Source organism: Thiohalobacter thiocyanaticus (assembly GCF_003932505.1).
Taxonomy (GTDB): Bacteria; Pseudomonadota; Gammaproteobacteria; order Thiohalobacterales; family Thiohalobacteraceae; genus Thiohalobacter; species Thiohalobacter thiocyanaticus.
In genome coordinates this window covers 1,598,444-1,825,093 of sequence record NZ_QZMU01000001.1, presented here as the reverse complement: position 1 = coordinate 1,825,093, position 226,650 = coordinate 1,598,444, and the positions used below count along the sequence as shown (strand labels likewise).

The window sequence follows — 226,650 nt, the reverse complement described above, 5'->3', positions numbered from 1 at the left end:
GAAGCGCTTCCCGACCGTCACCGAGCTGGAAACCTATGTGCAGGGCGAAAACATCAATGCCGTCGGCACCGGCGTCGAAGTGGATATCGGCGGCACCGTCTCCACGGTACCGACCTTCACCGATACCAACTGCTCCACGGCGACCAGCGCTGTCGGTGACACCGTCCGCTGTGTCGGGAACATCTGATACGGCCTGACGGCCCACTGGCTGTAAGTACGCGCAAAAGGGTGGGCCATCGTGCCCACCCTTTTGCGTCCCGGGCACCGGAAGGAAACGGCGTCATGCGACAACAGGGATTCACACTGATCGAACTGATCGTGGTCATGCTGGTCATGGCCGTGCTGGCGGCCTATGTCGGCACCCGCTGGTCGTTCGGTGACGCCACGGTCAGCGCCCAGGCCGAACAGCTGGCGCGCGATCTGCGCCATACCCAGATGCTGGCCATGCAGCAGGGCCGGACGCTGCGGCTGGAAGCCACCGGCGGCGGCTACCGGGTCACCGACGGTGCCAGTGTCATCTCCGACCCCGCCACCCAGCAGAATTTCATCCAGACGCTCGACAACGGTGTCAGCCTCGGCGGCGGTCCAATCGAGTTCGATTCCATGGGTCGGCCGGTGAGCGGCGGCAGCCTGGCCGGTGCGGCGGTGAGCTTCAGCCTCAGCGGCAGCAGCGACACGGCCGCCGTGAGCGTGGCACCGGTCACCGGTTTCGTGAGCGGGCCTTGAAAATGGCCACGGAAAACACGGAAAGCACGGACAAGTGAATAGCCACGGAGAACAATTGCGCTATCCGTCATCCCGGTACCGGCCTGCGCCGGCACCGGCCCCGGCCGGTCTTCACGAGCCGCCCTGGCTTCCGGATACCGGCCTGCGTCGACATGACAAATCCCGCAGTTACCATCGCGACACTGATTCGTCCGTGCTTTCCGTGTTTTCCGTGGCCATTCATAAAAAACAAACCGGCTTCAGCCTGATCGAGCTGGTGATGGTGATTGTCATCCTGGCCCTGGCCTCGCTGGCCATCGGCAGCCAGTTCATGCAGAGCGCGCGCAGCTGGATGCTGGACGAGCACATCCAGACCGCGAGCCAATTGGCACAGGAACGCGCGGAACAGCTGCTGTCCGACCGCCGCCTGAACGACTATGCGGCCGTGCCAGCCGGCACCACCACCGAAACGCTCACCGGCAATTTCAACGGCTACACCCGCAACACCCAGGTCTCGGTCTATGCCGGGCCGGCCTGCCCGGTACTCGACTGCCGCGAGGTCGTCATCACGGTAACCGATGCCGACGGCCAGGTAAGAGCCGAAACCAGCCTGATGGTGGCTGACTACTGATGCGCCCTTCGATCACACACCCACGCCGCAGCCACGGCTTCAGCCTGATCGAGATGGTGGTCACCATCATGATTCTGTCCATCCTCGGTGGTGTGACGGCCTATACCATCAGCCACGGCGCCCAGGCCTATCTTGGCAGCCGTGACATCGTCACCACACTCAGCAAGCTGCGTCTGGCCAGCGAGCGCCTGGCGCGCGAAATCCGCAGCGTACGCCGCGACCCGGCCGCGCCGGCGCAGTATGATTTCAACGGCTTCCCCACCGCCAGCAACCTGTCCTTCGACCGGCTGGAGGCCGACGGCGTTACCGTGACCACCGTCAGCATCGACGGCAGCGGCAATCCGATCACACTGGAATACGACACCCCGGGCGGCGCGCACACCCTGACCGATCAGGTCGCCAGCTTTGCCCTCGCCTACTATCAGGCCGACGGCGTTACCGCCGCGACCTCCACTTCCGACATCGCCTTCGTCGAATTCGAACTGGTGCTGCAGGATGCGAATGGCAACAGTTATCCGCAGCGCACCCGCGTGGCCCTGAGGCAGCAGGAATGAACCGCGTCGCCCTGTCACGCCCGATCGTGTTTACGCCGCCGGCCCGCCAGCGCGGTGCCGCCCTGGTGGTCGCGGCCGTGTTCCTGGTGGTGGTCATGGTGGTGCTGGGCGATGTCACCCTGCGCCTGTCTTCGACCGATGTCACCGACTCCGCTCTGCAGGCCGATGCGGTTGATGCCCTGTTCCTGGCCGAGACCGGACTGGAGCACGCTGCCGCACGGCTGGCCGACGGCATTGCCTGCCTGGATCTGGTCACGGGCTCGCCGGTGGATTTCGGCCGCGGGGATTTTCAGACCACCCAGGCTGCCGAGGTCGGCAGCGACTGCCGGGTCCGGGTCACGGGCCGGGTGCTGTTCGGCGGCACCAGCCTGCGCGCGCAGCGCACGGTTGAGGGCCTGCTCAGCCCCCAGGCCGGCGGTGGCACCTGGGCGGTGGGCGCCGGTGGCACCCTGCTCAGCTACAACGGCAGCGCCTGGGCCCTGGAGGTCTCCGGCACCGGCAATAACCTCAATGACATCACCTGTGCGGATAACGAATGCTTTGCCGTTGGCGACGGCGGCACCATTCTGCACTGGGACGGCAGCGCCTGGAGTGATGTCTCGCCCGGCGGAGGTAACTTTGAGGGCGTGGCCTGTGAGCCCGACGAACCGGATTCCTGTTTCGCGGTAGGCAGCGGCGGCATTTATTACTGGAATGGCAGCGACTGGAACTCAGCTGCTGGAGGCGATTACAACGATGTGTATTGTGATACCGGTCGCTGCTACTTTGCAGGTGACAACGGTGCCATCGCAGCCTGGCCTTCCACTTTAGAATGGAACAGCAATAACCGAAATCTCAATGGCATTGCCTGTCTGCCCAATAACGACAATCACTGTTTCGCAGTAGGCGCCAATGGCACAATCCGCGAACGCGGTGTCTTTTTCGGCATTGGTTTCTGGGGTGGGAATAATTCAGACACCAACCGGCAGCTTTATGACATTGCCTGCCCCACAGACAATTTCTGTGTCGCCAGCGGCCATAACGGGACTTTGCTGCACGGAAACGGCACTGGCAGCTGGCTGGATGTCGGCTCACCCACCAACCGTCATCTGCACGGGATTGCCTGCGAAGCCGACGCCGACGACAACTGCTTCGCCGTCGGCCGCAATGGCGAGATTGTGCAGTACGATGGCAATTGGTCCACCATGGCATCGCCAACCGGCACACATCTGAATGGTGTTCATGTTTCAGCAACGGGCGGCGGCGGCAGCGCGGTGCTGCTCTCGCGCTGGTGGGAAATCATCAACTAGGGACGACAACCATGGCCTTATTCTCCTTTCACAACCGCGGCGGCAACGGCGAACAGGCCGGGCTGCTGCTGCGTGAATCGGGCGCGAGCCTGGCCCGGGTCAACGGCACCGAGGCCGCGCCGCGGCTGCTGGACCTGGCCCATCTGCCGGGCGCCGGCGACACCGACAACCTGGGACAGCTGCTCCAGCAGCACAGACCCGGCCGCGCAGCGGTGCACTGTGTGCTGCCGCTGGGCAGTTATCAGCTGCTGCTGGTGGACATGCCGAAGGTGCCGCCCAACGAGATCAAGGCGGCCGTGCGCTGGCAGATCAAGGATCTGATCGACTTCCATATCGACGATGCCGTGGTGGACGTGTTCGACGCCCCGCCCAGCGGCGCGGGCGGCGTGCAGGAGCAGATCTATGTGGTGGTTACCCGCAGCAGCCAGATCCAGCACATCGCCGAGGCGATGCAGCAGGCCGGCCTGTCACTGGCGGTGATCGACATCCCTGAGCTTGCGTTGCGCAATCTCGCCGCGCGCCTGCCGGAACAGGAACAGGGCGTGGCGCTGATGTACCTGGAGGCCGGGCGCGGCCTGATCGCCCTGTGCCGGGCCAATACCCTGTATCTGGCCCGCACCATCGAGCTGGGCCACGCTGCACTCGCCGACCCGGATCCCGACCGTCGCGCCATGGCGGTGTCCAGCCTGGCGCTGGAGATTCAGCGCTCCATGGACTATTACGACCGCTACTTCCAGCAGGCGCCGATCAATCACCTCTACATCGCCCCGACTGCCGAGGCGCTGCCCGGGCTGGCCAGTGAACTGCATGCACAGGTCGGGCTCGAGGGACGCCTGATTGAACCCGAACTCATCTTCCCCGGCGCCGAGGCCGATGCCGAAACCTGGGCCCACGGCCTGCTGGCGGTCAGCGCGGCGCTGCGGGAGGAGGGGAAGGCGTTGTGACTGGAGAAGAGCGCCACGGAATACACGGAAATGAATGTAGGTTGGGCTAGGTGCGTAGCACCGTAACCCAACATGTCGCAGATCATTACTCAGTGCGTACGTCGGGATAAGCGCAGCGTTCCCGGCAAACCTGCCACTGCCGGAACCGGGCCGTGCGGTCTTTGTTACTGCCTACCGCTTCACGCATTATCCGTGTTCATTCGTGTTCATCCGTGTCCATGAACCCCCATGGTCAATGCCCCACCGTCCGGCCCTTCATCTCCTCCAGCTCCAGCTCCTTGATCTTGCGCGTGAGGGTGTTGCGGCCCCAGCCGAGCAGGCGGGCTGCGTCCTGGCGCCGGCCATGGGTCTGGCGCAGGGCGGCATCAATCATGATGCGCTCGAAGGCCGGGGTGGCGCGGTCGAGCAGGCCGGTCTCACCGCGACCGAGTTCCCGCTCGGCCCACTGCTGCAGGGCCCGCTCCCAGTCGGCGCCCTGGTCCACCGGTCCGGCCTCCTCGGCCAGCAGCTCCGGCGGCAGATCGTCCATGTGCACCTCCTGACTGGAGGCCATCACCGTGAGCCAGCGGCACAGGTTCTCGATCTGGCGCACATTACCCGGCCATTCCTGACGCTGCAGGAACTCGACCACCTCGGGCCGCACCCGCTTGGGCTCGACATTGAGTTCACGCGCGGCCTGATCCAGAAAGAACCGCAACAGCAGCGGGATGTCCTCGCGCCGTTCCCGCACCGGCGGGATGTGGATACGGATGACGTTGAGGCGGTGGAACAGGTCCTCGCGGAACCGGCCCTCGCGCACCAGCTGCTCCAGGTTCTGGTGGGTGGCGGCGATGATGCGCACGTCGACCTGGATCGGGGTGTGACCGCCGACCCGGTAGAACTCACCGTCGGCCAGCACCCGCAACAGGCGGGTCTGCAGTTCGGCCGGCATGTCGCCGATCTCGTCCAGGAACAGGGTGCCGCCGTCGGCCTGCTCGAACCGCCCGGTGCGGCGGTTCTGGGCGCCGGTGAAGGCGCCGCGCTCATGGCCGAACAACTCGGATTCCAGCAGGTCACGCGGGATCGCGGCCATGTTGAGTGCGATGAAAGGCGCATTGCTGCGCGGACTGTGCCGGTGCAGGGCGTGCGCCACCAGCTCTTTGCCGGTGCCGGACTCGCCGTTGATCAGCACCGTGATGTTGGAACGCGACAGCCGGCCGATGGCGCGGAACACCTCCTGCATGGCCGGCGCCTCGCCGATGATCTCGGGGGTATCGGTGCTCTCGGCTCGACTGCTGCCCTGTAGCGCCTGCTTGCGCCGGTGGTCCACCGCGCGCCGCACCAGTGCCACGGCCTCGTCCACGTCGAAGGGCTTTGGCAGGTATTCGAAGGCGCCGCCCTCGTAAGCCGAGACCGCACTGTCCAGGTCTGAATGCGCGGTCATGATGATGACCGGCAGATCCGGATAGCGGTCCCGGATCTGGTTGAGCAGGGCCAGACCGTCGATCCCGGGCATGCGGATATCGCTGACCAGGGCGTCGGGATGTCCCTGTTCCAGTGCATCGAGCACGCCGGCGGCGCTGGCAAAGCTGGACACGTCCATGCCGGCCTGCTTGAGCGCCTTCTCCAGCACCCAGCGGATGGAGCGATCGTCATCGATCACCCATATGCTTTCCTGTTGCGTCATTCCAGAGGCTCCAGCGGTAACAGTACAGTAAACATGGTCCTGCCGGGCGTGCTCTCACACTCGATCAGGCCGCCGTGCAGGTTGATCAGGGATTGCGAAATCGACAGGCCCAGGCCGGTGCCTTCCGCCTGCCCGGTGACCATGGGATAGAAGATGGTTTCCATCAGCTCGGGCGGGATGCCGGGGCCGTTGTCCTCCACGTCCAGGCGCAGCACCAGACGATGACGCCGCTGGCCGATGGTGAACTGGCGCAACGTCCGGGTCCGCAACCGGATGGTGCCATGGCCCTCCATGGCGCGGGCGGCGTTGCGCATGATGTTGAGGATGGCCTGGATCAGCATCTCGGGGTCGACATCGAAGTCCGGGATGCTGGGGTCGTAGTCACGCTCGACCTCGATCTCACGGTGGCTTTCGGCGATCACCAGGCTGCGCACATGCTCCAGTATCTGGTGGATATTGCTCAGCCGCTTCTGCGGCAGGTTGTGCGGGCCCAGCATGCGGTTGACCAGGGCCCGCAGGCGGTCGGCCTCGCCGATGATGATGCGGGTATACTCCTTCAGTTCCTCGGATTCCAGCTCGCGCTCCAGCAGCTGGGCCGCACCGCGCAGGCCGCCCAGGGGGTTCTTGATCTCGTGGGCCAGACCGCGCACCAGCTGGCGCATGGCCTGGCTCTGCTCCAGCAGGTTCTCCTCGCGGCTGATGCGCAGATGGCGGTCGACCTGGATCAGCTCGATCAGCACCTGGGCCGGCGGACCCCCGTCCTGGCGCGGCGACAGGGTGCAGTCCACAGTCACCTCGCTGCCCTGGTGCAGCGTCAGTACCAGCTCGCGTTCGGTGTAGGTGCGGTTCTCGTCCAGCGCCTCCCGCACCCGGTCGAGCAGTGCCCCGGAGGCAGGCATCAGCTCGGGCAGACTGTGGCCAGTGGCATGGCCGGCACTCTGAGCCAGCAGCATCTCCGCCGCCGGGTTCATGTATTCCACCCGCAACTCGGGATCCACGACCAGGATGGCCGTGGTGATGTTGTCCAGGATCGTCTTCTCGCGCGACATGGGCGTTAACTGCGCATTCATGCTTCAGAGCCTGTGCAAGAATCCGGCCATGGCCGGGGCCGGCTCCCGGGTCTGCCCGATTTCGGGGCAATCCTGAAACACATATCTAAAAACAGTGCGTTGCAGAGGCGATAACGGGTAGCCAGGGGTTGCACCGAAACTGGCCAGGGGAGCTGTGCCCTGCAAACGGGCCTTGTATGCACCATTATAGTGCATTAAGGGCGCGGGTGCGCCCAGTCACCGGAATGATTCAGGGATTGGCCCTGCGGGCGGGTAGATTGATGGATTGCTGATGCAGATGAAAGCTGACCGGGTCGCTCTGGATCAGGGCCCTGCCGGATTCGTCGACTACCTCGGCCCGGACGCTGTGCGTGCCCCGGTCCACCCCGGTGAACTGCCACTGCAGTTTCTGGGTGGTGCCCTGGACCTCGCCGTCGAGACTGATCCGGATACTGTGGCCCGCAGCGGTATCCAGCGCCGGCTCCAGGCTCAGGCGCAGGGTGAAGTTGCCCTGATTGTCCCAGAAGGCACTGTCCGGCTCGGGTGAGGTGATGGCCAGGCGCTGGTAGCCGGCCGGGTCGGCCTCCTCCTGCTGTCCGGAGCGTGACTCGATCTTCGGCAGGTTCTTCGGCGCCTCGTAGACATTGGGCTGACGCAGCTCGACCGCCTCGGCGCCGGACCGGGGGCTGTCGCTGTAGTGTACCGTGCCGTTCTCGTCCACCCAGCGGTAGACGGTCCCGGCCTGGGCGGCCGAGCCCAGTAGCGCAAAAATCAGGATCCAGTGTCTCATGGCTTCAACATAATGCACCGGGCGGGCCGCGGCAATAGCCGCCAGCAAAAACGCCCCCTTGCGGGGGCGTCTGCACAGCCGGGAGCGAAAACCGCTCAGACGCTGTAGTACATATCGAACTCGACCGGATGGGTGGTCATGCGCAGGCGCGTGACCTCATCCATCTTCAGTTTGATGTAGGCATCGATCACGTCATCGGTGAACACGCCGCCGGCCTTGAGGAACTTGCGATCCTGGTCCAGCGCCTCCAGTGCCTGATCGAAGGCGTGGCAGACCTGCGGGATCTGCTTTTCCTCTTCCGGGGGCAGGTCGTACAGATCCTTGTCCATGGCATCGCCCGGATGGATCTTGTTCTGAATGCCGTCCAGCCCGGCCATCATCATGGCAGTGAAGGCCAGGTAGGGATTGGCGGTGGCATCCGGAAACCGCACCTCGATGCGCCGGCCCTTGGGATTGGCGACGAAGGGTATGCGGATGGAAGCCGAACGGTTGCGGGCCGAATAGGCCAGCATCACCGGTGCCTCGAAGCCCGGCACCAGCCGCTTATAGGAGTTGGTCGAGGCATTGGTGAAGGCGTTCAGGGCCCGCGCATGCTTGATGATGCCGCCGATGTAGTACAACGCCTGGTCGGACAGGCCGCCGTATTTCTTGCCGGAGAAGACGTTCTTGCCGGCCTTGGCCAGTGACATGTGCACGTGCATGCCGCTGCCGTTGTCGCCGACCAGCGGTTTGGGCATGAAGGTGGCGGTCTTGCCGTAGGCGTGGGCGACATTGTGCACACAGTACTTCAGGATCTGCACTTCGTCGGCCTTCTTCACCAGGGTATTGGCACCGACGCCGATTTCGCACTGGCCGGCGGTCGCGACCTCGTGGTGATGCACCTCGACTTCAAGGCCCATCTCCTCCATGGCCTGGCACATGGCGCCGCGCAGATCATGCAGGGAGTCGACCGGCGGCACCGGGAAGTAGCCGCCCTTCACGCTGGGACGGTGACCCATGTTGCCGTCCTCGAACACCTGCTCGGTGTTCCAGCTGCCTTCCTCGGAATCCACCTTGTAGAAGGCGCCGCCGATATTCGCGCCCCAGCGCACGTCGTCGAGGACGAAGAACTCGGGCTCGGGACCGAACAGGGCGCTGTCGGCGATGCCGGTGGATTTCAGGTATTCCTCGCCACGCCGGGCAATGGAGCGCGGATCACGCTCGTAGCCCTGCATGGTGGTCGGCTCCAGGATATCGCAACGGATATTGACCTGGGGCTCGTCGCTGAAGGGGTCCAGCAGCGCGGTGGTGGAATCCGGCATCAGAATCATGTCCGACTCGTTGATGCCCTTCCAGCCGGAGATGCTGGAGCCGTCGAACATCTTGCCTTCCTTGAAGAAACCGGCGTCGACTTCCCCGGCGGGGATGGTCACGTGCTGTTCCTTGCCACGGGTGTCGGTAAACCGCATGTCCACCCAGCGGACGTCATTGTCCTTGATCAGTTTCTGAACCTTCGCTGCTGTCATAACGCTTGTCTCCACAGGTACGAGTTTATTTGCGGCGTCCGCCGCTCCGCCCGGTTCCCGGTGCGGGGCCACGGTCGCCTGGAATCAGGTGTTCACTTTGGTGCATGAAGCATGCCACGCATTAATATTGTTTAATTACAAATTGTTAGATCGACTGCTTTGCCCAGCCCCAGCTGAATTGCACCATTCAGATGCATGGGCGCGCCTGTTCGCACCAGTATAGTGCAGATCAGGCGAACAGCACCCTTACCCGGCCCACATCGGTCAGTGTCCCGGCCCGCTGTTTGAGCTGTTCGGCCAGGGCACGGGCGGCCTCGCGGCCCTGATCCAGCTCCAGCGGCAGTATGACATCGATATGCACCTCACCGTTGAGGTAGTGCAGGCTGATCTCCTGGATCTGCTCCATTTCGGGGATACCGGCCCAGTTTCTGTGCAGCTGCCCCAGCAGTTCGTTGCGCAGCGGCAGGTGGTCGCAGGGCGAGGCCTGGGAATCGTCCTCCGGATCCACGTGCACCGTCACATCCGAAACCACGTCGATATCCTTGAGCAGCGTCTGGCGCACCCGTTCGCCGATCTGGTGCCCTTCCGAGACGCTCAGCCGCGGGTCGACCTGTACATGCACATCGACCAGGGCGTCACTGCCGCTGCGCCGGGTACGCAGCATGTGCAGCTCACGCACCCCACCGACATCCTTGATGGTGTCGCGGATCTGCCCGACCTCGTCCTCCTCCAGAGCCGTATCGATCAGCTCGCGCAGGCTGCTCCAGCTGAGATCCCAGCCGATTTTGGCCACCATCAGGCCGACCAGCACCGCGGCAATGGCATCCAGATAGGGCAGGCCGGCCATGGTGCCGCCGATGCCGACCATCACCACGATGGAGGAGATGGCATCCGAGCGGCTGTGCCAGGCATTGGCGCGCAGCATGTTGGACTTGATCCGCCGCGCCAGCCGCATGGTGTAATGATAGATGGCTTCCTTGGACAGCACCGAGATCAGGGCGACGATCATGGCGGCCATGCCCGGCTGAAGCAGCATATCGGGCTCGAACAGCCGGCTGCCGGCATCCCAGACGATGCCTCCGGCCACCAGGATCAGGGCCGCGCCCAGACCCACCGTCATCAGGGTCTCGATGCGGCCATGGCCGTAGGGATGGGAGGCATCGGCCTCGCGGTGCGCGTGCTTGGCGGCGAAGATGACCAGGAAGTCGGTCAGCAGATCCGACAGCGAATGGATGCCGTCGGCGACCAGCGCCTGCGAGTGCGCGATCAGCCCGAAGGCGATCTTGGCCACGCCCAGGGCAAGATCCACCACCGAGCCGACCAGCGTGACCTTGCGGATCTCGCGGTAGCGCTCGTTGTTGCCCGCAGTGGCGGGGACATGGCTGTGGCTATGGGCGTGCATGGAAATTTGCTCTCTTGATATTGCGTCCGAGGCAGACAGACCTTATGTGCAGCGATGATAACGCAAGGGACACAGACTCACTCGGTCGCACCGACCTTCACGCTGATGCGGATCTCGCGGCCGTCCTGATCGATATTAATCACTTCATGGCCGTTGATCCGGCACCAGGTGGGGATGTCGTTGATCGCGCCCGGATCGGTGCAGCTGACATGCAGCACATCGCCCGGGGCGAGATCGGCGATCGCGTCCTGGGTACGGATCACCGGCAGAGGGCAGAGGATGTTGCGGGCATCCAGGGTATGCTCGCTCACAGGTACCAGTCCTGGCGGATCTCGTCAGGCGGCAGTGGCTTGACACGGCGGGTGCTGGTTGCACCGCCGCGGTTTATCTCCACCTCGATTTCGGGCGCGTCGCGACCCTGACTGAAACGACCCAGCAGACGTGCGGCCAGCTCCAGGTCATCCTCCCCGGCCTCACCGTCGAGCAGCACCAGCGGCCCCTTGTGGCTGGTGCTGCGTAGATGGGTGAACTGCTTGCGATAACCTTCCAGGAAGTTGTTCTCGCCCTCGTCGCGGCCGATGATCAGCTTGAAGTTGGGGCGCGGGCGCACATGGCGGCCGACCTTGAGCAGCATGATGTCGTCGAGTTCATAGCGGCGCTCGCCGCGCGCCTGCCACAGGTCTGCCAGCTTGGTCGAATACTGTTTGTCGGTGAGAAAGCAGCAGCCGCCCGCCGGCTGGGCATAGTCCTCGAAGCCGAACTGTCTGGCCAGGGCCATCTGCGGCTTGCGCGAGCGGCCACTGAAATCATACAGCCGATCGCGATCCACCCAGCCCTCGCGCTCGGGCAGGGTCTCGGGCAGGTTCTTCGCGCACAGCGGACGCAGCAGCAGATCCTCGGCACCGGATTCATGCGCCACCACCGGCATGGTGTCGGCACGTTGCGACTTGGGGCGCTGGCCGACCACTTCACCGGTAATGATGAAGTCGAAGCCGTGCTGCTCGATCCATTCGCGTGCCTTGCCCACCATGAACACCTTGCAGTCCAGGCAGGGATTGAGGTTGGCGCCGTAGCCGTGCTTCGGGTTGATCACGACATCCTTGTATTCCTCGATGATGTCGACGATGTGCAGCTTGATCCCGAGTTGCTCGGCCACCCACAGGGCATTGTTGCGCTTGGGTTTGGCCTGGTCCTGGTTGCGGATGGCGTGGGTATGGCCCTCCACGCAGAAGCCGGTAAAGAAATTGATCCCCTCGACATGGATGCCCTGCTCCATGATGACACGGGCGGCGAGTAGTGAATCCAGCCCTCCGGAGATGAGTGCGACGGCCTTACGCTGTGACATGGGGTTTGATCAGTGATCGGTGGTTTGCCGGACCGGATATTCTACCCGCAGCGGGGTACCGGTGGCCACCTTGTGATCATTGCCACGAAATTCACGAAACCCATGAACAACACATAAAATTTTTGGTGGATTTCGTGGGTTTCGTGGCTATCTCTCAATGGGGGTTTTCCGTGTCCTCGTCCAGCGGGATCGGAATGGCGCCGGTCTGGCGCCGGTACTGGTCGAAGGCCCGCCGGCTGCCGGTTTCCTGCCACAGCCCGGCATTGTGCAGGGGGTCGAGCGCGGCCTCGGCGTCGAGCTCGCGCATGGTCTGCAGCACGTCGCGCAGGTGTACGAAGGCCTCGGCCAGCCGGGCATAGACCTCGGCGGTGGCATGCCGCACCCGCTCGGCCAGGGTACCGTAGGCGCTGCGGCCCAGATCGATGAAATAGGCATTGTTCACCAGGCGGCGCCGCGCCTGTTCGGGATAGAAGCCGGAGTACAGCAGGCACTGATCGCCCACGTCGCGCAGCTGTTCCTCCTGCAGCCGACCGCGGGTTGTCATGCCGTGGAGAAAATCCAGCGCCAGGACCCGGGCGGCGAGCTCCGGCCGCGAGGTGAAGCGCATCAGCAGGAACACCAGATAGCTTTGCAGTTCTTCATCGAGGCGGGTCGCGCAGGCCTGTTCGGCCTCGCTGACCAGTGCCTGCCACTGTGCCGTGGACGTGGGTTGCAGGACCAGCTTCATGGAGCACCTCCTGGTCAATATATCGACCCCCTGTGCGGGGACCTTGATACAACTATTGACTAGCAGATTCCGGGCCAGGTTCGGTCTTACCGGCCAACCCGCCCGTGCCTGACTCTCAATATACCCAATTCCCGATCCCGGCATAAACTCTCCGGCGGCGCGGATCCATGCCGGATTTTCCCTTTCAACCCCGGCCCCCGGCGGGCTATACTTGCCGGCCGTTTCTCTCCAATAATTTCAAGATGTTTGCGATGGCCATCTCCAGCCCGTCCCAATCCGTATTCGATGTCGGCACCTTCCAGGGCCTGATCCTTGCCCTGCAGAGCTACTGGGCGGAGCAGGGCTGCGTCATCCTGCAGCCGCTGGACATGGAAGTCGGCGCCGGCACCTTCCACCCGGCCACCTTCCTGCGCTCCATCGGCCCCGAGCCCTGGCACGCGGCCTATGTGCAGCCTTCGCGCCGGCCCACCGATGGGCGCTACGGCGACAACCCCAACCGGCTGCAGCACTATTATCAGTTCCAGGTGGTACTCAAGCCCTCGCCGCTGGAGATCCAGGAGCTGTACCTGGGCTCGCTCAGGCACCTGGGGCTGGATCCCCTGGTGCATGACATCCGCTTTGTCGAGGACAACTGGGAGTCGCCCACCCTCGGCGCCTGGGGCCTGGGCTGGGAGGTCTGGCTCAATGGCATGGAGGTCACCCAGTTCACCTACTTCCAGCAGGTCGGCGGCCTGGACTGCAAGCCGGTCACCGGCGAGATCACCTACGGCCTGGAGCGCATCGCCATGTATCTGCAGGGCGTGGAAAGCGTGTTCGACCTGGTCTGGACCCGCACCCCGGCCGGTACCGTGACCTACCGCGATGTCTTCCACCAGAACGAGGTCGAGCAGTCGACCTACAACTTCGAGCACGCCGACACCGAGGTCCTGTTCGGCTGGTTCGACAGCTGCGAGCGCGAGAGTCAGAAGCTGATCGAGGCCGGGCTGCCGCTGCCGGCCTATGAACAGGCACTGAAGGCCTCGCATACCTTCAATCTGCTGGACGCCCGCAGCGCGATATCGGTCACCGAGCGCCAGCGCTACATTCTGCGGGTACGGGCACTCGCCCGCGCCGTGGCCGAGGCCTACTACGCCAGCCGCGAGGCACTGGGCTTTCCCATGTGCAATCCGGAGGGCGCGGCATGAGCGAGACCCGCGACCTGCTGATCGAGATCGGCTCCGAGGAGCTGCCGCCCAAGGCGCTGCGCCGGCTGCGCGATGCCTTCCGCCAGGGCATCGAGACCGGCCTGGAGAAAGCCGAGCTGGCCTTTACCTCCACCCGGGCTTACGCCGCGCCCCGGCGCCTGGCCGTTCTGGTCCAGGGCCTGCAGACCGGCCAGGCCGACCGCGAACAGCTCAAGCGCGGCCCGGCCGTGACCGCGGCCTTCGACGACGAGGGCTGTCCCACCAGGGCGGCCGAGGGCTTTGCCCGCTCCTGCGGGGTCACGGTGGATGCGCTCGAGACCCTGGAAACCGACAAGGGTGCCTGGCTGGCCTACAAACAGTTCGAGCCGGGCAGACCTGCCGCCGAGCTGATTCCCGATATCGTCACTCAGGCCCTGAACCAGCTGCCCATCCCCAAGCGCATGCGCTGGGGCGATCGCGATGACGAATTCGTCCGTCCGGTGCACTGGGTGGTGCTGCTGTTCGGCGACGCGGTGATCGATGCAACGATCCTGGGCACGCCCACCGGCCGGGAGACCCGCGGCCATCGCTTCCATCATCCGGATCTGCTCTACCTGGCCGAGCCGGCCGCCTATGTCCCGCTGCTGGAGACCGAGGGCCATGTGCTGGCCGATATGGACGCCCGCCGCGAAGCCATCCGCGGCCAGGTCATCGAGGCCGCGCGCCGGCTCGGCGGTGAGGCCCTGATCGACGACGACCTGCTGGACGAGGTCACTGCCCTGGTGGAATGGCCGGTGGCGATCAGTGGCGGTTTTGATCCGCCGTTCCTGGAGGTCCCGGCCGAGGCCCTGGTCTCCTCCATGCAGGATCACCAGAAGTATTTTCCCGTGGTGGACGGCAACGGCACCCTTCTCCCGCATTTCATCACCATCGCCAACCTGGAGAGCCGCGACCCGGACCAGGTGCGCGCCGGCAACGAACGCGTGATCCGTCCGCGTCTGACCGATGCCGCCTTCTTCTGGGAGCAGGACCGCAGGCAGCCGCTGGAGACACGCCAGAAGCGTCTGGCCAGCATGGTGTTCCAGAAAAAACTCGGCACCCTGCTGGACAAGTCGCAGCGTGTCGCCCGTCTGGCCAGCACTGTCGCCGGCGCCATCGAGGCCGACCCCGATCAGGCCGAGCGTGCCGCCTTGTTGTCCAAGTGTGACCTGCTCACCCAGATGGTGTTCGAGTTCCCCGAACTGCAGGGGGTCATGGGCCGCTATTATGCACTGCACGACGGCGAACCCGAGGCCGTCGCCCGGGCCCTGGACGAGCAGTACATGCCGCGCTTTGCCGGCGACCGCCTGCCGGCGACCGCCACCGGTCAGGTGCTGGCCATCGCCGATCGCCTCGACACCCTGGTCGGGATCTTCGCCATCGGTCAGGCACCCACCGGCGACAAGGATCCGTTCGCCCTGCGCCGGGCCGCGCTCGGCATCGTGCGTATCCTGATCGAGTGCGAGCTGGACCTGGATCTTCAATTGCTGTTAGATGAGGCCGCCGCCGGCTTCACGCCGGACATCAAGGCCGGCAAGGTGACGGGGGAGGTGTTCGATTTCATGCTCGACCGCCTGCGGGCCTATTACAGCGAGACCGGCCTGGATATCCATATCTTCGAGGCGGTGCGGGCCCAGACCCCGACCCGCCCGCTGGATTTCCACCGCCGCATCGAGGCGGTGCGCGAGTTCGGCCGGCTGGCCGAGGCCGAGAGCCTGGCCGCGGCCAACAAGCGCATCGGCAACATCCTGCGCAAGGCCGAATCCGCCGTGCCCGATCAGGTCAATACCGATCTGCTGACCGAGCCCGCCGAGCAGGCACTGCATACGGCCATCGAACAGCTGCGCCCGAAGGTGGAGCCGCTGTTCGAACGCGGCCAGTATACCGAGGCCCTGTGCATGCTGGCCGCCCTGCGCGAGCCGGTGGACAGCTTCTTCGACCAGGTGATGGTCATGGCCGAGGACACCGCACTGCGCGACAACCGCCTGGCCCTGCTGCAGGGGCTGCAGGCGCTGTTCCTGCGCACGGCGGATCTGTCCCTGCTGCAGTAGACTAGACTGCGGTGAAGACCTCAACGCAAAGGCGCGGAGGCGCAAACAAACCAGAATATTTCGCTGCTTGTACAGGCACGGTGATTACGGAGCAGGAAATGATTTTTTCTATTACTTTGAATCATGTATTCCCTTTGCGATCCGTGCGTCTTTGCGCCCCTGCGTTGAAGGGTTTAGAAGCTTGACGACCAACGGAGGCTGATATGAGCAACCCGGATTCCTACGCAGACATGCTGGCCGCGGTGCAGGCCTTTCATGACAAGCACGACTTCAAGAACACCGGCGGCGAGGACATGACCTACCGCATCGCCCTGATGGCCGAGGAACTGGGCGAGATCGCCGCCTGCGTGACCAAGGGCAAGGACAAGGCCAAATTGGCCGAGGAATGCGCTGACCTGTTCATTCTTGTCATCGGCACGGCCATCGCCGAGGACTTCGACCTCGGGCAGGCCTTCTGGGACAAGATGGACAGAATCATGCAGCGCGATGCGCGGATGGTAAACGGCCGGGTTCGGGTCTCCGAATTCCGTGACACCTGAGTCCACACGTATGCAGCCGGTCATCATCGATCTCGCCGCCATCCGTGAAAGCGACACCACCGCGCCCGAGCACTGGAATCCCATGCCCGGCAGTCTGGAGGCCATCGCACGGCTCAACCGGGCCGACCGGCGGGTTCTGGTCACAGGGACACCCGTCATGGACGGCGACGCCGCCCCCGACCTGGGTCGGCTGACCCGGCTGCACAACCGGCTGAACCAGGCCGCGAACAACGCCGGTGGACAAATCGATGCGGTCTTGTTCTGCCCCCACGGCCCGGATACGAATTGCCCCTGCCGTCCGCCCCGGCCGGGTCTGCTGCTCGACATCGCACTGCGCCAGCAGCTGCGCCTGGAGGACGTGCCCTACATAACCCTGGACCATGGGCCGGCGCTGGAAGCCGGACGCAGCGCCGGTGTGCGCTGCCTGGTACTGGGCGCCGGCAACACCGACGCCGGGGAGCCCGGTTTCAGCAGCCTTGATGCCGCTGTTCAATACTTGTTAGACGAAACCGACAACGCCGACTGAGATGCCGTCACGCTCGCCCTCGCCCCTGCTCTACCTGCGCTCACTGATCTTCTGGCTGGTAATGTTCACCTCCACACTGGTGCTGGCCCCGCTTACCCTGCTGACCTTTCCCTTTCCCTTCCGGGTCCGCTATACCACCGCCACTCAATGGGCGCGGCTGAATCTGTGGTGGCTGCGGATCAGCTGCGGCCTGCACTACCGCGTGGAAGGTCGTGAGCATATCCCCGAGCGGGCATCGATCGTCTTTTCCAAGCATCAGTCCACCTGGGAGACGCTCGCCCTGCAGCGGGTGTTCCCGCCCCAGGTCTGGGTGCTCAAGCGCGAGTTGCTGCGCATCCCGCTGTTCGGCTGGGCATTGGCACTGATCGAACCCATCGCCATCGACCGCGGCGCCGGACGCAGGGCCGTGGAGCAACTGGTCGAACAGGGCACCCGGCGCCTGGCCGACGGCCGCTGGGTGATCGTGTTCCCGGAAGGCACGCGCACCGCACCGGGAGAGAAGGGGAGATACCGCATCGGCGGCGCGGTACTGGCCGAGCGCAGCGGCGCCCAGGTGGTGCCGGTGGCGCACAACGCCGGCGAGTTCTGGCCGCGGCACAGTTTCATCAAGTACCCGGGTGAGATCCGCCTGGTGGTGGGTCCGCCCATTGCGACGGATGGGAAAACGGCGGCCGAGATCCTGGCCGAGGCCGAGGGCTGGATCGAGACCACAGTGGAGCGTATCAGCACCCTCAAACCTGATTCAGGCAGAGAGCATCAGCAGAAACAAGGTTGAATTACTTTAAATTACGGCAAAATTCCGTGAAAAGCACCGATCATCTCAGATCGGGTTGCGCTGTTTGGGGCCAACCCGACCGGCCTGACGTGGATAATCAGATGTCCAGATTGTTCGCCGCCAGGGCATTGGACTCGATGAAGTCGCGCCGCGGTTCCACCTGGTCGCCCATCAGGGTGGTGAAGATCTGGTCCGCGGCCACGGCATCCTCGATCTGCACCTGCAGCATGCGCCGGGTATCCGGATTCATGGTGGTCTCCCAGAGCTGATCCGGATTCATCTCGCCCAGGCCCTTGTAGCGCTGGATCTGCTGACCGCGCTTGGCCTGTTCCATCATCCAGGTCACCGCCTCCTTGAAGCTCGCCACCGGCTGCTGGCGCTCGCCGCGGCGGATATAGGCGGTGTCGGTAAGCAGACCGTCGAGCTGCTGGCCCAGTGCGCGCATGCGCTCGTATTCGGCCGTGGCGAAGAAGTCCGAGGCCAGCCGCTGCTCGCTGGCGACGATGCCGTGAGTGAGCTTGACCATGGTGGCGACGAAGGCGCCCTGCTCGACCGTGTCGTCCAGGGTGATCTCGAACCGCTGGCCGGCCGGCATGACGGCGTTGGTGCGGGCCTGCAGCTCGTTGAACCAGTCGCGCATGGCCGGAATGTCGTGCAGCTTCACCTCATCGACCGACGGCATGTAGATGATCCGCTCCAGCAGCAGGCTGTCGTAATGGCGGGACAGGCGCTTGATGGCGTTCATCACCGTCAGGTAAGTGGAGGCCAGCACCTCCAGCGCCTCGCCGGTGATCGGCGGCGCCTCGGTGCTCACATGCAGCTGGGTGCCGTCCAGGGCCGACTGCAGCAGGTACTGATTGAGCGCTGGATCATCCTTAACATATTGTTCCTGCTTGCCTTTTTTAATCTTGTACAGGGGCGGCTGGGCAATGTAGACATGCCCGCGTTCAATCAGCTCCGGCATCTGGCGGTAGAAGAAGGTCAGCAGCAGGGTGCGGATGTGGGAGCCGTCGACATCGGCGTCGGTCATGATGATGATGCTGTGATAGCGCAGCTTGTCCGGATTGAATTCCTCCCGGCCGATGCCGCAGCCGAGCGCCGTGATCAGGGTGCCGACCTCGGCCGAGGACAGCATCTTGTCGAAGCGCGCCTTCTCCACGTTCAGGATCTTGCCCTTGAGCGGCAGGATGGCCTGGTTGCGACGGTCGCGGCCCTGCTTGGCCGAACCGCCGGCAGAATCGCCCTCCACCAGGTAGAGCTCTGACAGGGCCGGATCGCGCTCCTGACAGTCGGCCAGCTTGCCGGGCAGGCCGGCGATATCCAGCGCGCCCTTGCGTCGCGTCATGTCGCGGGCCTTGCGCGCGGCCTCGCGGGCCCGCGCCGCTTCGACGATCTTGGCGGTAATGGCCTTGGCCTCAGTGGGATTCTCCAGCAGATAATTGTTCAGCTGCTCCGACATGGCGGACTCGACCACGCCCTTGACCTCGCTGGAGACCAGTTTGTCCTTGGTCTGGGAGGAGAATTTCGGGTCCGGCACCTTCACCGACAGCACCGCGGTGAGGCCCTCGCGGGCATCGTCACCGGTCGGCGTGACCTTGGCCTTTTTGGTGATGGCCTCGGCCTCCAGATAGTGGTTCAGGGTACGCGTGAGGGCGGCCCGGAAGCCGGCCAGATGGGTGCCACCGTCGCGCTGCGGAATATTGTTGGTGAAGCAGAAGATATTCTCCTGGTAGGAGTCATTCCACTGGAAGGCCGCCTCGACCCAGATGCCGTCGCGCTCGGTGTTGAAATAGCAGACGGTCGGATGCAGCGGCGTCTTGTTGCGGTTCAGATGCTCGACGAAGGCCCGGATACCGCCCTGGTACTCGAACACGTCGGATTTATCGGTACGTTCGTCGCGCAGACTGATGCGAACGCCGGAATTGAGAAAAGACAGTTCCCTCAGGCGCTTGGCGAGAATGTCGTAGTGATATTCGGTGTCGGTGAAGATCTCGCGGCTGGGCTTGAAGCGGATCTCGGTCCCGGTCTTGTCCGTGTTGCCGATCTCGGCCAGGGGGGCAACCGGCTCGCCCAGGCGGAATTCCTGATGCCAGACCTTGCCATCGCGGTGAATGGTCAGCTTGAGGTATTCGGACAGGGCATTGACCACGGACACGCCCACACCATGCAGACCGCCCGAGACCTTGTAGGAGTTATCGTCGAATTTCCCGCCGGCGTGCAGCACTGTCATGATGACTTCCGCGGCGGAACGGCCCTCTTCCGGGTGCAGATCGACCGGAATGCCGCGACCGTCGTCGGAGATGGTCACGGAGTCGTCGCCATGGATGATCACCTGAACTTCACGGGCATGGCCCGCCAGGGCCTCGTCGATGGAGTTATCCACCACTTCGAACACCATATGATGCAGGCCGGTGCCATCGTCGGTGTCGCCGATGTACATGCCCGGCCGCTTGCGCACCGCATCCAGCCCGCGCAGCACCTTGATGTTCGAGGAATCGTAGGTGGTTTTGTCCGTCATGGCCCTGTCCTTCAATCGCGATGGCCCAGTATACCATTTACAGGCAGGCTAAGCCTCATGCGGCTCGCGCATGTTCCACGTGGAACATCAACCGGTTTGCGCTATCCGCCCCTGTTCCACGTGAAACCTTTTCCCACTATCTCCGGCTACCACGGGGATGGCATTCGCGTCCGTAGTGGTGACATAGACCTGGGATTGCAGCGCCAGCAGGCGCTCCAGCACCCGCTCCCGATGGCCGTGATCCAGCTCGGCCGGCAGGTCGTCGATCAGAAACAGGCAGGGCCGCCGGCTCTTTTCCATCAGCAATTCGGCCTGCGCCAGCAACAGGGCGGTGACCAGCTGCTTCTGCTGGCCACGCGAAACGCGTTCGATGGCAGGAACACCGTCGATCAGCGGCTGCAGATCGGCCCGGTGGGGACCGACCTGGGTAAAACCGCGCTTCAGATCGGTCGCATAACGCTCGGCCAGAGCGGTCTCCAGACCGGTATCCTCCGGCCAGCCCGGCTGGTAGTGGAATTCCAGCCCCGGCAGATCCACCAGCGCCGCCAGATTACCCTGAACATAGGGCAGCAGCATGGCGATGTACTCGCTCCGCAGGCTGTGCAGAGTTTCAGCGGCCTGAACCAGTGCCGGGGACCAGGCGGCCACGTCACGGGGGTTGCGACTGGTGCGCAGGGCGGCATTACGCTGTTTGAGCGCCTTGGCGTAGCGCTGCCAGGTGGCATGATAGCCATGTTCCACGTGGAACACGCCCCAGTCCAGGTAACGGCGGCGATAGCGAGGACCGCCTTCAAGAATCAAATGGCTGTCAGAATGCAGCAGCTGGATGGGCAGTGTCCGGACCAGATCGGCCAGTTGGCGCACCGGCCGTCCGGCCAGACGCAAGGTCTGGCCCTGCGGCCCGCGCTCGATGCCCAGTGTCTGTTCGGCGTTGTCCGCCCCGGTGATACGTCCCACCAGGCGGAACCAGGTCTGGCCATCCTGAATCAGGTGTTTGGGTCTGGCCGTACGGAAGGATCGCACCCGGCCAAGGTAGTAGATGGCTTCAAGCAGGCTGGTCTTGCCGGAACCATTGGCCCCGACGATCAGATTGAATCGCGGCGACAGCTCCAGCTCGGCGGCAGTGATGTTGCGGAAATGCTCAAGACTTAACCGGCTCAGAGGCATGGCAGCGGGGGCCTGGGATTCAAGGCGACAGGGATGCCCGCCATGGCCACGGACTCACAATGTGTCTTGCTGAAGAAAACGCCTGGCTTATTTTGCGTGTATTCCGTGGCCATTCACAGCCGCATCGGCATGACCACATAGCGGTTGGGTCCGCCGTCGGGGGCATCGATCAGGCAGCTGCTGTTGGCATCGCTGAGCAGGATCCGGACCTCCTCACCGGGCAGGGCCGACAGGGCATCCAGCAGATAGGTGACGTTGAAGCCGATCTCCAGCGGGTCGGAACTGTAGTTGATCTCCAGCTCCTCCTCGGCCTCCTCCTGCTCCGGGTTGTGGGCCTGGATGCGCAGGCTGTTGCTGTCCAGGCTGAGACGGATGCCGCGGTATTTCTCGTTGGACAGGATGGAGGTACGGCTGAGCGCCTGGCGCAGGCCGGTGGTGTCGGCCGTGATGACCTTGTCCCCGCCCTTGGGCATGACCCGCTCATAGTCCGGGAAGCGGCCGTCGATCAACTTGGAGGTGACCTGCAGCTCCGGGGTGTTGATGCGGATGTGATTGGTGCCGAGCTGGACGGTGACCTCGGCATCCGAACTTTCCAGCGAGCGCAACAGTTCCTGCACCCCCTTGCGGGGGACGATGATCTGGGTCTTCTCCTCCACGCCGGTTTCGGCCGCGACCTCGGACATGGCCAGGCGGTGACCGTCGGTCGCCACGGCGCGCAGCGCGTCGGTATCCACTTCCAGCATCAGGCCGTTGAGGTAATAACGCACGTCCTGCTGCGCCATGGCGAAATGGGTGCGCTCGATGATCTCCTTCAACGCCTTTTCCGGCAGGCTGAAGGACAGCGCGGTTTTCATCTCCTCGATGACGGGGAAATCCCCGGCTGGCAGGGTCGACAGGGTGAAACGGCTGCGCCCGGATTTCACCAGCGCTCGGTCCTGCTCGATGCTGATCTCCAGCGTGCTGCCTTCGGGCAGTGCCCGACAGATGTCGAACAGCTTGCGCGCCGGCAGGGTGGCCTCTCCCCCATCCTCCAGGTTCTGCTCGATGGTGGCGACCAGCTCCACTTCCAGGTCAGTGGCCGTCAGGGTCAGTCCCTTGTCGCTGGACTGGATCAGGACATTGCCCAGAACCGGCAGGGTCTGACGGCGCTCGACCACGCCGATGATCTGCTGCAGTGGCTTGAGGAGATTCTCACGCTGGATACTGAATTTCATCTGTTCCTATCCCAACTAAATATTATTGAATAAATATTTACCCTGTTGTTACTCTTAGTCCGGCGCCTTTCTGTGGATAACAATAAAATATCCTTAAATTTCAATATTTTATTAGTATACTCAACTAGGCGTACAAGTCCCCGGCAGCCTGTGCGCGGATTGTGGATAAGTCTGTGGGTACCGGTCGCCGCCAAAGGACGCACACCTTATCCACATCATCTGGTCAGGGTCCTCAACAGGTTGTAGTAATCCTCTTTGATCCGGATGTCGGTCTCGCGCAGCTCAGCCACCTTGCGGCAGGCATGCAGCACAGTGGTGTGGTCGCGGCCGCCGAAGGAGTCGCCGATCTCGGGCAGCGAATGGCTGGTCAGCTCCTTGGCCAGGGCCATGGCGACCTGCCGTGGCCGGGCGATGGAGCGGCTGCGCCGCGCCGAGAGCAGGTCCGCCACCCGGATCTTATAGTATTCGGCTACGGTTTTCTGAATATTTTCAATCGATACCAGCTTGTCCTGCAAGGCCAGCAGATCGCGCAGGGCTTCCTTGACGAAGTCCAGGGTCACGGCCCGCCCGGTGAAGCGGGAGCTGGCCGCCACCCGGCGCAGGGCGCCTTCCAGTTCGCGGATGTTGGACTTGATCCGCTTGGCGATGAAAAACGCCACCTCGTCGGGCATCTCCACCTGTGCCTGGGCGGCCTTGGCCATCAGGATCGCCACCCGGGTCTCCAGTTCCGGCGGCTCGATGGCCACGGTCAGACCCCAGCCGAAGCGGGATTTCAACCGCTCCTCCAGCCCGTCGACCTCCTTGGGATACCGGTCGCAGGTCAGGATGATCTGCTGCTGGCTTTCCAGCAGGGCGTTGAAGGTGTGGAAGAACTCCTCCTGGGAGCGTTCCTTGCCGGCGAAGAACTGGATGTCATCGATCAGCAGCGCATCCACCGAGCGGTAATAGCGCTTGAATTCGTTGATGGCATTGTGCTGCAGCGCCTTGACCATGTCCGCCACGAAGCGCTCGGAGTGCAGGTATACCACCCGGGCGTTGGGCTTGCCCTGCAGGATCAGGTTGCCCACTGCATGCATCAGGTGCGTCTTGCCCAGCCCCACCCCGCCGTAGATGAACAGCGGATTGTAGGCCCCGCCGGGGTTCTCCCCGATCTGCATCGAAGCGGCCTTGGCCAGCTGGTTGGACTTGCCCTCGACGAAGGTCTCGAAGGTGAAGGTGCTGTTCAGGGTATGGTTGGTCGCCGGCAGGGGGGACTGTTCACGGCTGCTCGAACGGGTAAAGCGGGCCGGCTCGCGCGGCTTGTCCACCGGTGCCTGCTGGCGGGTGCCCACTTCCAGGCGCACCTGGGTCGGCTGTTCCGGGGTCAGGCCGGTCAGGGTGTCCTGGATCAGACCCAGGTAATGCTCCCGGACCCAGTCCAGCACGAAGCGGTTGGGCGCGAGCAGGCGCAGGTTGCCCTCGGGATGCGGCTCTGCATGCAGGGGACGGATCCAGGTGTTGAAAGGCTGTTCCGGAATCTCCTCCTCGAGGCGATCCAGGCATTGTTTCCACAAATGGGCGTCCAACGAGGGCTCCTTCGGAGGCGGTGTTCCGAGTTCAGGTCTGCATGGGACCCGGTCGTTCGTCACGGGAAAAGGGCATGAGTCTAACCCTGATTTCCCGTGTTATCCACACCCGCCTGTCGCCTGATTGAAGTTGACACTGCACTGGCCGCGCCGGTAGTATTGCGCGCTCTCTGCAGGGGCCCCATAAGGCCCGGATCCGTTAAGCCTTTACTCGAGTCAACGCCATGAAGCGAACCTTTCAACCCAGTAATCTGAAGCGTAAGCGCACCCACGGGTTCCGCGCCCGCATGAGTACCAAGAACGGCCGTCGGGTGCTCAAGGCACGCCGCGCCAAGGGTCGTGCCCGGCTGAGCGCCTGAGCAGGCCCGCGAGTGCATTGGCGCGGACCCCGCAAGGCTTTCCGCGCACGGCGCGGCTGACCCGGCCCAGTGAGTTCCGGCGGGTCTTCGCCCACCCCCGCCGTTCCAGCGATCGCTATCTTACCGTGCTGGCTGCCCCGAACGACCTGGACCATCCCCGCCTGGGGCTGGCCATCTCGCGCAAGGTTTCGCTCCGGGCGGTGCAGCGCAACCGGATCAAGCGACTGATCCGCGAGTGCTTCCGTCATCTGCAGGCGGAGCTGGGCAACCTGGACTTCGTGGTCATCGGCCGCCACGGCCTGGCCCAGCTGCCGCCGGCACAGCTCAAACAGATCCTGGAACGGCATTGGAAACGACTCAGCAGACAATCTGGCAACGCCTCCTGATCGGCCTGATTCAGGGCTATCGCTACTGCCTGAGTCCTCTGCTCGGCCAGCACTGCCGTTTTCACCCCAGCTGCTCCTGCTACGCCCAGACCGCCCTGGCCCGCCACGGCGTGCTGCGTGGCGGCTGGCTCAGCCTGCGGCGGCTGGGCCGCTGCCACCCCTGGCACCCGGGCGGGATCGATCCGGTGCCCGAGTCATCCCATCCGGTAGAAAACAAGCATGGATAACCAGCGTCTGATCCTGTTCATTGCCCTGAGCTTCGTGGTACTCCTGCTGTGGGAGGCCTGGCAGCGCGACTACGGCAGCGAGCCGGCACCGGTGCAGGTCGAATCCCGTGCCGGGGGCGAACAGGCCCCTGCCGCCGACATCCCGGATGCCCTGCCCGAGACCACCGCGGCCGCGGCGACGGACGCCGAACCGACCCCCGATCCCGAGAGCAAACGCATTCGGGTGCGTACCGACGTGCTGGAGATCGAGATCGATACCCGCGGCGGTGATCTCGTCGGCGCTGCCCTGCTCGACTATCCGATCGACGCCGACAAGCCGGACGTGCCGGTGCGCCTGCTGCACGAGCGGCCCAATGACATCTTCGTGGTCCAGTCCGGCCTGCGCACGCCCGACGGCACCGAACCGACCCACCATGTCACCTTCAACAGCGACCGCGACGAGTGGCGCCTGCAGCCCGGCCAGGATGAACTCACGGTCGAGCTGACCTGGACCAGCCCCGAGGGGATCGAGGTCATAAAGCGTTACCGCTTCACCCGCGGCGACTACCTGATCCAGCTCGAGCAGCAGGTGCGCAACACCACCGGCAAGCCGTGGCGCGGACGCCAGTACCGCCAGCTGCAGCGCAGCGAGGTCAGCGGCCAGGGCCAGGCCTTCATCTATACCTACACCGGCGGCGTGATCTACAGTCCTGAGGAGAAGTACGAGAAGTACGACTTCGGTGACATGCGCGACGCGCCCCTGGCGCGTGACATCAGCGGTGGCTGGGCCGCCATGATCCAGCATTACTTCCTCGCTGCCTGGCTGCCGGCGCCGGACGAACCCAACCACTATTACAGCAAGGCACTGTCCGATAACCGCTATGTGCTGGGTCTGGCCGCAACGGCGGTGAGTGTGCCGCCCGGCGGCGAGCACACCTTTGCCAGCCGGCTGTTCGTCGGTCCCAAGCTGCAGGACCGGCTCAAGGAGATCGCCCCGGGCCTGGAACTGACCGCCGACTACGGCATGCTGACCATCCTGGCCAAGCCCATCTTCTGGCTGCTGGAGAAGATCCACGACCTGGTCGGTAACTGGGGCTGGTCCATCATCATCCTGACCCTGCTGATCAAGCTGCTGTTCTACAAGCCCTCGGAAATGAGCTACAAGTCCATGGCGCAGATGCGCAAGCTCGCACCGCGGCTGAAGACGCTCAAGGAGCGCTACGGCGACGACAAGCAGAAGCTCAACCAGGCCATGATGGAGCTGTACAAGACCGAGAAGATCAATCCGCTGGGCGGCTGTTTGCCCATCCTGATCCAGATCCCGGTCTTCATCGCCCTGTACTGGGTGCTGCTGGAGAGCGTGGAGCTGCGCCAGGCCGACTTCGCCCTGTGGCTGAATGATCTGTCGTCGAAGGATCCCTACTACATTCTGCCGCTGATCATGGGCGCGACCATGTTCATCCAGCAGAAGCTCAACCCGGCGCCGCTGGACCCGATCCAGGCCAAGGTGATGATGATCCTGCCGGTGGTGTTCACCGTCTTCTTCGCCTTCTTCCCCTCCGGGCTGGTGCTGTACTGGGTGACCAACAATGTGCTCTCCATCGCCCAGCAGTGGGTCATCACCCGCCGCATCGAGCAGGGCGGGAAATGAAGGACAAAGAGCGCCACGGAATACACGGAAGGCACGGAAAATAATATTATTGCAAAGCCCAGTTTGGTAACCCGATCCGGGATGTGGAAGCAATATGTGTTTTTGACCGGGCGCGACAGTACCAGGGTTTTATTTATAAACATTCCGTGCCTTCCGTATATTCCGTGGCGCTCTTAAAAAGGCTGAGACCACGCAATCATGACCGACACCATCGCCGCCATCGCCACCCCCGCCGGGCGCGGCGGGGTCGGCATCGTGCGGCTGTCCGGTCCGGATGTGCCGCAGATCGCCACTGACTGGTTAGGCCATGTGCCCGAAGCCCGCCGGGCCGAACTGCACACCTTCACTGCCGCGGACGGCAGCTCCATCGACCAGGGCATCGCGCTTTATTTCCCCGCGCCGAACTCCTTCACCGGCGAGCATGTGCTGGAACTGCAGGGTCACGGCGGCCCGGTGGTAATGGACCTGCTGCTCAGCCGCGCGCTCGAGCTGGGCGCGCGTATCGCCCGGCCCGGCGAATTCTCCGAGCGCGCCTTTCTCAACGACAAGCTGGATCTGGCCCAGGCCGAGGCCATCGCCGACCTGATCGATTCCGCCACCAGCCAGGCCGCCCGCGCCGCCGTGCGTTCGCTGGAAGGCGAATTCTCCGGACGGATTCATGAACTGGTGGAAGGCCTGATCCGGCTGCGCATGTATGTCGAGGCCGCCATCGACTTCCCGGAGGAGGAAATCGATTTTCTGGCCGATGCCCAGGTAACCGACCAGCTGCAACGCCTGACCGGACAGTTTGACGCCCTGCAGGCCAGCGCCCGCCAGGGCCGGCTGCTGCGCGAAGGCATGCGCCTGGTCATCGCCGGCCGGCCCAACGCCGGCAAGTCCAGCCTGCTCAATGCCCTGGCCGGGCGCGAGTCGGCCATCGTGACACCGATTGCCGGCACCACCCGCGATGTGCTGCGCGAGCATATCCAGATCGACGGCATGCCGCTGCATGTGATCGACACCGCCGGCCTGCGCGAAAGCGAGGATCAGGTGGAACAGGAAGGAGTGCGACGCGCCTGGCGCGAAATCGAACAGGCCGACCGCCTGCTGCTGGTGATTGATTCCCGCGAGGGCTTCACCGACGAGGACCGGGCCATCCTCGGCCGCCTGCCCGAAACCCTGCAGCACACTCTGGTCTACAACAAGATCGATCTTACTGGAGAACCACCCGCACTGGATGCGGAGAAGAACGTAGTCCACCTGTCCGCTACCGCCGGCGCCGGCCTGGAGGAGTTACGTGTACACCTCAAGACCTGCATGGGTTACGCCGAGGCCGAAACCGGCGGCTTCATCGCCCGCCGCCGCCATCTGGACGCCATCGAACGCGCCCGCCGGCACCTGCAAACCGGCCGCGAGCAACTGGAAACCCAACGCGCGGGCGAGCTGCTGGCCGAGGAGCTGCGCCTGGCCCAGGCAGCACTCGGTGAGATCACGGGCGAGTTCACCAGCGACGATCTGCTGGGGCGGATCTTCAGCAGCTTCTGTATCGGTAAATAACATCAATTCCCAGAGTATCCCGCAGCATCCGCTATAATTATTTATCCTACTGTTGTCAAAAGAAATAACGTCCGTCTAAGTCCAATAACATTCCACTGAATCCAGCGTTTATTGTTCCCAGGCCTGTTCCCATGTATGGTTTTGTCATGCAGTTTAATGGGAACAAATTGGCGTATTTGGGAACATATTGTTCCCATGGATTCGTACTTTCCTTGGGAACAATATCCGATCTCAATCAGATATTTATAGGTAATTCAATCATATAAATAACCCAACCAGGGAACACACCGAGGGCGGTGAAATGGCTTTGACTGATACAAAACTGCGTAATCTCAAACCAAAAGAAAAGCCGCACTCCTTTTCTGATGGTGGTGGTTTGTTCATCGAGGTCATGCCGAGTGGTAAGCGGGTATGGCGACTTCGCTATCGCTTGAAAGGCCGTCAGGAGAAGGTGACGCTAGGCGAATACCCCTATTTCAGCCTGGGTGACGCACGAAAGTGGCGTGAAGAGTGCCGCGCCCTGGTGGCCAAGGGTGAAAGCCCGATGCGTGCTAATCGCGAGGCGAAAGCCGCTGAGAAGGAACCAGATACGGTCGAAGCCTTCTCCCAGATCTGGTTGCGAGAAGTAGTGGAAAAAACCACAGCCGAGCCCAGGAATGTGAAGCGGGTGGTCAATAAGGACATTATCCCGGCCCTTGGCAACAAGCGGCTCTCGGAAGTCTCTGTGACCGACATCCTTAGGATTACAGACAAAATCAAAGCTCGAGGAGCAGACCAGTCTGCCCTCCTCACCCGGAACGTGCTGAAGCGATTGTTTGCTTATGCCATTGCCCGACAGAAGGCAACGTTCAATCCGGCTGCGGCTGTCGAGGCGCGTTTCATCGCTCAGGCTAAAAGCCGGGATGTGTCACTGAGTTCGGAAGAGGTGGGCAAACTTCTGAGGGCGATTTACACATCCAATATGCGACGCACCCATAAGCTGGGTCTCCACCTGCTGATTCTATGCATGGTCCGGAAATCGGAATTGATTGAGGCAAAGTGGGAGGAGATAGATTTCGAGAAGGCAGAGTGGTGCATCCCGGCTCATCGAATGAAAAAAGAAAAGCCTCATATCGTGTACTTGTCCCGCCAGGCACTTGCGATGTTCGAGGAACTCAAGGCGTTGGCGAGCACTTCTCCCTATGTCATGCCGAGTCGGGGGAATCTCCAGCGGCCAATATCCAAATCAACCTTGAACACAGCTATCCGCGCCCTGGATCTGGATATACGTGACTTTGTCATTCATGACTTCCGACGGACAGCCTCTACCCACCTGCATGAAGCCGGGTTCAATACTGACTGGATCGAAAAGGCGCTGGCACATGAACAGAAAGGGGTCCGGGGAATATATAACCGGGCTGAATATTCCGGGCAGCGCCGAGAAATGATGCAGTGGTGGGCGGACTTCGTCGACGCCCAAATCGAGGAAGGCCGAAAAGTCATAATCGGTCAGTTCGGTAAGGAATTTCAGGCTTCTTAACACTTGGGAGATTATTGACTTGCCAACGCCATGGTTTCCAACAGGAGTTACTGACTATGAAGCGGTAAAGCTTTCCAGTGAGGATAAGGAAAGGCTGAATCTGGAATTCAGCGCCAAGGGACTGGAGCTGAAGGACGCTGATGAATTTCATTCATTACTCGAACATGCATTAATGAGCTACAAGGCAATGAGCAGTCTTCGAGATGAAAGCAAACCCAGTGAGGTTAGGAAGAACTTCAAAAAATCACTCGATGCAGCCCTGATCTTGAATGATCGTCTGAACGAAATGGATGCGAATTCGAGATTAATCCTGGACCGTAACATGGCCGGTGGAATCACGACCCTTCATGAATACCTGAACAGGATCATATCGGCCCTGTCAGAAGGCGGTCATGCCGCAAACGAGTATCCCAAAGGCCGACTAACCGATTATGCCCGGCTGGAATTAGCAAGGATTGTAATTAAGGCATTGAAATCACAAGGTATAGAACCAACTACCACAAAGGAAGGACTGTTCAGCAATGTGCTGGCCATTGTCCTCGAAACAGCCACAGGCAAGCCTGTGAACGCGGTCCATGCCCTGGCCGCAGAGGCAATACGTACATATCACTCGGATTAATAATCCAAAGCCCAATTATTCACCCCTTCAGACGGGCCATTTATTTGGGTTACGGGACAATGCACATGCCATCAAACTGCTTCGCGATAGTTCATCAACAGCCGAAGAGGTGTGAACATGGCGAATGCAGTTCTGAGACTTCCAGTAGTCAAGGCCCGGACCGGCCTGTCCCGTAGCACGATCTACCTCCGGGTCAATGAGGGTACCTTCCCAAAGCCAATCAGCCTGGGAGCCAGGGCGGTAGGTTGGCTGGAGAGCGAGATCGAGGATTGGCTGACCCAGCAGGTCAAGCAAAGTCGGAAAACCGACTGAGAACGCCTGCATGGCTTACAACCGCCGAAAGCACAAGGGGAGGGGCGGAAGTCCGCCATTCACCAGGCTGCCACACTACCTGCTCGGAAGTGAGCAGTTCACGCGGCTATCACCCAAGGCTGTCACTACTGGTGGATCTGTCTTATCAGTATCGTGGCTCGAACAACGGTGACCTTTGTGCAGCTTGGGCAATAATGCAGAAGCGAGGCTGGCTCTCCAGAGTTACCCTGGGCAAGGCTATCAGAGAGTTGAAAGATACCGGTTTCATTGTGGTTTCAAGGCAGGGCGGAAAAAACAAGGCGTCGCTGTATGCCCTTACATGGGAAGGCATAGATGAATGCGATGGAAAATTGGACATCGCTCCGAGGAAGACGCCTCCCAACGACTGGAAAAATCCTTGACACGGAATGCGTGTCAAACTGGCACGCATTCCGTGTAAATGGCCAATATGCAGCTGGTCAGTTGACACGCATGGCGTGCCAGTCTGGCCGGTATTGAGCAAATCCTTGACACGAATACCGTGTACCTTTCTAGATATCTACCATGTGGGTATTGCCGGCTGGGTGGTCACAGGGGAGCAGCATGAGCGATGACATCCATATCGAGCTCACGGCCTACCATGAGGCTGCGCATGCTATCGTGGCTCTCTACCATGGCTATGCGGTTACAGAGGTGGCGGTATCGCTCGAGGCGCCAGGAGATGGACTGATGAAGTACCAACCCAGATTGAAACGTGAGCTCCCTGATCCAAGCCCCGGGAGTATCCGGGTGGCCTGGCTGGAAACATTGAAGAAGTACGAGGGTGAGATCCGCATACTGCTTGCTGGTCCCCTGTCTGAAGCGAAACTGCTGAATACCCCACTTCGCTCGCTGGGAGCAAGATCGGATCTGCTGACCGCCCAGAGACTCTACCTGCGGTTGCAGGACATTCAGACAGAGATGTCCCGATATACCTCCATCCCAAAGCCACTCCCGGCCCGGTACCTGGACAAGCTTCGGAGAGAAACGCGGTCTCTTCTAGGGCGTCCTCAAATATGGGAGATGGTGTGTGCACTAGCGAGGGAGCTGAAAGATATGGACTACCTCGAGGCAGGTGAAATAGCGGCAGTTCTTCAAAAGATCCCGGACCGGCACGGGCAGTTAGGGTTGGATGAATTATTCAAGTAAAACCCAACAGTAAAATCCCATATTATTTATTTATAAACAGTAGCTTGTGTGTGATGCCTGCATAGTGAATCTTGATATTAATCAAGATTGATCAGCCATCTTTCTGGGTAAGGAAATACCCTTTCAGATATGTCAGACTGTCACAGTGTTGTTTCAATTAGAGAAATTGGGTATGTGACAAATCGTTACGGATTCATTGATACCAGCCAGTCTGTTGCGTCATAATTTTTCCCTAACCTTCTGGCTTAAAAGAATAAAATCCTCGACTGGTAACTTCCCATGACTGAGAACTTCTCCTCCACCGCCGCCTTCATCTGGTCCGTCGCCGACCTGCTCCGGGGCGATTTCAAGCAGTCCCAGTACGGCCGCATCATCCTGCCGTTCACTCTGCTGCGCCGCCTGGAGTGCGTCCTGGCGCCGACCAAGGCCAAGGTGCTCAAGGAGTACGACAAGCGCAAGGACTCGAACCTGGCGCTGGACGGCTTTCTGAAGAAGGCCGCCGGGCTTCCCTTCTACAACACCTCGCCCATGGACCTGTCCGCCCTGGGCGAGACCCAGATCCTGGACAACCTGGACACCTACATCCGCAGCTTCAGCCCGGAGGCCGCGGGATATTTTCGAGCATTTCGGCTTCTTCGGCTTCCCTGGAGAAGCTGGACGAAGCCAACCTGCTCTACCTGGTGGTGCAGAAGTTCGCCAGCATGGACCTCAGCCCCAAGTCCCTCAACAACTACCACATGGGCCTGGTGTTCGAGGAGCTGATCCGCCGCTTCGCGGAGTCCTCCAACGAGACTGCCGGTGAGCACTTCACGCCCCGGGACATCGTCCACCTGACCACGGCCCTGCTGTTCACCAGCCAGCAGGAGAAGATCGCCCCGGGCAAAATCGTCACCGTCTACGACCCCACTGCCGGAACCGGCGGCTTCCTTTCCGAGGGGGAGGAGTACATCCACTCCATCTCCGAGCAGGCCCGCGTCACCGTCTTCGGCCAGGAGCTCAACCCCGAGTCCTACGCCATCTGCAAGGGCGACATGCTCGTCAAGGGCCATGAGATCCAGAACATCAAGCTGGGCAATACCCTATCCGACGACCAGCTCACCGGGCAGCCGTTTGACTTCATGCTCTCCAATCCGCCCTTCGGCGTGGACTGGAAGAAGGTCCAGAAGCAGGTCCAGGACGAGCACAAGAACAAGGGCTTCGCCGGGCGCTTCGGTCCGGGCCTGCCCCGGGTCTCTGACGGCTCCCTGCTGTTCCTGATGCACCTGATGAGCAAGATGCGTGATTCCAAGGAAGGCGGCTCCCGCATCGGCATCATCCTCAACGGCTCGCCGCTGTTCACCGGCGGGGCCGGTTCCGGCGAGTCCGAGATCCGGCGCTACATCCTGGAGCACGACCTGCTGGAGGCCATCGTCGCCCTGCCCACGGACATGTTCTACAACACCGGCATCGCCACCTACGTGTGGATCCTGTCCAACAATAAGATCCCCGAGCGCCTGGGCAAGGTCCAGCTCATCAACGCCACGGATATGGGCGAGAAGATGCGAAAATCGCTGGGTTCCAAGCGCAAGTACCTCACCGAGGACAGCATCGACGCCATCGTCAGGCAATACGGCGACTTCAAGGCCAGCGAGACCTGCAAGATCTTCAAGACGACCGATTTCGGCTACCGCCGTATCACCGTCGAGCGCCCGCTCCAGCTCGCCTTCTACCCCAAGGACGAGATCCGGCTGGCCGCCTTACAGGCCGACAAGGGGTGGGCCAAGCTGGACGAGTCCCTGCAACAGGGCATTCTGGATGCGCTGCCCCGGTTCGAGGAGGAGAAGGTTCGATCGCGTACCACCTTCAAGAAGTGGCTCAAGGTCCACATGGGCGGAGAGAAGCTGCCCGCCCCCGCCTTCAAGCTGTTGCAGAAGCACCTGGGCGAGCACGATAAGGACGCCGAGATCTGCAAAGCCAAAGGCCAGCCCGAGCCCGATCCGGATCTGCGAGATTATGAGAATGTGCCGCTGAGCGAGGATATTCAGGAATACTTCCAGCGCGAAGTGCTTCCGCATGTGCCCAATGCCTGGATTGATGAGGCCAAGAAAGACGAGCGGGATGGGCAGGTCGGCATTGTCGGCTACGAGATCCCATTCAATCGCCATTTCTACAAGTATGTCCCGCCGCGCCCGCTGGAGGAGATCGATACGGACCTGGATAAGGTGAGTCAGGAGATCGTGAAACTGCTTTCAGAGGTGCACGCCTGATGGGTAAGCATCGACCGTATCTAGAACTGGTTGACTCGAATGTCCCATGGCTTGGAAAGGTGCCGTCGCATTGGAGAGTTCATCAGTTGAAGCGCGCAGTTGAAGGCTGCGTAAATGGGGTATGGGGCTCCGAGCCGGACGGCATAAATGATATTGCAGTAATCCGCGTCGCTGACTTCGATCGTATCGGAGCCCGCGTGAATGTAGATGATTATACTATGCGGTCTATTACCCTTAATGAACGGCGGGGGCGCCTTCTTAAGTCAGGTGATCTTCTTATCGAAAAATCCGGGGGCGGCGATAAGCAGCTGGTTGGTGCTGTTGTTATACATGAAAAACCATTGCCAGCGGTTACATCTAATTTCGTTGCCAGAATGTCGCCAGCGCCTGGCTATAACCCAATTTTTCTTAAATATGTTTTCCATTATCTGTACTCGGGACGCGTGAATTACCCATCCATAAAGCAAGCAACAGGTATACAGAATCTAGATTCAAACCAGTACCTGTCTGAGTATTTTTCTTTTCCGCCAACCGAAGAGCAGAATGGTATTGCTTCATTTCTCGATCACGAAACCACCAAAATCGACCGACTCATCGCCAAACAGGAGCGGCTGATCGAGCTGCTCAAGGAAAAGCGCCAGGCGGTGATCTCTCATGCCGTCACCAAGGGCCTCAATCCCGATGCGCCGATGAAGAATTCCGGTGTGGAATGGCTGGGTGAAGTGCCTGCGCATTGGAGCGTCTCGCGTATAAAGCATGCAAAAAGCATGAGAAAGAACGCCTTTGTCGATGGGCCGTTTGGTAGTAACTTAAAGGGAGAACACTTTATTGATGATGGTGATGTTTACGTCATTGAGAGTAATTTTGCAACGCAAGGCATACTGCGTGAAGGTGCACTAAAAACGATTTCATTTGATCACTTTTTGACTATTAACAGAAGTGAAACAAAGGGTGGAGACATAATTATTGCGAAGATTGGAGCGCAATTTGGAAAAGCGTCTATTCTTCCGAGTTTGAGTAAGCAGGCCGTTGTTTCAGGTAACTCATTAAAGCTAACTGTGGCAAAAGGCATAATAAATAATGAATATCTCTGTTTTGTCCTTGGGTATCTCAAAGAACGCGGTGCTATGGATCTTATCGTTAATGCAACTGCGCAGCCTGCATTATCTCTCGGGGATATGAATAATCTGGAAATTCCTCTCCCTTCACTTGATGAGCAAAAAGAAATACTCGCTGACATCCACAAAAAGCTGAATAAGATTGATGAAACGATAGCGGCTGCCACGCGGGCGATAGAATTGATGACGGAGCACCGCGTCGCACTTATCTCCGCTACCGTCACCGGCAAGATCGATGTTCGTGGCTGGTGCAAGCCAGATATGGAACTAGAAAAATCAAACAAAACTGCCACCGCCTAGGGGAGAGAAGTGGACAAGGCCAAAGAACATGTCTTTCAGCAAGCCATCGTCGATGACCTGACCGCCGATGGCTGGCTGGAAGGCAGCCCCGAGGACTATGACCGCGAGTTGGCCATCTACCCCGAAGATCTCCTGGCCTGGCTCCACGACACCCAGCCCGAGGCCGTCGCCAAGCTCACCAAATTCTACCACGACAAGACCGATCAGATGCTCCTCAAGCGGGCCGCCGAGCAGATGGATAAGCACGGCTCGCTGCATGTGCTGCGCCACGGGTTCAAGGACCGGGGGGCGAAGATCCGCCTCTGCCAGTTCAGACCCGACCACGGCCTCAACCCCGAGACCCTGACCCGCTACGGCGCTAACCTCCTGCGGGTGGTGCAGGAGGTCTCCTACTCGCCCCATGCCCGAGAGGGCTATAACCCCCGCCTGGACCTGGTGCTGTTCGTCAACGGCATCCCGGCTGCCACGCTGGAGCTGAAATCCGAGTTCAAGCAGTCGGTGGAAAATGCCAAGCGCCAGTATCGCCGGGATCGGCCATCCCGGGCGCCCAAGTCCAACAAGGTCGAGCCGCTGCTGGCCTTCAAGCGCCGCGCCCTGGTCCATTTCGCCGTGGGGCTGGAAGAGGTCTGGATGACGACCAAGCTGGAGGGCCAGGACACTTTCTTCCTGCCCTTCAACCGGGGGTATGAGGGCGGGGCGGGCAATCCCCCCAATCCCGACGGCTACGCCACCGACTACCTGTGGAAGCAGGTCTTCCAGCGCGATGCCTGGCTGGACATCCTCGGCCGGTTCGTCCACCTCCAGCGCGAAGAGAAGGAGGACTGGCAGGGCAAACGCTACACCAAGGAGACCCTGATCTTCCCCCGTTTCCACCAGTGGGATGCGGTCAACAAGCTGGTCGCCACTGCCCGCCAGGAGGGGCCGGGCCATAAGTACCTGATCCAGCATAGTGCCGGTTCCGGTAAGTCCAACTCCATCGCCTGGACCACCCACCGGCTGGCCTCCCTGCACGACGATCAGGACCAACGGGTGTTCGACTCGGTCATCGTCATCACCGACCGCACAGTGCTGGATGACCAGCTCCAGGAGACCATTTATCAGTTCGAGCACGCCGAGGGCGTGGTCCGCCGGATCAGCCGCGAGGAAGGCGAGGGCAGTAAATCCGCCCAGCTGGCCGAGGCCCTGGCCGAACAGAGCCGGATCATCATCGTCACGATCCAGACCTTCCCCTTCGTACTGGAGGCCATCCAGCAGCAGACCGCCCTGAAGGAGCGCCGCTTCGCCGTGATCGCCGACGAGGCCCATTCCTCCCAGACCGGCGCTACCGCCCGCAAGGTCCGCGAGGTGCTGATGGCCGAGCAGCTGGAGGAGGATGCCGAGATCACCGGCGAGGACGTGCTGGATGCGACCCTGGCCGCCCGCAGCCAGGTCACTAATATCAGCTACCTGGCTTTCACCGCCACTCCCAAGGCCAAGACCCTGGAACTGTTCGGCCGCTCACCCGACCCCACGCGGCCGGTGGGCGACGATAACCTGCCCGAAGCCTTCCACGTCTACACCATGCAGCAGGCCATCGAGGAAGGCTTCATCCTGGATGTGCTCCGGTGCTATACCACCTACCAGATGGCCTTCAAGCTGGAACAGGCCCAGGGCAGTCCCGACGAGGAGGTGGACAAGGGCAAGGCCGCCAACCGGATCTACCGTTGGGTCAAGCTGCACCCCTGGAACATCGAGCAGAAGGTGGCCGTGATCGTGGAGCACTTCCGCAAGCACGTCGGACACCTGCTGAACGGCCAGGCCAAGGCCATGGTCGTCACCGACTCCCGCAAAGCCGCTGTGCGCTACAAGCTGGCCCTGGACAAGTATGTGACTGAACAGGGTTATACGGACGTCCACGCGCTGGTCGCCTTCTCCGGCGACGTAGATGACCCGGACAGCGGACCCGAGCCTTTCAATGAGCGCAACATGAATCCCAGCGCCAAGGGCCAGGACCTGCGGGATGCCTTCGATACCGACGCCTACCAGGTGATGATCGTTGCCAACAAGTTCCAAACCGGTTTCGACCAGCCCAAGCTGTGCGCCATGTATGTGGACAAGAAGCTGAGTGGCGTGGACTGTGTCCAGACTCTCTCCCGCCTGAACCGGACTTACCCTGGCAAGGAAGAGCCCTTCGTGCTGGATTTTGTCAACAAGCCCGACGATATCCTGGAAGCCTTTCGGCCTTACTATCGGACCGCTGAGCTGGGAAGCGCCTCCGATCCCAACCTGGTCTACGACCTCCAGCACAAACTGGACGAAGAACACATCTACCAGTGGCAGGAGGTGAGAGCCTTCGCCGATGCCTTCTTCGACCCTAAACAGACCCAGGACAAGCTCAGCTACCACACCCGCCCAGCTGTGGACCGGTTCAAGGATCGCTACAAGACTGCCATCCAAGCCATAAAGACCGCGCAGAAGGCAGAGCGCGATGCAGAAAAATCAGGTGATGCCGTCCAGTGGACCAATGCCAGGAAAGATCTGAAGGCAGCAGGAGAGGAAAAGGACGCCCTGGATCTCTTCAAAAAGAATCTGGGGACTTTCGTTCGCTTCTATGAATTCATGTCGCAAATCGTAGATTACGAAGATCGGGAGCTGGAGCAACTCTCAGTTTACGCCCGCCATCTGCGGCCCCTGCTTCGTGAAGAACGCCTGGATGAAGACATCGATATTTCCAGCCTGCAGCTTAGCCATTACCGTCTGAAGAAGATCGCCGAGCAAGAGCTCAAGATCCAGGAGCACGAGGAAGGTGATTATAAGCTGAAGGGTGCTGATGGATTGGGTTCAGGAGCGGCGCATGATCCAGAAAAAGAACGCTTGTCCAGAATAATTGAGCGGCTAAATGAATTGTTTGCCGGGGAAAATCTGTCCGATACAGATCGGATTCATTACATGAACACGATCAAGAACAGGGTGATGGAGAATACCTCCGTCGTCCAGCAGTTGGAAAATAATACCGCTGATCAGGTCATGCTTGGTGACTATCCTAATGCAGTACAGGATGCTGTCATGGAGAGTCTTCAGACTCATAGTGATATGGCCAGTCAAATTCTTCAAGACAATGATATTTCGACAAAGTTTGCGCGCTTACTGCTTGAGTTGATCCTGAGCAAGCATACCGAGAGGCATGATATTAATAAATTTCGTTTATAGCTACGATTAGCCACATATATCATTGTTTGGCTAATTTTTAGCAAATTGAAACCGGATATGGGTGACAGCTCATGTTTCACAGAGAAAGCGAAGTTTTTCTTTTAAAAATTATAGTTTAGAGCTAGACTCTAAATAATATGTCTAAAAAAAATAACCATAGATCAACGGATATCATTGATTGGTATCCAGTCGAAATTGCTGCCCGATTATCAGGGCTGAGCATGGATATGGTGAATTACTTATGTAGGTATGGTGTTGTTAAGCCGTCAGGGAATACAAAACGCGGGCGCGGTCATCGACGAAAATTTACATTTTCTGACATACTTCTCCTTCGTGTGATTTCCCAGCTATTATCAAATGGTATTTCAGTCCAAAGACTACGAAGAAGCCTAGCTGAGTTACAGAAACAAGGTAAATCGACTAATCACATCCTCAAAAAAAAGTATTTAGTGACAGATGGTAAGTCTATATATCTAGAGGATGAAGGCGTACTTGAATTATTAACGACCGGGCAAGCTTGCATTCGCATTCATATTGGAATTGGGATCTGTTAGAGACGAACTTAACCGGAAACTTACGAAACGCATATCGTAATTAGATCAACCCATAGGCAGTATTTGTGTTATCAGATTTTAACTCATGGCCTAAAATGTAAGCGGAGGCGCATATGAGTACACCAGGTAACGAATTTCGTGAAGCGGAATATTTAGGAATTGGTTTTCTAGCTATATCTAGTAGTGAGTTAATCGAAAAATTACTTGAAGGGCATCAAATTGATGATGACGATAAATATGTTTTGAGAAGAGCTGAGACATTTTTAAATGATGTATCGAGTGGTGCCAGGCTAGTAACATCAGGCGGCTTGAATGCAAATGTTAGTGCTGCTGATAGTGTCAGGAAGCTTGCATATTCCGTTGAGCCACTAAAGTTAATGCAAGATGGAATCCAATCGGCAGAGGTTGGGGATGTTTTTCAAAATATGGCTTTATCCATTGAAGCTGCATTAACCAATCACATTGATGAAATCACAGAAAACAATCTGTGTGCGGCAAAAGAGTTTTTTCATCAGCTCCATGTTTTCATAATGAGTCTAATCGAAACCCATCAAAATAGAACTGGCATAGATGCTGATTTAGGAATGCCAATGTTTGCATAAATTTATGACTACTAATTATTGGAAAAGTTATACGCATCAACTTAGAGAAGGGTTGCTACAACGCGTAGATGAACTTTCAGTTTCAGATTATCCGGAGGCTACGCCAAATCAAGTTATTCATTTTCTGCAAGACTTTTTGAAACAGCTTGCTGATGTAATTGATAAAGCTGAGTCTGAAGAACGTTTGAAAATGATCAATTCTTTAGTTCGGGGGCTAGGCGTATTTCTCGAATGGTTGGATAATGCTCATACGGAACAAACACCAAGAGGGCTTGTGCAGCTCCTGAAGGATCTTATAAACAGGATGGATCCAGATTCACGCGTCATGGCGCGGCCACAAGCTCAATATAACTACTCAATATTGCCACTTGGGAGTCTATTAAAAAAGCTTGTAGACGACTATATTCCGCACTCAAAACAATCGCTATTTAATGAACATCTTTCCTCGCCAATAAAGCTTATTTCTTTTCCAAGAATCCAACGGGACGACATACTCGGGCATGCAATCTTTGGGCATGAGCTGGGACATCCTGTCGCAGATTTGTATCTTGAGTCGGAGAATACAGATGAAGAACATTTAAAAGCACATAGTAATATACAAAAACAAGTAGCTAGGCTGGTCGATGAAAAACTATCAAATAGTGCAAGCGATGATCAGAAGCTTGAATGGTCGACAAAAATATTTGATCACGTTCTCCAAGTTAGAAAACGCGCACTAGAAGAACTCATATCGGATTCCGTAGGAATATTGATATTTGGACCAAGTGCATTTTTTGCATGTTATGAGTTGCTATGGGGTGGGAATTGGGACGCAAAACCTTCGCCTAATGAGTGGTATCCACCATCTAGGATGCGGATCCGCATCATGTTGGAGTTGATGGATAGACTGTCTTTTATCGATGCTTTCGACAAAATGGCAACCGACGGAACATTAGCGCCGTATGTAGAATCAGTTAAAGCATTTATAGAAGAGGCTCGGAAGGTAGCTAGTGTTACGAATGATCAGACTGGAATTAATAATGATCCACAATTAAAAATCGCTTATGATTGGATGAATAGCAGTCTTGACAAAGCAATTCATTTCGCAAGACAGAATACTGAAAAAGTTGCATTTGATTCTGATATCGTATTTCCACAACTACAAGAATTGCTACAAAGATTAGAGTTGGGCGTTCCACCGAATGAGGTAGGAGATCCTGCAAACCTACAAACAGTGGATTATCGTTCATCATTATTGGCAGCGTGGATGTTCAAATTGCGAAGCGTGTATCCATCAACGGGCGATACAGTGTCTAGCCAAGAAATAGAAAAACTACATCAAAAAACATTAACCGCAATAGAATATGTGATTCTCCAGGAAGAATATTCGCAATATTTTGCTAGTCAATCATAGTAATGAGAAAAGCATATGAGTGTTATTGGCCACGATAATCTTATTAGTCTTTTAGATAGAGAGGCAATGGAAGAACGGTTAATTATCACTCCCCTGCTTAACAGAGATCTTCAAGTTAACGAAGCATCGGTAGACATCCGCCTTGGGAACGACTTTATAGTTACACGTCGAGGAAACCTGGCAAAATTAGATCCAGCATCTCAAGATGTGCGCGAGCACCGATATCAAACTAAACACTTTGTCAATTTCAAAGAGTGCTTTTATTTGCATCCGCAAGAACTCGTGCTCGCAGGCACGTTAGAGCATTTTCGTTTACCAGTTGATGTGGCAGCTACGGTTACTTCAAGGTCGAAATGGGGCCGTGCAGGACTCGTGATAGCCACTGCTACAGCTGTTCATCCTGGGTTTTGTGGAACAATCACTTTGGAGTTACTAAACCTTGGAGAAGTCCCTCTAGTCTTATACCCAGGAACAAGCGTTGCGCAAATTGTGTTCTTTCAGTGTGAAGGAGGCGCGCCGTATGACGGTGACATGGCCCACAAAACAGGGGCACATTTTGCTGGCTTAACGACAGATCGAAAGATGACAGATAGGGAATTTTGGTTGAGCAAATGATTCGTAGAGTTATAGGCAGAGGGATATTCGGGCGCCACAATGGGGGACACGTATAGTAAATGTTCCCAAATTTGTTCCCAGACTGGAAGCAGTTAAATTATTTTTGAATTATATTACATATGGTTGTGATAGTATTTTAGCTATTGTATCGGCAAGTGATTCTTATTTGTCACCGGCCCCGAATGGCACTTACTTAAGCCAATTAACACCCGTCATTGCGAGGAACGAAGTGACGTGGCAATCTCCAACCGACCGATTCTGCAGTATGAGATTGCCACGCTGCGCTCGCAATGACAGCTAAAGTAAGTGCCATTCGTCACCGACCCCCTTTTGATACGAGACTCGGGATATGCAACTTCATCGCGGCATAGTCCTGATACTGCTGCTGGCGGCCATTGCCATCGGGCTCTGGCTCGCGTTGCCGGATACGGAAAAACCCGACGCATCCTCCCCGCCTTCCGCTGCAGCGGTGCACGATTATCCACTCGGCTCGGCCATCGACTGGCAGTCCTGGGGCGCGCAGGCCGGTGCCCGGGCGCAGGACCATGGCAAGGGTCTGTTCGTCTACTTTCACGGCCAGTGGTGCAGCTGGTGCCGGCAGTACCAGCAGGAGACGCTGGAGCATCCGGACACGGTGGCCGCCATCGAGGCGCAGTATGTGCCGGTGCTGGTGAACCTGGACCAGCGTCGGGATCTCTTCACCCGGCTGGGCGGCCGGGGTGTGCCCTATACCGTGTTGATGGACGCGGACGGCGAGCCGCTGGCGCGCTTCACCGGACATGTGAGCGCCGCCGACCTGCAGCAGCTGCTGAAGGAAACGGCGCAACGGCTCATCACCGCCCGCGGCCGTGCCGGCGGGACTGGAAAGCCTGCTGGACGGGGATCCGGAGCGGTTCCTGGCGTTTCTGGAAGAAACTTATGATCCCGAGACGCAACGCCTGAGCGGCGCCTCGATCATCGGTAGCCTGAGCAAGCGCCCGCAGCCATTGACCTACCGGCTGCTGCTGCACGAGCCCGGGTGGCGAAAGCGCATCCCCGGCATGCTGGATGTATTACGCGAGGATCTGCACGATCCGGTCGATGGCGGCTTCTTCTTCTTCCATGATCCCGACCAGCCTGATCCGGCCACCCGGGTCGAGACCTCCAAGGTGCTGGGCCTGAATGCCAGGCTCATCTGGCTGTATGCCGATGCCTATCAGGAATTGGGGCGCCAACAGGATGCACGGGTGGTGCGCCGGGCGCTCGATTACCTGGAGACCTGGCTCTGGGATGAATCACGCGGGACCTTCTGGGGCAGTCAGGCTTCCGACCGCGAGTATTATGCCGCGCCGCCGCAGGTGCGTGCCGACCTCGTGCCGCCACCAGTGGAGCGGGTCCAGTATGCCGACGTCAGCGGCCAGGCCATCGTTGCACTGATCCGTGCCGCCCGGACCCTGGATGAACCCCGCTATCTGCGCTGGGCCGGCGCTGCCCTCGCCGGTATCGACGACAGGCTGCGCCACCCGGACGGCGGCTATTATCACTACCGTCCCGACGGCGGCGAGCCGCGGCTGGCCGGCTATCTTCCCGCCCAGCTCTGGCCTGCTGCTGCCTGGTGGATGTATCACGCGGCCACCGGCGATGCGCGGGCGAAACGGCGGGGCACGCAGCTGCTGGAACAGATCGCGGATTATTACGATGAAGCCCTCGGCGGTTTCACCGAACGCCTGAAGCCTGAAGCGGATGCCTGGACCGATTCCCGCACCCATGCCGCGCTGGCATGGCTGCTCAGCGGCCCGGCGCGAGCCGCTATCGTACCCGAGGCGGTACTGCCTTCCGCTCGTCGGCAACAGTGGATGAACGCCGCACTGGAGCAACTGCAACTGATCAGCGGCGGCGATCCAGATGACATGGCGCTGGGGGTGCTGGCTCAACGGGGAAGGGACGAACAGCAAAAGCAATAATTCAGCTTGAACGGATAGCCGGCGCAGGCAGCACAGCGGTCTGAAAGGCATGAAATCATCTTGCCAGCTGCCAGGATTTTTAACACTTTCTGAGTTTTTGCGGCGCGCGTACAGCGTATCTCATTTATTTTTCAGGAAATAAAGAGAGCGGCAGACAAGTTGCATGATAAAGATGCAACTAAAACCCGAACAGGGAGGGGATGGCATGGCAACGCTAAAGCAGGCACTTCTCGGTGGCCTTGTATTCGGTGGATTTGCAGTCCAGGCGGGCGCGGTGCCTGTCAATCTGAACTACACAGCGCCACTCGACCAGCCCATCACGCTGGACGCCGGGACCTACGCGATCACGCCATCGGGCGCTGGCGGTGATTTTCTATATGATGCCTACATTGTGTGGAGCAGCACGTCCGGGTGTGACCAGACAGGCGCGAACTGCACGAACGGCTGGCGTTGGGGTGTCAATCTTCGGGATGCATCTGGCGGAGGTGGTGACGCGGTGTTCAGCTATTTCAGCGGACTGTGGTCCACCGCAGCCGGCGCGTTGGCGGAGGCACAGTCGGCGGGCCCCCACGAATTCAGCCTGAATACCAACCAGACCCTGTATTTCTACTTTTCGGATTCAAACTTCAGTGACAACACCGGCGGTGTGTCATTCGACCTGTCGAGGGTCGATGATCAACCGCCGCCGATCACACCGGTGCCGGAGCCCTACACGCTGGCGCTGTTCGGCGCTGGCCTTGCCGGCCTGGCCCTGGGCCGCCGTCGCAGGTAAGGCAGAACCGGGGCACGTCCCCGATCTCCCCGCGCCGCTTCTGGTGGATGTGTAGGCGGCGGCCAGCGGGAAGCGTGGGGCCGGCATGCAGAAATGAATCTGACCGCTCCCTGCTGGGACGGTCAGCAACCGGTATTAATGCTCGTGGCCTTCCGGGCCGTGCACGTGGCCGTGGGAAAGCTCTTCCTCGCTGGCATCGCGCACGTCGGCGATCTCGACGTCGAAGGTCAGGGTCATGCCGGCCAGCGGATGGTTGCCGTCGACAGTGACGGTGTTCTCGTCGGCGCTGACCACGGTGACGACCATCGGGCCGTTGGAGGAATCGGCCTGGAAGCGCATCCCGGGCTGGATGTCCTCGACCCCCTGGACGGCGTCGCGGGCGGAACTTCATGGACCAAGGCTGGTCGGTCATGCCGTCGCATTCGTCCGGCTCGACTTAGGTGACGGTCCTTCTTCTCGCCCACCATCCTTGCAATCCAGGGCGCTTTCCAGAACGGGGATCGATGTTGCTCGCACAGCTGCAGGTAGGCCAGCGGTTGTCTGGATGACGGAGGAACCTGACCCTCGGGGTCCCTTCAGCGTTTTGTAGTGGTGGAGACGACCTTGTTGTGCAACTTGCACTCTTCACGTTCTTTACCCTGCGGGGCAGTTCGTTTCAATCCTACAACCATGTTAGCCCCTCCGGTCGGCTTTCGATAGGTGCGCCGGTTTCCGGCGTCTCAGCGGACGGTCTCGCCACCGCACGCCGCACGCTTCAAGTGCATCACGCGGCGGATGGCGGGGGTTTTTTCGCGCCGTGACTGGTTAGCCGCTGGCTTCACGCGCCCGGGCGGCGGACCAGAGGGGCGTGGCTGAGGACGTATCCGGGTGAGCAGTGCTGCTGGGTCTTCGCCGGGCCGGGACGGATTTGCCGTGGCGCCGGGGCAGCCGACGGCCAGAAGGCGCGCTTACAGCCGCACGGCCGGGGTCGCGTCGGTCTCGGCGGGTGCAGTATCCACCCAGGTCAGCAGCGCAAGCACGGCACAGCAGCAGGGGCCCGGGCAGGCCCAGTCCGCCGCCTAGCTCACATAGGGCAGGCCCAGAGCGGAGAGAATTCCGTTGCCGTTCCGGCCCGTAGTCCAGCACCCACTGGTTCAGCGGTGATTGACGGCCATCCCAGTTTGCTGACCGCGCATCGCACGTACGGCCGAGGCCAGCGTTGTCGCCGCCGCGAAACAAGCGCACCGCGCCGGGACTCGCGGCTGGCGCCGATCTCGATCCGGCTTTCGATCTGCTCCGGGGCCGGGAGGCGGCGTGTGGGATCGACCGTATCCCGCCCCTGCCCGGCAGCCACGACCTCGGACCAGGAGGGTCGTCGGGAACGGCACCGCACGGACCAGGTCGTCCCGGCCGGGTTGTACCTCCCCGCCCAGGTAGTCGCGGTCACAACCCCGTGCGGCAGTCCCGTGCGGCGGCGCCATCAGCAGGGTGAATGGCGGCTGCAAGTGCTCACAGAACACCAAGCGGGTCTTCGAACAGGAACTCCGCGGTGGGATTGGCACCGAGCGCGGCGGGGTCAGGGTTGTGTCGATATTGTGTAGATGAAGGCTACCGGTTGAAATGCCCGCCGGGCCAGGTCGATGTGTCTTTTTTGACTCGGCGGTTTATGCACCAGCCGCGGGCCCGCCGCCAGTACCGCGGGGTCGAGGTCGGCGGGATGGATAGCCGCGGGTCACATCACGCCGGCCGGGCGCGGTTCCGGGTACCCGGATCTGCGGATAGGAAACCACCACCTCGTAACGACGGCGCTGACGCAGTTTCTCCTCGGCGATCAGCTGCAGGTCGGGGCGCAGCCAGGCGTCTTCCGGCACGCTGCCCGGCCGGTCCAGGGCCAGCAGATAGACCTGGTTGTGCGGTTCCAGGGTAAGGGTCTGCGCCACGGGTTCGCCCCGGGGTTCCAGCCGCCGCCCGGCCTGTTCGTTGCTGTGCAGGCGCTGCCCGGGGCCGGCCGGGCGCATCTCCCAGCGCCGCCCGTCGGTGAGCGCCAGCACCGGCCCGCGCCAGTAACGCTGGTCGGGCGGCGGCGGCGGGCCGTCGAACTGCACCCGGAAGGCCACTGCCTCGGAGCCGGCGAGCTGACTGATCCGACCCGGTTCCATGGAATCACTCAATCCGGTCACACCGCTGTGGGCATCCCCCGGCAGGCTCCACAGCGGGCCCCGGAATGCGCGGAAACAGGACGAACAGCACCAGCAGCAGCGGTACCGCCCCCAGCAGCAGCCGCCCGGCCAGGCGGGCGTGGGCGCGGCCCGGCGCCGGCTGGCAGGGGTCGCTCAGCGCGACCCAGACCGCGGTCAGGGCCCAGACCGCCAGCACCAGCCAGGCCCCCAGCCACAACGACTGGCTGAACAGGAAGGCCACCCCGAGCATGAAGTAGCCGAGAAAGATCACCAGCTGGGCGTCCCGCGGTCGGCGCAGTTCGACGAATTTCATGATGGACAGGAACACCAGCAGGGCACTGCCGGGCTCGCGCCCGAAGAAGGCACCGTACTCGGCCAGGATCAGGCCTACGCCGGCAGCGGTAAGCAGTAGCCGCAGCCAGGTCGCCGGCGGCGGGCGGCCCTGCCAGGCGAGTGCCAGCCGCCAGCCCAGCAGGACCAGCCACAGGCCGGTCAGCACGGCCGGTTGGCGCAGCAGCTGGGGCAGGCCGGCCAGGACGATGCCCCCGGCCAGGGTGAGCAGCAGCCCCCGGGGCGGCTGCCAATGGGTCGCCGACACGCCCATCAGCCGGGCACCTCGAACAGGGCCAGCGCTTTCAGGCAGCGCTCGCGCTGGGCCGCCCCGCGGCCGAGCGGGATCGCCTCGCCGGGCAGGCGCAAACCATAGCCCTGCTGGTCGCGGTCAAGCTCCAGCACCCAGCGGGTGAGCCGACGCAGCCGGACCTCGGTGTCGGGTTCCGCCAGGCTGGCGAAGTCCAGCCAGTATTCCTCGCTGCGGTCACCACCGAACTCCTTCACCTGCAGGCCCTGTTCCCGGGCATAGGCCTTCCAGTCGACCAGTCGCAGGGAATCGCCCGGGTGGTAGGTGCGAAAACCGCGGAAGTCGTCCTGGCCCCGGCCCTGGGTGCCGTCCTCGCTGGGTCGCCGCCTGCCCTGTGGCGGTGGCCGGGCGGTCTCGGCCGGGACCGGCCAGACCCAGGTACGGGCACGGATGTTCACATGGGTCCAGCAGTGGAACAGGCCGAGCGGGTAACGGGTGAACAGTCGTACCCGGCCGGGGCCGACCCAGCCGCGGCGGCGGGTCGGCACGGCCAGCTCGACCCGCGCGGGTGCCGCCGCCGGGACATCGAATCCGACCGGCTCGCCCCCGTTGGCATCCAGGACGAGGCCGGTACGCCTTTCATCGGCCCGCGCGGTGAGGGTGAAGCGTGCCGGCCGGCCGCACTGGACCGGCGCGGCCGCGGCCAGCTGCAGCCGGAGCCCGGCCAGGTTGCGCCAGGTCTGGAGCATGGCCATCACCCCGACCCCGGCCAGCAGGAAGGTCAGGGCGAAGACCAGATTGTTGTTGTAATTGATGGCGCCGAGCAGCAGCAGCAGGAGCAGCAGGGCGAAACCCAGACCGGTGGCGGTGGGCAGGATGAAGATGTTGCGGGGGGGCAGTTCCACCGTGTCGCCGGGGTCGAGCGTGGGCGGCTGGCGGCGCAGCAGGCGTTCGGCAAAGGGCAGGGCGGGCTGGCGCGGGGTCGGGGGCACGGGATGCGGTGATCAGCGTGATATGAGGTTGACTGTAAATATAGTCTTTAGCATATAAATATTAATTTTATTACTATCAGTAAGATGGGATATATATAAAAGTTGAATATAATATTATATTCATCATCAATTTAAGCCTTTCAGGGGATATCTACCGCCAGCAGGGGCTGCAACAGCCCCTCGACAGCGCCGCTGTCGGCATCGCGCGGCTGCAACCGGTGGCCGACCACGGCGGCCAGTACGGCCTGGATATCGTCGGGCAGCACATGGTCACGGCCGTCGATCAGGGCCCAGGCACGGGCGGCCTGGAGCAGGGCCAGGCCGGCGCGCGGCGACAGGCCGCTGCGGTAGTGGCCGCTGTCGCGGGTGGCGGCGAGCAGGGCCTGGATGTAGTCCAGCAGGGCCGGGCTGGCATGGATGCGGTCGACCGCCGCCTGCAACTCGCCCAGCTGCGCCAGGCTGAGCAGCGGCGCCTGAGCGCGGATCAGCTCGCGGCGCGAGACCCCGGCCAGCAATTCGCGCTCGGCGGCCGCGTCCGGGTAGCCCAGGTGCAGCCGCATCAGGAACCGGTCGAGCTGAGACTCGGGCAGCGGGAAGGTGCCGATCTGGTAGGTCGGGTTCTGGGTGGCGATGACGAAGAAGGGCTCGGGCAGGGCCCGGGTCGCGCCCTCCAGGGTGACCTGCCCCTCCTCCATTGCCTCCAGCAGCGCGCTCTGGGTCTTGGGGGTGGCGCGGTTGATTTCGTCGGCCAGCACCAGCTGGGCAAACACCGGCCCGGGATGGAACCGGAAGCTGCCACTCTCCCGATCGAAAATGGAAATGCCCAGGATGTCCGCCGGCAGCAGGTCGCTGGTGAACTGGATGCGCTGGTAGTCCAGCCCCAGCACCGCGGCCAGCGCATGGGCCAGTGTGGTCTTGCCCACACCGGGCAGGTCCTCGACCAGCAGGTGGCCGCGTGCCAGCAGACAGGCCAGGGCCAGACGCAGCGATGGCGCCTTGCCCAGGATGATGCCGTTGAGGGCCGTGAAGACCGGCTCGACCAGGGAGTGCATACAGCCATGATCCCCGACCGGGTCGGGCCGGTCAATCGACCGGTGCCGGGCGCGGTCGCTCAGCCGCAGGCCGCACAGATGGCTTCCACATGCCGGTGGTCGGTACCGCAGCAGCCGCCGAGCACGCTGAGCGCGGGCAGGCGCAGGCGCAGACTGCGGTACTGGTCACCCAGCTCCAGCGGATCGCCGGCATCCAGCTCGGTGCACTCGTCCAGTTCGGCATGACTGCGCCTGGAGGCATTGGCGCGCAGGCCGCGCAGCCGCTGCTGCCAGCCCTCGCCATCCTGCAGCGCATGCGCGAAGTGATCGGGGTGGGCGCAGTTGAGCATGAAGTAGGCGGCATAACTCTCGGTGGCCGCATCGGTGCGCTGGATGGCCTCGTTCAGAGGTTCGCCCGAGGGCAGCCGGCCGTCGGTTTCCACCGTGAAGGAGACGGCCACTGGCATGCCGCAGTCGCGTGCGGCCCGGATGATGCCGATCGCTTCATCTGTATAATTAAGCGTTAGCACGGAGACCATGTCGGCCTCGGTGGCGGCGAAGGTGCCGATCTGCGCACGGTGATAATCACGCGCCTCTGCGGCGCTCATGCGGATGTCGGCGCGATAGCCGTCATGGCGCGGCCCCAGGTTGCCGCTGATCACCAGCGGCGTGGCGGGCGTCTCGTAATCCCGGCGCAGCTGAGCCAGCAGGGCCACGGCCCGTCGGTTGGCCGCCGCCAGGGCGGCGGTGTCATAACCGAGACGGGCCGCCCAGTCGGGGTTGGCGCGCCAGGTCGGGGTCTCCAGCACGAAACCGAGGCCGCGCTGGCGGGCGATATCCAGATAGCGGATATAATAGTCTTGCAGGATGGCGGTACCGGCCGCGTCCTCCAGCAGGGTGAAGGCGGCGAAGCAGGGCAGATCCCTCCCCTGGTGGAAGACCAGGGTGGTCTCCAGGCCGCCGTCGGTGAGGAACAGGCGGTCGTCGAGTTGGGGCAGATGGTGGCGGTATTGGCTCATGGTCGTCGCTCCTGTGTCAGTTCCTTTTGATCAGCCCCGGAGGGTGTAAATCCGTACCGGGTAGCACTAACATAGGACTGTCCCGCCCGGATCACTAAAGCCGGTCGGGCAGGAAACCGGACAAAACGGCCATGGGTGATACCCCCATCAGTGTTGGCATACTGGTGTTCCCGGAAACCACCGCCTCGGTGGTCTACGGCATGCTCGACCTGTTCCGCTCCGCTGGTCGCGACTGGGGTATGGTCACCGAAGGCCGGCCCGGCCCCGAGCTGATCCGGCCCTGGCTGGCGGCGCGCGGCACGCAGGCGCTGGAGATCTGCAACGGCGCCCGGATCTTCCCCGATCACAGCCTCGCCGACAGCCCGCCGGCGGACATCATTTGTGTGCCCGAGGTGAACCTGCCCCCGGATGCGCCCCTGGCCGGGCGTTATGCGCCGGAGATCGCCTGGCTGCGCGCGCGCCATGACACGGGGACGCTGCTGGCCGCGGCCTGTTCGGGGGCCATGCTGCTGGCCGAGGCCGGACTGCTGGATGATTGTGAGGCGACCACCCACTGGGCCTGGTGCGAGACGCTGGCCGAGCGTTTCCCGCGGGTACGGGTGCAGCCGCGCCGCGCCCTGGTGGCCAGCGGCGCGGGTCAGCGCCTGATCATGGCCGGCGGCGGCACCTCCTGGATGGATCTGGCGCTGTACCTGATCGCGCGCAGCGTCGGAGTGGAAGTGGCCATGCAGGTCGCCCGGGTCAATCTCATCGACTGGCATCACATCGGCCAGCAGCCCTTCGCCCGGCTGGCCTGCACTCGCCAGGTCGAGGACGCCGTCATCGCCCGCTGCCAGGTCTGGGTGGCCGAGCATTATGCCGAGCCCAACCCGGTCAGCGCCCTGGTCAGGTTGTCGGGCCTTCCCGAGCGGACCTTCAAGCGCCGTTTCCGCCAGGCCACCGGCATGGCGCCGCTGGAATACGTCCATGCCCTGCGTCTGGAGGAGGCCAAGCAGATGCTGGAGACCGGGGATGCTCCCATCGAGGCCATCGCCAACGAGGTCGGCTATGAGGATGCGGGCTATTTCAGCCGCCTGTTCCGACGTCAGGTGGGACTGACCCCGGGCCAGTACCGGCGCCGGTTCGGGGTGCTGCGCCAGGCGCTGGCGGGCGCCGGGTCGGTCCGGGTCGCCGGTAGGTGACACTGGCGAAAACCGTCGGGGCTGCATAGAATGTTCGGCTCTGTCCCCCATTTTCTCTGTTGCCAGCCATGCAGGTTCAGGATCAATTCGATGTCATCGTCGTCGGCGGTGGCCATGCAGGTACCGAGGCCGCCCTGGCCGCGGCGCGCATGGGCGCGCGCACCCTGCTGCTGACCCATAACATCGAGACCCTGGGCCAGATGAGCTGCAACCCGGCCATCGGCGGTATCGGCAAGGGGCACCTGGTCAAGGAGATCGATGCCCTGGGCGGGCTGATGGCCCGCGCCGCCGATCGCGCGGGTATCCAGTTCCGCACCCTCAATGCCAGCAAGGGCCCGGCGGTGCGCGCCACCCGCGCCCAGGCCGACCGCACCCTGTACAAGCAGGCGGTGCGCCCGGTGCTGGAAAACACCCCGAACCTGAGCCTGTTCCAGCAGTCGGTGGAAGACCTGATGGTGGCAGGCGGACGCGTCACCGGCGTGGTGACCGGCATGGGGCTGAAATTCGCCGCCCCCTGCGTGGTTCTGACCGTCGGCACCTTCCTGGGCGGGCGCATCCATATCGGCGAGCAGAATCATGCCGGCGGCCGTGCCGGAGACCCGCCCGCCAATGCGCTGGCCGCGCGGCTGCGTGAGCTGCCGCTGCGGGTCGAGCGTCTCAAGACCGGCACACCGCCGCGCCTGGACGGTCGCAGCCTGGATTTTTCGGCGATGCAGGCCCAGCCCGGTGATGCCCCGGTACCGGTGTTCTCCTACCTCGGCCGGCCCGAAGAGCACCCGCGCCAGGTGGAATGCTTCATTACCCGTACCACGGAACAGACCCACGCCATCATCCGCGGCGGGCTGGATCGCTCGCCCATGTACAGCGGTGTGATCGAGGGCGTGGGCCCGCGCTACTGCCCCTCCATCGAGGACAAGGTGGTGCGCTTCGCCGACAAGGACTCGCACCAGATCTTCATCGAGCCGGAGGGCCTGGACACCCACGAGGTCTACCCCAACGGCATCTCCACCAGCCTGCCCTTCGACGTGCAGCAGGCGCTGGTGCGTTCCATTCCCGGCTGCGAACGGGCCCACATCACCCGCCCCGGCTATGCGATCGAATACGATTACTTCGATCCGCGCGATCTGCGTTACAGCCTGGAGACGAAGGTCATCGAGGGGCTGTACTTCGCCGGCCAGATCAACGGCACCACCGGTTACGAGGAGGCCGCCGCCCAGGGCCTGCTGGCCGGCCTGAACGCCGCCCTGCGGGTGCAGGACCGTGCGCCCTGGTGGCCGCAGCGCGATCAGGCCTATCTGGGGGTGCTGATCGACGATCTCATCACCCGCGGTACCAGCGAGCCCTACCGCATGTTCACCAGCCGGGCCGAATACCGCCTGCTGCTGCGTGAGGACAATGCCGACCTGCGTCTGACCCCGGCCGGGCGCGAGCTGGGGCTGGTCGATGACACCCGCTGGCGCGCCTTCACCACCAAGCGCGAGGCCATCGAGGCAGAGACCCGGCGGCTGCAGGGCGCCTGGGTGCGCCCCGGCAGCGCGGCCGCCCGCCAGCTCGAGACCGGGCACGCCACCCCCATCGGCCGCGAATACCGCGCCCATGACCTGCTGCGGCGGCCGGATCTTACCTATAATATGATCACCGCTCTGGACGGGCTCGGCCCGGCGCATCCGGACGCGCAGGTGGCCGAGCAGGTCGAGATCCAGGCCCGCTACGCCGGCTACATCGAACGCCAGCAGGCCGAGATCGAACGCCAGCGCCGGTATGAAACCCAGCCCCTGCCCGAGCAGATGGACTATGATGCCGTTACCGGCCTGTCCGCCGAGGTGCGCGAGAAGCTGCGCCGGCACCGGCCCCAGACCCTGGGCCAGGCCGCGCGTATTCCCGGCGTGACCCCGGCCGCCATCTCACTGCTGCTGGTGCATCTGAAAAAGGGCGGCCAGCCGGCGCGCCGCAGCGCCTAGAGGACCAATTCACGTGGCAGCCTTCGCTCGACGTATCAAACACAACAAGTCGCACGGCAACCGGCCGCAGCCGCCGGTGGACCAGCAGCTGGCCGAGGGCATCCTGGCCCTGGGCCTGTCGCTGGATGATGCCATCCAGCAGGATCTGCGCGATTTCGTTGACCTGTTGACCAAGTGGAACCGGGTCTACAACCTGACCTCGGTGCGCAAGCCGCAGGACATGGTCACCCGCCACATCCTCGACAGTCTGGCCGCCCTGCCCTACGTGCAGGGCCCGCGGGTTCTGGACATCGGCACCGGCGCCGGCCTGCCCGGCCTGGTGCTGGCCCTGGCGCGGCCGGAGTGGGATGTGGTCACGCTGGATTCGAGCAACAAGAAGCTGCGCTTCGTGCGCCAGGTGGTGGCCGAGCTGGAACTGGGCAACGTGCAGGTCGAGCATGTGCGGATCGAGGACTATCCGAAGACGGAAAAATTCGATACCGTGATCAGCCGGGCCTTCTCCTCGGTTCAGGACATGTACGAGCAGGGGGCCCCGCACTGCAAACCCGGCGGCGTGCTGCTGGCCATGAAGGGAGTCTATCCGGTCACCGAGATCGAGTCCCTGCCTGACCCGGACATCGTCAAGGCGGTGCACCGGTTGAACGTGCCGGGGCTGGACGCCGAGCGGCATATCGTTGAAATCATCGCAAACATCAGTTAAACGACATTATTATTAATCCGTCATTGCGATGCCCAGACCCGGAGGGTGGGGTACCCATAATGAAGCCCGACAGGGATTCTATGGGCAAGCGCGGCAACCTCGTAACACCAGCTCAGCCGTATAGAGATTGCCGCGGCGCTGCGCGCCTCGCAATGACGATGGCAGTTGCACGAATAATTCCAGAGCCTGTTGCATGACTCGAACCCTGGCCATCACCAACCAGAAAGGCGGCGTGGGCAAGACCACCACCTGCGTGAACCTGGCCGCCGCGCTGGCGCTGACCCGGCGGCGGGTACTGCTGATCGACCTGGATCCGCAGGGCAACGCCACCATGGGCAGCGGCGTGGACAAGCACGAGGTCGAATACAGCAGCTGCGACGTATTGCTCAATGAGGTCGATGCCGCCCAGGCGGTGATGGCCTCCGAGGCGGCCGGCTTCGATGTCATGCCCGGCAACAGCGATCTGACCGCCGCCGAGGTGGAGCTGCTCAACGCCGAGGACCGCCAGTCGCGGCTGCGCGATGCGCTGCGCCCGCTGCGCGAACGCTATGATTTCATTCTCATCGACTGTCCGCCGTCGCTGAACATGCTCACCATCAACGCGCTGGTGGCGGCGGATGCGGTCTTCATCCCCATCCAGTGCGAATACTATGCCCTGGAGGGACTCTCGGCCCTGATGGACACCATTGAGCAGGTGCGCGGTGCGGTGAACCCGGAGCTGGAAATCGAGGGGCTGCTGCGTACCATGTTCGATGCCCGCAACAACCTGGCCAACCAGGTGGCCGAACAGCTGATCGAGCACTTCGGCGACAAGGTCTACCGCACCATCGTGCCGCGCAACGTGCGTCTGGCCGAGGCGCCCAGCCACGGCATGCCGGTGCTGCGCTACGACAAGGCCTCGCGCGGGGCGCTGGCCTACCTGGCGCTGGCGGGGGAAATGGTGCGCCGCGATCAGGACCGCCGCACCGGCATGGCTGCCGAAACGTCCGCGGCCTCGACGCACTGAACACAGGAACCACGACAGGCATGGCAACGAAAAAACGGGGACTGGGACGGGGACTGGATGCGCTGCTCGGCAGCAGCAAGGCCGCCGGGACGCCGGCAGCGGCCGCGGGCGAGGCGGCCGTGGCGGCGCAGGCGCCCGACCGCGAGGGCCTGCGCGAGCTGCCGGTGGACCTGATCCAGCGCGGCAAGTACCAGCCGCGCCAGGACATGCATACCGAATCCCTGCAGGACCTGGCCGATTCCATCAGCGCCCAGGGCGTGGTCCAGCCTATCGTGGTACGCCCGATCGGGGGCGAGGGCAACCAGACCCGCTACGAGATCATCGCCGGCGAACGGCGCTGGCGCGCGGCCCAGCTGGCCGGGTTGCAGGAGATCCCGGCGGTGGTGCGCGACGTGCCCGACCGCGCCGCCATCGCCATGGCGCTGATCGAGAACATCCAGCGCGAGAACCTCAATCCGATGGAGGAGGCGCGCGCCCTGCAGCGCCTGCTGCAGGAATTCGAAATGACCCACCAGCAGGCGGCCGAGGCCGTGGGGCGCTCGCGCACCTCGGTGACCAACCTGCTGCGCCTGCTCGAACTCAACGAGGATGTCCGCCAGCTGGTCGAGGCCGGCAAGCTGGAGATGGGCCACGCCCGTGCCCTGCTCGGTGCCGGCGGCGCGACCCAGAGCGAGCTGGCGCGCACCGTCATCAGCCGCGGCCTGTCGGTGCGCGAGACCGAGCGCCTGGTCAAGCGCCACCAGGGCGATCCGGGTTCCGGACGCAAGCCGCCGGCCCCGGCCGCCGACCCCGATACCCGCCGCCTGGAACAGGACCTGGCCGAGCGCCTGGGCGCCGACGTGAAGCTGCAGGCCGGCAAGGGCGGCAAGGGCAGGCTGGTGATCAGCTTCAACAGCCTGGACGAGCTCGACGGCATCCTCGATCACATCAAATGACGACCAAAACCAAGCGCGATGGATGCATAACGTATTTTTATCCGCCCATTGACCCCATGGCCCGGAATATCTATACTGCGCGCCCGTTCGGTCGAGGCGGCCGGACAACCTCCATTACGAAGGTCCGATAGTTTACGCCTGCCGTGTACAGCCGGTCGGCCGGGTAGCATGGGCAACATGACCTGGTGCTTGGCGGCATGCGTAAGATATTGATTCTTCAGCTAGTTATTTTATCCCTGGCGGCCGGAACCCTGGTTATGGTGCGGCCGCCGGAGGTCGCGATCGCCTGGCTGTTCGGGGCCGGCATCGCGCTGTCGAACACGGCACTGCTGGCCTGGCGCTCGCATCGGCTGGCTCGACGCCCCGCGACGGATGTCAATCGGGATCTGCGGGCGTTTTTTTTCTCCGCCATCGAGCGCCTCGTCATCGTCATCATGCTGTTCGTGGCAGGTCTGGGCGCACTCGAGCTGCCGCCGCTGCCGCTGCTGGGTGCCTTCATCGCCGGCCAGCTGGTGCTCATGATTTCAAGCTTCAAGACAGGACTGACAACGCATGGCGAGTGACACCCTGACATCCGGTGAATACATCAAGCACCACCTGACCAACCTCACCTTCGGTCAGCATCCCGACGGCAGCTGGGGCTTCGCCCATACCGGCGAAGAGGCCGCCCAGATGGGCTTCTGGGCCATCCACGTCGATTCCATGTTCTGGTCCGTGCTGCTCGGCTTCATCCTGTTCTATATCTTTCGCAAGGCCGCGAAGAATGCCCATGCCGGCGTGCCCGGCGGGCTGCAGAATTTCTGCGAGTGGATCGTCGATTTCATCAACGATACCGTGCGCGGCTCCTTCAGCGGTCGCAACCCGCTGATCGCACCCCTGGCCTTCACCATCTTCGGCTGGATCTTCCTGATGAATTTCATGGACCTGATCGCCGTGGACCTGCTGCCCTGGCTGGCGCAGCTGTTCGGCCAGCACGTGCTGGGCGTGGATCCGCATCATGTCTACTTCAAGGTCGTGCCCACCACGGACCCCAACATCACCTTCGGCCTGGCGCTCGGCGTGTTCATCCTGATGCTCTACTACTCCATCAAGATGAAGGGCGTCGGCGGCTTCTTCGGTGAGCTGGCCTTCCAGCCCTTCCCCAAGTGGATGTTCCCCATCAACCTGATCCTGGAAGGCGTGGCCCTGATCGCCAAGCCCGTCTCCCTGGCACTGCGACTGTTCGGCAACATGTACGCCGGCGAAACCATCTTCATCCTGATCGCGCTCATGTACAGCGCCGGGATCGTGATGGCTGGCTTCGGCGGGCTGCTGCAGCTCGGCTGGGCCATCTTCCACATACTGATCATCACCCTGCAGGCCTTCATCTTCATGACCCTGACGGTGGTGTATCTGGACATGGCTCACCAGGAACATCATTAATATCGCTTTCGTTTTTCGACTTTAATCTGCATCTAAACTTCAGGAGATAATCATGGAATCTGCATTGCTCTACATCGCTGGCGCACTGATGATGGGCCTGGGCGCCCTGGGCGCGGCGGTTGGTATCGGCATCCTCGGCGGGCGTTTCCTGGAAGGTGCAGCACGTCAGCCCGAGCTGATCCCCATGCTGCGTACCCAGTTCTTCATCGTCATGGGCCTGGTCGACGCCGTGCCGATGATCGCCGTCGGTCTGGCGCTGTACGTGCTGTTCGCCGTCGCGGGTGGTTGATCACGGGTTCCGGCAATACCGTTCGAAACCGTGATGAACGCCCGTAACCACGAGGTGACGAAATGAATTTCAATGCAACCCTCATCGGCCAGATGATCGCATTCGTCGTCTTCGTGTGGTTCTGCATGAAGTATGTGTGGCCACCGATGATGAAGGCGCTGGACGAGCGCAAGAAGACCATCGCCGATGGTCTGGCCGCCGCCGAGCGGGGACAGCGCGAGCATGAGCTGGCAGAGGAACGCGCCAGGGAATCCCTGGTTGAAGCCAAGCAGCAGGCCCAGGAGATCATCTCCCGCGCCGAGAAGCGTGCCGCCGAGATCGTCGAGGAGGCCAAGGCCGATGCCCGTACCGAGGGCGAGCGCATGATCGCCGCGGCCCGCAACGAGCTCGACCAGGAGCTGAACCGGGTCAAGGAGGAGCTGCGTGGCCAGGTGGTCAGCATCGCCGTCGCCGGCGCCGAAAAGGTGCTCGAACGCGAGGTCAACGAGCAGACGCATAACGAGCTGCTGACCAAGCTCGCAGCCCAGATCTAGGTACAACGCCATGGCCGAACTCACCACTATCGCGCGACCCTACGCCCAGGCGGTGTTCCGGCTGGCGCGGGAGCAGCAGACCCTGGATGCCTGGTCCGACATGCTCGGCCTGATGGCCGTCGTCGCCTCGGACCCGGATATGCAGCGCCTGCTCGACAACCCGCGTCTGACCGAGCAGCAGCTCGCCGATGTCTTTCTGGAGATCTGCGGCGACCGGATCAATGACGAAGGCAGAAACCTGATCAAGGTCCTGGCCGAGAACCGCCGCCTGACCGCCCTGCCGGAGATGTTCCGCCTGTTCCAGGAACACAAGAGCGCGGCCGAGGGCGCGATCAAGGCCGAGCTGATCACCGCCTTCCCCGCCACCGAGGCGCACAAGGCCACCGTGCTGGAGGCGCTCAAGCAGCGCTTCGGGCGCGAGGTGGAACTGGAATGCCGGACCGACGAGAGTCTGGTCGGCGGTGCGATCATTCGCGCGGGCGATACCGTTATCGATGGTTCGGTCCGGGGCAAGCTGAGCCGCCTGGCCAGCGCCCTGAGCCACTGAGAGGAATACACCAATGCAACTGAATCCGACTGAAATCAGCGAGCTGATCAAGAGCCGCATCGAAAAATTCGAGGGCGCGGCCGAGGCCCGCACCGAGGGTACCGTGGTCTCCCTGACCGACGGCATCGCCCGCGTCCACGGCCTGGCCGATGTCATGGCCGGCGAGATGCTGGAGTTCCCCGGTGACGTCTACGGCATGGCGCTGAACCTGGAGCGCGACTCCGTCGGCGCGGTTATCCTGGGGGATTACAAGAACATCACCGAGGGCGACACCGTCAAGTGCACCGGGCGCATCCTGGAAGTGCCGGTCGGCGAAGGCATGCTCGGCCGCGTGGTCGATGCCCTGGGCAGCCCGGTCGACGGCAAGGGCCCGGTGGAGAGCAGCATCACCTCCCCGATCGAGAAGATCGCCCCCGGCGTCATCTGGCGCAAGTCGGTGGACCAGCCGGTGCAGACCGGCCTGAAGGCCATCGACGCCATGGTCCCGGTCGGCCGCGGCCAGCGCGAGCTGATCATCGGCGACCGCCAGACCGGCAAGACCGCGGTGGCCGTCGACGCCATCATCAATCAGAAGGGCACCGGCGTTAAGTGCATCTACGTTGCCGTGGGCCAGAAGAACTCCTCGGTCGCCGCCGTAGTGCGCAAGCTCGAAGAGCACGGCGCCATGGAGCACACCATCGTGGTGGCGGCCTCGGCCTCCGAGTCGGCCGCCATGCAGTACATCGCCCCCTACGCCGGCTGCGCCATGGGCGAGTACTTCCGCGACCGCGGCGAGGACGCCCTGATCGTGTATGACGACCTGACCAAGCAGGCCTGGGCCTATCGCCAGGTCTCGCTGCTGCTCAAGCGTCCGCCGGGCCGCGAGGCCTATCCGGGTGACGTCTTCTACCTGCATTCGCGCCTGCTGGAGCGCGCCGCGCGGGTCAATGCGGACTATGTCGAGCGCGAGTCCAACGGCGAGGTCAAGGGCAGAACCGGCTCGCTGACCGCCCTGCCGATCATCGAGACCCAGGCCGGCGACGTGTCCGCCTTCGTGCCGACCAACGTCATCTCCATCACCGACGGCCAGATCTTCCTGGAGTCCGACCTGTTCAACGCCGGTATCCGCCCCGCCATCAACGCGGGCCTGTCGGTATCGCGTGTCGGCGGCGCGGCCCAGACCAAGATCATCAAGAAGCTCGGCGGCGGTGTGCGTCTGGCGCTGGCCCAGTACCGCGAGCTGGCGGCCTTTGCCCAGTTCGCCTCCGACCTGGACGAGGCCACCCGCAAGCAGCTCGAGCGCGGTCAGCGCGTCACCGAGCTGATGAAGCAGAAGCAGTACTCACCGCTGTCCATCGCCGAGATGGCCGTGTCGCTGTATGCCGCCAACGAGGGCTACCTCGACGACCTGGACAACAACAAGGTCGTCGACTTCGAGGCCGCGCTGCACGCGCACATGAAGTCGCACTTCACCGATCTGATGAACCAGATCAACGAATCGGCCGACTACAACGACGAGATCGCGGCCGGGCTGAAGAAGTGCGTCGAGGACTTCAAGGCCAACGGCGCTTGGTAATGTACAGGGAATAGGTGTCAGGGATTGGGGGTCAGGGTATTGACCTTTTCCCCATTCCCTAAACCCCAACCCCCAACTCCCGGGATTTAGATATGGCTGGCGCGAAAGAGATACGCACCCAGATCAAGAGCATCCAGAACACGCGCAAGATCACCAAGGCGATGGAAATGGTGGCGGCGAGCAAGATGCGCAAGGCGCAGGAGCGCATGATCGCCACGCGCCCCTATGCCGAGAAGATCCGCAGCGTGGTCGCGCACGTCGGACACGCGCATCCCGAGTACAAGCACCCGTACCTGATCGAGCGCGAGGTCAAGCGGGTGGGGCTGATCATCGTCTCCACCGACCGCGGCCTGTGCGGCGGCCTGAACATCAACCTGTTCAAGAAGGTCATCGCCCGGATGAAGGAATGGGACCAGGCCGGCTACGAGATCGACCTGACGGTGCTGGGCAACAAGGCGCTGCAGTTCTTCAAGCGCATCGGCGGCAACATCACCGCCCAGGCCACCCATCTGGGTGACGCGCCCGCGATGGGCGACATGATCGGCAGCGTGAAGGTCATGCTGGATGCCTATGACGAAGGCCGGATCGACCGCCTGTACATAGCCTCCAACGAATTCGTCAACACCATGACCCAGACCCCGACCATCGAGCAGCTGCTGCCGGTCGCGCCGAGCGAGGAAAAGGAACTTGTCCATCACTGGGACTACATCTACGAGCCGGACTCCAAGCCGGTGATGGACGGCCTGTTGATGCGTTACATCGAATCGCTGGTCTATCAGGGCGCGGTGGAGAACGTGGCCTGCGAGATGGCCGCGCGCATGGTCGCCATGAAGGCGGCCTCCGACAACGCCGGCACCCTGATCGACGAGCTGCAGCTGGTCTACAACAAGGCCCGCCAGGCCGCCATCACGCAGGAGCTGTCGGAGATCGTCAGCGGCGCGGCAGCGGTTTAAGACCCACGGATTCCAAGAGCGGATCGCGCCATGCAGCTGGACATGTTTTCAGCCGAATCGAGCGATTCGAAAGACAAAGATTCAGACTTACGAGAGGACATCAACATGAGTTCGGGCAACATCGTTGAAATCATCGGCGCCGTTGTCGACGTGGAATTCCCCCGCGATTCGGTGCCCAAGGTATACGACGCGCTCAAGGTGAAGGACCTCGACATCACTTTGGAAGTGCAGCAGCAGCTCGGTGACGGCGTGGTCCGCACCATCGGCATGGGCAGTACCGACGGGCTGAAGCGTGGACTGAGCGTGGACAACACCGGTGCGCCCATCTCTGTACCCGTCGGGACGGCAACGCTGGGCCGCGTCATGGACGTGCTCGGCAACCCGGTCGACGAGGCCGGCCCGGTCGATACCCAGGAGAGGATGCCGATCCACAGGGCTGCCCCGGCCTATGCCGATCAGGCGGCCAGCGTCGAGATCCTCGAGACGGGTGTGAAGGTCATCGATCTGATCATGCCCATCGCCAAGGGCGGCAAGGTCGGCCTGTTCGGCGGCGCCGGCGTGGGCAAGACCGTGACCCTGATGGAGCTGATCCGCAACATCGCCATGGAGCACTCCGGCTACTCGGTGTTCGCCGGCGTCGGTGAGCGTACCCGCGAGGGCAACGACTTCTATCACGAAATGAAGGAAGCCAACGTCCTCGACAAGGTGGCCCTGGTCTACGGCCAGATGAACGAGCCCCCCGGCAACCGCCTGCGCGTGGCGCTGACCGGCCTGACCATGGCCGAGTTCTTCCGCGACGAAGGCCGTGACGTGCTGATGTTCATCGACAACATCTACCGTTACACCCTGGCCGGCACCGAAGTCTCGGCACTGCTGGGCCGCATGCCCTCCGCGGTGGGCTACCAGCCGACCCTGGCCGAGGAAATGGGCGTGCTGCAGGAGCGCATCACCTCCACCCGCACCGGCTCCATCACCTCCTTCCAGGCCGTGTATGTGCCCGCGGACGATCTGACCGACCCCTCGCCCGCCACCACCTTTGCGCATCTGGACGCAACCCTGGTGCTGTCGCGTCAGGTCGCGGAGCTGGGCATCTACCCGGCGGTGGATCCGCTGGACTCCACCTCGCGCCTGCTGGATCCGCTGGTCATCGGCCAGGATCACTACGACACCGCCCGTGCCGTGCAGGGTACCCTGCAGCGCTACAAGGAGCTGCGCGACATCATCGCCATCCTGGGCATGGACGAGCTGTCCGAGGAGGACAAGCTGGTCGTGGCCCGGGCGCGCAAGATCCAGCGCTTCCTGTCGCAGCCCTTCTTCGTGGCCGAGACCTTCACCGGCGCGCCCGGCAAGTACGTGGGCCTGAAGGACACCATCAACGGCTTCAAGGCCATCGTCAACGGCGAGTACGACCACCTGCCCGAGCAGGCCTTCTACATGGTCGGCACCATCGACGAGGCGGTCGAGAAGGCCAAGTCGTTGTGAGGAGATACATGAGGCAAGGTGCAGGATACAAGCGGAAACCGATATATGGCGTCATTCCCGCGCAGGCGGGAATCCATATACCGCCGCGGCTGCTGGATCCCCGCTTCCGCGGGGATGACGGTGTTTTTTGACTTGTAGTCAATATTTCAGGCTACTGTTAAATCGGATCTATAATTATGGCTATGACCTTTCATGTGGATATCGTGAGCGCCGAGGCGGAGATCTTCTCCGGCACCGCCACGATGGTCTTTGCCCCGGCGGAGATGGGCGAGGTCGGCATCGCGCCCCGCCACACCCCGCTGCTGACCCGGCTCAAGCCCGGCGAGGTGCGGGTCCAGGACGACCACGGCGAGGAGCACACCTTCTTCGTTAACGGCGGCATGCTGGAGGTGCAGCCGCACGTGGTGACCGTGCTGTCCGACTCGGCCATGCGGGCGAAGGACCTGGACGAGGCCGCCGCCCTGCAGGCCAAGCAGGAGGCCGAGAAGACCCTGGCCGACAACAAGGCCGATATTGACTACGCCAAGGCCCAGGCCGAGCTGGCCGAGGCGGTCGCGCAGCTGCGCACCATCCAGAAGCTGAAGAAATCCAGGTAGTTCATCGACCGTCATTGCGAGGAGCGAGGCGACGAAGCAATCGCCAACCGGCTGTTGCCTTGTTACGGGATTGCCGCGCTTCTCCCATAGAATCCCTTCGGGCTTCATTATGGGTACCCCATCCTTCGGCTCTGGGCATCGCAATGACGGGAAAGCAGAACAGGGGGCAGCCACCGGCTGCCCCCTGTTCGTTTGCGCCCCCCGGATACGATAGAATGGGAAGCTGAACCCGCAATCAGGAACGGCCGAATGTCCGAGAAATGCATCGCCCCCAACACGCTCGTCGCCATTACCTACAGCATCAAGGACGAGGAGGGCAATCTGCTGGAGCACAGCGACATGCCCATCAGCTATATCCACGGCGGACGCTCCGACCTGTTCGAGAAGATCGAGGCCGCCCTGGAAGGCAAACGCGTGGGCGAAACCGTGGAGGTCAGTCTGACCCCCGAGGAGAGCTTCGGCGAGTATGATCCGAGCCTGACCTTCACCGACGACCTCGACAATGTCCCGGAGCAGTACCGCAATCTCGGCGCCGAGGTGGAGATGCGCAGCGACCAGGGCGAGAGCCGGATGTTTTATGTCACGAAGATCGAGAACGGCCGCCTGACCGTGGACGGCAACCATCCCTTCGCCGGCAAGAACCTGGTGTTCAGCGTCAAGGTCGAGCACATCCGTGACGCAACCGCCGAGGATATCGTGGCGGCTGGCGAGGGCGGCCAGTCGACGGTGCACTAAAGCGGGTGCGGACCGCGACCGCTATGACAAAAAGTATCGGATAAGCGTAACTTACACGATTTCCCCTCTCCCCCTTGGGGGAGAGGGTCAGGGTGAGGGGGCAAGGTGACCACCATTACCCCCTCACCCCAACCCCTCTCCCTGAGGGACAGGGGGCACAAGTTGAATGGCATTGGAGCCTGAGATCATTTCCATGGAGCTGCACGTCATCATCCTCGCCGCCGGCCAGGGCACGCGCATGCGTTCGGCCCTGCCCAAGGTGCTGCACCCGATCGCCGGGCGGCCCATGCTCGGCCATGTCATCGAGACCGCGGGTGCCCTGGGCGCGGCCGGCATCCATGTGGTCTATGGCCACGGTGGCGAACAGGTGCGTGCGGCCTTCGCCGGGCGGAATGATATCCAGTGGGCGGAACAGGCCGAACAGCTTGGCACCGGCCATGCCGTCGCCCAGGCCCTGCCGAACGTCCCCGACGATGCCCGGATACTCATTCTGTATGGTGACGTGCCTCTGATCGGTCAGGATACCCTGGCCGCTCTGGCCGACGCCGCGGGCGACGACAGCCTGGGCCTGCTCACCGCCACCCTACCCGACCCCACCGGCTACGGCCGCATCGTGCGCGACAATCATCACTGCGTGACCGGCATCGTCGAGCAGAAGGACGCCAGCGAAGCCGAATTGCAGATCTGCGAGATCAACACCGGTTTCATGGCCGCTCCGGCGCGGCCGCTCAAGGACTGGATCGGCCGGCTGGGCAACGACAACGCCCAGGGCGAGTATTACCTGACCGACGTCACCGGGATGGCCGCCCGAGAAGGTGTGGCCATCAACGTGGTCCAGCCGCAGTATCCGGAAGAGATCCTGGGCGTGAACAATCGCCTGCAGCTGGCCGAGCTGGAACGCGCCTGGCAGCGCCGGCATGCCGAGGCGCTGCTGCTCGGCGGCGTCACTCTGCTCGATCCCGGGCGCTTCGACCTGCGCGGCCGGCTGCAGCACGGCCTGGATGTCAGCATTGATGTGAACGTGGTCATCGAAGGCGAGGTGCGGCTGGAGGATAATGTCCGCATCGGCCCCAACTGTGTATTGAGGAATGTGACCATCGGCGCCGGCACCGAGGTGCTGGCCAATTGCGTGATCGAGGACGCCGTCATCGGCGCCGGCGCGCGCATCGGGCCCTTCGCCCGCATCCGCCCCGAGACGCGGCTGGCCGACGGCGTGCACGTCGGCAACTTCGTCGAGGTGAAGAAGGCCGAGATCGGCGCGGGCTCCAAGGTCAATCACCTGAGCTACATCGGCGACACCCGCATGGGTGCCGGGGTCAACATCGGCGCCGGCACCATTACCTGCAACTACGATGGCGCCAACAAGCACCTGACCGTGATCGAGGACGAGGTCTTCATCGGCTCCGATACCCAGCTGGTCGCCCCGGTGACCGTGGGCAAAGGCGCGACCATCGGCGCCGGCACCACGCTCACACGCGACGCGCCCGCCGGCGAACTCACCCTGAGCCGGAGCAAACAACAGACCCGCGAGGGCTGGAAGCGGCCTGTTAAGAAAAAGGACTAAAAAGCTTTAACGCAGAGAGGCGAAGAACGCAAAGAATATAATTGCGAAAGTTAAGTATACCGTCATCCCGGCGCAGGCCGGGATCCAGATACCGCAGCGGTTACTGGATTCCGGTCTGCACTGGAATGGCAGTGTTCTCATAAGTGCAACTGGAGCTGCAGGCATTACAAATAATTCTCGATTTCTTCGCGAACCTTGCGCCTTAGCGCCTCTGCGTTGAATCTTTTGATCTTGAGGATAATCAAATGTGCGGAATCGTCGGAGCCGTAGCCCAGCGCGATGTCGCGCCCGTCCTGCTCGAAGGCCTCAAACGGCTGGAGTACCGCGGCTATGACTCGGCCGGCATGCTGGTGGTCACGCCCGAGCACAAGTTCAGCCGCAAGCGCGCCATGGGCAAGGTGGCCGTCCTGGGCGATGCCCTGAGCAGTGAGCCGCTGCCCGGTCACACCGGTATCGCCCACACCCGCTGGGCCACCCATGGCCGGCCCAGCGAGGGCAACGCACACCCGCATGTGTGCAACGAGACCATCGCCGTGGTGCACAACGGCATCATCGAGAACCACGACGCCCTGCGCACACAGCAAAAGGAACTGGGCTACCGCTTCACCTCCGAGACCGACACCGAGGTCATCGCCCACCAGCTGCATCATCACTACGCGCAGTCGCACGATCTGCTAGCCGCCGTGCAGGCCTCCGTCGGCGATCTGGATGGTGCCTATGCCCTGGGCGTGGTCACCAACAGCGACCCCGAACGCATCATCGCCGCCCGTCGCGGCAGCCCGCTGGTGATCGGCCTGGGCCTGGGCGAGAACTTCATCGCCTCCGACGTGGCGGCTCTGGTGCCGGTGACCCAGCAGTTCATCTTCCTGGAAGACGGCGACATCGCCGAGATCACGCGCGATTCGATCACCATCTATGACCGCGAAGGCGTGGCGGTCTCCCGCCCCGTGCGCCAGTCGGAGCTGACTGCAGACGCCGTCGAGCGCGGCCAGTATCGCCACTACATGCTGAAGGAAATCCACGAGCAGCCGCGCGCCGTGGCTGACTGCCTGGAGGGCCGCATCAGCGGTGATAAATTACTGGAAGCCGCCTTCGGTGTTGATGCCACCGAAATCCTCGACCAGGTCCAGGGCGTGCACATCATCGCCTGCGGCACCAGCTATCACGCCGGCATGGTCGGGCGCTACTGGCTGGAATCCATCGCCGGCATTCCCTGCAGCGTGGAGGTGGCCAGCGAGTTCCGCTACCGCAAGCCGGTGGTGCGCAACAACTCGCTCATCGTCACCCTGTCGCAGTCGGGCGAGACCGCCGACACCCTGGCCGGCCTGCAGGAGGCCAAGCGCCTGGGCTTCGGCCATTCCCTGGCCATCTGCAACGTGCCGGAAAGCTCGCTGGTGCGCGAATCCGACCTTACCCTGATGACCCGCGCCGGGCCCGAGATCGGCGTGGCCTCCACCAAGGCCTTCACCACCCAGCTGGTCTCGCTGTTGCTGCTGGTCATCGCCCTGGGCCGGCGCAACGGCGTCGATCCCTATGTCGAGGCCAAGATCATCAGCCAGCTAGAGCACCTGCCCGGCAAGATCGATCATGTGCTGCAGCTCGACGACCGTATCCGGGAGATCGCGGAAGGGTTTGCCGACAAGCACCACGCCCTGTTCCTCGGCCGCGGCGCTCAGTACCCAGTGGCGATGGAAGGCGCCCTAAAATTAAAAGAGATCTCCTACATCCACGCCGAGGCCTACCCCGCCGGCGAACTCAAGCACGGCCCACTGGCCCTGGTCGACGCCGAGATGCCCGTCATCGCCGTTGCCCCCAACAACGAACTGCTGGAAAAGCTCAAGTCCAACCTGCAGGAAGTCAGCGCCCGGGGTGGCCAGTTGATCGTCTTCGCCGACGAACACGCCGGCGTGGTCGAGAGCGAGAACATGACCGTGCTCCCCGTCGCCCCCACCGACGACTGCATCGCCCCCATCATCTTCACCATCCCGCTGCAGCTGCTGGCCTATCACGTGGCGGTGCTGAAGGGGACGGATGTGGATCAGCCGAGGAATCTAGCGAAATCTGTTACGGTTGAGTAGTTAGTTAAGCTTGCTCGCCATGTCACATCGCGAAAATCAGTTGAGTGAAGAGGGAATAAAGCTATGCGCATTTCACTTAAGCCGATATATTCGCTCAGCCTAGATCAATACCGATGGGGCGGTAGCAATTGAAAATAATCGTGATTTGTAGTCGAAACTATTTTGAAAGGTTTCAGGCAGGTGCCAATGTCTGAAAGCTGGTCAGAGTCTGAGGTCGAGGCGGCTGTTGAAGACTACTTCAATATGCTGCGTCTTGAACTGGCTGGATGCAATTACAATAAGACAGAGCACCGTCGGACCCTGATGGGGCATCTGAATAACCGCTCAGAGGGTTCCATAGAACTCAAACACCAGAACATAAGCGCGGTGTTGATCGAAATGGGTATACCCTATATCGATGGCTACAAGCCCCGATCAAACTATCAGCGTGTGCTGCTGCCGGCTGCCGTTGCGGATTATCTGAAAAACAATCCTGACCTTCAGGATCTGTTCAAGCGGGACGTCGAGACAATGCCTGAAATACCGTCTGTCGATGATTTCCTGGCAATAATGGAAACGCCTCCCGTCCAGGACGATAAAAGTCCTTCTGGTGTCGCCGACACACCGGAAATCTACAATCCTGTTGGTGTTAATTATCTCGAGAGAGAAGCGCAGAACCAGGCGCTCGGTGGTGCTGGAGAGCATTTCGTCATCAACTTCGAGCGAGCGCGACTGATTCATGCCGGAAGAGAATCTCTCGCCGATCGTATCGAGCAGGTATCGGCCACAGTCGGTCCATCCGCTGGTTTCGACATCCGATCATTCGAAGCGAATGGCTCAGATCGATTTATTGAGGCGAAGACGACTAAATACGGTAAAAATACACCGTTCTTTGTTACACCGAACGAGTTAAGATTCTCCCGCGACAACGCGTCGCAATACTTCCTGTATCGAATCTTCAGGTTCCGCGCAGGACCCCGCATATTCGCACTGCATGGCCATTTGCAGGATCGGTGCATGCTGGTGCCCTCGCAGTATATGGCCAGGCCGGCATGAAGTCCGCCATCTGCTGATGTTGCTGTCGTTTTTTGTAACCTCACACCCGCAATTTCCGCTTCTCGTATACATGCGTAATCGCCTCCCCGTCCCACACATAGGTCAAATGCGGTCCCTGTCTGGCCGGTGACAGCAGGCGGGGCCGGAACACCGCGATGCATTCTCCGCCTTCGTGGCGGACGCTGTGATACACCAGCCCGTTGCCTTTTGAGTTACGCAGGGCATTGGCCAGTCGCTGCGAAGCCTTATAGCTGTCAGGGTCATACCATTCGGGGCGCATATCCCGGTACGGGCGGATGTCGGTCAGTTCCGCGTCGATATCCGAATAGTAGACACGCTGATCCAGTTCGATCGGTGGTTCGTTGGTGTAGCGCAGAAAACGCTCACGATGGTGGAGCGTTTCCCGGATGGCGGTTTCCATGGTCCGGCTGGCGTAGTAGACACCATAGGTGCCGTCGCTGAAACGACTGCCGTCCGGATTCAGGTGGGTGAAGGCGGCCATGATGGGTGTGGCACCGGGGCCGCTGATGCGGTCCTCGGGCGGGACCAGCGAAATATCGCCGGCCTCCTGGCGCAGGCGCGGGTTGGTGAGACCTTCTATATCGAACACAGTTTCCAGATCAGCCGGGTCGGCAACAGAATCAAACAGACCGACCGGGGGAAAGCGGCTGGCGACGACGCGGACGCTGGGTGTCCAGGTGATCCGTGCATGCGGTAAACGGGCAGGCTCCATCGGCTCCGGGAGGCTTCAAACGCCGCGCTGTGCGTCCAGGTACTGCCGGACCACATACAGGTCGGCCACATTGCCGGAGAGCATGCGCTCCAGGGCGGAGCGGCCGCCGAACAGGGGGGCGTCGTTCGGGCGGTGAATCCATTGATCGGCGGATTCCGCTTTCGGCAACAGGATCTGCAGGTCCTTGTAGATACCGAAGATGTACGACAGCCGTTCCAGCTTTTCCCGGCTCAGGCGTGCGCTTTCCGGCTCGCGCTTCCATTTGAAGAAGGTGCTGCGGGTGCGTTCATCGAAGCCGAGCAGCGTCATGGCCTGCTCGGTGTTCAGATCCCAGTCCCGGACAATATTGAAATAGGTGCGCAGTGCTGCGCCGGCGGTTCGGGCAGGATCACGGGCGAGTTCCTGTTCAGCGGCGGTAGGCATGGTCACCTCCTGTTGATAGCCGCTCTGGCCAATGAATCGGCGGATATTATTTAATACTTAAAATTATATTTAGTATTATTTCGGACTAAAAGCAAGCCTTGGCGGCTTCTATCGCATACATATTTGTGGAGGGCGTCGCCTTCTACAGCAAGGAGCACGGGGCGGCCTGGCAGTATCCGCGGGCGCTGTTTGAGGTCGATGGCAGGTTGCCGACGCCGGCGGTGTAATCCGGACAATGTCGCCAGTTTGGTGGGGGCTGGCGGAAACGGATCCGAGACCTGGATCAGGCCCGGGATTCCAGCGAAGCCCGGCAGGGATCAGGAATCATCGGTGTCCTTCACCCGCGCCTCGAAGGCACGCTGGTCGGCGGCGCGCAGCCGGCGGCAGACGTCGCGGGCCATGTTCATGTACAGCACCAGATACTGGTCGGGGTACCTTTTATACAGCTGATGCAGGTGCTGGTTGGTCAGCTCGATGGCCGCGCTGCCGGTCAGGGCCAGCACGGAGGTGTTGCGCGGGCCCAGGTCGATCAGGGCGACCTGGCCGAAACTCTCGCCCCGCTCCAGGGTGTGGATACGGTGGTCGCGGCCTTCCCAGGCCTTGTACATTGCCGCCTTGCCGGACTCGAGCACGAACATGGAGCGTGCCGGGTCACCTTCGCGATAGAAGTACTCTCCCTTCCTGCGCTGTACCACATGGGTGAGGCTCAGCAGGAACTCCAGGGTGTCCTCGCTGAGGCCGCCGAATGCGGCCATGGCCTGCAGCAGCCGGATGCGCTCGGCGGTGGGTTGAGTCTGTGTAATGGCGCGTCGCATGTGGGTTCCTGTCAGGAATCTTACCCTGCCTTCAGGTTGGACAGCGTCCGAGCGGGGGAGTGCCGCCTGTCAGATATGTCTGTCAGTCATGTCGCATGACAAGTATAACCGATTGAATTCTATTCTGAATGGACAGACACGAAAAAAAATGGTATTGTGCAAAAGTTTTTCGCCCAAATATATTGTCTGGTGTAATGACCGCTGATCCGAACGCCGCCCCGGGCTCAGAGCCCGAAGCGGGACAAGACAGGGAAATCCGCAGCATCATCCAGCAGTTGCGTATCGTCTACCGCGCCATGCAGGAGCATTCGCGGTGGGTGGAGCGTCAGTGCGGGGTTTCCGCGGCCCAGCTCTGGGCCCTGTGGGAGATGCACAAGCGGCCCGGGATGCGCGTCTCGCAGCTGTCGCGGAGTCTGTCGCTGCACCAGTCAACGACCAGCAACATGCTGGACAAGCTGGAAAAAAAGGGACTGGTCGAGCGCCGCCGCGGCGGTCCCGACCAGCGTGTGGTCAAGGTCTACCTGACCCAGGCGGGTGCGGCAATCGTCAAGCAGGCGCCGCAGCCGGCCCAGGGCACCATCAGTGATGCCCTGCTGCGCCTGCCGGACGAGCGGCTGGCACAACTCGACCAGGGCCTGCAGGCCATGGTTGCGGCAATGGTGATCAAGGACAGCGAGGCGGCGCTGAGGCATATGTCGGAGTCCGACGCGCCCGATAATCAGGAGAAACGCTTTGAGTAAGGACCGGATGTTTTACTGTCTCCCGCAGCAGGCCTACATGCGCACGGACAACTGTGAGAAGCTGCGCAGGCGGCCCACCGGCAAGGTGCCCGCCGGCGCCCAGCCCAAGCTGCGGGCCTGCGAGGGCTGCACCATGTATCCGCTGGTGGACAAGGACAAGGTCCCGACCGTGACCCTGACCGAGTACCTCGGCGGTCAGAAGCCCGCGATCGCCAACCTGCAGTCGGCGACCAACAGGAAGCTGATCCAGGCCCATCTCAAAGAGGCGGGCTAGTGTACTGAAGCCGGCGGCAGGAACCGGGCCCGGTGGCCCGTATTCCGGCCTGTGCGCTTCAGCAATCCTGTAACGAAATTCTCCAGGTCCGCCTCCGGGGCGGCCCGTCTGAAACAACCAGGGTCGGCCGGTGGCCATGCCGCCGGACAGCACCTCATCACTCCAATCATCCCTCAGGTATCGGATGGGGTAACGGCCTTGAGATATAAGGAGAGACTCCTATGTCCCAGGTCACGAACCTGAAACGCGCGGCAATGCCGCCCGAAGCATTGACCGACACCACCCGGTTCCAGGTCTACACCGAGCGTCAGTTCGATCGCATCGAGGCCCTGCGGCACCTGCCCGAAGAGCAGCGTTTCGCCATGCGCGTGGTGGCCAATGTGCTGCCCTTCCGGGTCAATCAGTACGTCATCGACGAACTGATCGACTGGGAGCGGGTGCCCGAGGATCCGGTGTTCCAGCTCACCTTTCCCCAGCCCGGGATGCTGCATGAAGCCGATTTCAACCGCATGGCCGGCGCCCTGCGCCGGGGTGCGGAGCGTGCCGAAATCAAGGCCATCGCCCGTGAGATCCAGGCCGGCCTGAACCCGCACCCGGCCGGACAGCAGCAGATGAACGTCCCGCAGCTCAATGGCGAGCCCCTGCCCGGTGTGCAGCACAAGTACCGCGAGACGGTGCTGTTCTTCCCCAGCCAGGGCCAGGTCTGTCACAGCTACTGCACCTTCTGTTTCCGCTGGGCCCAGTTCGTGGGTGACAAGGCGCTGCGTTTTGCCGCCAACGAGGCGTCCAACCTGCACCGGTACCTGGCACAGCACACGGCCATCAGTGACCTGCTGGTCACCGGCGGCGATCCGATGGTGATGAAGACCGACCACCTCAAGGCCTACCTGGAGCCGCTGCTGCGCCCGGAGCTCGAGCATGTGCAGACGGTGCGCATCGGCACCAAGTCGCTGACCTTCTGGCCGCAGCGCTTCGTCACCGACAGCGACGCCGATGAGCTGCTGCGGCTGCTGGAGAAGCTGGTCGCCGGGGGCAAACACGTGGCGCTGATGGCGCATTTCAATCACTGGCGCGAGATGGCGACGCCCATCGCGCGCGAGGCCATGCGCCGCATCCGCGCCACCGGCGCCCAGATCCGTACCCAGGCGCCATTGCTGCGCCACATCAACGACGACCCCGAGGTGTGGGCGCGGCTGTGGCGCACCCAGGTGCACCTGGGGCTGATCCCCTATTACATGTTCGTCGAGCGCGACACCGGCGCGCGCCAGTACTTCGAGGTTCCGCTGGTACGCGCCTGGGAGATCTATCGCGAGGCCATGCAGCAGGTCTCAGGCCTCGGCCGCACCGCGCGGGGGCCGAGCATGAGCGCCGGTCCGGGCAAGGTGGAGATCCAGGGCGTGACCGAGATCCAGGGCGAGAAGGTGTTCGTGCTGCGTTTCATCCAGGGCCGCAATCCGGACTGGGTGCAGCAGCCCTTCTTCGCCCGCTACGATCCCGGGGCCACCTGGCTGGACCAGCTCGAGCCGGCCTTCGGTGCGGAGAGGTTCTTCTTCGAGGACGAGTACCGGGCCATGCAGCAGCAGCGGGTGAAGGTGCGCCGCATCGCCTGAGGCTGCGGCGTTGCCGCAGAGGCGATTTGTCGGCATCCTGTTACCATCGTTTTTGTCATTGCGAGCGTAGCGTGGCAATCTCATACTGCAGCAGTAAACCGTCGGAGATTGCCGCGGCACCGTGTGCCTCGCAATGACGGCTAATTTGAAGCTCAGTGACAGCCGTCAGCCATGGACACGATACCTGACCCCCAGCCCGCCCCCACCCAGGATCGCCCGGTCATTTTCGGCGAGGTGCTGTTCGACTGCTTCGCCGGCGGTCCGGAGGTGCTCGGCGGCGCCCCCTTCAATGTTGCCTGGCACCTGCAGGGCTTCGGTCAGCAGCCGTTGCTGATCAGCCGTGTCGGCGAGGATGCGCACGGCGAGGAACTGCTCGGGCAGATGCGTGCCTGGGGCATGGATACGAGCGGCGTGCAGCGCGATCCTGATCATCCCACCGGCCGGGTCGAGATCGTCCAGGACGGCAGCAGCCACAGCTTCGATATCCTGCCCGATCAGGCCTACGACCACATCGACGCCGAAACCGCCTGCGAGCGGTTGCTCGACATCAATGTCGCCCTGCTCTATGTCGGCAGCCTGGCCCGGCGCCAGCCGGTCTCGCGCCAGGCCATGGAGGCGTTGCAGACGCAGGGCCATCCCGCCTTTGTCGATATCAACCTGCGTGCCCCCTGGTGGGACGAGCCCGGGGTGCGGGCGCTGCTGCGCCAGGCGCGCTGGTTCAAGCTCAACGACGAGGAACTGCGGCAGCTGGAACCGGTGGCGGCCGCCGCCGGCGAGGCCGGGGCCGCGCGCAGTCTGCTCGAACACAACGGCCTGGAACTGCTGATCCTGACCCGCGGCGCGGACGGGGCGCTGCTGCTCAACCGGGACCGGCAGCTCGAGGGCCGGCCGCCGCCGGTCGGGCGACTGGTGGACACGGTCGGCGCCGGCGATGCCTTCAGCGCGGTGACCATCCTCGGCCTGCTCAGGGGCTGGACGCTGGAGCAGATCCTGGAGCGTGCCCTGACCTTCGCCGCGCGCATCAGCGAACAACGCGGTGCCACCGCGGCAGATCCAGCGTTGTACCAACACTACCGTGAGAGCTGGGGACTCTGATGGAGAAAAAGGCGACTGGGAGTGCCACGGAAAAGGGTCGCTACATCATCCTGATCAGTATCCACGGCCTGATCCGGGGCAGGAACCTGGAGCTGGGCCGGGATTCGGACACCGGCGGCCAGACCCTGTATGTGGTGGAACTGGCCCGGGCCCTGGCCCGCCATCCCGACGTCTGGCGCGTGGACCTGCTCACCCGCCAGGTCATCGATCCCAAGGTCTCCGACGATTATGCCGAACCGGTCGAATCGCTGGGTGACAAGGCCTGCATCATCCGCCTGCCCTGCGGCCCGCGCCGCTATCTGCGCAAGGAAGTGCTCTGGCCCTACCTGGACGGCTTCACCGATGCGGCCCTGCAGCATGTACGCAGGATCGGCCGGCTGCCGGATTTCGTGCACAGTCACTATGCCGATGCCGGCTTCGTCGCCTCGCGCCTGACCGCACTGCTCGGCGTGCCCATGGTGCACACCGGCCATTCGCTCGGCTGGCCCAAACGCGAACGCCTGCTGGAACAGGGCGTGCGCGAGGAGCAGATCGAGCAGCACTACAACCTGTCACAGCGCATCGAGGCCGAGGAGATGGCGCTGGAGAACGCCCAGCTGGTGGTGGCCAGCACCCGCCAGGAAGTCGAGCAGCAGTACGCGCGCTATGACAACTATCAGCCCAAGCGCATGGAGGTCATTCCGCCGGGCACCGACCTGACCCGCTTCCGGCCGCCGAGGAAACGCGAACGCTGGCCGCCGATCTGGGACGATCTGCAGCGTTTTCTCAGGCAGCCGAAGCGGCCCATGATCCTGGCCCTGTCCCGGCCGGACGAGCGCAAGAACATCCTCACCCTGGTGCAGGCCTATGCCGAGCATCCCACCCTGCGCGAGCTGGCCAATCTGGTGATCGTCGCCGGCAACCGCGACGACATCAGCCAGATGGAACGCGGCCCGAAGGCGGTGCTCACCAACCTGCTCATGGCCATCGACCGCTATGACCTGTACGGGCATATCGCCTACCCCAAGCACCATGATTCGGACGACGTGCCGGACCTGTACCGGATCGCCGCCCGGCTCAAGGGGGTATTCGTCAACCCGGCCCTGACCGAACCCTTCGGTCTGACACTGATCGAGGCGGCGGCCAGCGGGCTGCCCATCCTGGCCACGCATGACGGCGGTCCGCGCGACATCATCCGCCACTGCCGGAACGGTTATCTGATCAATCCGCTCAAGCCCAAGCTGATGGCGCGGCGGCTGGAGCAGATGCTGATCGACCCCGAGCAGTGGGAGCAATGGTCACAGAACGGGCTGAAGGGTTCGCACAAGCACTATTCCTGGGACAGCCATGTGGAGAAATACCTCAAGGCGGTCAGGCGCACCTCCAAGGGCAAGTATCGTCCGCAGCATGCCTGGGGACCGAGCAGCCGCATGCCCACCATCGACCGGTTGATCGTGTGCGCGCTGGACAATGTCCTGATCGGCGACGAGGATGCCCAGCGCGAGCTGGTGGAGCGGCTGAAGAAATCCGGCGAGCATATCGGCTTCGGCGTGGCCACCGGCCGTACCCTGGACAGCGCCATGAAACTGATCGAGGCCTCGGCCCTGCCCATGCCGGACGTGCTCATCACCTCGGTGGGCTCCGAGATCCACTACGGTCACCGCATGGTGCTGGACCAGGCCTGGTTCCGGCATATCGATTTCCGTTGGGAACCCGACGCGCTCAAGGCGGCGATGAAGGCATTCAAGGGTCTGAAGCTGCAGCCGAAGGCGGAGCAGCATCCCTACAAGATCAGCTATTACATCGACAGCAGCAAGGGGCCGAAGCGGCGCGAGGTGGTGCGCCATCTGCGCAAGCTCGACCTGCATGCCAACGTGATCTATTCACGCAACATGTTCGTCGACCTGCTGCCCATCCGTGCCTCCAAGGGCACCGCTCTGCGCCATGTCAGCGTGCGCTGGAACATCCCGCCGGAGCGGATCCTGATCGCCGGCAGCTGCGGCAACGACGCTGACGTGCTCCAAGCGGCAACACCCTGGGCGTGGTGGTCGGCAACCACAGCAATGAGATCGAACGCCTGCGCAGTTGGCCGCGGGTCTACTTCGCCGAGGCTTCCCATGGCTGGGGGATCCTCGAGGGCATCAACTACTATGACTTTCTTGGCGTGATCCACATCCCGGACGAGGAATACGAGGAGGCCTGATGCAAGCGCTCGAGGAGCACCTGCGGCATCACCAGGACAAGCTGTTCATGCTGCTGCGCCACTACGCCTCACTGGAGCGGGCCTTTCTGCTGCAGTCGGATCTGTGGGACGAGTACCAGGTCTTCTGCGAGCGTGACGAGAACAGCGGCAACTGTGACCATGCCATCGCCGAGCTGATCTCGGTCTCGCAGGAGGCGGTGATCGAGTCGCCCTGGGTGTATCTCTCGGTGCGTCCCAGCATCGCGCGCTGGAATTATCTGCGTTTTCACCTGGAGGCCGGCGGCCACGAACAGATCAGCGGCCAGGAATTCCTCGCCTTCAAGGAGCGCCAGGTGCGCGACGGCGCGGCCCTGTCGGACTTCGTGCTGGAGGTCGACCTCGGCCCCTTCAACCGGGAGTTTCCCAAGCTCAAGGAGTCGCGGTCCATCGGCCGCGGCGTGGAATTCCTCAACCGTCGCCTGTCCAGTCAGCTGTTCCAGGAGCTGGGCCGCGGCGACAAGCGGCTGCTGGAATTCCTGCGCATGCACCAGTGTCACGGCGTGCAGTTGATGGTCAACGACCGCATCACCGATGTGGAGGAGCTGCAGCAGGCGCTGCGCCGGGCCGAGGATTATCTGGCCGGACAGCCACCCGAGGCCGGCTGGGATCAGGTCGGCCATCAGCTGCAGGCGCTGGGGCTGGAGGTCGGCTGGGGCCGGACCGTCACCCGCATGCGTTATACCCTGCACCTGCTCTCCGACATCCTGGAGGCGCCCGAGCCGCAGAACCTGGAGCGCTTCCTGGGCCTGATCCCCATGATCTTCAGCCTGGTGATTCTCTCCCCGCACGGCTTCTTTGGTCAGGCCAACGTGCTGGGCAAGCCGGACACCGGCGGCCAGGTGGTCTATATCCTGGATCAGGTCCGCGCGCTGGAGAAGGAAATGCGCCAGCGCCTGCAGGAGCAGGGCCTGGACATCGAGCCGCAGATCCTGGTGGTCAGCCGGCTGATCCCCGAGGCCCAGGGCACGACCTGCGACGAGCGCAAGGAACACATCATCGGCACCCAGAATGCCTGGATCCTGCGCGTACCCTTCCGCAATCCGCAGGGCGAGATCATCCCGCACTGGATCTCGCGCTTCGAGGTCTGGCCCTACCTGGAGGCCTTCGCCCAGGACGCCGAGCGCGAGGTGCTGGCCGAGCTGGGTTCGCGGCCGGATCTCATCGTCGGCAACTATTCCGACGGCAACCTGGTCGCCACCCTGCTCTCCCAGCGCCTGCACGTGACTCAGTGCAACATCGCCCATGCCCTGGAGAAGGCCAAGTACCTGTACTCGGATCTGTACTGGCACGACAACGAATCCGAATATCACTTCGCCGCTCAGTTCACCGCCGATCTGATCGCCATGAACGCAGCCGATTTCATCATCACCTCCACCTTCCAGGAGATCGCCGGCGATACCAAGAGCGTGGGCCAGTACGAGAGCTACGGCACCTTCACCATGCCGGATCTGTACCGGGTGGTGAACGGCATCAATGTGTTCGATCCCAAGTTCAATATCGTCTCGCCCGGCGCCGACGCCGACACCTATTTTCCCTATCATCAGAGTGAGCGGCGTAAGCATGATCTGCAGGCGTCGCTGGATGAGCTGATCGAGGGCGGCCCGGGCGAGAGCGCGCGCGGCGAATTCAGTGATCCGGACAAGCCGCTGATCTTCAGCATGGCACGGCTGGACCACATCAAAAACATCACCGGCCTGGTGCAGTGGTACGCCGAATGCGAACCGCTGCGCGAACATGCCAACCTGCTGGTGGTGGCCGGGCATGTGGATGCGGCCAACTCCAATGACCGCGAGGAACAGGCGCAGATCGCGCGCATGCACCAGCTGATGGACGAGTACGGTCTGGATGGCCAGGTGCGCTGGCTGGGGTCGCACCTGAACAAACCCATGGCCGGAGAGCTGTACCGGGTGATCGCCGATCGGCGCGGGGTTTTCGTCCAGCCGGCTCTGTTCGAGGCCTTCGGCCTGACGGTGATCGAGGCCATGAGTTCGGGGCTCCCGACCTTCGCCACCCGCTACGGCGGGCCGCTGGAGATCATCATCGACGGCGAATCGGGTTTTCACATCGATCCCAACCACGGCGATGCCGCGGCCGGGCGGCTGCTGGAGTTCTTCCGCCGCTGCGGGAAGGAACGGGATTACTGGGAGCGCATCTCCGAGGGCGGGATCCAGCGCGTGGAGGCCTGCTACACCTGGCGCCTGTACGCCGAGCGCATGATGACCCTGTCACGCATCTACGGTTTCTGGAAGTTCGTCACCAACCTGGAGCGCGACGAGACCCGCCGCTATCTGGAGATGTTCTACGGTCTGCAGTTCCGTCCGCTGGCGCAGCAGGTACTGCCGGGGTGAAGGTTTTTGCTAACCTCTGAAAACACATGAACCGCAAAGGCGCAAAAGGCACGCTGGGAAATGCAACTGCAATACTGCGCAAATTCCGTCATTCCCGCGAAAGCGGGAATCCAGGACGGCGGAGACATGGATGCCCGTTTCCGCGGGTATGACGGATGGGTCAGATTTTCCTTGTTTTTTTGCCTTCGCGCGCCTTCGACGCCTTTGCGGTTTAAAGCGTTTGAGTGCCCTACCCCAATTGCGCCAGAATCTGCTCCGGCTCCCGGGTCTGCTGCAGGATGCCGCGTACCCGGTTGAAGGCCTCGGCGGCGGTTTCGGGATAGGAGGCATAGGTGGTCAGGCGTTCATATTTCCACCCGGCGGCCTTCAGCACCCGGCCCTTGAACTTCGTGCCCTCCACACCATTGCCGCCGATGGCGATCAGGGCGGTCTCGATCTCCTGGTGCGGCAGGCGCTCCAGGGTGATCCGGGTGAAATCCTCCGGGTTCACCTCAGTAAACTGCATTTGTTTCCCCTTTATCTGTTCTGTCCGGGCGGACGTGCCATTCTGTGTCGTCACGAGCCGTGTCAATCTTGAGTCAGGCGCATGTCCGGGAGAAATGCCCATTGTCATTCAGGGATTTACAGTAAGGGCTGCGGGCTTGTTACACTGCCGTCAGGATAATCGACAGGGGATGACATGAAACTCACCATCATCAGTGGCAGCCACCGCGACGAGGCCCAGAGTCTGAAGGTGGCAAAATATGTCGAACGCACACTGCAGGAGAAACAGCTCTGCGATGAAACCCACCTGATCAGCCTGTCGGGCAATCCCCTGCCCCTGTGGGATCAGGGCATCTGGGACAAGGACCCGGCCTGGGAGGAACGCCTCAATCCGATACGGGAGGAACTGCGCGCCAGCGACGGCTTCGTGGTGGTCTCGCCCGAGTGGCACGGCCAGGTGCCGGCGGGGCTGAAGAATTTCTTTCTGATGTGCAGCCGCTTCGAGGTCGGGCACAAGCCGGCCCTGATCGTTACCGTTTCCTCGGCCGACGGCGGCGCCTATCCGGTGGCCGAGCTGCGCATGAGCAGCTACAAGAACAACCGCATCTGCTACATCCCCGAGCAGGTGATCGTGCGCAACGTGGAAAGCGTGCTCAATGACGACCCCGCGGCCAACAACCCGGATGCCGACACCTATTTCCGGGAGCGCTTCGAGTGGGCCCTGGGTATCCTGCGCGAGTACGCCCAGGCCCTGCGGCAGGTACGCGCCAGCGGCGCGACCGATACCGATACCTTCAAGAACGGGATGTGACGCGGATGCAGTGGCTGCAGCGATTGCCCTGGACGGTGCTGATCGTGGGTACGCTCACCCTCGGGCTGGCGCCCTTCGTGCCCGAGCCGCATCTGCTGGAGAAGCTGCGGATGCTGTTCCAGGGGGAACTGATACGGCCCATCGATATCTTCGATCTGTTGCTGCACGGCGCCTTTCCGGTGCTGCTGCTGGGCAGGGTGATAGTGGCTTTGAAGCGCCCGTAATTCATAATTCCTATTCGTCATTCCGGCGCAGGCCGGAATCCATCGACCGCTGCGGCTTCTGGATCCCGGCCTGCGCCGGGATGACGGGGAAGTGTATCCGGGGGCTGTCGCTACCTACGCCTCAGTGTTGTCCGCATCCTCGTAGTCGCTGCCCAGCTCGATGCCCAGTTCCTCGGCCACCGCCTGCCAGTAGGGTTCGGCCTCGCAGCTGCAGCAGTCGCACCAGGCAGCGATGCCGTCGTGCATGCTGAGGCTGCGGCGCTTTCCCTTATGATCTGTGGTTTGGTCGTTCATGCCCTGAGTGTAGGCTCACTGCCGTCAGGTGCAAGCAACGCAGCCTGTGGGTTGAGTGAACGAGGCTCAACCTATGTTCCCGCGTCGAGCTGCTCTGAGAGTTCCAGCCAGCGCGACTCCACCGTCTCCAGCTCCCGGTCGACCCCGGCCTTGTCCTGCAGCACCTGTTGCAGCTCGTCGCGGGCGCCGTCCTCATAGAGCGCGGTGTCGGCCAGACGTGCCTCCAGGGCCTGCCGGCGTTCGGTGAGCCGGTCCAGGTCGCGCTCCAGTGTCTTCAACTCCTTGCGCAATGGCGCCTCGCGGCGGCGCTGCTCGGCCTGGTCGCGGCGCTGCTGTTTGCGATCCACGGGCTGGCCGTTGTCCGTGTCCGCAGGTCTGTCCCCGACGGTTCCCGTCTCGCGCTGCAGCAGCCAGCGCCGGTAGTCATCCAGATCGCCGTCGAAGTGTGATACCCGGCCGGCATCGACCAGCCAGAGGTCATCGACGATGCTGCGCAGCAGGTGGCGGTCGTGCGAGACCACTACCAGTGCGCCGCTGTATTCCTGCAGTGCCAGTTCCAGCGCCAGACGCATCTCCAGGTCCAGGTGGTTGGTGGGCTCGTCCAATAACAGCAGATTGGGCCGCTGATAGACGATCAGCGCCAGGGCCAGGCGTGCCTTCTCGCCACCGGAGAAGGGAGCGACCTCGGCCAGGGCCTGGTCGCCGTGAAAGCCGAAGCCACCGAGAAAGTCGCGCAATTCCTGTTCGCGCGCCTTTGGGTCGAGCGCCTGCAGATGCTGCAGCGGCGAGCGCTCCGGACGCAGCTGTTCGAGCTGATGCTGGGCGAAGTAGCCCACGGCCAGCTCCTTCGCCGGCAGGGTCTCGCCGGCCAGCACCGGCAGTTCGCCCACCAGGCACTTGATCAGGGTGGACTTGCCGGCGCCGTTGGCCCCGAGCAGACCGATGCGCGCGTCCGGGGTGAGCGAAAGCTTCACCTGTTCGAGCAGCGCCACGCCGTCATAGCCGATGGCGCAGTCCTTGAGCTGCAGCAGCGGGTTGGGCAGCCTGCGCGGCGCGGGAAAGCGGAAGTGGAAGGGCGAATCGACATGGGCCGGTGCGATGCGTTCCATGCGCTCCAGGGTCTTGAGCCGGCTCTGGGCCTGGCGCGCCTTGGATGCCTTGGCGCGGAAGCGGGCGACGAAGCGCTGGATATGGGCGATCTCGCGTTGCTGGCGCTCGTGGGCGCTCTGTTGCTGCGCCAGCTGCTCGGCGTGCTGGCGTTCGAAGGCGCTGTAGTTGCCGCTGTAGAGGGTGATGCCGCCGTGCTCGAAATGGGCGATGGCGTCGATGATGGAATCGAGGAAATCACGGTCGTGCGAGACCAGCAGCAGGGTGCCGCGGTAGGCCCGCAGCCAGTCCTCCAGCCACATGACCGCATCCAGGTCCAGGTGATTGGTGGGCTCGTCCAGCAGCAGCAGGTCGGAGGGACTCATCAGGGCGCGGGCCAGGTTCAGGCGCATGCGCCAGCCACCGGAGAATTCGGCGACCGGCCGGTCGTGGCTGGCGGCGGCAAAGCCCAGGCCGTGCAGCAGGCGGGCGGCGCGATGCCGGGCACGGTAGCCGTCGATGGCCTCGTACTCGGCATGCAGGGCGGACAGGCGCGCATCGGCGTGATCGCGCTCGGCAGCGGCGATGGCCCGGGTCAGTTCCCACCAGCGGGCATCGCCCTGCAGGACGTGATCGATGGCGCTGGCGGCGGTGTCGGGCATCTCCTGGGCCACGCTGGCGATGACCCAGTCGGGCGGCAGCGAGAGGTCGCCGCCGTCGGGCTGCAGTCCGCCCTGGATCAGGCTGAACAGACTGGTCTTGCCGCAGCCATTGGCGCCGGTGATACCGACCTTCTGGCCCGGATGGATGCGCAGCGAGACACCTTGCAGCAAGGGCTTGTCGCCGCGCTGCAGATCGAGATTCCTGAGTTCAAGCATGGGGGCGGGATTCTACCCCAATGCAACAGTACCGGCACTGTAGGATGGGTTACGGCGCAAGCACCTCCCACCCATCCTGCCTTGCAGCCAGGCGCGGGTGTCGCAATGCCGGGGCGGCTTGCATAGACTGTCAGCATCAGGATCACGAAATCCGAAGGAAGTCCCCTCCATGCCTATCCGCACATTCGAAAACCATACCCCCGTCATCGACGGTTCGGCCTACATCGATCCGACCGCGCTGGTCATCGGCCAGGTCGAGATTGGGGCGGAAAGCTCGCTGTGGCCGAACGTGGTCGCCCGTGGTGATATTCATCACATTAAAATTGGTGCAAGCACCAATATTCAGGATGGCTCTGTTCTTCATGTCACCCATGACAGTGAATTCGCGCCTGGCGGACATCCACTGGAGATCGGTCACGCCGTCACGGTTGGTCACATGGTCGTCCTGCACGGCTGCACGATAGAAGATAGCTGTTTGATTGGTATGGGATCTCTGATCCTGGACGGGGCCCGTATCGAGGCCGGGGCCATGCTCGGTGCGGGCAGTCTGGTCCCGCCCGGCAAGGTACTGGAAGGGGGCTGGCTGTGGGTGGGCCGACCGGCGAAGCAGGTCCGCCAGCTGACCGAGCAGGAGACCCTGTTCCTGGAGTACTCGGCCCGCCACTATGCCCGGCTCAAGGACCGGCACCTGTCGGGTTCCGGCTGACTGGCGGGTGGGTGCGGAAAGCCCTACAATTGATCCGGAAGCGGACAACCATACCCGCAATTTCCACAGCACCATGCCCGCGGGCGGCAGCCGGGCCCTGCCGCGATACCGGACAGGAATCTTTCTCTACCAGGGATGTCAGAACAGTACCAACGGCCCTGGATTCAGGAGAAGGCCATGATGCTATTCATTGGTAATCTGCCCCCGTCGGCCACCCAGCTCCGGCTTGCCGAAGCGTTGCGGCTGGGGCGTGAAGACAGCCAGCGGCTGCGTATCGTCCGCAAGCCGGGCCGTGACGGCGGCGTGCAGCGCTATGCCGTGCTCCATGCCCGCACACCGGCGCTGGCGAATCGGCTCATCGCCCGCAACGGCAAATTCTATCTCGATGGCCGCCGACTGGTATTGCGTGAGTTCTGCAAGCGCATCGCCAACAACGAACGCCGTGCCCCCAACTGGCGCGGCCGGGCCTGGCCGCATGCCGAGCGGCGTGAGAACGAGCGCCGGCGCGGCACCGGCGAGCAGCTGGCCGCCTGAGCCTTTCCCGGTTCATGCATGGCCCGTTTCCGGAGGCTTCCTGTCGGCCTGAAGCGCCGGGAACGCTGTGGGCTTCCCGGGCCTGCATTTTCGAAAGTGTGAGCAGGCCCTAGAGCCCGCTGCGCAGCGCGGCGATCACCGGCGGCGTATCCGGCCGCACCCCCCGCCACAGGTAGAAGGATTCCGCTGCCTGTTCCACCAGCATCCCGAGGCCGTCAACGGCCAGCGCGGCGCCGTGGTTACGCGCCCAGTTGACGAAGGCCGTCGGCTGGTTCCCGTACATCATGTCGTAGCAGCAGCTGTGTTCGCCGATGAGCGAGGACGGAATGGCCGGCACCTCGCTGTCCAGGCCGGCGGCAGTGGCATTGATGATGAGATCGAAGCGGTCGGCGTCCAGCTCGTTCAGACCGCTGCCCTCGACATTACCCGCGTCCTCGAACAACCTTGCCAGTTCCCGCGCCTTTTCCGCCGTACGGTTGGCCACCCGCAGCCGCGCCGGGTGCGTCTCCAGTAACGGGCCTATCACCCCGCGCGCAGCCCCGCCCGCACCCAGCAGCAGGACATGCCGGTCGGTGAGCACCTGTTTCAGGTTCTGGGTCAGGTCGCGCACCAGGCCGATGCCGTCGGTATTGTCGCCGATCAGCCGGCCGTCGTTGCCCCACAGCAGGGTGTTGACCGCGCCGGCGCGTTCGGCACGCGGATTGAGCACCTCGGCCAGCCGCCAGGCGTCCTGCTTGAAGGGCACGGTAATGTTCAGACCCTGCCCGCCGGCCTCGCGGAACAGGGCAATGGCGGTGGCCAGGTGGCCGGGCTCGACCAGCATCGCCTCGTAGACCAGGTGCTGGTGGGTCTGGCGCGCGAACAGGGTGTGGATATGGGGTGATCTGCTGTGCGCGATGGGGTTGCCCATCACGGCGTAGCGGTCGGGCGGGGCCGCGTCGGCTGCTTCACTCATGGCCGGCGGCTCACTTGCGCCCGTCTTCGCGCAGCCACTGCGCCACCCGGCAGGCGAAATAGGTCAGGATACCGTCGGCGCCGGCGCGCTTCATGCCCAGCAGGGATTCCAGGATCACTGCCCTGCCGTCCAGCCAGCCGTTGCCGGCGGCCGCCTCCAGCATGGCGTACTCGCCACTGACCTGATAGACGTAGGTCGGTACACTGAATTCGCGCTTCACGCGCTGGACGATGTCCAGGTAGGGCATGCCGGGCTTGACCATGACCATGTCCGCGCCTTCCTCCAGATCCAGCGCGACCTCATGCAGGGCCTCGTCGCCGTTGGCCGGATCCATCTGGTAGGTATATTTGTTGCCGGCACCCAGGTTGGCCGCCGAGCCGACCGCGTCGCGGAAGGGACCGTAGAAACTGGAGGCGTACTTGGCCGAATAGGCCAGGATACGGGTATGGATGTGGCCCGCGGCCTCAAGCGCCGCGCGGATGCGGCCGATGCGCCCGTCCATCATGTCCGAGGGGGCGACCACGTCGGCGCCGGCCTCGGCATGCGACAGGGCCTGTTTGACCAGCACCTCCACCGTCTGGTCGTTCATGACATAGCCGCCGGCATCGATCAGCCCGTCCTGGCCGTGGGTGGTGAAGGGGTCCAGGGCCACGTCCGTGATCACACCCAGCTCCGGCAGCGCGGCCTTGAGCGCACGTACCGCCCGCTGGGCCAGGCCGTCGGGATTGTACGCCTCGGCCGCGTCCTCGGACTTGCGCCCGGCCGGGGTGACCGGGAACAGGGCGATGGCGGGGATACCGAGCCGGTGGGCGGTCCCGGCCTCGACCAGCAGCTGGTCGAGGCTCAGTCGCTCCACACCCGGCATGGAGGGCACGGCCTCGCGCCGGTTCTCGCCCTCGATGACGAACACGGGCCAGATCAGATCGTCCACGCCCAGGCGATGCTCGCGCATCAGCCGGCGGGAGAAGTCATCGCGGCGCATGCGGCGCATGCGGGTGCGGCCAAAGCCGCCGCGGGCGGTGTGAAACTCGGACATCGTGACTCCCTGGCAGATCACAGTCGGCAGAGGCCAAGTGTACCTGCTCGCTCCCGGGCATGCATCGCTGCTAGGCTGGGCTCATGCAGATGCATGACCTCGAAGCGCTGTTGGAAACCTGCCCGCCGGCCGCGTCACTGCGGCTGGCCGACTGGTATGCGCTGCCGCTGCCGGAGCCGGCGGCGCGGGCATTGCTGGCACAGGCCAGGCAGCGCCGCCAGTCCGCGCTCAAGCGCGGGGAGGCGGTACTGGTGCAGCGACTCATCGAGCTGATCGCGGGCTGGTGGTGCGGGCAGGATCTGGACATGCATCACGCCTCCCTGTCCGCCGAGTGCCGGGAGCGCCATGAGCAGGCCCTGCTGGAGCTGGTGACGGGCCAGCTGCTGATCAGCCGCCGGCTGGCCGCCGCGCGCCCGCATCTCCAGCAGGGCTTCGCACTGGCCGCCCCCCTGCTGCCGGCACAGGACTATTTTACGGTGATGAAACGCCACGGCCTGCTCGAGTATCTGCCCCTGGGGCCCAGCGCCAGCGCGCCTCTTACCCTGGACGAACTGCTGACCGAGGCCGCGGTCATTCGGCGGCTGCAAGGCGGCCGGCCGGGCGGTGGCCGGGCCGATCCCGCGGATACGCTGGGCTGACACCGCCGCCGCCCTTTCCTGCTCAAGCCCCCCGGCAGGTGAGCCGATAGTCGCTATAATCGAGCCAACAACAATAACGCGAAGGAGACCTGCCATGTCATGGACGTCCTGCCGATCCCGTGCCCGCCGCTTCTGCAGCCTGTTGCTGGGCGGCCTGTTGTGGGCGGGTGCCGCACTGGCCTCGACCCCGCCCGAGGAGGTGGTGCGTCAGGCCTCGGAACAGGTGCTGGCCCGGCTGGAGGCCGAGCCGGCGGTGCAGGCGCAGACCGAGCGCCTGCATGCACTGGTCGATGAGGTGCTGGTTGCCCACATGGACCTGGAACGGATGTCGCGCTGGGTGCTGGGCAAGTACGCGCGGCGCGTGGATGACGACCAGCTGGCCCGCTTCACCGAGGGTTTCCGTGCCCTGCTGGTGCGGACCTATGCCACGGCGCTGACCGAATACAACGGTCAGTCCATGCGCTTCCTGCCCCTGCGCCAGGACGACGAGGACCGGGTGACGGTACGTACCCTGATCGAGCAACCGGCCGGCCCGTCCATCCCGATCCATTTCAGCCTGCACAACCGGGACGGGGCCTGGAAGGCCTACGACATCACCATCGACGGCGTGAGCATGCTGACCAATTATCGCACCAGCTTTGCCGCCGAGATCCGCCGCGGCGGCATCGAGCAGCTGATCGAGTCGCTGCAGGCGCAGCAGACCAGGGAGCAGGGTTTCTAGTAGCGTAAGCCGAACTGCTTCCCGTCTGGAGATTGCCGCGGCGCTGCATCCCAGGGCCACTTTGTCGCTGCGCTCGGGCGCGTGCCTCGCAATGACGGTGAAGCGAAAGGTCGGAATCTGCCCGGCCAGGCGGCATGAATCCGTCGCGATGGTGTCAAATCTTCCTCTCCGGGGCCGGGTCCGGCCCACCGCAAGTTCGATGCGATATTTATAACTATTGGATTTTTATAGGCTAACAGGAATCAGGCCTGACCTGGCACGGGGAATGCAAACTGTTCTGTGCAGGCAGCTGACGCAGGATTAAAGTTCGCACCGCAACGGTCGTTAAGCTGCCTGAGGGACACAGTCAACTGTGGCATGGGTCCGGTCAGGGTCTGAACCCTAACAAACCGAACCCGATGGGCGGACGCCGGCGTGGTGAGCAGGTCCGCGCGACGGAAAGCCTGAAGCGTCGCACCGCCCGAATGTGAGCACGCCGGTTCCGATTCCACGGGCCCATGCCACAGTTGACCACGGCAACAGTAACCGATCGACTCCTCCGACGCTGAAAAGCGTTTTTATTACCCGCAACTTTTCTGCGGGGTTTTTTTTGTGAGTACGGCCGGTCAATCCATCTCGATCATTTCGAAATCGGACTTGCCCACGCCACAGTCGGGGCAGACCCAGTCATCGGGAATGTCCTCCCAACGCGTGCCCGGGGCGATGCCCTCGTCGGGCAGACCCTCGGCCTCGTCATAGATGAATCCGCATACAATGCACTGCCATTTCTTCATTGCCTTACCTTGATACTCTCGGATGATAAGAAAAATTGAACCGTATTCTTGAGGGCGGCGCCCCGGGATACAACCCCACGGGCAGCGGGGTCGGGGCCCTGTCTCAGTCGGAATCCGCCGCCAGCCAGTCGCGCGGGCGCAGGAAATCGCGATACAGTCGAGCCTCCTCGCTGCCGGGTTCCGGCTGCCAGTCATAGCGCCAGCTCACCCGCGGCGGCAATGACATCAGGATGGATTCGGTGCGCCCGCCCGATTGCAGCCCGAACAGGGTGCCGCGGTCGTAGATCAGGTTGAACTCCACGTAGCGCCCGCGCCGGTAGAGCTGGAACTCGCGCTCGCGCTCACCCCACCCGGTTCCCATACGCCGTTCCACGATCGGCCGGTAGGCCGGCAGGAAGTGATCGCCGACCGAGCGCATGAAGCCGAAGCAGTAATCGAAACCGCCGTCATTGAGATCATCGAAGAACAGCCCGCCCACGCCGCGCGGCTCGTCGCGGTGCCTGAGGTAGAAGTAGTCGTCGCACCACTGCTTGTAGCGGGGATAGAGACCCTCGCCGAAGGGCGCGCAGGCCGCCGCCGCGGTACGATGCCAGTGGACGGCATCCTCCTCGTAACCGTAGTAGGGGGTCAGGTCGAAGCCGCCGCCGAACCACCAGACCGGGTCCTCGCCCGGCTTCTCGGCGATGAAGAAGCGTACATTGGCGTGCGAGGTCGGCACATGGGGGTTACGGGGATGGATGACCAGCGAGACACCGGTGGCACTGAAGCTGCGCCCGGCCAGCTCCGGCCGGTGGGCGGTGGCCGAACCCGGCAGTTCGCTGCCGTGGACATGGGAGTAGTTCACACCGGCCTTCTCGAACACCGCGCCGTCTTCCAGCACCCGGCTGCGGCCGCCACCGCCGGCCTCGCGGCTCCAGCTGTCCTCGCGGAAGGGCCGGCCGTCGAGTTCGGTCAGTGCCTCGCAGATGCGGGCCTGCAGATCGGTGAGGTAGGCCTGGACGGCGTTCAGGTCGGGCTGCATGGGGTATTCCGGTCTCGGGGAGAGCCGGCATGATACTAGTGCCGGTCGGGACTATCCAGAGCGTGGCTGCGCAGGCGTAGGTCGGGTTAGCCCAAAGGGCGTAACCCGACCTACTTGCTCACTATGGGGGCTGCCGGGTTTACGGATGATGAGTCAGGCCGCCGGGGCCTGGCTTTCCACCGCCACCCGGTTGCGGCCGGAATGCTTGGCCTGGTACAGCGCGGTGTCGGCCCGCTCCACGAAGGCATGGACCGGCTCGCCGCTCTGATAGCGGGCCAGGCCCAGCGACAGGGTTACGCTGCCGATCGCCTCCTGGGTGTCCTTGCGCCGCAGCCGCTGCTGCTGGACGGTGGCGCGCAGGTGCTCGGCCACGGCCAGCGCTCCGTGCAGGGGCGTGTTGGGCAGCAGGATGGCGAACTCCTCGCCGCCGAAGCGGGCCACGATGTCCTGGCCCTTGACGTTTTCCTTCAGTATGCCCGCCACCAGGCGCAGCAGCCGGTCGCCGGTGATGTGGCCATGGGTGTCATTGAAGGCCTTGAAGTGGTCGATGTCGGCCATGACCAGACACAGGCTCTCGCCGGACTCCTGTGCCCGGCGGGTGTATTCGAGCAGCTTCTCATCCAGGGTCATGCGGTTGTGCAGACCGGTCAGGGCGTCGGTGGAGGCAGCCATGCGGGCCTGCTCGAGCTGTTCACGCATCTCATCGAGTTCGCTGCGGGTCTGGTCCAGCTGATCCTGCAGGGCACGGTTGGTTTCCTGCATGGTGTGGGTTTCGCGGATGAACTCGTTGAGCAGGCCGCGAAACTCCTCGGCGCTCATGTCCTGCGCCAGGCTGTCCTCGTAACGCCCCAGCAGCTCGCCATAGTGGACGGCCTGGTCGCCCGACAGGCTGACCTGTTCCAGGATCTGGGCCAGGCGCGAGCGCACCTCATTGCGCAGCGATTCGGCCAGCCGCATCTCGGCCTGGCGGAAATGCTCCTCGAACAGGGCGGCGCTGAAATCGGCCGACAGCGGCTGGCGGGGGTCGTGGATCGCCTGTTCGATGCTTTCCTGCAGGGCCGGGTTGCGGCCGGCGACGTATTCGTACCAGACCGTGTAATGCTGCGGCGTGGCCGGGATGGCGTGTTTGGCCATCAGGGGCAGGGCTTGGCGGATGTACTCAGCGGCCTGCTCGAAGCTCTCGTTGTATTGCATCTGTGCGGCGTCTCCCTGCGGTGGTTCGGGATTTCCTTGTTATTGGGCCTGACAAACGACAGTGTGCCGTCGCGGCGATATCCGAAAGCAGATTTCGTGCCATTGTGTCCGATTATGTCCGACTCAGCCGGGCCGCAGGACCGCCCCGGTGCGGGCATCACGTATGCGGGTGGGGCCGGCCGCGCCGAGACAGGGTCCGTGCAGGATGGTATCCACCCCGGCCGGGAAATACTGGCGCACCCGCAGCGGGGTGCGGGCGGGGTGGCGCCCGGCCGGGTTGGCGCTGGTCGAGACCAGCGGCCCGCCGAAGGCCTCACACAGGGCGCGGGCCAGCGGGTGGGCGGTGACCCGTACCGCCAGGCTGGTATGGGCACCGCGCAGCCACACCGGCACTGCCTCGGACACCGGCCAGACCCAGGTATGCGGGCCCGGCCAGCTCGCCAGCACAGTTTTGCGCCGCGCGGCCGGCAGCGGTGCCAGCCAGGGCTCGAGCTGGGCGAACCCGGCCGCGATCAGGATCAGGCCCTTGTGCATCGGGCGCTGTTTGAGCGCCAGCAGGCGCCGTACGGCGGCGGCATCGAGCGGGTCGCAGCCCAGACCGTAGACGGCCTCGGTGGGATAGGCGATCAACCCGCCGGCGTCGAGGGCACGGACGGCGCGGCGCAGCTGCCAGGGGCGGATGACGGGATAGCCGGACATGGGTGGGTTTGTATCATAAAAGTGGGGCACAAAAGAAAACGGGCGCCGGATGGCGCCCGTCGGGTTGGGTTGGAGAGAGGAGCCTCAGAAGCTCTTGGAGGCGGTGAACACGGCCCGGCCGTCACAGAAATCCGTGCCGCCGAAGCAGTCGGAGTTGCTCAGGTCGGTGTCGATCCAGGCCAGCTCCAGGTCCAGGCCGAACGCCGCCGTGGTCACGCCGAGCTTCCAGTCGTAGTAGTCCGGCGTGCCGAAGGTGTTCTCCTCGTCGATGGACTGGTAGCCCACGCTGGCGTTGATGCCGAAACCGCCGGACAGCGGCATGGAGGCAGAGGCATTGACGTAGTAGGCGTCGCCGGACTTGGCGTAGTAGTCGGGCGAGAAGTTCACCGACAGGCCCACCTCGGCCGCGCCGAGGTTGGTGCTGATGCCGCCGTAGTACTCGATGAAGTCCAGATCATCGGTGCCGGGGTACCAGTAGTACAGCAGGCCGACATCGTAGCCGAGGCCGCCCATCTCGCCGGAATAGCCGCCGTAGATGTCCATCTCCATATCAGCAATCTCGCCGTCGCCGTCGGCATCGGCCAGCTCGACATTGGAGCCCCAGGTACCGATGTACAGCCCGCTCTCATGGCCGAAGTCGAAACCGCCCGAGATGGCCGGCTCGATCGCATCCTCGCCGGTCTGCGAAATGCCGCGGAACATGTAGTTGGTGGACATGGCCACATTGGCGCTGGCCTCGGCGTAGGCGGAGCCCACGGCGGTCAGCATCATGGCGCCTGCGACAGTCTGAGTGAGGTATTTCATCGTTTGTATCTCCTGTAGTGAAGTCGATCTTGCTTGAGGTTGCGGTTTGGATTCAGGGTGGCGGACGCCTGCCGGCGTCCGCCGTATCCGTCCATGGACAAGGGGAACACGTTGCATGGCCGCTCAGATGCCCGAGCCCTTGGAGCCGGTGAACTCGGGGTAGGCCTCCAGGCCGCATTCGACCAGGTCCACGCCCTCGTACTCTTCCTCCTCACTGACGCGGATGCCCATCACGGCCTTGATCACACCCCAGACGATGAGGCTGGCGATGAAGGTCCAGGCCAGGATGGTGACCAGTCCGAGCAGCTGGCCGCCGAGGGTGGCGTCACTGTTGGACAGCACCACCGCGAGCAGCCCCCACATGCCGACCACGCCGTGGACGGAGATGGCACCGACCGGATCGTCGATCTTCAGCTTGTCCAGGGTGATGATGGAGAACACCACCAGGATGCCGCCGATCACGCCGACGATGGTGGCCAGCAGCGGGGTCGGGGCCAGCGGCTCGGCCGTGATCGCCACCAGTCCGGCCAATGCGCCGTTGAGCGCCATGGTCAGATCGGTCTTGCCGAACAGCAGGCGGGCGGTGAGCATGGCGGCGACCACGCCGCCGGCGGCGGCCATGTTGGTGTTGACGAACACCAGGGCCACGGCATTGGCCTCGCCGACATCGGAGATCTTCAGCTCGGAGCCGCCATTGAAGCCGAACCAGCCCAGCCACAGGATGAAGGTGCCCAGTGTTGCCAGCGGCATGTTCGCGCCCGGGATCGGGTGGATCTGGCCGTCGCTGCCGTACTTGCCCTTGCGCGCACCCAGCAGCATGACACCGGCCAGCGCGGCGGCCGCGCCGCACATGTGCACCACGCCGGAACCGGCGAAGTCCTGGAAGCCGGCCGCGTCGAGGAAACCTCCGCCCCACTTCCAGTAGCCCTGCATCGGGTAGATGAAGCCGGTCATGACGACGGCGAAGATCAGGAAGGCCCACAGCTTCATGCGCTCGGCAACCGCGCCCGAGACGATGGACATGGCGGTGGCCACGAACACCACCTGGAAGAAGAAGTCGGACATGCCGGAGTAATAGGTCTCTCCGCCGCTTGTCAGTACCTCTTCAACGGTATTGTCGCCACCCAGCAGGAAGCTGATGCCCGGCCATACCGAGTTCACCGCCTCGCCGGGATACATTATGTTGTAGCCGACCAGCATGTACATGATGCTGGCGATGGCGAACAGGGCGATATTCTTGGTCAGAATTTCGGCCGTGTTCTTGGCCCGTACCATGCCGGCCTCCAGCATGGCGAAACCGGCGGCCATCCACATTACCAATGCGCCGGATACCAGAAAATAAAAGGTATCGAGCGCATAACTGAGTTGAATCACATCTTCCACGGTTCAATCCTCCGCTACGAGTTGTCCGAAATCGTTGATGATCAGAGTGCGTCCGGACCGGTCTCGCCGGTACGAATGCGGATGGCCTGCTCAAGCTCGTAGACGAAGATCTTGCCGTCGCCGATCTTGCCGGTATTGGCCGCCTTGCTGACGGCCTCCACCACGCGTTCGAGCAGATCGTCGTTGACCGCGACTTCGAGTTTGACCTTCGGCAGAAAGTCCACGACATATTCCGCGCCGCGGTACAGCTCGGTATGTCCCTTCTGCCGCCCGAAGCCCTTGACCTCCGTGACGGTGACGCCCTGCACCCCGATCTCGGACAGCGCCTCGCGTACATCGTCCAGCTTGAAGGGCTTGATGATTGCCGTTACTAACTTCATTTGAATCGTCTCCTTGAGCCCGGGGCCTCCGGCCGTTGCCGGCCGCGTCTGCCCCTGGGGTTGTGCGGGTTGTTCCGGTCTGCACGCGGCGCGGAGCGCTGGTAAGTCTGCGCCGGCGCCGACCCGGGTATTCACGACACCTGGCTCATTGCAGAAGCCGTGCCATGAAAATTTTGTTCTTGATAACAGCGGGATAGGGTGTTTTTGTGGAAAGCGGCAGCTGGCTGTGCACCACAATGGTGAGCTGTGCGACGGGTTGCACCGGCCCCTGGCACCATTGTGGTGCGCGGCGCGATCAGTGGCTGGACCCCTGCAGTCTGATTGCGCTAGAGTGAAGCCCATGCCGGATCCGAAACTACTTGATGACATCGCCCGCAAAGTCAGCGAGGCCATGCCCGCCGGGGTGAAGTCCCTGCAGGCCGACGTGGACAGGAACCTGCGTGGCGCGCTGGCCTCGGCCCTGGATCGCCTCGACCTGGTCACCCGGGAGGAGTTCGAGGTCCAGGCCCAGGTACTCGCCCGTACTCGCGCCAAACTCGACGCCATGAACGCGCGCGTGGCCGAGCTGGAGCGTCAGGTGCTGGGAACGTCGCCTGAGGACAATGCTGGCGATACGTCCGGTGAGGACATGGATGGCGGTTAGGTTTTATCGGGCCATTAAGGAAAAGCGCCAAACCGCGAAGGCGCCAAAGGCGCGCTAAGGGATCGATTGTCAGCGTCATCGAAAGGCGATGATTGTCTTGTGAGTCTTCGCGCGCCTTCCACGCCTTTGCGGTATTAAGATCAAATTCTGCACGGATGCAGGATGAAACAGAGGAAGGGATGCCATGTCACTGGCTGTGGTCTACAGCCGCGCGCAGCTGGGGATCGCAGCGCCGCTGGTCAGCGTCGAGGTCCACCTGAGCAACGGCCTGCCGGGCCTGTCCATCGTCGGCCTGCCCGAAACCGCGGTCCGCGAGAGCAAGGACCGGGTTCGCGCCGCGCTCATGAACAGCGGCTTCGAGTTTCCCGCCCGCCGCATCACCGTCAATCTGGCCCCGGCCGATCTGCCCAAGGAAGGCGGGCGCTTCGACCTGGCCATCGCCCTGGGCATCCTGGCCGCCTCCCGTCAGCTTCCCCCCGAGGCGCTGTCAGAGTACGAATTCACCGGTGAGCTGTCCCTGTCCGGCGAACTGCGGCCCGTCACCGGCGTGTTGCCGTGTGCGCTGCAGTGCCAGGCGGCCGGACGTACCCTGATCCTGCCCGAGGCCAACGGGGCGGAGGCCGCGCTGGTTGCCGAGGGGCAGGCGCTGCAGGCCGGACATATACTGGCTGTCACGGCCTGTCTGCGGGAAGGCCGGCCGCTGGCGCCGGCGCGGGTGCCGGCGGGGAAGGAAAACCCGACCGCGCCGCTGCCCGACCTGGCCGAGGTGCGCGGCCAGGCCCAGGCCCGCCGGGTGCTGGAGATCGCCGCCGCCGGCGGTCACAGTCTGCTAACAATGTAGTACAATACACCACTTAATGTATAAGAGACATAAGTGGTTGATAAATATGAATACGCAACAGCGAAAAGCCTATTCATACCTGCGCTTTAGCACCCCGGACCAGCTTAAAGGCGACAGTTACAGACGACAAACTGACCTCAGCCAGAAATACGCTCGAGAGAACGGCCTAGAGTTGGACGACAGCCTTACATTCGAAGACTTGGGGGTCTCAGCGTATCGAGGCAGAAATGCCAGAGAGGGCTCTCTGGGACTATTCATCGGAGCAGTCGAAGAAGGTCAGGTCCTGCCCGGATCATATCTCTTGGTGGAATCCTTGGACCGACTTAGCCGGGATACCGTCATGGAGGCCTTCAAGCTCTTCAGCCAGATTATCGACCTAGGTATCACCATAGTCACTCTTTCTGATGGCCGCTCGTATTCCAAGGACAGTCTCAACGAGAGCTTCACTGACATCATTATCAGCCTGACCATGATGGCTCGCGCTCATGATGAGTCAAAGACGAAATCTGAACGTCTCAGAGCCGCATGGAGTCACAAGAGAAAGACTGCTGGCACTAAGAAGCTGACTGCGTTGGCGCCCTCCTGGTTGCAACTAAACGAGGCTAGAGATGGCTTTGACGTCCTCGAAGATAGAGCCGAGACAGTCAAGATGATCTTCAGAATGGCTGGTGACGGATACGGAGCGAATTCAATTGTGAAGTATCTGAATACTCACGATGTTCCAACCTTTGGTCGATCTAAGGAATGGCATAAATCCACCATCAATAAAATTCTCTCAAGCGAGTCAGTTATTGGGAGATATCAGCCGCACAGTTATACAGTCGATGAGGCCACAAGAAAGCGCACTCGAACCCCAACAGGCGATCCCATAGACAATTACTACCCAGCCATCATCGATGAAGATGAATTTCTGAGGGTAAAGGCTGAGATATCAGCTAGAACACCCAAGACGGGCCGCAAGGGACGTCGTTTCAGCAACCTCTTCCAAGGTTTGGCAAGGTGCGGGAATTGCGGCGCTTCTATGGGGTATGTAAACAAAGGGCCTAAGCCCAAGGGAGGCACATATCTTGTCTGCTCACGGGCTCAAAGGGGAGCAACAGATTGCGAATATGCAGCAGTCCCATACCAGAGAGTGGAGCATGCAGTGCTGCATACTATCCACGAACTAGACCTAGATGAACTCTTGCCATCAATCGAAAGTGAGACAGCTTCTCAGAAGAAGGCTCTGAGGATGAATCTGGAAACCCATCAAGCCAGACTGGAAGAGGTTGAGGGGCAGATTGATAATCTCCTCGAACTTGCCGCCACTACGAAATCACCTTCCCTGGCAACTAAATTGGAAGGGCTGGAAGCAGAAAAAGGGGGGCTACATCAAAAAATACTGGCTAGCCTAGAGGACTTGGAAGCATTGAGCCGGGCTGCCCGAGAATTCGAGGATCAACAAAGGGAAGTGCAGAAGGCATATCAGCAGTGGCTTGAGATCAATGAAGCGGGTAGTGATGCTGATGCCTATGCGCTCAGACTCAAGGTCAACAGAGCGCTCAAGAAGTTGCTGGAAACAATCCATGTAAGCGTCATCAAACAACCCGATATTACAAAAGAAGAAGCCTTGGCAGGAATATCAAGTGGAGGCCCGAGGCCAGAGAGCTTAGAAAATTCCGATTTAGATACTCTAGCAACGGCCCTGAGCTCCCCGCGAACCGTATTGGTGCTATCGTTTAATCATCTAGACAGTCCGAAAGTAAGAACAGTTAGCTTATTGCATTCGGGGCGCGCCCTCGTGACCACAGGCGAGTGGAAAGAGGCCGGAGGAGAACTGGGACAGTTCCGGATGTCAGAAATCGATGCGTGATGAATTAGCCGTTCATTACTATAACGATTCCAGGAAACCAAGCAGATCAGTACCCTTTAGATCGTTAATCTCCATGGCATGTGCAATTTTCCAGTTAAGTTTCTTACTCCATTTGTTCGATGATTTCCCAAGCGCTTCATAAGGACCCAAAGCTTCGTACTGTTCGCCCACCCCTTGTTTTATCGCACGAGACGAGAAGTAATTCTCAATCGCCCTTCGCTCAGTCACCAATACGCTGTAAAACCCTGCCGAATTACATGCATCTGAAAATGCCTTCCTTTTCGGGTCGGGTTCGCCGCCTTCGCATTCTCTTTCGCTGTCGACAAGTGCAGCTATTTTATCAGCGGGGGCAATACGATTTAATTCTTCCAAGGCATTGCTGTGGTCTCCACTTGCAAAAGCGTGGCCAAGCAGCGGGAAAACTACGATCTTATGGTCTTTATTAAGCATTCTAAGGATTTGTTGTACGGTACGGACATCCGTCGGGCCCTCGACCAGCAATATACGGTCATATCCAAGCTCCCGAAAGGCAGAGAAACCCAACTCCCCAGCAAATTCTTGAAGATTAGGAGTTTCATCATAAAGCCGCACTATAGAGCGATTCCCCTCGCGCCTTACCGAATAAATTGAGTCTGCGACAGACCGCGCAAGCCCGATTGAGTGAGTGGATAAAACCACGCCCTCAGACGCAAAAGTTGATAAGGTTGTAAGAAAATCAACTTGAAGAGATGGATGAAGATTTAGCTCCGGCTCATCAATAAGAATCAATGAAGGCCTGCGCGTTGCAGCTGCTCCAAATGTAACGATGAACTGTGATAACCCAGCCCCTTGCTCGTGAAGAGAAAACGGGTGGTTATCTACGAACACCCGGAGCTCATTATTGTCTGGCGAAGGATTGATTTCTAATGAAGAAAAGCCAAAAAGGTGTGCTATTGCATTTTCTACCTCTTTGATCGCTCGGTTATGCTCACGATTATGACCGTTTTTCCAATTATCCCATGTCTGGACGAAGCTAGTCCCCACATTGAGGTCGTAGTAATTCGCTTGCCCTTGGTTAAGAATGTTCCGAAATGGTCCAATGTATAAGCTATCCCTGAGAATTTCCGCCTGTTCAGCAAAGGACTCGTTTTGCACCTCACGATTTGATACTGCAAAATGATGCTCAGCTTTACGCTTTGCTTTACTATGCGGTAACGCATCTCGCCGTGGCCCAGTAAATGCAGTAGCCGAAAATGCCCCAACATTATCCCTATCAAACTTTAATTCTATACTGCTAATGGCCTCCTTGTTTCCCTCGCGTCGCGTATCTATGCGGACTGTCATCGGTCTCTGATTCCGATCACACAAAACAGCTGACGGATCTGGTACGCCCAAAAGGCTAGCTGGACGGGTTTGACCTGAAAGCAGCGCACCAGTCGCCCCTTCATCTGCACCAATTTGATTGAATGCATTTCGCAACTCGTAGAACATACGAAGAATTGATGACTTGCCTGAGTTGTTAGGTCCAACGAATGCGGTTACCCCTGACTTAACATCGAAATGGACAGGGTCAGAGTCATCGAAACAGCGGAAATTTTTCAAAGTAAGACTTACGTTTAGCATTTGTTTAGCCAACTATTGATTTATTTATGTTGCCAGGATGCTTATATCAGAATCTATGCTACAGAGTGATTGATCGATCAACAAGATTGGCTGTTTGGCATGAAGCCGGACCCACTGACCAAAACGGTCAGAGCCGCGAAGTATCCCGAAGTTGACCAGTTGGTCCGCCGGCAGATTCGTAAGCTGTCCAAGGGCTAGGGCAGGGCCGGTCAATTTTGCAGCGAAAATGTGAGACGGTATTGGATATATCGGACGCGCAGCTTCCCCCCATGCCGGGCTCGCGGATGTCTACAGCCGGGGCAGGGGGATGCTTCTGGGTTTACTTGCACTTGTGGAACTGACTGGGCATAGGCTGACCGCGAGTAAGCAGCGGCCAGAAGGTGGGAGCTAGGGAGTGGGCTGATAGGTGGAGATATGGAGAAGCCACCAGCCCAGCCGGAATGTCCTATCAACGAACGGGGCGTCCGTGCGGTAGTCTGTCGGGTCTTTGCCAAAGCCGACATATCCTCTGTTCTTCCGGTCCAGGAACCAATCTATTCTGCTCATGGATGTTACCTCTTCAGTGGATGGGGCCCTGAAGGTAGCAGGGAATATCAGTTATTACTAATGGACTACCGCAACTGTTCCACTACTGTAACTATATCCAGCACTGTTCTCATATACAGCACACAGAAGCTCTCTCAGAGGACTTCAGGGTGACCCGCAGTTATCCAGCTCCACGGGCTGACAGACGCTCTCACAGCTTCTCAGGCGCTCTGCTGCTGTTCCTGGTGCTGCCGTAGGATGCGGTAGACACTGGCCCTGCCGATGTCCAGCTCTCGGGCTATCTCAGTAGCGCCCTTTCCGGCTTCCTTCAGCTCCAGCACTCGGTCAGCCTTAGCCCGAGCTGTGGGCTTCCTGCCCTTGTACTTGCCCGCTGCTTTTGCTGCTGCAATCCCTTCCTTCTGCCTCTCGAGCATCAGCTCTCGCTCAAACTGGGCAATCGACCCGACCATGGTAAACAGCAGCCGGCCTGTAGGGGTGGAGGTGTCTAGATTGAGATTCAGGACTCGCAGGGTAGCGCCCTTGTCCTCAATCTTCTGATGGAGCTGGAGGAGGTCAGCCGTGGAGCGGGCCAGACGGTCCAGCTTGCAGACAACCACCACGTCTCCGGCCCTGAGCTGCTTCAGGAGGGCTTGTAGCTGGGGCCTGCTGTCTGACTCCTTCGCCGATACCTGTTCCTGGTACACCTGTTCAGCTCCAGCCTGCTGCAACTCCTGAAGCTGGGCCTCGAGTCCGGCCTGTTGATCTGTGGTCGATGTCCTGGCGTATCCGATCTGCATGGCTTGGGCTCCCGCTGCTGTGTCTCAATGGAGTCTAAGACCTTATGCCTACCTGTCTCATAAGTCAAGGAAACTGGCTCCAGTGAGACAGTCCCGAGACGTATCGGTAGGGCAAGGGCTATTGGTACACAGAAGCGAGTTACCACACCTAAGGAACCTACGGAACCACGGCCAGCGGTCAAAGTGGCCACCTACTAGGAATCTGAGGACCACGGCCAGCGGATCAGAGTCCCTGCCTACGGGAATACTGCACAACGGAAACAGCCGCCAGCCTAGCCCTCTGAGGGCCTCCTGATACTACCTATAGATAGATCACAAAAACGAGATTATAACTCACTGAAAAATAAGCACTTTATACCCGGTACAGAAGTTATTGATTTTAATGGGAAATCTTAAAGGTACCTCCCCTAAGGAACCACAAAACAATTTCACCGGCCCACCGCAGCCCGATCAGCAGACCCACAAGGCCCCGACAGCTCTGAGCGGGGGCGTGTGAACGTAATGGGGCGCGTGAGGCCAACCCACAGTCCGACCCACAGCCCGACCCACAGTCCAACCCAACGAGGAACCCAACACATGACCAACGACGACGACCCAGCCAAGGCCGAGCAGGAAGCCCAGGAGGCCAGCGCCAAGGAGCTGCTAGGCCAGCTCTCGGACATCCACAGAATGACCACACGGAAACTGGTAGACCGGCTGAAGAACGACCCGAAGCCGCTCAGCGCCTCTGAGCTGAAGGCCATCCATGAGTTTCTGCTAGCCAATGGCGTCTCCATCGACAGCCTGTACCAGACCGCCCAGGCCGAAGAGACCCAGGCGCTGCTAGATGACCTGACAGTCCCATTCCCGACCAACCCGGATGACCCTGATGTCATCCCGCCATTCAACTGAAGAGGAGGCCGAGCCAATGGCACGACTCAGTGACCAAATCAAACGCAACGAGAAGAACCGATGCACCTTCCGAGGGTGTGACAGCCTGCGGTCAGGTATCAGCAAATACTGTGAACACCACAAGCAGACCAAGGTCTACCACGGGGAACCCCAGGGCCGGACCATCCGCCCGTGGGAATATAAAGACGAGCTGGCCGAAGTGGTGGCCTTCACGGAGAAACACGCCGATCACCGGGGCCTCCGCAATGCGACCAAGGCACTGGACTACATCATCAACCGGGCAGGACCGGAAGGAAGTATCAGCAATCCCGCGATGATCCGAGAGATGGACCGCCTCAGTAGTCATGGAGTGGACGCCTTGAGGGCTCTCCAGGAGGCAGCAGCCGTGCGCCTGTTCTTTCGCCGCCGTAACCAGCTACTCAGTGAGAATCGGCAACTAACCTTCGCACTGGGCAAGGCCGTGCTGAGCTTGGCCCCGAGGGACCGTGTAGGGGTGAAGGGCTATCGCCGCATCCCGCCCAAGCCAAGGAAGCTGCTAGGGCTGTACCTGAGGGATGACCTTGGTGGTGTGGTGAATGGCATAGTCCAAGGCATCGAAACCGAGAATCAGCAGCGGGAGGACTTCAAGAAGTCCCTGTATGACCCGTTTATCCCGGCAGACCGAGAGGCTGAGGACGCCGCACACGCCCTGCCGCTGGTCGGCAATGAGTTAGACCTGTAGGCATGGCAAAGCGACGGAAGCAGCGCCGCAGTCACGCCAAATCCATCCAGACCCAACAGGCCACGCTAGACGAGCTGGCAGTTAAGCGGAAGGAGCTACAGCAGAGCAAGCCCGAGCCCAGAGAGCTGAATGTCTTGGAGGTTGGGGACACCCTGAGAGCGCCCGGCTATGGCGAGTATGAAGTAATAGCAAAGCAGAAGAACGGCAGCTTGAAGCTGCAACCTATCGAACCAACCAACTGAAGGAAATTCACATGGTAGACCACGTACAGACAGACCCTAATGAAACCCCAGAACAGCGCAAAGCCTTCCTGGAAGAAGTCCACCGGCAGGAGCGTGAAGCAGCAGAACATAACCGCAACATACCCAAACACCCAACGCAAACAAGTGGGGTAATGGTTCAGCCGTATGGCGTGGCGACAGCGTAACTGTCGATACTGGAGCCCATGAGACCCGCAGCTACAGCGCCTCCGAGATGATCTCAGACGATGCCTCACAGGGAGTATTGAATACTGTGCGTCGTGGTGGAGCACCTGTTACAGGCGATCTGAGGGACTCTGACTTGATCCTGATCGGTAATCAGGAGGTGCCCTTGGCTGTGGCTCAAACAATGGGCTATGTGCAGAAGAAGGCCAACGGCGAATGGGTTGAAACTAGCCTGGGAAAATAGACCCGGCGGCTGGGCAAGCTGAAGAAGACTCACAGCCCAAGCCGTCGGAGAACCGAAAAGCCTTACCGTTGAAAAACCTGCTGGCGCGACACAGCGGCCATGATAGGGTCACGCCCTGGACAACGATGGAGACCGAGCCGTTGAATTTTTGTCTGAGACCTGGCGCGGGATATCGAGGACACTGTTTACGCCCATCGGAGAGCTGGCCGCGAAATACAACTTATCTGTGAAGCGCGCCCGGGACGACTCCAGCGAGTAAAAGACGGACCTCCGGGGGGAACAGGCATTCCAGACGCTGCCGGGAAACATGGAGTAGTGTAGACCTGCCGATGGTACTGTGAAGTGGGTCAGGACGAACTAAGACCACCGAGCTATATTGCTGAGGTGAAGGTCGACATTGGTTCCAATCGGGCAGTTCCCAAGCGGCTTACCGCGATATTGGTCCATGAATACATCTCAGCGCCATCCAGAAGCGGGCAATCCGAGTAATACCCTTCCTGCTGATTCTTCAGATCCACCTTCCGTGACAACCTGTAGCCCGTACGCCCTGCCGAGGTGGGTGAAGGACTAACATTTGGCGGTCCTGATGGTTAATGTTTAATGTTGCCCGGCCATGGCTGGGGCTTCTTTTGTCTACGAAAGGTGATATCAATGTCAGAAATGACTTTTCTATTTCGTCACGAATTGCCTTTTCTGTATCGAATAGCGTTCGGCATGTGGCATCCGACTCAGCAGCCCGCCGATACATCCTTCCCCCCACAGGAAAAAACTTCTCCTTGTAGCCCCTACGCTTCACAAGATAGTCGAACAGACTGCAGCCGACCTGCGAGGGAGGGATATCAAGGCTAGACCCCGACCACGACCGCCAAAGTGAACCTGATCCATTCCCCAGAGCGTGGATCAGGCTTTGAGGGACCGTACGGATGCCCTGAGGCAATCAACCGAGGACTTCCGGCAAGGGTGGGGCGTGCTCGTGTTTACCACTGTCACGTTTCTGGAATATTCTTTCGGCCATTTCCAGGGCAAGCAGAACTGGCTATGTAATACTTGACGAACGGCCTTCTCACGTGGACTTCCAGCACTTCAGCCTTGGGCAAGACGATGCGACCTAAGGCAGGGCCAACGCGGATTACTTTTTGAAGGCTGTTCACGTGAAGGACCATCTACAGGAGGTCGTACCGGCTGACGGTAAGGCAGAGATGGTCAGAGCTGTAGCCAAGGGTGACATCCAGCTATACCGGGTTCGATGTACTCCGAGTATGCGGCCCATCGCCAAGGCTGTGGCTAATCCTGCTCTCCGGTGTGAGCTGGTGGACGGAGGTCAAGCCTGGAAGACACTAGCTAGCTTTGTGACTCCTGAGTATTTCGAGGACTTCGCTGAAGTGATCTTCATGGCGGCACTGTTCGAGAACACTATCCTGTTTCACCTGTGGTCCAACTACTGGGATATTCACTTCAGGCCCCATGAAGATATCGGCAGGTTTATCTCCCGAGATGTCCACAGCGAGCAAGGCCCATTCATCTCCATTGCCCATGTTCTCCATGAGGATGACAATGCCAGTAGGTACAATCTGGAGAGGAACTGGAAGACAGGCAGGGCCAACGCCAAACGAGGGGACCGGGTGATTGACCGAGCGGTCCAGCTTGCCGGTGAGCTGTTCAAGGGCTCAAAGTTCCTGCTGCAGACCAACAATTGGCACAGCGCCCGGCTGGCCCCGGAAGACCTGCCGAAGGGAGCTATACCGATCAAGGTGAATTCTCACGGGCTGAACGAGTACAAGGGCTATACACGTGCCGCTAGCTTGGCAATCACCAATCCTGACAACCACGAAGCAAGGTGGCTGGTGAGCAGGACCGGGCTGGATCCTGACAAGATGTATCTGGCCTATCGTATCCACACCGTCTACCAGGCTGTGGGAAGGACTGCAATTCGGGACTATGGGAATGCCGTCCCGAAGGTCTTTCTGGTGGCAGGTAAGGAAGACGCTGAGTACCTCCATAAGCTGTTCCAGGGCTCTCGCTGGATTGGCAAGGTTGGAGATGTACCCAGCTTGAAGCAGCTGACACAAAAGAACCGTAAGCCTAAGCTGGTAGACTCCTCTCAGTATGCCCGATGGAGGAACCGTAGGGATGCCCTGAAGAGGAAGATCAGAAAGGGGACTATCAGTGAACCTGAGGCCAAGGAACTGGAGCAGATAAACAGTCGATTGGCTGACCTGAAGATGGCTGCAGACGGTGCCTGAGTGAGTGGACGCAAGTTTGCTAAGTAACATGCTTAGGCGAAATTGCGTCATCTGAGGGGAGGGTTATAGGTAAACTAGTAGGTAAGACAATAGTTAAGGGGGATACGCCTTCTGCGTAGTATCACCCCCCCCCTCCTTTGTCCGCAGCTCACAGGACCACCTCGATCCGGCTACAGAGGCCTGCGTGCTTTATTAAAAACACGAGCGTGCTACTGTGAGTGATCTATAGAGGGACTCTGTTGCATGATTGGTTATGTCTCCCAGCGATAGCCGCAGCTTCAGGTCACTTGAGAGAACAAATTTTAAATTTTTCCTAGTGGACTCGAAGACTGGGATTTCGTCGAGGCTAAACCAGACTAGTGGCGCCCCGATCGGAGCCGGAAGCCCAAAGCTCGGTTTACTACAGGAAGCCGTACCTCAACCAATGAACTGTTTCCGCCAAACCGAAAGCTTTGGTGATTGGATAGGAATAGAAACGAAATAGATATTCAAGGGGGATTAATATGCGTGGACACTAATTGATAAAAAGGATAAAAAACAGCATCCTGTTAAACGTATGCAGTCCACCTAGCATTACTTTCTGGGAGTGATGCGATAACGATCAATTTGGATTGACATGCATGGAGATTGTTAAGGATTTCTCTGCAGGGTTTTACAAGAACAAGCCGAGAAATAGCAAGAAGAGTCGAAGAAGAAGAGTCGCTGCCAGTCAAATCCATTAATGCTTACCGAGAAAAGCTTACAACTAGCCTTCTTGATGCTAAATTTTCAAGTTAGTTATGGAGCAACCACCGGAAGAAGATCCAAAAAAGAATCATAGGGCAGTATGGGTTACTTGCGACTTAAAATCACATTTGTTATAACTAAACTCCGGTAAAGATTACATTAAAGAGAATTTATGCCGGCTTCGAACAATCTGAACATGGGAATATGTGTGGAATCCCGTATTGATGGAGATACCGCATGGCCGTTGCGTTTGCCCTATATTTTCAATTCATGCATTACAGGTTGTGTTTGAATGATTACAACCCGTCACAAGTGGAAAAGCTGGTTGCGGGCCCGTTTTTAAGCACCATGCGGTTTTTTAATGAATATCATTTTCGAGAGACGCTAGGTGTACCTACAATATTTTAAAACACGATCATTAGAAACCAATTTTTTTAAAAAATTCATAATGTTAAGTAGTGTTTGTGCAACGCAGTTTCTGAGGGACCCCAGCATACCCGGACTTAAGCCCCTGGGAAGAAAGCCTGAATGAATTTTCCGTATTAGTTTCATGATCCATTCCTTTGTGCGCATAACTTCCCTCTTTGGTGGGAAGTGCGCTACCTGCTAGCCAAATTCCCGGCGGGTCACCGAAGAGACCAAGCGAACGACGAGGAGCGCGAGGACTAGCGGCATCGTCTGGATGCGACTCCGAGAAGGCCCAGAAGACCTGAGCCGAATAGCCATGCTGCGGCTGGAGCTGGAACTGCAGAAGCGCCTATATCTCCATCATGGACCGCCCATGCACTTAATGGGAGAGTTTTCGCGTCTGAAGTCTGGTCTCCATGATTAGCAAAACTAAAAACATAAGCGCTCTCTGTATATTGGCCATATACGGGTTTGCGAACCAATAATAACCGACATTCCAGAATACATTTCGTCGGAGATAATTATTTAAAATCACGTGTTGTACGCACCTCCTCGTCATATAAAGAATGCCCCATTTCGCTCCGCACTGCAATTGTTACAGTAGCGACACTGGACCGTTGCTTGTAAAGCAGGAATGAATCAAATTGTGGAGTTAGAGGTAATCGCCAATCTTCAAACCGGCACATTCAATATCGGCAAAGCCCAAGTCCAGGGCGGGTCTGGCCATGAACATAAGACCACAAGGTCAAAGCCTAGGCGTACGCATAGTTTGGCGGTCCCTGTAGCGCCAGGTGATTATCTAAGTCTGTGTCATAGACAGCCCGGTGCCCCGTCCACGAGGGGCAGCACCTGCAGTAAAAGGGGAGACAAGGCTGATAATTATTAAGGTGGTTCCCAATTTTGCCATTGTTGCCTTCCTTGTTATTGTGTAGGCGTGACGGTTGACCATATCGTTTATGGATTACCGAGATCAAGGCATAGGACTACATTTTTATCAGTCTAGGCTTACAGTAAAGTCCTTCGGTATTCGCCCATAATCCATCCCCGCACCAAGCGACATCGGAATGTCAGCGTCCGGCTTGACTGCCAGGGAAGGTGCAGGCCCTCACAGAGCTCTCTGTGGGGGTCTTTTCGGTTCTAGTGGTTCAGTGTTAGCTAAATTTGGTCGCTCGGAAGACATCAACCCAGGTAAAACATTCGATGCCGAAATACACGCATGCGTTTGGAATTCTCGGGGCGCTGTTTTTCCCCATTTTCTCGTAAGTGACAACTGGGCACTTCCCGTTTGCTAATGACAGTGCAATGACCCACGGGTCAGCGCCGGACCTGTCTCGGTGGTAATCGGTGAGGGTTGGGAAGTGTTTGATGACGTCTGTTACTGCGGTTTGAATGGCTTCATCTATTGGTACGAATAATTCACTCTGATGCATCGCCCATTTGTAAAGTTCGTCCTCGGAAGCTTGTAGCTCATCTCTCACGAGCTCAGTACATCTGATCTGCCCATCGTTAATAAGCTTTTCAACCCATACCCAATGCGGCTCAAACAAATCTCTTGGATAGAGGCGAACCGCAGGTTCAATGAATGCGCTAGTATCAAAGCTAAAGTCCATCAAGTCGAAACCTTATATTAGTTTTATCCTTGTAAGGCATGCCGTATATCAGGGAGGTGCTTTAGTTTGACCTTTAGCAAGCGTGACAACTCAGATCCTGTAATAACTTCCCTAGTGTAACTGTCAAGCACTAGGCGTGAAAAATAATAGCCATTACGGTTGATCACCTTTCGAAACTGTGCCACGGGAAAACTATTGGCTTTCTTGTTTTCCTCAAAATCTTTGTATTCCTGGACGAAGGACTCTCTCATTTTTGAATAAAAGTCACGGGTGGTGAGGTCGTGGATTAATAATCTTCTTAGTACAACCTCCCTACTGCAGTGAAAGGTTCTGGAAATTGATTTGAGTTCATGGTTAGACCAGCTTTCGTAATTATCTTGACCAAGAACGATTTCATGACTTAATAATGCTTTCGCAGGGACTATCGCAGCTCCAGCTACGTAATTGCAGAAGATCTCAATTCGTTGCGATTCTCCATCCCTTGGAAGTTCTTCATCAAAATCACATAGACCATCTTGACGCAGCGCTATGTGGGTTAGCTCATGTAGAAGAGAAAATATTTGGGCCTGAGGTGAATCCTTGCTGTTTACGACAACTACGGGCAATGGACGCACACCAAGGCAGAACCCTCGCATTTCACTGACGGGGACTCCGTTTGCTTGAAATACTAATACCCCCCTATTCTCTATAGAACTTTTCCAGAGCTTTCTTGCTTCATATATGTCGCTGCATTGTGCGATCGTCTCGGGTTCAACCCCTATGTATCGCGTTAAACTTTCTGCCACGAGTTCAGGGTCTTGATCTATAGATGCTTGAAAATCGAATTCGCTTGGCTGTTCTTCTAGTTCGGCAAGTAAATTTAACGCATCCTCGCGCCTTGCCTCTGCTAGGCGCAGCTCGACGTGGAGACGATTGGAATAGAAGCCGGCGTGGCCTTCGATTAATCCCCTGAAATCCCTTGGCGGGCGCATGTCCTCCGGTGGGTAGGGCAGGTAGAAAACTGCTAACGGGCGCTTTAGTTTGTCCGAAATCTGCTTTAGTTTGGCAATGGAGGGCCGTGCTTGTCCCGACTCCCAAGCTTGGATTTTCTCGGGGTTCACCTTGATTTTGTCTGCAAGGTCGTCAATAGAGAAGCCTACAGTCTCTCGGGCCCAGACCAATATATCGGGATTTATGGTGGCTTCTGCTGTTTTCGCCATGGCGGTTAATCAGCTCAAGTTATTGACTAGTTTCGGCGGTAGATGGGTGGTCTATATATCGATTGCGGGTCCCTTGTAGTCGTTCTATAGTATTATTCCGCCGCATCTCATGGCAAGACGGCGGGTCATTCTTATTCCACTCAAGTAGCACATCCCGCATCCCATCAGGAATCGGCAAGCCATACTCGCTATGCATATAGAAGATCGACCGGGCCACGTTCCCTCTGGCTATCTGTCTGGGCTCAATGACGTACTCTCCGTCAATCCTGATCCGCTCAATGTCACAACCCTCGAGAGAATGCCCCTCGCCGTCAATCAGCCGGAACTCGTAGTTCGACCTGTGGCGATTCACGTAGTCCAGTGAGGCCCAGAGGTTGTGGAGGTCGGCTTCCATCCGGTTGAACCGTTCGCTGCTGTCTCTGCATTCTTCTCTCGTGCCACAGCCCAGGAAATCGCCCATCCAGGAAGCGGGGTAGATATGTTCTATTGTTTAGAGTGGGCTCGTGGCGGTCCTCATATTGGACGCCGCAGTACAACGTCCAGCCGCCATTGGGGTAGAGCTGACTCCAGAAGATATGGAAGGCATCGTCATCTGCAGAGGAGTGGCGGTAGTACTCGGAGATGACCGTCTGGTCGGCTGAAGCCGGGTAACTTCCCAGCACGAGTAGGCTGTGGCATAGCAACCAAATTGATCTGTTATACATAGTATCGAGCCCGCTGCTTCCTGATAAGCATGTTCGCAGCTGCTTACAGGGCGTTCGTGGTGCCCATATGTTTGCGGTTATAAAGATGGTTTAGGCGGTATGCGTGTGCAGATGCCAATGGATTAATATTACTTTGGATGTGTTCTACCCGTATAAGACTTTGCGTGACCAGTAACGATAGCGCAGCTTTGACATCGTTCGTTGCGACGCCCGTATATTCATGAATCTTTTCGTACGAGGCGCGTGCCAAGTTGTCTTGGTCATTCCGCAAGGCCACAATCAGGTAGAAGATTTTCAGCGCATTTAACTCAACTTTGCTCCGCAAATGGAAGTGCTGGAATGCAAGAATACGGTTGAGGCCCTGGTTGTACATGCCCTTTGCGGGCAATTTCCCCCACCCTGAGTGGGTGCTGTAGTTGGTTACGCCATAGACGTGTCGGTTGCCAATTGAGTCCCTCTTTATTATTTCAAGTTCAGTGAGCAGCGAAAGTCCCCTGGAAACAGTGGCACGGCTTATGTTGGCTAGCTCGCTGAGTTGTGTATAAGAGAGCTTCGCCCAGCCTGGCTCATGAAACTCCATGGTGGGTTCTCGGTTGGTGTTTTGGGCGATGGCCGTATACAGCATCAACCCGGCGATGTTAGCCACCTTGTCTTGACCGTGCCACCGGAGATACGTAAGAGATAAATCTTTCGTTATCCACGCGGTTGGGGTTTTCGTCCACTCCATCATGAATCCCTACCCCTCTATGTGAGCAGCCGAAGTGTCACGAGCACCACATACAAGGCAAACACTGAAACACCCACACAGAGTAGGGCCAAGATGAATACTGACTGTTCTGGTGTAACCGACAAGACTTGCGAGATGAAATGTTTGAAATTTTCCATAAAGCAGAACCTTTGAAATTCGAAAAAATGACAGTTTCGAATTTTATGGATCACACGATACTCTTTCTAGAAACAACATGAGCCTGAAATTTTGCTGGAATTTTATAACTCTTTGTTTATTAATATATATTTCGATATTTATTTAGTTTATATATTTACCTGAATCGTTTCATAAATGAACTAATAAAATGGTGTAAAGGTACACCATATCCTGATGGTCGGCCCGCCCGGCACCGGCAAGACCCTGCTGGCCCGGCGCCTGCCGGGCATCCTGCCGGTGATGGACAATGCCGAGGCGCTGGAGACGGCTGCCCTGCAGTCGATCTGCGGCCGCCCTGTCGATACGGCCAGCTGGCGTCGGCGGCCCTTCCGGGCCCCGCACCACACCGCCTCGGCCGTGGCCCTGGTTGGTGGCGGGTCCAATCCCCGACCCGGCGAGATCTCCCTGGCCCACAACGGGGTGCTGTTCATGGACGAGCTGCCCGAGTTCGAACGTCGGGTGCTGGAGGCGCTGCGCGAGCCGCTGGAGACGGGCAGCATCAGCATCTCGCGTGCCGCCCGCCAGGCCGAATTCCCGGCCCGCTTCCAGCTGGTGGCCGCCATGAACCCCTGTCCCTGCGGCTATCACGGCGATCCCACCCGGGCCTGCCGCTGCAGCCCGGACCAGATCCGGCGCTACCGTGGCCGCCTGTCCGGACCGCTGCTGGATCGCTTCGACCTGCAGATCGAGGTGCCGCGCCAGGCACTGGACTGGCAGGCGGCCGCTGGCGGCGAACCCAGCGCGACGGTACGTGAGCGGGTACTGGGGGCGCGGGCGCGCCAGCAGGAGCGCGCCGGCCAGATCAACGCCCGGCTGGAGGTGCGGGCGCTGGAGCGCGACTGCAGCCCCGGCCCCGAGCTGCAGCGGTTTCTGCAGCAGGCGATCGAGCGTCTGAACCTTTCCGCCCGCGCCTGCCACCGGGTGCTGCGGGTGGCGCGGAGCATTGCCGACCTGGCCGGCAGCGAGGCGCTGACCCTGGAACACCTGAGCGAGGCCCTGCAGTACCGCGTTCTCGATCGGCCGTTGGGTTGAACCGGGGAGTCGAATAAAAGTCATCGCGTTTCAGCTACCTGGAGACCTGTAGTGGCGAAACCCACAGGGTTCCGGGCAGCTGCAAGGGGATCCGGGTATAATGGGCCTCGATGCTGAATCCCATATTCCCCTACCCGCACAGATGCCGGGGATGTCATACCGGCCCGTTATGGCGTAAAGTCAAAATGTGGATGCCGCCGGAACGGCCTGGCAGCACGCATGGAGACCCCTGCACAAACCTACGGGACCGCTGACATGACGATGGAAATCCCCGACGATCCCCGCTTCAAGCGTGCCGTATCGGCCCTGGAACAGGGCCGGTTCCAGGACTCCTTCAGCATCGCCCGCCAGCTCGCCGGCGAGGGCGACGCCATGGGCATGCATTTTCTCGGCTGGCACTACCACAAGGGTATCGGGATCGAACAGGATGACGGTGCCGCCGTGACCTGGTGGCAGCGCGCCGCGCACCTGGGCTGCGCCAATGCGGTCAAGGGACTGGGCTGGGCGTGTGAGACCGGCCGCGGGCTGGAGCGCGACACCCAGGCCGCTTATCACCACTACCTGCACGCCATCATGCTGGGCGATGACAGCGCTCGCGAGGCCCTGTTCGAGCTGGCATTGCAGATGCTGCCCGAGGACATCAAGCGGGCGGAGGCGCAGGCCGAGGCCTCCACCGAGGTATAATCCGGCGCTGCGTGAAACCCGGACTGGACTTCAGCTCTGTTCAGCCCAACCTGCGCTCAGCCGAGCCTTTCCGGTTTGGGATCACGCGCCAGCAGCGCCTGCACCGCCGCCTGCGGAGCCAGGCCCTCGTACAATACCCGGTAGACCTGCTCACAGATCGGCATTTCGACCGCATGGGCGCGGCCGATGTTATGGATCTCGCGCGCCGTGTCGGCGCCCTCCACCACCTGGCGGATCTCGGCTTCGGCCTCGGCGCGGGTCCGGCCCGCGCCCAGCGCCAGGCCCAGGCGGCGGTTGCGTGACTGGTCGTCGGTGCAGGTCAGCACCAGGTCGCCGATGCCGCTCAGGCCCATGAAGGTCTCGCGCTGTCCGCCCAGGGCCTCGCCCAGGCGCATCATCTCCACCAGACCGCGAGTGATCAGTGCCGCCCGGCTGTTGGCGCCGAAGCCCAGGCCGTCGGAGATGCCGGCGGCGATGGCGAGCACGTTCTTGATCGCGCCGCCGAGTTCCAGGCCGATGCTGTCCGTGCTGGTATAGGCACGGAAGGTCTCGCCCCGCAGCAGGCCGGCGAAGTGCTCCGCGGTGGCGCTGTCCGCGGCGGCAACGGTGGCGGCGGTGGGCAGGCCGCGGGCGACCTCGCGGGCGAAGGTGGGACCGGAGACAACGGCACAGGCGACCTGCTCGCCCAACACCTCGGCGGCGACCTGGTGCAGCAGCTTGCCGCTGGCCATCTCCAGCCCCTTGGTACCCCAGGCGATGCGGCCCAGGGCCACGGCCCGGTCGCGGATCTGTTCCAGCACTTCGCGAAAGGCGTGACTGGGCACCACCACCAGCAGGTCGTCCGCCGCCAGTGCGGCATCGAGTTCGGCGACCGCTTCCAGTCCCGGCGGGAAGGCGATGCCCGGCAGGAACTCGGTATTCTCCCCGGCGGCGGCCATGGCCTGCATGGCCACCGGTTCATGCCCCCAGAGCCGGACCCGGTGGCCGTTGCGCGCCAGCAGGATGGCCAGGGCCGTGCCCCAGGAGCCGGCGCCGAGGACCGCGATGGCGGGTGAGGTCATCGATGCCCCCGGACGGCTTCAGTGCTGGGCATTGTCGGGGTTGGCGACCTGGGCCTGGACCTCGTTGACCTGCTGGGCGTAGAGGGCATCGAAGTTGATCGGCGCCAGCAACAGGGGCGGGAAACCGCCGCGCTGGACCAGGTCGGCCACGGCTTCCCGGGCGAAGGGGTAGAGGGTGTTGGGGCAGAAGGCGCCCAGCATGGGCTTGACCTCGTCCTCGGCGAAACCGGCGATGGTGAAGATGCCCGCCTGCTGCACCTCGGCCAGATAGGCGGTCTTCTCACCCTGCTTGGCAGTGACGGTCAGCTTCATCACCACCTCGTAGACATTGTCCGCCACCGGACGGGATTCGCTGTTGAGGTTGAGATTGACCTCCGGTTTCCACTCCTCGGTGAACACGGCCGGGCTGTTGGGGGTCTCGAAGGAAAGGTCCTTGACGTAGATCTTCTGGATGGCGAATTGTTTATTCTCGGCGCTGGCTTCACTCATGATGGTTCCGCTCTTGTCTGTTGTAATGGATGGATGCCGGTCGGCTGAACCGGATACGGCAGCAGGTTATTGTGACAGATGCCGCGCCACCGGCAAGCCCGCCACTCACTGCGCCAGCAGCGGATCCAGTTCGCCCTGCGATTCCAGGGCGTAAAGTTCGTCGCAGCCGCCGATATGGCGATCGCCGATGAAGATCTGGGGTACCGAGGTAAGCCCGCCGGCGCGGTGCTCCATCTCCTCGCGCCGTTCCGGCTGCTGGTCGATGCGGATTTCCTCGAATTCGGCCCCCTTGCTGGTGAGCAGCATGCGCGCCCGTACACAGTAGGGGCAGTAGGGGGTGCAGTACATGACAACCTTGGGCATGGTGCTTTACTTCTTGTTCAGAGGCAGATTGGCGTTTTCCCAGGCCAGGATGCCGCCGGCCAGGTTGTAGACCTGCTCGTAGCCGGCCTTGCGCAGCTGCGTGGCCGCCTTGTTGGAGCGGCTGCCGCTGCGGCAGTAGGCCACCACGGGCTTGTCCTTCCCGGCCTTGAGCTCGGCCAGGCGCTCACTGAGCTGGCTCAGCGGGATGTGTCTGGCGTGAGGGATACGGCCGCTCTCGGCCAGTTCCTTGTCCTCGCGCACGTCCAGCAGCAGGGCGCCCTCGCGATTGAGGATCTGGATGGCCTGGGTGGGTCCGACCTGGGGAATGCCGTAGCGCCGGCGCTGGATCTCGCCGCCCAGCAGCAGCCCGAGCAGGACGAAGAAGGCGGTCCAGAGGATCCAGTGATTGATCACAAATTCAACAAATTGCGGCATGACAGGACCGGGGTTTGGTGCATGATACCGGCGGGCGGGAGAACGCCGCCGGCAGGGTTCGGCATCAGCTGCGCGAGCAGAAGACCTCGCGCATCATCCCGATCAGGGCCAGGGTGCGCGCGTCGCCGACGCGATAATACACGCGGTTGGCGTCCTTGCGCGAGGTCAGGATGCCCTTGTCGCGCAGGATGGCCAGGTGCTGGGAGATGTTGCTCTGGGAGGTGCCGACGCGCTCGACGATGTCCTGCACGCTGACCTCCTGCTCGCCCAGGGTGCAGAGGATCTTCAGCCGCAGGGGATGGGACATGGCTTTGAGTGAACGTGAGGCCCGATCAATATCCTCTTCGCGTGTGATCAGTTCGTCGCTGGTCGCTTCTAATGTCATGGAACTCGCCTCGCTGAATGCGCAGCACAAGGGGAAGGCTGCGGGCAATGGATCGGTCATCTAGTGGTCCTTCAAGGTGATATTGATGGGTTCAGCGCCGCTGTGGTGTTTCGCCGCAAGGCGCGGTGCGCAGGCAAGGGTCATTCCCTTGTCAAGCACCGCAACGCGGCGGCGGGGCACCACGGCGGCGCCCGTAGGGTTGGCCTGTCAACGTCCATGGCAGCGTTGCGCCTCTTGGCAAGGACGATGGCCATTGCCTGCGAGGCGCGCCTTGCCCTGAACGTTGACAGGCCAACTGAACCCATCAATATCACCTTGAAGGACCACCAGGGGTGCCTGCACTGACTTTTATAACCAAAACATTATACAATAATAAGCCATTTGAAAAGTGGGGCAACGTCACAGAGGCGCCGGGCGGAGGCCGTCGGAGCGGTGCCGCCACTGGTTGCCCGGCCGGATTCGGGTTAGACTTGATCTAAATTTGGGAGCCGACTTGAGTAATACAATGCCTGCTGCGCCAAAACCGCTGGTTTTGCTGATCCTGGATGGCTGGGGCTACCGCGAGGAGACCGACTCCAACGCCATCGCCAACGCCAACACGCCGGTGTGGAATCACCTGTGGAATGATTATCCGCATACCCTGATCCGTACCTCGGGCGCGGCCGTCGGCCTGCCCGGCGATCAGATGGGCAATTCCGAGGTCGGTCACCTGAACCTGGGCGCCGGGCGGGTCGTGTATCAGGAGTTCACCCGCGTCAGCCGTGCCATCAAGACCGGTTCCTTCTATACCAACCAGACCCTGACCGACGCCGTCGACCAGGCCATCGCCAGCGACAGGGCCGTGCACATCCTCGGTCTGCTCTCGCCCGGCGGCGTGCACAGCCATGAGTGCCATATCCACGCTATGGCCGAACTGGCGGTCCAGCGTGGGGCGAAGAAGGTCTACATGCACGCCTTCCTGGACGGGCGCGACACCCCCCCGCGCAGCGCGGCCGATTCCATCGTAAAAATGGAGGAGAAGTTCCGGGAGTTCGGCGGCGGCCGCTTCGCCTCCATCATCGGCCGCTACTACGCCATGGACCGCGACCACCGCTGGCCGCGCATTCAGGCCGCCTATGATCTCATCACCCAGGGCAAGGCCGAATTCCAGGCGACGGATGCCACCGCCGGCCTGCAGATGGCCTACGATCGCGACGAGGGGGACGAGTTCGTCCAGGCCACCGCCATCGTACCCGAGGGCGAGGCCCCGGTGCGGGTCGAGGACGGCGACGTGATCGTGTTCATGAACTATCGCTCCGACCGCGCCCGCCAGATCACCCGGCCCTTCATCGAGCCCGATTTCGACGGCTTCGAACGCGAGGTGGTGCCGGAACTCGGCAGCTTCGTCAGCCTGACCGAATACAACTCCGAGTTCGACATCCCGGTGGCCTTCCCGCCGGAGCGGCTGGAGAATGTCCTTGGCGCCTATCTGTCCCGGCTGGGCATGCACCAGCTGCGTCTGGCAGAAACGGAGAAATACGCCCACGTCACCTTCTTCTTCAACGGCGGTGTGGAGGAGCCCTACGAGGGCGAGGACCGTATCCTGGTCCCCTCCCCCATGGTCGCCACCTACGATCTGCAGCCGGAGATGAGCGCCAGCGAGGTCACCGACCGGCTGGTCGAGGCCATCCAGGGCAAGAAGTACGACGTCATTATCTGCAACTATGCCAATCCGGACATGGTCGGCCATACCGGTAACTACGCGGCTGCAGTCAAGGCCATCGAGGCACTGGACAAATGTCTGGGCCGGGTTTACCAGTCACTGCGCGAGGTGAGTGGCGAAATGCTGATCACCGCCGACCACGGCAATGCCGAGCAGATGCAGGGCGAAGGTACGGGGCAGGCGCACACGGCGCATACCACCAATCTGGTGCCCTTCGTCTATGTCGGCCGGGGCGCCACCCTGGCCGCGACCGGATCGCTGTGCGATGTCGCGCCCACCCTGCTCTACCTGCTGGGGCTGGAACAGCCCATGGAGATGACCGGCACCAGCCTGGCCGAGCTCGTCGAGGGCGAGACGCCGGCCTCGATGGCGCGTCGTGAGGCCTGAGCCGCTGCTGCGCTGCCTGTTGCCGGTCCTGCTGCTGGCCGGCCTGACTTCCCCCGCCGGCGCGGAATCGGAACTCGATCCCGACCAGGCCTCGGCCCGGCTCGAGGCCCTGCGCGAGCGCATTCAGGCCATCGAGAACCGGCTCGACCGTTCGCGCGCCGAGGAATCCCGGCTCAGCCGGTCGCTGCGCGAGGTGGAGACCCGGCTGTCGCAGACCCGCCGCGAACTGGCCGCCACCGAGGCCCGGCTCGAGCGCCAGCAGTCACGGTTGCAGGAGCTGCAGCACAAACAGGAGCGGCTGGACCGGGAACTGGGTCGCCACAGCGAGGGTCTGGAACAGTATCTGCGCACCGCCTTCATGCTGGGCCGGCAGGAATCGATCAAGCTGGTGCTCAATCAGGAGGACCCGCAGCGCCTCGGCCGGACCCTGACCTACTACCGCTACCTGGCCAGGGATCGCGCCGAGGCCATCACGCAGGCCCGCCAGGCCCTCGAGGCGCTGGCCGCCGTCGAACGCGACATCAGGACACAGCTCGCCTCGCTGGAAGCCACCCGCGAGCAGCGCGCCGGCCAGCAGCAGGCGCTGGAACGCCAGCAGGACGAACGCAGCGGCCTGCTGGCCAGGCTGCGCGAGGAGATCCAGACCGATCAGGGCCAGCTGGCGCAGATGGAACAGGACGAGCAGCGCCTGCAGCAACTGCTGGAGGATCTGCGTCGGGCGCTGGCCGACGTGCAGGAACTGGACCGGCATCAGCGTCCGTTCAAGACACTGCGCAGCGAGCTGCCCTGGCCGGTGGCGGGCAAGTTGAGCAACCGCTTCGGCCAGGCGCGCGAACAGCGGGGTCTGCGCTGGCGTGGGGTGTTCATTGCCTCCGAGGCCGCGCAGCCGGTACGGGCCATCGCCCGTGGGCGGGTGGCCTACGCCGACTGGCTGCGCGGTTTCGGCCTGCTGATCATTGTCGATCACGGCGACGGCTACATGAGCCTGTACGGCCACAACCAGGCCCTGTTCAGGGAGCCCGGCGACTGGGTCGAGGACGGCGAGGTGCTGGCGCGGGTCGGCGATACGGGCGGGGCGCTCGAGACCGGGCTGTACTTCGAGCTGCGCCATGAAGGCAAACCGATCGACCCGCTCAAGTGGTGTGCCGGCGAGCCGACAGATCTGAAGGCCGCGAAGCGCTAGGGAGGGCCTGTTAACTGGCCCCAGGATTTGCGCCACGCGCCAGCTGTGCTAAGGTCGCAGCCATGGCCTTTTATAGGCTCTTGTTATGATGGAATTTTTTGATAGAGCCCGGACAGGGCCGATGGATGGACAATGAATAGACCGATACAGAAACTTTCGCTGATCACCACAGGAGTGGTGCTGGGCCTGTCCCTGAGCCTCGGCCAGGGTGTGTTCGCCGACCGCGACAACGAGGCTACCAGCCTGCCGCTGGAGGAACTGCGCGGCCTGTCCGATGTGTTTGCCCGGATCAAGAACGACTATGTCGAACCGGTCGAGGACAAGGACCTGCTGGAGAGTGCCATCCGCGGCATGCTCACCGGACTGGATCCGCATTCGGCCTATCTGGATCCGGAGCAGTTCAAGGAACTTCAGGTCGGTACCAGCGGCGAGTTCGGTGGCCTGGGGATCGAGGTCGGCATGGAGGATGGCTTCGTCAAGGTCATCGCCCCCATCGACGACACCCCGGCCCAGCGCGCCGGCATCCAGGCCGGCGATCTGATCATCCGCCTGGACGATACGCCCGTGAAGGGTATGAATCTGTCCGACGCGGTCAAGGTCATGCGCGGCAAGCCCGGCTCCGATATCACCCTGACGGTGGTGCGCGAAGGCGAGGAGAAGCCGCTCAAGATCACCATCACCCGTGCTATCATAAAAGTGAAGAGCGTGAAGAGCCGGATGCTGGAGCCCGGCTACGGCTATGTGCGTGTCTCCCAGTTCCAGGCCGCCACCGGCGACAGCCTGGCCAGGAACGTCTCGGAGCTGCGCAAGGAGGCCGATGGCAACCTCAGGGGCATGGTGCTGGATCTGCGCAACAACCCCGGCGGCGTGCTCAATGCCGCGGTCTCCGTCTCCGACGCCTTCCTCGACAAGGGGCTGATCGTCTACACCGAGGGCCGGGTGGCGGATTCGCGCCTGCGCTTCAATGCCACGCCTGGCGATGTCATCAACGGTGCGCCGCTGGTGGTGCTGGTCAACCAGGGTTCGGCCTCGGCCTCCGAGATCGTCGCCGGCGCCCTGCAGGATCATCGCCGTGCCATCATCGTCGGCCGCGAAACCTTTGGCAAGGGCTCGGTGCAGACCATCGTGCCACTGAACAACGGGGCGGCGGTCAAACTCACCACGGCGCGCTACTACACACCCAACGGCACCTCCATCCAGGCCGAGGGCATCGTACCGGACATCAAGCTCGACGATGTCCGCATCTCCCTGATCGAATCCGGCTTCGAACCGATCAAGGAGTCCAACCTCTCGCGTCACCTGCTCAACGGCGATGCCGATGAAATGGCGCCGGAAGCGCCCGCGCCGGATGAACCGGATGAAGAGGACAAGGACGAGCCGCTGGCCAAGGCCGACTACCAGCTGTATGAGGCGCTCAACCTGCTCAAGGGGCTGGTGATCCAGGCGGAGCACATGCGGTGACACCGACGCGCAGCCGGATCAAGGTCTGGTTGCGCGGCGGGCTGCTCCTGCTGCTCGGCCTGGCTGGCCTGGCACGTGCCGCCTCCGGGCTGCCCGAGGCCGGACGGGAGTCGGGCCAGCCGGCCGAGATTGCCATCATCATCGACGACATGGGCCGCCAGCTGGCGGCCGGCCGGCGCGTGCTCGCCCTGCCCGGCCCCGTCGCCTGCGCCTTCCTGCCGCACGCCCCCCATACCGACAGCCTGGCCCGTGCTGCCCATGTCCGCGCCAGGGAGGTACTGCTGCACCTGCCCATGCAGGCCATGGATTCCCGCCGTCTGGACGCGGGTGGCCTGAAGCTGGACATGACGCAACAGGCCTTCCTGTCTACACTTGAGGACAACCTGGGGCGGGTGCCGCATGTGCAGGGTGTGAACAACCACATGGGCAGCCTGCTCACCCGGCATCCCGGGCACATGCTCTGGCTGATGCAGGCGCTGCGCGAGCAGGGTGTATTCTTCGTCGACAGCCGGACCAGCCGTCACACCATCGCGCGGCAGATCGCCCGCGAGCAGGCTGTGCCCAGCATCGAGCGGGACGTGTTCCTGGACGATGATGCGAGCCTGGGACGCAGTCCGCAGGCAGTTCGAACGGCTGATACAGCTGGCGCGGCGACAGGGCAGCGCGGTGGCCATCGGCCATCCGCATGCCAGCACCCTGCAGGTGCTGGAGGAGGCCCTGCCACGGCTGGCCGAGCAGGGCGTGCGCCTGGTTCCGGTGTCACGTCTGGTAGAACAACAGTTTGTGAGGGATTCCCAATGGCGACTGTCCTTATCCCCCTGGCCCAGGGCTGCGAAGAACTCGAGGCCGTCACCCTGATCGACTTGCTGCGCCGGGCCGGCATCGAGGTGATCACCGCCGGCCTGGACGAGCAGCCGGTCAAGGCATCGCGCGGCACCGTGCTGGTGCCCGACACCACGCTGGATGCGGTGAAAGACCGTGACTTCGACATGATCGTCCTGCCCGGCGGCCTGCCCGGGGCCGATCACCTGGACGCCGATGCGCGGCTGCGCGAGATGCTCCAGCGTCATGCCGGCGCCGATCGCTACGTCGCCGCCATCTGCGCCGCGCCCAAGGTGCTGGCCAGCGCCGGTCTGCTGGACTATCGCAAGGCCACCAGCTTCCCGGGTGTGCTGGACGGCGCCGGCGTTACCGGCCTGGACTACCAGACCGGTGCGGTGGTGCAGGACGGCAGGATCGTCACTTCGCGCGGTCCCGGCACTGCCATGGATTTCGCCCTGACCCTGATCGAGCTGCTGGCCGGCCAGGCCAAGCGGATCGAAGTGGAAGGGCCATTGCAGCGGCCACATGTGGCCTGAGCTCCCGGAGTTTTTGTAGGTCGGGTTAGCCTGAAAGGCGTAACCCGCATGCGTCTGATCCCTACTCTCCCCACGCACTGACCAGAAACCCCAGCCCGGCGATCCCCAGCACCCAGGTCAGCAGCGGTGCGCCGCCGACCATGGCCGGGGCATAGCCGTCCAGGCCGTAGATCAGCGCGGCCGAGACGATCAGGCCGGTGCCGGTGATGGCCATCGCGTTGCGCCGGTTGGCGCGGCGCAGTTCGTGCCGCAGCTTCGTTATCTCCTCCGACCGCCACTGCACCGTGAGGTGGCCGTTGGTGGCCTGGTTCAGGGTGCGGTGGATCAGCATGGGCAGCTCCGGCAGCGCCTCGGTCCACTGCGGAATGCTCTGTTTGAGATTGCCGACGAAGGCACGCGCCCCCACCTGCTCGCTCATCCAGCGTTCCAGAAACGGCTTGGCGGTGCGCCACAGGTCCAGGTCCGGGTTGAGCTGGCGGCCCAGGCCCTCGATGTTGAGCAGGGTCTTCTGCAGCAGCACCAGCTGCGGCTGCACCGTCATGTCGAAGCGCCGCGCGGTCTGGAACAGCCGCAGCAGCAGCTGGCCGAAGGAGATGTCCTTGAGCGGGCGTTCGAAGATGGGCTCGCACACGGTGCGGATGGCGGCCTCGAACTCGTCCACCCGGGTGGTGCGCGGGACCCATTCGGATTCCACGTGCAGCTCGGCCACCCGGTGGTAGTCGCGACGGAAGAAGGCCAGGAAGTTCTCGGCCAGATAACGCTGATCCTCGGGACTGAGTGTACCCATGATACCGAAGTCCACTGCCAGGTAGCGGTTGTCGCGGCCGACGAAGATGTTGCCCGGGTGCATGTCGGCATGGAAGAAATTGTGCTTGAACACCTGGGTGAAGAAGATCTCCACCCCGCGTTCGGACAGCAGCTGCAGGTCCACGTCGGCCCGGCGCAGGGCCTCGATGTCGCTGACCGGGATGCCGCTGATGCGCTCCATCACCATCACGTTGCGCCGGCACAGCGGCCAGTACACCTCGGGCACGTAGAGCATCTCGGAGTCGCTGAAGTTGCGCCGCAGCTGCGAGGCGTTGGCGGCTTCGCGCAGCAGGTCCAGCTCGTCCATGATGGTGGTCTCGAACTCGTGCACCACCTCGACCGGCCGCAGCCGGCGCGCTTCGCGCGAATAGCGGCTGGCCAGACGTGCCATGTAGTACAGCAGCGAGACATCGTTGGCGATGGTGCGCTCGATGCCGGGGCGGACCACCTTGACCACCACCTCGCGTCCGTCGTGCAGGGTCGCGGAATGCACCTGGGCGATGGAGGCAGAGGCCAGCGGGGTGTCCTCGAAGCGGGCGAAGCTCGTGGCGATGGACTGGCCCAGAGCCGATTCGATCAGGGCACGGGCCTGCGTCGAAGGAAAGGGCGGCACCCGGTCCTGCAGCCGTGCCAGCTCGACGGCGATGTCGTCGGGCAGCAGATCCCGGCGGGTGGACAGGATCTGGCCGAACTTCACATAGATGGGACCCAGCGCCTCCAGGGCCTGGCGGATGCGCACCGCGCGCGGGTCGCGCTTGCGGTGAAACCAGTTCCAGGGCAGCAGATACAGCAGGAACCGGAACGGCCGGAACAGGTGGATGGCGAAGACCACCTCGTCCAGACCGTAGCGGATCAATACCAGCTGGATGGTGAAGATACGCCAGAGCTGTCGGAAACCGGGCATGCAGGGTCCTGTTCAGATTATTCTGTATACGAGTATCTTGGATACTGGATGCGTGTGCGGCAATAACGCAGAGGACGCAGAGGCGCAGAGGGATATCACAATAAAACGAATCATTGGACGTCGTGCGGATACCGATGATGATTCCTGACTACCGGGAGCAATGGCTGTATTCTGATATTCATTTTTCTTTGCGCCTCCGCGTCTCTGTGTTCCCCGTCATTCACTTTCCGACAACCGCCGCTCCAGCCGCTGCAGTCGCGCCTCCAGGCGCTCGGTGTCGTCGCGCAGGATGTCGACATCGGCATGGAACAGGTCCAGCTCGGCGCGGTGGGCAGCAGGCGCGCCTCCTCGGTCAGGTATTCGGACAGATCCTGGCGCAGGGTGCGCGCGGTGGCGGTCGCGTACTCGCGGCCGTGACGCAGCGCGCGGCCGGTCTGGTGCGCCAGCCGGTCGCCCACCAGGCGCGACAGCTGCTCCTCCCAGTCGACCTGCACCGACTGCAGCAGTGCCTGGAAATCGCGCGCGATACCGGTGTCGCCGCGCAGTTCCACGGCGTCGCTGAACAGGCCCTCGCCCGGCCGCCCGGCCAGGGCCAGGCGGGCCAGCGCCAGCGGGGTCCCGGCGATGGTGGCATCCGGGTCATCCTCGCACTGCTGCAGGATCTGGATGTCATGCTCCCCGGGCAGAAAGAACAGCTGCAGCCCCAGCCCGCGCAGTTCCAGCGCAATCACCCGGCCGGCCAGGGGCGCGAGCCGGGTCCGGGCCTCCGGGTCCAGCGCCAGATAGCGGTTCAGCGCGGTCTCCAGCGCGGCGGTCAGGGCGGTGCTCATGCGCCGGCCTCACGCATCAGGCGGGCGAGGCTCCTGGTCGCCTCGTCCTCCTGCACCAGCCGGGTGTCGGAGAGGATGTCATGCCAGCCGCGTCGCTCGCGGTCCCACAGCATCCACAGGATGCCGAGCAGCCCAACGGCCAGGGCGGGAATGTAGGCCAGCAGCCGCAGCAGGGCCCGGCGCGCACCGGGCCTGCCGCCCTGCGTATCCACCAGCCGGATGCCCATCAGCAGGGCGCCGGGCGTGCCCTGCAGCCGGATCCAGAACAGCAGGATCGTCAATACCAGCACCAGGGCGGACGCCAGGGGCAGGAAGGGATGGACAAGTGCCTGCTGCATCCAGCCGTGCTCGGCGCTGCGCCCCAGCAGCCAGCCCAGCCAGTTGCCCAGGCCCAGGGCGAACAGCACCAGCAGGAAGTCGAGTGCAAAGGCGCCCAGCCGCTGCAACGGGCGGGCCGGCGTCACAGCTTGTAGCCCCGGTGCAGGGCCACGATGCCGCCGCTGAGGTTGTGATATTCCACCCGTTCGAAGCCGGCGGCCTCCATCATCCCCTTGAGCGTTTCCTGGTCGGGGTGCATGCGGATGGACTCGGCCAGATACTGATAGCTCTGGGCATCGTTGGCGATCAGCCTGCCCATCAGGGGCAGCATGCGGAAGGAGTAGAGATCATACAGCGGCCGCACGCCGGGCAGGGTGACATGGGAGAACTCCAGGATCAGCGCCCGGCCGGCGGGCCTGAGCACCCGGTACATTTCGCGCAGGGCCGCGTCCTTGTCAGTGACGTTGCGCAGGCCGAAGGCGATGCTCACGCAGTCGAAATGATTGTCGGGGAAGGGCAGGGTCTCGGCATTGGCCTGCACGTATTCGACATTGCCGGCCACGCCCGCATCGAGCAGCCGGCGGCGGCCCTGCTCGAGCATGCTGGCATTGATGTCGGAAACGACCACTTCGCCCTCGGGCCCGACCATGCGTGCGAAGCGCGCGGCCAGATCGCCAGTGCCGCTGGCCAGATCCAGCACCCGCTGGCCGCGGCGCACGCCGCTGCGCTCCAGGGTGAAGCGTTTCCACAGGCGGTGAATGCCGAGCGACATCACATCGTTCATGACATCGTACTTGTCGGCCACTGAGTCGAACACACCGCGGACCTGGCGCGCCTTCTCCTCGAAGGGAACCTGTCTGAAACCGAAATGGGTGGTCTTGTCGCTCATGCAGCCCGGCCTGTGGGTGGGAATCCGGTGGTCAGTATACCAGCCGGAGGCGGGGCTTTCTCAACGGTGGCGGAGCAACCTTCTGCCCTCACCCCGGCCCTTTTATGCCCTATGGGTACTCCCGGAGGGAGAGGGAGGGCAGGGAAAGCGCTGTGCGCGAAGTGTTTTTTAGCCGGTCTTGACCACCAGCACGGCGCAGGGGGTCTCGTTGAGGATGCGCTCGGACACGCTGCCGATCAGCACCCGCTCCAGGCCGCTGCGGCCCTGGCTGCCGGTGACGATCAGGTCGGCATTGCGTTCCCGGGCCAGCCCGGTGATGACCTCGGAGGGCACGCCCTCCTGTACCAGGCCTTCGACCTCGGTGCCCTCGTTGCGCATGTGCTCGACCACACGGTCCACGGCCTGCTGGGCCTCGGCCCGGCGTTCGGGGCCGTGACTCGGGGTGGTGACCGAGACCACGCTGACCCGGGCCCCGCAGAACTGGGCCAGGCGCGCGGTGGTCACCGCGGCGGCATCCGCATAGCGCGAGCCGTCGGTGGCCAGCACCAGGTGGCGACCCTCGATGTGAGCGGCACGCGGCACCACCAGTACGCTGCAGTGGGCCTGGCCGATGACCTGGGCGGTGGCATGACCCAGCATCAGCCGTGCCAGGCCGCGCCGGCCGCGCCGGCCCATGATGATCAGATCCGCCTGCACCTGGTCGGCCAGGGCGACGATCTCCTCGTCCACGGCACGGCCGTGGATGGCATGGGTATGGCAGCGTATCCCGGCCGCCTCGGCCTCGGCCTTGATCCGGTCCAGATTTGACTGCACCGCCTCCAGTTCCTGCTTGAGGATGGACTCGCCCAGGGCCTCGTGCTCGGCACCGGTGGCCACCAGCGACATGACGTGTACCTCGGCGCCGCACTTGGTGGCCATACCCAGCGCCTCGCGCACGGCGGCGGCGCTGAACTCGGAGCCATCGCTGGCCACCAGGAAACGCTCGAAGCGGCCCAGCGGCGAGAGCTGACCGGCCTCGGCGGCGGCCGGGGCCGCCGTCGGAGCAGCCGGCGCCGCAGCCGCGGCGGCCTCGGTGGCCAGGCGGTGTTCCCGGATACCCTGCACCAGGGCCTTGAGGATCATGACCGCGCCGAACAGCAGGGCGAAGGCAAGGATGCCCTGGCCGATGCCGTCCAGCAGCGAGCGGGTGTCCGGGGCCAGCTCGGCGGTGAAGCCCAGCTCGCCCAGGTAGCCCGGGATATAGAAGAAACGGCTGACCAGCACCAGCAGCATGATGGTGGCCATGACGAACTTGACCACATGGTCCTTGACGTAGGTGGTGCCGATGGCGCCGATCTGGATGCCGAACAGCGAGCCGGCCAGGATGATCATGGCCAGGCGGATGTCGACGAAGCCGTCCAGGGCGTAGAACAGGCTGCCGCCCATGCCCATGACGAAGGCGATGACCAGCTCGGTGGCGCTGGCCATCAGCGCCGGCAGGCCCAGGATGTAGATCATGGCGGGTACACCGATGAAGCCGCCCACGGCGATGGTCGCCGCCAGCAGGCCGGTGGCAAAACCCAGCGGGGCGATGACCAGGAAGGAGATGCGCGCGTCGATGCTCTTGAAATGGATCATGGTGCCGGGGATGTTCAGGGTGCGCACCCAGCGGGCGACCTTGTTGAGCTGCTTGGGTTCGCTCTGGGTTGCCTCGCCGCGTTTTTCGCGAATGGCGTCGCGCAGAACGAAACCGCCGACGATGCCCAGCACCACCACGAACACGGCCGAGACGTACAGATTGGTGCCGGCGCCGCCCAGGGCGTCGCGGATGTCCACCATCAGTCCCTTGCCGAAGAAGACCCCGGCCTCGGCGAACACACCCATCACCAGGCCGAGTTTGATGTCGACCTGACCGTAGCGGTTGCGCTTGATCGCTCCGACCAGGGATTTGGGAAACTTGTGGGCCATGTTGCTGGCCACGGCGATCACGCCCGGCACGCCCAGGCTCATCATGGCCGGGGTGAGCACGAAGGCGCCGCCGGAGCCGATGAAGCCGCTGACCATGCCGCCGACGAAGCCCACCAGGAACAGGATCAGGGCGGTGGTGGCGTTGATATCGATAAACTGCAGGGTATCCATGCCGTCTCCCAGTGATTATTTCTTGGCCCGCAGGCCCAGCAGTTCCCAGAACCGTCCGGTGAAGGCGCCGTGGACGAAGGAAAAGACCAGGGCGATGGCGATGGGGATCAGGGCATAGAGCTTCTCGCCCTGGCGGGTGGCGGCGGCCAGTTCGACCAGCCGGTCCGAGTACAGGAACAGCAGGAAATACAGGCCGGCGCTGACGGCCCCGAGCAACAGGGTCACGGCCAGGGCCCGCGCCGAGCCGCCGGTCAGGGTGTATCGACTCATGGTTGAAGACTCCCGTGAATGGGTTCGACCAGATCCCCGGCGAGGGGAACAGGGCGCGCAAGTTTAGGGAATGTCAGACAATAATAGAAACGATATATAGTCGATGGATTATGAAAAATTATTGTATAATATTGTTTTAAATTGATATTTAATATCCTGCGGCAGGTCCAAACCCATGGAAACCGAACTCCTGCGGACCTTTCTCGAGGTCCATCGCATGCATTCCTTCACCCAGGCCGCCGAGAACCTGTCCCTGACACCCTCGGCAGTCAGCGCCCGCATCCGCCAGCTGGAGGGCGAGATCGGGCGCCCGGTGTTCCGGCGCAGCAGCCAGAAGGTCAGCCTGACCGCGGCTGGTGAGCGCCTGCTGCGCCATGCCCAGGGCATCGTCCAGGCCTGGGAGCGGGCCCAGCGGGCCGCCACCGAGGATGACCGGACCCAGATCGTGGTCGCCGGGGTGGCCAGCTTCTGGGACATCTTTCTGCAGGAGTGGCTCAACCGGGTCTATCGCGAGCTGTCCGGCATCGCGCCCTGGGTGGAGGTCAGTACCGCCGCCCGGGTGGCGGAGAAGCTGATCCAGGGCGAGGTGCACCTGGGTTTTCTCTACAGCCCGCCCCAGCACGCCGGTCTGGTGCTGCGCGAGGTCGAGCGCATGGAACTGGTGCTGGTATCGACGCGCTCCGGTCAAGACGTGGAGCAGACCCTGGCGCGGGACTATGTGTTCGTCAACTGGGGCACGGTCTTTTCCAGCCAGCATGACCGCCACTTTCCGCACCGGCCGCCGGCCGCGGCGCGCAGCAACTCCGGCCAGGTGGCGCTACGGCTGATCCAGGCCGCCGGCGGCGGCGCCTATCTGCCGCTGGCGCTGGTGCGCCGCGAGTTGGAGGCCGGGGGGCTGTACCGGGTGGAGGATGCCCCGGTGTTCGGGCTGCACGCCTATGCCGCCTGGTCGGCCCGTGCCGAGCAGGCCGAACTGGTCGAGCGCATGCTGGAGTGTCTGTGAGGGATTAAAGACTGATACGGCAGTGGGGAGATCAGTCAGGTAGGTCGGATTAGCCCGAAGGGCGTAATCCGACATCCGGTGGTCGGCCTTGTCGGGTTACGCTGCGGCTGACCCGACCTACGCAACTGATCTACGGGATATTATTCAGAATTTCTCTGCGTCTCAGCGCCTTTGCGTCCTCTGCGTTCCTGCCGCAGCAGTGGGGAGATCAGATGATCTCGCTGGGATCGCGGCGCTTGTGGCCGGCCTCTTCCAGGCGCTGCAGGTATTCCTGCCAGTACCTGTCCTGGTTCTTGCCCAGGTCGTACAGGGTGTCCCAGGAATAGATGCCGGTGTTGTGGTTGTCGTCGAAATGCAGCTGCACGCCGTAGCTGCCCACCGGGGTGATGTTCTCGATGTTGACGTCTTCCTTGCCGACCTGCAGTTTGCCCTGCCCCGGCGCATGGCCCTGAACCTCGGCCGAGGGCGAATGCACCCGCAGGTATTCCGCCGGCAGGTTGAAGGTCTCGCCGGTGTCGAAGCTGATCTCCAGGGTGCGGGACTTCTGGTGCATGTTGATCTCGGTGGGATGCGCGCTCATGTCTTGATTCCTCGGAAAATCGGGTTGGTTCGCTGGTGCCACCTTAGCCAAAGGCGGGCGGGCCGGCAAAATCCCCTGTAACTTGTGGGCATCGGCGGTGAATAACGCAGAGGCCGCAGAGACGCAAAGGTAAAAAAATTAGAAATCCCTTCGCATTGGTTTTCTTTTCGTCATTCCGGCGCAGGCCGGAATCCATGGAGGACTCAGACAGATGGATGCCCGCCTCCGCGGGCATGACGGTTAATTCCAAGCTTCTTCCTTAAAGCCCTCTGCGCCTCTGCGTCTTTGCGAACTCTGCGTTCCCGCCATCAAGGTAAAATTACAGAATATACCGGCTCAGGTCGTCGTCGCCCGCGAGATCGGCCAGGTGCTTCCTGACCAGATCGGCGTCGACGCTGATGGTCTCGCCGCTGCGGTCGGCGGCCTCGAAGGAGATCTCCTCCAGCAGCCGCTCCATCACCGTGTGCAGGCGCCGGGCGCCGATGTTCTCGGTGCGCTCGTTGACCTCCCAGGCAAAGCGCGCGATCTGTTCGATGCCCTCCGGCGTGAACGCCAGGGTCACGCCCTCGGTGGCCAGCAGGGCGGCATACTGCTCGGTGAGCGAGGCGTCCGGCTCGGTCAGGATACGCACGAAGTCCTCAACCGCCAGCGCGTCCAGTTCCACCCGGATGGGCAGCCGGCCCTGCAGTTCCGGGATCAGGTCAGAAGGTTTGGCCAGGTGGAAGGCGCCGGAGGCGATGAACAGGATGTGATCGGTCTTGACCATGCCGTGCTTGGTGGAGACAGTGCTGCCCTCGACCAGCGGCAGCAGGTCGCGCTGCACCCCCTCGCGGGAGACGTCGGCGCCGCTGCCCGCGCCCTCCGAGCGCTGGGTGACCTTGTCGATCTCGTCCAGGAACACGATGCCGTTCTGCTCGACCAGTGTGATGGCCTGGGTCTTGACGTCCTCGTCGTTGACCATCTTGGCTGCCTCCTCGTCGCGCAGCAGCTTCCAGGCATCGCGGATCTTGAGCTTGCGGGTCCTGGTGCGGCCGCCGGACATGTTCTGGAACATGCTCTGCAGCTGGCTGGTCATCTCTTCCATGCCGGGCGGGGCCATGATCTCCACGCCCATGGGCGTGGCGCTCAGCTCGATCTCGATTTCGCGTTCGTCCAGCTCACCCTCGCGCAGCTTCTTGCGCAGCTTCTGGCGGGTTTCGGAATCGGCCGGTTTTTCCGGCGCCTCCTGCGGCTGGGCGAAGAAGCCGCCGCCGCTGCCGCTGCGCGGCTGGGGCAGCAGGGCATCCAGGATGCGTTCCTCGGCGGCGTCCTCGGCGCGGTGGCTGACCTTGTCCATCTCGCGCTCGCGGGTCATCTTGATGGCGATATCGATCAGGTCGCGGATGATGGACTCGACGTCGCGGCCGACATAGCCGACCTCGGTGAACTTGGTGGCCTCGATCTTGATGAAGGGCGCGTTGGCCAGCCGCGCCAGGCGCCGCGCGATCTCGGTTTTGCCCACGCCGGTGGGGCCGATCATCAGGATGTTCTTGGGGGTGATCTCGTTGCGCAGGGCCTCATCGACCTGCATCCGGCGCCAGCGGTTGCGCAGGGCGATGGCCACGGCACGCTTGGCCGACTGCTGGCCGATGATGTGCTTGTCCAGCTCCTGGACGATTTCGCGTGGCGTCATTTCCGACATGGGAATCAGTCTTCCTGGGTCAGGGTCTCGATGGTGAGGTTGCGGTTGGTGTAGATGCAGATGTCGGCGGCGATGTGCAGACTGCGCTCGACGATCTCGCGCGCCTTCAGCTCGGTGTTCTCCAGCAGGGCGCGGGCCGCGGCCTGGGCGAAGGGGCCGCCGGAGCCGATGGCGATCAGGCCCTGCTCGGGCTCGACCACGTCGCCGTTGCCGGTGATGATCAGCGAGACAGTCCTGTCCGCCACCGCCAGCAGCGCCTCCAGCCGGCGCAGGGCGCGGTCGGTGCGCCAGTCCTTGGCCAGCTCGACGGCCGCGCGGGTGAGATTACCGCGGTGCTTCTCCAGCTTGGCCTCGAAGCGCTCGAACAGGGTGAAGGCATCCGCGGTGCCGCCGGCGAAACCGGCGATCACCTGGCCCTGGTACAGGGTGCGCACCTTGCGCGCATTGCCCTTGAGCACGGTGTTGCCCAGCGTGACCTGGCCGTCGCCGCCGATCACCACCTGGTTGTCGCGGCGCACCGACAGGATCGTGGTGCCGTCGAATTGTTCCACTGACGCGTTCTCCGATTGCGAGGGGTGCAGGGGCTGGGAATTGTACCCGAATCGGGCTTCAGGGGTCAGGGGTGGATCGCAGGATGGGAGGAGGCGCATGCACCGTAAGCCATCGCCAGGCACGGGAATGATGGGTTGCGCTGCGCTCCACCCATCCTACACCACTCCTCACTCCTCACTCCTCACTCCTTTCCGCTTCCGCGCCCGCGGATGGGCCTGATCGTAGACCTCGGCCAGGTGCTGGAAATCCAGGTGGGTGTAGATCTGGGTGGTGCTGATGTCGGCGTGCCCCAGCAGTTCCTGCACGGCGCGCAGATCGCCGCTGGATTCCAGCAGATGGCTGGCGAAGGCATGGCGCAGCATGTGCGGATGCACGCGTCCCGGCAGGCCGCGGGCGCGGGCGTGGCGTTCCAGGCGCTGCTGGATACTGCGCGGCGTGAGGCGGGTGCCGCGGCGGCTGACGAACAGGGCCGGCTCGTCGGCCGCGGCCAGTTCCGAGCGTACCTCCAGCCAGCGCGTGAGTGCCGTGCGCGCCTGGCGGCCGACCGGCAGCACCCGGCCGCGGTTGCCCTTGCCGGTGACGCTGACCAGGGCGTCGCCCAGATCGAGGGCGCTGCAGTCCAGCCCGACCAGCTCCGCCAGCCGCAGGCCGGAGGAATAGATCAGTTCCAGCATGGCCTGGTCGCGCCGCTCCAGGGGGGTGTCGCCGGCGGGCCGCAGCAGCTGGTCCATGCGATCCACGTCCAGCGTCGCGGGCAGCCGGCGCGGGCTTTTGGGGGCGCGAATGTCGCGGGCGGGATTGTGCGTGAGCCGGCCCTCGCGGATCAGGAATTCGAACAGGCCGCGGGCGGCGGACAGGCGGCGCTGGATGCTGCGGCCAGTGAGGCCGCGGCGGTGTTCGCGGGCGGCGAAGGCGCGCAGCTGATGGCTGCTGAGACGGGACCAGTCGCTGCACGCCTGCGTGTGCAGGAACTCGACCAGTGAACGCAGATCACGCCGGTAGTTGCTGATGGTGTGGGCGGACAGGCGACGCTCGTGGGCCAGATGCTGCAGATAGGCCTCGACGGCCGGCCATGCCGGGTCGGTGCTCACGCCGGATCCGGCGCCTCGAGGTAGGGCGCGAACGCGCAGCCGATCAGGTCGCTGAGGTTGCGCAGGAAGTGGGTGTCCATGCCGGGGTGGTAGTAGTTCGGGTCCTCGTTGCCGATGGCCAGCATGCCCACGGCGGGGGCGCCGCCCAGCGGCAGCAGCGCGGCCGACTGCACCCGGGTGACCCGGTCGCCGAACAGGTAGTCGAGTTGTTCCGGGCGCAGATGCCCGCACAGGAACTGGCCCTGTTTCAGCGCCCGTTCGAACAACCCCAGAGCGGGTTCGCCGGGATGGATCAGCCGGACCTGCTCACTGGCGACTGTACGCGGCAGGCCCTGTACGGCCAGGGCCACGGCGTCGGCATTGAATTCGCCGTAGAGGTTGTCGAACAGGGTCTGCAGTGCCGCCTCCAGACCGCGTGCCTGCATCAGCGCGACCGTGAGCCGGTGCAGATTCTGGTGCAGGGCATCGTTGTCGCGCCCGATCTGCACCAGTTCCATCAGCTTGTGTTTGTACTGACGGTTCTGCTCCCGCAGGCTCTCCACCTGACGCTCGATCAGGGAGACGGCCGTCCCGCTCGGGTGCGAGAGCTCGAGCTGGGCCAGGAGCTGCGGCTGCCGGTCGAAGAAATCCGGGTGCCGGCGCAGATAGTCGGCGACCTGCTCGGCGTCGATCGTACTGCCTGCCTCGGTGCGGGCTTCCAGGTTCTTCTGTGTACTCATAACGGGATGGTCCCCTCAAACACGCTGACCGCCGGTCCGGTCATGAAAACGGATGCATTCTCCCCCGGCCAGCTTATCACAAGATCGCCGCCGGGCAGGCTGACGCGCACGCGTTCATCGAGTCGGCCCTGCAGCCGGCCGGCCACGACGGCGGCACAGGCGCCGGTGCCGCAGGCGCAGGTTTCGCCTGCGCCGCGCTCATGGACCCGCAGGCGGATATGGTTGGATGCCAGGATCTGCATGAAGCCCACATTGACCCGGTTGGGAAAGCGCGGGTGGTGTTCGATGCGCGGCCCGAGTTCCGCCACCGGCGTCCGCTCGATATCCTCCACCGTGAGCACGGCGTGCGGATTGCCCATGGACAGGGCGCCGATCCGGTATTCCTGTCCGTCGACTTCGATGGGATAGACGGACGCGCGCGCCGGTGCCTGGAAGGGAATGGCGGCCGGCTCCAGTCGCGGCGGTCCCATGTCCACCGTGACCTGGCCGTCGTCTTCCAGCTGCAGTTCGATGGGCCCGCCCAGCGTCTGTACCGTCAGCGCACGTCTGTCGGTCAGACCCTGGTCGTGGACGAAGCGCATGAAGCAGCGCGCGCCGTTGCCGCACTGCTCGACCTCGCCGCCGTCGGCATTGTAGATGCGGTAGCGGAAGTCGGCCGCGGAATCACTGGCAGGCTCGACCAACAGCAGCTGGTCGCAGCCGATGCCGCGATGGCGATCGGCCAGCCAGCGCACCTGGTCGGGACTCAGGGCCACGCTCTGGTTCACGGCATCGATGACGACGAAGTCGTTGCCCAGGCCGTGCATCTTGGTGAATCGCAGGTTCATGCGTCTGTTTGTCCCGGTTCTTGATATGGCCACGGAAGCACACGGAAGTCACGGAAGATATTGTATGGCTTTTTTGTTGCCGTGTATTTCCGTTGCGGCCTACGCTTTATTGGCCTCAGGCCGATTCGGCACTGACCACCCGGTTCTTGCCGCCGCGCTTGGCTGCATACAGCAGGCGGTCGGCCTGTCGCAGCTGATCATCGAGACCGCCGCTGGCATCGGCCTGATGCACGCCGATGCTGATGGTGAAGCTGCGGTCGGTATACCGTCGACGCGGATGCGACTGACCTGGTCGCGGATCTTCTCGGCGACCGCCCCGGCCTCGTGCAGGTCGGTCTCCGGCAACAGCACCAGGAATTCCTCGCCGCCCCAGCGGGCGGAGTAGTCGCTGGCGCGCAGGCACTGGCGCAGGATGCGTCCGGTCTCCTTCAGTACGGCATCGCCGGTCAGGTGGCCGTGAGTGTCGTTGAGCTGCTTGAAATCGTCCAGGTCGCACAGCAGCAGGCACCAGGGGTGGTGCATGCGTCGGGCGCGGGCCAGTTCCTGCTGCAGCTGTTCGTACATGGCGCGGCGGTTGGGCAGGCCGGTCAGGGTGTCAGTGCGCGCCTCACGCTCCATCGACTGACGCAGCGACTGCATGGCCAGGTTGGCCTTGAAGCGGGAATACTCATGGACATAGGACATGATGCTTACCGCCAGGAAGGAGGCGAGAAAGCGGGTGGCGAAATCCGGATCATATTCGGTCAGCAACAGCGGATTGGCGGGAACCAGCAGCAGCGCGGCCATGGCCAGGAAATAGGCGCCGAGCAGGCTCCCGCCCAGGCGTGGGCCGTACATGAACAGAATCAGGGGAATGGCGATATAGCTCCACAACGGTCCGGTGCCGTTCACGCCGCCGGTGACCAGCAGGTACAGGCAGGTGACGGCCATGATGGCGATCACCACCCCGGCCGCGCTGCGGTAGTTGTGCAGTTGCCGGAACAGCAGGTAGTTGCTGATGCCGGCCAGGGCCGAGCAGACCAGCAGCCCGCCGAGGACATACTCGCCGCGGGTCAGGGCACTGAAACCGAACAGGAACAGGTAGGCCGAGCCCACGGTGGAGAACAGGGCGATGATGAAGGCCTGGCGGTTGCGGTCGACATTCAACGCCTGGGCGGTGCCCGGGCTGGTGCTGTTCTGGTTATTCATTCACTGCTTCTGATTTGTTCATGCGGGGATGTCCCACGGCCTCGCGATCCCCCGAAGCTGGAAAATGAGGGGGTGCGAAGGATCCCCGCGGGGCTGCCCGCCAGCGCGACGTTATTACCACTTATCCACACTGAAGCGGTGAGGTCAATCCTCCGGCAGCAGGGACTCGCCGCGGTACAGATCCTCGATATGCTCGCGCGCGCGGATCAGGTGGACCTGCCCGCCGTCGACCATGAGTTCAGGGGGGCGCGGCCGCGAGTTGTAGTTGGAGCTCATGGTGAAGCCGTAGGCCCCGGCCGAGCGCACTGCCAGCAGGTCCCCCTCGGCCAGCGCCAGTTCGCGGTCCTTGCCCAGAAAATCGCCGGTCTCGCACACAGGTCCGACAATGTCGTAGCGGCGCGGCGCGGCCGCGCTGTCGAGCCTGACCGGGACGATATCCTGCCAGGCACTGTAGAGCGAGGGCCGGATCAGGTCGTTCATGCCGGCATCGACAATGGCGAAGTTGTGCGCCTCCGTGCACTTGAGGTACTCGACCCGGGTGACCAGGATGCCGGCATTGCCGGCGATGGCGCGGCCCGGCTCGATCAGGATTTCCAGCTCGCGATCGCCCAGTTCGGCCAGCAGGGGGGCGATGTACTCGGCCGGCTCGGGCGGGGTCTCATCGCGATAGCGGATGCCCAGGCCGCCGCCCAGGTCCAGGTGTTCGAGATTGATGCCCGCCGCCGCCAGCCGGTCGACCAGCGCCAGCACCCGGCGCAGGGCATCGACGAAGGGCTCGGTGCGGGTGAGCTGGGAGCCGATGTGGCAGTCGATGCCGGTCAGGCGCAGGTGCCGGTGGCCGGCGATGTCGCGATAGATGCCCTCGGCCTGGTGGATGTCGATGCCGAACTTGTTTTCCTTCAGGCCGGTGGAGATATAGGGATGGGTACCGGCGTCCACGTCGGGGTTGACCCGCAGCGAGACCGGGGCCGGGATGCACACATCGGCCGCCACCTCGGCCAGGCGCTCCAGCTCGCCCAGGGATTCGACATTGAAGCAGTGGATGCCGGCCTCCAGCGCCTGGCGCATCTCCGCGGCCGTCTTGGCCACGCCGGAGAACACCACCTGCCCCGGATCGCCGCCGGCGGCCAGTACCCGCGCCAGCTCGCCGCCCGAGACGATGTCGAAGCCCGAGCCCAGCCGCGCCAGGCAGTTGAGCAGGGCCAGGTTGGAATTGGCCTTGACGGCATAGCAGACCCGGTGCGGTCGCCCGGCCAGGGCGGCGTCGAAGGCGTGCCAGTGCCGCTCCAGGGTGGCGCGGGAATAGATGTAGCAGGGCGAGCCGTGGGTGTGCACGATGTCGGTGACCGGCACGTCCTCGGCATACAGGCTGCCGTTGCGGTAGTCGAAGGCATCCATGAGCGGTTTACTGTTGCTCGCTGTTGCCGGAATCGGGCAGGTACAGCGGCCCCTTCTGGCCGCAGGCGCCGAGCAGGCCCGCCAGCACAAGCACGAGCAGCAGGGCGGGCCGGTGGCGCGGCTGTGTTAAGGTGAGACGCATGACTGGGTTCGGCTGGCGTGTGTCAGCCGGCAACATACCCCAAAGCCCCGAGTGAGACAATCACGTGCCCGACTACGAACCCCCGCTGATCCTGGAACCGCCGGCCGGTACCGAGGTGCGCGCCAGCGTGATCTGGCTGCACGGTCTGGGGGCCAGCGGACATGACTTCGAGCCGTTGATTCCCGAACTGGGACTGCTGGAGCGCGGCGTGCGCTTCGTGCTGCCGCATGCGCCGGACCAGCCCGTCACCATCAATGGGGGTGCGGTGATGCCGGCCTGGTATGACATCCGCGAACCGGATATCGACGCCACCCCCGATGCGGACGGCATCCGACGTTCGGTGGACTACCTGCAGCGGCTGGTGGCCGCGGAAATCGCGCAGGGTCTGCCCTCCGGGGCCGTGCTGGTGGCAGGCTTTTCCCAGGGCGGCGTCATTGCCCTGCACGCCGGCCTGACCCACGCCGAGCCGCTGGGCGGGGTGCTGGGACTGTCGACCTACCTGGCCCTGCCCGAGGCGCTTACCCGCGAGATGCCGCCGGCCAACCGGGCCGTGCCGGTGTTCCTGGCCCACGGCACGGCCGACCCGGTGGTGCCCGTCGCGCTGGCCGAGGCCGCCCGTGACCGGTTGACCGGGCTGGGTTGCGAAGTGGATTTCCATGCCTATCCTGTGCCCCATACCGTGTCCCTGGACGAGCTCGCCGATATCCGCGTCTGGCTCGCGGCCCGGCTGGCGCCGCGGCTCGGCTGACCCAACCCTTTGATACACGTCAACGCATGTGCGGCCCGGTGGCGTAGACTGGCCGCATCCTGATCAACCCGGACGATTGAGTGAAAGTCATGATACGTAGATGGCTGCAATTGCTCCTGTTCGGCGCGGCGCTGGTGGTGAACCTGTCCGCTCCGGCCGCCCCTGACGGTGCCCGCCTCTATACCCGCATGTGTTCGGTCTGTCATGGCGATGCCGGCGACGGTGGCGTGGGCGTGCCCCTGCGGCTGCCGGCCTTCCAGGACGGTGTCCTCCGATGCCTATCTCAAGCAGACCATCCGGCTGGGACGGCCGGGGCGGGTGATGCCGCGCTTCGATCATCTGAGCGCGGCCGAGGTCGAGGCCATCGTCGAGCATATCCGCGGCTGGCACGACGGCGACCGGCCGGTGTTCAGCCAGGCCCGGATCGAGGGCGACGTCCAGCGCGGCGCCCGGCTGTTCAGCCAGCACTGTGCCCAGTGTCACGGAGAACAGGGCGAGGGCGGCCAGGGCACCGGCGTGACCTTCTCGCGCCCGCGCGACCTGCCCATCATCGCCCCGGCGCTGAACAACCCCGGTTTCCTGGCCGCGGCCTCCGATGCCATGATCAAGGCCACCCTGATGCAGGGCCGCGAGGGCACGCCCATGGCCTCCTTTCGCGAGCAGGGCCTGAGCGAAGAGCAGATCAATGACCTGGTGGCCTATGTGCGCAGTTTCGAGGGTGAGCACACCGACCCCGCCCCCAGGGTCGAGGAGATCGAGCCCACCCTGGTCTACGACTCCCCCTATGGGCTGGAAGAGACGGTTGAGGCCGTGGAGCGGGCCGCAGTGGGCAAGAACTTTCGCCTGATCCGCCGTCAGAAACTGGAGGAAGGCCTGTTCCCGGAGGGCGAGGAGAATGACCGGCAGGTGATCGTCTATTTCTGCAATTTCAATTTTCTCTATGATGCACTGACCGTCGATCCCCGCGTCGGCCTGTTCCTGCCCTGCCGGGTGACCGTGGTCGAGCAGGAGGGTCAGGTGCGAGTGATGACCATCAACCCCAAGCGCCTGAGCGTGCTGTTCAACAATGAAAGACTGGATCAGGCCTGTGACGAAATGCACAGGATCTACACCGACATCCTTGAGGAGGCCACGTTTTGAAGCGGATGAGACTGACGCTGCTGATTCTGCTGCTGGCCGCCCTGCTGCGCCCGGCGCTGGCGCAGGATCTGTTCATGGTGCGCTCGCAGCAGCCCTTCGCCGAGTCCATGCTGCTGCTGCAGGAGGCGGTGCGTGAGCAGGGCTACACCCTGTCGAGGGTGCAGCGGGTCGACATCGGCCTGACCAAAATGGGCTATGAGACCGACAAGTACCGGGTGGTGTTCTTCGGCAAGCCGGAGCAGGTGCGGCGCCTGACCCGGGAGCATCCCGAGCTGATCCCCTACCTGCCGCTCAAGATCGCCATCTTCGCCGAGGAAAGCGACACCCTGCTCGTCGCCGCCAACCCGCGCCACATGGCCGAATTCTATGGTGACGACGAACTGACCGCCGTGTTCGATCAATGGGCGGTCGATATCCAGGCCATGCTGGACCGGTTGCAGGCGGCCGAGGGGATGTAGTCAGGCTCAGGTGTCGGGTGTTTGGGCTTTGCTCAGCCCAACCTGCGTTCACCCTGGCCCTGACTTACAGCTTCGCCAGCGCGTCGTTGAGCCGCTGCTCGATACGCTTCTTGTAGTTGAGAAAGTGGATGGTCTGCAGTTCCTGCGCGGTGTCCACGCCGAGCAGGTTGCGGGCCAGGTCGATGTCGGTGATGTAGATCGGATAGGTCTGTCCGCTGGCGCGCTTGCTCAGGATGTAGCGGGCCACCTCCTCGAACAGTCGTTCGCCGTACTCCAGGGTGGAGAACTCCTGCTCATTGCAGTACATGGTGAACACCGAACGGTTGTTGTCCATCATGTCTCCGATCACCTGCACCCCGAAATAACTGCGCGACTGCTTGAACGGGCTGATGTTCTGCGGTTCCAGCCGCGGCTCGGCGCCATGACGGTGATGGATCTGGTAGTAATCGATGGCGGCCACGTTGAATTCGCCCTTGCCCGCCTCCTGCACCAGGAAGTTCATGCGTTCCTGGATCTTGTTGAGAAAGCGCTGGAACTGGGTGAGCAGGGTCAGGGCATCGTGGAAGGCCACCACCTGATGGAACAGCGACCCCTTCTCGTCCAGCACATAGACATGGGCGTTGGGGCCGTCGACCTGGTAGAACAGCTGCAGTCGGCCGGGGCGGTTGGCCCTGAACAGCGCCGGCAGCGGTGTGTCACTCAGGGTGGAAGGATCGATACCCAGCGGGCTGAAGCATTCCTGCGGTGCAGCCAGTTCCTGCAGCAGGGCCGCGTAGGACTTGAAGTGGCGGTAGCGCGGCACGCCGTTTTCCGGCTGCAGCAGGTAGTAATCGTGACTGACCTGCAGCAGATAGCGGGCGTTGCTGCGGTCCTGTGCACGGTAGAACCAGGCGATGACCTGCTCGAACACATCGCGAATGCGGTTGGCGATGGGCGCGCCGCGGTGGAAGAGAAACTGAAGGTATTCACACCCATCGGCGGCTGGCCGGCGTCGACGGGGGTCCAGGCCAGGTAGTCGCACAGACAGTCGAGCAGGGCGTGATCGCCGCTGTAATGGAAAGTGAGAATCTCCTGCCAGCTGGTCTGGACGATCAGCTCGAAGTTGATGGCGAGATTCTCCCAGCGACCGCCGTAGCTCAGCGCATCGGTGCGGCTGCTGACCAGCTGCATCCCTTCGCGGGTGAGCTTGGCCATGGGGTCCACGCCCAGGTTGATGAACAGGGCGTTGCGGGCCACCCGGGCCGGCTCGGCCAGGGCATCCAGGTCGGGGTCGGTCAGCCGGCCGCGCGGAAAGATGTCCTCCAGGCAGTCCATCACCGAGCGCTGCTCCCAGCTGCTGACCGTGCAGTCCTCGGGGTGCAGGCTGATCATGCTCAGACTGGACTGGGTGATATGATTGAAATGGCACCAGGCCAGGATCTCCACCAGGCTGTGACCGCGCTTGAGCGGGCGCTGGCCGCCGGTCTCGCCGCTGCGCACCAGGCCGCGGTAGAGCACCCAGCCGGTCTGGCCGGGGTTGCGCAGCTGGTGCAGTGACAGACGGTCCTCGGACAGGTCGTCGGAGATGCCGGGATTGACCAGGTCGACCTTGCCCGCCTTGCGCTCGAAGGCCGCGTACAGGCGCCGACCGAGCAGGTTGAGCTCGGCCGGGTCGATGGTGTGGTCGTCGTCCTGAATCCGTGCAAAGTCCGACAGTGCCTGGTAGCTCTGGCGCAGGGCATCGACCAGGATCTGGCGTTCCTCCAGCACCTGGTGGATCTTCCATTGCGGGCGGGTATCGAGCAGCTGCAGGTGGCCGTCGGACCAGCCCCATTCCTGCACCAGTTCGCGCATCACCTCGCGGCGCCAGCTGATGTTGCCGCGGCGGTCGGGCCGACTCATCTTCTCGTTGATCTTGAAATAGAAGCAGCGCCGGGCCAGCTCCAGGCGTTCCAGCTCGCCATTCTCCAGCAGATACTCCTCCACCCGCCGGCACATCTGCACATAGGGGTCGAGTCCGTCCAGGTTGGTTTCGCCGCCGTAGACCGCTTCCTTGAAACGGTGGCTGAGCATGCGGATGTGCGGGTATTCGTCGGAGTAGGCCTCCATCAGCAGTATCTTGAGCGCCGACTTGTAGGGCGAAGGGAGACCGCCTTGTAGAGCTGCCACAGGGTAGCGCCGAAGAACTCGCCGGCCGGCATTTTGTCCAGACCCCCGAAATCGACCACCTCCTTCGGATTGACGAAGCGTTTGTGCAGCAGCTGGCTGACGTATTCCTCGTAGACCATCTCGTACTGCGGCGGTACCAGCCACCAGACCGGATAGCGCCCGGCGATCAGCAGTCCGGTGCGGTAGAACTCGTCCAGCAGCAGGTGATGCTGGGCGCTGCCGCTGCTCTCGCTCGACAGGCTGTCCATCTCGCCGGCCCGGAAGGCGGCATCGTCCATCAGGAAGAAGTGCACCTCCAGGCTCATGCTGGCGGCCCAGCTCTCGATGTTGGCCGCCTTCTGCGCCAGCATCTCGCGGGCCTCGCTGTCCATGTCGTTGCGGATGCAGACCCAGATGTCGAAATCGCTCTTGCGCGAATAGGCGATGGTGCCGGAAGAGCCCATCATGTACAGCGCCAGCACATCGTGTGCGCGCACACTGCGCTGCTGGTAGGTGAAGCTCTTGGACAGCTTGCGGGCGGCGTCCAGGGTGCGCTTGTTCGGCTTGTAATCCGAGACCCCGGCCGGGGCCTTGCTGGAGAGATAGCCCGGCAGCATCGGGTGGTTGATGTGGAACAGCAGCGGCAGCAGATCCAGGAACAGGCGGTGACGGTCGCGCAGCCCGGCATGGACCCGCTTGAGCCGGTCCTGGTTGATGACCATGAACCGGCGCTGGACATTGCGCAGCTGCACGCCGTCCATCTCGATCCGGGGTTTCATCTGCTCGACGACGGCCATGCTGTCGGTGGCGGCTCCCTGTTGTGAGCCAGGGCCTGTCTACAGGCCCTGAAGGTGTCAGCCGGCGGCGGTACGCGTGCCGGCGGCCGGGTCAAGGGTCTGGGCGGCGCGGTTGATCAGGGTCTGGGTGTTGTCCGCCTTGCGCCATTCCGCCAGCCCGAAGGCGGCGTCTACACCAGCGTCGGCGAATTCCGCTGCCAGGCGCTCGTGCAGCTTGGCGATCAACTGTTCGGCATCCGCCTGCCGCGTCTCCGGCAGGGCGAGAATGAAGCGCTGATCCTCGCTGCACCCGATCATGTCGGCCCAGCGCAGCTGATCCTTGAGGATGCGGCTGACCCGGATCCGTGCCTGGTTGTCCACCTCGCCGTGCAGCTCCAGCAGCACCAGCGACAGCGGACTGTCGTAGCGCCGGCAGCGCGAGACCTGGGGTTCGAGGGCCACACCCAGGCCCCGGTGGTTGAGCAGACCGGTCACCGGGTCGGTCAGGGACTGTTCGGCCAGCTCCCGCTCCAGGCGCTGCTGTTCGCTGTGATCGCGGAACCACAGGGCCCGGCTGCCGTCGGTCAGCGGCAGGTACCGGACCTGCAGTTCCAGCCGCTCGCCGCGGGGGCCGGTGTAGCTGAGGCTGTCCGCGTTCGCGGCCAGCAGCGGGTGATCCGGACCGAGGCCATCGAGGCCGGTATCGAGCAGCCGCAGCAGGGCCGCGTTGGCGGCGCGTGGCTGTCCGTCGCTGTCCAGTACCAGCAGGGCGTCGTGACTGGTGTCGAGCAGCTCGCCGAGCTGCGAGGGGGTGAGCCTGTCCCACATGGCCGGGTGTCTCCCTGGTTATAAGTGTCGGAAAATTGACATCCGCACATCCCGGAATGTCTTGAGATTTAGCGACCTAGGGGTGTTTTGCTTTAGGAGTGAGGCGTCAGTCGTACTCGCTGGCGCGCCGGGCCAGGCCGCGGACCTTCTCGACCGGGAATCTTTTCTCGTTCAGGTCCATCTTGTCATGGGCGGCCTGGATCAGGTCGATGTCGAGTCGCTCACCCAGGCGGACGAGATAGATCAGGATATCGGCCAGTTCCAGGCGCACGGCCTCGCGCTTGTCCGCGGGCAGGGCCGCGCTTTCGGCCTGGGTCAGCCACTGGAAGTGTTCCACCAGTTCGGCCGCTTCGGCGATCAGGGCCATGGACAGATTCTTGGGCGAGTGGAACTCCTCCCAGTCGCGGGCCCGGGCGAAGGCGGCCAGGCGGCGGTTGAGCTGTTCCAGGCGGTCGCTGTCAGGCGTGTTCATGCTCTCCTCCAGCCCGTCACAGGCTTCAGCCGGACGGCGGGGTGCCGTTATCTACAGATGTAGAACCAACGCTGGTCCGAAATCTACATGAAAACAGGGATCGTGTCCGCAGGGAATCATTGCCTCCGGCTGTTGCTGCCGCTGCTGCTGGCGTTGCCGGCCGGGCTGCCGGCGGCCGAGGTCCGCGGCGTGGTGACGCTGCAGCACAGCGGGCTGTTTGCCGGCCGTGCCGGCGCGGATCGGCGCATCGGGCTGGCCCTGTGGCCGGACGCGCCGGGTCTGGCGGTGGAAGCACCCTCCGGAATCGAGCATGAGTTGCGCATCGACGCCGACCGCATCCGGCCCGATTTTCTGCAGGTCCGCCCCGGCGAGCCGATCCGGCTGGTCAATCTCGATCCCGTCGAACATCAGCTCTTCGCCCTGGTGCCGGGTGCGCACAGCGAGGTCGATGTGCGCCTGCGCCCGGGCGGCCGTGCCGGTGAGCAGAGCATCCGTTTCACCGCAGCAGGCACCCGCCACCTGTTCTGCCGCCTGCACCGGCGCAGCTATGCCCGTATCGATGTGGTCGACGCCCCGCGGCTGGCCATCGTCAATCCCGGTGAGCGCTTCGAGTTCCGCGACCTTAAGGCCGGACGCTGGCGGTTGCGGGTAGCCGGTATCGGTGCCGAGACCCTGGAGCTGGACACCATCGCCATGATCGCGCCGCCGCCGTTGAGCCTGCGTCTGCCGGTCCACGGCGGAGTGCAGCCCGAGCCGGGCGCTGAGGGTGCAGCGGCGACCGTCGAACAGTTGTATCCGGCCGCGCCGGTGAAGTGAGACAGGGATGCGTATCGGACAGAAAAACAGTCTCCTGGTCGTCGGCATGATGCTGCTGGTGCTGGTCGGTGTGACCGGCGCCGGCTATCTGCTGGTGACAGGCCACGTCAATCGCCAGATCAGCAGCGACATCCAGCATGCCCACGAGGTCTATGTGCAGGCCCAGCGCGAGGCCTTCGCCCAGCTGGTGAGCACGGCGCGTACCATCGGTCAGGAGCCGGGCCTGTTGGCCGCGCTGCTGACCGCGCACCCGCCGACGGTACGCAGCACGCTGGAGGAGAGTTTTCCGCGCCCGGGTCTGGACCTGCTGGCGCTGAGTCTGGAAAACGACCCGGGCCGGACGCTGGCCGAGGCCAGCAAGCCTCACCTGGTTTCACCGCGGGTGCTGGCCTCGGATGCCATCCAGACCCTGGTGCGCCAGGTCAGCCAGGGCGCCCGGGTAGCCTATGGCAATGCCATGATCTTCGAGACCTTCCTGCGACTGGTCGCCATTCCCGTGGTCAATCCCGGCGGGGGTGTGATCGGTGTGATGGTGCTCGGCCAGGAGATCGACCAGGCGGCGCTCGAGCGCCATCAGCCGTTGCTGCGCACTCAGGTCGCGCTCTATGACGATCAGGCCCTGGTTGGTGCCACCCTGCCGGCCCGCCTGGCGCAGCTGCAGGGGCTGGAACCGGGCCGGGTCGAATTCAGTCTGGACGGCGCCGGCTATCTCGGACGGGTTTATCCGGTGCTGGCCGGCGACGGCAGGACCCCGGTGGCCAGGCTGCTGCTGGCGCATGCCAGCGACAGCTACTGGGTGCCCTACCGCAGCTTTGCCCTGCAGGGACTGCTGGTTTCCGGCGCCGTGCTGGTGGTGGCGGCGGTGCTGGGCATGGTCATCAGCCGGCGCACCCTCACCCGCCCGCTCAGCCTGCTGGCGGCGGCAACCAGGAAGATCGCCGCCGGCGATCTGTCGTGGAAGGTGGAACTGGTCCGCGACGACGAACTGGGCGAGCTGGCCGAATCCTTCAACCGCATGCTCGATGACCTGCGCCGCTCCAACGAGGCGCTGGAACACAACCGCCGCCGCTTCCATGACTTCGCCGAAAGTTCCTCCGACTGGCTGTGGGAGACCGACGCCGAGGGCCGCTTCAGCTATCTCTCGCCCGGGTTCAAGACCTCGCTGGGCATGGACGGCCAGCAGTGCCTGGGCCGGACCTGGCAGGAGGTGTTTCCCGAGGACGATCTGGAAGCGCTGACCGCGCGCCTGCGGCCGCAGCGCGATCGCGGTTTTCCGTTCAAGGACCTGACCCTCCGCGTCTGCCTGCATGATGCCACCAGCCGGGACCTGCGCATCAGCGGCATCCCGGTACGCGAGCAGGATCGCTTCGCCGGCTTCCGCGGCACCGCCAGCGACATTTCCAAGCAGCGTATCAACGAGGAGCGGGTCGCGCTCCTGTCCAACCAGGACCAGCTCACCGGGCTGGCCAACCGCCGGCGTTTTCTGGTTGACCTGGCGCACGAGATCCGCCGGGCCCAGGCCCATACCCGTCAGGGCGTGCTGATGCTGGTGGATCTGGATCACCTCAAGCTGCTCAACGATGCCGCCGGCTATGCCGTGGGCGACGAGATGATCGTGCAGGTGGCAGGGGTGCTGGAGCGGCTGGCGCGCGCGGAGGACATCATCGGGCGCATCAGCGGGGACGAGTTTGCCCTGACCCTGCCTGACCTCAGCCTGGAAGAGGCGCGCACGCAGGCTCAGCGGATCCTGGATGCCATCGCCGAGTGCCGGCCGGTACGCACCAAGGCGGGCGTGCCCATCAATGTCTCGGCCAGCATCGGCCTGGTCGGCTTCCCCGACCAGGGCACCGATCCGGTGGAGCTGATCGCCAAGGCCGACAGCGCCATGTACGCCGCCAAGGACGCCGGCCGCAACCGGTTCGAGATCTTCGACGCGACCAGCATGTCGCGCGAGCACATCGGCGGGCTGCTGGCCTCGCGCAACCGGGTGCTCAGGGGCCTGGAGGAGGACCGCTTCGAGCTGCACTTCCAGCCCATCGCCAGCGTGCTCAACGGCGAGGTACACCACTTCGAGACCCTGGTGCGCATGCGCGACGACGGCGGGCAGCTGCATCCGCCCAGTGCCTTCATCCCGGCGGCCGAGCAGTTCGGCCTGATCGGCCGGGTGGACCGCGAGATCGTGCGCAAGGCCATCTATCATATCGCCACCCTGCCCGATGCCCTGGGCCAGGTGGGCTTTTCCATCAACCTGTCCGGACTGTCGGTGGGCGAAGCCGAAATGCTCAGCCTGATCGAGGGCTGTCTGGATGAGACCGGGCTGGATCCGGCCCGCATCACGTTCGAGCTGACCGAAACCGCGGCCTGCGAGAACATGGCGCTGGCCGCCGAGTTCCTCAGCCGGATCCGTCAGCTGGGCTGCCGCATCGCGCTGGACGATTTCGGCGTGGGCTTCTCCTCATTTTCCTATCTCAAGCACCTGCATGTGGACATGCTCAAGATCGACGGCAGCTTCATCCGCGATATCGCCAGCAACCGGGAGGACCAGCTGTTCGTCAAGGCGCTGGTGGACGTGGCCCGCGGCATGGGTATCCGCACCATTGCCGAGTTCGTGGAAAGCGAGGCCGCCTTCCGCCTGCTGCAGCGCCTGGGGGTGGATTATGTGCAGGGCTACCACATCGGCCGGCCCGAGGCCGCCATCACCGAAGCCGGCCTGCACGGGTTCGCCCGGCGCCTGAATCCGGGCGGCGGTCAGGTGGTCAACGGCTGAGACGTTCGCGCGCCCGCTGCGCCGCGGCCCGCACCTGGGCCGGCGCGGTGCCGCCGATGTGATCGCGGCTGGCGATCGAGCCTTCCAGGGTGAGTACATCGAACACGTCCTGCTCGATGATCCCGCTGAACTGCTGCAGCTGCTCCAGGCTGAGCTGGGACAGGTCGCGCCCCTGCTCCAGGCCGAGGCGCACCGCCCTGCCCACCACCTCGTGGGCGTCGCGAAACGGCAGTCCCTTGCGCACCAGGTAATCGGCCAGGTCGGTGGCGGTGGAAAAGCCTTCCAGCGCGGCCGCACGCAGGCGCTCGCGTTTCGGCTCGATGGCCGGGATCATGTCGGCGAACACCCGCAGGCAGCCCCTGACCGTGTCCACGGTATCGAACAGCGGCTCCTTGTCCTCCTGGTTGTCCTTGTTGTAGGCCAGCGGCTGGCCCTTCATCAGGGTCAGCAGGCCGATCAGGTGACCGTTGACCCGGCCGGTCTTGCCGCGCACCAGCTCGGGCACGTCGGGGTTCTTCTTCTGCGGCATGATGGAGGAGCCGGTGCAGAAACGGTCGGGCAGGTCGATGAAGCCGAACTGGGCCGAGGTCCACAGGATCAGCTCCTCCGAGCAGCGTGACAGATGCATCAGCAGCAGCGCCGCGGCGCTGGTGAATTCGATGGCGAAGTCGCGGTCGCTGACCGCGTCCAGCGAGTTCTCCGCCGGGGCGTCGAAGCCGAGCAGCTCGGCGGTATAGTGCCGGTCGATGGGATAGGTGGTGCCGGCCATGGCCGCCGCGCCCAGCGGCATCACGTTGACCCGCCGCCGGCAGTCGGCCAGGCGCTGGCGGTCGCGCTCCAGCATCTCGAACCAGGCCAGCATGTGATGACCGAAGGTCACCGGCATGGCCACCTGCAGATGGGTGAAGCCCGGCATGATGGTGTCGGCCTCGCGCTCGGCCAGGTCGATCAGCCCGCCCTGCAGCCGTTCAAGCTCGGCCGTGATCAGGTCGATCTCCTCGCGCAGATACAGGCGCATGTCGGTGGCGACCTGATCGTTGCGCGAGCGCCCGGTGTGCAGTTTCTTGCCGGTGGCGCCGATACGCTCGGTGAGGCGCGCCTCGATGTTCATGTGCACGTCCTCGAGTCCGACCGACCAGTCGAAGCCGCCGGCCTCGATCTCGGCGCGGATATCCTCCAGGCCGGCGATGATCTCGTCGCATTCGGCCGCCGTGAGCACCCCGACCCGGGCCAGCATGCGGGCATGGGCGATGGAGCCGGCGATGTCCTGGCGGTACAGGCGCTGGTCGAAGCCCACCGAGGCGGTGAAGGCCTCGACGAAGGCGTCGGTGGATTCGGTGAAGCGTCCGCCCCAGGGTTTGCTCTTGCCGTCGCTGTCTGCCATGTCGGGTTCCGTTGGATTGCGCGTGGTGGGAGTATACCGCCCGTCCGGTCAGCCGGGCCAGACGCGCCCGCTGGCCATGTCAGCAGACGCGGGGGATAATCGCCGGGCTGCAGCACGCTGCCGCAGGGAGAGATGCCGCAGGGATAATGGAAACGCCAGCCAACAACGCCGCCGGGTTGCCCAATGGTGATGCCGGCTTTCTGCCCGACTTCTGCGCCATCCGGGCGGTGTTCGCCGTGGTGGTCAGCGCCCAGCTGCTGGCCTTCGTGCTGGCCCTGGCCGGCACGCCGCCGGGCGGACTGTGGTGGAACGAGCTGGGTCTGGTCTCGCTGTTCGTGCAATGGGTGGCGCTGTCCTGCACCGCGGTGCTGTGCCTGACCCGGCGCTGGCTGGTGCGTCTGCCGCCACGCCGCGCCGGGCTGTTGGCCTATACACTGATCCTGCTGCTGGTGCTGGGGTTGAGCGAGCTGGCCTTTCAGCTGCTGCCCACGCTGGATGGCACGCCCGGACAGCACCGCGACTATCTCATCCGCAATCTGGCCATTGCGGCCATCGTGGCAGCCCTGCTGCTGCGCTACTTCCATGTCCGCCGCCAGTGGCAGATGCAGGTCGCCGCCGAGGCCCAGGCCCGGATCGAGGCGCTGGCCGCGCGCATCCGGCCGCACTTCCTGTTCAACAGCCTCAACACCATCGCCGCGCTGACCCGCAGCCGGCCGGAACTGGCCGAGGAGGTGGTGCAGGACCTGGCCGAGCTGTTCCGTGCCGGCATGATGGATGTTCAGGCGCGTATTCCGCTCGGCGAGGAGCTGGCCATCGCCCGCCGCTATCTGAATATTGAACGGCAGCGCCTGGGCCGGCGGCTGGAGGTCGAGTGGACCGAGAAGAACCTGCCCCTGGATGCGGCGGTGCCGCCGCTGATCCTGCAGCCGCTGATCGAGAACGCTGTCTATCATGGAATTGAGCCGCGTGGTGATGGCGGCTGCATCCATATCCTGGCCACCTACAACAAGGGACGGCTGCGGCTGGAGGTGCGTAATCCCCTGCCGCCGGATTCGGGCTCGCCGCGGCGGGCGGGCAACCGCATGGCGCTGGAGAACATCCGTCAGCGCCTGTTGCTGGTGTTCGGTCCGCAGGCGCGGCTGGAGACCGAGCAGCGTGATGGCCAGTACCGGGTGCGCATGCTGTTTCCGCTGGAGCGTGCGGCATGAAGGTGCTGGTGGTCGACGACGAAGCGCTGGCACGGGAGCGGCTGATCTCCATGCTGGCCGGCGTGCCCGACATCGAGATCACGGGCGAGGCGGCCACCGGGCGCGAGGCCATCGAACAGGTGGCGGCGAACCGTCCCGATGTGGTGCTGCTGGACATCCGCATGCCGGAGATGGACGGCCTGGAAGCGGCTCGTCACCTCGCCGGGCTGAGTGAACCGCCGGCGGTGATCTTCACCACCGCCTATGGCGATCATGCCCTGGAGGCGTTCGAGGCCTGCGCCGTGGATTACCTGCTCAAGCCCATCCGCAGTGAGCGCCTGATGGCCGCGCTGGCCAATGCCTGCCGGCTCAACCGGGCCCAGGCCGCGCGGCTTGCCGGCGAGGACGGGCCGCGTCAGCGCACTCACCTGTGCGTGCCGGTCCGCGGCAGCCTGCAGCTGGTGCCGGTGACCGACATCCGCTACTTCCAGGCCGACAACAAGTACGTCACCGTGCGCACCGGCGAGGGCGAATTCCTGATCGAGGAGGCGCTGAAGGCACTGGAGGAGGAATTCGGCGAGCAGTTCATCCGCATCCACCGCAACGCCCTGGTGGCGCGACGTTATCTCAGCGCGTTGGAACGTGACGCCGAGGGCCGGCTGTGTGCCGTGTTGCGCGGGGTGGATGCGCGACTGGAGGTCAGCCGCCGTCAGCAGCCCGAGGTGCGGCGGTTGCTTAAAGGGGGATGAGAGTAACGCAGAGGTTGTTGCCCTCAAGCGTTTACTGCTGCAGCACCGCGTTGGCCGTATCGATGCCGCGGTCGATATAGCCGCCGTAGAAGTCCGGGGTCAGCAGGCCGACCACACGATCAGCCAGCTCCTTCCCGTCCGGACCCAGGAACAGCAGGGTCGGGGTCATGTCGACGTCATACTCATCGGCGATGCGCCGCGCCGGGCGGATTTCCCCGTGCAGGTCCTCCACCATCACCCCGGCGTCGATGTTGAGCTTGCGGATCAGCACCCGGTCCTCGTAATCGCCACTGATCAGCATCGGGATCAGGAAATTCTGCTCGACCTGGTCACAATAGGTGCAGTGCCGGCTGCTGAAGGCCAGCAGCAGCGGCAGGCCGCGCTCGGCCGCCTCGTGGGTGGCCTGCTCCAGGCTCTGAACCTCCTGGACCTCCGGCCGGGTCCCGGCTCCGACCGCAGCCTGGCCCAGCAGCCAGAGCAGCAGCACCCCGCCCGTGATAAACTTGAAAGCCTGTTTCACCACTCGTTATCCTCACTGCTTGCGCGCGGGCGTCTCAGCCGGCCCGAGCTATTCAATCCTGATACCCAAGAGAAACCATGTCCCTGACCAAGCTCCGCATCGCCACCCGCAAGAGCGCGCTCGCCCTGTGGCAGGCCGAACACGTCAAGACCGGTCTGGAACTACACCACCCCGGCCTGGAGGTCGAGCTGGTCACCATGACCACCCAGGGCGACCGGGTGCTCGACAGTCCGCTGGCCAAGATCGGGGGCAAGGGCCTGTTCGTCAAGGAACTGGAGACCGCCATGCTGGAGGGACGGGCCGATATCGCCGTACATTCCATGAAGGACGTCCCGGTCGAACTGCCCGAGGGGCTGGAGCTGGCCCGGATCCTGGCCCGCGACGATCCCCGCGACGCCTTCGTCTCCAATGAATATGCGGACTGGGAGGCGCTACCGCAAGGGGCAGTGGTCGGCACCTCCAGCCTGCGCCGCCAGAGCCAGCTGCGCGCCCTGCGTCCCGATCTGCAGATCCGCGACCTGCGCGGCAACGTCAACACCCGGCTGGAGAAGCTCGACCGCGGCGACTATGCTGCCATCATCCTGGCCTGCGCCGGGCTCAAACGCCTGGGTTTCGGCGCCCGCATCCGCAGTGAAATCGGACCGCAGGTGATCCTGCCGGCCATCGGCCAGGGGGCGATCGGCATTGAGTGCCGGCGTGAGGATCCCGAGGTCCAGGCCCTGATCGCGCCCCTGGGCGATGCCCGCACCGCCCAGCGGGTAAACGCCGAGCGATCGCTGAACGCGGCCCTGCAGGGCGGCTGCCAGGTGCCGATCGGAGGCTATGCCGAAATCGAGCACGGGGTGATCGTGCTGCGCGGCCTGGTCGGCCGTCCCGACGGCAGCGAGATCGTCCACGGGGTGATCAGCGGCCGGCCCGAGGACGGCGAGGAACTCGGCCGGGTGCTGGCCGACGACCTGCTCGGCCGCGGCGCCGACGCCATCCTCAAGGCGCTCTACGAAGACGCCTAGCATGCGGGGACGGCGACCGGTGCTGGCGGGGTGGAGGGTGCTGGTCACCCGCCCCGAGGCCCAGGCCGGTGCGCTGTGCGAGCAACTGGCCGCGGCGGGTGCCGAGCCGGTTCCGTTCCCGGTGATGGAGATCCGCTACCTGGACCGGGTCGACTGGCCGGCGCCGCTGGAAAGCTTCGATTACGCGCTGTTCGTCAGCGTGAACGCCGTGGCCGCCTGGCGCGCGCAGGCCGGCGGCAGGCCCTGGCCGGCGGCGGTGCGTACCCTGGCCATCGGCCGGCGCACGGCGGCGGCCATGGCGGCCGCCGGCATCCCGGCCGGTCTGGCCGCGCCCTCGCCCCATACCAGCGAGGCATTGCTGGCGCTGCCGGACTTGCAGCGCCTGACGGATTGTTCCATCGTGATACTGCGCGGGCGCGGTGGTCGCGAGCTGATCCGGGACACCCTGCGCGAGCGTGGCGCCCGGGTCGAATGCGTCGAGCTCTACGAGCGGGCCCTGCCCGCGCGGGATCCCGCCCCGCTGCTGCAACGCTGGTACAGCGGCGGGCTCGATGCGGTGATGGTGACCAGCAATGCAATCCTGGATAATCTGCTCACCCTGCTGGGCGAGTCCGGCGCCGCGCTTTGTTGCGGCATACCCGCGATCGTGCCCATCGCCCCCGCACCCGGGAAACACTCCCTGAGATGCGGGGGGGTGGGTGGGGGGGGGGGGGGCGTCGGTCGCGACAGGTTCCGGGAGCCGAGGATGCTCACGACGCGGCCATGATTGCCGCGCTGGAGGGACTGCGCGGCCGCCCCGGCGGAATCCGCGCCCAACCCACCCAATCGGGAAGCTGAAAATAGTGAAAACAAGAAAGCCCCAGCCCCAATCCCAATTCCCATCCGGCAGGGCATCAGGCGCGCTCAGACGGCGGCGAAGCCGATGGCGCAAGTTCGCGTTCCAGTGGCGACCGCCGCGCAAGTCCTCCCACCCCCCGCCGGCCGGCCCCTGCCTCGCCCCGGCCCAGCGCCGGGCCGCGCTACGCCGGACCGCTGGCCATCCTGGACCTGCTGGTCGGTGTCGGGGCCCTGGTCGGAGGCTATTTCATCTGGCACGAGGTCCAGCGCCAGGCCGGCTGGCAGCAGGAGGTCCTGGCCCAGATCGACAGCCGCAACCAGGCCCTGGACAACCGCATCGCTGCCGCCGTGAACCGGATGGAATCCGCCCTGGACGGAGCGGACAGCGCCCGCCGCGGCCTGCGCCAGGATCTGGCCGACCAGCAGCAGTCGATCGAGGCCATGGAGCGGGCCTTCGGGGTGCTGCGGGCCCAGGTCGGGCGCAGCCAGGAGGCCTGGGTGCTGGCCGAGGCCGAGTATCTGCTGCACGTGGCCAACCAGCGGCTGCAACTGGCGCGGGATGTGGATACCGCCCTGGCCGCGCTCGCCACCGCCGATCAGCGCCTGCAGGAGCTGGCCAACGCGGCCTACCTGCCGGTGCGGGAACAGATCAGCCGCGAGCTGGGCGCCCTGCGCAGTGTCAACGAGCCGGAACCATCGACGGCATCGCCCTGCGCCTGGAGACCCTGGCCGCCAATATCGACGATCTCAAGGTCGCCGGCGCCCAGTACCGGCCCACACCGCGCGCCGAAGGCCCCGATGCCGACGCCGGGGTGCCCGCCGGGGACTGGCGCGAGCTGCCCGCGGCCCTGTGGAATGAACTGCGCCAGCTGGTGGCGGTGCGGCGCAACGATGAGCCGGTCGCCCCACTGCTGGCACCGGATCAGCAGTTCTTCCTCCATGCCAATCTGCGGCTGCAGCTCGACACCGCGCGTCTGGCCGCCCTGCGTGGCACGCCCGAGCTGTACCGGGTGAGCCTGCGCACGGCGCGGGACTGGCTGGCGCAGGAATTCGATGTCGGGCAGCCGGCGGTGCGCGAAGCGCGGGCGGAGATCGATGAGTTGCTGGCGGTGGAACTGCGCCCCGAGCTGCCCGACATCGCCGGTTCCCTGCGCCTGCTGCGCCAGGAACTGGCCCTGATCGATGCCGGCCGGGTCACGCCGGAAGCCGCTTCCGACGCCGCCGCCGATGACGGCGCGGAGAGCGCACCATGAAGCCGCTGTTCCTCGCCCTGCTTACCCTGGCGCTGGGCGTGGTGCTGGGGTTGGTGTTTCTCAACGAGCCCGGCTATGTGCTGATCGGTTACGGTCAGTGGAGTGTCGAGACCAGCCTGTCGCTGCTGCTGTTCGCCCTGCTGCTGGGTTTCATTGTCCTCTATGCCCTGCTGCGGCTGCTGGCCGGGGGTGCGGCGGACCCCCCGGCGGCTGCGGGCCTGGCGCGGCCGGCGCCGGGCCCTGCGGGCCCGCCATTCGCTCAACCAGGGGCTGCTGGCCCTGTCCGAGGGCGACTGGCCGCGGGCCGAGAAACTGCTGGTCGAGCATGCGGATGACAGCGAGAGCCCGCTGCTCAACTATCTGGCCGCGGCCCGGGCCGCCCAGGATCAGGGGAGGATGCCCGCCGCGAATCAATACGCGTCTGGCCCCATCAGGCCATGCCGGATTCCGACGCGCCGTCGCTGACCCAGGCCATCGGCCAGTTCATCAGCAGCAGATGGAAAAGGCACTGGCACCTCTGACCCACCTGCGCGCAATCGCGACGCGTCAATGCTATGTGTTTTGAGATGCGCACCCGCCTGTACAAGCGCCTGGCGACTGGGAGGCGGCTGCGCGAGCTGCCTGCCGGAGCTCCAATCGCGCGGGTATTGCCCGAGCCGACCCTGGAGCTGGAGGAGACGGTCTATCGCGCGCGGCTGGAACGTACTATACTGCGCTCGAGCATGACGTCCGATGCGCTGCAGCAAGTTTATGGGGCCCAGCTGCCACACGGCTGCAGCCCGGAGCGCCGACCTGCTGCTGGTCTTACGACACGCGCCCTGCATCACTGAAACGGGACAGCGCGGCCGAGCCGGTGATGCGCGAGGCCATCCCCGCCGCCGCGAACGAGCGCCTGCTGGATTGTCCGCCGGTGCGGGCGAGAACCTGGGCATGCAGCTCTCGCAGCTGGAGGAATGGCTCAAGGAGCAGCCGCGCAATCCGGTGCTGCTCCAGGCCGCCGGCCGGCTGGCGATCCTCAACCGCCTGTGGGGCAAGGCCCGCAACTATCTCGAGGCGGCTCTGGAGATCCAGCCCACGGTGGAAGGGTATCAGCTGTTGGGCAGCCTGCTGGAGGAACTGGAAGAGCCGGATCAGGCCGCAGTGTGCTTCCGCAAGGGCATGCAGCTGGCCACCGGCGAGACCGGCCGCCTTCGCCGCGCCGGGGTGTGAGGTTTATTAAAGATCAAGAGCGCCACGGAATACACGGAAAACACGGACAGTACTTGAATATAAGGCTGGTGGATTTTTAAGGATTTCCTGTCATTCCGGCGAATGCCGGAATCCATAACCCGCCGTAGTCAAGGGGTTCCGCCCTGGGCCGAAATAACGAGCATTGAGCGGAACGGAGACCGGGCAGCTTTTGCAATTATATTTTTCCGGGTTTTCCGTGTATTCCGTGGTGCTCTTGATCTTCACCCGCCGCCCTGGGCGGCCTTGTCCCGGGTGTCGGCGGCGAATTCGAAGGCATCGGCGAACATCTGTTCCTGCGGCACGCCGCGGCCGAGGAAGCTCTTGCGACCGGCCTCGACCATGGCCGGTGGGCCGCTCATGTAGATGTCATGGCCGGCCGGTTCGGGGTAACGCTCGAGCAGTGCGCCCAGTACCAGGCCGGTCCTCCCGTCCCAGGTATCCTCGGCCAGCGGCTCCGACAGCACCGGCGTGTACTGGAGGTTCCCATGTTCGCGCGCCCAGCGGCTGATCGTGTCATGGGCATAGAGATCGCGCCGCGAACGCGCTCCCCAGAACAGGTGGATCGGCCGGGTGATGCCGATGTGGAAGGCGTGTTCCAGCATGCCCTTGAGCGGGGCGTAGCCGGTGCCGCCGGCCATCATCAGGATCGGCCGCGGCGAGTCCTCGCGCAGGTAGAACTGGCCGAAGGGGCCCTCGATGCGCAGGATGGCCTTCGGCTGCATCTCGTTGAATACATACTGGGTGAACTCGCCGCCCTCGACCAGCCGGATGTGCAGGTCGATGTAGTCGTCGTCATGCGGGGCATTGGCGATGGAGAAGGCGCGCCGGCGGCCGTCCTTGAGCAGGATCTCGATATACTGGCCGGCAAAGAACTGCAGCCGCTCGGTGGTCGGCAGCTTCAGCCTCAGCAGGTAGACATCGTGGCAGAGCCGCTGCATCTCGGCGACCCGCGCCGGCATGTTCTTGACCTCGATCTGGGCCGGCGTGATCAGTTCCTGTACCTCGATGCCGAGATCCTCCTGCGGCATGGCCTGGCAGAACAGCGCCTCGCCGGCGGCGGCCTGTTCCGGCTCGAGCGCGGGCGGCAGGACATCGCTGGGGTAGCTCACCGAACCACTGATTACCCGGCCCCGGCAGCTGCCGCAGCTGCCGCCGCGGCAGCCATAGGGCAGTTCGATGCCCTGGCGCAGGGCCGCTTCGAGCACGGACTCGCCGGCTTCCACAGAAAATGTGTGGCCGCTGGGTTCGATCTTGACCTGATATGCCATGTAATCCTGGACGCAACTCAAACAAAGGCGGCGATTGTCGCCCATTTCCCGTGGGAGATAAACCGATGGTTCCTGTGCTTGTACTCTTTCAAGGTGATATTGACGCATTCAGCGCTCCTGTGGTGTTTCGCCGCAAGGCGCGTCGTGCAGGCAATGGCTCGGTCCTTGTCAAGCGGCGCAACGCAGTGGCGGGACACCACAGGGGCGCCCTCCGGGTTGGCCTGTCAGCATCCCTGTCTGTGTTGCTGCTCTTGCAAAGGGCTCGCCATTCGCTGCGAGCCGCGCCTTGCCAGGAATGCTGACAGGCCAACTGAATGCGTCAATATCACCTTGAAAGAGTACTAGTCGTCGGCTGCGGCTATGTCGGCCGGCGCCTGGGCCGGCAGTTGCGGACGGGGGATGTTCCGGTCACAGGCCTGGTGCGCAGCGACGCGAGTGCGGCTGCATTGCGGGGGGTGGACATCGCGCCCCTGCAGCTCGACCTGGATCAGGCGCTGCCGGCGGGTGCGCTGCCCGCGGCCGGCCGTGAGCTGTACTACTTCGCCCCGCCCCCGCCGGAAGGCGATGGCGATCCGCGCCTGGCGCGGGTGCTGGAGCAACTGCAGCCGGGCAACCTGCCGCGCCGCATCGTCTACATCAGCACCAGCGGCGTGTACGGCGACAGCGGCGGCGACTGGATCGACGAGTCCTTTCCGCTCAACCCGGGCACCCCGCGCGGCCGCCGGCGCCTGGCCGCCGAGCAGGCCCTGCAGGCCTGGTCGGAGCAGACCGGTGTCGCGGTGGTGATCCTGCGCGTGCCCGGGATCTACGGCCCCGGCAAGCTGCCACTGGAACGCATCCGCCAGGGCCTGCCCATCCTGCGTGAGGAAGATTGTCCCTACACCAACCGCATCCAGGTGGACGATCTGATCAGCGCCTGCTGCGCTGCCATGGAAAGGGGCGAACCGGGCGCTGCCTACAACGTCGCCGATGGCCATCCCAGCACCATGGCCGACTACTTTGCATGTATCGCAAAAGCGGCCGGGTTGCCGCCGCCGCCCACCGTCACGCGGGCCGAGGCGCCCGAGAAACTCAGCCGGGGCATGCAGGCCTTCATGAATGAGTCCAAGCGGCTGGACAACCGCCGCCTGCGCGAGGAACTGGGGGTGGAACTGCAGTACCCGGACCTGGAAGCGGGACTGGCGGCCTGTTTTGCTGAAGAAGCGAAATGACCCCTGTGCCACTGTCGCCCGCCCGTCTCTGTGTACTCACGCGACAGTAAAGGCCCTTGGGAGAAATGGCTGATCGCCCAACCCAATCGGGCCTTGGCGTCGAAATTGTTGACGTTTTTATAAGCAATGAAAAATTAATATATTAAAAAACAATATATTAAAAACTGGTATATATACTGCTTATAACATCCTTCCCGAATAACAATGTAAAAATCGCTGACTGCATCGCCACCACTGCACGCCAGTCAGATAACGACAAAACAGGGGGGTATCAAGTGCACTCATCCCGGCACCTTGGCAGTCATATCGTTTTCATACTGGCAGTTCTGAGCCTCTCACCTTCCATGGCCGCCCAGGCTGCGGACAAATACTGGATCGGCAATGATGGGGCCTGGACAGACCCCGGCAACTGGGACCCCTACGGGATTCCGAACTGGGACAACGTGTATCTGACACAGGCCGATTCGGTCAATCGCACCATAAGGGTAATGGACACCGGCAGCTATCTGCCGTCCATCGGCGCGCTGTATATCGATGCCATCGGTAGCGGTGCCATTACGCTCGAGCAATCCGGCAATGTTCTATTCGCCGATCGGGTGGATGTCGGCGTAGCGGGCGCCGCCAGCTATCGCCACACGGGCGGAGAGCTCCATGTCATGGACGCCCTCACACTTGGCCAACAGTCAGGCAGCCGGGGTGAATACATACTGTCCGAGAGCGACACCGGCTGGAGCGATCTGCGTACCTGGGAAACAGTTGTCGGCGGCGCCGGCCAGGGTTTGTTCAGTCAGAGCGGTGGACACCATTCGACTGATCGTCTGCTGGTCGGCAGTGAAGCCGGCAGCAACGGTACATACCGTCACCAGAATGGTGACGTGTGTTGCCTGGGAGTTGATGGTAGGCCATCAGACCGGCAGCTACGGCCGCTATGACTGGACCGGCGGGCTGCTGGACTTCGATGGGCTGGTGGTCGGTGCGGGCGGGACCGGTGTCTTTGTGATGGACAAGGCGCCTGACGGTTACTATCCAGCGCTGGAACTGAATGGCTCACGCCGCCTCGTTGTGGGCCGGGATGCCGGCAGCCATGGCACCTTCGAGCAGCACCAGGGCGATGTGGATAACTGGAGCGACTCGGGGCTGCAGGTCGGCGTGGCCGGGCAGGGCGTCTACCGCCACAGCTACGGCGCCCACTGGATCACTGAAACCCTGACCCTTGGCGTGCAGACGGGTGGCCGGGGTGAATACATACTGTCCGGGAGCGATACCGGCTGGAGCGATCTGCATACAGGGGAAACAGTCGTCGGCGGTGCCGGCCAGGGTATGTTCAGCCAGAGCGGTGGACACCATTCCACTGATCGCCTGCTGGTCGGCAGTGAAGCCGGGAGCAACGGTGCATACCATCACCAGAATGGTGATGTGCTTGCCTGGGAGCTGATGGTGGGCCATCAGGCCGGCAGCTACGGCCGCTATGAATGGAACAGCGGGTGGCTGGATTTCGATGAACTGGTGATCGGTGCGGCCGGGACCGGCGTCTTTGTGATGGACCAGTCGTCTGATAGCTATGATCTCGTGCTGCAACTGACGGGCTCGCGCCGGCTGGTGCTGGGCCGGGACGCCGGCAGCCACGGCACCTTCGAGCAGCGCCGGGGCGATGTGGATAACTGGAGCGACTCGGGGCTGCAGGTCGGCGTGGCCGGGCAGGGTGTCTATCGCCACAGCCAGGGAGAGCACCAGATCAGCGAAACGCTCACCCTGGGTGTGATGGCGGGCAGCCGAGGTGAGTACATACTGTCAGGGAGCTTTTCTGTTTGGAGTGTTCTGCATACACAGAATACAGTCGTCGGCGGCGCTGGCCAGGGTCGTTTCACCCAGTCGGGGGGGCAGCATGCCACGAATCAGTTGACGATCGCCGCCAGTGATGGAGGCAGGGGTGAGTACAGGCTGACCGGCGGGAGTCTGGATACGCTCACGACACGTATCGGGGTGCATCAGGATACGGTGGGTTTGATGGATATCTCCGGTCGGGATGCAGCGTTCGTAGGCGGTGATGTCCAGGTCGGTGGCGATATCCTGGATGAAGCGCACCCGGAACAGGCAGGGCGGGGTGAGCTGATCGTGCGGAACAACGCATACCTCTACGCCAACCAGGTTGATATCCGCACCGGGGGTACCTTCCGGGCCGAGGGCCTCATTGAGGCCGATATATTCAATCACGGGAACATGTATGTGGGGGCGTCCACCGATACGGGTGCAATGCTCGATGTCTACGGCAATCTGCATCAGGATACGGGCGGACGCCTGCATCTGGAGCTCGGGACAGGACAGGGTGATTTCGACGATCTGTTGAATGTCTATGGCAGTGCCGGGCTGGGTGGCGATCTGGTGATCACGCTGGGTGAGGCCTTTTCAGCCGATGAAGGCATGACCTTCGATATCCTGTATGCAAGTGCTGTGATCGGTGAGTTCGACAGCCTGTTCTTCCCGGTATTCGACGGCAAGACCTTCGATATTTTCTATGGCGACGGCTGGGTCGATCTGACCGTGGTGAGTGCCGTCCCGGTGCCTGCCGCCGTGTGGCTGTTCGGCAGTGGTTTGCTGGGGCTGTTCATGGCCGGGCGCCGCAGGCCCGCCGTGCATTGAGGTCTGCTGCCCGGATCAGGGCTTGAATATATCGAGTTCGTCCCACAGGGCGTCGACCCGCTGCTTCACCTCGTCCGACATCCGGATCGGCCGGCCCCATTCACGGTCGGTCTCGCCCTTCCACTTGTTGGTGGCGTCCAGGCCCATCTTGCCGCCCAGGCCGGAGACGGGCGAGGCGAAGTCGAGATAATCGATCGGGGTGTTGTCGATCAGGGTGGTGTCGCGCACCGGGTCCATGCGCGTGGTCATGGCCCAGATCACGTCCTGCCAGTCGCGGATGTTGACGTCGTCGTCGGTGACGATGACGAACTTGGTGTACATGAACTGGCGCAGGAAGGACCAGACCCCGAACATCACCCGCTTGGCGTGACCCGGGTACTGCTTCTTCATGCTGACCAGCGCCAGGCGGTAGGAGCAGCCCTCGGGCGGCAGATAGAAATCGGTGATCTCCGGGAACTGCTTCTGCAGCAGCGGTACGAACACCTCGTTCAGCGCCACGCCCAGGATGGCCGGCTCGTCCGGCGGCCGGCCGGTGTAGGTGCTGTGATAGATGGGATCGCGGCGGTGGGTGATGCGCTCGAGGGTGAACACCGGAAAGCGCTCCACCTCGTTGTAATAGCCGGTATGGTCGCCGAACGGGCCCTCGTCGGCCTCCTCGCCCGGATGCAGGAAGCCCTCAAGCACTATCTCGGCCGAGGCCGGCACCATCAGGTCGTGTGACAGGCACTTCACCAGCCGGGTGCGGCTGCCGCGCAGCAGACCCGCGAAGGCGTACTCCGACAGTGTGTCCGGCACCGGCGTGACCGCGCCCAGGATGGTGGCCGGGTCGGCACCCAGCGCGACGGCGACCGGGAAGGGTTCGCCGGGATGCTCGGCCTGCCAGTCGCGGTAGTCCAGCGCCCCGCCGCGATGGGCCAGCCAGCGCATGATGACCTTGTTGCGGCCGATGACCTGCTGGCGATAGATGCCCAGATTGGCGCGTGGCTTGTGCGGGCCCTGGGTGACCACCAGCGCCCAGGTGATCAGCGGGCCGGCATCGTCGGGCCAGCAGGTCTGGATCGGCAGGGTGCCCAGATCCACAGCGTCCTTCTCGATCACCACTTCCTGGCAGGGGGCGTCGCGTACCGTCTTCGGCGCCATGTCCAGTACCTTCTTGAACATGGGCAGCTTGCTCCAGGCATCCTTCATGCCGCGCGGCGGCTCGGGTTCCTTCAGGGTGGCAAGCAGTTTGCCGACCTCGCGCAACGCCAGCGTGGATTCCTCGCCCATGCCGAAGGCGACACGCTCAGGCGTACCGAACAGGTTGCCCAGCACCGGCATGGCATGCCCTTTCGGGTTTTCGAACAACAATGCCGGGCCGCCGCGGCGCAGGGTGCGGTCGCAGACCTCGGTCATCTCCAGGCAGGGGTCGATCTGCTGGCGGATGCGTTTGAGCTGGCCGCGTTGTTCGAGCTGATGGATGAAGTCGCGAAGGTCGTTGTATTTCATGGGCTGAAATCAGTTGGCCGGGTGGTGTGAACGCAGAGGGTGCAGAGGCGTTTATGCCCTATGGGTACGGAGACGCAGAGAAAGATAAATTTCATGACTGAGTTGCTTCAGAGTCAGAATATAAGGCTAAATGAAAATCAGCGCATATTCCGTCATCCCGGCGAAGGCCGGGATCCAGACACCGCTGCGGTCACTGGATTCCCGCCTCCGCGGGAATGACGGTATTCTTCAAGTTTGCAGTTAACATTTCCTGCCGCTGTGAAAGACAGTTACGGTGCCATCTGGGTTGTATGGGTTTATTATCACATCCTTTTCGCCTCTGCGTCTTTGCGTTCTCTGCGTTACTGCCGCTTACCTTAATTCAAGCGGCCAGCCCGCTGTGGCGCAGCAGCGCGTCGATGGAAGGTTCGCGGCCGCGGAACTCGATGAACAGCTCCATCGGCTCGCGCGAGCCGCCCTGCTCCAGGATGCTGGTGAGAAAACGCCTGCCGGTCTCGTGGTCGAAGACGCCGCTCTCCTCGAAGGCGGAGAAGGCGTCGGCGGAAAGCACCTCGGCCCACTTGTAGCTGTAGTAGCCCGCCGCGTAGCCGCCGGCGAAGATGTGCGAGAAGCTGTGCGGGAAGCGATTGAAGGACGGCGGCTGCATTACCGCGACCTGATCGCGCACTTCCTGGAGAATCTCGTAGACGCGACCGCCCCGGTCGGGGTCGTATTCCCTGTGCAGGCGGAAGTCGAAGATGGAGAACTCCAGCTGGCGTACCATCATCATGGCGGCCTGGAAATTCTTCGCCGCCAGCATGCGCTCGAACAGCTCGCCCGGCAGCTTCTCGCCGGTTTCATAGTGCCCGGCGATCAGATCCAGCGCCTCGCGTTCCCAGCACCAGTTCTCCATGAACTGGCTGGGCAGCTCCACCGCGTCCCAGGCCACGCCGCTGATGCCGGAGACCCCGGCATAGTCGACCTGGGTCAGCATGTGGTGCAGGCCGTGGCCGAACTCGTGGAACAGGGTGATGACCTCGTCATGGGTGAGCAGTGCGGGTTTGTCGCCCACCGGCGGGGTGAAGTTGCAGGTCAGGTAGGCCACCGGTGTCTGCAGGCCGTCGCGGGTGATGCGCCGGGAGATGCACTCGTCCATCCAGGCGCCGCCGCGTTTGTGCGGCCGGGCGTAGAGGTCCAGATAGAACTGGCCTCGCAGTCTGCCGTCAGCGTCGCGGATTTCGTAGAAACGCACGTCCGGATGCCAGGCGTCCACGCCCTCGACCTCGTTGATATCGAGGCCGTAGAGTCGCTGGACCACGGCGAACATGCCGGGGATGACGCGGGTGACCGGGAACCAGGGTTTGAGTTCCTCCTGCGAGATGGCGTATTTGTGCTGACGCAGCTTTTCCGAGTAGTAGGCGATATCCCAGGCTTCCAGGTTGTCCATCCCGTGCTGGTCGCGGGCGAAGGCGCGTACCTCGTCGAGTTCGGCGCGGGCTGCCGGCAGGGCGCGTTCGGCCAGATCATTCAGGAATTGCAGTACCTGTCCGGTGCTCTGTGCCATCTTGGTCTCGATGGACTTCTCGGCATAGTTGTCGAAGCCGAGCAGCCGGGCGACCTCGTGGCGCAGGGCCAGGATTTTCTCCATCACCGGGCCGTTGTCCCACTGGCCGGCATTCGGGCCCTCGTCCGAGGCGCGGGTGACATAGGCCGAATAGAGTTCGCGCCGCAGTTCCCGGTCGTCGGCGTAGGTCAGCACCGGGTAATAGGACGGGAACTCGAGATTGAACACCCAGCCCTCCAGACCCTCGCGCCCGGCGGTCTGGCGGGCCAGATCGACGGCCGATTCGGGCAGGCCGGCCAGACGGTTTTCATCGGTGATATTCAGCTTCCAGGCGTGAGTGGCATCCAGCAGATTCTCCTCGAACTTCGCGGTCAGCGAGGACAGCTCCTGCATGATGGCCCGGTAGCGGTCGCGCTGCCCGGGTGGCAGGGCCACGCCGGAGAGACGGAAATCACGCAGGGCATTGTCGATGACCTTGCGCTGGGCCGTGTCGAGCAATGGATATTCATCACTGTCGGCAATCTGCTGGAAGGCCGCGTACAGACGTTCATTCTGGCCCATCTCGGTGGCGTAGTCCGACAGCTTGGGCAGGCAGGCGTTATAGGACTGGCGCAGTTCCTCGCTGTTGACCACGGAGTTCATGTGACTGACCGGTGACCAGGCGCGGTCGAGCCGGTCCTCGGCGTCCTCGAGCGGCTGCACCAGGTTGTTCCAGCTGTAAGTGCTGTTCTCGTCCAGCAGCCGCTGCACGGTGGTACGGCAGTCGGCGAGGATGCTGTCGATGGCCGGCTCCACGTGCTCGGGGAGGATCCGGCCGAAGGGCGGCAGGCCCTGCAGGTCAATGAGGGGGTTGGTCATGGTTTTCCCTGGAATCGTTACCGTTGATGAGGGGGATTGTAGACGCAGACGCAGGGAGATGACACAGGTACGGCGGACCCTGGACGGACTGGAATCAGGTTCCGAACTCGTATTCACCGAGTGCGCGCTGGCGGCAGCGATCGCTGCCCGTGAGCGGCAGCACCGCCTTCAGTGTGGTTCCCCTGCCGGGGTTGGCCTTGATGTCCAGCCATCCGCCCTGGGCGCGCAGGCGTTCGTTCATGCACTGGATGCCATAGGAGTCGGAGTGGCGTATCTGCGCCTGGCGGATACCGCAGCCATCGTCGCGTACGACCAGGCAGGCCTGACGCCGGGTGTGGGAGAGCGCCAGTTCGACCCGGGTGGCGCCGGCGTGCTTGACCACATTGTTCAACGCCTCCTGGCAGATACGGAACAGGGTCAGCTCCTGCTCACGCCAGTCCTGTCCCGGGCCTGGCCAGTCCAGCCGCAGTTCGCACTGCAGTCCGGTGCAGGAGCAGACCTGCGCCACATGGTCCTCCAGCGCTGCCTGCAGGCCGTACAGGTCGAGCAGAGGCGGGCGGAGCTGACCGATCAGTCGCCGCAGGACGTCGCCTGCCTGATGGATGTGATCGGCCAGCTGATGCAGCTCCTCGCTCAGTTCCGGTACCTGCTTATGCAGCTGCTGCTGGACCTGCTGCTGTCTGATGCTTATCAGCGTGAGCACGCCGCCCAGCTCGTCATGCAGCTCGCGCGCGATCAGCCGACGTTCCGCCTCACGGACCTGCTGCAGATGCGCGTTGAGCCTGTGCAATGCCTGTTCCTGCTGCTTGTATTCCGTGATATCGCGGATCAGGCACAGCCGGGTGCGCTGCAGGCTGTTGGTGTCACGCAGGCTGATGACGGTGGTTTCGGTGTGGATCGTGGTGCCGTCCTGGTGTTGCAGCGACAGCTCGCGGCGAAAACGGCTGCGCCGGTCGAGCTCCAGGTCACTCTCCGCTGCGAAGGCCCGGAAACTTCTGCGGTCCGGATAGAGTATCTCGATGCTGCTGCCGATGAGCTGCTCATGGTGATAGCCGAACAGCGCACTGGCGGCGGGATTGCAGGCACGAATGCAATGATCGTCGGGGTCGAACACCAGGACCGCCTCCTGCATGGCATGAAAGGCCCGGTCGAGGACGAACTCTGCGGCAGGGGCTTCGCAGCTCCCCGGGAAGGGGTGGCAGGGTGTGTGTCCGTAAGGCTGCTGTCCGTATCGCATGTTGTTCTGCTGCGGTCCGTGGCTGTTTCGATTCAAGTCTAGACAGCTGACTGGCGTACTTCCTGTGCAGTGAATCACACTTCGAACACCTGGGCTGGCCTTAATTCCCTGGTATTTTCAAGGGATAGTGCGTGCAGCCTCCCGGCGCACGGGCGCTGTTCATTGCGGCCCGCATCGGTACAATGACGGCTTTTGTGGTTATTCGGCAGAAGCAGAGCGGATCATGGACAGACACTTCGACCTTATCGCCATCGGTGCCGGCAGCGGTGGACTTTCCGTGGCCGAGCGCGCCGCGCGTTACGGTGCCCGCTGCGCTGTTATCGAGAGCGGGCCGCTGGGCGGCACCTGCGTGAACGTGGGCTGTGTGCCCAAGAAGGTGATGTGGTACGGCGCCACCCTGGCTCACGCGCTCGAGGATGCCGCCGGCTACGGCTTCGATATCACCCGCAACGGGTTCGACTGGGCCCGGCTCAAGGCCGGCCGCGACGGTTATGTCAACGGCATCAACACCTGGTACCACACCTATCTGACCGACTCCGACATCGCCGAGATCCCGGGCCGGGCGCGTTTCATCGATGCCCGTACCCTGGATGTCGATGGCGAGCGCTACACGGCCGATCACATCTGCATCGCCGTGGGCGGCTATCCCACCGTGCCGGATATCCCCGGCGCCGAACTTGGCATCACTTCGGACGGCTTCTTCGAGCTGGACACGCTGCCGCCGCGGGTGGCCATCGCCGGCTCCGGCTATATCGCGGTGGAACTGGCCGGGATGCTGAATGCGCTGGGCAGTGATGTCACCCTGGTGCTGCGGCGCGAACACATCCTGCGCGACTTCGACGCCATGCTGCGCGAATGCCTGATGGAGGAGATGATCAAGGACGGGATCGATATCATCTCCACCACGGAGCTGGCCGAGGTGGTGCGCCAGGACAGCGGCAAACTCAGCCTGCGCGGCTGCAATGGCCAGCATCTGGATGATTTCGACCAGCTGATCTGGGCCATTGGTCGTACTCCCGCCACGGCAGGCCTGAACCTGGAAGCGGCCGGTGTGGCCACCGATGACAACGGTTTCATTCCCAGCGACAGGTTCGAGAACACCAATGTCGAGGGCATCTACGCGCTGGGCGATGTCAACGGCAAGGCCGCGCTCACCCCGGTGGCCATCGCCGCCGCCCGGCGCCTGGCCGACCGCCTGTTCGGCGGCATGAGCGAACGCCACCTGCCCTACGAGAACATCCCCAGCGTGGTATTCAGCCATCCCCCCATCGGTACCGTGGGCCTGACCGAGGCCCGGGCGCGGGAAATACACGGCGACGCCGTCACGATCTACCAGACCCGCTTCACGGCCATGTATCACGCCCTGACCGAACACAAGCGCGAGACCGCGATGAAGCTGGTCACGGTCGGTGCGCAGGAAAAGGTGGTGGGCTGTCACATCATCGGCATGGGCGCCGACGAGATGCTGCAGGGCTTCGCCGTGGCCGTGCGCATGGGCGCGCGCAAGGCCGATCTGGACGACACTGTCGCCCTGCATCCGACCAGTGCCGAGGAACTCGTGACCATGCGCTGACGTGTCCCCGTCAGTCCCGCCACCCGGGCCGCCTCGCCCGCCGACGTGCCGCCGCTTCCAGGATCTCGCGCCGCCGTTCGGGATCCGCCCCGCCCCATTCCGTGATCTCCTTCAGGCTGCGGCCGCAGCCCAGGCACACGTCGGCGTCATCCAGGGTGCACATGCGGATGCAGGGTGAGTCTGGCTTAGGGTCTGTCCGGTTCATGCTGTATGATCGCCGCCTATGTCCGAATATGCCTTTATCGACCAGGCCGCCGCGCTCATTGACGCCTGCGGCGAACTGCGCCGCCACGACTGGCTGGCGCTGGATACCGAGTTCATCCGGGAAAAGACCTTTTACCCGAAGCTCTGCCTGATTCAGGTGGCCACTCCGGATCTGCAGCTGTTCTGCATCGATCCGCTGGCGCTGGACATCGACCCGCTGCTGGAGGTGTTCTACGACCCTGGCATCACCAAGGTGCTGCACGCCGCCCACCAGGACCTGGAGATCTTCCATCAGCTGCGCGGCAGCCTGCCCGCGCCGGTGTTCGACACCCAGCTGGCCGCCCCGCTGCTGGGCTATCCCGAGCAGACCGGCTATGCCAACCTGGTGCGCGAGCGCCTGGGCGTGGAGCTGCCCAAGGGCCACAGCCGCACCGACTGGGCGCAGCGTCCCCTGTCCGCCGATCAGCTGCGTTACGCCGCCGATGACGTCTACCACCTGGCCCGGCTCTATCCGGCGCTGCGCGCGGCGCTGGCCGAACAGGGCCGGCTGGACTGGCTGGCGCCGGACTTCGACCTGCTGCTGGATCCCGAGACCTACATCGTCCATCCGGAAGCGGCCTGGCAGCGGATCAGGGAGGCCACCCGCCTGAAGGGTGCCAGCCTGGCCATCCTGCAGGATCTGGCGGCCTGGCGCGAGGAACGGGCCCAGCGCGAGGACAGGCCGCGCAAGTGGATCCTGCCCGATGACACCCTGGCCACCCTGGCCCGGCTCAAGCCCAAACGACGGGTGGAGCTGGAACGGGCGCGCGGGCTCAATCCCGGCCTGATCCGCCAGCACGGCGATGAGCTGATCGAACGCATCCAGGCCGCCCGCACCCGGGAGCCTCTGCCGCTGCCCGCCTTCACTCGCCTGCCGCCGCTCGCACCTGCCGAAGAGGCCGCGCTGGACCTGCTGCAGGGCGTGCTGCGGCTGATCGCTACGGACAATGGCATCAATCCCGGCGTGCTGGGCGGGCGCAAGGATCTGGAGAAGCTGCTGCGCGGGCGCGACGACTGCCCCCTGTTGCAGGGCTGGCGGCGCCGACTGGCCGGCGACCGGCTGCTCGCGGTGCTGGCCGGCGAGCATCAGGCCGGGATCCGCGACGGCCGGCTGCAGCTGGCGCCGCCGCTCAGCGGCTGACCGGTACCTGCAACCAGAAGGTGACCGGGCCGTCGTTGGTCAGGCTTACCTGCATGTCGGCGCCGAAGCGCCCGCAGGCCAGGTCGGGATGCCGGGCCCGGGCCTGTTCCGCCAGGTATTCGAACAGTTGCTGCCCCGCCTCCGGCGTGGCGGCCGGCGTGAAGCTGGGCCGCATCCCCTTGCGGGTGTCGGCGGCCAGGGTGAACTGGGGCACCAGCAGCAGGCCGCCGCCGGTATCGGTCAGCGACAGGTTCATTTTCCCGTCCGCATCCGGAAACACCCGATAGCCCAGCAGCCGCTCCAGCAGCCGGTCGGCCTGGGCCACGCCGTCGCCCTGCTCCACCCCGACCAGCGCCAGCAGCCCGGGGCCGATGGCGCCGACCGTCTCCCCGCCCACCGTCACCCGCGCCTCGCTCACCCGCTGCAGCAGTCCGATCATCCGGGTCAGTAGGCCCCGAGCTTGTCGGCGAAGCTGTCCGTGGCGCTGACCAGGGCCTCGATGATGCCGGGCTCGCTGGCGGCATGGCCGGCGTCGGGCACGATCTGCAGCCGGGCCTGGGGCCAGACCCGGTGCAGCGCGACGGCCTGCTCCACCGGGCAGACACAGTCATAGCGTCCGTGGACGATGACACCCGGGATGTCGTGCAGACGCCCGGCCTGATTCAGGATCTGGTCCGGTTCCAGGAAGCAGTTGTTGACGAAATAGTGGGATTCGACCCGGGCCAGGCTGAGCGCGGTGTAGGGCGCGCCGAAGTGTTCGATCACGGCATCCCGCGGCAGCAGGGTCGAGGCGCGCGCCTCCCACAGGGCCCAGGCCTTGGCCGCCTGCATCCGGGTCACCTCGTCGTCGCCGGTCAGGCGGGCATGATAGGCCCGCACCATGTCCCCGCGCTCGGCCTCCGGGATGACCTCGAGGTATTCTTCCCAGTGTTCCGGGAACAGACGCCCGGCGCCGTCCTGGTAGAACCAGGCGATGTCGCGCGGCCGGCACAGGAAGATGCCGCGCAGGATCAGAGCCAGCACCCGTTCGGGGTGGGTCTGGGCATAGACCAGTCCCAGGGTCGAACCCCAGGAGCCGCCGAACACCACCCAGCGGTCGATGCCCAGGTGCTCGCGGATATGCTCCAGATCCGCCACCAGGGTCTGGGTGGTGTTCCCCTGCAGTTCGGCGTGCGGGGTGGAGCTGCCGCAGCCGCGCTGATCGAACAGCACGATCCGGTAGCGCTCGGGATCGAAGAAGCGCCGATGGTAGGGCTCGCAGCCCCCGCCCGGGCCGCCGTGCAGGAAGACCACCGGCAGGCCGGTGGGGTTGCCGCATTCCTCCACATGCAGGACGTGCGGGGGCTCGACGTCCAGCGTGTGTTGCACATAGGGCTTGATATCGGGATACAGACCCGCCACGAACACCTCCCTTCGACTGGCTTGTAAGCATAGGCTTACAAATAAATCATCATTTTCCGACTGTCCGGCGGGGATGCCGCCGTGAAACCATACTGTGCGGCCTCGGGGCTTCCGCAGGATGCGGGATCCGGGGTCAGGCTCGGCATGACTCGCGATGCGGAATCAATATCTGGGAGGGTATCCCCATCGCGGGTAGTGTGTCGCCAATAAGCTTAATAATCATGCCTTCCAGCCTCTTTTTGGCAACTCACCCGGTACCCGCCGGGTTTTTTTTCGCCTTCAATTCAAGTAAGAGCGCCACGGAATACACGGAAAGCACGGAAAAATACCAAGCATAAAGTCATGGTTCATTGCCGTGGTGCGCTGCACCCCGGGGTCGTTCGCGTACTCGCCCGGCAATGACAGAACAAGATTTCGTGCTTTCCGTGTATTCCGTGGCGCTGTTGAAAATAAAAGACCCGCGCAAGCGCGGGTCCTTGGGGTGCCGGATCGGTATGCCGGTTCAGATGAACAGGCAGACGTCGGACTCGCGCGCCACCGGCAGGAAGTAGGTGGCGCCGACATAATCCAGGCCGTCGATGAACTCGTCCTGGCTGAAGCCGAACACGTCCACCGTCATCTGACAGGCGGACATCTTCACGTCGGCCTCGATGCACAGCTCACGCAGTTCCTCGACCGTAGCCACGCCCTTGTTCTTGAAGGTCTTCTTCATCAGGGAGGTGGCGACCTTCTCGAATCCCGGGATGCCGGCCATGATCAGGTTCGGCATCGGCCAGGTGAAGTTCTGGAACCACTTGGGTCCGAAGGGCATCTTCATCGGCATGGCCGGATTGCCCAGCGGGCTGACCTCGGAGGGGATCTCCTTCTTCAGCAGCAGCAGGCCGTAGAAGGTGAAGAAGATATGGGTGTCCCAGCCCAGCGCCGCGGCAGTGGAGGCCAGGATGAAGGGCGGGTAGGCCCAGTCCAGGGTCCCCTTGGTGGCGATCAGCGCCATGCTCGGGGTCTTGTTCTGCTCGATGGCCTCCAGTTTCTGCGGCAGCAGCTCGTCGAGTTTCTCGCTCAGCCACTGGTCCATCTGTTCGTTGGGGGTTGTATCCGACATGCTGTGCTCCTCCTCGCCGCACCGTGAGTGCGTGGAAATGGGTTGTTCCGGGCTGCGCCGCTACACATGATTTAATAATATAATTGCGGCGCCCGTTCATCCGCGCTGCAGCGGGCGCGGCTGGGCCGGCCCGGCGCATGACAACGAATGATGGAATATATGCGGACCCCGGGGCCGAGTCAATCCGCGAATCCCTGACCCGCAATGCCGGTTCAGCACTGCTCCCAGGGCAGGCCGCGGAAGCGCCAGCCGCCGACTGAGCTGCGGTGGTGATTTTCGTCGATTTCACCCTCGAAACCTTCCGCCACGTGGTAGACGTCGGCGATCCCGGCGGCGAGCAGGGCGCGGCCGGCCTCCAGCGAGCGCTTGCCGCTGCGACAGATCAGGATGACCGGTGCGCAGCCGGCGTCCGGCTCCCGGCACACGCCGCCCAGCAGTACCTGGCGCACCTGGGTGACGAAATGCGGGTTGATCACCCAGTCCGGCTCATCGATCCAGGGCACATGCACTGCCCCCACCGGGTGGCCGACGAACAGGAACTCCATGTTGGATCGCACATCGATCAGCACCGCCCGGGGGTTGTGTTCCAGCAGCTCGGCTGCCGCCCGGGCGCTCAGTGCCCTGACCTCTTCCTCACTCATTGCTGTCTCCGCTCAGGCACCGGTTGCGCCGGCCTGGCCGGCGTGGGTTCCGTCCGAGTATAGCGCTGTGTCACTTGCCAGTCGGTATGCATGTCGTTACCTTTCCGCCATGACCGCGATCCGACCTCCCAAATCCCTGCTGCGCCCGGCCGGCCGGGCCATTGCCGACTACCGCATGATTCAGGACGGGGACCGCATCCTGCTGGGCCTGTCGGGCGGGAAGGACTCCCTGTCGCTGCTGCATATCCTGATGCATCTGCAACGCCATGCCCCGATCCGCTTCGAGCTGGGGGCCATGACCGTGGACCCCGAGGTCGAGGGGTTCGAGCCGGCCCGGCTCAAGCCCTATCTGGCCGAACTGGGTGTACCCTATCACTTTCGCGCCGAACCCATCATGGAGCGGGCGCTGGATCACATGGGCAAGGACTCCTACTGCAGCTGGTGTGCGCGCATGAAGCGCGGGACCATGTACACCACCGCCCGCCAGGAGGGCTACAACGTGCTGGCGCTGGGTCAGCACCTGGATGATCTGGCCGAGAGTTTTCTGATGTCGGCCTTTCACGGCGGCCGGTTGCAGACCATGAAGGCGCATTACCGCAACGATGACGGCGACCTGCGCATCATCCGGCCGCTGGTCTATGCGCGCGAGCGTCAGCTGGCCGACTTCGCCGCCAGTGCCGGCCTGCCGGTGATCAAGGACAACTGTCCGGCCTGCTTCCGCATGCCGACCCAGCGCGCTCACATGAAGGCGCTGCTGGTTCAGGAGGAATCCCACAACAGTCAGCTTTTTAAGACGCTTCTCAGCAGTATGCGCCCACTCATGGATAACGATTCACATAAAAATATTTACGAATTCCCATTTACAGGCAAAAAATCGGCAAACGCCTGATATGTCCCGTCAGATATTACGATTTTCTATATAAAGTGGGATTTGAAGCCATTATTCGATGCGCTATTACCTGATCCGGGGTCTTGTCTGGGCGTCATCCCGGCTGCCGCTGCGGGTCAGCCAGGCCCTGGGCGGGGCCATCGGGAGTCTGCTCTACTGGATACCCAATCCGCTGCGCCGGGATGCCCGCGACAATCTCGCCCGCTGTCTGCCCGAACTCGCGCCGGCCCGACGGCGGCGGATCCTGCGGCGCAGCCTGATCGAGACCGGCAAGGCCGCCCTGGAGGCAGGTTACCTCTGGTCACTGACCCCGGCGCGGGCCCGGGCCCTGCTGGTGGGACTGGAGGGCCGCGAGGCGGTGGATGCGGCCGTGGCCGCCGGCCGGGGGGTGATCATCGCCGCCCCGCATCTGGGCAGCTGGGAGATGGCGGGGCAGATCGGCGGTCTGGAATGGGGCATCTGGAACCTGTACCGGCCGCTGCGCATCCCGCGGCTGGAGCCGCTGCTGCAGGCCGGGCGCACCCGCCTGGGCGGCCGGTTGGTGCGGGCCGATGTCGGAGGGGTGAAACAGTTGCTCACCGTCCTGCGCCATGGGGAGGTGGTGGGGATCCTGCCGGATCAGGATCCTGGTCCCGGCCATGGGGTGATGGCGCCCTTTTTCGGTGTACCCGCCAACACCATGCACCTGTTGCCGCGCCTGGTCCGCAGGACCGGGGCCGCTGTCTTCATCGCCTGGTGCGAGCGCCTGCCCCGGGCGCGGGGTTACCATGTACGCATCCGGCCGCTGCCGCCGGCGGTTGCCGACCCGGATCCGGTGATCGCGGCCACCGCCCTGAACCGGGCGGTGGAGGACTGCGTGCGCGCCCTGCCGGAGCAGTACCAGTGGAGTTACCGGCGCTTCAAGGGCGACGGCCGGACACAGGGGTGACCCGATACGGAGGAGAGGAGATGTCGGTTGCCGTCAAACGTGCCTACGACCCGCCGGCGGCGGGCGATGGTTACCGGGTGCTCGTCGATCGCCTCTGGCCGCGGGGTCTGTCCCGCGAGCAGTTGCAGATCGACGAGTGGCTCAGGGAGACGGCCCCATCCGAGGAACTGCGCCGGGGCCTGCATGGCGGTGAACTGGGATGGGGCGAATTCCGCCGGGCCTATCTGGCCGAACTCAAGGCTCACCGTGATGCCCTGCGGCGGCTGGCGGCTGCCGCCCGGCAGGACCGATTGACACTGGTCTTCGGGGCCCGTGACGCGGCGCACAACAACGCCGTGGTGCTGATGCAGTATCTGAAGATGCTGGGGGCGGACTGAAGCTCAGTGTTGGTGATCGCCGGTGGTGTCACGGCGTTCGTAGCCCGGGAAGCGGTGTTTCGCATATACGGCATGACAGCCCGCGCAGCTGTCGAGCATGCGGCCGAAATAGAACCGGACCAGCTCGCCATCACGGCGTTCGGCGGCCTGGGCCAGCTTGCCGGCATGTTCATGCAGCCGCCGGTCGAGATACTTGAAGCTGGTCGGCAGGGACTGGACCAGGGTTTCGCGTTCGGCCTGCGACAGGCGCTGATTGAGGATGTAGCTGCCTTCGATCAGGTGGCCGGTCTCAATGATCCGTTCCCAGTCCGCCTTGACGATGGCCTCGGGCAGCACGGTCATTCCGTCATTGACCGCAATCATCTCGTCAACCAGGGCCTGCTGCAGTTTCGGGGGCAGTTGCAGCGGTGCCGCTGCGCCCTGCGGTGATCCGGCCAGTGCGACGGGCGATCCGGCCAGCAGCAGCCACAGTCCCAGAACCGTCCCGATAACGCTTGTGCCTTGCATCGTGTGTCCTCGCAGTTGCTGAACCTGAGAAGGCTTCATTCGACCTGGACGAGCGTCTCGAGATCCAGTTGCTGGACCGCGCCGATTGCCGCTTCCAGTGCGCCCTCTGCACACAGCCCGCTGGTCGCTGCGTCCTGGTAGCCCCGGCGCATGGCCTGGATACAGGCCATGCGGACCGCTTCGGCCAGTTGCAGCCTGGTTGGATCCTGATGGGAGTCAGTGTCCATAGCGCCTGTATTACAGCACATCGCCGGGATCCCTGCCAAAGCCGGGGTGCCCGGCTAATGCGTGAGTTTGAGGCCCACCCGGGTGATGGTCTCGCCCTCCATTTCCCGCACTACCAGTTCGAGGTTGCCCAGCGGCAGGCGGTCCCCGACCACGGGCCGGCGCTTGAAGGCGCGGGCAAGCACCTCGGCCAGGCTGGAATCGCGGCTGTCCGCGGGCACCTCGACGCCGTAGACGCCGGCCACATCCCCGAGGGTGGCGTGCCCGTCGAGGACGAATTCGCCGAAGAAGCGCGACTCGCGCAGGTGCTCGGGCACCTTATCGGTGGTCAGCAGCTTGTCCAGCGCCTCGACATCCTCGCTGCGAGCGAGCAGCAGCAGATGGTCGCCCACGGCGAGCCGGACCGCCTCGCAGCCGGCGATGACCGCGTGGTCACGGATCAGGCCGGCCACGCCGACCCCCGGAGGCACGCGCAGGGTGGCCGGGGTCTCGCCCAGCGCCGGGCTGTCTTCGCTCAGTACATAGACCACCATTTCGTAGTCGAGCTGACCGGGCAGGTCCAGCTCCAGCCGCCGGTGCCAGCCCGGGGTGGTCGGCACCTCCAGGCCCAGCCGGCGGGCCAGCGGGGCCAGGGTCCAGCCCTGCAGTATCAGCGAGACCAGCACCACGAAGAAGGCGACATTGAAATAGCGCTGGGCGTTGGGCAGATCGGCCAGCAGCGGGAACAGGGCCAGGATGATCGGCACCGCGCCGCGCAGACCCACCCAGCCGACGAAGATCTGTTCACGCAGCGGGAAGCCGAAGGGCAGCAGGCTGATGAACACGGCCAGCGGCCGGGCGATGAGGATCAGCGCCAGCGCGACCGCCAGCGCCGGCAGCGCCACCGCCAGCAGGGCGCTGGGGGTGACCAGCAGGCCCAGCATCAGGAACATGCCGATCTGCGCCAGCCAGGCGATGCCGTCGTGGAAGCGCTGGATGCCGAGATTGGCCTGCAGCGGCCGGTTGCCCAGCACCAGGCCGGCGACATACACGGCGAGAAAGCCGCTGCCGCCGAGATTCAGGGTGCCGGAGAAGATCACCAGGGCCCCGGCCAGGGCCAGCAGTGGATACAGGCTGGTGGCCAGCGGCAGCCGGTTGATTACATACACCAGCAACCGGCCGCCGCCGTAGCCCAGCACCAGCCCGAGGCCCATCTGCTGCACCAGCATGACCAGCACACCGCTGTCCAGTCGGGTCGCCCCGGCGGCGACCAGTTCCACCAGCGCCAGGGTGAGAAAGATCGCCATGGGGTCGTTGGCGCCGGACTCGATCTCCAGCGTGGCACTGACGCGTTCCTTGAGCCGCAGGCCCTGGGCATGCAGCAGGCCGAACACGGCCGCGGCATCGGTGGAGCCGACGATGGCGCCGAGCAGCAGGCCCTGCAGCCAGTTCAACTCGAACACCAGGCTGGCGACCAGCCCGGTGACGGCGGCAGTGATGATCACCCCCAGCGTGGCCAGACTGAGCGCCGGGCGCAGGCCGACCCGGAAGGTCGTCGCGCGCGTGCCCAGGCCGCCATCGAACAGGATGATGGCCAGTGCGACCGAGCCGATCAGATAGGCGGCCTGGTAATTGTCGAATTCCAGCGCCCCGGGTCCCTCCGCGCCGGCCAGCATCCCCAGCGCCAGGAACACCAGCAACAGCGGCATCCCCACGCGGCGGGAGGGCACGCTGACCAGGATACTGATCAGCAGCAGCGCGGCGGCGACGAGGATCAGCTGATTGACAATGTCCATAGGGGAGACTGCTCGGATGCGGGTGCGGTCTGGTAAGCTTGCCGGTCATTATGCCAGCCTCGGACCCCACTACCCAGAATTCACCCGGCAATGCCCGCGCCCGCAACTGGCGCGAGGCGCTGCATGTCTACACCCGGCCGCAGGTGGTGGCGCTGGCCTTCCTCGGTTTCTCCGCCGGGCTGCCGTTTCTGCTGGTGTTCTCCACCCTGACCGCCTGGCTGGCACAGGCCCAGGTCGAGCGCAGTGTGATCGGGTTTTTCGCCTGGGTCGGCATCACCTATTCCATCAAGGTGATCTGGGCCCCGGTGGTGGACCGGCTGCGCTTTCCCCTGCTCTCGCGGCTGCTCGGTCAGCGTCGCGGCTGGATGCTCGCCGCCCAGCTCGGCATCGGCGGCGGACTGGTGGCGATGGCACTGACCGACCCGTCCGCACAGCTGGCGCTGTTCGCCGGCATCGCCCTGTTCATCGCCTTCTGCTCGGCCACCCAGGACATCACCATCGACGCCTACCGCATCGAGGCGGCGCCCGATGCCCACCAGGGGGCGCTGGCCGCCGCCTACGTATTCGGCTACCGGGTGGCCACCCTGGCCTCGGGCGCCGGCGCGCTGTATCTGGCCGGCCACCATTCCTGGATGCTGAGCTATCTGGTCATGGCCGGTCTGATGCTGGTGGGCGTGATCACCACCCTGCTGATCCGCGAGCCGGCGCACGTGCGCCACGATCGGGTAGGCGAGATCGAGGCCGGCATCAGCCAGGCCCTGCACATCGACCGCATGCCTGCGGGCACGGCGCGGCGCATCGCCGCCTGGTTCGCGCGCGCCGTGATCGGACCCTTCGTGGAATTCTTTACCCGCACCGGCTGGTACGGGGCGGTGATCCTGCTGTTGATTGCCATATTCGCATCCGCGGAAACTCAGCATGGGGGAGATGGCCCAATCAATTCATCTGGATTGGGCCTACACGCTGATCAGATAGCCGCCATCGAAAAAAGGTGTTAGGCTTAGCATTGACCCTGCTAGGTTGAAATGCTGGCGGACTGGAGTGGTGGTGCGCTTCGGGGTGATGTGGAAGCTTTGTTTTTTCTCCGGCCGCGCGCGACCTGTTGGGGGCACCACCTGCTGTTTTCGCTGCTGGCGGTGTTGTCCGAGCCCACCCCGTCCCTGCTGGCCGTGGTGATCAGTGCCGACAACCTGGGCGCGGGTTTCGCCACCTCGGCCTTCATCGCCTATCTCTCCAGCCTCACCCACCGCGCCTATACCGCCACCCAGTATGCCCGTTCAGTTCACTGATGACCTGCCGGAGACCTCTCCCCTCGTCCCTCAATAGATCATAAGCGGCTTCTCCGGGGACTGGTGGCGGCGCCTAGTGTGGTTCTTTTCTTTTTTTTTCTCTACACCACCGGACTGGGTTATTACCCACCATCCTGCTGGCGCTGTTCGTGATCCGCCACGGCGAGGTGCTGGCACGGCAGTTCAAACGGCGTTCCCCGGAAAACATTTAAACCGCAAAGGCGTCAAAGGCGCGCGAAGGGAGATTAAAAGCGTAGGTCGGGTTAGCCCGCAGGGTGTAACCCGACGCCACTGCGGTATTGTCGGGTTACGTGCGCTAACCGACCTAGGCGGTTTTATCCTTGCAGGCGTTGAGGAAAGACGCATCTCCTTGGCGGCCTGCATGTCGCCTTTTTTCTCCCGCTGCAGCGTGCCTTTCCTCGTAGACGGCGATGGCGACCTGATCAGTCGGCGGCCTCCTCCCCAGCCCGAGCTTTTCAGCGGCGGAGTTGCCGGGATCCTGCTCACAACGGCGGGCGCAGATGCTTCCGCCGCCCGGGGGCGTGCGTCGCCGGCCTTGCCGTACGTATTCCAGCCCCAGCGAACATAACGCAGCCGTGGGCGTTCCTGGCCGTCGGCCAGCCATCTTTTCGACGTTGTCGATCAGCTCATGATTGGCTCCCGAATTCGCTGCAAACGGCTAATATCGATAGGGTCTGCATATATAGGGCCGGGGATAAGCGCAGCGTTCCCAGGAGCAAATCCGGCCGCCCGATGCCGGGAAACGGGCCCCGTGTCCCTCGTCGGCCAACGGTTGGGTTATCGGCGCCTCTTTCTCCTACAGAACACCGGCGACAGCCAGCACCAGTACGGAGAAGATTTCCAGTCGGCCGAAGCAGATGGCGGGCCGCACCAAGAACCCACTTGGCCGGTATCGTTGATGTCGCCGTATGCTGGTCCGACCCTCGCCCAGGCCGGGGCCGAGATGGTTGATAAAGCGGCCACGGCGGAGAAGGCAGAGTGACCTGGTCCAGTCCGTGGCCCATCAGGATCGCATCACTCACGGCGAACACGGCCACGTAGGTGGCGAACGAAGATTCCCCACACCCGAATTGACAACGGCCATCGGACAGCGGCTTCTTGTTGATCTTGACCGGCACCTGGGCGTTGGGGTGGACCGCTTGGTGATCTCGCGCACGCCCCTGCTGAGCAGCACAGGCAACGGATCACCTTCATGCCGCCGGCGGTGAAGCCGGGCGCAGCCGCGCTGAGCTGGTCGAACCAACCAGCAAGCAACGGACAGCAAAAACCGGGCCAGTTGTGATTACTGCGCGGTGGTGGTGGAAGCCTGGCTTGATGAAGCGGTGGTGGTGCCGATGTGGGACCACTGGACACAGGCAACCCGTGATGCAGTGGACTCGCCCAAGCTGCCGAATGTGCCGGGTGATATAGAGATAGGTTACGCAGATGAACGCAACGTGATCAGCGGATGCTGAGATAGGTGCGTACATCCGGAGTCGCGAACAATAGGGCCCCAGGCTGCTGAGCGCACGCCACAGAACCGTGAAATTGCAGTCGAAGTTTGAACCGCGACAGCAGCAATGAAGACCACGCGATCATCTCGATCCGCTCTTCGCTCTGGAAATAGCCCATGCTCGATCGTGAGTGGACGAAGCCGCCGATGGCACGGTCGAGAAGATGTGGGCAAAATGGCGTCGGAAGCCGTTCATTGCCGGCCCAGCCAGTATGTCCGGCCAGGGCCGCAGGCGATGGTCAGGCTCTGAGATTGAGATTAGGATGTTCCCACCGGGCTTGGGCGGTCTCGGCGATGGCGGGTGAGCTTGTTGTCCTTCATCGGTACCGGGGGTTTCGGCCCGGTTAGGGTAGAGCTGCATTCGCGCCCGATGCCGAGCATGGGCAGCACGGCCACCGCCAGCACGATGATATGATGCCCCATGCCGCCCAAGGCCATTGCAGCTGCTGGCGGAGGACGGATCGAATGGGGGCCCCAGCTGGTCGATGGCCGGTCAGCAATGTGGCGCGGTGGTGGTCCGTCCCGACAGCGATTCGAACACCGATCTGTGAGGCCATGGCCGGATCGGGAAGAGGAGATACCGCGGCAGCGCGCCGACCCCACCCAGCACCACCAGAACAGGGCACGATCAGGAAGCCGTTCGCGGCAAGGCGCAGTCGCGACGGTGGGCGGCGTACCGGCCAACACCACGATGATTAACGAGGCGGTGAGCCGTAAGAGCACGGAAGCCCTCAGGAAGGGGGCGAGTGCGCAGTTCGCGGTTAGATGAGTGCCCCCGCGCCGGCGTTCGGCACAACAGGGTGGGCTTGAAGATCACCAGCAACAGGCCGAGGATGCGCTTGATGGTGGTCAGGAACAGTGGTGCATGGGCAAGTGCCGCAATCTGAAGATTCAGAAGGTCACGCCGGACCTGGAACAGGCGCTCTCCTCGGGATGCGGCCCTTGTCCCACCAGAACAGGAGGACGTGATCGCCGTCTCTCGATCAGGGTGTCTGATGGGCGATGATCACCTCCTCGCACACGCCGAGATGGCCCGATGGGTGGTGCCGGGCGGAAGTTTATCTCCTCCGCGTCGGCCCACCACCTTGGAGCTGGAGGCATCGTCGCCGTGTGGCCACGGCCTCGAGGCCTCGGGCCGCCGCCGCGGCGCAGCGATGCAAAAACAACAAAGACAACAACAAACAAAACAAAAAAACGGCCACCACGAGCCCGCGGCGCACATGGGTGAGCAGGCTGTGCCTAGGGTGGGCATGCTGGGGCGAGAGCGCAATGTCGATTACGACGCTGTGAACCAGATCCACGTAGGCGGCGCGGTTGATCAGCGACATCACCTTGCCCGCGCCCCAGCCGTTTGGCCGCATGGAGTAGAAGATATTGGACTCCTCGTCCGTTGGTCAGGGCGTCAGTAGAATGGTCGGTGGTTCTCGATGTTCTCCTCCAGCAGCAGTTCCTCGTCCGCGGCATCGCCCCAGAGCACGATGGTCTTGTTCAGTTCCTCGGACAACTGCCGGGCCCGCTCCTGGCGCGGCGCTCGATGATATTGATCCTGGTAGCGGTGCTCCAGGCTGGCCGCCAGGGGCCGCGGTCGCGGCGCACGATGTGGCCGCCGCCGGCCAGGATGATGCGCTTTTTTTGTGACCGTCGTGTCCAGGGTCGCGAGTTCGGCTCATCACGGCCGCGGATGTTCCTCGGTGCGGCGACGAAGAATATCTCGTCGAGGATTCGATCACGGTATGCCCTCGGGGAATCAGCGGCTGGCGCGGCGGAGATGGCCGCACCCGGCATCGATCCGGGGCAATGTGATCGCGCAGATCACGCAGCTCGTGCCCGAACACAGGCGGGCCGCCCGCCCCGCCCGTACCGCCACCCAGCTTGCCACCCCGCCGCCGGCGCAAATCCCGTACCTGCAGCGCGCCAGGGTTATGGATAGTACGTAGACGTAATCGGTGAACGCTGCTCCGGGCTGATCAGCACGTCGATGGGCAGGGCCTCCTGGGAGAACAGGCGCGGCTCGTTGAGAAAGGCGAGGGCACGCACGCGGGCGATCTTGGTGGGCGTGTGGAACAGGGTGTAGGCAACCTGGCAGCCGACCATATTGACCTCGTCGTGTTGGTCACGGCGATGATCATGTCGGCGTCATCCGGCCCGGCCGCGAGCCGCCGCACGTCGGGGTGGGCGCCGTGGCCGGCCCAGTGACGGCCGATGGTTCGAGCCGGTCGCGCAGAATCGCGCAGCCTGGTCGGCGTCCTGCGTCGATCATGGAGATGTCGTTGTACTCGACTGGCCCGGTTATCGGCCACCGAGGCGCCCGACCTTGCCGGCGCCGAGGATGATGATCTTTCATGGTCGAGGCTCCCGTTCAGGTCAGGATCTGGGAAAGGGAAACAACGCACCGTCTCAAACCGCCTTTCTTCACAAACTTTTCCGATGCCCAGCGGGTTCCTTGAGCTTGCGGTAAGGCGGGGCGCCCCATGCCCACCCGGGTGGCCAGCCTGCCACGCTGCGCGGCCTCCTGCAGCTGGTGTTCAGGTAGCTCTTCTCGCCACTGCTTCGCGCGCCTCGCGCAGCGGCAGCCGAACCAGGGAGCTGTCTACTGGCCGGTATCGCGGTTAATCAGTGTGCATGCAGGGCGGACTCGACTTCATCGAGGGTGATTTCCTCGCCGCTGCCGAGGATGAGCAGGCGCTGGACCAGGTTCTTGAGCTCACGCACATTGCCCGGCCAGCTGTAGTTGCGCAGCCGGTTCTGGGCGGCCCAGCGCGACACCGTGCCGGTAGGTCAGGGCTGCGACGACGAAGAACGGTGACCGTAGTAATTGAGCAGTTCGGGCACGTCCTCGCAGTGTTCGGCCAGGCGCGGGATCTGGATCGGCACCACGTTGAGGTGGTAGTAGAGATCCTCGCGAAAGCGCCCGGTGGCCACGGCCTGATCGAGGTCATGCCGGGTGGCGGCGACGATACGCACGTCCAGGCGCACGGGTTCGGTGCCGCCGACCCGGGTGACGTGCGGGTCTACAGCGCGCTCAGAGCCGAGCTGGGTCTGCTCGTCCAGTCGGCACTGTCACGATGTACAGGGTCCGCCGCGGTCGGGGCCGCTCGAAGCGGCCGTAATGGACCCGCTCCTCGTCCTCGTGCCGAACAAGTCCATGGGCGAGTGCTGCGACAAGCGAAACCCACGCTGACCTCGACCAAGCCGGTCCGGCAGCGCGGGCTGTTGTGGTGCAGGAAATGCGCGCACGGGTCTTCTTGCCGCTGCGGTTCCCCTTGAACCGCACCGCCGGTGTCTTGGCGGCGACCTTGCGCAACCTGCTCGCGCAGCGCTGCAGGCTGTCCGCTGCGCCGACCGGCTCCGGTACCACCGGCCGCTGAGCTTGAGGTCGACCCACTTGCGGGCGAGCTTGTCGGCCTCCAGCGCGCGCTCGACCACCAGCAGCAGCTTGGCCAGCGAGATGGGCTTTTCGATGAAGTCGTAGGCGCCGAGCCGGGTGGCCTCGACCGCGGTCTTCGACCGTGCCGTGGCCGGAGATTATGATTCACCGGGCAGGGCGTCGCCCCCTCGGCCCATTCGGCGCAGCAGGAGATGATGCCCGTCGATGTCCTCCACCAGGAGTCGAGCAGGATTCAAGGTCCGGACGATGGGTGCGGCGCTGGCGCCGGGCGGCGGCGCACTGTCGGCGATACTGAATTCGCACCCTTCCTATTACAGTTGATCTCCTGGAATAAGGGCTACGATATCTGTTCATCGTAGACGACAAGGATTAAAACATGGGATGAGGCATTGGCTTGGGCTGCGCGCGTTGTTATTGCCGGGCCGATTCCGGTTCCCGGTCCCAGAGTATAACCACTTGACTGCGGCCGCTGACTATTGCCGGAAGCCTTGAGGCCGGTTGGAGTGGCGCAGATGTAGCGCACATGGCTCGCCGTCGTCACGGTTGCCGGGGCCTGCATAGTGGCCGCCGTGTTCCTCGACCGATCTTCTTGACGATGGGCCCGGACCCAGGCCGTGCCCTTTCTCTTGGTGGTGCCATAGGGCTCGACACAGTGTCGCTGGACCTCGTCCGGAAGCCCGGGCCCGTTGTCGCATTACCCACAGCTCGGCATTAGGGCGTGTCCTGCTCGATCCGGCAGCGGGTCTAGAGAACGGAACCTGGCCGGGCTGCCGTTTGCGATGGCTCATGGGGTTCTTGATCAGGTTGTGCAGCAGCTGCGCGCAGCCGGTTGCGGGTCGCCCTCGATCCAGGGGTTCGGCCGGATCCAGATAGTCTGCAGTTCCCCATTGGGTTGCATGCCGCCGGTACAGATCGGCCCGTATCCCTGACCAGTTTCGTTGAGTGCCAGTGGGCGCAGTTCCAGCTTTTTTTTTCCGGGGCGCGGGCGTAATCGGGAAAAGGCGTTGACCATTTCCTCATGGATTCGACTGGTGGGATGATGGTGTGGGTGGCACGGTCCAAGAACCCTCGCCCTCGGAGACCTCCATGCCGGGCAGATCCCGGCGCCGCAGCCGTTCGGCCCGAGCCGCTGGATCGGGGGCGCGGATTCTTGCCTCGTGCGCCAGGCGCCGCGCACTCGACCATGCGGCATCGCGCTGGGCCTGGATCAGGGCGGTGACATCATTCGATACAGCACTGGCCGCCGGGGCGCCAGCCGTCGCCGGGCAGGCGGGCCCGCGGACCGATCCAATACCTGGCGGCCGTGGGGCCGAAACAGGGCTGAGCTGATCGGTCCAGTGGGGCCGCGGCGGTTCTCGGTGACGCTCGATGTCTCTGCAGCGGCACCCGGACGGGGTGTGCGGCCACAGCGGCCGACATCGGCTCGCCGCCGAGCGCTGAGCGGATGCCGCGGATGGTTTTCCTGCGGCCGTATTCACGGTACGGATGCGCTGTTCCGGCGACAGGCTGATCACGCCCGAGGACAGGCTGCCGAGCAGGGTTTCCAGGTAGGTGCGCTGGCCCTCGACCTCGAGCTGGCTGCGCCGCGCATGGTCGCGGGCCATGGCCAGACGCCGGGTCATCATGTTGAAGGAACGTACCAGGAAGCCCAGCTCGTCATCGCTGGTCGAGGGCAGTCGCCGGCTGTAATCGCCGTCGGCCACCGCCCGGGTGCCCTCGGCGATGTTGCGGATGGGGGCGACCAGCTTGCGCGCGGCATAGAAGCCGGCCCATACCGCCGACAGCAGACTCAGTACCAGCACCACCGACAGGGTCAGAGTATAACTGTATTTGAGCGGCGTGCGCAGATAGGCCAGCTCGCGGTAGCGCGCATAGGCCGCCTGCACCTCCTCGGCCTGGGTGTTGAGGCGCTCGGGAATAGGATACAGGGCCTGCAGGATGCGCTGCTCGGAGGTCGGCGTGGCCAGCGGCACCGGCACCACGGCGCGGATGTGCAGCCCCCCGTCACCGGTGGGGTCCAGGCCGACGTAGGAGGCCCCGCGGCGCAGCTGCAGCAGTACGGCATCGCCGGGCCGGTCGGGCACGATGCTGGTCGATTCCAGCCCGCTGGAGGCGATGATGCGCCCGTTGTGGCTGAGCAGGGTCAGCTCCACCGCGCCGGAGCGTACCCGCAGGTCGAACAGGCTGAGCGGGGCCAGCGGCGAGGGCACCTCGGTGAGTTTCCCGCGGCCAGCTGCTCGGTGGTGCGCAGCCGGTCGCGCATGCGCACATCGAAGGCCGACTGGCTCAGCTCCAGCGCGCTCTCCAGCGAGTTCTCGATCTCGACATTGAACCAGGTGTCGATCCCGCGCTGCAGGAACTGCAGCGAAAAGTAATAGACCACGCTGACCGGAGCGAGCGCCAGGATCACGAATATCCAGACCATGCGCGAGGTCAGGCGCGCCCCGGGGGCGCCGGCGCGGACCTGGCGGATCAGCCAGTACAGGTTGCGCCCGATCAGGCCGAGCAGGACCAGCAGTCCGGCGGCATTGGTCAGCAGCAGCCAGGAATACAGGCGGCCGAAGCGTTCGGAGTTGTGGGTGGCATCGCTCATGAACGACAGCGACACCAGCAGCAGCGCGAACAGCAGCAGCATCGGCCACATGCCGCCGGAGAAGCGTTTCAGGGCTGAATCGGCCATGGATACCAGTCGCTGCCCAGCTGCCAGTCGGAGGTGACGTAGGCCCAGACCCGCAGCGGCGTGGGCAGTGCCTCCACGTCCAGTGCCACCCGCAGCTGGCCGTAATAGTCCTGGCCGGGTTCGAGCAGACTGCGGTCGAGCACCGGCAGGGCCTGCACCTGCCCCAGGCTGTACAGTGCGCCTTCCAGTGAGGAGAAGCTGGCGCGCACGCCGGTGTTGAGCCGCTGGACGACGTAGCGCTCGCTCAGGGCGTGGTAGCTGAGGCGGTAGCGCTGGCGCAGCCGCGCGACCACCCGGTCCCAGACATAATTCCGCGGTTCCAGTACCTCGATCTGCAGCATGAGCACCAGTGGCACGCCGCTTTGCAGTGCGGTGCGGGCCTCCTCGCTCAGGGTGAAGCTCATGCGGGCATCGAGCAGCAGCACGTCGCGGTCCCAGTGCGGCTCGACCGATTCGACCTCGAAGGCCGGCGCCGGCGTGGCGGCCAGTGCCAGCCAGCCCAGCAGCAGCCAGCCCGGGAGCCGGGTTCGCAGGGGGTCAACAAACAGGCTCATGCCGCTTCGTCCATCGCCTTCTCCAGACAGGCATAATAAAAGCCATCGGTGGGCGCTTCATCCGCCCGGTTCACAATCGGCAGCAGCTGACGCCCGGCCCCGTCCGCGCGGCCCCAGTCGACGGCGATGGGCACCGCCCGGGCCGTGGGGCAGCGTTCGAGAAAGGCGCCTACCTGCAGCGCGTTCTCCGCGCGCAGCACCGAGCAGGTGACATAGAGCAGACGCCCGCCGGGGCGCAGCAGCGGCCAGACGGCCTCCAGCAGCCGGGCCTGCAGCCCGGTCAGGCGGTCGATGTCGCCGGGGCGGCGGTGCAGTTTTATGTCAGGGTGCCGGCGGATGACGCCGGTGGCCGAACAGGGCGCATCCAGCAGGATGCGATCGAAGGGATCATTGTCCCACCAGTCCGCCGGCCGGCCCACGTCACCTTGCACCAGCCGTGCCTGCAGGCGCAAGCGGACCAGGTTGTCGCGCACCCGCTGCAGGCGATCGGGTTCCAGCTCCACCGCTACCAGTTCCCGCAGCCCCGGTTCGGTTTCCAGGATATGGGCGGTCTTGCCGCCGGGGGCGGCGCAGGCGTCCAGCACCCGCTGGCCCGGGGCGAGCTCCAGCAGGGGTGCGGCCAGCTGGGCGGCCCCGTCCTGGACCGAGAAGTCGCCCTCGGCGTAGCCGGGCAGGCTGTCGATGGCCGCGTTCTGTTCCAGCCGGATGCCGTGGCTGGTGTGCGCCAGGGGGGCGGCCTGGATGCCGGCCGCGGCGAGGCGCGCGAGATAGGCGACGCGGTCGCCGTGGCGGGCGTTGACCCGGAGGCTGAGCGGCGGCTGGCGGTTGTTGCCTGCGGCGATGGCTTCCCAGTCCTCCGGCCAGTCCTGCTGCAGGCGCTCCAGCAGCCAGGCCGGGTGACTGTGGCGGGCGGCCGGATCGCCTTCCAGCTGTGCTTCCAGTTCGGTGGCGCGGCGCTGATAACTGCGCAGTACCCCGTTGATCAGTTTCGCCGCCCAGCTCTTGCCCAGGGCGCGGGCGGCCTCGACCGTGGCATGCACCGCGGCATAGGGTTTTACCTCCAGTGCGCTCAGCTGATACAGGCCCAGCAGCAGCAGGCAGTGGATGTCGCGGTCGCGGGGCTTGAGCGGCTGACGCAGCAGTTCGGCGAGGATGGCCTCCAGGCGCTGGTACTGGCGCAGTCCGCCGTAGATGAGTTCATGGGTGAAGCCCCGGTCCTGGCCGGTCAGACCCTCCAACGCAGCCGGCAGCACCTGGCTGAGCGAGGCCCCCTGGCTGACCGCGGCCAGCGCCCGGGCGGCGCGTTCCCGGCTGGAGGCAGCTGCTGTCAAGCGTCCGCCGCCTGGCCGAGGCAGACGCCGTCCAGCGCCTGGGCATGACTGAAATCCCCGGCCGGGATACGCCGCCCGCCGGGCAGCTGCACCTCCAGCAGCCGCAGCACCCCCGCGCCGCAGGCGACATCCACACCGTCGCGGCCGGCGGCCAGGATGCTGCCGGGGTCGCCGTGGCGGCCGTCGGTCTGCAGGCAGGCGGCGCGCCAGATACGCAGGGTCCGGTCGCCGAATGCCGTCTGGGCCACAGGCCAGGGATTGAAGGCATTGACCTGGCGCAGCAGCCGTGGCGCCGGCCGGTTCCAGTCGATGCTGGCCTCGGACTTGTGCAGTTTGGTGGCGTAGCTGGCCCCGGCCTCGTCCTGCGGCTGCGGCTGGATCCGGCCGGCCAGGATGGCCTCGAGCTGCTCGCCCAGCAGCCGGGCGCCGAGCCCGGCCAGGCGGTCGTGCAGGTCGGCGGCGGTGTCGGTGTCACTGATGGGGGTCGTGGCCCGGGCCAGCATGGGGCCGGTGTCGAGGCCGGCGTCCATCTGCATCAGGGTGATGCCGGTCTCGGTGTCGCCGGCCTCGATGGCGCGCTGGATCGGGGCCGCGCCGCGCCAGCGCGGCAGCAGCGAGGCGTGGATGTTCACGCAGCCACGGGTGGGGATGTCCAGCACGGCCCGGGGCAGCAACAGGCCGTAGGCGACCACGACCATCAGCTCGGGCGCATAGTCACGCAACCGATCCAGGGCTGCGGGCGGTTTCAGGCGCGTCGGCTGCTCGACCGGCAGGCCGTGATCCAGCGCCAGCGCCTTCACCGGGCCGGCCTGCAGCCGGCGGCCGCGGCCGGCAGGGCGGTCGGGCTGGGTGTAGACGGCGACGACCTCGTGGTCGCTGTCGATCAGGGTCTGCAGGGGCGGGACGGAGAATTCCGGCGTACCGGCGAAGACTAGCCTCATATGTCAGGGCCCGGCTGTGAGTATGAGGCGATCATTGTAACCGCTCCGGACGCCGGGGAGGACCGCAGGCGAACAGCCGGTGGAGTCAGATAACGGGCTCGGCGTGCTTCTCGGGGCTGGGTGCGCTCTCGTGCCGGCGCTCCTTTTCCAGTTTCTTGCGGATGCGCTGGCGCTTCAGACCGGAGAGATAATCCACGAACAGCTTGCCGTCGAGGTGGTCGATCTCGTGCTGGATGCACACGGCCAGCAGTCCCTCGGCCTCCAGCTCGAAGGGCTGGCCGTCGCGGTCCAGGGCGCGCACCCTGACCCAATCGGCGCGCTGGACGGTCTCGTAGATGCCGGGCACGGACAGGCAGCCCTCCTGCATTTCCTCGGTCCCGGAGGTCTCCAGGATCTCGGGATTGATGAACACCCGCGGATCGTCGCCCTCCTCGCTGATGTCGATCACCAGCAGCCGCTTGGCCACATTGACCTGGGTGGCGGCCAGGCCGATGCCCGGGGCGGCATACATGGTCTCGAACATGTCGTCCACCAGACGGCGGATTTCGTCATCGACCTCGGGCACCGGCGCGGCCTTGTGGCGCAGCCGGGGATCGGGAAAATGCAGGATTTCGAGTCTGCTCATGTGAGTCCTGTCACAAATGCCTTTTAAGCACTTGGATATATTGCTAAAGTAAGTTGCTGCCGAGAACGATAATATAAGGAATCCTGCGCCGGTTTTCCACACCAGGCAAATCAGGGTTTTGGACGGGCGGGCCGGACTGTGTCGGACAGGGCCCGGCCTGCTGCCGGGGAAGGTCGGGCCGCCACCGCCCGGGCCCCATGCCCCAGAACGAATAAAAGGGACGCCTATGTTCAAACGACTGCTTGGAATCCTGCTCGCCTCCACCACCCTGATGGCCGGTGCGGACGAGATCGCCCTCAATCCGCAGCATCCGGAGCGCCATGTCGTGGTCAAGGGGGATACCCTGTGGGATATCTCGGAGGCCTTCCTGCGCGATCCCTGGCTGTGGCCGGAGGTCTGGTATGTCAATCCGCAGATCGAGAATCCGCACCTGATCTATCCCGGTGACGTCATCACTCTGGTCTACATTGACGGCAGGCCGCAGCTGCGGGTCCAACGCGGCCAGCGCACGGTCAGGCTCTCGCCCAAGATGCGTGCCACGCCGCTGGACCAGGCGATCCCGACCATTCCCATCGATGCCATCCACCAGTTCCTGACCAGGCCGCTGGTGCTGGACGAGGAGGCGCTGGACAGTGCCGGCTATGTGCTGGACAGCGCCGACGAGCACATCGTCACCGGCGCCGGCGACCGGATTTATGCCCGCGGCACCAGCGCGGACTATGACCGCTACAATGTGTTCGAGCCGCAGCAGCCCTATATTGATCCCGACACCGGCGAGCTGCTCGGCCATCGGGCCCTGTATGTCGGCGAGGCCAGGATCGAGAGCCACGGCGACCCCTCCACTCTGCAGCTGGTCGAGACCACACGCGAGGTCAGCCTGGGCGACCGGCTGCTGCCGGTGCGCCAGGAAGAGGTTCGCACCCACTTCCTGCCCAGGGCACCCGAGACGGCGGTCGAGGGCAAGATCATCGCCGTGGTCGACGGCGTGACCCAGATCGGTCAGTATCAGGTGGTGGTGATCAATCGCGGCGAGCGCGAGGGCCTGGAGGCCGGCCACGTCCTGAAGATCCAGCAGGCCGGGGCCCTGATCCGCGACCGTTTCGGCGAGGACAAGGAACAGGTCCAGCTGCCGAACGAGGATGCCGGCACCCTGCTGGTGTTCCGCACCTTCGACAAGCTCAGCTACGGCCTGGTGATGGAGGCGACCCGGGCGATCCATCTGATGGACATCGTGACCAACCCCTGAGCTTGTCCGGCAGAACCCGGCGCGGCCCGGCATTTGCCGGGCCGTTGCCGTTACAGGGAGTATGAATGCATGGATGCAGACCGACTGCGCGACTGGCTGACGCTGTGGCATATCCCCGGCGTCGGTGCGCACACCTTCAATCAACTCATCGAAGCCACCGACGGCCGGCCCGAACAGGCCCTGCGGGATCCTCCGGCATGGCTGAACGAGGATCTGCGCGCCGCCCTGCGCCGGTCCGACCGGACCGGACCCGAGCGGGATCTCGCCTGGCAGGAAGCCGATGCCGCCAATCACATTGTCACCCGCCGGGATCCGGAGTATCCGGAGCTGCTGGCCGCCATCCCCGACCCGCCGCCGCTGCTCTTTCTGCACGGCGACCCGGTCCGTCTCAATGATCCCCAGCTGGCCCTGGTCGGCAGCCGCAATCCGACCCGCCCGGGCCGCGACAACGCCTTCGAGTTCGCCCGCTACCTGGCCGGCGCCGGGCTGACGCTGACCAGTGGCCTGGCTCTGGGGGTGGACGCGGCCGGCCATGAGGGCGCCTTGCGGGCCGGCGGCTACACCCTGGCCGTGATGGGCACCGGCCTGGACCGGGTCTACCCGGCGCGTCACCGCGAGCTGGCTCACGCCATCGTGGAGACCGGCGGGGCGCTGGTCTCGGAGCTGCCCATCGGCAGCCCGCCGCTGGCCGAGCACTTTCCCCGCCGCAACCGCATCATCAGCGGGCTGAGCCTGGGCGTGCTGGTGGTCGAGGCCGCGCTGCGCTCGGGCTCGCTGATCACCGCCCGCCAGGCCCTGGACCAGGGCCGCGAGGTGTTCGCCATTCCCGGCTCCATCCACAATCCGCTGGCCCGCGGCTGCCATGCCCTGATCCGCCAGGGGGCCAAGCTGGTCGAGACCGGTGCCGACGTGCTGGAGGAGTTGCATGCCCTGGCCAGCATCCCGCTGTCGCGGCCCGGGTCCGCTGCGGAGACAGCCACACCTATTGCCGCCGCCCTGTCACCGGAGCAGCATAAGCTGCTGGAACAGATGGGTTATGAACCCGTCACAGTGGATCAACTGGTTACAGCCAGCGGATTGACGCCGGAAGCGGTTTCCTCCATGCTCCTGATCCTGGAATTGGAGGGGCGGGTGGCCAGCCAGGCCGGCGGCGCCTACGTCCGACTCAATGACGAGGTCTGAAATGAAGGAAAGCATGTTCGACGTGCTGATGTATCTGTTTGAAAACTATTACATGGATGACGACCCCGAGTGGCATCCCGACCGCGAGTCGCTGCACGTCGAACTGATCGAGGCCGGCTTCACCCCGGGCGAGATCAACAAGGCCTTCGAGTGGCTGGACGGCCTGGCCCAGTACCGTGACGCCAGCCTGCCCAACCCTCAGCCCTGCCGGGCATTGCGTGTCTACACCGACGGCGAATGCCAGCGCCTGGACCTCGAATGCCGCGGTTTCATCCTGTTCCTGGAACAGATGGACATCCTCAGCCCTGCCAGCCGCGAGTTGATTATCGACCGGGTGATGGCGCTGGATGCCGAGGAAGTGGACATTGACCAGCTCAAGTGGATCATCCTCATGGTGCTGTTCAACCAGCCGGGCGAAGAGGCCGCCTACGCCTGGATGGAAGACCTGGTGTTCGACGAGTACGCCGGGAAGCTGCATTGACCCAGGGTCTGTTAACACTACCGGCAGCGGGTGCTTCGGTAGTGTTAACAGAGGCCCTAGCGCCGGCCCGGCCCCGCATGCAACGCGGCATCTGACTCCTTCCATCCGGATCCGCTGACTGTCCCCGGACAGGCCCGGCCCGCCCCCTGACTGATAATCCACCACACAGGTTCGCTGACGTCGTATGGGTAAGCATCTGGTGATCGTGGAATCGCCCGCCAAGGCGAAGACGATCAAGAAATATCTTGGCAAGGACTTCGAGGTCATGGCCTCCTACGGCCATGTGCGCGACCTCGTGCCCAAGGGCGGCGCGGTCGACCCGGAGCGCGACTTCGCCATGAAGTACGATGTCATCGAGCGCAACGCCAAGCACGTCGACGCGATTGCCAAGGCGATGAAGAAGGCCGACGACCTGATCCTGGCCACTGACCCGGACCGTGAGGGCGAGGCCATCTCCTGGCACCTCTACGAGCTGCTCAGGGACAAGACGGCGGTCAAGGACAAGCCGGTCCACCGCGTCGTCTTCCACGAGATCACCAAGCGCGCCATCCAGGAGGCCATCGAACACCCGCGCGGCCTGTCCATGGATCTGGTCAATGCCCAGCAGGCGCGCCGCGCGCTGGACTACCTGGTCGGTTTCAACCTTTCTCCGCTGCTGTGGAAGAAGGTGCGCCGGGGGTTGTCCGCGGGCCGGGTGCAGAGCCCGGCCCTGCGCCTGATCGTCGAGCGCGAGGAGGAGATCGAGAAGTTCGTCCCGCGCGAGTACTGGACGGTCGAGGCCGACCTGGAGAAGGACGCGCAGGCGTTCGTCGCCAAACTGAATATCCTCCACGGCAAGAAACTCGGCCAGTTCACGCTGAACAACGAGGACAAGACCCGCAAGGTCGAGCAGGAGCTGATCGAGGCCGCCGGCGGCGAGCTCACGGTCGGCAAGGTCGAGAAGAAGCAGCGCAAGCGCAACCCGGCCGCGCCCTTCATCACCTCCACCCTGCAGCAGGAGGCCTCGCGCAAGCTGGGCTTCACCGCCAGCCGCACCATGCGCGTGGCCCAGCAGCTGTATGAAGGCATCGATATCGGCGAGGGCGCGGTGGGTCTCATCACCTACATGCGTACCGACTCCGTGACGCTTGCCAATGAAGCCCTGGACGAGATCCGCGAGCTGATCAGCCAGCGCTACGGCGCGGACAATCTGCCCGATGCGCCGCGCACCTTCAAGACCAAGGCCAAGAACGCCCAGGAGGCGCACGAGGCCATCCGCCCGACCTCGGCCATGCGGGTGCCGGAGGAGATCAAGTCGCATCTCAGCCAGGAACAGTTCAAGCTCTACGATCTGATCTGGAAGCGCACCGTCGCCTGCCAGATGATCCATGCCACCATCGATACCGTCGGCGTGGATTTCCCCTGCGGCGAAGGCAATGTGCTGCGCGCCACCGGTTCGACCATCGCCATCCCCGGCTTCATGAGCGTCTATCAGGAAAGCCGGGACGACGCCAAGGCCGATTCCGACGAGAACATGCTGCCGCGGCTGGAAGAGGGCGATGTGGTGACGCTGGTCAAGCTGCGTCCCGAGCAGCATTTCACCGAACCGCCGCCGCGCTACACCGAGGCCAGCCTGGTCAAGACGCTGGAAGAGCACGGCATCGGCCGGCCCTCGACCTACGCCTCCATCATCTCCACATTGCAGCAGCGCGAGTACGTCACCCTGGAGAAGAAGCGCTTCCAGCCCACCGACGTGGGCCGGGTGGTGAGCCGATTCCTCACCCAGCATTTCGACCAGTACGTGGACTACGACTTCACCGCCAAACTCGAGGACGATCTGGACGAGATCGCCCGTGGCGAGCGCGACTGGATCCCGCTGCTGCATCAGTTCTGGGGTCCCTTCCAGCAGCAGCTCAAGGACAAGGAGGAAAGCGTCTCGCGCAAGGAGGTCACCACCGAGGAACTGGACGAGGAATGCCCCAAGTGCGGCAAGCCGCTGCAGATCAAGCTGGGTCGGCGCGGGCGCTTCATCGGCTGCAGCGGCTACCCCGACTGCGACTACACCCGCAATGTCGGGGAAGACAAGGAAGACGCCGAGCCCGAAGTCATCGAGGGCCGCAGCTGCCCCGACTGCGGCTCACAGCTGATCATCCGCAGCGGCCGCTACGGCAAGTTCATCGGCTGCTCCGGCTACCCCGACTGCAAGTACATCGAGCCGCTGGAAAAGCCCGAGGACACCGGCGTGACCTGCCCCGAGTGCAAGCAGGGCAGCATGCTCAAACGCCGGGCCCGCTCCGGCAAGATCTTCTATTCCTGCTCGCGCTATCCCGACTGCAAGTACGCAGTCTGGAACGAGCCGGTTGACGAGCCATGCCCCGACTGCGGCTGGCCGATGCTGACACTCAAGACCACCAAGCGACGCGGCACCGAAAAGGTGTGTCCGCAGAAGGACTGCAAATTCAGCGAGCCGGCGGAGGCGACGGAATCAGCGGGCGAGGATTAGCCCTTTTCTGCCTCGGTGCTGTTAACGCAGAGGCGCTGAGGCGCAAAGAAAATTTCTAATAAATGCAGGACCCTGCAGCGAGTATCGACACGTAGGTCGGGTTGGCGCAGCGTAACCCGACATGGCGTGGCCTTTGAGCAGAATCATTCTCTGCGCCTTTACGTCTCCGCGTCCTCTGCGTTTGTCCCGATGTGGTTTGTTCGAAGGTTGTCCGGTCAATCAATCCGCCTTCAGGCCCATCTGTCCCGCCATCCTCCGCGCGCCTTCCCCGCCTTTGCGGTTTTCAGTTTTCGATCCGCACCGACTAGCCGTACACCACCCCCGGCAGCCAGGTGGCCACGGCCGGCCAGGCGGCGAGCAGGCCCAGCATCAGCAACTGGATTACGATGAAGGGCGCCACGCCGCGGTAGATCTGGCCGGTTTTCACCTCGGCCGGGGCCACACCGCGCAGGTAGAACAGGGCAAAGCCGAACGGCGGGGTGAGGAAGGAGGTCTGCAGGTTGATGGCGATCATCACGCCCAGCCAGACCGGGTCCAGGCCCATGGCCAGCAGGATGGGGCCGACAATGGGCACGACCACGAAGGTGATCTCGATGAAGTCCAGCACGAAACCGAGCAGGAACATCACCAGCATTACCACCAGCACCGCGCCGAAGGTGCCGCCGGGCAGGCCGGTGAGCAGTTCTGCGACCAGCTCGTCACCACCGTAGCCGCGGAACACCAGCGAGAACACCGAGGCGCCGATCAGGATCAGGAACACCATGCTGGTGACGCGGGTGGTGCTGCGGGCCACGTCGCGCAGGATGGCGAGGCTGAACTGGCGCTGCGACAGTGCGAGCAGGATCGCGCCCATCGCCCCGACCGAGGCGGCTTCGGTGGGGGTGGCCAGCCCGCCCATGATCGAGCCCAGTACGGCGACGATCAGCACCAGTGGCGGCAGCAGGGCGCCGGCCACGCGCCGGACCACCCCTGGACCGCGCAGCGCAGCCACCTCGCCGGCGTCCATCGCCGGCATGCTGGCCGGTTTCAGCCAGGCGACCAGCAGCAGATAGGCCAGGTACAGTCCGACCAGGACCAGGCCCGGGATCAGAGCGCCGGCGAACAGATCGCCCACCGAGACCGTCTCCGGGGCGAAGATGCCCATGTCCAGCTGCGCCTGCTGGTAGGCCGAGGACAGCACGTCGCCCAGCAGCACCAGGATGATCGATGGCGGGATGATCTGGCCCAGGGTGCCGGCCGCGCAGATGGTGCCGCTGGCGAGCGCCGGGCTGTAGCCGCGGCGCAGCATGGTGGGCAGGGACAGCAGGCCCATGGTGACCACGGTGGCGCCGACGATACCGGTACTGGCCGCCAGCAGCATGCCGACCAGGGTGACCGAGATGCCCAGTCCGCCGCGTAATGAGCCGAACAGCGCGGCCATGGTGTCGAGCAGGTTCTCGGCCACCTTTGAGCGCTCCAGCATCACGCCCATGAACACGAACAACGGCACCGCGATCAGGGTTTCGTTGGTCATGATGCCGAACAGGCGGTTGGGCAGGGCTTCCAGGAAGGCCGGATCGAACAGACCCGCGGCCTGACCGACGAAGGCAAAGATCAGCGCGGTGCCGGCGAGGGTGAAGGCCACGGGATAGCCGAGCAATAGCACCAGCGCCACGGTGAGGAACATCCACAGCGGCATCCACTCGGTCAGGTGCTCGATCACTGCCCCGGCTCCGCCGGGCCGGCTTCGGTCCGCAGACCCAGGATGACGGCCAGGTGCAGCAGAATCATGGCCAGGCCCTGCAGCAACAGCAGGACGGGCATGGCCAGCAGCAGGCTCTTGAGCAGGTAGACCGCCGGCAGCCCGCCGGTCTGCAGCGAGCCCTCGCGCATGGCCCAGCTGTCGGCGACATAGTCCCAGCCGGTCCACAGCAGATACAGGCTCACGGGCAGCAGCAGCACCAGGGTGCCGAGCAGATCCACCCAGGCACGGGTGCGGGGGGAGAAGCGCCGGTAGAAGATGTCCACGCGCACATGGCCTTCGTGACGCAGGGTGTAGGCCGCGCCGAGCATAAATACCGCGGCGTGCATCCAGGTGACGCTTTCCTGGAGGTAGATGCGGCCGAAATCGAAGGCGTAGCGCAGCACCACCACGGTGAACATCACCAGCACCATGGCCAGGGTCAGCCAGGCCACCAGCCGGCCGACCTGTTCGGAGACGGTTTCCAGGATGCGTGCGCCGGTTTCGAGGGGATGGGCCATGATGGCCGGGATTATACGGGTTTTTATGGGGTTAGGGGGAGGCTGCGGCTGGCGCTCCTCGCAATGACGGAGGAATCAGAAGGTGCGGTGGCGCCGGGCTCACCAGCTGAAGATAATCCAGCTCGGCACCAGCAGCTGCGGATCGAGTTCGTTGCGGCGGGTCTCCAGCGAGCCGTCGCCGTCACTGTCCATCAGGTAGTAGGGCACGCCCTTGCGCGGCGTGACCTTGATCATGTAGAGCTGATTGTTGATCCGGTATTCCTCCACCGTGCGGTCCTGGCGGCGGATGATGGTGACCTCCGGCTCAATGGCCTCCTGGTCCTCGGCGCCGGCCGTGGGCAGGTCGGGTTCGGGCAGGCCGGGCGGGGCGATCTCCTCCAGCTCCGGCTGGGCCTGGGCGCTGGCGGTGAGCAGCAGGGCGCTGGTGAGCAGAGCGGTGCGTCGCATGGCGGTTCCTTGGATCCAGTGGGGTGAACGGACTGGCGGCGGATCAGAGTTCCAGCAGGATCTCGCGTTCCTGCGCCGACGGCTCGAAGCCGCGATTTTCATAATAGTCGAAGATAGCATCCACGACTTCGTCCGGGCTGTCCAGCACCTGAAACAGGTCCAGGTCCTCGGCCGAAATGGTGCCGGCGTTGACCAGGGTGGTGCGGAACCACTCGATCAGACCGTCCCAGAATTCGTGGCAGACCAGGATGATGGGGATGCGCCGGGTCTTGCCGGTCTGCACCAGGGTCAGGATCTCGGCCAGCTCGTCCAGGGTGCCGAACCCGCCGGGCAGCACCACATAGGCCGAGGCGTACTTGACGAACATCACCTTGCGCGAGAAGAAGTGGCGGAAGTTCAGCGCGATGTCCTGGTAGGGATTGCCGGCCTGTTCGTGCGGCAGCTGGATGTTCAGGCCGATACTGGGCGAGCGGCCGGCCTGGGCGCCCTTGTTGGCCGCCTCCATGATGCCCGGCCCGCCGCCGCTGACCACCGAGAAACCGGCGTCGGACAGCGCGCGGGCGATGTCCTCGGCCAGCCTGTATTCACCGCTCTCGGGGTCGGTGCGGGCCGAGCCGAAGATGCTCACCGAGGGTTTGATGCGTGCCAGACGCTCGAAACCCTCGACGAACTCGGCCATGATCTGGAAGATCTTCCAGGATTCCCGGGTCAGCTGGGTGTCGTTGAGCGGGCGCATGCCCGGATGCTGATGACGTGTCTGGTCGTCCATAATGGTCTGTCTGTCGGCTGTCCGTGAATGGGGCGGTTCGGCAGGGCGGATGGGTCTGCGCCCGGTCGGAGGATGATACCATTAGCGAGCCTCTGAACAATCCGTCATGCCGGTGGAGGGCGGCATCCATGTGTCTGATTCCTCTGGATCCCGGCCTGCGCCGGGATGACGAAAAAGAAATTGAACAGGGATTTCTTCAGAACTGGTCGGTGTATGCCGGCCGGACCAGCGAAAGGACAGTGCATGGCCAATGACAAGCCGGTCGTCCTCGTGGACGGCTCCTCCTACCTCTACCGGGCCTTCCACGCCCTGCCGCCGCTGACCAATTCGCGCCACGAGCCCACCGGCGCGGTCTACGGCGTGATCAACATGCTCAAGCGCCTGCTCAAGGACTACGAACCGGAGCACGTCGCCGTGGTGTTCGATGCCAGGGGCAAGACCTTCCGCGACGAGATGTTCGAGCACTACAAGGCCAATCGCCCGCCCATGCCGGAGGAGCTGGCCGCCCAGATCGAGCCGCTGCACGCCATCGTCCGGGCCCTGGGTTTTCCGGTGCTGCAGGTGCCGGGGGTGGAGGCCGACGATGTCATCGGCACCCTGGCGCGGCAGGCCGATGCCCGCGGCGAGCCGGTGGTGATCTCCACCGGCGACAAGGATATGGCGCAGCTGGTCGAGGGCAATATCACCCTGGTCAATACCATGAGCAACACCCGGCTCGACCGCGAGGGCGTGGTGGAGAAGTTCGGCGTGCCGCCGGAGCGCATCATCGACTACCTGGCCCTGGTCGGCGACAGCTCGGACAACATCCCCGGCGTGCCGAAGGTCGGGCCGAAGACCGCCGCCAAGTGGCTCAACGAATACGGCTCGCTGGACGCCCTGATCGAGCAGGCCGACAGTGTCAAGGGCAAGGTCGGCGAAAGCCTGCGCGCGAACCTGGAGCAGCTGGACCTGTCCCGTCAGCTCGCCACCATCCGCTGCGATCTGGAACTGGACCAGGACGTGGACGCGCTGGCCATGCAGCCGCCGGACCGGGCCGCCCTGAAGGAACTCTACGAGCAGATGGAGTTCCGCACCTGGCTGAAGGAAATCCTGGGCGAGGACGTCCCGCCGGCCTCCGGCGAGGCAGCTGCGCCGCCGGCCGCCGAGGTCGAATACGAAACCGTGCTGACGCAGAAGCAGCTCGATGCCTGGCTCGGAAAACTGGAACAGGCCGGGCACTACGCCTTCGACACCGAGACCACCAGCCTGGAATACATGCAGGCCGAGATCGTCGGCCTGTCCTTCGCCGTGGAGGCGCACAGCGGTGCCTATGTGCCGCTGGCGCACGACTATGCCGGTGCGCCGGATCAGCTCGACCGCGACCAGGTTCTGAAACAGTTCAAGCAACTGCTGGAGGACAAGGCGCCGAAGAAGATCGGTCACAACCTCAAGTACGACATGAGCGTTCTGGCCAATCACGGCATCGAGCTGAATGGTATCGCCTTCGACACCATGCTGGAGTCCTACGTACTGGACTCCACCGCCAGTCGCCACGACATGGATTCGCTGGCGCTGAAGTATCTCGGGCACAAATGCATCAGCTACGAAGAGGTCGCCGGCAAGGGCGCGAAGCAGCTGAGCTTCAATGAGGTTGCGGTGGAGGTCGCCGCCCCCTATGCCGCCGAGGATGCCGATATCACATTGCGGCTGCACGAGACCCTGTGGTCGAAACTGGAGCAGGTGCAAAGCCTGGTTGGCGTATTCCGCGACATCGACCTGCCGCTGGTGCCTGTGCTCTCGCGCATGGAGCGCAACGGCGTGCGGGTCGACCGCGACATGCTGGCGACCCAGAGCGAGGAACTGGCGCAGAAGATGGCCGAAATCGAGGAGGCGGCCTTCCGGGAGGCCGGTCAGCCGTTCAATATCGGCTCGCCCAAGCAGATCCAGGAAATCCTGTATGACAAGCAGGGGCTCCCGGTACTGGCCAAGACGCCCAAGGGCGCACCCTCGACGGCGGAAGGCGTGCTGGCGGAGCTGGCGCTGGATTATCGTCTGCCGCAGCTGATTCTCGACTACCGGGGCCTGAGCAAGCTCAAGTCCACCTACACCGACCGGCTGCCCGAGCGTATCGACTCGCGTACCGGCCGGGTGCATACCTCCTACCATCAGGCCGTGGCCGCCACCGGCCGGCTGTCTTCCACCGAGCCCAACCTGCAGAACATCCCGGTGCGCACCGAGTCCGGCCGGCGCATCCGCCAGGCCTTCATTGCCGAGGACGGTTACCGCATCCTGGCGGCGGATTACTCCCAGATCGAGCTGCGCATCATGGCGCACCTGTCCGGCGACGCGGGCCTGCTCGCGGCCTTTGCAGCGGGCGAGGACATCCACCGCGCCACTGCCGCCGAGGTGTTCGGGGTCAGGCCGGAGCAGGTCAGCGGTGAGCAGCGCCGCAGCGCCAAGGCGATCAACTTCGGCCTGATCTACGGCATGTCGGCCTTCGGCCTGGCCCGGCAGCTGGGGATCGAGCGCGGCGCGGCGCAGGAATACGTGGATCTGTACTTCGCCCGCTACCCGGGTGTGAAGAACTACATGGACCGCACCCGCGAGCAGGCGCACGAGCAGGGCTTTGTTGAGACCCTGTTCGGCCGGCGCCTGTACCTGCCCGAGATCAACGCCCGCAACCACCAGCGCCGCACGGCGGCCGAGCGCACCGCCATCAACGCGCCCATGCAGGGTACGGCCGCCGACATCATCAAGCTGGCCATGATCCGTACCGACGACTGGATCCGCGCCAGCCGGCTGGATGTGCGCATGGTCATGCAGGTGCACGACGAGCTGGTGTTCGAGGTGGCGGAAACGGATGTGCAGAAGGCGGAGCCCGCCATCCGGGAGAAGATGCAGACGGCGGCCGAGCTGGCCATTCCGCTGGAGGTGGAGATCGGCGTCGGTGCCAACTGGGACGAGGCCCACTGAAGCGGGCAGGCGCAAGATACCGGGTCTGTGCGAAACGTCACACGCCGGTCCGGGAACTTTCTCATCTGCGGTCTGACTAAAGGGACGAGACAGATGGTTCTGGCTCTTGCTCTCCCTCCCTGGAGCGAGCCATCCTCCGCCCGGTTCCCCATCCGGGTGATGACTTGACCCCCGGCTGACTTCCCCCTTGAAGCCGGGGTGTTTTTTTGCTCGCCCGATCAGGATTTAAGAGCGCCACGGAATACACGGAAGCCACGGAAATTAAAGATGTTTATGAGTAATCCTGTTGGCTTTCACTGCTGAGCCTTGGGCGCATATGCAAGGTTTGATTAAACCAGCCTCACCCTCTTCGTGTTTGTCCGTGTATTCCGTGGCGCTCTTCTATCGATTCAGCGTTCCAGCCAGGCGTCGAGCACGGCCCAGACCTCCTCCAGCCCTTCCTTCTTCAGCGCCGAGAACAGCTGCACCGTGGCCGGCAGGCCGTCGGTCTCGAGCTGGCGGCGGACCTGCAGCAGGGCGGCCTTCGCCGCCCCGCGCTTGAGCTTGTCGGCCTTGGTCAGCAGGATGTGTACCGCCAGTCCAGCCTCCCGAGCCCAGTCCAGCAGCTGGCGGTCGTAGTCGGTCAGCGGGTGACGGATATCCATCAGCAGGACCAGGCCGGCCAGGGAGCGCCGCTGCTCCAGGTAGCCGGCCAGGCTGCGCTGCCAGCGGGCCCTGGTATCGCCGCCCACCCTGGCATAGCCGTAGCCGGGCAGGTCGACCAGGCGGGCGGTGTCGCTGATCTGGAAGAAGTTCAGCAGCTGGGTACGGCCCGGGGTCTTGCTGGTCCGGGCCAGGGCCTTCTGGCCGGTGATGGCGTTCAGCGCGCTGGATTTGCCGGCATTGGAGCGGCCGGCGAAGGCCACCTCGCGGCCGCTGTCGGGGGGTGCCTGGCGCGGTTCGGCGGCGCTGATCAGGAAGCGGGTCTGGGCATAGGGGTTGTGCATGGCGGGGCATTTTCCCCTGAAATGCAGGCCCTGTCATGTAGTGCGGACAGGGGCTGTCAGGTTGAATTGGGGGGGCGGCGCTGGTATAAATGGCGCTCCGTTTTTGGCCGCATTTTCCCGCACGATGCCCGCCGGCATCCTGAAATTCCAAGGCCTTCAGGCACAGGAGTTCCGTTTCGATGAACAAGCCGTTTGTTTTCGCAGCCCTTTTGTCCGTTTCCGCCGCCCTCGGCGCGCCGGGTGCGCTGGCCGCGGGTGATGCCAGCGCCGGCAAGGCCAAGGCCAATACCTGCGCCGGCTGTCACGGTGCCGACGGCAACAGCGCCAATCCGGAGTGGCCCAAGCTGGCCGGCCAGCATCCCGACTACATGGTCAAGCAGCTCAAGGAATTCAAGGCCGGCGACCGCGAAAACGCCACCATGGCACCCATGGCCGCGCCCCTGTCCGAGCAGGACATGCAGGATCTGGCCGCCTACTACGCCGCCCAGGAGCCGCAGTACGGCGAGGCCGACCCCGAACTGGTCGAGCTGGGCGAGCAGATCTTCCGCGGCGGCAACAAGGCCAGCGGTGTGTCCGCCTGCATGGCCTGCCACGGCCCGGCCGGCAAGGGCAACCCGGCCGCCAACTTCCCCGCTCTGGCCGGGCAGCACGCCACCTACACCGAGATCCAGCTCAAGGCCTTCCGCTCCGGTGCGCGCGCCAATGACTACGGCAGCATGATGCGCAATGTCGCCGCGCGGATGACGGATGCCGAGATCAAGGCAGTGGCCTCCTATATCCAGGGGCTGCGCTGATCCGCGCCGCGGGAACTTTCATCCCGTTGATGTGACTGACAGGGGGTGGCCAGGTGCCACCCCCTGGTGTTTTCAGGTCCGGTTTTGCCCGGACGCGGCCCCATGCAGTATGCTTGGCCGACTCTTCCAGCCCTGCGACAACCTGACTGATATCACGTGAAATCCCCGGCGCAACGCAATATTCCCTCCCGCGGCACCATCCTGCTGGAATTCCTGGGCTCGATGAATCTGGCCATCACCCTGCTGGTGACGGTGGCCATCGCCTCGGTGGTGGGTACGGTATTACAGCAGAATCAGCCCTACCAGGATTACATCATCAAGTTCGGGCCCTTCTGGCACGAGGTGTTCAAGAGCCTGGGACTGTACGATGTCTATGCTGCCGGCTGGTTCCTGGTGATCCTGACCTTCCTGGTGATCTCCACCAGTGTCTGCATCTATCGCAACGCCCCGAACATGGTGCGCGAGATGCGCCAGTTCCGCACCAGAGTGCAGGCCGTGTCCCTGCGCAACATGCACCAGGTGCAGGAATGGCACGCCGATGCGCCGGTCGATACGCTGGAGCCGCGCTACCGTGCCTGGCTCAAACAGCGTGGCTACAAGACCCGCAGCGCCGATCACGACGACCACCGCCTGATCGCCGCCAAGAAGGGCTCCTGGAACCGGCTGGGTTATATCTTCACCCATTCGGCCATTGTGGTGATCTGTATCGGCGGTCTGGTCGACGGCCAGCTGCCGATCCGCGTCAAGGAAATGATCGGTCAGATCCAGCCCGAGACCCGGGACATACCGGCCTCGCAGGTGCCTGAGATCAGCTGGCTGCCCGAGAGTAATCCCTCCTTCCGTGGCAACGTGACCATTCCCGAGGGCGGCCGCGCCGGTGTCGCCTTCCTGCAGCTGCGCGACGGTTACCTGGTCCAGCCGCTGCCCTTTACCATCGAGCTGAAGGATTTCCGCATCGAGCACTATGTGACCGGCCAGCCCAAGTCCTTCGAAAGCGACCTGGTGATCCATGACCCGGAGCGGGAGCAGCCGGTCGAGGCGACCATCGCGGTCAATCATCCCCTCATCTATGAAGGGTATGCCATCTATCAGGCCAGCTTCGACGACGGTGGGTCCGGCCTCAGCCTGCAGGCATGGCCGCTGGATCACCCGGAGCTCGAGACCCAGCAGGTGGAGGCCGCCGTGTTCGAGAGTCTGGAGGTGGAGACCTCCGCCGGGCGACAGACACTGGAATTCGAATCCTTCCGCCCCTTCAACGTCAATCCGGCGCCGGAAGACCCGGAGCGCGAATTCCGCAATTTCGGCCCCAGCTTCACCTACAGGCTGCGCAGCGCCCAGGGCGAGGCGCGCGAATACGAGAATTACATGCTGCCGGTGGCTCTGGAAGGGCGGAAGTTCTTTCTCAGCGGCGTGCGCGACAACCCGAATCAGCCGTTCTTCTACCTGCACATTCCGGCCGATCCCGCCGGCTCGCCGCGGCGCTTCCTGGCCTTCAACGCCCTGCTGCGCGACCAGGACAGGGTGCGGGAAATCGCCGCCGAGACGGTGGGCGAGACCTTCAGCGAGCTGCGCCTGCAGGAGCCGGGCATGGTCGAGGAGGTCACCGCCACCATGGGCCGCCTGGTGCGGATGTTCGCCCGGGGCGGCTTCGACGGCATTGTCGAGCAGGTCGAGGCCACCGTGCCGGAGGATCGGCGCATGCAGGTCATGGACGCCTACATGAAGGTGCTGCGCAACATTCTGAGTGCCCTGTATGCAGAGATTCTGCGCGCCGAGGGCGTGGACATCAGCGCGGGCATCAACGAGCGCGACAGCCGCTTCTACGAGGACGCCCTGAACGCGGTGACCGCCCTGCCCATGTACGGCTCGCCCTTCTTCCTGCAACTGGAGAGCTTCGATCACGTCCAGGCCTCGGGGCTGCAGATCACCCGTTCGCCGGGCAAGAGCGTGGTCTATCTGGGCTTCACGCTGCTCATGATCGGGGTGTTCATGATGTTCTACGTGCGTCAGCGCCGGGTGTGGGTGTGGTTGCAGCCGCAGCTGGACCAGACCCAGGTCATCATGGCCGGTTCCGGCGAGCGGGACCGGCGGGACTTCGAACGCGAATTCACCCAGCTCCATCAGGGGATTCGCCGCGCCGGTGAGACGGACTGAGCCCGAGCGCCGGATTCAGCCCCGATTCAGCCAGTCGGGATCAAACTGGGTCCGCCGTTGTCTCAGGGTGAGGATTCCTCAATAATACCTGACTCGAATGGAATGGAGCGGGGGTGTCGCGCCGTCCATTACGCAGAGCATCGACCCCAGCAGGAGACCCTCATGTCGGTAACACACGATCAGATGCTACAGGAACTCGACGAGCGCCCCTTCTACCGGCGGCTCGGTGCCTTCGACTGGATCTGGGCCCTGCTGGTGGTGGCCGGCAGCATCTATGCCTGGTGGCACTATCACACCCTGATGGATGGCTACGAGGTCGCCATCCTGGCCGGCACCGCCGTGGCCCTGGTGGCCTGGGGCTGGAGCTGGAAACCGGTACGCCCCTACACCCTGGCGGTGGCGGCAGTCAGCCTGTTCGCGGTCTGGCTCTATGGCAGTGACATCGGCGTCCGTGACAGCAACTTCTTCCTGCAGTACCTCGTCGCCAGCCAGTCCGCCATCATGTGGATGAGCGCGCTCTATGTGCTGGCAACCCTGACCTATTTCTTCGCCACCTTCACCCGCTCGGAGTTCAGCGGCAAGGTCGCCAGCGCCATGACCTGGTCGGCCACCGTGATGGGTACGGTGGGCCTGATGGTGCGCTGGCGCGAGTCCTATCTGGTCAACGCCGACTTCGGCCACATCCCGGTCAGTAACCTCTACGAAGTCTTCATCCTGTTCGCCGTCATCACCGCGCTGCTGTATCTGTTCTATGAGCGCAAGTACCAGACCCGCGCTCTGGGCGGTTTCGTGCTGCTGGTGATTTCGGCCGCCGTGGCCTTCCTGCTCTGGTACAGTTTCGACCGCGGCGCCCACGAGATCGAACCGCTGGTGCCGGCGCTGCAGAGTTACTGGATGAAGATCCACGTGCCGGCGAACTTTGTCGGGTACGGCGCCTTTGCGCTGGCAGCCATGGTGGGGGTGGCCTACCTGTTCCGCAATGGCCAGGAACGGCGCAACCCGCAGGCGGCAGGCAGCAGCGTGCTGCCCAGCCTGGAGCTGCTCGATGACGTGATGTACAAGTCCATCGCCCTGGGGTTCGCCTTCTTCACCGTGGCCACCATCCTCGGCGCCCTGTGGGCGGCCGAGGCCTGGGGCGGCTACTGGTCCTGGGATCCGAAGGAGACCTGGGCCCTGATCGTGTGGCTGAACTATGCCGCCTGGCTGCATATGCGCCTGACCAAGGGCTGGCGCGGCACACCCATGGCCTGGTGGGCGATCGTGGGGCTGTTCATCACCCTGTTCGCCTTCCTGGGCGTGAACATGTTCCTCTCCGGGCTGCACTCCTACGGGGAACTATGAATTAAAGTGTTTTTTCTTTCTTCCCTCCCCTTGATGGGGGAGGTGAGGAGGGGGAGCGTATCGGTATCCTGCATGGGTTCGTGTCCGGCCCTCACTCTCCCCCAACCCTTTATGCCTTCAGGGTGCTCCCATCAAGGAAAGGGGAGTGTGTAAGTAAAGCAACGCCAAAGGTTACAAAATGAAGAATCTGTTCAAAACCACTTGCCTGCTGTTCGCCGGCCTGTTTCTCGCGGCCGCACAGGCGGCGGACTTCGCGGAAGGTAAGGAATACGAGCGCCTGTCCAGCGCCCAGCCGACCTCGACGCCCGACAAAATCGAGGTGGTGGAGCTGTTCTGGTACGGCTGCCCGCACTGCTACCGGCTGGAGCCGCATATCGAGCAGTGGCTGGAGAGCAAGCCCGAGGACGTCGAGTTCGTGCGCCTGCCGGCTGTACTCAGCCCGCGCTGGGAGCTGCTGGCCCGGGCCTGGTATACCGCTGAACTGCTGGGCATGACCGACCAGATCCACAAGCCGCTGTTCGAGGCCATCCATGAGGATCGCGAGCGCATCAACACGGTCGAGCAGCTCAAGGCCTTCTTCGTCGAACAGGGCGTGGCGGCGGAGGACTTCGACAAGACATTCCATTCCTTCGGCGTGGCGGCCAAGCTCAACCGCGCCCGCGAAATGACCCAGCGCTACCGGGTGCGCGGCGTGCCCACGCTCATCATCAACGGCAAGTACCGCACCTCGGCCTCCGAAGCCGGCAGTCACGCCGCGATGATCGAGGTGACCAACCACCTGATCGAAAAAGAGCGTGCCGCCGGTGACTGAGGCCGTTTCTGCTGGTACGGACGCAGGGGCCCGCCGGTGTGCGGGCCTTTTTCGTGAGTGAGGGGTGAGGAGTGAGGAGAGGGAAATCCTGATACCATAGACCGTATGAAAGCCGCTGAACTGTTCGTCAGGTGCCTGGAAAACGAGGGCGTGGAGTACATCTTCGGGTTGCCGGGCGAGGAAAACCTGGACGTGATGGATGCCCTGCTGGATTCCTCTATCCGTTTCGTCACCTGCCGCCATGAGCAGGGGGCGGCCTTCATGGCCGACGTCTACGGCCGGCTGACCGGCCGCGCCGGGGTCTGTCTGGCGACCCTCGGTCCAGGGGCGACCAACCTGTTCACCGGCGTTGCCGACGCCAACATGGACCATGCCCCGCTGGTGGCCATTTCCGGTCAGGCCGACACCCATCGCCTGCACAAGGAGTCGCACCAGGTGCTGGACCTGGAGCAGATGTTCCAGTCCATCACCAAGTACTCCTCGCGCGTGGTCGCGCCCAACATCATTCCCGAGGTGGTGCGCAAGGCCTTCAAACTGGCCCAGACCGACAAGACCGGGGCGACCTTCATCGAGCTGCCAGAGAACATCATGAAGCTCGACACCGAAGAGCCGCCGCTGCACAGTCGCCAGTCCATGCTGTCGGAGCCGCCGCAGGAGAAGGTGCAGTACGCCGCCGAGCTGATCTCGCAGGCGCGCTACCCCATCATCCTGGCCGGCAACGGCGTGATCCGCTCCCGCGCCTGGAAGGAGCTGGCCGGGTTCGCCGAACGGCTCGGCATCCCCACCGCCAACACCTTCATGGCCAAGGGCGTGATACCCTTCAAGCATCCCTATGCCCTGGGCAGCGCGGGGCTGCAGGCCAAGGACTATGTCAGCTGCGGCTTCTCCCGCGCCGATGTCATCATCTGCATCGGCTACGATCTGGTCGAGTATCACCCGCATCTGTGGCACCCGACCCGCGACCGCAAGATCATCCATATCGACACCACCCCGTCCGAGGTGGATGCCCATTACGAGGTCGAGGTTGGCGTGGTCGGCGACATCCGCCACAGCCTGAAGCGGATTGCCGAGCTGGCCACGCCGCACGAGGGCCACCCCATGCGGGTGCTGCGCCAGGCCCTGATCGAGGACATGAATCAACATGCCCGCGATGAGGCCTTTCCGGTCAAGCCGCAGAAGATCATCTGGGACCTGCGCACCGCCATGGATCTGGAGGACATCGTCATCTGCGACGTCGGTGCGCACAAGATGTGGATGGCGCGCATGTTCCGCTGCGAGCACCCCAATACCTGCCTGATATCCAACGGCTTCGCCAGCATGGGCATCAGTGTGCCCGGCGCCATTGCCGCGCGCCTGGCCTGCCCGCAGCGCAAGGTCGTGGCCGTGACCGGCGACGGCGGCTTCATGATGAACTCGCAGGAGATCGAAACCGCCATGCGCCTCGGTGTGGCGATGGTGGTGCTGATCTGGAACGACGGCGGCTACGGCCTGATCGACTGGAAACAGCACAACACCTTCCAACGCAGTTCCAACGTCGCCTTCGGCAATCCCGACTTCGTGAAATACGCCGAGTCCTTCGGGGCGAAGGGTTATCGCATCGAACGGGTGGCGGACCTGCTGCCCACACTGCGCCAGGCACTGGCCGACGACACGGTCAGCATCATCGACTGCCCGGTCGACTACCGCGAAAACCTGATCCTGACCGAAAAGCTGGGCAACCTGGTCAGTCCGTTATGAGCCCGGCCGAGATCGATACCCTGCTCGAGCACGTCCCGGACCGGGGCGGCACCGCTGTGGGTAATACCGGACAGAAGCTGAGTCTGCTCAGCTTCAACATCCAGACCGGCATCAGCACCTCGCGCTACCGCCACTACCTCACGCACAGCTGGAAGCACGTCCTGCCGCACGCCACCCGCTTTCACAACCTGGACCGCATCGCCCGGCTGGTGGGGCAGTATGACCTGGCCGGGCTGCAGGAGGTCGATGCCGGCAGCCTGCGCAGCGGCTTCATCAACCTGACCGAATACATCGCCCAGCGGGCCGAATTTCCCTTCTGGTATGACCAGACCAACCGCCGCATCGGCAACTTCGCCCGGCATGCACTCGGCGTGGTCAGCCGCTACGAATGTCACGAAATCATCGAGCACCGGCTGCCCGGCCCCATCGCCGGCCGCGGTGCCCTGTCGCTGCGTTTCGGTCAGGGCGAGGACAGCCTCCTGCTGCTGATCATCCATCTCGCCCTGGGGCGACGGGCGCGGCTGCAGCAGCTCGACTACCTGAGCGAACTGGTCAATGCGCAGCGCCATGTGGTGCTTATGGGAGATATGAATTTTCCCTCCGATTCCAAGGAGATGGATCATTTCATCGAACGTACCCTGCTGACCGAGCCGGTGCACGGCCTGCACACCTTTCCCAGCTGGCGGCCCAACCGCAACATCGACCACATCCTGGTCAGCCCGACCCTGCAGGTGGACCGTATCCGGGTGCTGAACTACCCGGTCTCGGACCATCTGCCCATTGCCATGGACCTGACCCTGCCGGAATCGCTGCATCTGAAGCTCTGAAGACCCCCGACCCCGGTATCGATACAGGCACGCCAGACAGCTTTTCCGGACCGTTACGGTCATGACAGAATCCGGGCACCCGGCGCGTGGCCATCGGGAACTGCGGTTTCCGCTATCGCGGCGAGGATGTCTCCATTACCATTTCCTGCGGTATCGCCCTGTTCGACGAGGGTGATACCGTGGAGATGGTGTTCGACCGCGCCGAACGGGGCCCTCTACCGGGCCAGGGAACAGCGCCGCAACCACTGTCTGCTGGCGGCTGACAGTAACGAGGGCTGATATGAGTCTGATGGTCAATGGCGAGCTGCGCACGGGCTGGCTCGACAGTGAACAGGAAGACGGCGAATTCGTCCGCCGGGAACAGCAGTTCCGCAGCTGGATCACGCCCGACGGCAGCGCCGGTCCCAGTGGCGAGGGCGGTTTCCGCGCCGCGCCCGGGCGCTATCACCTGTATGTTTCCTATGCCTGTCCCTGGGCCCATCGCACGCTCATCCTGCGCCGGCTCAAGCGGCTGGAGGATGTCATCAGCGTCAATGTGGTGCATCCACACATGGGCGATGCCGGCTGGCACTTCGATGCGAGCTTCCCCGCCGCGACGCCGGATACGGTCAACGGCTGCAGCCACATGCACGAGCTCTACCGGCTGGCACAGCCGGATTACACCGGTATCGTCACCGTGCCGGTACTGTGGGACCGCGAGCGGCGCACCATCGTCAACAACGAGTCCGCCGAAATCATCCGCATGCTCAATTCCGCCTTCGATGCCTGGGGGGATGCGCAGGTGGATATGTATCCGCCGTCGCTGCGGGATGAGATCGACGCCATCAACGCCTTTGTCTACGAGAATATCAACAATGGCGTCTACCGGGCCGGTTTCGCCACCAGCCAGACGGCCTATGACCAGGCCTTCGACGCTCTGTTCGCGGCCCTGGACGAAATCGAGGCGCGTCTGAACGGACAGCGCTATCTGGTTGACGCCAGGCTGACCGAGGCCGACTGGCGGCTGTTCACCACCCTGGTGCGGTTCGACGCGGTCTATGTCGGCCACTTCAAGTGCAACCGCAATCGCATCGCCGATTTCCCGGCGTTGTCGAACTACCTGCGCGAGCTGTACCAGTATCCCGGCATTGCGGAGACAGTGAACCTGGAACACATCAAGGCGCACTACTACTGGAGCCATCCCCAGCTCAACCCCTCGCGAATCGTACCGGGCGGGCCGCGGCTGGACCTGGATGCCGCGCATGACAGGGACCGGCTCCCTGCACGGTCGTGACCCCGGCTTGGCGCGCTGAGTGGAGCCGGCGCTGATGCGCATCGAACAGCTGATCCGGGACAACGCCACCATCCTGTCTCTGCCCGAGGTCTGTCTGCAGATCCAGCTTCTGGCCGACGATCCCGAGGCCGGGGTGGAGGATTTTGCCCGGATCATCATCCAGGATCCGGCCTTTACCGCACAGCTGCTCAAACGGGTCAACAGCGCCTATTACGGTCTGCCCGCGCGGGTGGCGACGGTCTCGCGGGCCGTCGGGCTGATCGGCATCCGCGAACTGCGCAGGCTGTCCCTGGCCATGGCGGCGGTGGAGGTGTTCCGGGGTCAGCCCCTGCGGGGCTACGACATGCTCACCTTCTGGCGTCACGGTGTGTTCACTGCGCTGGTGGCGCAGGCGCTGGCACGACGGGCCGGCGTGCTGCACGCCGAGCGCCTGTTCATCGCCGGACTGCTGCATGACATCGGCCATCTACTCATCTTCACCCAGTTGCCGGAGACGGCGGCACCCCTGAGTCCGGCCGTGCTGGCGCACGCCGAGGACCTGTGCGAGCGGGAACGCGCCCTGCTGGGCTGGGACCATGCCGCCCTGGGCGGCGCCCTGCTGCGTTTCTGGCAGCTTCCGGAAGAGCTGTGCGTGGCGGCCCAGTATCACCACGCCCCCCTGGGCGTGGTACAGGGAGCCAGGGAAACTGCGCTGGTGGCCCTGGCCAACCGTATCGCCCATGCCGTGGAACGTCTGCCCGGCGAGCTAGGCGGAGCGGAGCACGATCCCTACACCCGGTTCATCGAGATCGAGGACGCCGCGCCGGTGGCCGCTGCCCTGACGGGAGTCCCCGCCGCAGTCTGGCAGCAGGCCGGTGTCGGTCCGGAGGCCGTGCCCGAGTGCCTGCAGCTTGCCGGCGGCGAGTTCGATGCACTGCTGCAGACGCTGTACGGATTCTGAGTCCGGCCGGGTGCAAACTGCGTTTTGCCAACCGGGGATATCTGATATGTTCGGGGCAGCGCCATAACTGCGAGGGAGAGAGCATGAGCGAGGACAGGCCCGTCATTACCGACGACCCTTTGTATCAGCTGCTGCGTCACGGCAAGATCGAGGATTTCAATACCCTGAAGCAGGGCGGGGAGGCGGTCCGATTGAGCGGTACCGATCTGCGTGGTCTGGATCTGCGCGGACTGGATGCCAGCGGCATCGACTTCAGCAATGCCTATTTCCGCCAGGCCGATGTGCGTGGCATCGATTTCTCCACTTGCAACCTGGAGGGTGCGAGCATTCATGCCGCCAAGATCTCCGGTGCCTGTTTCCCGCCGGAACTCGATCCCGAGGAGATCACCCTGTCGCTGATCCACGGCACGCGGATGCGGTATCGGCGTTGAGTTGTGTGAGACGTAGGTCGGGTTAGTCTTCGCTAACCCGACCTACGGGATCTGTCACTCCCGGTCGGACTTCTCAGACTTCTCGATCTCGTCCAGCTCCGCGTCCATCTCCTCGTCGGTCATGGGCCGGTAGTCGTCATCGCTTTCTTCGGCGGCAGCTTCTTCGGCCCGGCGCCGCTCAAAGGAACGCGACAGTAACACCCCGATTTCGAACAGCAGCCACATGGGCAGGGCCAGCAGGGTCTGGGAGATGATGTCCGGCGGGGTCAGCACCATGCCGATGACAAAGGCGCCGACGATGATGTAGGGGCGTTTTCTGGCCAGGGCGTCCGGCGTGGTGATGCCCATCAGCACCAGCACGAAGGTTGCCACCGGCACCTCGAAGGCCGCACCGAAGGCGAAGAACAGCATCAGCTCGAAATCCAGATACTTGCCGATGTCGGGGGTGACCGCCACGCCCTCGGGCGCGGTGCCGGTGAGGAAGATGGACAGGATGGGCAGGATAACGAAATAGGCGAAGGCTGCGCCGGCATAGAACAGCAGGGTGCTGGAGACCAGCAACGGCACGGCCAGACGCTTTTCATGTTTGTACAGGCCCGGCGCGATGAAGCCCCATATCTGGTAGAGCACATAGGGCATGGCCAGGAAGATCGCCAGTACCAGGGTGGCCTTGAGCGGAATCAGGAAGGGTGCGATCACCTCCACCGCGATCATGGAGGTGCCCTCGGGCAGGTGCCGCGAGAGCGGGTCGGCCAGCAGGGCGAAGATCCTGTCCGCGAACGGGCTCATCACCAGGAACAGGGCCAGCACCACCACCACTATGCGCATGAGGCGGTCGCGCAGCTCCATCAGGTGTGCCATGAAGGGCTGCTCGATCTCCTGGCCGGGATCGTTCGGATCGGGTGCGCTCATGGACCGGAATCAGACTTGGGCGGAGACGGCCGGTCCTCGTCCTTCAGGCCGGTGTCACGCAGCGACTGGCTGGCTTCGTCGAGACTGGACTTGGCGTCGCTGGCCACGGAGCGGGTCTCTTCGATGATTTCGTGCAGGGGATTGCTCTCGGCCTGCTTGGACAGGGTCTGCTTGAGTTCCTCCGCGGCCAGCTCGCGCTGCACATCGGCCTTGACCGAGCGCACGATGCCGCGCGCCTTGCCCAGCAGCAGGCCGACGGTGCGCGCTACCTTGGGCAGGCGCTCGGGGCCGATCACCAACAGGGCGATGACCATCAGCAGACCCAGTTCCCAGAAGCCGATATCAAACATGACGCGGACGCGTAGCGGGGTTCAGGTGCGAGGCGGCCGGCGGCGGCCGGCGCCGACGGTGCGGGAGGCGCTCAGACCTTGTCCTTCTCGCGGGTGGACTCGCCCTCTATGGTGCGGTCCTCCTCGGCCTGATCCTCGAGCTGTTCCTTGTTGACCTCCTCGTCGCCTTCCTTGACCGCATTCTTGAAGCCCTTCACGGCCGTGCCCAGATCCCCGCCCAGGTTGCGCAGGCGCTTGGCGCCGAACAGCACCAGCACGATCGCCAGAATGATTAACAGTTGCCAGACGCTGATTCCCATAATAACTCCCGCCGCTGCACGGCGCTGATGATCTATTTCTGTTGGCGCGCGGCCTTCTCGTCCAGGCCGGACAGACCGAAGCGCCGTTCCAGTTCGCTCAGCACGGCCGCGGGCCCCAGGCCCTGGTGTGCGAGCATGACCAGAGTATGAAACCACAGATCCGCGGTCTCATAAACCAGCTGTTCGCTGGAGCCGCCCTTGGCCGCGATAACCGTCTCGGTGGCCTCCTCGCCGACCTTTTTCAGGATGGTGTCCAGCCCCCTGGCGTAGAGCCCCGCCACGTAGGAGCTGTCGGGGTCCGCCTGTTTACGTGCTTCCAGCACCTCGGCCAGGCGCTCCAGTGTATCGGTCATTGTGCTACCTCAATAGTACAGGGGTGAGACGCTCAGGAGCGGCGATATATTTCCCCGGGGTCCTTGAGTACCGGTTCCACTGCCTGCCACTCGCCGTCCCCGAGCCGGAAGTAGAAACAGCTGCGCCGTCCCGTGTGGCAGGCGATGCCGCCGAGCTGCTCGATTTTCAGCAGTACCACGTCCTTGTCGCAGTCGACCCGGATTTCACGGATCTGTTGCACATGACCGGATTCCTCGCCCTTGGGCCAGAGCCGGCCGCGCGAGCGCGAGTAGTATACCGCACGGCCCTCGCGCGCGCTCATGGCCAGTGCCTCCCGGTTCATCCAGGCGAACATCAGTACCTCGCCGGTATCCGCGTCCTGGGCGATGGCCGGCACCAGGCCGTCCTCGGTCCACTTGATTTCATCGAGCCAAGTCTCGTTGAGCATGCTGTTCATTATAAATCGAACCGTAGAGGCGCGCGAAGGCGCGCAAGGAATTTAATGGTCGGGAGAAGGCTTCAGGTGTTCCGGAATGAAACGCCCTGATCTCTGGCGCGTCTCATTCGTCTTTGCGGCGTAAGGCTTTTTCGTTGATTGTGAAGCGCCTACAGGCGCACTTCGATGCCCTCGCCGGCCATCAGTTCCTTGGCCTCGCGCACACTGTGTTCGCCGAAGTGGAAGATGCTGGCTGCCAGTACGGCGTCGGCATGGCCTTCGCGGATGCCCTCGGCCAGGTGCTCCAGCGTGCCCACCCCGCCGGAGGCGATAACCGGAATTTCAACCGCGTCGGCCACGGCGCGGGTGAGTTCAAGGTCGAAGCCGCTCTTGGTGCCGTCCCGGTCCATGCTGGTGAGCAGGATCTCGCCGGCACCGTAGTCGGCCATGCGCCGGGCCCATTCCACCGCGTCCAGTCCGGTGGGTTTGCGTCCGCCGTGAGTGAAGATCTCCCATCTCAAAGGCTCGCCCGGGCCGCTGACCTGCTTGGCATCAATGGCCACGACGATGCACTGGGAGCCGAAGCGTTCGGCGGCCTCGCGCACGAACTCGGGGCGGAACACCGCTGCGGTGTTGATCGCCACCTTGTCGGCGCCGGCGTTGAGCAGCTTCCGGATGTCGGCCATCTCGCGGATGCCGCCGCCGACGGTCAGCGGGATGAAGACCTCGCCGGCGACCTGCTCGACCACCTGCACCATGGTTTCGCGCTCGTCGGAGCTGGCGGTGATGTCGAGAAAGGTGAGCTCGTCGGCGCCCTGCGCGTCATAGCGCCGGGCGATCTCCACCGGGTCGCCGGCGTCGCGGATGTCGACGAACTTCACGCCCTTGACCACACGGCCGGCGTCGACGTCGAGACAGGGGATGATGCGTTTGGCCAACATAAATTCAGGTCCTGGGTTCTAGGTGCTAGGTTCTGGGGGGTGCACCCGTCCGTCAGTAAAGGTCTTTCCTCGGCCCTGGAACCTAGAGCCTAGCAGCTACCATTCACGTACTTCTGCGCCTCGGCCAGGTCGAGGGTGCCTTCGTACAGGGCCCGGCCGATAATCGCGCCCATTATTCCTTCCTCGGCGACGGCGCACAGACGCTGGATGTCATCCAGATTTGTCACGCCGCCGGAGGCGATGACGGGGATGGTGATGGACTGGGCCAGCTTGACGGTGGCGTCGATGTTCACGCCTTCCATCATGCCGTCGCGGCTGATGTCGGTGTAGACGATGGCTTCCACGCCGTCGCGCTCGAAGCGTTGGGCCATGTCGATCACGTCGTGATTGGACAGCTTGGACCAGCCGTCGATCGCCACCTTGCCGTCGCGGGCGTCCAGACCGACGATGATGTGGCCGGGAAATTCCATGCACAGGTCGTTGATGAAGTGCGGGGTGCTGACCGCCTTGGTGCCGATGATCACGTACTGCACGCCGGCGTCGAGATAGGTCTGCACCGTGTCCTCGTCGCGGATGCCGCCGCCGACCTGGATCGGCAGTTCGGGGAAGCGTTCGGCGATGCGCCGGATCACGCCGGCATTGACCGGCTGCCCGGCGAAGGCGCCGTTGAGATCGACCAGGTGCAGGCGCCTGGCGCCGGCATCGACCCAGCGCTGCGCGACCTCGACCGGGTCCTCGGAAAAGACGGTGGCATCCTCCATCCGGCCCTGGCGCAGGCGCACGCAATGGCCGTCCTTGAGATCGATGGCGGGTATCAACAACATGGTTAGCGTCCCCTGATTATACTGTGTTGTTGTGATTGCGGTTCACGGCGCTATCGCGCCTTCAGTTTCCATTCCATTGCAGGAAGTTGGTCAGCAGCTGCAGTCCGGCATGCTGGCTCTTCTCCGGGTGGAACTGCACGGCAAACAGATTGGCATGGGCCACGGCGGATGTGAAGTCGATGCCATAATTGCACACGCCGGCCTGGTCGGCCGCGCGCGCCGGTGTCACATAGTAGCTGTGGACGAAATAGAAGCGCTCGTCCTGGGCGATGTCGCGCCACATGGGATGCTCACTGTGATGGACCGCGTTCCAGCCCATGTGCGGGACCTTGAGCGAGGCGCCGGTCAACGGGTCGGGCATGTCGGTGGGGAAGCGCGTGACCCGGCCGGGGATCAGCCCCAGGCAGCCGATGCCGTTGTTTTCCTCGGAGTGCTCCATCAGGGCCTGCATGCCCAGGCAGACGCCGAGCAGGGGGCGGCTGGCCGCCACTTCGCGGATGACCGCGTCCAGGCCGGTCCGCTGCAGTTCCTGCATGCAGTGGCCGATCGCGCCCACGCCGGGGAAGATGACCCGGTCGGCCTCGAGAATGCGTGCCGGGTCGGCGCTGATGTGGATGCGGGTGTCGGCGGCCACATGCTCCACCGCCTTGGCGATGGAATGCAGGTTGCCCATACCGTAATCGATGATGGCGAGGCTGTTCATGGTCGGCTCGGGGTCGGGATGCTGCGCCGGGGCTTGTACCTGTTGTGTCAGAGGCTGCCCTTGGTGGATGGGACCTGGTCGGCCATGCGTGTATCGGCCTCCAGTGCCATGCGCAGGGCCCTGCCGAAGGCCTTGAAAACCGTCTCGGCGATATGGTGGGCGTTCCTGCCGCGCAGGGCGTCGATGTGCAGGGTGGCCGGCACATGGTTCACAAAGCCCTGGAAGAACTCGTGAAACAGGTCGGCGTCGAAGTCCCCGATGTGGCTGCGGGGGAAGTCCACGTGGTACTCCAGGCCGGGGCGGCCGGAGAAGTCAATCACCACCCGCGAGAGCGCCTCGTCCAGCGGTACATAGGCATGTCCGTAGCGGCGGATGCCGCGCTTGTCCCCCAGGGCCTGGCAGAAGGCCTGGCCCAGGGTGATGCCGATGTCCTCGACCGTGTGATGGGCGTCGATGTGCAGGTCGCCCTCGGCCTGGATATCGAGATCGATCAGGCCGTGCCGCGCCACCTGCTCCAGCATGTGCTCGAGAAAGGGGAGTCCGGTCTGGAGCCGGCAGTCGCCGGTGCCATCGAGATCGATCCGGACCTGGATGCGGGTTTCCAGGGTATCGCGTCTTAGTTCGCTCTGCCTCGCCATGCGGGTTCTCTAACCGGGTAATCCGTAACAGGAAAAATATGCACGAATCCGCATCCTAGCAGGTGTCCGGCCGCAGGGCTATCCTGTGGCGCCCGGCGTTGGCCCGGGCCGTACTGGCAGGATTGCCGGATTTGTACTAAATCTCCGGGTAGCGGACGGCGGGATGCGCGTATCTCTTTATTGAATAATATCTATCGATCTGGTCAAATCCATCTTGCGAGGTACTCCGCAACCTTCGGTTCGGCCAGGGTGGCTTGGGTCGGGGAAATCAATGTACTGTTTTGCCGGGTTTTTCTGGAATACCGGCAGATGGAATCCGGAGTGATCCGGCCAGGGAGCAGCCGCCTATGAGCAGTGTTCAGGAATCCGGGGCGATCAGCCTCAAGCGTCTGCAGACGGCATGCGAGTCCTGCAGCCTGTTCCAGCTGTGCCTGCCGCTGGAGCTGGCCCATGACGATCTGGAGGAGCTCGATCACATCATCAAGCAGCGCCGGCCGCTGCAACGGGGCGAATACCTGTTCCAGATGGGGAACGAGTTCCGCGCCGTCTACGCCATCCGTTCCGGCTCCCTCAAGACCTTCACCACCACCGACGGCGGCGAGGAACAGGTCACCGGCTTTCACCTGCCCAGTGAGCTGGTCGGGCTGGACGCTATCACCACCGGTACCCACCCCTGCTCGGCCCGCGCGCTGGAGACCACCAGCGTGTGCGAGATCCCCTTCGACCGGCTGGAGGAGCTGGGCTCGCGCATTCCCGGCCTGCAGCGCCAGCTGCTGCGCATCATGAGCCACGAGATCCTGATGGAACAGGACACCATGATCTGGCTGGGCAAGAAATCCGCCGAGGCCCGCCTGGCCGCGCTGTTGCTGCGCTTTTCCAGCCGCTTCAAGGCGCGCAAGTTCTCCGCCTGCGATTTCAACCTGAGCATGTCGCGCACCGACATCGCCAACTACCTCGGCCTGGCGGTGGAAACGGTCAGCCGGCTGTTCTCGCGCTTCCAGACCGAAGGCCTGCTGGAGGTCGACCGCAAGCATGTCCTGATCAAGGATATGGACGCCCTCCAGCGCATGGCCGGCGCCGACCACACCAACTGAACGCCTGACCCTCTCGCCCGCTTTCTCTTCTCGCCGCCCGCCTGCGCGGGGCGGTTCTGCCCAGTTGTTGACATGGGTCATTGTCCCGGCCGGCCGCTGACAGCACAGTAGCGATTGTGTCATATCCCGCACCCGGCGGCAGTGAATTGCCCCAGTAAAAGGGTCGGACACAGCCTGCAGTGCCAGGAATGAGCGGGCACAGCTGTACCGCTCAACTTCCCAAACCAATACGGTAAAGCAGAGGTTGATTCATGGATACTTCGACCACGTACAACTATAAGGTCGTGCGCCAGTTCGCCATCATGACGGTCGTGTGGGGTATGTCGGCATGCTGGTCGGCGTAGTGATCGCAGCGCAGTGGTTGGCCCGCCCGCAGCTCACAATTCGGATATCCCCTGGCTGAAATACAGTCGATTTGCGGCCCTCTGCACACAATGCCGTGATCTTTCGCTCCGGCGTGGCCATGTTCTCGGACCCATTATGTCGTGCAAAAGAAACTGTAGGCGCGGCTGTTTCTACGAGGCATGCGCCGCCTTAACCTTTTGGGCTTGGTCAGGTGGTGATTGTTCGAAGACGACAGACCAGCTGCAGATGGGCATGACACGTCAGTAAGGAAGTAAGCAGACTGGAATGGCCATAGACTGCTGCTGATCACGCTGGGTCTGGTGTGGGTGGCACTACGCCGTGGTTTCGGCCCATAGCTCAAGCGCAGGGTCAAGCATCATCTATGTAGCCACTGGTTCTACGGCGCCTTTCACTTCTGACCATTTGCCGTGTTGCTGCATGTGCGTCAACAGCGCCTCGATGCCGGTGACGCGACCAAATCCTACTCGGTTACCCCGGGGGCCGATCCGACGCCTCCCCATGCGTGCAGTTGTTGGTACGTCCACATACGCGGTCGGCTTTTCCTACCGCCGGGCTTGATCGGCATTGTTGTACTTATTCGTGGCCCCAGCAGGCCAACCGGCCGTCTATTCACTACCGGCTTGTCAGTGGTGCACTTCTGGGCGCTGATCTTCGACTACATGTGGCGCGGGCCGCACAACCTGCACTCTTATCACCGCGATGCAGGACTGGCCATCGTGTGTATGGTGTTCTCGCTGATTCTGCTCGCAACGAGCTTGGGGCGGCGGCATGATCAAACGGCATCATGAACGCTTTTCCGGTGCCTGCACAACTGGTCCGATCCTTCCTGAAGTTTTTGATCGTTCCGCTGTCTTTCTACGGCATGTTACCTTCGAGGGGCCGATGATGTCGATCCAGACGGTTCACCGCGCTTTCACCACTACACAGACGCGACAATCGGCCACGTTCACTCCGGCGCCACTGGGGCTGCGGTGGCTCAGGTTGTCTCATCAGGCTCGTTGTACTTCCTCATCCTCAGCCTGTTAGGGTCGTGAGAGATGTATTACGGTCGGCTGATCCGATGTGCACTTTGGGTGGAGCAAAATAGGCGGGGTGTCTACACTCGTCTAAATGCTGCGATTCGCAGGCTCCTCATTGCAGGGGCTGATGTGGCGGGCGGTCTTTAAACGAGGACGGCCCACCTGACTACACGCTTCGTGATCGATGGGCGATGTACCCTTACTACTTCGTGCGTTTGCTCGGGGGGCTGGATGGGTTACTGAACGGAATGCTGTCTGGCCACAATCGTGATCAACCACCAGAGGCCAACAGGCGGTCGAGGCCGCCTTCCGCAGGGTGGTTTGAGGAGGATACGTATGCGTCATGAAGTCGTTGAAACGAATGTCTGGCCTGATGGCGACCTGGTGCTGCTGGCTGATCAGTGTCGGCGGCACCGGTGGAGATCGCTGCGCCCTTTCTTCCTCAAGAGCACCACCGAACGGTGGCGGGGCTCGAGACCTACACCCCGCTTGCAGCTGGAAGGTACCGCGACATAATGTGCGCGAAGGTGTACGTGATGCCATTCGCAGAGATCCGCCCTTCCGCCGGCCGAGGACCGAAAGCCCGCGTCATACTCGGTGTCCGGGGAGTTCGTCCTAGACCATCCCTTCAGTGGGGCTCAACGCACGCGGGGACGGACTGGCGGGGTCGGGGGGCGTTCCGTAATCCGAGACTTGGCACACGGTGTGCAACCTGATCCAACCCGCGCGACCGTGGTGCCGGAGCCCAAACAGCGGGTTCCCCCTGGCTGGAAGAGAACGTCATGGGTACTGCAGGCACACGGCCCGCCAAGTGAGACTGCGCAACGTGGGCGTTCCCTATACCGACGAGGACATCGCCCGGAGCGCCGAGGCCCGCGGGTCCAAGGGCAAAGACCGAGATGGAGGCCCTGATCGCCATCTGGCAACCCTGGGCACAGCGCTCAAGACCGGAGGTAAAAAGCGTAATGGAATTGACTCTCACGACCCTGCGCTCCGCTGTTCACCCGTGCTGGTCTTCGTCGCATTCATCGGTTGCATGTCTTGATCTGGGCTGGATGGCAAGCAACGCGCCAAACCGATTCGACGAGGCGGCCAATCTGCCTTCGTCGGGGACGACAACCCCGTGAGCACCGGCGTGCGTGCGGGCAATAAGAAGGAATCGACCCATGGGTGACTTCACATTCTCGAGCGATTTCTGGAGCTGGTGGGTGATCGTGCTCACCGTCGGCAACATCCTGGGCTGCTGGTGGCTGATCGTCTGGACCATGAAGAAGCGCGCTGGCGAGGCCGCCGCCGGCGATGTGACCCACCACACCTGGGATGAGAACCTGCAGGAGTACAACAACCCGCTGCCGCGCTGGTGGCTGTGGCTGTACTATTCAACCCTGGTGTTCGCCGTCATCTACCTGGTGCTCTACCCGGGGCTGGGCAAGTTCCGCGGCGTGCTGGGCTGGACCGGCGAGGTGCGCTATGAGAAGGAGATGGAACAGGCCGAGGCCAGGTACGGCCCCATTTTCGCGCAGTACGCCGAGCAGGAGATCCCGGCGCTGGCGGCGGATGACGAGGCGGTCAGGACCGGTCGCCGGCTGTTTCTGAACTACTGCGCCACCTGTCACGGTTCGGATGCCCGCGGCTTTCCCGGTTTTCCCAACCTGACCGACGATGCCTGGCTGTATGGCGGGGACCCGGCCAGTATCAAGGCCACCATCCTCGATGGCCGTCAGGGAGTGATGCCGGCCTGGCAGGACAGCCTGGGCGAGCAGGGCGTGAAAGAGGTCGCTGAGTACGTCCTGCAGATCAATGGCCGCGAGGTGGATACGGAGCTGGCGCATGAGGCAGAAGGGTCAGCAGCATTACCAGCAGATGTGCGTGGCCTGCCATGGCGCCGACGGCACGGGCAACCCCGCCCTGGGCGCCCCCAACCTGACCGATGCTGCCTGGCTGTATGGCGGCTCGCCGGGCACCATCCGCGAGAGTATCGCCAAGGGCCGTAATGGCAGGATGCCGGCGCACAGGGATTTCCTCGGCGAGGACAAGGTGCACCTGCTGGCGGCCTACGTCTACAGCCTGTCGAACTGAGTACGAACGCTGCGGCGCCGATGGCGGGCCAGTGGCCCGCCATCGGCGTTTCTGCCGCACGAAAGCCCGGAATTTTGTGTGGTTGCGATGGGATTGAGCAGGCCGGGATAAGCGCAGCGCTATCATTTTTGCGCCAGATCAGGGACCGGCCGCTGTCTCGGCGCTATAGTGCCGGAATCACCATTATCCGGCACGGATGGAATCGATGAATCAGACCGCCTCGACCCCGAACGACCGCGAGGTCGAAAACGCCCTCTACCAGAAGCGCAAGAAGATCTACCCGCGCGAGGTCCACGGCCTGTTCGCCCCGCGCTGCGTCCTGGGGGTGTTCGTGCTGCTGGGTCTGTACTACGTCATCCCCTGGGTCAGTTACGAGGGCCACCAGGCGGTTCTGTTCGACCTGCCGGCACGCAAGTTCCATATCTTCGGGCTGGTGTTCTGGCCGCAGGACTTCTTCTACCTGGCCATGCTGCTGGTCATCGCCGCCCTGTCGCTGTTCTTCTTCACTGCGCTGGCCGGCCGGCTGTGGTGCGGCTATGCCTGTCCGCAGACGGTCTGGACCGAGGCCTTCCTGTGGATGGAGCGCAAGATCGAGGGCGACCGCCCGCGCCAGATGAAGCTGGACAAGGCGCCGATGAGCCTCAGGAAATTCCGTATCAAGGCCACCAAGCACGCCGTCTGGCTGGCATTCGCCGGCTGGACCGGGTTCACCTTTGTCGGCTTTTTCACCCCCATCCGTGAACTGGGCGTGTCGCTGGCGAATTTGTCTCTGGGGCCGTGGGAGACCTTCTGGATCATCTTCTACAGCTTCGCCACCTACGGCAACGCCGGCTGGCTGCGTGAGCAGGTCTGCATCTACATGTGTCCCTATGCGCGCTTCCAGAGTGCGATGTTCGACAAGGACACCCTGATCATTTCCTATGACGAGGCTCGCGGCGAGCCGCGCGGCTCGCGCAAGCGCAGTGACGACCGGGCCGAGAAGGGGCTGGGTGACTGTATCGATTGCACACTGTGCGTGCAGGTCTGTCCCACCGGCATCGACATCCGTAACGGACTGCAGTACCAGTGCATCGGCTGCGCGGCCTGTATCGACGCCTGCAACGATGTCATGGACAAAATGGATTATCCGCGTGGCCTGATCCGCTATACCACCCAGAACCGGCTGGAGGGCAAGCCGGTGCATGTACTGCGCCCGCGCACCCTGGTCTACGGCCTGATTCTGCTCGCCCTGCTGGGTGGACTGGTCTATGCCATCGCGACCCGCGTCCCGGTGGACCTGAACATTCATCCGTGACCGCAATGCCCTGTACCGCGAAACCCCCATGGGCCTGGTCGAGAATATCTATACTCTCAAGCTGATCAACATGGACGAGCGAACGCACGCCTATCGCCTGAGTGTGGAGGGGCTGGAGCAGGCCGAGCTGGTCTTCGACCGGGACGCACTCGAGGTGCCCGCCGGCGCGGTGGCCGAGCTGCTGGTGCAGGTACGGATCGATCCGGTGCATCTGGACCGGCCCAGCAGCGAGATCTTTTTCATTCTGGAAGCGCAGGACAACCCGGACATCCGGATCCGCCAGTCGGGGCGGTTTCTGGGGCCGTCCTAGGAGGGAGGTGACCGGCTGTGCGGCTGCAGAGTGTGTATGCTGGCGGTTTTCCTGACGCGCCGCGTTGGCCGTACCTGATACAAGAGGCAAGATACAGGATACAAGTTAAAATCGTATGATTTTCATGATCTTGATATGACTTGTATCCTGCAACTTGTATCTTGTATCCGTCTCCGGATACGTCACACTTAACGGCAACCGCATCAACTTCGGATCAATGCAAACCATGAATCCCCAACCCTGGTACAAACAGTTCTGGCCCTGGTTTCTGATCTCCCTGCCGCTGTCGGCGGTGATCGGCGGAATCGCCACCTTGATCATCGCCATGCAAAGCCCCAATGCCATGGTGGTGGACGACTACTACAAGGAAGGTCTGGCCATCAACGAGACCCTGGCGCGGGAACGGGCGGCGGCGGATCTGGGCCTGTCCGGTCTGCTGCGTCATGCCGGGGGAACGGGTCGGCTGCAACTGGAACTCATGATCCGGGACGGGGAGGGAGCGCTGCCCGGTCACCTGGAGCTGCGGCTGGTCCATCCCACTCTTGCGCATAAGGATCAAACGCTTAGGCTCGAGCCGGGTAATGACGGCATTTATGTATCAGACATGCCGCAGCTGTCCCCCGGCAACTGGCATCTGATCCTGTCGCCGCCGGACGCAAGCTGGCGCTTGACGGGGCGACTGGTCCTGCCGCAAGGTGGTCAGGCGAGGTTGACTCCCGGCGTCTGACAGTAACCCTGTAACATGCCTGCATGTTACAGGGTACCAGTTGCCGGCAGGCAGCTCCGAAGTCCGTCCGTGCGGGCTTCCATATAACGATACAAAAGCTGTTAGGAGGTGCGGTATGTCGAGCGAGATACCCCGTATCCAGCGCGTGATCTCCATCCTGTGGCCGTCCTTTCTGACGTCCGGCCTGGCCACGATTCTGTTCTTCACCCTGTTCGATCCGGTACACCTGCTGGCCGGTACCGCCCTGGCGGAACTGAGCCGCCTGGGCGCCTACAGCATCGGTTTCTTCTGCTTCTGGGGCTTGACCATCCTGACCAGCGGGCTGACCTGCTACTTCAGCCAGCCCTGCGACGATAACCGCCGCCGGACGCGCGGCAGGCAGGATGACAGCCTGGGCAGCGCGCTCTAGGGCCCGGCATGAGCGGGCGGCTCAGCTGCGGATACCCACCCCGCGGTTGAGCAGCGTGAGCGCGAACCAGTACAGCCCGACGATGAAGCCGGTGATGATCAGGTAGGAGACGTACAGGTTGATGTCGGTGACCCCCAGCATGCCGTAACGAAAGGCGTTGATCATGTACAGGATCGGGTTGACCAGCGACACGCCCTGCCAGAACTCGGGCAGCATCTCGATGGTGTAGAAGATCCCGCCCAGGTAGGTCAGCGGCGTGAGCACGAAGGTCGGGATAATGGAGATGTCGTCGAAGCTCTTGGCGAACACCCCGTTGATCAGCCCGGCGATGGCGAACAGGATGGAGGTCAGCACCACGACCGTGATACTGACGAACAGGTTATGCACCTGCATGTCGCTGAAGAAGAATGCGGTGGCCGTCACGGCACTGCCCACGACCAGGCCGCGGGCCACACCGCCGGCCACGAAGCCGCTCAGGATCAGGTGATTGGGGATGGGCGAGACCAGCATCTCCTCGATATGGCGCTGGAACTTGGAGCCATAGAAGGAGGAGACCACGTTGGCGTAGGAATTGGTGATCACCGCCATCATGATCAGCCCCGGCACGATGTAGTCCATGTAGCGGTAACCTTCCATGTCCCCGATCTGGGAGCCGATCAGGTTCCCGAAGATGACGAAATACAATGCCGTGGTGATTACCGGCGGCAGCACCGTCTGGATCCAGATCCGGATGAAGCGCAGGAACTCCTTGATCAGGATGGTCTTGAAGGCCGTGTATTTCTCGCCCAGGGTCATCCGGCGGCTCCCTTGCGGTGCTCGCTGTTCTCATCGACCAGATCCAGGAACAGCTGCTCCAGCCGGTTGCTCTTGTTGCGCATGCTCAGCACCTCGATGCCGTATTTGCTCAATTCCGTGAACAGGCCGTTGAGGCTGCATTCGCGTGAGATGTCGGCCTCCAGGGTGCAGGCATCCACCCGGTTGACCCGGTAGCCCGCCACCGGCGGGACCGCCTCGATCGGCTCGCGCAGGTCCAGCACGAAGGTCTCGGTGTGCAGCTTGTTCAGCAGCACCTTCATGTTGGTGTTCTCGATGATCTCGCCGTCGTCGATGATGGCGATGTTGCGGCACAGACTCTCGGCCTCCTCCAGGTAGTGGGTGGTGAGGATGATGGTCGTTCCCTGTTCATTGATGAGGCGCAGATAGTTCCACATGGAGCGGCGGATCTCGATGTCCACGCCGGCGGTGGGCTCGTCCAGGATCAGCAGCCGCGGCCGGTGGACCAGGGCGCGGGCGATCATCAGCCGGCGTTTCATGCCGCCGGAGAGGTTGCGCGCCATGACCCGGCGCTTGTCCCACAGGCCCAGCTCCTTCAGGTACTGCTCCGCCCGTTCGAAGGCCAGTGCCCGGGGAATGCCGTAGTAACCGGCCTGGTTGACCACCACCTCCACCACCGGTTCGAACATGTTGAAATTGAACTCCTGCGGCACCAGTCCCAGGCAGCTCTTGGCCGCGGCGATATCGGTGTCCAGGTCGTGGCCGAACACCCGCACCGAGCCGCTGGTCTTGTTGACCAGCGAGGCGATGATGCCGATGGCGGTGGACTTGCCGGCGCCGTTGTGGGCCGAGCAGGGCGAAGAAATCGCCTTCGGCGACATCCAGATCGATGCCCTTGAGGGCGGTCAGGCCGTTGGGGTAGGTTTTCTTCAGCTGCCTGAGGGTCAGTGCCTGGGTCATGGCGGATATTGTTGCCGGCTGCGAAACATGAGAGTTTACAACTCCAAGACCGGCCGGGGCCACTAACCGGGCGGCCCCGGCGGGATTCAGGGAGGGTTCAGATGGGTAGGGCTAGATTTACCCTGTGCCCCGCTGGCCCCGCCGCCGCTGCGATAACAGAAACTGGAAACAGACAGGTTCATCAGATCATGAAAATCAGCCAACTGATACGGGCAGCGCTGCTGAGCGCCCTGCTGGCGGGGCTGGCAGGACCGGCGCCGGCAGAGTCGCCCCATGACCGGGGCCCGGAGTCACGCCAGGAAAGCGGCGATGCCGGTCTGGACCGGGCCGTGGCCGAGATCGAACAGCGTACCGGCGGACGGGTGCTGTCGGCCCGGCGGGTCGAGCGCGACGGCCGGTCCGCCTACCGTATCAAGCTGCTGACCCGCGACGGCCATGTACGGGTGATCTGGCAGGACGCCGCCGGGCGATGAAGGCACTGGTGATCGAGGACGAGGCCGCCCTGCGCGAGCAGCTCAGCGCCAGCCTGCGCGAACAGGGCTATGCCGTCGATGCCGCCGGCGACGGCGAAGAGGGTCTGTACCTGGCGCGCGAGTTTCCCGCCGACATCGCCATCATCGATCTGGGCCTGCCGGGCCTGCCCGGCGTGGAGGTCATCCAGCGCCTGCGTGCCGACGGCGCGCGCCTGCCGATCCTGATCCTGACCGCGCGCGGGCGCTGGCAGGACAAGGTCGAGGGCCTGGAGGCCGGCGCCGACGACTACCTGGTCAAACCCTTCGAGACCGAGGAGCTGCTGGCCCGGTTACGTGCCCTGTTGCGGCGCAGCGGCGGCTGGAGCCAGGCGCAACTGCGTTGCGGCCCGGTGGCGCTGGACCCGGCAGCCCAGCAGGTGACGGTCGATGACCGCCCGGTGGAGCTCACGGCCTACGAATACCGTCTGCTGCATTACCTGATGCTTCACGCCGGCAAGGTGATCTCCAAGACCGAGCTGACCGAGCACATCTACGAGCAGGACTTCGACCGCGACAGCAACACCATCGAGGTCTTCATCGGGCGGCTGCGGCGCAAGCTGGATCCGGACGGCACCCTGCAGCCCATCGAGACGGTGCGCGGGCGCGGCTACCGGCTGGCGCTGGCGCGCGAAGCATGAAGCTTCCATCTCCACCATGCTGAACTCGCTCAAGACCCGGCTGGTCCTGGCCGGGCTGCTGATCCTGATCGCCTTTCTCGGCCTGACCGGCCTGGCCCTGGACCAGGCCTTCCAGGCCAGTGCCCGCGAGGGTGTGCGGGCCAAGCTCCAGGCCCAGGTCTACGGCCTGCTC

At 63.3% G+C, this 226,650-nt stretch carries 218 protein-coding genes and 9 pseudogenes (2 of these 227 only partly in view); 124 read left to right on the top strand and 103 right to left on the bottom strand.

Features of this window, described 5'->3' with window-relative positions; all coding sequences use genetic code 11:
* The 6 genes from D6C00_RS16460 to pilM all read left to right on the top strand — a co-directional run.
* On the top strand, positions 1-187 hold the 3' portion of the coding sequence (locus D6C00_RS16460; RefSeq protein ID WP_125181342.1) for a type II secretion system protein. The gene continues 179 nt to the left of window position 1, outside the view; only the last 187 of its 366 coding nucleotides appear in the window; its start codon lies off the left edge, out of view; the stop codon is at positions 185-187.
* A 95-nt stretch (positions 188-282) separates the two neighbouring features.
* Entirely contained in the window at positions 283-726 is a 444-nt protein-coding gene (locus D6C00_RS08570; RefSeq protein ID WP_125181341.1) for a GspH/FimT family pseudopilin, read from the top strand.
* A 211-nt stretch (positions 727-937) separates the two neighbouring features.
* Entirely contained in the window at positions 938-1,336 is a 399-nt protein-coding gene (locus D6C00_RS08565) for a type II secretion system protein (RefSeq protein WP_158675366.1), read from the top strand.
* The gene (locus D6C00_RS08560; RefSeq protein ID WP_125181339.1) at positions 1,336-1,890 is read left to right on the top strand and encodes a PulJ/GspJ family protein; all 555 of its coding nucleotides are present in this window, start codon (positions 1,336-1,338) and stop codon (positions 1,888-1,890) included. The genes D6C00_RS08565 and D6C00_RS08560 overlap by 1 nt, the downstream gene beginning before the upstream one ends.
* Positions 1,887-3,179: a beta propeller repeat protein gene (locus tag D6C00_RS08555; protein WP_125181338.1), complete on the top strand. Its 1,293-nt coding sequence runs from the start codon at positions 1,887-1,889 to the stop codon at positions 3,177-3,179. The genes D6C00_RS08560 and D6C00_RS08555 overlap by 4 nt, the downstream gene beginning before the upstream one ends.
* An 11-nt stretch (positions 3,180-3,190) precedes the next feature.
* A complete protein-coding gene (gene pilM / locus D6C00_RS08550; RefSeq protein ID WP_125181337.1) occupies positions 3,191-4,123 on the top strand; it encodes a type IV pilus biogenesis protein PilM in 933 nt (310 codons plus the stop codon).
* Positions 4,124-4,355: 232 nt separating this feature from the next.
* On the opposite strand, the gene ntrC is transcribed toward pilM, so the two are convergent.
* The 8 genes from ntrC to D6C00_RS08510 all read right to left on the bottom strand — a co-directional run bounded on the left by ntrC (position 4,356) and on the right by D6C00_RS08510 (position 12,607).
* The gene (gene ntrC, locus D6C00_RS08545) at positions 4,356-5,789 is read right to left on the bottom strand and encodes a nitrogen regulation protein NR(I) (protein ID WP_125181336.1); all 1,434 of its coding nucleotides are present in this window, start codon (positions 5,787-5,789) and stop codon (positions 4,356-4,358) included.
* Positions 5,786-6,859, bottom strand: a complete 1,074-nt coding sequence (gene glnL, locus D6C00_RS08540) for a nitrogen regulation protein NR(II) (RefSeq protein ID WP_125181335.1) — start codon at positions 6,857-6,859, stop codon at positions 5,786-5,788. Before glnL ends, ntrC begins: the two co-directional genes overlap by 4 nt.
* 229 nt (positions 6,860-7,088) lie before the next feature.
* Positions 7,089-7,628: a DUF4124 domain-containing protein gene (locus D6C00_RS08535; RefSeq protein WP_125181334.1), complete on the bottom strand. Its 540-nt coding sequence runs from the start codon at positions 7,626-7,628 to the stop codon at positions 7,089-7,091.
* A 95-nt stretch (positions 7,629-7,723) separates the two neighbouring features.
* Positions 7,724-9,133: a glutamate--ammonia ligase gene (glnA, locus tag D6C00_RS08530; RefSeq protein WP_125181333.1), complete on the bottom strand. Its 1,410-nt coding sequence runs from the start codon at positions 9,131-9,133 to the stop codon at positions 7,724-7,726.
* Positions 9,134-9,362: 229 nt separating this feature from the next.
* Positions 9,363-10,535: a cation diffusion facilitator family transporter gene (locus D6C00_RS08525; protein WP_125181332.1), complete on the bottom strand. Its 1,173-nt coding sequence runs from the start codon at positions 10,533-10,535 to the stop codon at positions 9,363-9,365.
* Between the two features lie 77 nt (positions 10,536-10,612).
* Positions 10,613-10,846 (bottom strand): sulfurtransferase TusA family protein, encoded by a 234-nt coding sequence (locus D6C00_RS08520; RefSeq protein ID WP_125181331.1) that lies wholly within the window; start codon positions 10,844-10,846, stop codon positions 10,613-10,615.
* The gene (locus D6C00_RS08515) at positions 10,843-11,880 is read right to left on the bottom strand and encodes a tRNA (5-methylaminomethyl-2-thiouridylate)-methyltransferase (protein ID WP_125181330.1); all 1,038 of its coding nucleotides are present in this window, start codon (positions 11,878-11,880) and stop codon (positions 10,843-10,845) included. Before D6C00_RS08515 ends, D6C00_RS08520 begins: the two co-directional genes overlap by 4 nt.
* A gap of 154 nt (positions 11,881-12,034) precedes the next feature.
* Positions 12,035-12,607 carry a hypothetical protein gene (locus tag D6C00_RS08510; RefSeq protein WP_125181329.1) on the bottom strand — a complete coding sequence of 191 codons (573 nt, stop codon included), beginning with the start codon at positions 12,605-12,607 and terminating at the stop codon, positions 12,035-12,037.
* A 251-nt stretch (positions 12,608-12,858) separates the two neighbouring features.
* Here D6C00_RS08510 and glyQ point away from each other — a divergent pair, with 251 nt between their 5' ends.
* From glyQ to D6C00_RS08485, 5 genes are all read left to right on the top strand, one after another.
* Entirely contained in the window at positions 12,859-13,791 is a 933-nt protein-coding gene (gene glyQ, locus D6C00_RS08505) for a glycine--tRNA ligase subunit alpha (RefSeq protein WP_125181328.1), read from the top strand.
* Positions 13,788-15,860 carry a glycine--tRNA ligase subunit beta gene (gene glyS / locus D6C00_RS08500; protein WP_125181327.1) on the top strand — a complete coding sequence of 691 codons (2,073 nt, stop codon included), beginning with the start codon at positions 13,788-13,790 and terminating at the stop codon, positions 15,858-15,860. Before glyQ ends, glyS begins: the two co-directional genes overlap by 4 nt.
* Positions 15,861-16,063: 203 nt before the next feature.
* Positions 16,064-16,399, top strand: coding sequence for a MazG nucleotide pyrophosphohydrolase domain-containing protein (locus D6C00_RS08495; RefSeq protein WP_125181326.1), 336 nt, complete (start codon positions 16,064-16,066; stop codon positions 16,397-16,399).
* Positions 16,400-16,409: 10 nt separating this feature from the next.
* Positions 16,410-16,925 carry a D-glycero-beta-D-manno-heptose-1,7-bisphosphate 7-phosphatase gene (locus D6C00_RS08490; protein ID WP_125181325.1) on the top strand — a complete coding sequence of 172 codons (516 nt, stop codon included), beginning with the start codon at positions 16,410-16,412 and terminating at the stop codon, positions 16,923-16,925.
* Between the two features lies 1 nt (position 16,926).
* Positions 16,927-17,700: a lysophospholipid acyltransferase family protein gene (locus D6C00_RS08485; RefSeq protein WP_125181324.1), complete on the top strand. Its 774-nt coding sequence runs from the start codon at positions 16,927-16,929 to the stop codon at positions 17,698-17,700.
* A 97-nt stretch (positions 17,701-17,797) separates the two neighbouring features.
* On the opposite strand, the gene gyrB is transcribed toward D6C00_RS08485, so the two are convergent.
* The 4 genes from gyrB to dnaA form a co-directional block, all read right to left on the bottom strand.
* Positions 17,798-20,218, bottom strand: coding sequence for a DNA topoisomerase (ATP-hydrolyzing) subunit B (gene gyrB, locus D6C00_RS08480; protein ID WP_125181323.1), 2,421 nt, complete (start codon positions 20,216-20,218; stop codon positions 17,798-17,800).
* An 87-nt stretch (positions 20,219-20,305) separates the two neighbouring features.
* Positions 20,306-21,385 (bottom strand): DNA replication/repair protein RecF, encoded by a 1,080-nt coding sequence (gene recF / locus D6C00_RS08475; protein WP_125181322.1) that lies wholly within the window; start codon positions 21,383-21,385, stop codon positions 20,306-20,308.
* Between the two features lie 113 nt (positions 21,386-21,498).
* Complete coding sequence (dnaN, locus tag D6C00_RS08470; protein WP_125181321.1) at positions 21,499-22,599, bottom strand: DNA polymerase III subunit beta; 1,101 nt, start codon at positions 22,597-22,599, stop codon at positions 21,499-21,501.
* Positions 22,600-22,814: 215 nt separating this feature from the next.
* Positions 22,815-24,164: a chromosomal replication initiator protein DnaA gene (gene dnaA / locus D6C00_RS08465; protein ID WP_125181320.1), complete on the bottom strand. Its 1,350-nt coding sequence runs from the start codon at positions 24,162-24,164 to the stop codon at positions 22,815-22,817.
* Between the two features lie 224 nt (positions 24,165-24,388).
* On the opposite strand from dnaA, the gene rpmH reads away from it, so the two are divergent.
* The 20 genes and pseudogenes from rpmH to D6C00_RS08370 all read left to right on the top strand — a co-directional run bounded on the left by rpmH (position 24,389) and on the right by D6C00_RS08370 (position 44,651).
* Positions 24,389-24,523 carry a 50S ribosomal protein L34 gene (gene rpmH, locus D6C00_RS08460; protein WP_125181319.1) on the top strand — a complete coding sequence of 45 codons (135 nt, stop codon included), beginning with the start codon at positions 24,389-24,391 and terminating at the stop codon, positions 24,521-24,523.
* 17 nt (positions 24,524-24,540) lie between these two features.
* Positions 24,541-24,909, top strand: a complete 369-nt coding sequence (rnpA, locus tag D6C00_RS08455) for a ribonuclease P protein component (RefSeq protein WP_125181318.1) — start codon at positions 24,541-24,543, stop codon at positions 24,907-24,909.
* Positions 24,906-25,136, top strand: a complete 231-nt coding sequence (gene yidD / locus D6C00_RS08450) for a membrane protein insertion efficiency factor YidD (protein WP_399361235.1) — start codon at positions 24,906-24,908, stop codon at positions 25,134-25,136. Before rnpA ends, yidD begins: the two co-directional genes overlap by 4 nt.
* The gene (yidC, locus tag D6C00_RS08445) at positions 25,129-26,766 is read left to right on the top strand and encodes a membrane protein insertase YidC (RefSeq protein WP_125181316.1); all 1,638 of its coding nucleotides are present in this window, start codon (positions 25,129-25,131) and stop codon (positions 26,764-26,766) included. Before yidD ends, yidC begins: the two co-directional genes overlap by 8 nt.
* 198 nt (positions 26,767-26,964) lie before the next feature.
* Positions 26,965-28,302 (top strand): tRNA uridine-5-carboxymethylaminomethyl(34) synthesis GTPase MnmE, encoded by a 1,338-nt coding sequence (gene mnmE, locus D6C00_RS08440; RefSeq protein ID WP_125181315.1) that lies wholly within the window; start codon positions 26,965-26,967, stop codon positions 28,300-28,302.
* Between the two features lie 301 nt (positions 28,303-28,603).
* On the top strand, positions 28,604-29,821 hold the full coding sequence (locus D6C00_RS08435) for a tyrosine-type recombinase/integrase (RefSeq protein WP_125181314.1): 1,218 nt from the start codon (positions 28,604-28,606) through the stop codon (positions 29,819-29,821).
* Between the two features lie 19 nt (positions 29,822-29,840).
* Positions 29,841-30,440 carry a hypothetical protein gene (locus D6C00_RS08430; RefSeq protein WP_125181313.1) on the top strand — a complete coding sequence of 200 codons (600 nt, stop codon included), beginning with the start codon at positions 29,841-29,843 and terminating at the stop codon, positions 30,438-30,440.
* Between the two features lie 117 nt (positions 30,441-30,557).
* Entirely contained in the window at positions 30,558-30,752 is a 195-nt protein-coding gene (locus D6C00_RS08425) for a helix-turn-helix transcriptional regulator (RefSeq protein ID WP_125181312.1), read from the top strand.
* 131 nt (positions 30,753-30,883) lie between these two features.
* Positions 30,884-31,153: a hypothetical protein gene (locus D6C00_RS08420; RefSeq protein ID WP_125181311.1), complete on the top strand. Its 270-nt coding sequence runs from the start codon at positions 30,884-30,886 to the stop codon at positions 31,151-31,153.
* Between the two features lie 181 nt (positions 31,154-31,334).
* Positions 31,335-31,919: a hypothetical protein gene (locus D6C00_RS08415; protein WP_125181310.1), complete on the top strand. Its 585-nt coding sequence runs from the start codon at positions 31,335-31,337 to the stop codon at positions 31,917-31,919.
* A gap of 279 nt (positions 31,920-32,198) precedes the next feature.
* A pseudogene (locus D6C00_RS08410) lies at positions 32,199-34,165 on the top strand (type I restriction-modification system subunit M).
* Entirely contained in the window at positions 34,165-35,583 is a 1,419-nt protein-coding gene (locus tag D6C00_RS08405) for a restriction endonuclease subunit S (RefSeq protein WP_125181309.1), read from the top strand. The pseudogene D6C00_RS08410 and the gene D6C00_RS08405 overlap by 1 nt, the downstream one beginning before the upstream one ends.
* Before the next feature lie 9 nt (positions 35,584-35,592).
* Complete coding sequence (locus D6C00_RS08400; protein WP_125181308.1) at positions 35,593-38,772, top strand: type I restriction endonuclease subunit R; 3,180 nt, start codon at positions 35,593-35,595, stop codon at positions 38,770-38,772.
* A gap of 137 nt (positions 38,773-38,909) precedes the next feature.
* The gene (locus D6C00_RS16735) at positions 38,910-39,326 is read left to right on the top strand and encodes a helix-turn-helix domain-containing protein (protein WP_125181307.1); all 417 of its coding nucleotides are present in this window, start codon (positions 38,910-38,912) and stop codon (positions 39,324-39,326) included.
* 113 nt (positions 39,327-39,439) lie between these two features.
* Complete coding sequence (locus D6C00_RS08390; RefSeq protein ID WP_125181306.1) at positions 39,440-39,928, top strand: hypothetical protein; 489 nt, start codon at positions 39,440-39,442, stop codon at positions 39,926-39,928.
* A 4-nt stretch (positions 39,929-39,932) separates the two neighbouring features.
* Positions 39,933-41,321: a hypothetical protein gene (locus D6C00_RS08385; RefSeq protein ID WP_125181305.1), complete on the top strand. Its 1,389-nt coding sequence runs from the start codon at positions 39,933-39,935 to the stop codon at positions 41,319-41,321.
* Positions 41,322-41,336: 15 nt separating this feature from the next.
* Positions 41,337-41,936 (top strand): dCTP deaminase, encoded by a 600-nt coding sequence (gene dcd, locus D6C00_RS08380; protein WP_125181304.1) that lies wholly within the window; start codon positions 41,337-41,339, stop codon positions 41,934-41,936.
* 349 nt (positions 41,937-42,285) lie between these two features.
* Complete coding sequence (locus D6C00_RS16070; protein ID WP_241546830.1) at positions 42,286-42,858, top strand: thioredoxin family protein; 573 nt, start codon at positions 42,286-42,288, stop codon at positions 42,856-42,858.
* On the top strand, positions 42,785-43,879 hold the full coding sequence (locus tag D6C00_RS08375; protein WP_241546829.1) for an AGE family epimerase/isomerase: 1,095 nt from the start codon (positions 42,785-42,787) through the stop codon (positions 43,877-43,879). Before D6C00_RS16070 ends, D6C00_RS08375 begins: the two co-directional genes overlap by 74 nt.
* A 205-nt stretch (positions 43,880-44,084) precedes the next feature.
* Positions 44,085-44,651 (top strand): PEP-CTERM sorting domain-containing protein, encoded by a 567-nt coding sequence (locus tag D6C00_RS08370; protein WP_206609534.1) that lies wholly within the window; start codon positions 44,085-44,087, stop codon positions 44,649-44,651.
* A gap of 135 nt (positions 44,652-44,786) precedes the next feature.
* On the opposite strand, the gene D6C00_RS08365 is transcribed toward D6C00_RS08370, so the two are convergent.
* From D6C00_RS08365 to D6C00_RS08340, 6 genes are all read right to left on the bottom strand, one after another.
* Entirely contained in the window at positions 44,787-44,990 is a 204-nt protein-coding gene (locus tag D6C00_RS08365; protein ID WP_177433208.1) for an FKBP-type peptidyl-prolyl cis-trans isomerase, read from the bottom strand.
* A 1,304-nt stretch (positions 44,991-46,294) separates the two neighbouring features.
* Positions 46,295-46,810 carry a DUF3488 domain-containing protein gene (locus D6C00_RS16345; RefSeq protein ID WP_255416759.1) on the bottom strand — a complete coding sequence of 172 codons (516 nt, stop codon included), beginning with the start codon at positions 46,808-46,810 and terminating at the stop codon, positions 46,295-46,297.
* Positions 46,794-47,408, bottom strand: coding sequence for a DUF3488 domain-containing protein (locus D6C00_RS16340; RefSeq protein WP_158675365.1), 615 nt, complete (start codon positions 47,406-47,408; stop codon positions 46,794-46,796). Before D6C00_RS16340 ends, D6C00_RS16345 begins: the two co-directional genes overlap by 17 nt.
* Positions 47,409-47,413: 5 nt before the next feature.
* Positions 47,414-48,382 carry a DUF58 domain-containing protein gene (locus D6C00_RS08350; RefSeq protein WP_125181300.1) on the bottom strand — a complete coding sequence of 323 codons (969 nt, stop codon included), beginning with the start codon at positions 48,380-48,382 and terminating at the stop codon, positions 47,414-47,416.
* Positions 48,383-48,522: 140 nt separating this feature from the next.
* Complete coding sequence (locus tag D6C00_RS08345) at positions 48,523-49,434, bottom strand: AAA family ATPase (protein ID WP_125181299.1); 912 nt, start codon at positions 49,432-49,434, stop codon at positions 48,523-48,525.
* A gap of 59 nt (positions 49,435-49,493) precedes the next feature.
* The gene (locus D6C00_RS08340) at positions 49,494-50,432 is read right to left on the bottom strand and encodes a homocysteine S-methyltransferase family protein (protein ID WP_125181298.1); all 939 of its coding nucleotides are present in this window, start codon (positions 50,430-50,432) and stop codon (positions 49,494-49,496) included.
* A 131-nt stretch (positions 50,433-50,563) separates the two neighbouring features.
* Between D6C00_RS08340 and D6C00_RS08335 the strand changes: the two genes are divergently transcribed.
* The 18 genes from D6C00_RS08335 (at position 50,564) to D6C00_RS08250 (ending at position 69,004) form a co-directional block, all read left to right on the top strand.
* A complete protein-coding gene (locus D6C00_RS08335) occupies positions 50,564-51,613 on the top strand; it encodes a GlxA family transcriptional regulator (protein ID WP_125181297.1) in 1,050 nt (349 codons plus the stop codon).
* A 68-nt stretch (positions 51,614-51,681) separates the two neighbouring features.
* Positions 51,682-53,574 carry a tRNA uridine-5-carboxymethylaminomethyl(34) synthesis enzyme MnmG gene (mnmG, locus tag D6C00_RS08330; protein ID WP_125181296.1) on the top strand — a complete coding sequence of 631 codons (1,893 nt, stop codon included), beginning with the start codon at positions 51,682-51,684 and terminating at the stop codon, positions 53,572-53,574.
* 13 nt (positions 53,575-53,587) lie between these two features.
* Positions 53,588-54,274, top strand: a complete 687-nt coding sequence (gene rsmG / locus D6C00_RS08325) for a 16S rRNA (guanine(527)-N(7))-methyltransferase RsmG (protein ID WP_206609533.1) — start codon at positions 53,588-53,590, stop codon at positions 54,272-54,274.
* Between the two features lie 193 nt (positions 54,275-54,467).
* Positions 54,468-55,280 carry a ParA family protein gene (locus D6C00_RS08320; RefSeq protein ID WP_125181295.1) on the top strand — a complete coding sequence of 271 codons (813 nt, stop codon included), beginning with the start codon at positions 54,468-54,470 and terminating at the stop codon, positions 55,278-55,280.
* 20 nt (positions 55,281-55,300) lie between these two features.
* On the top strand, positions 55,301-56,215 hold the full coding sequence (locus D6C00_RS08315; RefSeq protein WP_125181294.1) for a ParB/RepB/Spo0J family partition protein: 915 nt from the start codon (positions 55,301-55,303) through the stop codon (positions 56,213-56,215).
* Positions 56,216-56,412: 197 nt separating this feature from the next.
* On the top strand, positions 56,413-56,778 hold the full coding sequence (locus D6C00_RS08310; RefSeq protein ID WP_158675364.1) for an ATP synthase subunit I: 366 nt from the start codon (positions 56,413-56,415) through the stop codon (positions 56,776-56,778).
* A complete protein-coding gene (gene atpB / locus D6C00_RS08305; protein WP_125181292.1) occupies positions 56,768-57,637 on the top strand; it encodes a F0F1 ATP synthase subunit A in 870 nt (289 codons plus the stop codon). Before D6C00_RS08310 ends, atpB begins: the two co-directional genes overlap by 11 nt.
* Before the next feature lie 52 nt (positions 57,638-57,689).
* On the top strand, positions 57,690-57,926 hold the full coding sequence (gene atpE / locus D6C00_RS08300) for a F0F1 ATP synthase subunit C (RefSeq protein ID WP_096363897.1): 237 nt from the start codon (positions 57,690-57,692) through the stop codon (positions 57,924-57,926).
* 62 nt (positions 57,927-57,988) lie between these two features.
* Positions 57,989-58,459 (top strand): F0F1 ATP synthase subunit B, encoded by a 471-nt coding sequence (locus D6C00_RS08295; RefSeq protein WP_125181291.1) that lies wholly within the window; start codon positions 57,989-57,991, stop codon positions 58,457-58,459.
* Positions 58,460-58,469: 10 nt separating this feature from the next.
* Positions 58,470-59,006, top strand: coding sequence for a F0F1 ATP synthase subunit delta (locus D6C00_RS08290; protein WP_125181290.1), 537 nt, complete (start codon positions 58,470-58,472; stop codon positions 59,004-59,006).
* Positions 59,007-59,019: 13 nt separating this feature from the next.
* Complete coding sequence (gene atpA, locus D6C00_RS08285) at positions 59,020-60,561, top strand: F0F1 ATP synthase subunit alpha (protein WP_125181289.1); 1,542 nt, start codon at positions 59,020-59,022, stop codon at positions 60,559-60,561.
* A 92-nt stretch (positions 60,562-60,653) separates the two neighbouring features.
* Positions 60,654-61,514, top strand: coding sequence for a F0F1 ATP synthase subunit gamma (atpG, locus tag D6C00_RS08280; protein ID WP_125181288.1), 861 nt, complete (start codon positions 60,654-60,656; stop codon positions 61,512-61,514).
* Positions 61,515-61,619: 105 nt separating this feature from the next.
* Positions 61,620-62,996 carry a F0F1 ATP synthase subunit beta gene (atpD, locus tag D6C00_RS08275; protein WP_125181287.1) on the top strand — a complete coding sequence of 459 codons (1,377 nt, stop codon included), beginning with the start codon at positions 61,620-61,622 and terminating at the stop codon, positions 62,994-62,996.
* Positions 62,997-63,172: 176 nt separating this feature from the next.
* Positions 63,173-63,592 (top strand): F0F1 ATP synthase subunit epsilon, encoded by a 420-nt coding sequence (locus D6C00_RS08270; RefSeq protein WP_125181286.1) that lies wholly within the window; start codon positions 63,173-63,175, stop codon positions 63,590-63,592.
* A gap of 249 nt (positions 63,593-63,841) precedes the next feature.
* Positions 63,842-64,327: an FKBP-type peptidyl-prolyl cis-trans isomerase gene (locus D6C00_RS08265; protein WP_125181285.1), complete on the top strand. Its 486-nt coding sequence runs from the start codon at positions 63,842-63,844 to the stop codon at positions 64,325-64,327.
* A gap of 193 nt (positions 64,328-64,520) precedes the next feature.
* Entirely contained in the window at positions 64,521-65,891 is a 1,371-nt protein-coding gene (glmU, locus tag D6C00_RS08260) for a bifunctional UDP-N-acetylglucosamine diphosphorylase/glucosamine-1-phosphate N-acetyltransferase GlmU (RefSeq protein ID WP_177433219.1), read from the top strand.
* Between the two features lie 245 nt (positions 65,892-66,136).
* Complete coding sequence (glmS, locus tag D6C00_RS08255) at positions 66,137-67,969, top strand: glutamine--fructose-6-phosphate transaminase (isomerizing) (RefSeq protein ID WP_125181284.1); 1,833 nt, start codon at positions 66,137-66,139, stop codon at positions 67,967-67,969.
* Between the two features lie 186 nt (positions 67,970-68,155).
* Positions 68,156-69,004, top strand: a complete 849-nt coding sequence (locus D6C00_RS08250) for a DUF3883 domain-containing protein (protein ID WP_125181283.1) — start codon at positions 68,156-68,158, stop codon at positions 69,002-69,004.
* 40 nt (positions 69,005-69,044) lie between these two features.
* Here D6C00_RS08250 and D6C00_RS08245 read toward each other — a convergent pair whose 3' ends face one another.
* From D6C00_RS08245 to D6C00_RS08235, 3 genes are all read right to left on the bottom strand, one after another.
* Positions 69,045-69,737: an RES family NAD+ phosphorylase gene (locus D6C00_RS08245; protein ID WP_125181282.1), complete on the bottom strand. Its 693-nt coding sequence runs from the start codon at positions 69,735-69,737 to the stop codon at positions 69,045-69,047.
* Between the two features lie 15 nt (positions 69,738-69,752).
* Positions 69,753-70,160 carry an MbcA/ParS/Xre antitoxin family protein gene (locus tag D6C00_RS08240; RefSeq protein WP_125181281.1) on the bottom strand — a complete coding sequence of 136 codons (408 nt, stop codon included), beginning with the start codon at positions 70,158-70,160 and terminating at the stop codon, positions 69,753-69,755.
* 317 nt (positions 70,161-70,477) lie between these two features.
* Positions 70,478-70,975 carry a Crp/Fnr family transcriptional regulator gene (locus tag D6C00_RS08235; protein WP_125181280.1) on the bottom strand — a complete coding sequence of 166 codons (498 nt, stop codon included), beginning with the start codon at positions 70,973-70,975 and terminating at the stop codon, positions 70,478-70,480.
* Between the two features lie 194 nt (positions 70,976-71,169).
* Between D6C00_RS08235 and D6C00_RS08230 the strand changes: the two genes are divergently transcribed.
* The 6 genes and pseudogenes from D6C00_RS08230 (at position 71,170) to D6C00_RS08205 (ending at position 79,263) form a co-directional block, all read left to right on the top strand.
* Complete coding sequence (locus D6C00_RS08230; RefSeq protein WP_125181279.1) at positions 71,170-71,715, top strand: MarR family winged helix-turn-helix transcriptional regulator; 546 nt, start codon at positions 71,170-71,172, stop codon at positions 71,713-71,715.
* Positions 71,708-71,989: a hypothetical protein gene (locus tag D6C00_RS08225; RefSeq protein WP_125181278.1), complete on the top strand. Its 282-nt coding sequence runs from the start codon at positions 71,708-71,710 to the stop codon at positions 71,987-71,989. The genes D6C00_RS08230 and D6C00_RS08225 overlap by 8 nt, the downstream gene beginning before the upstream one ends.
* 254 nt (positions 71,990-72,243) lie before the next feature.
* The gene (locus D6C00_RS08220; RefSeq protein ID WP_125182415.1) at positions 72,244-73,599 is read left to right on the top strand and encodes a KamA family radical SAM protein; all 1,356 of its coding nucleotides are present in this window, start codon (positions 72,244-72,246) and stop codon (positions 73,597-73,599) included.
* Positions 73,600-73,770: 171 nt separating this feature from the next.
* Complete coding sequence (locus D6C00_RS08215; protein WP_125181277.1) at positions 73,771-74,694, top strand: carbohydrate kinase family protein; 924 nt, start codon at positions 73,771-73,773, stop codon at positions 74,692-74,694.
* Positions 74,694-76,876 (top strand): annotated as a pseudogene (locus tag D6C00_RS08210) (HAD-IIB family hydrolase). Before D6C00_RS08215 ends, D6C00_RS08210 begins: the two are co-directional and overlap by 1 nt.
* Complete coding sequence (locus D6C00_RS08205; RefSeq protein WP_125181276.1) at positions 76,876-79,263, top strand: sucrose synthase; 2,388 nt, start codon at positions 76,876-76,878, stop codon at positions 79,261-79,263. The pseudogene D6C00_RS08210 and the gene D6C00_RS08205 overlap by 1 nt, the downstream one beginning before the upstream one ends.
* A 229-nt stretch (positions 79,264-79,492) precedes the next feature.
* Here D6C00_RS08205 and D6C00_RS08200 read toward each other — a convergent pair whose 3' ends face one another.
* Positions 79,493-79,768: a hypothetical protein gene (locus D6C00_RS08200; protein WP_125181275.1), complete on the bottom strand. Its 276-nt coding sequence runs from the start codon at positions 79,766-79,768 to the stop codon at positions 79,493-79,495.
* 174 nt (positions 79,769-79,942) lie between these two features.
* Between D6C00_RS08200 and D6C00_RS08195 the strand changes: the two genes are divergently transcribed.
* Positions 79,943-80,557: an NADPH-dependent FMN reductase gene (locus D6C00_RS08195; RefSeq protein ID WP_125181274.1), complete on the top strand. Its 615-nt coding sequence runs from the start codon at positions 79,943-79,945 to the stop codon at positions 80,555-80,557.
* 5 nt (positions 80,558-80,562) lie between these two features.
* Positions 80,563-80,781, top strand: coding sequence for an RND transporter (locus D6C00_RS08190; RefSeq protein ID WP_125181273.1), 219 nt, complete (start codon positions 80,563-80,565; stop codon positions 80,779-80,781).
* Between the two features lie 114 nt (positions 80,782-80,895).
* Here D6C00_RS08190 and D6C00_RS16060 read toward each other — a convergent pair whose 3' ends face one another.
* Both D6C00_RS16060 and D6C00_RS08185 read right to left on the bottom strand, forming a co-directional pair.
* The gene (locus D6C00_RS16060) at positions 80,896-81,075 is read right to left on the bottom strand and encodes a hypothetical protein (RefSeq protein WP_241546827.1); all 180 of its coding nucleotides are present in this window, start codon (positions 81,073-81,075) and stop codon (positions 80,896-80,898) included.
* 71 nt (positions 81,076-81,146) lie between these two features.
* On the bottom strand, positions 81,147-83,039 hold the full coding sequence (locus D6C00_RS08185; protein ID WP_125181272.1) for an ATP-binding cassette domain-containing protein: 1,893 nt from the start codon (positions 83,037-83,039) through the stop codon (positions 81,147-81,149).
* A gap of 169 nt (positions 83,040-83,208) precedes the next feature.
* Here D6C00_RS08185 and D6C00_RS08180 point away from each other — a divergent pair, with 169 nt between their 5' ends.
* Positions 83,209-83,745, top strand: a complete 537-nt coding sequence (locus tag D6C00_RS08180) for a gamma carbonic anhydrase family protein (RefSeq protein WP_125181271.1) — start codon at positions 83,209-83,211, stop codon at positions 83,743-83,745.
* 177 nt (positions 83,746-83,922) lie between these two features.
* Positions 83,923-84,279 (top strand): RNA-binding protein, encoded by a 357-nt coding sequence (locus D6C00_RS08175; RefSeq protein WP_125181270.1) that lies wholly within the window; start codon positions 83,923-83,925, stop codon positions 84,277-84,279.
* A gap of 109 nt (positions 84,280-84,388) precedes the next feature.
* On the opposite strand, the gene aroE is transcribed toward D6C00_RS08175, so the two are convergent.
* Both aroE and hemB read right to left on the bottom strand, forming a co-directional pair.
* A complete protein-coding gene (gene aroE, locus D6C00_RS08170; protein ID WP_125181269.1) occupies positions 84,389-85,234 on the bottom strand; it encodes a shikimate dehydrogenase in 846 nt (281 codons plus the stop codon).
* 10 nt (positions 85,235-85,244) lie between these two features.
* A complete protein-coding gene (hemB, locus tag D6C00_RS08165) occupies positions 85,245-86,270 on the bottom strand; it encodes a porphobilinogen synthase (RefSeq protein WP_125181268.1) in 1,026 nt (341 codons plus the stop codon).
* An 83-nt stretch (positions 86,271-86,353) separates the two neighbouring features.
* On the opposite strand from hemB, the gene D6C00_RS08160 reads away from it, so the two are divergent.
* Positions 86,354-86,908 (top strand): hypothetical protein, encoded by a 555-nt coding sequence (locus D6C00_RS08160; protein WP_125181267.1) that lies wholly within the window; start codon positions 86,354-86,356, stop codon positions 86,906-86,908.
* A gap of 94 nt (positions 86,909-87,002) precedes the next feature.
* Positions 87,003-87,629: an MlaC/ttg2D family ABC transporter substrate-binding protein gene (locus D6C00_RS08155; RefSeq protein ID WP_125181266.1), complete on the top strand. Its 627-nt coding sequence runs from the start codon at positions 87,003-87,005 to the stop codon at positions 87,627-87,629.
* Positions 87,630-88,234: 605 nt separating this feature from the next.
* On the opposite strand, the gene rubA is transcribed toward D6C00_RS08155, so the two are convergent.
* The 7 genes from rubA to glnK form a co-directional block, all read right to left on the bottom strand.
* A complete protein-coding gene (gene rubA, locus D6C00_RS08150) occupies positions 88,235-88,402 on the bottom strand; it encodes a rubredoxin RubA (RefSeq protein ID WP_125181265.1) in 168 nt (55 codons plus the stop codon).
* A gap of 103 nt (positions 88,403-88,505) precedes the next feature.
* Entirely contained in the window at positions 88,506-89,423 is a 918-nt protein-coding gene (gene hemF / locus D6C00_RS08145; protein ID WP_125181264.1) for an oxygen-dependent coproporphyrinogen oxidase, read from the bottom strand.
* A 153-nt stretch (positions 89,424-89,576) separates the two neighbouring features.
* Positions 89,577-90,617, bottom strand: coding sequence for a GGDEF domain-containing protein (locus D6C00_RS08140; RefSeq protein WP_125181263.1), 1,041 nt, complete (start codon positions 90,615-90,617; stop codon positions 89,577-89,579).
* A 123-nt stretch (positions 90,618-90,740) separates the two neighbouring features.
* Entirely contained in the window at positions 90,741-91,316 is a 576-nt protein-coding gene (locus D6C00_RS08135; protein WP_125181262.1) for an L-threonylcarbamoyladenylate synthase, read from the bottom strand.
* 84 nt (positions 91,317-91,400) lie between these two features.
* Positions 91,401-92,120 (bottom strand): TorF family putative porin, encoded by a 720-nt coding sequence (locus D6C00_RS08130; protein ID WP_158675363.1) that lies wholly within the window; start codon positions 92,118-92,120, stop codon positions 91,401-91,403.
* A gap of 123 nt (positions 92,121-92,243) precedes the next feature.
* Positions 92,244-93,503, bottom strand: coding sequence for an ammonium transporter (locus D6C00_RS08125; RefSeq protein ID WP_125181260.1), 1,260 nt, complete (start codon positions 93,501-93,503; stop codon positions 92,244-92,246).
* Positions 93,504-93,544: 41 nt separating this feature from the next.
* Entirely contained in the window at positions 93,545-93,883 is a 339-nt protein-coding gene (gene glnK, locus D6C00_RS08120; protein ID WP_125181259.1) for a P-II family nitrogen regulator, read from the bottom strand.
* A 340-nt stretch (positions 93,884-94,223) separates the two neighbouring features.
* Here glnK and ubiK point away from each other — a divergent pair, with 340 nt between their 5' ends.
* The 3 genes and pseudogenes from ubiK to D6C00_RS08105 all read left to right on the top strand — a co-directional run bounded on the left by ubiK (position 94,224) and on the right by D6C00_RS08105 (position 97,219).
* Positions 94,224-94,526 (top strand): ubiquinone biosynthesis accessory factor UbiK, encoded by a 303-nt coding sequence (gene ubiK / locus D6C00_RS08115; protein WP_125181258.1) that lies wholly within the window; start codon positions 94,224-94,226, stop codon positions 94,524-94,526.
* 184 nt (positions 94,527-94,710) lie between these two features.
* Positions 94,711-95,358 (top strand): annotated as a pseudogene (locus D6C00_RS08110) (magnesium chelatase domain-containing protein); the annotation flags it as partial.
* Between the two features lie 55 nt (positions 95,359-95,413).
* On the top strand, positions 95,414-97,219 hold the full coding sequence (locus D6C00_RS08105) for a recombinase family protein (protein ID WP_158675362.1): 1,806 nt from the start codon (positions 95,414-95,416) through the stop codon (positions 97,217-97,219).
* Between the two features lie 18 nt (positions 97,220-97,237).
* Here the strand turns inward: D6C00_RS08105 and D6C00_RS08100 are convergent, their stop codons facing one another.
* Both D6C00_RS08100 and D6C00_RS08095 read right to left on the bottom strand, forming a co-directional pair.
* The gene (locus D6C00_RS08100) at positions 97,238-98,833 is read right to left on the bottom strand and encodes an ATP-dependent nuclease (RefSeq protein ID WP_125181255.1); all 1,596 of its coding nucleotides are present in this window, start codon (positions 98,831-98,833) and stop codon (positions 97,238-97,240) included.
* Between the two features lie 734 nt (positions 98,834-99,567).
* On the bottom strand, positions 99,568-100,143 hold the full coding sequence (locus D6C00_RS08095) for a recombinase family protein (RefSeq protein WP_125181254.1): 576 nt from the start codon (positions 100,141-100,143) through the stop codon (positions 99,568-99,570).
* 576 nt (positions 100,144-100,719) lie between these two features.
* Between D6C00_RS08095 and D6C00_RS08090 the strand changes: the two genes are divergently transcribed.
* The 3 genes from D6C00_RS08090 (at position 100,720) to D6C00_RS08080 (ending at position 104,667) form a co-directional block, all read left to right on the top strand.
* Positions 100,720-101,034 carry a hypothetical protein gene (locus D6C00_RS08090; RefSeq protein ID WP_125181253.1) on the top strand — a complete coding sequence of 105 codons (315 nt, stop codon included), beginning with the start codon at positions 100,720-100,722 and terminating at the stop codon, positions 101,032-101,034.
* A 16-nt stretch (positions 101,035-101,050) separates the two neighbouring features.
* Entirely contained in the window at positions 101,051-101,755 is a 705-nt protein-coding gene (locus tag D6C00_RS08085) for a hypothetical protein (RefSeq protein WP_125181252.1), read from the top strand.
* A 1,805-nt stretch (positions 101,756-103,560) separates the two neighbouring features.
* On the top strand, positions 103,561-104,667 hold the full coding sequence (locus D6C00_RS08080; RefSeq protein ID WP_125181251.1) for a hypothetical protein: 1,107 nt from the start codon (positions 103,561-103,563) through the stop codon (positions 104,665-104,667).
* 2,285 nt (positions 104,668-106,952) lie between these two features.
* Here D6C00_RS08080 and D6C00_RS08070 read toward each other — a convergent pair.
* The 4 genes from D6C00_RS08070 to D6C00_RS08055 form a co-directional block, all read right to left on the bottom strand.
* Entirely contained in the window at positions 106,953-107,411 is a 459-nt protein-coding gene (locus D6C00_RS08070; protein ID WP_241546913.1) for a DUF4411 family protein, read from the bottom strand.
* A 23-nt stretch (positions 107,412-107,434) separates the two neighbouring features.
* Positions 107,435-108,610 carry an ImmA/IrrE family metallo-endopeptidase gene (locus D6C00_RS08065; protein WP_125181249.1) on the bottom strand — a complete coding sequence of 392 codons (1,176 nt, stop codon included), beginning with the start codon at positions 108,608-108,610 and terminating at the stop codon, positions 107,435-107,437.
* A 19-nt stretch (positions 108,611-108,629) separates the two neighbouring features.
* Positions 108,630-109,070 (bottom strand): endonuclease, encoded by a 441-nt coding sequence (locus D6C00_RS16730; protein ID WP_125181248.1) that lies wholly within the window; start codon positions 109,068-109,070, stop codon positions 108,630-108,632.
* Between the two features lie 287 nt (positions 109,071-109,357).
* The gene (locus D6C00_RS08055) at positions 109,358-110,044 is read right to left on the bottom strand and encodes a winged helix-turn-helix domain-containing protein (RefSeq protein ID WP_125181247.1); all 687 of its coding nucleotides are present in this window, start codon (positions 110,042-110,044) and stop codon (positions 109,358-109,360) included.
* A gap of 357 nt (positions 110,045-110,401) precedes the next feature.
* On the opposite strand from D6C00_RS08055, the pseudogene D6C00_RS08050 reads away from it, so the two are divergent.
* A pseudogene (locus D6C00_RS08050) lies at positions 110,402-111,271 on the top strand (YifB family Mg chelatase-like AAA ATPase); the annotation flags it as partial.
* Positions 111,272-111,526: 255 nt separating this feature from the next.
* A complete protein-coding gene (locus D6C00_RS08045) occupies positions 111,527-111,955 on the top strand; it encodes a tetratricopeptide repeat protein (RefSeq protein ID WP_158675361.1) in 429 nt (142 codons plus the stop codon).
* Between the two features lie 56 nt (positions 111,956-112,011).
* On the opposite strand, the gene D6C00_RS08040 is transcribed toward D6C00_RS08045, so the two are convergent.
* The 5 genes from D6C00_RS08040 to D6C00_RS08020 form a co-directional block, all read right to left on the bottom strand.
* A complete protein-coding gene (locus D6C00_RS08040; RefSeq protein ID WP_125181244.1) occupies positions 112,012-113,016 on the bottom strand; it encodes an NAD(P)H-dependent glycerol-3-phosphate dehydrogenase in 1,005 nt (334 codons plus the stop codon).
* A gap of 18 nt (positions 113,017-113,034) precedes the next feature.
* Entirely contained in the window at positions 113,035-113,505 is a 471-nt protein-coding gene (gene secB / locus D6C00_RS08035; RefSeq protein ID WP_125181243.1) for a protein-export chaperone SecB, read from the bottom strand.
* A 105-nt stretch (positions 113,506-113,610) separates the two neighbouring features.
* Positions 113,611-113,868 (bottom strand): glutaredoxin 3, encoded by a 258-nt coding sequence (grxC, locus tag D6C00_RS08030; RefSeq protein WP_125181242.1) that lies wholly within the window; start codon positions 113,866-113,868, stop codon positions 113,611-113,613.
* 6 nt (positions 113,869-113,874) lie between these two features.
* Positions 113,875-114,303 (bottom strand): rhodanese-like domain-containing protein, encoded by a 429-nt coding sequence (locus tag D6C00_RS08025; protein WP_125181241.1) that lies wholly within the window; start codon positions 114,301-114,303, stop codon positions 113,875-113,877.
* Between the two features lie 64 nt (positions 114,304-114,367).
* A complete protein-coding gene (locus tag D6C00_RS08020; RefSeq protein ID WP_125181240.1) occupies positions 114,368-114,688 on the bottom strand; it encodes an ArsR/SmtB family transcription factor in 321 nt (106 codons plus the stop codon).
* Positions 114,689-115,193: 505 nt separating this feature from the next.
* Between D6C00_RS08020 and gpmI the strand changes: the two genes are divergently transcribed.
* From gpmI to D6C00_RS16055, 5 genes and pseudogenes are all read left to right on the top strand, one after another.
* On the top strand, positions 115,194-116,777 hold the full coding sequence (gene gpmI / locus D6C00_RS08010) for a 2,3-bisphosphoglycerate-independent phosphoglycerate mutase (RefSeq protein ID WP_125181239.1): 1,584 nt from the start codon (positions 115,194-115,196) through the stop codon (positions 116,775-116,777).
* The gene (locus tag D6C00_RS08005; RefSeq protein ID WP_125181238.1) at positions 116,767-117,960 is read left to right on the top strand and encodes a murein hydrolase activator EnvC family protein; all 1,194 of its coding nucleotides are present in this window, start codon (positions 116,767-116,769) and stop codon (positions 117,958-117,960) included. The genes gpmI and D6C00_RS08005 overlap by 11 nt, the downstream gene beginning before the upstream one ends.
* Positions 117,961-118,092: 132 nt before the next feature.
* A complete protein-coding gene (locus tag D6C00_RS08000; protein WP_125181237.1) occupies positions 118,093-119,421 on the top strand; it encodes a S41 family peptidase in 1,329 nt (442 codons plus the stop codon).
* Positions 119,418-120,008 (top strand): annotated as a pseudogene (locus D6C00_RS16335) (divergent polysaccharide deacetylase family protein); the annotation flags it as partial. The gene D6C00_RS08000 and the pseudogene D6C00_RS16335, both read left to right, overlap by 4 nt.
* 210 nt (positions 120,009-120,218) lie before the next feature.
* Positions 120,219-120,779: a DJ-1 family glyoxalase III gene (locus tag D6C00_RS16055; RefSeq protein WP_241546912.1), complete on the top strand. Its 561-nt coding sequence runs from the start codon at positions 120,219-120,221 to the stop codon at positions 120,777-120,779.
* Between the two features lie 61 nt (positions 120,780-120,840).
* Here D6C00_RS16055 and ubiB read toward each other — a convergent pair whose 3' ends face one another.
* The 6 genes from ubiB to D6C00_RS07965 all read right to left on the bottom strand — a co-directional run bounded on the left by ubiB (position 120,841) and on the right by D6C00_RS07965 (position 126,915).
* The gene (gene ubiB, locus D6C00_RS07990) at positions 120,841-122,490 is read right to left on the bottom strand and encodes a ubiquinone biosynthesis regulatory protein kinase UbiB (protein ID WP_125181235.1); all 1,650 of its coding nucleotides are present in this window, start codon (positions 122,488-122,490) and stop codon (positions 120,841-120,843) included.
* Positions 122,491-122,600: 110 nt separating this feature from the next.
* Positions 122,601-123,320, bottom strand: coding sequence for a ubiquinone biosynthesis accessory factor UbiJ (locus D6C00_RS07985; RefSeq protein ID WP_125181234.1), 720 nt, complete (start codon positions 123,318-123,320; stop codon positions 122,601-122,603).
* Positions 123,317-123,784 carry an RDD family protein gene (locus D6C00_RS07980; protein ID WP_158675360.1) on the bottom strand — a complete coding sequence of 156 codons (468 nt, stop codon included), beginning with the start codon at positions 123,782-123,784 and terminating at the stop codon, positions 123,317-123,319. Before D6C00_RS07980 ends, D6C00_RS07985 begins: the two co-directional genes overlap by 4 nt.
* Positions 123,781-124,527: a bifunctional demethylmenaquinone methyltransferase/2-methoxy-6-polyprenyl-1,4-benzoquinol methylase UbiE gene (gene ubiE / locus D6C00_RS07975; RefSeq protein ID WP_125181232.1), complete on the bottom strand. Its 747-nt coding sequence runs from the start codon at positions 124,525-124,527 to the stop codon at positions 123,781-123,783. Before ubiE ends, D6C00_RS07980 begins: the two co-directional genes overlap by 4 nt.
* Before the next feature lie 168 nt (positions 124,528-124,695).
* Complete coding sequence (locus D6C00_RS07970; protein ID WP_125181231.1) at positions 124,696-126,645, bottom strand: TSUP family transporter; 1,950 nt, start codon at positions 126,643-126,645, stop codon at positions 124,696-124,698.
* A 15-nt stretch (positions 126,646-126,660) separates the two neighbouring features.
* The gene (locus tag D6C00_RS07965) at positions 126,661-126,915 is read right to left on the bottom strand and encodes a hypothetical protein (protein WP_125181230.1); all 255 of its coding nucleotides are present in this window, start codon (positions 126,913-126,915) and stop codon (positions 126,661-126,663) included.
* A 175-nt stretch (positions 126,916-127,090) separates the two neighbouring features.
* On the opposite strand from D6C00_RS07965, the gene D6C00_RS07960 reads away from it, so the two are divergent.
* Entirely contained in the window at positions 127,091-127,918 is an 828-nt protein-coding gene (locus D6C00_RS07960; protein WP_125181229.1) for a LysR family transcriptional regulator, read from the top strand.
* Positions 127,919-128,126: 208 nt separating this feature from the next.
* Here D6C00_RS07960 and D6C00_RS07955 read toward each other — a convergent pair whose 3' ends face one another.
* From D6C00_RS07955 to lptM, 9 genes are all read right to left on the bottom strand, one after another.
* Positions 128,127-128,498 carry a gamma-butyrobetaine hydroxylase-like domain-containing protein gene (locus D6C00_RS07955; protein WP_125181228.1) on the bottom strand — a complete coding sequence of 124 codons (372 nt, stop codon included), beginning with the start codon at positions 128,496-128,498 and terminating at the stop codon, positions 128,127-128,129.
* 319 nt (positions 128,499-128,817) lie between these two features.
* Complete coding sequence (gene hslU / locus D6C00_RS07950) at positions 128,818-130,179, bottom strand: ATP-dependent protease ATPase subunit HslU (RefSeq protein WP_125181227.1); 1,362 nt, start codon at positions 130,177-130,179, stop codon at positions 128,818-128,820.
* Positions 130,180-130,184: 5 nt separating this feature from the next.
* On the bottom strand, positions 130,185-130,730 hold the full coding sequence (gene hslV / locus D6C00_RS07945) for an ATP-dependent protease subunit HslV (protein ID WP_241546826.1): 546 nt from the start codon (positions 130,728-130,730) through the stop codon (positions 130,185-130,187).
* Between the two features lie 168 nt (positions 130,731-130,898).
* Positions 130,899-131,822: a tyrosine recombinase XerC gene (xerC, locus tag D6C00_RS07940; protein WP_125181225.1), complete on the bottom strand. Its 924-nt coding sequence runs from the start codon at positions 131,820-131,822 to the stop codon at positions 130,899-130,901.
* A complete protein-coding gene (locus D6C00_RS07935; protein ID WP_125181224.1) occupies positions 131,819-132,541 on the bottom strand; it encodes a DUF484 family protein in 723 nt (240 codons plus the stop codon). Before D6C00_RS07935 ends, xerC begins: the two co-directional genes overlap by 4 nt.
* Positions 132,538-133,368, bottom strand: a complete 831-nt coding sequence (dapF, locus tag D6C00_RS07930) for a diaminopimelate epimerase (protein WP_125181223.1) — start codon at positions 133,366-133,368, stop codon at positions 132,538-132,540. The genes D6C00_RS07935 and dapF overlap by 4 nt, the downstream gene beginning before the upstream one ends.
* Before the next feature lie 99 nt (positions 133,369-133,467).
* Complete coding sequence (locus D6C00_RS07925; protein WP_125181222.1) at positions 133,468-134,556, bottom strand: GGDEF domain-containing protein; 1,089 nt, start codon at positions 134,554-134,556, stop codon at positions 133,468-133,470.
* A 144-nt stretch (positions 134,557-134,700) separates the two neighbouring features.
* Positions 134,701-135,954 (bottom strand): diaminopimelate decarboxylase, encoded by a 1,254-nt coding sequence (gene lysA / locus D6C00_RS07920; protein WP_125181221.1) that lies wholly within the window; start codon positions 135,952-135,954, stop codon positions 134,701-134,703.
* A gap of 7 nt (positions 135,955-135,961) precedes the next feature.
* Positions 135,962-136,096 carry an LPS translocon maturation chaperone LptM gene (gene lptM, locus D6C00_RS07915; RefSeq protein WP_125181220.1) on the bottom strand — a complete coding sequence of 45 codons (135 nt, stop codon included), beginning with the start codon at positions 136,094-136,096 and terminating at the stop codon, positions 135,962-135,964.
* Positions 136,097-136,160: 64 nt separating this feature from the next.
* On the opposite strand from lptM, the gene D6C00_RS07910 reads away from it, so the two are divergent.
* The 3 genes from D6C00_RS07910 to D6C00_RS07900 all read left to right on the top strand — a co-directional run bounded on the left by D6C00_RS07910 (position 136,161) and on the right by D6C00_RS07900 (position 138,442).
* The gene (locus D6C00_RS07910; RefSeq protein ID WP_241546825.1) at positions 136,161-136,844 is read left to right on the top strand and encodes an alpha/beta hydrolase; all 684 of its coding nucleotides are present in this window, start codon (positions 136,161-136,163) and stop codon (positions 136,842-136,844) included.
* A 204-nt stretch (positions 136,845-137,048) separates the two neighbouring features.
* Entirely contained in the window at positions 137,049-137,984 is a 936-nt protein-coding gene (locus D6C00_RS07905; RefSeq protein WP_206609532.1) for a c-type cytochrome, read from the top strand.
* A 5-nt stretch (positions 137,985-137,989) separates the two neighbouring features.
* On the top strand, positions 137,990-138,442 hold the full coding sequence (locus D6C00_RS07900) for a DUF302 domain-containing protein (RefSeq protein WP_241546911.1): 453 nt from the start codon (positions 137,990-137,992) through the stop codon (positions 138,440-138,442).
* Between the two features lie 64 nt (positions 138,443-138,506).
* Here the strand turns inward: D6C00_RS07900 and D6C00_RS07895 are convergent, their stop codons facing one another.
* The 5 genes from D6C00_RS07895 to D6C00_RS07875 form a co-directional block, all read right to left on the bottom strand.
* Entirely contained in the window at positions 138,507-139,244 is a 738-nt protein-coding gene (locus D6C00_RS07895) for a hypothetical protein (RefSeq protein ID WP_125181218.1), read from the bottom strand.
* Positions 139,142-140,530 carry a class I adenylate cyclase gene (locus tag D6C00_RS16330; RefSeq protein ID WP_125181217.1) on the bottom strand — a complete coding sequence of 463 codons (1,389 nt, stop codon included), beginning with the start codon at positions 140,528-140,530 and terminating at the stop codon, positions 139,142-139,144. The genes D6C00_RS07895 and D6C00_RS16330 overlap by 103 nt, the downstream gene beginning before the upstream one ends.
* Entirely contained in the window at positions 140,530-141,366 is an 837-nt protein-coding gene (locus D6C00_RS16325; RefSeq protein WP_125181216.1) for a class I adenylate cyclase, read from the bottom strand. The genes D6C00_RS16330 and D6C00_RS16325 overlap by 1 nt, the downstream gene beginning before the upstream one ends.
* Positions 141,367-141,423: 57 nt before the next feature.
* The gene (locus D6C00_RS07880; RefSeq protein ID WP_125181215.1) at positions 141,424-142,173 is read right to left on the bottom strand and encodes a GGDEF domain-containing protein; all 750 of its coding nucleotides are present in this window, start codon (positions 142,171-142,173) and stop codon (positions 141,424-141,426) included.
* 106 nt (positions 142,174-142,279) lie between these two features.
* A complete protein-coding gene (locus D6C00_RS07875; RefSeq protein ID WP_125181214.1) occupies positions 142,280-142,645 on the bottom strand; it encodes a nucleotide pyrophosphohydrolase in 366 nt (121 codons plus the stop codon).
* 87 nt (positions 142,646-142,732) lie between these two features.
* Between D6C00_RS07875 and D6C00_RS07870 the strand changes: the two genes are divergently transcribed.
* Positions 142,733-143,461 (top strand): cupredoxin domain-containing protein, encoded by a 729-nt coding sequence (locus D6C00_RS07870; protein ID WP_125181213.1) that lies wholly within the window; start codon positions 142,733-142,735, stop codon positions 143,459-143,461.
* 7 nt (positions 143,462-143,468) lie between these two features.
* Entirely contained in the window at positions 143,469-146,228 is a 2,760-nt protein-coding gene (locus D6C00_RS07865) for a putative bifunctional diguanylate cyclase/phosphodiesterase (protein WP_125181212.1), read from the top strand.
* On the opposite strand, the gene argH is transcribed toward D6C00_RS07865, so the two are convergent.
* Positions 146,218-147,612 (bottom strand): argininosuccinate lyase, encoded by a 1,395-nt coding sequence (gene argH, locus D6C00_RS07860; protein WP_125181211.1) that lies wholly within the window; start codon positions 147,610-147,612, stop codon positions 146,218-146,220. The two genes, D6C00_RS07865 and argH, sit on opposite strands and share 11 nt — an antisense overlap.
* 146 nt (positions 147,613-147,758) lie before the next feature.
* Here argH and D6C00_RS07855 point away from each other — a divergent pair, with 146 nt between their 5' ends.
* Positions 147,759-148,820: a sensor histidine kinase gene (locus D6C00_RS07855; RefSeq protein ID WP_125181210.1), complete on the top strand. Its 1,062-nt coding sequence runs from the start codon at positions 147,759-147,761 to the stop codon at positions 148,818-148,820.
* A complete protein-coding gene (locus tag D6C00_RS07850) occupies positions 148,817-149,548 on the top strand; it encodes a LytR/AlgR family response regulator transcription factor (RefSeq protein ID WP_125181209.1) in 732 nt (243 codons plus the stop codon). The genes D6C00_RS07855 and D6C00_RS07850 overlap by 4 nt, the downstream gene beginning before the upstream one ends.
* Before the next feature lie 31 nt (positions 149,549-149,579).
* Here the strand turns inward: D6C00_RS07850 and D6C00_RS07845 are convergent, their stop codons facing one another.
* Positions 149,580-150,068, bottom strand: coding sequence for a thioredoxin fold domain-containing protein (locus D6C00_RS07845; RefSeq protein WP_158675358.1), 489 nt, complete (start codon positions 150,066-150,068; stop codon positions 149,580-149,582).
* A gap of 77 nt (positions 150,069-150,145) precedes the next feature.
* On the opposite strand from D6C00_RS07845, the gene hemC reads away from it, so the two are divergent.
* From hemC to D6C00_RS07810, 8 genes and pseudogenes are all read left to right on the top strand, one after another.
* Positions 150,146-151,078, top strand: a complete 933-nt coding sequence (hemC, locus tag D6C00_RS07840) for a hydroxymethylbilane synthase (RefSeq protein WP_125181207.1) — start codon at positions 150,146-150,148, stop codon at positions 151,076-151,078.
* A 1-nt stretch (position 151,079) separates the two neighbouring features.
* The gene (locus tag D6C00_RS07835; RefSeq protein ID WP_125181206.1) at positions 151,080-151,844 is read left to right on the top strand and encodes a uroporphyrinogen-III synthase; all 765 of its coding nucleotides are present in this window, start codon (positions 151,080-151,082) and stop codon (positions 151,842-151,844) included.
* 428 nt (positions 151,845-152,272) lie between these two features.
* Positions 152,273-152,593, top strand: a pseudogene (locus D6C00_RS16320) (uroporphyrinogen-III C-methyltransferase); the annotation flags it as partial.
* A gap of 17 nt (positions 152,594-152,610) precedes the next feature.
* On the top strand, positions 152,611-153,168 hold the full coding sequence (locus D6C00_RS16050; protein WP_255416786.1) for a uroporphyrinogen-III C-methyltransferase: 558 nt from the start codon (positions 152,611-152,613) through the stop codon (positions 153,166-153,168).
* Positions 153,165-153,503 carry a heme biosynthesis HemY N-terminal domain-containing protein gene (locus tag D6C00_RS07825; RefSeq protein ID WP_125181204.1) on the top strand — a complete coding sequence of 113 codons (339 nt, stop codon included), beginning with the start codon at positions 153,165-153,167 and terminating at the stop codon, positions 153,501-153,503. Before D6C00_RS16050 ends, D6C00_RS07825 begins: the two co-directional genes overlap by 4 nt.
* Positions 153,409-153,633 carry a heme biosynthesis HemY N-terminal domain-containing protein gene (locus D6C00_RS16720; RefSeq protein ID WP_399361225.1) on the top strand — a complete coding sequence of 75 codons (225 nt, stop codon included), beginning with the start codon at positions 153,409-153,411 and terminating at the stop codon, positions 153,631-153,633. Before D6C00_RS07825 ends, D6C00_RS16720 begins: the two co-directional genes overlap by 95 nt.
* Positions 153,634-153,722: 89 nt before the next feature.
* Positions 153,723-153,998 (top strand): hypothetical protein, encoded by a 276-nt coding sequence (locus D6C00_RS07815; protein WP_125181202.1) that lies wholly within the window; start codon positions 153,723-153,725, stop codon positions 153,996-153,998.
* Between the two features lie 70 nt (positions 153,999-154,068).
* Positions 154,069-154,377, top strand: a complete 309-nt coding sequence (locus tag D6C00_RS07810) for a heme biosynthesis protein HemY (protein ID WP_125181201.1) — start codon at positions 154,069-154,071, stop codon at positions 154,375-154,377.
* Between the two features lie 242 nt (positions 154,378-154,619).
* Here the strand turns inward: D6C00_RS07810 and D6C00_RS07805 are convergent, their stop codons facing one another.
* Positions 154,620-155,666 carry a CDP-6-deoxy-delta-3,4-glucoseen reductase gene (locus D6C00_RS07805; RefSeq protein WP_125181200.1) on the bottom strand — a complete coding sequence of 349 codons (1,047 nt, stop codon included), beginning with the start codon at positions 155,664-155,666 and terminating at the stop codon, positions 154,620-154,622.
* A gap of 314 nt (positions 155,667-155,980) precedes the next feature.
* On the opposite strand from D6C00_RS07805, the gene D6C00_RS07800 reads away from it, so the two are divergent.
* The 3 genes from D6C00_RS07800 (at position 155,981) to D6C00_RS15740 (ending at position 159,517) form a co-directional block, all read left to right on the top strand.
* Complete coding sequence (locus D6C00_RS07800) at positions 155,981-156,877, top strand: SDR family oxidoreductase (RefSeq protein WP_125181199.1); 897 nt, start codon at positions 155,981-155,983, stop codon at positions 156,875-156,877.
* Between the two features lie 344 nt (positions 156,878-157,221).
* Complete coding sequence (locus D6C00_RS07795; RefSeq protein WP_125181198.1) at positions 157,222-157,809, top strand: hypothetical protein; 588 nt, start codon at positions 157,222-157,224, stop codon at positions 157,807-157,809.
* Complete coding sequence (locus D6C00_RS15740; RefSeq protein ID WP_206609531.1) at positions 157,772-159,517, top strand: VPLPA-CTERM sorting domain-containing protein; 1,746 nt, start codon at positions 157,772-157,774, stop codon at positions 159,515-159,517. Before D6C00_RS07795 ends, D6C00_RS15740 begins: the two co-directional genes overlap by 38 nt.
* A gap of 15 nt (positions 159,518-159,532) precedes the next feature.
* Here D6C00_RS15740 and ubiD read toward each other — a convergent pair whose 3' ends face one another.
* From ubiD to D6C00_RS07775, 3 genes are all read right to left on the bottom strand, one after another.
* On the bottom strand, positions 159,533-161,005 hold the full coding sequence (gene ubiD / locus D6C00_RS07785; protein ID WP_125181197.1) for a 4-hydroxy-3-polyprenylbenzoate decarboxylase: 1,473 nt from the start codon (positions 161,003-161,005) through the stop codon (positions 159,533-159,535).
* 361 nt (positions 161,006-161,366) lie between these two features.
* Entirely contained in the window at positions 161,367-163,406 is a 2,040-nt protein-coding gene (gene prlC / locus D6C00_RS07780; RefSeq protein WP_125181196.1) for an oligopeptidase A, read from the bottom strand.
* 94 nt (positions 163,407-163,500) lie between these two features.
* Complete coding sequence (locus tag D6C00_RS07775; RefSeq protein ID WP_125181195.1) at positions 163,501-164,643, bottom strand: PAS domain-containing sensor histidine kinase; 1,143 nt, start codon at positions 164,641-164,643, stop codon at positions 163,501-163,503.
* A 223-nt stretch (positions 164,644-164,866) separates the two neighbouring features.
* On the opposite strand from D6C00_RS07775, the gene gorA reads away from it, so the two are divergent.
* Positions 164,867-166,216, top strand: coding sequence for a glutathione-disulfide reductase (gene gorA / locus D6C00_RS07770; protein WP_125181194.1), 1,350 nt, complete (start codon positions 164,867-164,869; stop codon positions 166,214-166,216).
* Between the two features lie 10 nt (positions 166,217-166,226).
* Here gorA and D6C00_RS07765 read toward each other — a convergent pair whose 3' ends face one another.
* Complete coding sequence (locus D6C00_RS07765; RefSeq protein ID WP_125181193.1) at positions 166,227-166,421, bottom strand: DUF1289 domain-containing protein; 195 nt, start codon at positions 166,419-166,421, stop codon at positions 166,227-166,229.
* A gap of 18 nt (positions 166,422-166,439) precedes the next feature.
* On the opposite strand from D6C00_RS07765, the gene rnd reads away from it, so the two are divergent.
* A complete protein-coding gene (rnd, locus tag D6C00_RS07760; protein ID WP_125181192.1) occupies positions 166,440-167,600 on the top strand; it encodes a ribonuclease D in 1,161 nt (386 codons plus the stop codon).
* On the opposite strand, the gene dtd is transcribed toward rnd, so the two are convergent.
* From dtd to D6C00_RS07740, 4 genes are all read right to left on the bottom strand, one after another.
* Positions 167,590-168,039 carry a D-aminoacyl-tRNA deacylase gene (dtd, locus tag D6C00_RS07755; protein ID WP_125181191.1) on the bottom strand — a complete coding sequence of 150 codons (450 nt, stop codon included), beginning with the start codon at positions 168,037-168,039 and terminating at the stop codon, positions 167,590-167,592. The genes rnd and dtd overlap by 11 nt on opposite strands.
* Before the next feature lie 5 nt (positions 168,040-168,044).
* On the bottom strand, positions 168,045-169,001 hold the full coding sequence (gene pip / locus D6C00_RS07750; protein ID WP_125181190.1) for a prolyl aminopeptidase: 957 nt from the start codon (positions 168,999-169,001) through the stop codon (positions 168,045-168,047).
* 502 nt (positions 169,002-169,503) lie between these two features.
* A complete protein-coding gene (dsrE2, locus tag D6C00_RS07745) occupies positions 169,504-169,995 on the bottom strand; it encodes a sulfur carrier protein DsrE2 (protein ID WP_170165459.1) in 492 nt (163 codons plus the stop codon).
* Positions 169,996-170,315: 320 nt separating this feature from the next.
* Positions 170,316-170,744, bottom strand: coding sequence for a rhodanese-like domain-containing protein (locus tag D6C00_RS07740; RefSeq protein ID WP_125181189.1), 429 nt, complete (start codon positions 170,742-170,744; stop codon positions 170,316-170,318).
* Between the two features lie 109 nt (positions 170,745-170,853).
* Here D6C00_RS07740 and D6C00_RS07735 point away from each other — a divergent pair, with 109 nt between their 5' ends.
* The 3 genes from D6C00_RS07735 to D6C00_RS07725 are packed head-to-tail and all read left to right on the top strand — an operon-like array spanning position 170,854 to position 172,938.
* Entirely contained in the window at positions 170,854-171,633 is a 780-nt protein-coding gene (locus tag D6C00_RS07735) for a tRNA 2-thiocytidine biosynthesis TtcA family protein (RefSeq protein WP_125181188.1), read from the top strand.
* Positions 171,634-171,691: 58 nt separating this feature from the next.
* Positions 171,692-172,561 (top strand): lysophospholipid acyltransferase family protein, encoded by an 870-nt coding sequence (locus D6C00_RS07730; RefSeq protein ID WP_125181187.1) that lies wholly within the window; start codon positions 171,692-171,694, stop codon positions 172,559-172,561.
* A 20-nt stretch (positions 172,562-172,581) separates the two neighbouring features.
* Entirely contained in the window at positions 172,582-172,938 is a 357-nt protein-coding gene (locus tag D6C00_RS07725; RefSeq protein ID WP_125181186.1) for a DUF488 domain-containing protein, read from the top strand.
* A gap of 3 nt (positions 172,939-172,941) precedes the next feature.
* Here D6C00_RS07725 and D6C00_RS07720 read toward each other — a convergent pair whose 3' ends face one another.
* The 3 genes from D6C00_RS07720 to D6C00_RS07710 are packed head-to-tail and all read right to left on the bottom strand — an operon-like array spanning position 172,942 to position 175,445.
* Positions 172,942-173,445: a cytochrome c gene (locus D6C00_RS07720; RefSeq protein WP_158675356.1), complete on the bottom strand. Its 504-nt coding sequence runs from the start codon at positions 173,443-173,445 to the stop codon at positions 172,942-172,944.
* 35 nt (positions 173,446-173,480) lie between these two features.
* Positions 173,481-173,672: an acetyltransferase gene (locus D6C00_RS07715; RefSeq protein ID WP_125181184.1), complete on the bottom strand. Its 192-nt coding sequence runs from the start codon at positions 173,670-173,672 to the stop codon at positions 173,481-173,483.
* A 54-nt stretch (positions 173,673-173,726) separates the two neighbouring features.
* Positions 173,727-175,445 (bottom strand): potassium/proton antiporter, encoded by a 1,719-nt coding sequence (locus tag D6C00_RS07710; protein WP_125181183.1) that lies wholly within the window; start codon positions 175,443-175,445, stop codon positions 173,727-173,729.
* Between the two features lie 50 nt (positions 175,446-175,495).
* Here D6C00_RS07710 and D6C00_RS07705 point away from each other — a divergent pair, with 50 nt between their 5' ends.
* From D6C00_RS07705 to D6C00_RS07695, 3 genes are all read left to right on the top strand, one after another.
* On the top strand, positions 175,496-176,443 hold the full coding sequence (locus D6C00_RS07705) for an MFS transporter (protein WP_125181182.1): 948 nt from the start codon (positions 175,496-175,498) through the stop codon (positions 176,441-176,443).
* Positions 176,444-176,509: 66 nt separating this feature from the next.
* Positions 176,510-176,734, top strand: coding sequence for a hypothetical protein (locus D6C00_RS07700; protein ID WP_125181181.1), 225 nt, complete (start codon positions 176,510-176,512; stop codon positions 176,732-176,734).
* Between the two features lie 772 nt (positions 176,735-177,506).
* Positions 177,507-177,737: a hypothetical protein gene (locus D6C00_RS07695; RefSeq protein WP_125181180.1), complete on the top strand. Its 231-nt coding sequence runs from the start codon at positions 177,507-177,509 to the stop codon at positions 177,735-177,737.
* A 2,430-nt stretch (positions 177,738-180,167) separates the two neighbouring features.
* Here the strand turns inward: D6C00_RS07695 and D6C00_RS15635 are convergent.
* From D6C00_RS15635 to def, 9 genes are all read right to left on the bottom strand, one after another.
* Positions 180,168-180,341, bottom strand: a complete 174-nt coding sequence (locus tag D6C00_RS15635) for a hypothetical protein (protein ID WP_177433207.1) — start codon at positions 180,339-180,341, stop codon at positions 180,168-180,170.
* A gap of 519 nt (positions 180,342-180,860) precedes the next feature.
* The gene (locus D6C00_RS15460) at positions 180,861-181,013 is read right to left on the bottom strand and encodes a hypothetical protein (RefSeq protein WP_158675355.1); all 153 of its coding nucleotides are present in this window, start codon (positions 181,011-181,013) and stop codon (positions 180,861-180,863) included.
* Between the two features lie 12 nt (positions 181,014-181,025).
* On the bottom strand, positions 181,026-181,298 hold the full coding sequence (locus D6C00_RS07680; RefSeq protein ID WP_125181179.1) for a sigma 54-interacting transcriptional regulator: 273 nt from the start codon (positions 181,296-181,298) through the stop codon (positions 181,026-181,028).
* 1,353 nt (positions 181,299-182,651) lie between these two features.
* The gene (locus tag D6C00_RS07675; RefSeq protein ID WP_158675353.1) at positions 182,652-183,845 is read right to left on the bottom strand and encodes a sensor histidine kinase; all 1,194 of its coding nucleotides are present in this window, start codon (positions 183,843-183,845) and stop codon (positions 182,652-182,654) included.
* On the bottom strand, positions 183,779-184,315 hold the full coding sequence (locus D6C00_RS15455) for a hypothetical protein (protein WP_158675352.1): 537 nt from the start codon (positions 184,313-184,315) through the stop codon (positions 183,779-183,781). The genes D6C00_RS07675 and D6C00_RS15455 overlap by 67 nt, the downstream gene beginning before the upstream one ends.
* Positions 184,297-184,869: a DUF4390 domain-containing protein gene (locus tag D6C00_RS07670; protein WP_125181177.1), complete on the bottom strand. Its 573-nt coding sequence runs from the start codon at positions 184,867-184,869 to the stop codon at positions 184,297-184,299. Before D6C00_RS07670 ends, D6C00_RS15455 begins: the two co-directional genes overlap by 19 nt.
* Entirely contained in the window at positions 184,866-186,200 is a 1,335-nt protein-coding gene (gene rsmB / locus D6C00_RS07665) for a 16S rRNA (cytosine(967)-C(5))-methyltransferase RsmB (RefSeq protein WP_125181176.1), read from the bottom strand. Before rsmB ends, D6C00_RS07670 begins: the two co-directional genes overlap by 4 nt.
* Positions 186,197-187,141 carry a methionyl-tRNA formyltransferase gene (gene fmt, locus D6C00_RS07660; protein ID WP_125181175.1) on the bottom strand — a complete coding sequence of 315 codons (945 nt, stop codon included), beginning with the start codon at positions 187,139-187,141 and terminating at the stop codon, positions 186,197-186,199. Before fmt ends, rsmB begins: the two co-directional genes overlap by 4 nt.
* 85 nt (positions 187,142-187,226) lie before the next feature.
* The gene (gene def / locus D6C00_RS07655) at positions 187,227-187,766 is read right to left on the bottom strand and encodes a peptide deformylase (RefSeq protein WP_125181174.1); all 540 of its coding nucleotides are present in this window, start codon (positions 187,764-187,766) and stop codon (positions 187,227-187,229) included.
* Positions 187,767-187,992: 226 nt separating this feature from the next.
* On the opposite strand from def, the gene D6C00_RS07650 reads away from it, so the two are divergent.
* The 4 genes from D6C00_RS07650 (at position 187,993) to topA (ending at position 193,157) form a co-directional block, all read left to right on the top strand.
* On the top strand, positions 187,993-189,012 hold the full coding sequence (locus D6C00_RS07650; RefSeq protein WP_125181173.1) for a LysM peptidoglycan-binding domain-containing protein: 1,020 nt from the start codon (positions 187,993-187,995) through the stop codon (positions 189,010-189,012).
* Positions 189,013-189,081: 69 nt separating this feature from the next.
* Positions 189,082-190,194, top strand: a complete 1,113-nt coding sequence (gene dprA / locus D6C00_RS07645) for a DNA-processing protein DprA (protein ID WP_125181172.1) — start codon at positions 189,082-189,084, stop codon at positions 190,192-190,194.
* Between the two features lies 1 nt (position 190,195).
* Entirely contained in the window at positions 190,196-190,675 is a 480-nt protein-coding gene (locus D6C00_RS07640; protein WP_125181171.1) for a DUF494 family protein, read from the top strand.
* Between the two features lie 184 nt (positions 190,676-190,859).
* The gene (gene topA / locus D6C00_RS07635) at positions 190,860-193,157 is read left to right on the top strand and encodes a type I DNA topoisomerase (protein ID WP_125181170.1); all 2,298 of its coding nucleotides are present in this window, start codon (positions 190,860-190,862) and stop codon (positions 193,155-193,157) included.
* Positions 193,158-193,461: 304 nt separating this feature from the next.
* Here the strand turns inward: topA and D6C00_RS07630 are convergent, their stop codons facing one another.
* From D6C00_RS07630 to D6C00_RS07615, 4 genes are all read right to left on the bottom strand, one after another.
* Positions 193,462-194,847: a TRAP transporter large permease gene (locus D6C00_RS07630; RefSeq protein WP_177433218.1), complete on the bottom strand. Its 1,386-nt coding sequence runs from the start codon at positions 194,845-194,847 to the stop codon at positions 193,462-193,464.
* Positions 194,848-194,855: 8 nt separating this feature from the next.
* Positions 194,856-195,398, bottom strand: a complete 543-nt coding sequence (locus D6C00_RS07625; protein WP_125181169.1) for a TRAP transporter small permease subunit — start codon at positions 195,396-195,398, stop codon at positions 194,856-194,858.
* Between the two features lie 99 nt (positions 195,399-195,497).
* Positions 195,498-195,845, bottom strand: a complete 348-nt coding sequence (locus D6C00_RS07620; RefSeq protein ID WP_125181168.1) for a DUF2782 domain-containing protein — start codon at positions 195,843-195,845, stop codon at positions 195,498-195,500.
* Positions 195,846-195,888: 43 nt separating this feature from the next.
* Complete coding sequence (locus tag D6C00_RS07615) at positions 195,889-196,614, bottom strand: LOG family protein (protein WP_125181167.1); 726 nt, start codon at positions 196,612-196,614, stop codon at positions 195,889-195,891.
* 243 nt (positions 196,615-196,857) lie between these two features.
* On the opposite strand from D6C00_RS07615, the gene polA reads away from it, so the two are divergent.
* The gene (gene polA, locus D6C00_RS07610; RefSeq protein ID WP_125181166.1) at positions 196,858-199,566 is read left to right on the top strand and encodes a DNA polymerase I; all 2,709 of its coding nucleotides are present in this window, start codon (positions 196,858-196,860) and stop codon (positions 199,564-199,566) included.
* Between the two features lie 389 nt (positions 199,567-199,955).
* Here polA and yihA read toward each other — a convergent pair whose 3' ends face one another.
* Positions 199,956-200,552 carry a ribosome biogenesis GTP-binding protein YihA/YsxC gene (yihA, locus tag D6C00_RS07605; RefSeq protein ID WP_125181165.1) on the bottom strand — a complete coding sequence of 199 codons (597 nt, stop codon included), beginning with the start codon at positions 200,550-200,552 and terminating at the stop codon, positions 199,956-199,958.
* A gap of 179 nt (positions 200,553-200,731) precedes the next feature.
* Here yihA and D6C00_RS07600 point away from each other — a divergent pair, with 179 nt between their 5' ends.
* The 10 genes from D6C00_RS07600 (at position 200,732) to D6C00_RS07560 (ending at position 210,860) form a co-directional block, all read left to right on the top strand.
* Positions 200,732-201,346: a c-type cytochrome gene (locus tag D6C00_RS07600; RefSeq protein ID WP_125181164.1), complete on the top strand. Its 615-nt coding sequence runs from the start codon at positions 200,732-200,734 to the stop codon at positions 201,344-201,346.
* 156 nt (positions 201,347-201,502) lie between these two features.
* Positions 201,503-203,500 carry a cytochrome c biogenesis protein ResB gene (locus D6C00_RS07595; protein WP_206609530.1) on the top strand — a complete coding sequence of 666 codons (1,998 nt, stop codon included), beginning with the start codon at positions 201,503-201,505 and terminating at the stop codon, positions 203,498-203,500.
* A gap of 162 nt (positions 203,501-203,662) precedes the next feature.
* On the top strand, positions 203,663-204,841 hold the full coding sequence (gene ccsB / locus D6C00_RS07590; protein WP_125181163.1) for a c-type cytochrome biogenesis protein CcsB: 1,179 nt from the start codon (positions 203,663-203,665) through the stop codon (positions 204,839-204,841).
* Between the two features lie 178 nt (positions 204,842-205,019).
* Complete coding sequence (locus D6C00_RS07585; RefSeq protein ID WP_125181162.1) at positions 205,020-205,652, top strand: thiol:disulfide interchange protein DsbA/DsbL; 633 nt, start codon at positions 205,020-205,022, stop codon at positions 205,650-205,652.
* 105 nt (positions 205,653-205,757) lie between these two features.
* Positions 205,758-207,389: an acetolactate synthase large subunit gene (locus tag D6C00_RS07580; protein ID WP_125181161.1), complete on the top strand. Its 1,632-nt coding sequence runs from the start codon at positions 205,758-205,760 to the stop codon at positions 207,387-207,389.
* Positions 207,386-208,216: an endonuclease/exonuclease/phosphatase family protein gene (locus tag D6C00_RS07575; protein ID WP_125181160.1), complete on the top strand. Its 831-nt coding sequence runs from the start codon at positions 207,386-207,388 to the stop codon at positions 208,214-208,216. The genes D6C00_RS07580 and D6C00_RS07575 overlap by 4 nt, the downstream gene beginning before the upstream one ends.
* An 86-nt stretch (positions 208,217-208,302) precedes the next feature.
* The gene (locus D6C00_RS15450) at positions 208,303-208,479 is read left to right on the top strand and encodes a hypothetical protein (protein ID WP_158675351.1); all 177 of its coding nucleotides are present in this window, start codon (positions 208,303-208,305) and stop codon (positions 208,477-208,479) included.
* 17 nt (positions 208,480-208,496) lie between these two features.
* Positions 208,497-209,489, top strand: coding sequence for a glutathione S-transferase family protein (locus tag D6C00_RS07570; protein WP_125181159.1), 993 nt, complete (start codon positions 208,497-208,499; stop codon positions 209,487-209,489).
* Positions 209,490-209,523: 34 nt separating this feature from the next.
* Positions 209,524-210,429, top strand: coding sequence for an HDOD domain-containing protein (locus D6C00_RS07565; protein WP_125181158.1), 906 nt, complete (start codon positions 209,524-209,526; stop codon positions 210,427-210,429).
* An 83-nt stretch (positions 210,430-210,512) separates the two neighbouring features.
* A complete protein-coding gene (locus D6C00_RS07560; RefSeq protein ID WP_125181157.1) occupies positions 210,513-210,860 on the top strand; it encodes a pentapeptide repeat-containing protein in 348 nt (115 codons plus the stop codon).
* 54 nt (positions 210,861-210,914) lie between these two features.
* Here D6C00_RS07560 and tatC read toward each other — a convergent pair whose 3' ends face one another.
* The 9 genes from tatC to hisB form a co-directional block, all read right to left on the bottom strand.
* On the bottom strand, positions 210,915-211,772 hold the full coding sequence (gene tatC / locus D6C00_RS07555; protein ID WP_125181156.1) for a twin-arginine translocase subunit TatC: 858 nt from the start codon (positions 211,770-211,772) through the stop codon (positions 210,915-210,917).
* Positions 211,769-212,122, bottom strand: a complete 354-nt coding sequence (tatB, locus tag D6C00_RS07550) for a Sec-independent protein translocase protein TatB (protein WP_125181155.1) — start codon at positions 212,120-212,122, stop codon at positions 211,769-211,771. The genes tatC and tatB overlap by 4 nt, the downstream gene beginning before the upstream one ends.
* 71 nt (positions 212,123-212,193) lie before the next feature.
* Complete coding sequence (locus D6C00_RS07545; protein WP_125181154.1) at positions 212,194-212,421, bottom strand: Sec-independent protein translocase subunit TatA; 228 nt, start codon at positions 212,419-212,421, stop codon at positions 212,194-212,196.
* Between the two features lie 32 nt (positions 212,422-212,453).
* A complete protein-coding gene (locus tag D6C00_RS07540; RefSeq protein ID WP_125181153.1) occupies positions 212,454-212,774 on the bottom strand; it encodes a phosphoribosyl-ATP diphosphatase in 321 nt (106 codons plus the stop codon).
* A gap of 32 nt (positions 212,775-212,806) precedes the next feature.
* Positions 212,807-213,202 (bottom strand): phosphoribosyl-AMP cyclohydrolase, encoded by a 396-nt coding sequence (gene hisI, locus D6C00_RS07535; RefSeq protein WP_125181152.1) that lies wholly within the window; start codon positions 213,200-213,202, stop codon positions 212,807-212,809.
* Between the two features lie 158 nt (positions 213,203-213,360).
* Positions 213,361-214,131 (bottom strand): imidazole glycerol phosphate synthase subunit HisF, encoded by a 771-nt coding sequence (gene hisF / locus D6C00_RS07530; RefSeq protein WP_125181151.1) that lies wholly within the window; start codon positions 214,129-214,131, stop codon positions 213,361-213,363.
* 89 nt (positions 214,132-214,220) lie between these two features.
* Positions 214,221-214,955: a 1-(5-phosphoribosyl)-5-[(5-phosphoribosylamino)methylideneamino]imidazole-4-carboxamide isomerase gene (gene hisA / locus D6C00_RS07525; RefSeq protein WP_125181150.1), complete on the bottom strand. Its 735-nt coding sequence runs from the start codon at positions 214,953-214,955 to the stop codon at positions 214,221-214,223.
* Between the two features lie 61 nt (positions 214,956-215,016).
* On the bottom strand, positions 215,017-215,658 hold the full coding sequence (hisH, locus tag D6C00_RS07520; protein WP_125181149.1) for an imidazole glycerol phosphate synthase subunit HisH: 642 nt from the start codon (positions 215,656-215,658) through the stop codon (positions 215,017-215,019).
* Positions 215,659-215,705: 47 nt separating this feature from the next.
* On the bottom strand, positions 215,706-216,296 hold the full coding sequence (gene hisB, locus D6C00_RS07515) for an imidazoleglycerol-phosphate dehydratase HisB (RefSeq protein WP_125181148.1): 591 nt from the start codon (positions 216,294-216,296) through the stop codon (positions 215,706-215,708).
* 347 nt (positions 216,297-216,643) lie between these two features.
* Between hisB and fnr the strand changes: the two genes are divergently transcribed.
* From fnr to D6C00_RS07490, 5 genes and pseudogenes are all read left to right on the top strand, one after another.
* Positions 216,644-217,390, top strand: coding sequence for a fumarate/nitrate reduction transcriptional regulator Fnr (fnr, locus tag D6C00_RS07510; protein WP_125181147.1), 747 nt, complete (start codon positions 216,644-216,646; stop codon positions 217,388-217,390).
* A gap of 2,551 nt (positions 217,391-219,941) precedes the next feature.
* Positions 219,942-220,854, top strand: a pseudogene (gene ccoP, locus D6C00_RS07505) (cytochrome-c oxidase, cbb3-type subunit III).
* Between the two features lie 205 nt (positions 220,855-221,059).
* Positions 221,060-222,458: pseudogene (gene ccoG / locus D6C00_RS07500) on the top strand (cytochrome c oxidase accessory protein CcoG).
* 226 nt (positions 222,459-222,684) lie between these two features.
* Positions 222,685-223,185 (top strand): FixH family protein, encoded by a 501-nt coding sequence (locus D6C00_RS07495; RefSeq protein ID WP_158675350.1) that lies wholly within the window; start codon positions 222,685-222,687, stop codon positions 223,183-223,185.
* 115 nt (positions 223,186-223,300) lie between these two features.
* On the top strand, positions 223,301-223,594 hold the full coding sequence (locus tag D6C00_RS07490; RefSeq protein WP_125181145.1) for a hypothetical protein: 294 nt from the start codon (positions 223,301-223,303) through the stop codon (positions 223,592-223,594).
* Between the two features lie 21 nt (positions 223,595-223,615).
* On the opposite strand, the gene D6C00_RS07485 is transcribed toward D6C00_RS07490, so the two are convergent.
* Together D6C00_RS07485 and D6C00_RS07480 are read right to left on the bottom strand one after the other, a co-directional pair.
* The gene (locus D6C00_RS07485) at positions 223,616-224,389 is read right to left on the bottom strand and encodes an ABC transporter permease (RefSeq protein ID WP_125181144.1); all 774 of its coding nucleotides are present in this window, start codon (positions 224,387-224,389) and stop codon (positions 223,616-223,618) included.
* A pseudogene (locus D6C00_RS07480) lies at positions 224,386-225,328 on the bottom strand (ABC transporter ATP-binding protein). The gene D6C00_RS07485 and the pseudogene D6C00_RS07480 overlap by 4 nt, the downstream one beginning before the upstream one ends.
* 188 nt (positions 225,329-225,516) lie before the next feature.
* Between D6C00_RS07480 and D6C00_RS07475 the strand changes: the two are divergent.
* The 3 genes in view from D6C00_RS07475 to D6C00_RS07465 are tightly spaced (at most 16 nt apart) and all read left to right on the top strand, a layout consistent with a single transcriptional unit that may run on beyond the window.
* Positions 225,517-225,801 carry a PepSY domain-containing protein gene (locus tag D6C00_RS07475; protein ID WP_125181143.1) on the top strand — a complete coding sequence of 95 codons (285 nt, stop codon included), beginning with the start codon at positions 225,517-225,519 and terminating at the stop codon, positions 225,799-225,801.
* Positions 225,798-226,478, top strand: a complete 681-nt coding sequence (locus D6C00_RS07470) for a response regulator transcription factor (protein ID WP_125181142.1) — start codon at positions 225,798-225,800, stop codon at positions 226,476-226,478. Before D6C00_RS07475 ends, D6C00_RS07470 begins: the two co-directional genes overlap by 4 nt.
* A gap of 16 nt (positions 226,479-226,494) precedes the next feature.
* Positions 226,495-226,650, top strand: partial view of an ATP-binding protein gene (locus D6C00_RS07465; RefSeq protein ID WP_125181141.1) — the 5' end (the start) only. Its footprint extends 1,206 nt past the window's final position; only the first 156 of its 1,362 coding nucleotides appear in the window; its start codon is at positions 226,495-226,497; its stop codon lies off the right edge, out of view.

Bases quoted from the DNA above. Each gene is read 5' to 3' on its own strand.
- D6C00_RS08570 (WP_125181341.1), top strand. From the start codon at position 283: ATGCGACAACAGGGATTCACACTGATCGAACTGATCGTGGTCATGCTG.
- D6C00_RS08560 (WP_125181339.1), top strand. From the start codon at position 1,336: ATGCGCCCTTCGATCACACACCCACGCCGCAGCCACGGCTTCAGCCTG.
- D6C00_RS08555 (WP_125181338.1), top strand. From the start codon at position 1,887: ATGAACCGCGTCGCCCTGTCACGCCCGATCGTGTTTACGCCGCCGGCC.
- pilM (WP_125181337.1), top strand. From the start codon at position 3,191: ATGGCCTTATTCTCCTTTCACAACCGCGGCGGCAACGGCGAACAGGCC.
- ntrC (WP_125181336.1), bottom strand. From the start codon at position 5,789: ATGACGCAACAGGAAAGCATATGGGTGATCGATGACGATCGCTCCATC.
- glnL (WP_125181335.1), bottom strand. From the start codon at position 6,859: ATGAATGCGCAGTTAACGCCCATGTCGCGCGAGAAGACGATCCTGGAC.
- D6C00_RS08535 (WP_125181334.1), bottom strand. From the start codon at position 7,628: ATGAGACACTGGATCCTGATTTTTGCGCTACTGGGCTCGGCCGCCCAG.
- glnA (WP_125181333.1), bottom strand. From the start codon at position 9,133: ATGACAGCAGCGAAGGTTCAGAAACTGATCAAGGACAATGACGTCCGC.
- D6C00_RS08525 (WP_125181332.1), bottom strand. From the start codon at position 10,535: ATGCACGCCCATAGCCACAGCCATGTCCCCGCCACTGCGGGCAACAAC.
- D6C00_RS08515 (WP_125181330.1), bottom strand. From the start codon at position 11,880: ATGTCACAGCGTAAGGCCGTCGCACTCATCTCCGGAGGGCTGGATTCA.
- D6C00_RS08510 (WP_125181329.1), bottom strand. From the start codon at position 12,607: ATGAAGCTGGTCCTGCAACCCACGTCCACGGCACAGTGGCAGGCACTG.
- glyQ (WP_125181328.1), top strand. From the start codon at position 12,859: ATGGCCATCTCCAGCCCGTCCCAATCCGTATTCGATGTCGGCACCTTC.
- glyS (WP_125181327.1), top strand. From the start codon at position 13,788: ATGAGCGAGACCCGCGACCTGCTGATCGAGATCGGCTCCGAGGAGCTG.
- D6C00_RS08495 (WP_125181326.1), top strand. From the start codon at position 16,064: ATGAGCAACCCGGATTCCTACGCAGACATGCTGGCCGCGGTGCAGGCC.
- D6C00_RS08490 (WP_125181325.1), top strand. From the start codon at position 16,410: ATGCAGCCGGTCATCATCGATCTCGCCGCCATCCGTGAAAGCGACACC.
- D6C00_RS08485 (WP_125181324.1), top strand. From the start codon at position 16,927: ATGCCGTCACGCTCGCCCTCGCCCCTGCTCTACCTGCGCTCACTGATC.
- gyrB (WP_125181323.1), bottom strand. From the start codon at position 20,218: ATGACGGACAAAACCACCTACGATTCCTCGAACATCAAGGTGCTGCGC.
- recF (WP_125181322.1), bottom strand. From the start codon at position 21,385: ATGCCTCTGAGCCGGTTAAGTCTTGAGCATTTCCGCAACATCACTGCC.
- dnaN (WP_125181321.1), bottom strand. From the start codon at position 22,599: ATGAAATTCAGTATCCAGCGTGAGAATCTCCTCAAGCCACTGCAGCAG.
- rpmH (WP_125181319.1), top strand. From the start codon at position 24,389: ATGAAGCGAACCTTTCAACCCAGTAATCTGAAGCGTAAGCGCACCCAC.
- yidC (WP_125181316.1), top strand. From the start codon at position 25,129: ATGGATAACCAGCGTCTGATCCTGTTCATTGCCCTGAGCTTCGTGGTA.
- mnmE (WP_125181315.1), top strand. From the start codon at position 26,965: ATGACCGACACCATCGCCGCCATCGCCACCCCCGCCGGGCGCGGCGGG.
- D6C00_RS08435 (WP_125181314.1), top strand. From the start codon at position 28,604: ATGGCTTTGACTGATACAAAACTGCGTAATCTCAAACCAAAAGAAAAG.
- D6C00_RS08425 (WP_125181312.1), top strand. From the start codon at position 30,558: ATGGCGAATGCAGTTCTGAGACTTCCAGTAGTCAAGGCCCGGACCGGC.
- D6C00_RS08415 (WP_125181310.1), top strand. From the start codon at position 31,335: ATGAGCGATGACATCCATATCGAGCTCACGGCCTACCATGAGGCTGCG.
- D6C00_RS08405 (WP_125181309.1), top strand. From the start codon at position 34,165: ATGGGTAAGCATCGACCGTATCTAGAACTGGTTGACTCGAATGTCCCA.
- D6C00_RS16735 (WP_125181307.1), top strand. From the start codon at position 38,910: ATGTCTAAAAAAAATAACCATAGATCAACGGATATCATTGATTGGTAT.
- D6C00_RS08390 (WP_125181306.1), top strand. From the start codon at position 39,440: ATGAGTACACCAGGTAACGAATTTCGTGAAGCGGAATATTTAGGAATT.
- D6C00_RS08385 (WP_125181305.1), top strand. From the start codon at position 39,933: ATGACTACTAATTATTGGAAAAGTTATACGCATCAACTTAGAGAAGGG.
- dcd (WP_125181304.1), top strand. From the start codon at position 41,337: ATGAGTGTTATTGGCCACGATAATCTTATTAGTCTTTTAGATAGAGAG.
- D6C00_RS16070 (WP_241546830.1), top strand. From the start codon at position 42,286: ATGCAACTTCATCGCGGCATAGTCCTGATACTGCTGCTGGCGGCCATT.
- D6C00_RS08370 (WP_206609534.1), top strand. From the start codon at position 44,085: ATGGCAACGCTAAAGCAGGCACTTCTCGGTGGCCTTGTATTCGGTGGA.
- D6C00_RS08365 (WP_177433208.1), bottom strand. From the start codon at position 44,990: ATGCGCTTCCAGGCCGATTCCTCCAACGGCCCGATGGTCGTCACCGTG.
- D6C00_RS08345 (WP_125181299.1), bottom strand. From the start codon at position 49,434: ATGCACTCCCTGGTCGAGCCGGTCTTCACGGCCCTCAACGGCATCATC.
- D6C00_RS08340 (WP_125181298.1), bottom strand. From the start codon at position 50,432: ATGAGCCAATACCGCCACCATCTGCCCCAACTCGACGACCGCCTGTTC.
- D6C00_RS08335 (WP_125181297.1), top strand. From the start codon at position 50,564: ATGGGTGATACCCCCATCAGTGTTGGCATACTGGTGTTCCCGGAAACC.
- mnmG (WP_125181296.1), top strand. From the start codon at position 51,682: ATGCAGGTTCAGGATCAATTCGATGTCATCGTCGTCGGCGGTGGCCAT.
- D6C00_RS08320 (WP_125181295.1), top strand. From the start codon at position 54,468: ATGACTCGAACCCTGGCCATCACCAACCAGAAAGGCGGCGTGGGCAAG.
- D6C00_RS08315 (WP_125181294.1), top strand. From the start codon at position 55,301: ATGGCAACGAAAAAACGGGGACTGGGACGGGGACTGGATGCGCTGCTC.
- D6C00_RS08310 (WP_158675364.1), top strand. From the start codon at position 56,413: ATGCGTAAGATATTGATTCTTCAGCTAGTTATTTTATCCCTGGCGGCC.
- atpB (WP_125181292.1), top strand. From the start codon at position 56,768: ATGGCGAGTGACACCCTGACATCCGGTGAATACATCAAGCACCACCTG.
- atpE (WP_096363897.1), top strand. From the start codon at position 57,690: ATGGAATCTGCATTGCTCTACATCGCTGGCGCACTGATGATGGGCCTG.
- D6C00_RS08295 (WP_125181291.1), top strand. From the start codon at position 57,989: ATGAATTTCAATGCAACCCTCATCGGCCAGATGATCGCATTCGTCGTC.
- D6C00_RS08290 (WP_125181290.1), top strand. From the start codon at position 58,470: ATGGCCGAACTCACCACTATCGCGCGACCCTACGCCCAGGCGGTGTTC.
- atpA (WP_125181289.1), top strand. From the start codon at position 59,020: ATGCAACTGAATCCGACTGAAATCAGCGAGCTGATCAAGAGCCGCATC.
- atpG (WP_125181288.1), top strand. From the start codon at position 60,654: ATGGCTGGCGCGAAAGAGATACGCACCCAGATCAAGAGCATCCAGAAC.
- atpD (WP_125181287.1), top strand. From the start codon at position 61,620: ATGAGTTCGGGCAACATCGTTGAAATCATCGGCGCCGTTGTCGACGTG.
- D6C00_RS08270 (WP_125181286.1), top strand. From the start codon at position 63,173: ATGGCTATGACCTTTCATGTGGATATCGTGAGCGCCGAGGCGGAGATC.
- D6C00_RS08265 (WP_125181285.1), top strand. From the start codon at position 63,842: ATGTCCGAGAAATGCATCGCCCCCAACACGCTCGTCGCCATTACCTAC.
- glmU (WP_177433219.1), top strand. From the start codon at position 64,521: ATGGAGCTGCACGTCATCATCCTCGCCGCCGGCCAGGGCACGCGCATG.
- glmS (WP_125181284.1), top strand. From the start codon at position 66,137: ATGTGCGGAATCGTCGGAGCCGTAGCCCAGCGCGATGTCGCGCCCGTC.
- D6C00_RS08250 (WP_125181283.1), top strand. From the start codon at position 68,156: ATGTCTGAAAGCTGGTCAGAGTCTGAGGTCGAGGCGGCTGTTGAAGAC.
- D6C00_RS08245 (WP_125181282.1), bottom strand. From the start codon at position 69,737: ATGGAGCCTGCCCGTTTACCGCATGCACGGATCACCTGGACACCCAGC.
- D6C00_RS08240 (WP_125181281.1), bottom strand. From the start codon at position 70,160: ATGCCTACCGCCGCTGAACAGGAACTCGCCCGTGATCCTGCCCGAACC.
- D6C00_RS08235 (WP_125181280.1), bottom strand. From the start codon at position 70,975: ATGCGACGCGCCATTACACAGACTCAACCCACCGCCGAGCGCATCCGG.
- D6C00_RS08230 (WP_125181279.1), top strand. From the start codon at position 71,170: ATGACCGCTGATCCGAACGCCGCCCCGGGCTCAGAGCCCGAAGCGGGA.
- D6C00_RS08220 (WP_125182415.1), top strand. From the start codon at position 72,244: ATGCCGCCCGAAGCATTGACCGACACCACCCGGTTCCAGGTCTACACC.
- D6C00_RS08215 (WP_125181277.1), top strand. From the start codon at position 73,771: ATGGACACGATACCTGACCCCCAGCCCGCCCCCACCCAGGATCGCCCG.
- D6C00_RS08205 (WP_125181276.1), top strand. From the start codon at position 76,876: ATGCAAGCGCTCGAGGAGCACCTGCGGCATCACCAGGACAAGCTGTTC.
- D6C00_RS08200 (WP_125181275.1), bottom strand. From the start codon at position 79,768: ATGCAGTTTACTGAGGTGAACCCGGAGGATTTCACCCGGATCACCCTG.
- D6C00_RS08195 (WP_125181274.1), top strand. From the start codon at position 79,943: ATGAAACTCACCATCATCAGTGGCAGCCACCGCGACGAGGCCCAGAGT.
- D6C00_RS08190 (WP_125181273.1), top strand. From the start codon at position 80,563: ATGCAGTGGCTGCAGCGATTGCCCTGGACGGTGCTGATCGTGGGTACG.
- D6C00_RS16060 (WP_241546827.1), bottom strand. From the start codon at position 81,075: ATGAACGACCAAACCACAGATCATAAGGGAAAGCGCCGCAGCCTCAGC.
- D6C00_RS08185 (WP_125181272.1), bottom strand. From the start codon at position 83,039: ATGCTTGAACTCAGGAATCTCGATCTGCAGCGCGGCGACAAGCCCTTG.
- D6C00_RS08180 (WP_125181271.1), top strand. From the start codon at position 83,209: ATGCCTATCCGCACATTCGAAAACCATACCCCCGTCATCGACGGTTCG.
- D6C00_RS08175 (WP_125181270.1), top strand. From the start codon at position 83,923: ATGATGCTATTCATTGGTAATCTGCCCCCGTCGGCCACCCAGCTCCGG.
- aroE (WP_125181269.1), bottom strand. From the start codon at position 85,234: ATGAGTGAAGCAGCCGACGCGGCCCCGCCCGACCGCTACGCCGTGATG.
- hemB (WP_125181268.1), bottom strand. From the start codon at position 86,270: ATGTCCGAGTTTCACACCGCCCGCGGCGGCTTTGGCCGCACCCGCATG.
- D6C00_RS08160 (WP_125181267.1), top strand. From the start codon at position 86,354: ATGCAGATGCATGACCTCGAAGCGCTGTTGGAAACCTGCCCGCCGGCC.
- D6C00_RS08155 (WP_125181266.1), top strand. From the start codon at position 87,003: ATGTCATGGACGTCCTGCCGATCCCGTGCCCGCCGCTTCTGCAGCCTG.
- rubA (WP_125181265.1), bottom strand. From the start codon at position 88,402: ATGAAGAAATGGCAGTGCATTGTATGCGGATTCATCTATGACGAGGCC.
- hemF (WP_125181264.1), bottom strand. From the start codon at position 89,423: ATGCAGCCCGACCTGAACGCCGTCCAGGCCTACCTCACCGATCTGCAG.
- D6C00_RS08140 (WP_125181263.1), bottom strand. From the start codon at position 90,617: ATGCAATACAACGAGAGCTTCGAGCAGGCCGCTGAGTACATCCGCCAA.
- D6C00_RS08135 (WP_125181262.1), bottom strand. From the start codon at position 91,316: ATGTCCGGCTATCCCGTCATCCGCCCCTGGCAGCTGCGCCGCGCCGTC.
- D6C00_RS08130 (WP_158675363.1), bottom strand. From the start codon at position 92,120: ATGAAATACCTCACTCAGACTGTCGCAGGCGCCATGATGCTGACCGCC.
- glnK (WP_125181259.1), bottom strand. From the start codon at position 93,883: ATGAAGTTAGTAACGGCAATCATCAAGCCCTTCAAGCTGGACGATGTA.
- ubiK (WP_125181258.1), top strand. From the start codon at position 94,224: ATGCCGGATCCGAAACTACTTGATGACATCGCCCGCAAAGTCAGCGAG.
- D6C00_RS08105 (WP_158675362.1), top strand. From the start codon at position 95,414: ATGAATACGCAACAGCGAAAAGCCTATTCATACCTGCGCTTTAGCACC.
- D6C00_RS08095 (WP_125181254.1), bottom strand. From the start codon at position 100,143: ATGCAGATCGGATACGCCAGGACATCGACCACAGATCAACAGGCCGGA.
- D6C00_RS08090 (WP_125181253.1), top strand. From the start codon at position 100,720: ATGACCAACGACGACGACCCAGCCAAGGCCGAGCAGGAAGCCCAGGAG.
- D6C00_RS08085 (WP_125181252.1), top strand. From the start codon at position 101,051: ATGGCACGACTCAGTGACCAAATCAAACGCAACGAGAAGAACCGATGC.
- D6C00_RS08070 (WP_241546913.1), bottom strand. From the start codon at position 107,411: ATGGACTTTAGCTTTGATACTAGCGCATTCATTGAACCTGCGGTTCGC.
- D6C00_RS08065 (WP_125181249.1), bottom strand. From the start codon at position 108,610: ATGGCGAAAACAGCAGAAGCCACCATAAATCCCGATATATTGGTCTGG.
- D6C00_RS16730 (WP_125181248.1), bottom strand. From the start codon at position 109,070: ATGGGCGATTTCCTGGGCTGTGGCACGAGAGAAGAATGCAGAGACAGC.
- D6C00_RS08055 (WP_125181247.1), bottom strand. From the start codon at position 110,044: ATGATGGAGTGGACGAAAACCCCAACCGCGTGGATAACGAAAGATTTA.
- D6C00_RS08045 (WP_158675361.1), top strand. From the start codon at position 111,527: ATGACGATGGAAATCCCCGACGATCCCCGCTTCAAGCGTGCCGTATCG.
- D6C00_RS08040 (WP_125181244.1), bottom strand. From the start codon at position 113,016: ATGACCTCACCCGCCATCGCGGTCCTCGGCGCCGGCTCCTGGGGCACG.
- secB (WP_125181243.1), bottom strand. From the start codon at position 113,505: ATGAGTGAAGCCAGCGCCGAGAATAAACAATTCGCCATCCAGAAGATC.
- grxC (WP_125181242.1), bottom strand. From the start codon at position 113,868: ATGCCCAAGGTTGTCATGTACTGCACCCCCTACTGCCCCTACTGTGTA.
- D6C00_RS08025 (WP_125181241.1), bottom strand. From the start codon at position 114,303: ATGCCGCAATTTGTTGAATTTGTGATCAATCACTGGATCCTCTGGACC.
- D6C00_RS08020 (WP_125181240.1), bottom strand. From the start codon at position 114,688: ATGACATTAGAAGCGACCAGCGACGAACTGATCACACGCGAAGAGGAT.
- gpmI (WP_125181239.1), top strand. From the start codon at position 115,194: ATGCCTGCTGCGCCAAAACCGCTGGTTTTGCTGATCCTGGATGGCTGG.
- D6C00_RS08000 (WP_125181237.1), top strand. From the start codon at position 118,093: ATGAATAGACCGATACAGAAACTTTCGCTGATCACCACAGGAGTGGTG.
- D6C00_RS16055 (WP_241546912.1), top strand. From the start codon at position 120,219: ATGGCGACTGTCCTTATCCCCCTGGCCCAGGGCTGCGAAGAACTCGAG.
- ubiB (WP_125181235.1), bottom strand. From the start codon at position 122,490: ATGCCCGGTTTCCGACAGCTCTGGCGTATCTTCACCATCCAGCTGGTA.
- D6C00_RS07985 (WP_125181234.1), bottom strand. From the start codon at position 123,320: ATGAGCACCGCCCTGACCGCCGCGCTGGAGACCGCGCTGAACCGCTAT.
- ubiE (WP_125181232.1), bottom strand. From the start codon at position 124,527: ATGAGCGACAAGACCACCCATTTCGGTTTCAGACAGGTTCCCTTCGAG.
- D6C00_RS07970 (WP_125181231.1), bottom strand. From the start codon at position 126,645: ATGGATACCCTGCAGTTTATCGATATCAACGCCACCACCGCCCTGATC.
- D6C00_RS07965 (WP_125181230.1), bottom strand. From the start codon at position 126,915: ATGAGTCGATACACCCTGACCGGCGGCTCGGCGCGGGCCCTGGCCGTG.
- D6C00_RS07960 (WP_125181229.1), top strand. From the start codon at position 127,091: ATGGAAACCGAACTCCTGCGGACCTTTCTCGAGGTCCATCGCATGCAT.
- D6C00_RS07955 (WP_125181228.1), bottom strand. From the start codon at position 128,498: ATGAGCGCGCATCCCACCGAGATCAACATGCACCAGAAGTCCCGCACC.
- hslU (WP_125181227.1), bottom strand. From the start codon at position 130,179: ATGTCGGAAATGACGCCACGCGAAATCGTCCAGGAGCTGGACAAGCAC.
- D6C00_RS07935 (WP_125181224.1), bottom strand. From the start codon at position 132,541: ATGAGTACACAGAAGAACCTGGAAGCCCGCACCGAGGCAGGCAGTACG.
- dapF (WP_125181223.1), bottom strand. From the start codon at position 133,368: ATGAACCTGCGATTCACCAAGATGCACGGCCTGGGCAACGACTTCGTC.
- D6C00_RS07925 (WP_125181222.1), bottom strand. From the start codon at position 134,556: ATGAATAACCAGAACAGCACCAGCCCGGGCACCGCCCAGGCGTTGAAT.
- lysA (WP_125181221.1), bottom strand. From the start codon at position 135,954: ATGGATGCCTTCGACTACCGCAACGGCAGCCTGTATGCCGAGGACGTG.
- lptM (WP_125181220.1), bottom strand. From the start codon at position 136,096: ATGCGTCTCACCTTAACACAGCCGCGCCACCGGCCCGCCCTGCTGCTC.
- D6C00_RS07905 (WP_206609532.1), top strand. From the start codon at position 137,049: ATGGCGATGCCGGCGACGGTGGCGTGGGCGTGCCCCTGCGGCTGCCGG.
- D6C00_RS07900 (WP_241546911.1), top strand. From the start codon at position 137,990: ATGAGACTGACGCTGCTGATTCTGCTGCTGGCCGCCCTGCTGCGCCCG.
- D6C00_RS16330 (WP_125181217.1), bottom strand. From the start codon at position 140,530: ATGGAGGCCTACTCCGACGAATACCCGCACATCCGCATGCTCAGCCAC.
- D6C00_RS16325 (WP_125181216.1), bottom strand. From the start codon at position 141,366: ATGGCCGTCGTCGAGCAGATGAAACCCCGGATCGAGATGGACGGCGTG.
- D6C00_RS07880 (WP_125181215.1), bottom strand. From the start codon at position 142,173: ATGTGGGACAGGCTCACCCCCTCGCAGCTCGGCGAGCTGCTCGACACC.
- D6C00_RS07875 (WP_125181214.1), bottom strand. From the start codon at position 142,645: ATGAACACGCCTGACAGCGACCGCCTGGAACAGCTCAACCGCCGCCTG.
- D6C00_RS07870 (WP_125181213.1), top strand. From the start codon at position 142,733: ATGAAAACAGGGATCGTGTCCGCAGGGAATCATTGCCTCCGGCTGTTG.
- D6C00_RS07865 (WP_125181212.1), top strand. From the start codon at position 143,469: ATGCGTATCGGACAGAAAAACAGTCTCCTGGTCGTCGGCATGATGCTG.
- argH (WP_125181211.1), bottom strand. From the start codon at position 147,612: ATGGCAGACAGCGACGGCAAGAGCAAACCCTGGGGCGGACGCTTCACC.
- D6C00_RS07855 (WP_125181210.1), top strand. From the start codon at position 147,759: ATGGAAACGCCAGCCAACAACGCCGCCGGGTTGCCCAATGGTGATGCC.
- D6C00_RS07850 (WP_125181209.1), top strand. From the start codon at position 148,817: ATGAAGGTGCTGGTGGTCGACGACGAAGCGCTGGCACGGGAGCGGCTG.
- hemC (WP_125181207.1), top strand. From the start codon at position 150,146: ATGTCCCTGACCAAGCTCCGCATCGCCACCCGCAAGAGCGCGCTCGCC.
- D6C00_RS07835 (WP_125181206.1), top strand. From the start codon at position 151,080: ATGCGGGGACGGCGACCGGTGCTGGCGGGGTGGAGGGTGCTGGTCACC.
- D6C00_RS07825 (WP_125181204.1), top strand. From the start codon at position 153,165: ATGAAGCCGCTGTTCCTCGCCCTGCTTACCCTGGCGCTGGGCGTGGTG.
- D6C00_RS07815 (WP_125181202.1), top strand. From the start codon at position 153,723: ATGTGTTTTGAGATGCGCACCCGCCTGTACAAGCGCCTGGCGACTGGG.
- D6C00_RS07805 (WP_125181200.1), bottom strand. From the start codon at position 155,666: ATGGCATATCAGGTCAAGATCGAACCCAGCGGCCACACATTTTCTGTG.
- D6C00_RS07800 (WP_125181199.1), top strand. From the start codon at position 155,981: ATGCGTCAATATCACCTTGAAAGAGTACTAGTCGTCGGCTGCGGCTAT.
- D6C00_RS07795 (WP_125181198.1), top strand. From the start codon at position 157,222: ATGGCCGCCCAGGCTGCGGACAAATACTGGATCGGCAATGATGGGGCC.
- D6C00_RS15740 (WP_206609531.1), top strand. From the start codon at position 157,772: ATGGTAGGCCATCAGACCGGCAGCTACGGCCGCTATGACTGGACCGGC.
- ubiD (WP_125181197.1), bottom strand. From the start codon at position 161,005: ATGAAATACAACGACCTTCGCGACTTCATCCATCAGCTCGAACAACGC.
- prlC (WP_125181196.1), bottom strand. From the start codon at position 163,406: ATGACCAACCCCCTCATTGACCTGCAGGGCCTGCCGCCCTTCGGCCGG.
- D6C00_RS07775 (WP_125181195.1), bottom strand. From the start codon at position 164,643: ATGCGATACGGACAGCAGCCTTACGGACACACACCCTGCCACCCCTTC.
- gorA (WP_125181194.1), top strand. From the start codon at position 164,867: ATGGACAGACACTTCGACCTTATCGCCATCGGTGCCGGCAGCGGTGGA.
- D6C00_RS07765 (WP_125181193.1), bottom strand. From the start codon at position 166,421: ATGAACCGGACAGACCCTAAGCCAGACTCACCCTGCATCCGCATGTGC.
- rnd (WP_125181192.1), top strand. From the start codon at position 166,440: ATGTCCGAATATGCCTTTATCGACCAGGCCGCCGCGCTCATTGACGCC.
- dtd (WP_125181191.1), bottom strand. From the start codon at position 168,039: ATGATCGGACTGCTGCAGCGGGTGAGCGAGGCGCGGGTGACGGTGGGC.
- dsrE2 (WP_170165459.1), bottom strand. From the start codon at position 169,995: ATGGCGCTGATCGCCACCAAGGGGACCCTGGACTGGGCCTACCCGCCC.
- D6C00_RS07740 (WP_125181189.1), bottom strand. From the start codon at position 170,744: ATGAGTGAGGAAGAGGTCAGGGCACTGAGCGCCCGGGCGGCAGCCGAG.
- D6C00_RS07735 (WP_125181188.1), top strand. From the start codon at position 170,854: ATGACCGCGATCCGACCTCCCAAATCCCTGCTGCGCCCGGCCGGCCGG.
- D6C00_RS07730 (WP_125181187.1), top strand. From the start codon at position 171,692: ATGCGCTATTACCTGATCCGGGGTCTTGTCTGGGCGTCATCCCGGCTG.
- D6C00_RS07725 (WP_125181186.1), top strand. From the start codon at position 172,582: ATGTCGGTTGCCGTCAAACGTGCCTACGACCCGCCGGCGGCGGGCGAT.
- D6C00_RS07720 (WP_158675356.1), bottom strand. From the start codon at position 173,445: ATGCAAGGCACAAGCGTTATCGGGACGGTTCTGGGACTGTGGCTGCTG.
- D6C00_RS07715 (WP_125181184.1), bottom strand. From the start codon at position 173,672: ATGGACACTGACTCCCATCAGGATCCAACCAGGCTGCAACTGGCCGAA.
- D6C00_RS07710 (WP_125181183.1), bottom strand. From the start codon at position 175,445: ATGGACATTGTCAATCAGCTGATCCTCGTCGCCGCCGCGCTGCTGCTG.
- D6C00_RS07705 (WP_125181182.1), top strand. From the start codon at position 175,496: ATGCCAGCCTCGGACCCCACTACCCAGAATTCACCCGGCAATGCCCGC.
- D6C00_RS15635 (WP_177433207.1), bottom strand. From the start codon at position 180,341: ATGGTCGGCTGCCAGGTTGCCTACACCCTGTTCCACACGCCCACCAAG.
- D6C00_RS15455 (WP_158675352.1), bottom strand. From the start codon at position 184,315: ATGGCCGATTCAGCCCTGAAACGCTTCTCCGGCGGCATGTGGCCGATG.
- D6C00_RS07670 (WP_125181177.1), bottom strand. From the start codon at position 184,869: ATGAGCCTGTTTGTTGACCCCCTGCGAACCCGGCTCCCGGGCTGGCTG.
- fmt (WP_125181175.1), bottom strand. From the start codon at position 187,141: ATGAGGCTAGTCTTCGCCGGTACGCCGGAATTCTCCGTCCCGCCCCTG.
- def (WP_125181174.1), bottom strand. From the start codon at position 187,766: ATGAGCAGACTCGAAATCCTGCATTTTCCCGATCCCCGGCTGCGCCAC.
- D6C00_RS07650 (WP_125181173.1), top strand. From the start codon at position 187,993: ATGTTCAAACGACTGCTTGGAATCCTGCTCGCCTCCACCACCCTGATG.
- dprA (WP_125181172.1), top strand. From the start codon at position 189,082: ATGGATGCAGACCGACTGCGCGACTGGCTGACGCTGTGGCATATCCCC.
- D6C00_RS07640 (WP_125181171.1), top strand. From the start codon at position 190,196: ATGAAGGAAAGCATGTTCGACGTGCTGATGTATCTGTTTGAAAACTAT.
- topA (WP_125181170.1), top strand. From the start codon at position 190,860: ATGGGTAAGCATCTGGTGATCGTGGAATCGCCCGCCAAGGCGAAGACG.
- D6C00_RS07625 (WP_125181169.1), bottom strand. From the start codon at position 195,398: ATGGCCCATCCCCTCGAAACCGGCGCACGCATCCTGGAAACCGTCTCC.
- D6C00_RS07620 (WP_125181168.1), bottom strand. From the start codon at position 195,845: ATGCGACGCACCGCTCTGCTCACCAGCGCCCTGCTGCTCACCGCCAGC.
- D6C00_RS07615 (WP_125181167.1), bottom strand. From the start codon at position 196,614: ATGGACGACCAGACACGTCATCAGCATCCGGGCATGCGCCCGCTCAAC.
- polA (WP_125181166.1), top strand. From the start codon at position 196,858: ATGGCCAATGACAAGCCGGTCGTCCTCGTGGACGGCTCCTCCTACCTC.
- yihA (WP_125181165.1), bottom strand. From the start codon at position 200,552: ATGCACAACCCCTATGCCCAGACCCGCTTCCTGATCAGCGCCGCCGAA.
- D6C00_RS07600 (WP_125181164.1), top strand. From the start codon at position 200,732: ATGAACAAGCCGTTTGTTTTCGCAGCCCTTTTGTCCGTTTCCGCCGCC.
- ccsB (WP_125181163.1), top strand. From the start codon at position 203,663: ATGTCGGTAACACACGATCAGATGCTACAGGAACTCGACGAGCGCCCC.
- D6C00_RS07585 (WP_125181162.1), top strand. From the start codon at position 205,020: ATGAAGAATCTGTTCAAAACCACTTGCCTGCTGTTCGCCGGCCTGTTT.
- D6C00_RS07580 (WP_125181161.1), top strand. From the start codon at position 205,758: ATGAAAGCCGCTGAACTGTTCGTCAGGTGCCTGGAAAACGAGGGCGTG.
- D6C00_RS07575 (WP_125181160.1), top strand. From the start codon at position 207,386: ATGAGCCCGGCCGAGATCGATACCCTGCTCGAGCACGTCCCGGACCGG.
- D6C00_RS07570 (WP_125181159.1), top strand. From the start codon at position 208,497: ATGAGTCTGATGGTCAATGGCGAGCTGCGCACGGGCTGGCTCGACAGT.
- D6C00_RS07565 (WP_125181158.1), top strand. From the start codon at position 209,524: ATGCGCATCGAACAGCTGATCCGGGACAACGCCACCATCCTGTCTCTG.
- D6C00_RS07560 (WP_125181157.1), top strand. From the start codon at position 210,513: ATGAGCGAGGACAGGCCCGTCATTACCGACGACCCTTTGTATCAGCTG.
- tatC (WP_125181156.1), bottom strand. From the start codon at position 211,772: ATGAGCGCACCCGATCCGAACGATCCCGGCCAGGAGATCGAGCAGCCC.
- tatB (WP_125181155.1), bottom strand. From the start codon at position 212,122: ATGTTTGATATCGGCTTCTGGGAACTGGGTCTGCTGATGGTCATCGCC.
- D6C00_RS07545 (WP_125181154.1), bottom strand. From the start codon at position 212,421: ATGGGAATCAGCGTCTGGCAACTGTTAATCATTCTGGCGATCGTGCTG.
- D6C00_RS07540 (WP_125181153.1), bottom strand. From the start codon at position 212,774: ATGACCGATACACTGGAGCGCCTGGCCGAGGTGCTGGAAGCACGTAAA.
- hisI (WP_125181152.1), bottom strand. From the start codon at position 213,202: ATGCTCAACGAGACTTGGCTCGATGAAATCAAGTGGACCGAGGACGGC.
- hisF (WP_125181151.1), bottom strand. From the start codon at position 214,131: ATGTTGGCCAAACGCATCATCCCCTGTCTCGACGTCGACGCCGGCCGT.
- hisA (WP_125181150.1), bottom strand. From the start codon at position 214,955: ATGTTGTTGATACCCGCCATCGATCTCAAGGACGGCCATTGCGTGCGC.
- hisH (WP_125181149.1), bottom strand. From the start codon at position 215,658: ATGAACAGCCTCGCCATCATCGATTACGGTATGGGCAACCTGCATTCC.
- hisB (WP_125181148.1), bottom strand. From the start codon at position 216,296: ATGGCGAGGCAGAGCGAACTAAGACGCGATACCCTGGAAACCCGCATC.
- fnr (WP_125181147.1), top strand. From the start codon at position 216,644: ATGAGCAGTGTTCAGGAATCCGGGGCGATCAGCCTCAAGCGTCTGCAG.
- D6C00_RS07495 (WP_158675350.1), top strand. From the start codon at position 222,685: ATGAATCCCCAACCCTGGTACAAACAGTTCTGGCCCTGGTTTCTGATC.
- D6C00_RS07490 (WP_125181145.1), top strand. From the start codon at position 223,301: ATGTCGAGCGAGATACCCCGTATCCAGCGCGTGATCTCCATCCTGTGG.
- D6C00_RS07485 (WP_125181144.1), bottom strand. From the start codon at position 224,389: ATGACCCTGGGCGAGAAATACACGGCCTTCAAGACCATCCTGATCAAG.
- D6C00_RS07475 (WP_125181143.1), top strand. From the start codon at position 225,517: ATGAAAATCAGCCAACTGATACGGGCAGCGCTGCTGAGCGCCCTGCTG.
- D6C00_RS07470 (WP_125181142.1), top strand. From the start codon at position 225,798: ATGAAGGCACTGGTGATCGAGGACGAGGCCGCCCTGCGCGAGCAGCTC.